Source organism: Tenacibaculum sp. 190524A02b (assembly GCF_964036645.1).
In the GTDB taxonomy this organism is placed as follows: Bacteria; Bacteroidota; Bacteroidia; order Flavobacteriales; family Flavobacteriaceae; genus Polaribacter; species Polaribacter vairaonense.
In genome coordinates this window covers 115343-346028 of record NZ_OZ038525.1, presented here as the reverse complement: position 1 = coordinate 346028, position 230686 = coordinate 115343, and the positions used below count along the sequence as shown (strand labels likewise).

Below are 230686 nucleotides of genomic sequence, written 5' to 3'. Positions count from 1 at the left end.
TATTAAAAAATTAGAACGTAAAGATTTAGCTTTAAATCACTCAATGATTTCGTTAGGATCATGTACTATGAAGTTAAATGCTGCTTCTGAAATGTTACCTTTAAGCAATCCACAATGGGGTAATATCCATCCATTTGTTCCATTAAACCAAGCTGAGGGTTACCAAGAAATGCTTAAAAACTTAGAACAACAATTAAATGTTGTAACAGGTTTTGCTGGTACTTCATTACAACCAAACTCTGGAGCACAAGGAGAATTTGCTGGCTTAATGGTAATCAGAGCTTATCATGAAGCTAATGGTGATACTCATAGAAATATCTGTTTAATTCCTGCCTCTGCTCACGGAACCAACCCTGCTTCTGCAATTATGGCTGGAATGAAGGTTGTAGTTACTAAAACGGATGAAAGAGGTAATATTGATGTAGAAGATTTACGTGCTAAGGCTGAAAAACATAAAGATAACTTAGCTGCTTTAATGGTTACCTATCCATCTACACATGGTGTATATGAAAAAGCCATTAAAGAAATCACTCAAATTATACATGACAATGGTGGTCAAGTATATATGGATGGTGCAAACATGAATGCCCAAGTTGGATTAACTAATCCTGCAACAATTGGTGCCGATGTTTGTCACTTAAACTTACATAAAACGTTTGCCATTCCTCACGGAGGAGGTGGACCTGGAGTTGGACCAATTTGTGTAGCTCCTCAATTAGTACCGTTTTTACCAACTAACCCAGTAGTAGGAACTGGAGGAGACAATGCCATTACCGCTATTTCTGCTGCTCCTTGGGGTTCTGCCTTAGCTTGTATTATTTCTTATGGCTATATAGCTATGTTAGGAGCTGACGGATTAACCAATTCTACTAAAAATGCTATCTTAAATGCTAATTACATGAAAGAGCGTTTACAAGGTCATTTTGATACATTATACACTGGTGAAATGGGACGTGCTGCTCATGAAATGATTTTAGACTGTAGAGCATTTAAACAAAACGGAATTGAAGTTGGAGATATTGCTAAACGTCTAATGGATTACGGATTTCATGCGCCAACAGTATCTTTCCCTGTAGCAGGAACTATCATGGTTGAACCTACTGAAAGTGAAAGTATTTCAGAATTAGATCGTTTTTGTGATGCTTTAATTTCTATCCGAAAAGAAATTGATACCGCTTCTAAAGATGATAACAACAATGTTTTAAAGAATGCGCCACATACACAAGAAATGTTAGTTGCTGATGAATGGGATTTACCTTATTCTCGTAAAGAAGCTGCTTTTCCTCTAGATTATATTGCTGAAAATAAATTTTGGCCATCTGTACGTAGAGTTGATGACGCTTTTGGTGATAGAAACCTTGTGTGCTCTTGTAATCCTATTGAAGATTATATGGAAGCTGAAGCTTAGAAAACAAGACAAATACCAACATAAAAAAGCCCTCGGAGTTTCCGAGGGCTTTTTTATTTATGCTACCGCTACAATATCACTGAGCGGAATTACTGTATTATTTTTTAGAGTAATTGCTTTTTTAGAAATAGTCCAAACAGAAGTTTCAACTTTTTGTAAACCTGAATGATCATTGAAAAAGATCTTCAGTCTTGTTCGATTTAAATTTTCAGCAAAGAATGCCCTTTTAAGGTTCAAAGCATCATTTACCTGATCAATCCTGTGCTCTAATACATCAATCTTTGGAAATCTCAAGAGCTTCTCTTGGTTTTCCTTTTTTACTTTTTTTGTTTTTTTAAAGAACATAATATATGGGGAATTTAATAATTCAACTTACAAAACATAAAAAACTACATTTCAATAAATTGAGTGTAAAAATAAACAAATTTATCAACAATTGTTGATAACATATGTTAATAATTATTAACAACTTAAATATAGTAAATTATATTTAATAAACAAATAGCATCAATACTGGCCCCAAGAGAACAAACTAAAGTGAAAGTTATTAACAACCATAAAAACTAAAACCTAGTATTTTTTCACCCTATAATTCTATAATATTTTATTTTTGTTCCACAAAAGTAAAAGTCAAATGCTAAGAAAACTGTTTATATTAATCCCTATCTTAGGTATCCTCATAGCTATTATAAGCTTTCAATCTAACTCCCAAAAAGAAAATATTGTCTTAGAGTTTATAAAAAAACATCCGCAAAGATCTGCTATTAAAATTGTACGAAACAAAGACATTATAGCCAATGTTAATTCAAACAAAATAATGCCCTTAGCTAGTACCGTAAAAATAATTATTGCTATAGAATATGCTATACAAGCAGCTAATAGCTTAATAAATCCAGATGAAAAAATTCATATTAGCGAGCTAGAAAAATTCCATGTTAAAAATACGGACGGAGGATCACATTCAAAATGGTTAGAAAAAAGTAAATCAAAAATTATAAACAATAAAATTTCTATCCGAGAAATCACTAAAGGAATGATTAGATATAGTTCAAATGCCAATACTGAATGGTTATGCCATAGACTAGGGCTTAAAAATATTAATAGACGTCTTAAAGAACTTGGCATACAAAAACATACTGAAATTTACTATATGGTATCTTCTTTATTCGTAGGCAAAGAACTATTCCCTAATACCATTGGAACAAAACTAAAAAATAAACTAAAAAATCTTCCCCTTAAAAAATATATAAACGCTACTCATAGCATCCATAATAAATTACTATTAGATTCTACTTATAAAAAAAACAAAGGAGATTTAAGAATTAATATTCAAAAAGTAAGATCTGACAATTTACCTAGCTCTACAGTAAGTGAATATACAGAGTTAATGAATAAATTAAACTCTAAATCTTATTTAAGTAAAAAAACTCACAGCTATCTTGATGAAGCTTTAGAATCTTTGATGAAGAACCCCAAAAACCAAAAATGGTTACAACATGCAGGCACTAAAGGTGGTTCAACTGCTTTCGTTTTTACAAATACCTTTTATGCTACTGACAAAAAGGGGAATACTACAGAAGTTGTTTATTTTTTCAACAACCTTACTCCTTCCGAAAGAAAAGAACTTACCAAAACCCACAATGCATTTATACTAAAAATTTTGACCAACAAAGAATTTAGAGCTAAAATCAGTAATGAACTATCAAGCATTAACTAAAAAAAAAGCTGCTATGAATAAAAAGTTATACCTTATTTTTCTAATTTCCTTTTACCCTTTCATTAATAATGCACAAATTAATACTATTCATCTCAACGGAAAAGAATACTATATAAATGGTGTTAATATTCCTTGGAATAATTTCGGATGGGATTTTGGAGAACATCATATATGGGGAGAAGGATACGACTCTAATTGGTTCAAAGACTCCTTTAAAGACTTGCAAGAAAATGGAGTTAATTGTGTTAGAATATGGATTCATTGCGATGGTAGAGCTAACCCTAATTTTGATGAACAAGGCTATGTAACTGGGTTAGACAATAATTTTTTACAACAACTTAATAACGTTGTAAAATTAGCGAATGAACATTCTTTAATGGTTATTCTTACACTTTGGTCACACGATATGCTTGAAGATTACACTAAGGTAGCTGGTAAATATGCTGGGCTTCATGCAGACCTTATTAAAAACAAACAAAAAACAAATAGCTATATTCAAAAGGCACTTATCCCCATGGTTAAAAGCTTAAAAAAACAATGTAATATTCTAGCCTGGGAAATCATGAATGAACCTGAATGGGGAATGAATGTTGACTATGGCGGTACTACACAACAAACGGTAAGTAAAATAGAAATGCAACAATTCATTGGAAAATGTATAGAAGCCATAAGAGAAAACACCGATCAAAATATCACTATTGGTTCTGCTAAACCTTTTAAAAACAATAGCACTAAAAACTACTGGCATGAAAGTGAATTCCATCAATTAGGTTTTAACTGCTCTAAAGTATATCTTGACTTTTACTCTTTTCACTTTTATAACTATATGGGCAACACAATGTCACCTCATATAAATCAAGCTCAAGAATGGAAACTGAACAAACCAATACTTATTTCTGAAGTAAGCTTTTCCGTAGATCTATTCAATCAACAAACATCTCCTTTAAACCAACAAAAATTATGTAAAAACAATGGTTACGGAGGCATTGTATTTTGGAGTTACAAAGATGTTTACAAAACTGATACTTGGACAGACTACAAAAAAGACATTAAAAATTTCACTTTAAAAAATACAGAAAACATTACCTACAATAATAGCTGTGAAAATATCTTCACCGCTACTCCACTTTTAATTTGTAAAACGTACCCTAATCCTAGCAATGGCTTTTTAAATTTGAGCATTAAAGACACTAAAGAAATGTATTTTACTACTGGTACCCTATACAATATGAATGGAAAACTGGTAAAAACCTTCAGTACAAACACTAATCAACACACTATACATCTAGATAACTTTGCCTCTGGAGTTTACTATTTACTGATTAACATTTACAGCCCTAATAAAGATTTAATTTACATAAAGTCAGAAAAAGTGATTATAGAAAATAATTAACTTTTTTCAATCACACAACTCTTGTTCTAAACTAAGAATAAGTCCTAATCCACAAATTTAAATTATCTCAACAAACATGCGTTTTCACTGTTAATTTTACAACAAAAAACACGTATTCGACATTTTTTTTCAACAAAAATCTTTAAACACAATATTTAAAGGTAATTTAATACTACTATCAGATAAAAAACACCCATTACATTTACCCTTAGTCATGTTATCATTGTATCAACTTTATGTAAATCAATAACAACATGACTAAAAACATTACACCTTCTACAATTAAAAACACCTTCAATGAGGTTAGAAACATTCTAAAACCACCTTCTATTTTAAAAATAGAAAGTCTACTATTTCATTTTATCTTTATAACTTCACTAGCCTTCAACAACACTTCATACGGACAATCTCATCCTTTTGACAAAATGGATCAAAATAAAATTGAAGCTCTTAAAAATGAACAATGCCATACTACCTTAAAAGAATATGAACACTACAAAAGCTTAAGTAATAATGAAAAAGAAGCTTATAAAAAAGCTTCTTTAAACTATGAAAAACAATTAAGAGTTATTGCTGAACAATTAAAATATGGGCAAAGAAGAACAACTCCTTCAAATTTAATAATCCCTATTAACCCTGAAACTGACCCAGAATACACTACAATTCCAGAATATACCATACCTGTTGTTTTTCATGTCATACATGATGGTGATGATGACTTTGTTTTAACTGAAACCCAAGTAAAAAGAGCTATTAAACGTGTTAATGAAGATTTCAATGGATTATCTGAAAACAGAAACACCATACAAGATCAATTCAAAACAGATGAATCTAGAGTAGGAATCAGATTTGTTTTAGCTCAAAAAAATCCTGAAGGGAAACCTACCAATGGAATTACTTATGGTGTACACTACAGAGCTTTTACAACTAACCAAGCCCAGTTTCACACCATGAGAAGACAAACAAAATGGCCAACAAACAAATACTTAAACATTTGGATTCTTAACAGGTATAACACCTATGAATTTGTTGATGGAGATACTACTCAAGGTGGTTCAGGTTATGCATGGTTACCTCAACACGATAACGGCTTAACTACTAATGGCTCTTCAACTGGAATTACTATGGCTTACTGGGTACTAGGAGATAGAGTAGAAAACGAAGAAAATCTATCTACTTTCAGACATATTCTTACTCATGAAATTGGACACTGGTTGGGTTTAAATCACTCATGGGGTTCTGGATATAGTAGTGGTGATTCTGCTGCTTGTAATGCAGATGATGGCATTGATGACACGCCTAATACAGTTGGCCAACAATACAAAGAAGGTTTCAATAATTGTAACTATACTTTTTCTTCTTGTGGTCAAGAAACTAATGTTCATGAATTCATGAATTACACACCATGTACAAGCATGTTTACAAATGGGCAAAAAGCAGCTATGATTGCTGCTTTAAATAGTGATGTAGCAGGGAGAGATAATGTTATATCTGACACCAATCTAACTGAAACTCTTTATGTTTCTAACCCAAATACATCTCGTATTTCATATTCAAGTGACTTGGGAAGTGGTAGTCGTAAATTTAGAGAAGAAAGAATTGCAAATACTGGAGTTATAGGTACTAAAACAATGATTTATTTAGAAAACGTAAACTTTTCTAACGCAACTATTGGTCAAGACTTAACAGAAAACACACATTTTACTACAACTAATACTCCTGATGGTTTATCTGCAAAAATTAATGTTATTGACAGCAATAAAGCTTTATTCACTTTTACAGGAAACGCTACTGATCATTCAGCAAGATCAGTTACAGATTTTAAAATCTCATTTAATAATGCCGCTTTTGAAAATAAAAATGTATCGGAAATAGAAAACGCTACCGATATAGATTTTGAAATACAGTTTAGAAACCATAACGACGTAGCGCCATATAGACGTTTACTAACCGAAGGAACCTTATACAACAACTCAGATAATGAAGAGTTTGGCTTCTACCAAAGAATGCGTGTTTCTCTAAACTATGGAAATTCAGTCTTGGCGTTTAAATTTAGTAACAATAATTTATATGTTAGATCCAACACTGAATCAGGTGCTTCAGGATTTGTATTACAAAATGATGGATCAGCTAGTGGCCCAGACCAAATAGCTCTACTAAATAAAGGACAAGTAATTAATAGTGAATCAAACTGGAGTTTATATAATAGAGATCATGATTTAGAAAAAAATTGGAAAAAAATCATTTCTCAAGATGATCCAAATATTGATAATTATTTAGATAAAGATTTGTATATAGGTACATACCTTACTTACGACGGACAAATATTTTATAGATGGGTAAGTTTTACTTTATTTAAAACAGAACACGATAAACTAGGCTTTAAACTTATAGACTCCGCCTTTCCTGTAACTCCAACAACTGAAATAAAATGCGGTGAATTATTTGAACAACTAAACCCAGTTAACTATTTAATAACTGGATACCCTTTTACCTATGAAAGTATTCAAAATAACGGTGAATTAAACAGAAAAACATTTCAGTTTATCTTAAGAGGTAATAATAGCTTCAAAAACAATGTTACCGCTGATGATTATGTTATAGGTATAAAAGATGTGAATGATAGTGATGGTGATGGTGACAAAGATGAAATAGTAAACATGTTACCTGAAGGTATTAGTATTGCTTCAGTAGAAACTTTAGACAATGGTAAACGATTACAATTTACCTTTACTGGTAACATAACCAATCATAATAAAAATGTCATCTCTAAATTTGCTTTAAAACCATCAGCTTATACAGATACCAATGATACTGAAAACGGACTAACCGCTCCAGCTGACTTTACTTTCCTTACAGTTGATAAAAAAATAACAGGTGATAAAGTAAACACTAGGTTAGATAAAGACAAAACCTATTTACAAATAGCTGGAGGTGGTCTTAAGTTCCAGTATAAAGTGGATTACACTAAAACAACACCTGAGACAAGAATAATAATGCATGCAGATGGTTTTGGTGCTTCTGTTAAATTTGGAGCACAAATTATAGCTGATGATACAAACACCACTCATGTTAAAATTTTAGACGAAAACACAACTGTATTAGACGAAAAATTAGATTTTACTTTTCCTAGAGATAAAAACGGAAACAATATAAAAAGTCCTTTTATAATTCATAGTAAAGACTATAAAAAATGGGAAGGTAAAACAGGTCATATTGGTTACTTCTATGCAGTTGGAAGGTTTAGATATTATATGTGGATAAAAATAAAAGTAGGTGAACAAGGTGAATATATAGATATCTTAGAATATGGGGCTAACTCATTAAGTCATCAACCTGTTAATATTGGAGAATATACAGAGCCTTTAACTGAATACTGTACTGCTAAACAAAAAGTAGAAGACGGTGTCTACATCACCAAAGTTCAATTGGGAGACATGATGAATGAAACTAATAACTCAGGTTATTCTGATTATACTGACATTCCTATTGAAGTAAATGCTGGTACCGAACAAACATTAACACTAAATACAAAAAATGAACATTGGACGTATAATGCTATTGGAGTTTGGATAGACTGGAACAATAATTTTGATTTTAATGACCCAGGCGAGAAAGTATTCCATAAATATGAAGCAGGTCCTTATTCAACACAAATCACTATACCAGATGCGGCAACCTTAGCTCCAGACACTAAAGTAAGAATGAGAGTTAAATTAGCATATGGTAGAGAAGATTACATAGTACCATGTGGAGAAAACCTTACAAGACAAGGTGAAGTTGAAGATTATACCATCACTATTAAAGGAGGCACACTAGGTAATAATGACATTAACCTAGACACAACAGCATCAATTTACCCTGTTCCTTTCACTGATTCCTTTACTATAGATTTAACTAAAGTAAAAGGACAGAATATTCAAATAAAACTGTATAACCTTCAAGGTAAAATGTTACTAGAAGAAACATTTACCCAAAACCCCGGAAAAACAAAGTTAACAGCTAACAATTTAAATTCAGGAGTATATTTAGTTAAGATAACTACAGAGGAAGAATCAAAAAACTCTGTAATACTGAAAAAATAAACAAACAACTTTAACCACTAAAAAAAGGAATTGTATAATTATACAATTCCTTTTTTTAATTTAATTAGTTATTTATACTTTTAAAGTTGTAAGAATTCTAATAACAATGGCTAACAAAATAGATCTAAACAATTGGAATCGAAAAGACATCTATAATTTTTTCAAAAATTTTACGGAACCCTTCTTTGGTGTAACTGTTACCATAGACTGCACTAATGCTTATAAATATTGTAAAGAAAATCTACAATCCTTCTTTCTGTACTATTTACACAAATCATTAGTAGCTGCAAACAGTATAGAATCTTTTAAATACAGAATTATAAATGACGAAGTCATTATTTTTGACAAAGTAAATGCTTCTGCTACTATAAGCAGACCCAATAACACCTTTGGCTTTTCATACATTAACTACTTTAAAGATTATACCAATTTTGAAAAAGAAGCTAAAAAAGAAATAGAAAATGTTCAAAACAGTAAAGATCTAATCCCTGCTGTTTCTGGTGAAAACGTGATTCATTACTCTTCAATACCATGGATTGATTTCACCTCTTTATCTCACGCTAGAAATTTTACTTTTAATGATAGCTGCCCAAAAATTTCCTTTGGAAAAATGACAGAACAAAATGGTATAAAAGAAATGCCTATGTCTGTTCATGTACACCATGCTCTCCTAGATGGTTTTCATGTAGGACAATATATAGACCTTTTTCAAAAGTTGATGAATGAACAATAAGCAAACTTCTAAGTAAAGCTCAAACCATTTCTGATGTAAATTTCACTCACAAGAAAAACAACCTGTTTTTGACTTAGATGAAAAAGAAAAGAAAACTATAGTTTCAGCCTGTAGCTTCCTTGTATAACCCTTTTGAGTAATCTAAAAAAGACCGTAAGCAACTCAAAAAGCAAGCTAAACAATCCAAAAAAGACTGTAAGCAACTCAAAAAGCAAGCTAAGCAATCTAAAAAAGACCGTAAGCAACTCAAAAAGCAAGCTAAGCAATCCAAAAAAGACTATAAGCAACTCAAAAGCAAGCTAAGCAGTCCAAAAAAGACTATAAGCAACTCAAAAAGCAAGCTAAGCAACCCAAAAAAGACCGTAAGCAACTCAAAAAGCAAGCTAAGCAATCCAAAAAAGACTGTAAGCAACTCAAAAAGCAAGCTAAGCAGCCCAAAAAAGACCGTAAGTAACTCAAAAAGCAAGCTAAGCAATCCAAAAAAGACCGTAAGCAACTCAAAAAGCAAGCTAAGCAATCCAAAAAAGACCGTAAGCAACTCAAAAAGCAAGCTAAGCAGTCCAAAAAAGACTGTAAGCAACTCAAAAAGTGATCTCACCTTTCCTTTTATCCTTTCTTCCCTACCCTTCCCTTACAATAATAAGTCACAGGAAAAACCCTGCTTCAAAAACATCTAAAAACATCATTAAAATCAGGTAGATACACTCTAAAAACATCCTTCATTCCTTTCTAATTTTGAATATCCATACATCTAAAATTACAAGCACACAAAATCTTCCCCTATAAACAGCTTGTAAAAAACAAATTAACAACCATGCAAAACCTAGAAATCGCTAAAGAGGTATTTACCACTATTAATCAAAAAGTAATTCAATCAAAATTCTTTACAGGTATTGAAATCGCTTCCTATAAAAAAGGAAATACATACACAGATGAACTATGCGTAAGAGTATTAGTAAACAACCCTAATGTTACTCACCAACAACTCAACATTCCAACATCACTTAACAACATTCCCATAATTATAGAAACCAGAATTATAAAACCTTTATAAAAACCGAGCTAACAACTAAAACCATAATCAAATTAAAAGTTAAAAACAATGAAGAATTTAGACGAAATCATCGTACAAAAAGAAGCTGCAGAAGCAGACTTATTTAAACTAAAAGGGGTAACTGGTGTAGATGTAGGCTACAAATACAGTAATGGTAAGCGTACAGACGAAATTACAATTCGAGTACACGTAAAACAAAAAAAGAAAAATATTAGTGAAAAAGAAAAAATACCAACAACAATAAACGGTATAAAAACAGATGTCATTGAAATGGAAGTATACCCACAAATGCTTGCTCAAAAACTACAAGACATTTCTGCATTTGCAGATACCACAACCTACCCAACAGTAAAAGGAGGAATCAGTATAGGACCAGAACGCGTTATTGGAGGCTCAGTTTTCACTGGTACATTAGGATGTATTGTAAAAGACAATGCTACTAACAACCCTGCTTTATTAAGTAACTTCCATGTAATGTGCGTAGATAACACATGGAATGTTGGAGATTTTATGTGCCAACCAAGCCGTGTAGACACAGGTACACCTGGAACTGATAGAGTTGGTGCTCTACAAAGAGCAGTACTAAGCTCTAAAGTAGATGGAGCCATTTCAACCTTAAATGGAAGACCAAGTGATTGCTCTATTGTTGATATAGGAGATGTAAAAGGAACAGCAAATGCTGTACTAAACGCTCCTGTTAAAAAAAGAGGAAGAACCACACTATTAACTGAAGGTTTTGTAGATGCCATTAATGCTACAGTAAGTGTTAATTACGGTCCTAGCTTAGGTGTAAAAACACTAACTAATCAAATTGGTATCAGACCAAACACCGCTGTAAATCCAAAATTTAGCAAACGTGGTGATTCAGGATCTGTTGTGGTAGATGCAAACAACAAAGTAATCGGACTACTATTTGCAGGTAATGATGCCGGGTACACATACATTAACCCTATTGCTGCTGTTTTAAGTGAATTAAATATTTCTATTTGCCAAAAAGTTACAAAGAGTATTATTAAAGACTTCAAAGATTTAAGAAAAGATACCAAAGAACTAAAAACTGAGAAGTTAGAAAAAGCAGAAACAAAAGATAAAATTGAAAAAATAGAGAAAAAAGAAATAAAAGAACTAAAAAAAGAATTACGAAAAGAAATAAAAGAATACCAAAAAGAGCTTCGAAAAGAACTACCAGACAACAAAGGATTAATTCCAGACAAGGTTGATAAACCAATAACTGACAAACTAGACAAACCTTTTGACGGAGGGAAAATTAGAGAAATTAGAGATTTCAATCCAATAAACCCAGGTATTAAAAGATCTAATAGTATAGAAGAAAGATTAGCACAAATGGAAGAAATGTTATCTTCATTAACCGCCTATATAGGATCAGATTTAAGACCCGATTTATCTTCAGGAGCCTTAACTAATGAAGAAGACATTATGGCAACTCAAGAAAAGATGAATAAAGACATTGCAGATAGCATGTAATCTAACCTATCTTAAGAGTATTGCTTAACAACAATACTCTTAAGATTACTTAACTCTTAACTCATGAACGTAATACTAAGTCACCCACAAGATCACGATGCTATATGGCTTTATTTAGCCTTACAGAAACAAAACATCCCAATAGAATTAATTAGTCCAGAAGAACTTTTAATGGCTAAAGAATGGAAGCAAATAATTAACGAAGATGAAAACAGCTTTTATATAAAAACAAAAAAAGGAGTTGAAATATCTAACAAAAATCTAAACTTTCTTTTTAACAGAACACAAATACCTAAGTCACCAATATGGGAAAAAGCTGCAGAAGTAGAAAAACAGTACGTTCATGCAGAAATGAATGCACTTTTAATGAGCTGGCTATACCAAGTCCAAGAAAGCTGTCCAATATATAACCCATCAATAGGTTACAGTTTAAGCGGTGTATTTTGGTCACCAGAACAATGGGCAAAAGCCGCCTATGTTGCTGGATTTAAAAATGTAAACAATAATAACACACACACACCTATTGGTAAAAACATACTCGTAATTGGAAAAAAAATAATAACCAATTGCATTAACAAACAATTAGTCAACAACTGTATTGAACTTTCTAACTTAGCCCAAACACCACTCTTAGAAATTACAGTAAGTAATGACGAAAAAAACTTTATAAAAGCCAATACCTTTCCATCACTTATTAATTATGGAGATAAACTAGTAGCCATTATAAAACACATTATCCATGAAAACTAGTAAAGTATTATTATGTGGAATTCCAAGTGAAGCTCCCATAGCCAAAGTAAAAAATGCGCTTATCAATAAAGGTGCAGAAGTAGTTATCTTTAACCAGCGCCAAATAGAAGACATTCAAATTAACTGGAAATTTAAAAATCAGAAACCAACAGGCGAATTACATATAGCCAATTGTAGCTATAATTTAAATAGCTTTGATAGTGTATACTCTCGCTTTATGAGTGAAACCAATATTCCTGAAGTAAAAGATAAAAATCAAAACTTACAAGAACACTCTAGAAATGTACACGAATCTTTATACCAATGGTTAGAAGTAACAGACAGTAAAGTAGTAAATAGGCACAGTAAAATGTTTAGTAATAGTAGCAAACCCTATCAAGCTCAAATTATTAAAAGATATGGATTAAAAACACCTAACACACTAATTACTAACATCCCAACAGAAGCCATTGCTTTCCATCAAAAAAACGGCTCTGTAATTTACAAATCTATTAGTGGAGTTCGCTCTATAGTAAAAGAATTTGACCCTTTAGACACTGAACGTTTAGAAAAAATTCGTTTTTGTCCTGTTCAATTTCAAAAAAAACTATCAGGATTTGATGTTAGAGTTCATGTAATAGACAAAGAAGTAGTAGCCACAAAAATACACACAACAGGAGTTGACTATAGATACGCTAGAAAAAATGGCGGTACTACAGAACTAGAAACCTTTGCCATTCCAGAAACCATAAAAAACGCTTGTATTAATGTATCTGCTGCACTACAACTAGATTTCAGTGGTATTGATTTAAGATTTACCGATGAAGGAGACGTTTATTGTTTTGAAGTAAACCCAATGCCAGGTTATTCTTATTACGAAAGTCATACTGGTCAAAAAATATCACATGTTCTTGCAGATTATTTAATGAATTAACTTTCAATTATGCCCATAAAAAAAACGCATTAATAATAAATGCGTTTTTTTATTAATTCTACCAATAAATATTCACTTCATTTTATGCATAGGGAATGCTCTTGGTAATTACACAATTGCCATAATTCTTTCTAACGGAATGACAGTAGACTGCTTGAGAATCACCGATTTATCAGTAACTCCCCATATAGTAGTTTCTACTTTTTTCAATCCAGCATCATCAACAAAAACAATTTTTACCTTCTCCCTCTCTAGGTTTCCTAAATACATACCACGTTGTAAAGCTAAAAAACGATTAGTCTGCTCATTTTTTTTATTTAAAACTTCTTCTTTTGGAAATGTCAAAAATTTAATCTGTTCTTTTTCAATTTTTTGTGCGCTCGAAAATAATCTCATAATAAAGCAAGGGGATTAATATTAAAATTTCTTAACATTGCACTTACTTCAAAAAACAAGCACAACAGCTACGAATATATCAATAAAAAAACTAAAAAACAAAACATAACACAATAAAACATTTAAAAAAACCACAAAAAAACCTAGAAAACCATAAATAATTATTAATTATATTTGAAACTTTCCAAAAAAAAGAAATAAAAAGCTATAAAATATGAATCAAACCAAAAATGTTATTTCAGATAAAGACCTAAAAGAGTTAAAACATGCTAAAGAATTATTAGAAAGCCCTGGATTAGCTGCCAAAATAACACAACATTTAGATAGCCCTATAGAAAAAGGCTTAAAGCTTTTACCTAGTAATTTTAGCACTAAACTAGGTCATATCACAAAAAACTCATTACTAAAAGCTACTGATGCTGCTATTTTTACCATTAATAACCAGCCTTCAAAAAAAACAACCAACACGCTCCATAAAATTGCAGCTGGCGCAACAGGAACCATTGGTGGAATTTTTGGTTTAGCTGGGCTGGCTTTTGAACTTCCTATTACAACTACAATCATATTACGCTCAATAGCTGATATAGCTCGATTTCATGGAGAAACCTTAAACAAGCCCGAAACCAAACTTGCTTGTTTAGAAGTTTTTGCTCTTGGAAAGGAAACTACAGAAAAAACTAATGTTGAATCTAGTTATTATAGTACAAGAACTATTCTAGCCAATTCAATTACTAACGTTAGCAAATACATAACCGAGCAAGGCATTGCCCAAGAAGGAACTCCTTTATTTTTTAAATTTATTACTAAAATTGCTGAAAAATTTGGTGTTCAGATTACTGAAAAAACTATAGCACAATCATTACCTATTGTTGGAGCTGCTGGAGGCGCCATTATCAACACTTTATTTATAGATCATTTTCAGGACATGGCTACTGGACATTTTATTGTTAGAAAATTAGAAAGAAAGTACAATGCTAAACTTGTAAAACATGCCTACGAAAACATGTAAAATTCTTCTAAAAAAATAATTTCTATAAAATAGTTTTTATTAGTTTCGCCCACTTAATTTTAAAAATTCAATTATTATGAAAAAACTATTTTTAATAGCTATGATTCTTACTTTAGGAATTGTTAATGGACAAGAAAAAAACAGTAAAAAAATCATCACTAAAGATTCTTGGTTTATTTCTGGTGGATTCACTATCAACTCTGAAAATGAAAAAATTAATTCTAATTTAGGTAATAATTCCCCTGACGTTAATAAATTTGGTTTTGGTATTGCTCCAGAAACAGGGATATTTATTGATGACAACTTAGCTATTGGACTAGGAATTGGGTATTCCTATAGTAAAAATCAAAATGTAAATGATTATAATAGAAATGATAAAGCACATGTTTTTTCTTTTTCTCCATTTATAAAAAAATACTTCTCTGTAAGTAAAAACCTTTTACTATCTGTTAAAGGTGAGCTAACTTACTCAAGCATTAAAAGTAAAAGTGAATTTAGAGATTATAATTCTTTCAATTATAGAACTTACAGAACTAATGGGAATTCTTTTGATATTGGTATTCGCCCAGGATTATCATATTTTGTAAGCAAAAGTATAGCTCTAGAAGCTAATCTTGGTTTTTTAGGTTATAAAACAACTAGCTTTGAAAACGACTCAGATAATAAAAACATTACCAACAAATTTGATTTTAATATTAACGCTTCTAACATTGTATTTGGAATTACATGCTATATGTAACCAACAAAATACAATATAGATTTTAAGCACCACTTTTTAAGTGGTGCTTTTTGTTAAAACCAAAGAGTCAAAAAATTATTTTTTTTAACATTCAACAAGCATAAACTTTAACAAAAAAACAGAACAGTAGGAACAATTCTTGTTACTTATAGAAGCAATTAAAAACTTAAAAATTTATTTAATTATGAAAAAAGTATTTCTAATTGTTATGATTCTTGGATTCGGAATTGCAAATGGACAAGAAAAAAATAGCAAAAAAACAATCTCAAAAGGAACTTGGCACCTGGCAGGTGGAATCTCTTTAAATTCAAGCAACAACTCATATGAGAATTTTGACTTCAACCAACAAGCAGACTCCGATTCTTTTGGTTTCAATTTTTCTCCCAAAATAGGTTATACAATAAGTAATAATTTAGTTGTAGGATTGGGACTCCGTTATGGATATCATCAACATGAAAATAGAAACATTGACAACAGCACCTTAAACAATAATTCTACTAATGTAAATAACAGTTTTACCATAGCTCCATACATAAAAAAATACTTTTCCATAAGTGAACGATTTTTACTATCGTTACAAGGAGAGTTAAGCTATTTATATAGCCAAAGTAAATTAAAAAACTCAATAAATAATCGTGAAAATAAAAATGGTTTCGATCGTTATTCTATAGGAATAAGACCTGGAGTAACTTATTTTGTTAGTAAAAATATTGCTTTAGAAGCCAATCTAGGCTTCTTAGGTTACACCACTTCCTCTCCTAAAAATTACGAAAATAGAAACGTAAAAGCTTCTAACAATAATTTCTCTTTTAATTTCAATTCTTCAAACATAGTATTTGGAGTTGCTTTTTATTTGTAGCAATAAAAAGGCAAGTCTTGTATACTTGCCTTTTTTTACCTATTTCACATTTAATATTAATATTTTTATTATCAAAACTAAAAATTATTCAAAAAGTTTAATTAACTTGCTTTTACGATTTTATTCGTACTAACCTAAACAATAAAATAACAAACTACTTTTAAACTAACCTAATGTTTTTTGTTAGGTACAAAAAAGATAAGTATTTTCGGCCGATATTTTGGTCAATGATTAGTAAATTACAAGTATGAAAAAATTAGTACTCTTAACCTCCCTTTTTACAACCTTTATTCTTTCTGCACAAGGAAATTACGAAACCGTAATTACTGAAGCTATTTTAAATTACGACTCTACTAAAATTGATAGTATTGCAAAAACTTTAGGTTATAAAAGTGGAGATATTATTGAAACCCTTGTTAAATTTGGCGTAACTCATGAAGGAAAAACTGTTAATGTTACTGCAGAAGCTCCTCATGAAGCTTTTAGTAAAGAAAGTGTAAAAATTATAGAAGGACTATCTAAATTAGATTTAGGAATTACTATTGACAAAGAAAAACCCATAAGGTTAAAACTCCCTATTAATTTTCAAGTTGACGCTCATAAACAACAGACAAATTAACAAGCACCTTCTTACTCTTTATAACACTCATAAATAATAAACTTTTTATTTTCTGCAACAGAAACAACCCTTCTAAAAAGTTTAATTAAATGTGTTTTATAATTAAGGTGTTTATTAGCTACTAATACAAAACGTCCAGTTTTCTTTAAACAAGAAAACACCTCTTTAAACAAGTTTAAACTTACCTCTATGTTATTCTCATATTCAAAGTGAAATGGAGGATTTGAAACTACTAAATCAAATGTATGTTTTTCTAAACTCTCTAAATTATTATCACAGATAAAAGTTGATCTTAATACATCAACATTCATCTTTGAAGATTCAACCGCTAAATTAAAATCATCAATAAAAGTTAATTTTGTATCTTCATTTTGTGCTAAAACAGTAGCCCCTATAACACCATTACCACAAGCTAAATCTAATACTTGAACTTCTTTAGGAGAAACTTTCAAGTTTTCTAAAAAAAACTGTGTCCCAATATCAATACTGCCAGAAGAAAATACCCCAAACCATTGTTTAAAGTTTTTCTCCTTATACGTTATTGCATTTATATAACTTTTACTTTTTATTATTTTTTTAGGATTTTTTAATATCAGTAATCTTGCTTTCTTCCATGCTTTTGTTTGTTCAACAATATCAAAATAAGATTCGGCTATTTTTAAAAATGATGATGAAAAATACTTAGTCATAAAACTACAAATAACCTCAGTATGCTCATTAGAACACTTTTGGATTTGTTGTAAATACAACTCAAACAACTCTAATGATTTTGGTATTTTAATCAAAGCCAATTTTATTCCATTTAAAGAATCTAAAGGAGTACTAAAGTAAACTTCTTTTGAAATTCCATTATAATGTAAGTTCTTTTTAATTGCTTTTTGCTGGCTAGCATAATTCCATATGGTAATAACTTCTTTATCCTGAAGAACACAGTTCCAAAAACCAAATCGATCATTATAAACATGAACCGTATTAAACTCTTTTCCTTTAATATACTCTAAACATAATAACTCAGCATTACTCCATGCTTTTAAAGTCTTATCCTCTGTTTTAGGATAACGTTCTAAAGTATATGATCTTGAATTAATCTTTAAAATTGTCTCCAAAAAAACTTATTTAAGTTAAGCTGTTTCCTTCTCTTGAAAATAAACCTTATCTAAAGAAGTAATATCACCTGCTTTATTTCTTCTATAAATATGATTTGCTTTTATATCTGTTATCTTTTCTTTTCCCATAGCTGCCGCTAATTCTTTTACAGCTTCAATGGTTTTAACATGATAGTTTTTAACACGTACATTTTTATCTCCAACTACCAAAGCTTCAACTAAATCTTCATCTTGAGTTGCTACTCCTACCGGACAGGTATCTAAATTACATTCTCTTGCTTGAATACAACCTAAACTCAACATAAAGCTTCTAGCCATACCAATAACATCTGCTCCTATAGCCAAATACTTCACAACATCAAAAGCATCAATGGCTTTACCACTAGCCATTATTTTAATTTGCTCTTTTAACCCGTATTTAGTTAACATTTGTGCAACAAAAGCCAATCCATCTAATAAAGGTGTACCTACATAATTTGAGAATTCTAACGGAGCAGATCCTGTTCCTCCTTCTCCTCCATCAACAGCCATGAAATCTGGATAATTCTTTGCTTTAGCAAATGCTTGAATCATCATTTCTATTTCCTCATTATCTCCCACACAAAATTTAATTCCAACAGGTTTACCTTCACTTAACTCACGAACTCTTTGAATAAAAGCTATCATTTCATCAAAGTTAGAAAAAGCATCATGCTTTGGTGGTGAATCAACTCTTGTAAAAGGTTCTACTGAACGTATTTTAGCTATTTCTTCCGTATTCTTTTTTGCTGGCAAAATTCCACCATGTCCTGGTTTTGCTCCCTGTGAAAATTTAATCTCTATCATTTTTACTTCAGGACGAGTTGCATTTTCTTTAAAAATCTCTTCATCAAAGACTCTCTTACCATTTATCGTTTTTCCTGCTCCAAAATACCCTGTACCTACTTGAAAAATCAAATCTCCTCCTTGCAAATGATATGGCGAAATACCTCCTTCACCAGTATTATGTGCAAAACCTCCCATTTTTGCTCCTTGATTCAAAGCCATTATTGCATTTTTACTCAAAGAACCAAATGACATTGCTGAAATATTTACAATAGAAGCATTATACTTTTGTTCGCATTTATCTGAACCTATTAACACTCTGTCTCCAGTAACATGATGATGGTTTTTAGGAAATAACGAATGTTTTACAAATTCATACCCTTTTTCATATAAATCATGTTGTGTTCCAAAAGGCACAGTCTCAATTTCTTTTTTAGATCTTTGATAAACAATACTTCTTTTTTCTCTATTTATAGGAGTTCCATTTAAATCATCTTCAATAAAATATTGCTGTATCTTCTCTCTTTCTTCCTCAAATACCCAACGTAACCTAGCTACAATTGGAAAAGCTCTCATTAAAGAGTGTTTTTTTTGAATAAAGGCATCATATATAGCCAGCAAGGTAAAAGCCGAAGCTATAGTTAATAAAATATAATTCCCCATTTGAGGAATGAAATACGCTAACACTCCACAAAGTACATTGATTACAATAACTACTGCCAATATAGTATCTCTCATATTTTTTATTTTAATGCTAAAATACAAGATTTTCAGCATAAAAAAAGCTCCAAATTTTCATTTGGAGCTTCCTTCTTATATTTTTTAAAGTTACAAAATTACTTCTTGAATTTTGCATATTTATTTTTGAACTTATCAATACGTCCAGCAGTATCTACTAACTTAGACTTACCAGTATAAAACGGGTGAGAAGTTCTAGAAATTTCTAATTTGATTAATGGATACTCAACTCCATCTACCTCTAAAGTTTCTTTTGTATTTGCAGTTGAACGAGTTAAAAACACATCTCCATTAGACATATCTTTAAATGCAACCATTCTATAATTTTCTGGGTGTATACCTTTTTTCATTTTAAAACACTTTAAATTTATTACGAAATTGCTTAAAGTTGGTAAAGCTTTAAACGCCTTCAATAAAAATCAAAAACCTGCAATGGCTATTTGAGGGTGCAAATTTAACCCTTTTTTTTAATTTCCAAACAAATAAATTGTTTTAATTTGTAGTTCAAATAAACAAATTTATAACTCAAACTGAAAATCATGCGTATTTTTAAATATTTCTTCTTACTAGGCTTAAGCATCATTACATTAACTTCATGTAGTGATACCAGTTATAAATTTAAGCTTAACACAACAAAAAAAGTTAACTTAGGTGATAAAGCAGCTATAAAGTTTGAACAATTAAAAGGTAATGCTATTGATTCTGTTCATATATATGTTAATAATAAACGAGTTAATAAAAACGAGAAAAGTATTGCTATTAACAGTAAAGACTTTGGTGTAGGAAAACATGCTGTCACTGCTATTGCCTTTTACCCTAATAAGTCCAAGAGAGTTAATAACTCTATTGAGGTTTTTGCAAACAAAGCTCCAGAAATATATAACTATAAAATTATTAACACCTATCCACATGATAAAAAAGCTTACACACAAGGTTTAGAATACCATAATGGTTATTTATATGAAACTACTGGTAAAAGAGGTAAATCATCACTAAGAAAAGTTGAAATTACGACTGGGAAAGTTTTACAAAAAATTGATTTAAATGACCAGTATTTTGGAGAAGGGATGACTATTTTTAATAATAAGATTTATTGGTTAACATGGCAAGCTCGTAAAGGCTTCATCTACGATTTAGAAAATTTTAAAAAATTAGGTGAATTCAAATACAATAATAGTAATGAAGGTTGGGGATTAACACATACCGAAACTGAACTTATAAAATCCGATGGAAGTAACAAAATATGGTTTTTAAATCCTAAAAACCAGCAAGAAAAAAGAAATATACAAGCGTATACTAATAAGCTTTCTATAGAGAAACTAAACGAGTTAGAATATATTAATGGAAAAATATATGCTAATTACTGGCAAAAACCATTAATTGCTATAATTAACCCTAAAACTGGAGTAGTTGAAGGTATTATAAACTTAACTGGTTTAGTTAAAGAAATGGAAAAAACACAACGTTTGGTTAATGAAGACGATGTTTTAAATGGTATTGCTTTTGATCATGAAAATAATCGTTTGTTTGTTACGGGAAAACATTGGAGCAAGCTTTTTGAAATAGAATTAATAAAACAATAATTCATTCTTTTTAAGGTTATATTCTTATTTTTAGTGCTTTTATCTTAATACTTTATATTGTATGAAAAAATATGTCTTTTCAATTTTTGTTATTCTAGTTATTATATTTAATAGCTCATGTAGAAAAGATTTTACTACAATTCCTAGTTTTGGAAATTTGGAGTTTTCTAGAGACACTGTTTTTTTAGATACAATTTTCACCAATATTGGCTCAGCTACATACAATCTTAAAGTATATAACAGGAGTGATCAATCAATAACAATACCTTCTATAAAACTAGAAAATGGAGTTAATTCTAATTATCGACTAAATGTTGATGGTACTCCTGGGAAAGAATTTAAAGATATCGATCTTTTAGCTAATGATAGTTTATATGTTTTTATAGAAACTACCATTGACTTTAATTCTATTACTGACCCTCTTTATATAGATAAAATACTTTTTGACAATGGTAACAATCAACAAGACGTAGATTTAGTTACCTTAGTACAAGATGCCCACTTTATATTTCCCTATAAAACTTATTTTGAACCAGATCAAATTCCTTTAAGTGCAACTGATCAAATACAAGGTCGATTTTTAAAGGACAGCGAGCTTAATTTTACTGCTGAAAAACCTTATGTTATATACGGATATGCTGCAGTTCCTCCTAACAAAACATTAACTATTGAAGAAGGAGCTCAAATACACTTCCATAAAAACTCAGGAATTATTGTATACAATGATGCAAGCATAAAAGCTAATGGTACATTGGACAAAAAAATTATCTTTCAAGGTGATAGACTTGAACATCGTTTTGACAATATACCTGGACAATGGGGTACCATATGGATGAGGTCAGGTAGTAAAGACAATGAACTAACCAATATAATTCTTAAAAATGGCACTATAGGATTACGTGTAGATGGTACAAATGCAATAGACACTCCTACACTTACCATAAAAAACTCTGAAATATACAATAACTCTTTATTTGGAATGCTAGGAGTAAATGGAAACATTAAAGGTGAAAATCTTGTGGTGGCTAATGCAGGGCAATCTTCTTTTGCTTCTATAATTGGTGGAGTTTACAACTTCACACATGCTACTTTTGCCAACTACTGGAGAAATGGCTTACGAAAAGACCCAACAGTATGGTTAAGCGATTATTTTGTGTCTAAAGATGATAATGGTCAGGATGTTATCAATGTTGGTGATTTAGCTGTAGCCAATTTCACCAACTGTATCATTGAAGGTGATAATAATGTAGAGTTACTATTAGACCAAAGAGGAAGCGGTCTATTTAACTATAACATTAAAAATTGTATGTTTCAATTTGAAGATTTAAATGACACACATAAAGACAATATTCATTTAAATTTTGAAGACATAACGCATTATCAAAACAATATTATTAACGGTACTCCAGATTTTAAAAATCCTTCAGAAAATGAGTTCTTCATAGGTAAAAATAGTGACGCAATTAATAAAGCTATAAGTACTCCATTAACGCTGGATTTATTAGGTACTGATAGAGCTTCAACTCCTGATATTGGTGCCTATCAAAATAGTGATTTTTAAACTAGAAATATTTTTATTTTACTTCTTATAAAGTAAATAGTATATTATTTAGAATTCCCTTTTAAAACGTATCTTTAATTGTTTTTTTTCACAAATCCTATAATTTTTATCAAAAATAAAATTCCTTTTTATTTTTTAACACTTCACACCTCTTAACCTCTAAGAACCAATACAAAACTAACTAAAAAAAATACTTTTTACCCCAAAAACACACTCTATTACTCTAAGATACTGATTACTTTATTGTTAAAATAATTGTTTTTTTAAGAAATATTTAAGAGATTAGCTTTTAGTTAATTCAAATAATTATATAATGAGAACGAAGTTTAATGGGATTTTCACATTAATCCTAACGTTTCTTATGCATATTTCTTATGCACAAGAAAAGACAATTTCAGGTACGGTATCAGATGAATCTGGACCATTACCTGGGGTTACTATTTTAAAGAAAGGTACAACTCAAGGTACTGAAACAGATTTTGATGGAAATTACGCCATTAAAGCTAAACAAGGAGAGGTTCTTGTTTTTAGTTTTGTTGGAATGAAAACTGTAGAAAAAACAGTCACTTCTAGTCAATTAAATGTTGTTATGGAAGGAGACAATCTCCTTAAAGAAGTTGTCGTTGTTGCCTATGGTACTCAATCTAAAAACTCTCTTACTGGATCTGTTAGTGTTATTGACCAAGAACAAGTTGAAAATGCAACCTTTTCTAACCCTGTAAAAAGTTTAGAAGGTTTAGTTTCTGGTTTGAGAGTAATACAAGCAAGCGGTCAGCCAGGTTCTGACCCTATCATTAGAATTAGAGGGTTCAATTCTGTATCTGCCGATCAAGCACCACTTATTGTATTAGATGGGGTTCCTTATGCTGGTAGTTTAAATAGTATAAATCCGAAAGACATTGAATCTACCACGGTGTTAAAAGATGCGTCTTCTACCTCTTTATATGGTAATAAAGCTGCTAATGGTATTTTAATGATTACTACTAAAAAAGGAGCTAGAAATAGATTAGAAATAAACGTAGATAGTAGAGTTGGTATTACACAAAGAGGGGCTAAAGAATATAACATTATGCAATCGCCTGGTGAGTTTTATGAAGCGTATCACAGTGTTTTAGCCAATTCAGAGTTTCATAGACAAAATGTTGCTGGAACGCCTATCACATTAGCACAAGCGAGACAATTTGCGTCTGATAATTTAATGTCTCGTTTAGGAAATTATAATCTTTACAATGTTCCTGGCGACCAACTAGTAAATCCTGCCACTGGTAAACTAAACAGTTCAGCTACTTTATTAGTTAATGATAAATGGGAAGATGCTTTATTTAGAGATGCTGCTACTTTTCACTCTAATAATATTAGCTTATCAGGAGGTTCTGAAGATGTTACTTATTACTTATCTTTAGGTTCTGAAACCAACAATGGGTATACCGTTAGAAGTAGTTTTGAAAGACATTCTGCTCGTTTAAAAGCTACTTCTGCAAAAATATTTGATGCAGTAACCTTAAGTGGTGATGTTGCCTATGCAAAATCCGAAAGTCAAGCAGTTCCATCTACGCTAACAGCGGCAGGAGTCCCAACAACAAACTTTGCTAATGCTTTCTTTTGGAATAGAAGAATCGCCCCTATTTACCCTGTTTATCAATATGATGAAAATTGGCAACCTATTTTAAACCCTAATAACCCTAGCGGATTTGCTTATGATTTTGGTTCCCCTCAATTTTTTCCTAATGGAACCAGTAGAGGAGCTAGAAATTATGCCGTAGGAGAACACCCTTTAGCTGTAATTGAAAATACAATAGAGACTAATGTAAGAGACAATTTTAATGGAGGTTTAAGAGCTAAAATTGATCTTCCTTGGGATTTTCAATTTGAATATGTAATGAACTACTTAACTCAAGTAGATCAAGGAACAGATTTTACAAAGCCTGGGGCCGGTGCTTTTGCTCAAGCACAAAATGGATTATTAACAAATAATAGAGATAATTTCTCTGCTTTTACCAATCAACAGTTACTGACTTGGAAAAGAGACAATGGTAATCATAACTTTGATGTGCTTTTAGGTCATGAGAGTTATGAAGAAAAATTCACCACGCTATCACTGTCAAAAAGAAATATAATTGGTGATTTTAGCCCAATATTAGATAATACCGCTGTATATGCATCGGCTAGTAATTACAATACCAAATATTTTACAGAAGGCTATTTTTCTAGATTCATTTACGGTTTAAAAGATACCTATTACGTGAACCTAACAGGAAGATACGATGCTTCTTCTGTTTTTCATCCAGATGAACGTTGGGGATTCTTTTGGTCAGCAGGGGCTTCATGGGTAATGAGTAATGAGAATTTCTTAAAAGACTCTAATACTATCAATTATTCAAAATTATCTGTAAACTATGGTACCACAGGTAATGATAGAATTTTCTACCCAGGTACTTCTACTCGTAACTTAGTAGCTTATGAAAATCAATACACCATCGATGAAAATAACGGGGCTTTAACCCAGAAATTAACATATCTAGGAGGTAAAGATGTGACATGGGAAAACTCTGCTAGTTTTGACGTTAGTTATCAAATAGGTTTATTTAATAAAGTTAATTTATCACTAACATACTTCAGAAAAGAAACGGATAACTTATTATTTAATACTCCAATAGGAATAACACCAGGAATAACTGAAAGACCTAGTAATTCAGGAACAATGATTAATAGTGGGTTAGAAACAGAACTTTCGTGGAATATTGTAGATAAAGAAAATTTTAAAGTAAGCTTTAACGCAAATCTCTCTACACTAAATAATGAAATAACTGTGTTACCTAGAGATAATAAACCAATTCAAGTAGGTAATTTCCGTAGAGAAGTAGGTAGAAGTATTTTTGAGTATAATATGGTAGAATTTGCAGGTGTAAATCCTGACAATGGAAACGCACGATACTACACCATAGACCAAACTTCTGGAGAGAGAGTTATGACCGAAGATTATGCTAATGCAGCTGAATTTGGTAGAACATTTTTAGGTAAGGAAGCCATCCCTGATTTAACAGGTGGTTTTGGCACAAACATTCAATTAGGAGATGTTTCTTTAGGCATGCAATTTGCCTATCAAGTAGGAGGGTATGGGCTCGATAGTGAATATTTTGGGCTACTAGGTGCCACGCAAAATGTAACCAATTTTGCTGATTATGATAAAACATGGACTTTAGATAACCCTACTGGTGAATTACCTAGAGTTGATCCTTTAAGCCCTAATCAATATAGATTCTCAAGTCTTTATTTAGTAGATTTAAGCTACTTAAGCTTAAGTAATATCAATTTATCATATACACTAGAAAAAGAATACCTTAAAAAATTCCATGTTAATAATGTTCGTTTTTACGGAACTATTAATAATGCATTTTTACTATACAGTGCAAGGCAAGGTTATGACCCTCGTTTGAATTCAGTAGGAAGATCCTCTGCTGAATATGGTGCCAATAGAACGATTGCATTGGGTGTAAATATTAATCTTAATTAAACTAATTATGAAAAATAATAAAATTTTAAATATTAGAGTCAACAAATATTTGTTTTCGACATTATTTTTAATGACTCTTTTAGTTTCGTGTTCTGATGAACGAGATTTTTCAGAAGAAAGATACCATACTGATTCTCATGCTGAAGCTATCACTGCAGCAGGTGGTACACAGGGGATTAAAGCGATAGACTCAGGTATTTTAGCTTACCTGAGAGATGGAGAAGCTGGACAAGATGAGTTTGGCTTAAAAGCCGTAGACCTAGGCATGGATTTACGAAGTAATGACATGGATATGAGTAGAAATACTTGGTTTGGTGCTTTCAATAATTATGACAATGTTATTTTAACAGCAAACGATAATGATTTTATATTTGAATTCTTTTATAAAGTAATCAATAACGCAAATTCGATTATTAATTCTATAAAAGACAACCCTACTCCTGAGCAAGTCATCTTCAAATCTAAATCATATACATACAGAGGATTAGCCTATTTTTATTTATTAAGAATCTACCAACATACTAAAGCATCTGACGAAACAGAAGCGATCCCTATTGATTTTGGGGAATTTGTAGCACAACCTAAATCTACTGTAGGTCAAGTGAAAGCAAGAATTCTTGAAGATTTAACATTAGCATATCAAGGATTAAAAGACTACAATAGAGCTTCAAAAGAAGAAGTTGACGGTAGTGTGGTAGCTGCTTATTTGGCTAGATATTATCTAACTTATGAAAACTGGTCTGAAGCAGAAAAATATGCTGATATTGCCATGAAAGCTGGAAGTATTAGTAGTGATGTAACTCATGGTTTTGATGAGCTTTCCTTATCAGAGGCTATATGGGGTTCTGTGGTAACGGATGCTACATCTGAAATATATGGTTCATTCTTCTCTCATACGAGTCAAATAAACGATGGTTATAGTGGTTGGAATCATTTCAAAACCATCAATTCTAATTTATATGACATGATACCAGCTACCGATAAAAGACAAGCTTGGTTTGCAGACCAGCAATATGCGCCTGGAACAATATTAGTACCAGATACATGGGGGCATTATAATATAACTCCTAAATACACAAGTTTGAAATTTATTGCTCAGCCTGGCCCTGGTCAATTCATAGGAGATTATATTTACCTTAGAAATACAGAATTTTATTTAACTAAAGCAGAAGCCCAAGCAAGACAAGGTAAAGATGGTGATGCTCAACAAACCTTGTTTGATTTAAACTCGGTAAGAGATCCTAGTTACACTAAATCTACTAAAACAGGACAAGACTTAATTGACGAAATTTTAGTATACCGTAGAATTGAACTTTGGGGAGACGGTGTTGCTTCATTTGATATGGCTAGAAATGGAGTAGGATTAAACAGAAAAGATGGTAGAACAAACCTTGTTATGCCTGGTGCTGACTTAGTAATACCAGCTATGGAAGCTAGAATGATTTACCAAATACCACAAAGAGAAGTAGATGCTAATCCTCACTTCTAATCTTTTATCATTTAGTTAATGCTTTACATTTTAACTTAAAATAGACAAAAACCAGAGAAAATTTTCTCTGGTTTTTTAGTTTAATAATTGCTGATTTTATATTTACCTTTGCCCCATGGAAGATAACACAGTAATTTTTGGCATAAGAGCTATAATAGAAGCTATTGAAAGCGGATCATCAATCAATAAAGTATATTTACAAAAAGGATTGAGAGGTGACCTATTTTTTCAATTAGAAAAACTAATCAAAAAACATAAAATATCAACCAGTGTAGTTCCTTCTGAAAAACTAGACCGCCTTTCAAAACATAATAACCACCAAGGTGCGGTAGCTAAAATATCTCCTATTGAGTTTCATGATTTAGAAACTTTACTTGAAGATGTACTAGCTAACACTCAAAAACCGTTATTCTTATTACTTGATCAATTATCTGATGTTAGAAACTTTGGAGCTATCATAAGAACTGCTGAATGTACAGGTGTTCATGGTATCATTATTCAAAAAAGTGGGAGTGCTCCTGTAAATGCCGAAACTATTAAAACCTCTGCTGGTGCTGCTTTTAAAGTACCTATTTGTAAAGTAGACCATATTAAAGATGCTATTTTTCAGTTGCAAGCACACGAGGTTAAGTTAATTTCTGCTACAGAAAAAACAGATGATTCTGTTTATGATGTTGATTTTAACCAACCAATTGCCATTATAATGGGATCCGAACACAAAGGGGTTAGTAACTCAGTTTTAAAGTTATCTGACTATAAAGCAAAACTCCCTTTACTTGGTGAAATTGAATCGTTAAATGTTTCTGTTGCTTGTGGTGCTTTTTTATATGAAGCTGTAAGACAACGACTATAAATACAAATTCAAAAAAGGTTTACTATAAAGTAAATAGTAAACCTTTTTTACTCTTCTTCTCCTTTATATATATACTTATATTTAAACTCAACCACTTCCTCTTCTTCTATTGACTCTATTGATTCAACTTCTTGTGGAGGCACATAATTACCATCCTCATCAAACATATCATCAAATTCTGTTTTTGAGAATGCAAACTTTTCTTTAACAATCCCTAGTTTTCTATATATATAAGCAAAGAAAATTCCTGTTAAAAAACCAGATAAGTGTCCCTCCCAAGACATTCCTTCTTTTATAGGAAATACATACCAAACCATACTTCCATATAAAAAAATTACAACTAAAGAAACTGCTATTAATCGAAAGTGTTTTTTTATTATACCGCTGAAAAACGTAAAACTGAATAATAAGTAAACAATACCACTTGCACCTATATGATAGGATTCTCTAGCAATACACCATGTTAATACACCAGTAATTATACCTCCGTAAAGCAATACTTTTGCAGCCACTTTTTTATAAAAAATTAGCAATAAAGAAGTCAGTACAAATAAAGGAATAGAATTATTAAATAAATGCCCCGTATTACTATGGATAAATGGTGAAAAAAAAACACCTCGTATTCCTTTTAAAGTTCTTGGCAAAACTCCAAACTTATTAAAATTAAATCCAAATTTTATTTCTACCCAATATACCAACCATATAATAAGAACTAAAAATAATGGTAAGCGAAAAGACCCTCTTGAAATTTGCAATTGATTGGTTGTATTCATACTTTTTCAATAGCAAAAACATTTCCAAATATTTATTACTGTAATTATGACAGCATAGAGATTTAGATTAAATATTAGTAACTTTGATATAAAATTAGAAATTCTAAAATGACGCAGCCTTTAGCGGAACGTATCCGACCAAAAACTCTTAGTGACTATATTAGTCAGCAACATTTAGTAGGTGAAGAAGGTATTTTAACACATCATATAAAACAAGGAATTATTCCTTCATTAATTTTGTGGGGACCTCCTGGTATTGGTAAAACTACGCTGGCTACTATTATAGCTAATGAATCTGGAAGACCTTTTTATACATTAAGCGCGATTAGTTCTGGTGTAAAAGATGTTAGAGAAGTTATTGAAAAAGCTAAAAAAAGTAGTGGTTTATTTACACAAAAGAATCCTATTTTATTTATTGATGAAATTCATAGATTTAGTAAATCTCAACAAGACTCTTTGCTAGGTGCAGTTGAAAAAGGCTGGGTTACTTTGGTTGGTGCTACTACAGAAAACCCAAGTTTTGAAGTAATCCCTGCCCTACTCTCTCGATGTCAAGTTTATATTTTAAACTCTTTTGATAAAAACGATTTAATTTCTCTTATCCATAGAGCTATGGAAAAAGATGAAATAATAGCCTCTAAGAAAATAACCTTAAAAGAAACAGATGCTTTACTTCAAGTTTCTGGAGGTGATGCTAGAAAATTGCTTAATATTTTTGAGTTATTAGTAATTGCTGATGATGAAATTGAAATCACCAATGAATTGGTTCTCAAAAAAATTCAAAAAAACACGGTTAAATACGATAAAACCGGTGAGCAACATTATGACATAATTTCAGCTTTTATTAAATCAATTAGAGGTAGTGATCCAAATGCAGCTGTATATTGGTTGGCTAGAATGATTGAAGGCGGTGAAGATGTAAAATTTATTGCTAGAAGATTATTAATTTTAGCTTCAGAAGATATTGGAAACGCAAATCCAACTGCTCTAATTTTAGCTAACAATACCTTTCAGGCAGTTTCTGTTATAGGAAACCCTGAGTCTAGAATTATTTTAAGTCAGTGTGCTATTTATTTAGCTAATTCTGCAAAAAGTAATGCTTCTTATATGGCTATTGGTGAAGCTCAAAACTTGGTAAAAACTACTGGTGATCTTTCAGTTCCTTTACATTTACGAAATGCGCCTACAAAATTAATGCGTGATTTAGATTATGGTAAGGATTACAAATACTCACATAATTACCAAGGTAATTTTGTTTCTCAAGAATTTTTACCTGATGAAATACAAAACACAAAGCTTTATGAGCCTGGTAATAATGCGAGAGAAAACCAATTTAGAGAAGTTTTAAAACAACGTTGGAAAGGTAAATACAAGTATTAAAAAAAGCAGTTTTTCAACTGCTTTTTTTAATATAAATAGGCACTTATAACTTCAGATTATTAACCCTTTGGCTATCACATGCTATTTAAAATTTGATCTTATATTGTTTTAAAACTTTAGCGCCATTTTCATAATACTCAGCAAACCATACACCATTACTTTTAAACAAAATTCCATCTTTAGTTTTTAAAACAAAGACATCTTTTATACTTGTTTTTAAAAGTTCAAATACTTTTTTAGGCTGAGTATCTACTAATTGAAAACCATTAGCTGTTGGCTGTGCATATAATGTTTCTTTGGTTGATATTACTTCATTTTTAACATTTTCATTTTTTAACTCTATCACTTTCTTTAAGGCTGGTAATATTTTTGCTGACGCTTTTATATCTTCTTTTAACGGTTGGTATTTGTAACGCAAACCTTGTATAGATCTAAAAGCATTTCTAATAGCCTCATGATAGGCTGTTTTATATTCTTTCTTTTTACTTTTTCCTATCTGAGAACGGTACACCAACTTATCATTACAGTCTTTTAACTCTACTACACTTTTTGTAGTAAATGCTCCCGACTCATCAATTACATCTCCTGTTAAAGCCAAACATCTATTATTTAAAACATCTTTTGGCAGGTCTTCATTTTCCATATAAGCGTTAAACCCATATTTTTTAAATAAAAACTTAGTTAATGAACTCGTTTGGTATTGATCATTTTTACTAACAAATTCAAACTGTTTTGGTACAATTACATATTTATAATTGTTTAACTTCTTCTGTCCAAAAGTAATGGTTGTAGCCAATAACAGCAGATATACTATATTTTTCATACTCTTACTTAAAAATTAAATTAAAGCCTAATTGAAAAGAGGCATTGTGTGCATCGGCAATATCGGTAACTTTTAATAAATTATCAACCATTCCATATATATTAACTTTTCCTAATTTTGCTGATAGCCCAATACCTACATTACTATATGAAAAATCATCTATGGTATATGTTATTTTAGTTTTTAAACCTTCTAATAATCTTGTTTCATAGAAACCTGTTAAAGCAAACTTTGGCCCTACTGGTCTTATTACTGAAAACAACTGAGCTCCTACTGCATTGTTATAATAATCTTTATAAGAAATATCACTACAACTTTCTTCATTTCTAGATTTCCCCCATTGATGTCTTATAGAACTATTGAATTTTATAGGTCGCATAACAGTATAAGACTCTGTATTTTCTTCTCTAACTACTTTTGAGTTAAAATCTCTATCTAAATCTCCCCAATAATCGGGATTTGTATTATCATATTGAAAATTAATACCAGAAAAAATATAATTACCTTTCACAGTAAAATTTCTAATATCCTCAGAATAACTAACAAAACCAATATCTAATAAACTAGCGGTAATTTCTGTTTGCGGATTTAAATGATAGGTCATTCCAATATCAAATCCAACACCTAAATTTCCTCCTAAAAAAGATCTTCCTAATAATTTTGAAGCAGAAATATCCGACTCCTTATCAACATTATTACCATTATTTACACCTGACGTATATCCTGTTACGTTAATTCCATTCAAATAATGTTCATAAATATTATCCTCTCCTAACCTAGTACTAAAACTTCCTGCATTATTCGTTGAAGTAACATTTACAATACCTGAGTACAATTTAAAGCGTGCTCCGACTGTTAGTTTAGAACTTAGCTTTCTAGTAAGTCCAACATGTAAAACTCCTAAAGCTTCTGCTTTAATATTTGCCTGAGATATTAAGAAACTTCTATTTAAATAAGCTTCATTCCCTTCATTTAGTAAAGTTAACACATCTTTAGGAACTGTAGCATACGCATCAATCTCTGTATAAAAACCAGCACTTAAATAATCCCTATCATTCAATCTATACCCACCATTCAATACATCTATTTGGGAATGAATTTGCACATAGTCATCTGCTGTTAACTTATTTAATACATTTCTATATTTTACATTAAAATCTACTCCATCTTGTCTAAAAAGATCCGCAACAGTAGCTCCAGTAACTCCAAAATTCATAGAAATTCCTGAAAGTAACGGAATACCTGCATGAAACCTATAATTAGTTTCTGTTCCTGGATTTAATAGTAAAGTTTGTGGTATTTCATCAAAATTATATAATATCTGTTTATTTTGTGCGTACACTGATTTTATTCCTAGAGTAAGGAACGTTATTATAATTACTAACTTTCTCATTAATCTATCTTAAAATAAAAGGTTCCTGCTGACTTAAAACTAAATACTTTTCTTACATTGATATCAATGATTGATCCATCTGTACTTGGAAGTAAACTAAAAACTGCTTCAATTTTTTTAGTATTTAAAACATTTGGATTGTTAACCACATCAATCACTTCCTTATGCTCAAACTTCTGAGCATTTTCAGGTATTTCTAAAGCAGGAATATCATAGGCTTCTCCCCCATTTTCATCTAGCAATCTAAAATCAATTACAAAACGTCTATTAAAAGGGTTTTTCACTTCAAAATCTAACTCAATTTTAGTCAAATCTTTAGTAATACTGTTCTCAAACGCATAAAAATTAGATTGATCTGTTATAGATGGAACTTCAGCTCCTGAAGGACTTACAAAAAGCGTTTGCTCTATACTTGAATGAGCCAACGCTATTTTAAAAGTTGGTGTAATCTCTAAATCTTTTGCCTGATCAAAATCCAAATCTTTTACACAAGTTAGTTGTAGCAAGGAAATACTGCAACACAAAAAGGCATACAAAAATCTTCTCATATATATTTCTTAATTTTCAAAGTTAAGGTCAAAAATTGTATTGGCTAATTACCATAATAATTAGCTTTAGTTATGTTTACAACATGAATATGAGTGGAAGGGGAAGGTAAATTGTAAACGTTTAATCTCTATAAATATTGCTTTAGTTCTGTTAATGAGCTTATAGTTGCTATACCATTACTACTCTTTTCTTCTGTAAGATGAATAGCTAACATCCCCATATTTAAAGCTCCCATTATGTCTGCTTCATAACTATCACCAATCATAATAGATTCTTCTGGTTGTGCTTTTGCTTCTGTTAAAGCATACTCAAAAACCCGTGGGTTAGGCTTTTTGACTCCTACACTTTCAGAGGTGACTACAATGTTAAAATAGTTAGCAATGCCTGATTTTTCCATTTTCAAGCGTTGTACTTCTTCAAATCCATTAGTAATTATATGCAATTGATATTCTTTCTTTAAATATTCTAACATCTCCACCGTTCCATGTAACAAGTTATTAAAATTAGGCAAATAATTTATATAATCTTCAGAAATTTTTTCAATTAATTTATCTGAGATTACATACTCCAATGCATCGAAAGTTTCTTTTAATCTTTTATAGCGCAATGTTTCTTTAGATATTTTATCATCTCTGTATAATCTCCAATAATTCAAGTTAATTGGTGAATACACCTTAATAAACTTTTTAAAGTCTAAGGAAAGATTTTGTTCTTGAAATATTTGCTTGAAGGTTAGTTCAGAGTTTTTTTCAAAGTCCCATAGCGTATGATCTAAATCAAAAAATAAATGTTTAATATTTGTCATACTTCAAATTTAAAAGTATAAATGGTTTTTAAAACTATTTTAACTATTTATTTTTCATATTAATTTTTGAACTGTATATTGCCCTAAATTTTAACAATAACAAAATTGCAGTTACTAGTAGATTTATTTAATATATTTTTAATAGTTAGTGCTATTCATGGCTTTATTTTTAGTGCTATAATGCGTAAATCTAAAAATGGTAAAACTTCTAGTGTTCTATACTTAACACTAATGACTTTAGCCATTTCTTTTAATAATTTACAATCTTGGCTTCTGACTAAGAAAGAGGTTTTTAATTTTTCTTTTTTAGATTATATTCAGATTCCTTGGCACTTTTTAATAGCTCCTTTCTTCTTTATGTTTGTGGTACATTATTTAGGTGTTGAAAAACGATTTTTTAATCTTTTAAAAGTTATTCTTCCCATCTTTTTTTGTAGCATTATTATTCAAGGAATTTATTTATGGTATGCTAAAGAAACCTATGCTACAGAACATTACTCTTACTTATACGAACAATATACCTCTATAGAGGAAGCTTTTAGCTTTATTATTTCTTTTGCTATTTATTTGTATTCTTTTCATATTATAAGAAATAATAAAGACTGGTTTCATGATTTACTTAGCTATGATAATTTAAAATGGCTTAGAAATTTTTTAATATTTGCTGCCTTTATTTATGTTTTATGGGGCTTTGCTTTAATTATAGAGTTTTACTTACACTTTAAAAATTTTATTATTTTTTACTACCCTCTTAGAGTTGCCACAACTGTTTTAATTTATTGGCTAGGCTATCAAACATTAATTTTTTTAAGACAGATAGAAGAGCGAAAGTCTATAAGAGAACTTTCATTACCAGAAACAAACATTAATACCGATGCACATAAAAAGTTCTTAAAAATTGAAAAATACATTTCAAAAAACCGTAGGTTTTTAGACAACCAATTAAGTTTAGAAATACTGGCTAATGAATTACAAATGAGTAGCAGTCAACTATCTAGAATTATTAATGAAGAAACTGGAAATAATTTTAGTTTTTTAATGAATAGCTATCGTGTTGAATTTAGCAAACAATTGTTAACAAATACTACTTATGAGAGTTACACTATTACCTCTATTGCATTAGAAGCAGGGTTTAACTCTAAATCTACTTTTTACAATGTTTTTAAAAAGCATACAGGGTTTACCCCTACACAATTTAAAAACAATACCAATTAAATACCTACAATTATAAACTCAAGAAGTTAAGAAGTTAAGAAGTTAAGAAGTTAAGAAGTTAAATATTACTCAATTCCATTTACAACTTAAAATTATAACTACTTAATTTATGAAATATTCAATCAAAAAAAGACGGTTAAATTAGGTTAGCTTAAATTGAAGTGGTGTTAGTTATTAAGCAAACCTTAGCATTTATTTTCCAAAATATTTTAAAATATCCCTCCTAATTAATTCATTTAGTATATAAAAACGGTATTGTATACCCATATTTACTGTCCCAAAATCAGGAAACTTGTCCAGATTCTTGCAATTTGCAAGAATCTGGACTCCTAAAATAAGCGTTCAACTACATTTGAAGTGTATTAATCGTCGGGGAAAATTACTATGAACTATTAACAACATTAAGAGCTCTAAAAATACAAACCAATAAAAATTTTAGAGCTCTATTGTAAAACACTAACTAAAAAATTTATTTTATGAAATCTATATGTAAACTTGCTTGTACTCTATTAGTTTCAGTACAGTCCTTTTTAGTAACTGGACAAGAAATAAGAAATGTACTATTACCTAACATTAGCATTGAAAATACTAAAAAGAAAGCTATATCTGTAGAAAGTTCTATAGCTTCTGGTACTGAGCTTAAATTTGATATTACTTACAATATTACAAATCAAGTAGCAATATTTGGAAGTTATAACTTTATAAACTGGAAAAACCATAGCACTCCTACTTTTGCTAGTATCTTCTTTACTTCTTTAGCTAAAAAAGTTACAAATAACAACTATGGATACACTTTAGGTATTGCTTACTTAACTAATTTGAGAAATAATCAAAACTTTGAATTCTTAACTGGCTACGAATACCAATCTTTAAATCAATCAGAGTACTCTTATATACTAACAACTTCCGAAAATATAATTAACCAAAACTATTATAAACTTTTTTTACAATTTAATTATGTAAAACGGTATTCTAGAATACATCACGGATCTATACTAAAGTTTTCTTACTTAAAAAGAACCAAGCTTTTTAACTTGGAGCAATCATTAAAAAATAATCACTCACCTTCTAAAAACATATCTCATTTTTTAGATGTTAACTATTTTTTCAATTACAAAATTGTCAAACATTTTAATTTATTTGCAACTTTTCAAATTGGTACTTCATTAAGCCCCTCATTTGATGACGGCTTTAGTATCTATACTAAACTTGGGTTGAAATATAAGTTTGATTTCTAAGGCATTTACTACTACAAATCAACACATAAATTTAAAAACTTAATTCTTTAAAACTAACCATTATGAAAATAGCAACTTTAAAAATAGCCTTCTTTTTACTGGCTATCAGTTTTACCAACTGTTCTAAAGACGAAGCATCACTACCATCACTACAACAACTCCCACCTATGACACAAGTAGGCGCTAATACTGTAGGCTGTTTGGTGAACGGGGAAGTATTATTACCAAAAGGAAGTAATCCTGTAAGAAATCCTATAACAACCTGCTTTTATCAGTTTGTAAATAATCAATGGAATTTTAGTTTAGGTTTTTCTAATAATGAAAAAGAAAATTTAAGAGGAATAAATTTAGCTTCTAAAAACATTATTTTAAAAGAAGGGATAACCTATAACTTAGTATTAGATAATAATAATAGTGCCTTTGCTACTTATTTTAATTTTGGAACCCCTGACTTTATTACCACAAGTGAAGTTAAAGGTAAGTTAACAATTGATAAATTAGATACTGGAAAATCCATTATTTCAGGTACATTTTGGTTCAATGCTATTAATGCCAATGGGGAAAAAATAGAAATACGAAATGGACGATTTGATATGCAATACTCACAATAATAAAGAATAAAGAATAAAGAATAAAGAATAAAGAAAATTAGTAAAACCTTAAAACAAATTTCTATAAACACCTCCATAAAAACTAAGAAATGAGTCCGAAAACGTCCAGATGGAGTCCAGATTTTTGCAATTTGCAAGAAATGGGACAAGCAAACCGCTACGAATCCTATATTTGAGACATCAATTATTTAGAATTGGTAAAAGGTAAAAGACTTGAAGCAAAAGGTTTCCTTTTGATGATGAAATTTTATCTCATAAACTAAAAATTAAACACTAAAAACTGAGCACTATAATCCTTATATATTAATTAACGTGAGTTCGACATAACTTTATCTTGATAACCTTTGTAAATTAAGGATGTCATTGCGAAAAAAATGGAATTTAATGGGATTTTTTGTGGCAATCTGCTATATAAAAGAAAGATTACTTCGTCGCACCTTCCTTACAACACCTAACCCACTAGTTAACAAAAAAAATAAACATCTTTTTAAATCAAACTCACGTTAATTAAAAAAATAGTAAAAACTAACCATTATGAAAATAGCAACCTTAAAAATAGCCTTCTTTTTACTGGCTATCAGTTTTACCAACTGTTCTAAAGACGAAGCACCACTCCCCCCATTACAACAACTCCCACCTATGACACAAGTAGGCGCTAATACTGTAGGTTGTTTGGTGAACGGAGAAGTGTTTTTACCTCATCAAAAAAATCCTTTTGGTGTTCCTTCTACCACTTGTTTTTATCAATTTTTGGATGGTAACTATGAGTTTGGACTACGCTTTTTCAATGATGAACAAGATATACTAAGACAAGTTACTATCGGTGGAAATAAATTAAAACTTTTAGAAGGTAAAACCTATATAATAAAAGCTGAAGAACCAAAAAAATCAACCTATGCATATTATACATTAGGCGGTATGCAAGGATATCGAACAACAAAAAAAATCACAGGTGAACTGACCATTACCAAACTAGACCCTACCAAAGGTATTATTTCAGGAATTTTCTGGTTTGATGCCATAAGATTAAGTGATCATGAAATTGTTAAAGTACGAAATGGACGCTTTGATATGCAATACTCGCAATAATCAGAAATAAAGAATAAAGAATAAAGAATAAAGAATAAAGAATAAAGAATAAAGAAAATTAGTAAAACCTTAAAACAAATTTCTATAAACACCCCAATAAAAACTAAAAAATGAGTTCGAAAACGTCCAGATGGAGTCCAGATTCTTGCAATTTGCAAGAAATGGGACAGGCAAACCACTACGAACTCTATATTTGAGACATCAATTATTTAGAATTGGTAAAAGGTGGAAGATTTGAGGCAAAAGGTTTCCTTTTAATGATGAAATTTTATCAAATACATTAAAAATTAAACACTAAAAACTGAGAACTATAAATCCTTACATATTAATTAAAAAATAGTTAAAACTAACCATTATGAAAATAGCAACTTTAAAAATAGCCTTCTTTTTACTGGCTATCAGTTTTACCAACTGTTCTAAAGAAGAAGATCCTGTAGCGCCACTACAACAACTCCCACCTATGACGCAAGTAGGCGCTAATACTGTAGGTTGCTTGGTGAATGGGGAAGTATTTTTGCCTCATCAAAAAAATCCTACGGGAGTATCTTCAACTATTTGTTTTTATCAATTTGTAAATAATAAATGGAATTTTAGTTTGGGTTTTTCCAATGATAAACAAACTAAATTAAGAGCCGTAAATATCGCGACAAAAAACCATGTCCTTGAACAAGGAAAAACTTATGAACTTATTTCGGGTAATGGAAATAGTCTATTTGGAAATTATACAATATATAACGGAGGAATCTCCAATATTGACAAATATGTTACTAATGGAAATTCCATTAAAGGGGAATTAACTATAAAGTACCTTAACAAACAAAAGAATATTATTTCTGGAACTTTTTGGTTCAATGCTGTAAACACTAATGACGAAAAAATAGAAATAAGAGACGGTCGTTTCGATATGCAATACTCGCAATAATCAGAAATAAAGAATAAAGAATAAAGAATAAAGAATAAAGAATAAAGAAAATTAGTAAAACCTTTAAACAAATTTCTATAAACACCTCCATAAAAACTAAAAAATGAGTCCGAAAACGTCCAGATGGAGTCCAGATTCTTGCAATTTGCAAGAAATGGTACAAGCAAACCACTACGAATCCTATATTTGAGACATCAATTATCAAGAATCGATAAAAGGTGAAAGGTTTGAAGTAAAAGGTTTTCTTTTGATGATGAAATTTTATCTCATAAACTAAAAATTAAACACTAAAAACTGAGCACTATAATCCTTTATATATTAATTAAAAAATAGTTAAAACTAACCATTATGAAAATAGCAACCTTAAAAATAGCCGTCTTTTTACTGGCTATCAGTTTTACCAACTGTTATAAAGACGAAGCACCACTACCACCACTACAACAACTCCCACCTATGACGCAAGTAGGCGCTAATACTGTAGGTTGTTTGGTGAATGGAGAAGCTTTTTTACCTAAAGGGAGTAATCCGACTGGCTCTCCAATTGTTACTTGTTTTTATCAATTTTTAGATGGAAATTATGAATTTGGATTAGGGTTTAATAATAATGAAAAAAAACCTTTAGTTAGAAGAGTTAGTATACAAACCAATAAGTTAAAATTTACAGAAGGACAAACTTATGATTTAAAAGCCGAAACTTCGGAGGATTCTGCTTATGCTTATTTTATTTTAGGAGGTAATCAATACGGTTATGGAACTACTAATACTTTTACAGGTGAATTGACCATTACCAAACTAGATCCTACCAAAGCAATTATCTCTGGTACTTTTTGGTTTGATGCCAAAAGAGCTAACACTGATGAAGTGATAAAAATACGTGATGGTCGTTTCGATATGCAATATTCTCAATAATAAAAAATAGCCTATGTAAACCGTAAAAAACAAAGAAAGACTCCCTACTAGGTAGGCAATCTTTCAATAAAGCTAAACAACATCTCACCATTATTTAACTTAAACACAAAAATATGAAAAGAATTTTATTCTGGCTATGCCTTGTGCTAGGTACTACCGTTACCATAGCCCAACAAACTACCAACACCAATTTTGCACAACAAATGAATGCCCTATTTGGCAGCTTACAAAAAAACAAAATACCTCACGGTATTTTGTTAGATATGGCCATGGAGTTTACAGATGTACCCGCAGTTAACGGACAATTAACCAACAACAATTACATTAGCCCTAGGCGTTTAAAAGAAATTCAAAAAACCCTGTTTATGGGTAAAATAACCAGCCAATCTAACAATTTAATTCCTCCTGATGATTTAGAGGAGCAATGGTATAAAGAGCGTGCTGAAAACCACATTGCCTTAGCTGGTTTGTATTTTAAATATGCCCGCTTTGTACACAATGCCACTACTGCTGGTAAACTTACCTATAGGAATGGTAAGTTTTACGACCGTTATATAGACAACCGTTGGCAAAACCCGTATGAAACGCTAAGTACCTTTGCCATGACGGCTCCTATACAAGTATATACAGGCTTGCAAGTAAAGGTAAAATTGCCTCAAAATATTTTTTACAGCAACAATGCTCAACAAGTACAAAAAATAGAAGCTGATTTTGCCGATGGCAAAGGCTATAGGCGTCTACCTTACAACCAATTGGTTACTGTGAGCTACGCGGTAGAAGGCAATAAAATTTGGAAATACAAACTAACCCTAACCAACGGGCAGGTACTGTACAGCCATTCTAAAATAAAAATAAAAAAAGGAAAACACTTTCCGTTAATTAACAATACCCAAGTAAAACACCAAAAACAACAACAGGCTTGTGGTTTGTATAGTAAAGACATTGTAGCCTCTAAAAGCTACTTAGGCAAACATGGAAAAGCTAGAATTTTTATTGACGATGCTGGGAACGATTGTAAAATTACCAAACCCTTAATAGTAGTAGAAGGTTGGGACGTAACCACCTTATTAAATCCGGAAACCAAGTATAGTTCTGAAGATTTTGAAAATTTTAAAAGATCTGTTTCGGAAAGTACAGAACTCCTACCTTTAATAGACGGAAACCCTAATATTCCAAACGACCAAGAATACGATTTAATTTTTGTGAATTGGGACCATGGTATGGATTACATACAGCGTAATGCTTTAGTTGTAGAAGAGGTTATAAAATGGGTTAACCAACAAAAAGCGTTAAGTGGTAGTACAGAGAAAAATGTTATTATTGGGCAAAGTATGGGTGGTGTAGTGTCCCGTTACGCTTTAAGAGATATGGAGCAACGTAACTTAACCCACCAAGTACGTTTATTTGTTTCGCATGATGCACCACAGCAAGGGGCTAACATACCATTATCTATACAATACATGTATAGAAATGCTAGAAATCAACTAATAAAAGCACCGTTATATCATGTTGTTAAACTTTTTACCTCTAACCATACGGCGCATAAGTATTTAACTATTTTAGACCAACCCGCTACCAGTCAATTATTGGTCAATAGGGCTAATAATAATTATGACTTAGATAATGCCATGCACATTAATTTTTATAATGAATTAAATGCCAAAGGCTACCCTAAACAAAATGGCATTAGAAACATTGCTATTAGTAATGGTAGTGAGTGCGGTACTACACAAAATTTTAATGCTGGAGAACCACTTGTCCAGTTTAATTATCACAAATCACTTTCTTTTTTACAAGACATTGCTAGTTTATTTGTATTTCCAGCTATTGGAGGTACTTTGGGACTACTTGTGGATCCTGATTTTTTTAAAGTAGGAATTATGGGGGCAATACCAGGTAATTCTAAGTTTGATGTTAATCTTACAGACAGGTCTTTATACCCTAATGGAGGAAACAATATTCATAGCTTTCAAGTATCTTATACTAAAAAAATTCTTTGGTTATTTTCGGTTAAAACTCACATTGTAAACAAAAAAATCAACCAACCGCATGCTATTAATAAGCATTATGACAATTTTGGTGGTGGGTATATTGGTGTTGGAGAGTACGTTGGTAAAGCCAATATTGGTGGATTAACCATGAGAGATAAATTTACCATTGTGCCTACACCAAGTGCTTTGGGTATTTCAGCTGCTAATAATACACATTTTAACAAACCGTATGTGGGTGCTTTCCCTCCATCTGCGCCTTTAAACACCCCTTTTGATAATTTTACTACTGGTTTTAAAGGTACTACCAATACGAATAACAATAATGAAAAACATTTGGAATTTAACGCTAGAAACGGTAATTGGTTGGCAGCTGAGTTAAATACTAAAAATATATACAAAACAGATTGTTCTGCGTTCTGTTCTAACGTATTTATTACTGGTAAATCACTTATTTGTAATACTAATACGTATTCTTTAATTGGCGGTATAACACCACAATGGACTATTACCAAGGGTAATCATTTAGTTACTCAAAGTATTTCAGGCAATCAAATAACACTTACTCGTAAACCCAATGTTAATGGTCCTGTAACGCTAGCTGCTAAAGTGGGTAGTAATAAATGTGGTTCTAGAACTATTACTAAAGAAATATGGGTAGGAAAACCTGAAGTTTCTTTTATTATTAATCCTTTAAACAATTATGTTAATATTACATTAAAAGGAAGTGATAATTCTAGTATATATAATCAAAACATAACCAATGTTACTTGGGAAAAATATACAGGAGGTGGGCAATGTTTTGCTGATATACATCAAAATATTAATATGTTTAATGCTCAAGCCAGCGGTAATTGTTTTAACTGGCGTATTACAGCAAAAGTTACACTAACTAATGCCTGTGGTGCTACTACTATTTACAGAGATATTACTCCGCCTGCTCCAGATCCTGGGCCTTGTAATAATAGATATGCTTTAAAAAGTAATGGAGGTGATAAATATATTGTGCAAAAAGTGATAATAGGTCCATGTGATGGTGACGATAATGGAGGTGGTAAAAATTTTAGAGCTGCTACTATTAATGCTTATGATATTTATGGAAATAAAGTGCATACAGGTTCTGAAAACTCTATTGATTTATCAGATAAAAAGAATGGTATCTATATTTTACATAGTACTGTAGAAGATAAAGTACTAAAAAAACTAGTAGTTAAAAGAGAATAATTCCCCTAGCATTCTTATACCAATTGAATTTTAAACCGTTTGTAATTTGCAAACGGTTTTTATGTGTTTCATACCATTTCAAAGATAAACTTACCTTTAAAGTATTGAGTATTGTTTTTGGTATTATACGTTTACAGCATTATATTCGCATTGCCATACTAATTCCATCACATCATTCTGAATAATAATAATAATAATAATAATAATAATAATAATAGAAGAGTTTGGGATTAATGCGATTTTGATTTTATTTTGCCTATAAAATTGGCTTGTCTCTTCGAGTAATTTTTTTTGAAATAAAATGGAATATAATTTTGTATTTCAATCTTGTTCAGCAGAACTATAGAGAAGTAATTGAATGGTTCTCGATACATTTTTATTCCGTTATCACTTCATAAAAACACTCGAACTGACATAATACCTACGAAATTATGATGTTTAAATCGTATAAATTTAAATTTTGAGGTAAGAAAAACTGTTTTCAATTTATTTTTCATAAAAATAGACTAACAGGTTGTTTCGATATCTCAGATAATGATGATTCATATCGTCATTTGAAATACTATTAAATATTGAAAAAACTAGTATCCTTTTTTAAGAAAGACTTTGTTAAAAATGTTTTAACATTAATTACAGGCTCAGGAATTAGTCAAGTCATTATTTATGGAAGTACGCTTATATTAACCAGACTTTTTTCGGAAGAAGCTTTTGGTGTACTTATGCTCTTTTCATCTTCATTAATTTTGTTAAAACCCATAGCTTCTTTACAGTATGAATTAGCTATTTTACTCCCCAAAAGGAATAAAGATGCTATTAACTTATTTGCTTTTTCAATACTACTTTCTTTTCTAATCTGTACTGCTATATTTCTAGTTCTTTTTTTCTTTAAAAATAATATAAGTACTTTTTTCGGACTTGAACAACTATCCTTTTATATCTATTTTTTACCGATTGCTGTTTTTTTATTCTCTTCAATTTCAATAATCGAATACTGGCATAATAGAAGTAATTTATTTAAAAACATATCTAAAGGTGTTATTGCAAAATCTATTAGTATGAGTACTATACAAATCACTACTGGTTTTAGTAATTTACATGCTATTGGTTTAATCCCTGGAGTAATAGTAGGTCTTGTTTTTCAGCTTCTATTTCTAATAAAAAAATCTGTAATTCCTATTAAAGAAACTGTAAAACATATTTCTTTTAGAAGGATGTTTTTTCTTGCTAAGAAATATAAAGACATCCCTATTTTTAGCACCGTTATAAGTTTTACAAATCAATTATCTAATGAACTTCCTGTTTATCTTATTTCCAATTATTTTGGACTAGGAAATGCTGGAATATATGGTTTAGCTGTTAAAATAAGTAAAGCTCCTATAGGAATTATACAAAATTCTATTAGTCAAGTTTTCTTTAACAAGGCTAGTAAACAATACAATAATAATCAAGATTTAAACTTAACCGTAAAAAAAACCTATAAAAATTTACTCCTTATTGGAGCTTTTCTATTTACCTCTCTTTTTATCCTTTCTTTTTTCTTTGATTTTATTTTAGGAGAAAACTGGACAAAAGCAGGAACTTATGTACGTATTTTAATTCCATGGTTATTTATTGCCTTTTTAAATGCGCCTTTAAGTTCTTTAATCCTTATTCTTAACAAACAAAAAACAATTCTTGTTTATGATATTCTACTACTTACTTCTAGATTTTTAGCTTTTTACATAGGATACACTCAATATAAAAGTATTATAATATCATTAGCCTTATACTCCTCTGTAGGCATTTTATTTAATTTATTTATCCTGTTTTACTTTTTAAAAATATCAACTCTTAAAAAAGATACGTATTCATAACCTTGATACTTTACTTATTCTTTACAGAATCAAAAGCTATAGAGTATTTTTGATAGCTAAATAATTATATTTACATTTTAATGTTATTACAGATAAGGTTACTTTAATACTCTGGAACTATTTTTAATGCACATTCATTTAAAAAACAACAAAGGATTTCAATGGTTTTCTAAAAATAATATCTTTTTTAAAGGGTATTTTTTTGATGAACATGATAATTTTTATGAAAAAGAAAAGGCTTATGAGTATTTAAAACAAATAACTTCCGAAAGTGTTTTTAAAACCGTATTAAATAAGATTAACGGTGTTTTTTCTTTTATTATAACAACAGAAAATACCTCCTTTATTACTTCAGATGTAACTAGAGCTTTTCCTTTATTCTATAGTAGAAAGGACAACTCAATATTCTTGTCTGATGATATTGATTTTATAAAAAAAGAACTGAACTTAACTACTTTTGATACTATTTCTGAGTACGAACTCCTTGCCTCATTACATACCTATGGAAAAAAAACATTACTCAAAAATATTTTTCAAGTTCAAGCAAGTGAATATCTTATTGTAAAAAAAGAAGAAATTACAAAACGAGATTTCTTCTATACATATACTTCTGAAAACAATATTAAAGATATAGAATCCAACCTTATAAAAAATGCGATTAACAATATAGAGCGTTCTTTTAACAGATTAATTATTTCATTGAAGAATAGCCCAGTTGCAGTGCCTTTAAGTGGTGGTTTTGACTCTAGGTTAATTGCTGTTATGTTAAAAAAATATAATTATAAAAATGTTATTTGTTACACTTACGGAAATAAGAAGAGTGATGAAATTAAAAATTCAAAAAAAACAGCTGAAAAACTTGGTTTTAAATGGTATTTTATTGAGTATAATGACAAGATAACTTCAAACTTTTTATCATCAAAAAACTTTAAGGAATACGCACATTATGCAGGTAAATATTCATCAATGCCAAACTTACAAGAATATTTTGCTGTACAATTCTTAAAAAACAAAAAACTTATTCCAGATAATACTGTTTTTATCCCAGGATATGCTGGCGATTTACTTGGAGGAAGTCAGTTTGTTAAGGTCATTCCTAAGTCTTTGAAAACAAACGAAATTTTTGACACATACGCATGTAAAAAATTAGTTAGTCATTTATTTAAAAATCAATATAAAGAGCAGTTTAAAAACTCTTTAAAAGAAACTGTTCAACTTAGTTATAACCTTCAAAGTAAACTAGCTTATTCTATATTTGAAGATATCGATATTAAAGAAAAAATTGCTAAATATATTTTTAATTCGGCTTCCTTTTATACGTTCTATAACTATGAGCATAGATTTCCTTTTTGGGACAGAGCGCTATTAGATTTCTTTAAAGACCTTCATATAGATTATAAAATAGGAAAACATTTTTTTGATAAAATTCTAATCGATTATTATTTTAAACCTTTTAAGGTTTATTTTGGAAAAGAGTTGCAACCTACTACCCAAATGCATAATAAGCAAAAGATAAAAAATAAAATTAAAAAGCTTGCTCCTAGCTTTGTAAAACAAAAAGTGCTCTTAAAAAATGACTGGAATAATTATTACCCTATTATTTCTCAGATGATTTCTCAAATGAAAAAAAATAATATCAAATTTATTCCTGCAAAAGAGAGTTATAATGAAATAATTGTGCAATGGTATCTTAACTTTGCCAAAGAAAAATTTGAAAATGATTAAATACATCGATTTTTTACTATTTGGTTGGATTGTTAACTTATTTTATCCGCAGTACTATCGCCCTAAATATGGTTATCAACGCTATTATATTTTAGTTTTTCATTATTTAATTCCTCAAAAGCTTTTCCGATTAAACCCTAAAGTTAAATGGCCTGTTCATTTTACGTCAAAAGTTATTGCTCCTAAAAACATAACAAAAGGTATTTTGTGTGATCCTGGTGATAATTTAAACAATTACATTCAAGCTAACAATGGTATTATTCTAGGATCAAATATTGAATTTGGCCCAGGCGTAAGTATTATTTCAGCCAATCATGATGTTTCCAACTTAAGGAATCATGTTAAAGGAAAACCAATAACAATTGGAAATAATGTATGGATTGGAGCTAATGTTACCGTACTTCCTGAAATTACAATAGGTGACAATGTTATTATTGGCGCAAATTCTCTAGTTAATAAAGATATTCCCTCCAACGCTATTGCTGTGGGTAACCCTTGTAAGGTTATAAAAACAAAATCTCCATATAAAGAAGATTTGTCAAAAATTAAGTTCAATCGAAAAATACCTAATAAGTATATAAGCTTCTTAAAACCCTAACGCTTTATCCATTTAATAAGTTTAGGTAAATTATTATAGTAAAGTTGTTGATAACCCTCAGAGCTTCCTCCTAAACTTTTAAAATAATTAGCTATTGATGGCATAGATGATCCTCCAAAGTTAAATTTTGTGAAGTTTCTTTCATATTTATAAATAGCTCTATCAATTAAAAAAGTATTAGCGCCATTATTTCGGTTTTTAAAATCTGTTGAGGACACTAAAATTGTTACTTCTCCTTTATATTTTAGAAAAAAACCAGAAGCCACTAGGTTAGAATCTTTGTCATAAATAGCTAAAACTTCTCCTAGCTTTTTTTCTATACAAGCTTTTATTAATTGGTTTAAAACACTATAATCTTTTTCTAGAATATTTTTAGTTCTAGTTCCTACGTTATTTTTAAATAACTCAATTAATTTAGAAGGAGAATCTCCCCAATTTTCAGTCAAATCAAACTTCGCTGCTTTACGTAAATCTTTCTTTCGGTCTTTTTTATAATTCGAATAAATAGATTCATAAGAATTTTCTAATGACAATGTTTGTAACTGCTTCTCTTTTTGAAATTCATCAAACATACTGAATGAATTTTTAGCATTCATTCTCAGTTCTACAAACTTAAAATCATCAAATAATTCTATCAAAAATTCATTTTCGTCCTCTACTTCTCTTGAATAAATCCCTAATTGAATTAACCAAAATGGAGGATGCACATATTCTATAAATAGTTTTTTTCTAATTGGCAAAGGCATTACAGCTTCGTAATCGTTTAAAACTAACACCTTCCAATTATCAGTTACAATATCCAAATACCATGAAAAACCAAAAATATTCGATTGTATAGAATTCGCTATACAATCGTTATACTTAACAACATCTAAATCTTTGCGATCAATACAGGAAATCATTAGCTTTTTGCAATTTTTAACATCGAACTATAAAGTCTCCCCCAACCTTTCCATCGTAAATACCCGCTTAAACTTTCGTTATGAAACAATGTTATAAAAACGCCATTTACAGCTTTTACTTCATTTTTTAAATCTCTTATTTTACCTAATGCTTGCTTAGGAGTTAGTTTCATATAATCATTTAATGTAGTATCCATCAAAGCAAATGGAAATATTTTTAAAGGTGTTTGAATTTCAAAATCAATATCATAAAAATAAAAAGGTGTACAAGTACTTGCTCTAAAACCAACATGACTAGCATATCCCATAGAATAGTCTTCTTCTATCTCAATATCTATTAAATTTTGATATGTTTCAGGTAAAGAAAAACGTAAATAATGCTGACGTGATCTTTTTATTGAAAAATTAGTAATTCGCTCTAACCTTTCTTTTTCCTTTTTCATCAATACAATATCTTTCATTGTATAAAAAGACGGATGTAAGCCTACCCTTGCATAATCAACCATGTCTTTAATCAGTAATTTAAATTTACTTTTAGAAGCTGAAACATTCGTATCATACGTAGTATAGTCACCTATCAAAAAAAAGAAAACAGTACGAACATCATACACTTTTTTAAGATTAATTATTTGCTGAAAAGTATCAAATGGATCTTTTTTAATATTAAAACGAATTGCAAATCGATCCCAAAGATTTAATAATTTTAAGTGATAAGCATCTTTTAGAAAGCCACCAACAGTTCTCACAAAACTTTTATGTTTATATGCATAAGCATTGTCTACATCAATCGTAGAAATAAAACTAAACGTTCTACTTGAATACTCATAATCAGGGAAACGTTTTTTTAATTCTCTTAAAAATTCGTAAGCCCATATATCAACTAAAGGCTTTTCTAAAAATCGATATTTAAAAGCAATACTTTCTGAAGCTTCAAACCTTCCATATTTATCTTTAATATGGGGTAAATATTCTTCATAACGAGAAATCAGGTAAAAACTTGCTGAAAAAATATCAAATGGCACATCCGATTTTTCTCCTTGGTAAAAAAAACACGGAATCCCTTTCCATTTTTGCATATGAATTTCAATATCTCTAATTCCTTGTTGAAACAATAAATCATGACTCTTAATAAAAAACTCTTTCCCTAAGGCTACTTTAGTATAAGAAATTTTAGGCCCACTATGTGCTACAAAATCTTCTACTTTTGATGTAAAATCAATAGGTATTTGTAGAATACGAGTAAGTATATGCTTAAAAATATAGCGTATTCTTGGCGTAATTTTATGTGTATAAACTAAAAGCATTACTTGGATTTATAATTATCAATGCTTTATAGAATTATAAAACACCTTCATCTGCAAAGCTAAAATACATTTTTTCCGTAATTATTATATGATCTAGCAACTTTATGTCTAACGTATTACTTGCCAATTTTATTTTGTTTGTTAAATCTATATCAGCTTTACTAGGATTAAGCTTCCCTGAAGGATGATTATGACACAGAATTAAACCAACTGCAGATAGTTCAAAAGCTTTTTTAAATATTAAGCGTACATCAACTAAAGTAGCTGTTAACCCTCCTTTACTTATTTGATGCTTAGCTAATACCTTATTTGCATTATTTACATACAAAACCCAAAATTCCTCATGTTGAATATCTCCTATTAAAGACTGCATTATTTTAGCTACATCTTTTGAACAAGTAATTTTTGGAATTACCAATCGTTCTTCAAACTGTTTTCTTCTCCCAAGCTCTAGAGCTGTAATAATACTAATTGCCTTAGCTTCTCCTATTCCTTTAAAACGTATTAACTCTTCTATTGATAGTTTTGATAGTTTATTTAAATTCCGATTTACAGAGAGTAATATTCTTTTTGACAAGTCTACAGCACTTTCATTCCTATTACCTGAACCTATAAGTATTGCAATAAGTTCTGCGTCAGATAAGGTGCTTTTACCTTTTAAAGCTAATTTTTCTCTAGGACGATCATCTTCCGCCCATGTTTTAATAGATAACTTCTTCATTTTATTTTTTTTGAGGGATAAATATAAATCAATTTTTGCAGAACCCAATCAATCACAGTATCTTTGTACCCTATCTTTTTTTAATTTTTACTTATGAAAATTATAATAGCCGGGGCTGGAGACGTTGGTTTTCATTTGGCTAAATTGTTGTCATATGAGTCTCAAGACACTTATGTTATAGACTTTGATGGCGAAAAACTTGACTATATAAACAATCATTTAGATGTAATCACTAAACGTGGTGATGCTACCTCTATAAAGCTTCTTCAAGAAATTGGTATTGGTTCTGCTGATTTATTATTAGCTGTAACAGAAAGTCAAAATACCAACTTTACAATTTCTGTTATAGGGAAAGCGCTTGGTGTAAAGAAAACAATTGCTAGAATAAACAATCCCGAATTTTTAAACAATGACATTGTTAACTTTAAAGATTATGGTGTTGACTTTATGATTTCTCCTGAAGAATTGGCTGCTGAAGAAATAAAATTATTGTTAAATCAGTCTTCTTTTAACGATACTGTTGCTTTTGAAAACGGAGCTTTTAATGTTATGGGAACTACTTTAGGCTATAAATCTCCTATTTTAGATTTAACCGTTAAGGAAGCTAAAGATAAGTTTTGTTTAGTAGATTTTATTACCATCGCTATTAAGCGTGAAGGGATTGCTCAAACTATAATTCCTAGAGGTGATACCGTATACAAGATGAACGATCAAGTATACTTCTCGGTGCCTAATTATAGCATTGATAAGCTATACCCTATTATAGGGAAAAAACCTATAAATATAGAAAACGTTATGATTTTAGGTGGTAGTAGTATTGGAAGGAAAACTGCAAGAAACCTTTGTCGTGATGATTTCAAGGTAAAGCTTATTGAACGTAACAAAGATAAAGCCTTACAATTAGCTGAAGATTTATCACACACACTGGTTATTTGTGGTGATGGTAGAAACATTGAACTATTAGAAGAAGAAAACATTAGAGAAATGGATGCTTTTGTTGCAGTAACTGGAGATAGTGAAACCAACATTATGTCTTGTTTAGTAGCAAAATCAAAAGGAGTTAAAAAAACTGTAGCTTTAGTTGAGAATATGGACTATATTAACATTTCTCAAACCATTGGTATTGACACACTTATTAATAAAAAACTGATTGCTGCTAGTAACATATTTAGACATATTAGGAAAGGTGAAATTTTAGCACTAGCAAATCTTCATAACATTGATGCTGAAGTTTTTGAATTTGAAGTACAGCCCAATGCTAAGGTTACTAAAAAACCTATTAAAGAACTGCGTATTCCTAGAGAAGCAGTCATTGGTGGAGTAATTAGAAATGAAAAAGCATTAATGTCATTGGGAGATTTTCAATTACAAAGTGGTGATAAAGCCATTGTGTTTTGCTTACCAGAAGCTATATCAACTGTTGAAGATTTATTTAACTAATGGAAAATCTTAACTTTAAACTCATCTATCGTTTTTTAGGTATTACAGCTATTTTAAATGGTTTATTCATGTGGTTAGCCATTCCTTTTAGCTTATATTATCAGGAAAATGCCGTACTAGGAATTTTAAATGCAGGGATTATTACGGTGGCTATTGGGTTATTACTCTATTTTTTTAATAAGCCTACTACTAAAAATATTCAAAAAAAAGAAGGGTATTTAATTGTAACCCTAGGTTGGTTAACCTTATCATTTACTGGAATGCTTCCCTATTTACTATCAGGAGCTATCCCTAGTATTACAAATGCTTTTTTTGAAACAATTTCTGGGTACTCAACTACTGGATCTTCTATTTTAACGGATATTGAAGCTATGCCCAAAGGAATTCTTTTTTGGCGAAGTGCAACCCATTGGATTGGTGGAATGGGAATTATTGTACTCACTATTGCCATTTTACCCTTATTAGGTATTGGTGGAATGCAATTATTTATGGCGGAAGCTCCTGGGCCTTCTGCAGATAAGTTACATCCACGTATTACCGATACAGCAAAACGCTTATGGTTAATTTATGTTTTATTAACTGTAGTGGAGTTTGTACTGTTAAAAGTTGCTGGTATGACATGGTTTGATGCGATTAACCATGCAATGGCTACCGTAAGTACTGGTGGATTTTCTACTAAAAACGCTAGTGTAGCCCATTGGAATGGAGCTCCTTTAATTCAGTATATCATTACGTTATTTATGTTTATTGCTGGAACAAACTTTGTATTAACCTATTTTGCGTTAAAAGGTAATGTTCAAAAAGTATTAAAGAATGAAGAGTTTAAATATTATTTGTTTAGTATTTTAGGAATAACAGCCATAATTTCTATAGCTATTATTTTCTTTCAAGATACTACTTTACAAACAAGTATTAAACACCCAATGGTATTTGGAAAAGTAGAAAGTGCTATACGTCATGCTCTTTTTTCTGTTATTTCTGTTATGACTACAACTGGTTTTGTTACAGCCGACTTTACCATGTGGAACTTTTTTGTTACTGGTATTTTCTTTTCTTTATTCTTTTTAGGAGGCTCAGCAGGTTCAACCTCTGGAGGTGTAAAAATTGTTAGGCACATTGTAATGTTAAAAAATAGTTTTTTAGAATTTAAAAAATCTTTACATCCCAATGCTATCATTCCAGTACGTTATGATGGTAAAGCCGTAAATCAAAATATTGTTTTTAACATACTATCTTTCTTTGTTTTATACATGCTTATATTTATAGTAGGTACGGTAATATTAGCCTTCTTTGGCTTGGATATTAAATCTGCCTTAGGTGCTTGTGCCTCTTCTTTAGGAAACATAGGGCCTGCCATTGGAAGTGTTAGTCCTGTAGACAACTTTTCACACCTATCTACTGGAGCTAAATGGTTTTGTTCCTTTTTAATGTTAATTGGTCGTTTAGAGCTATTTACAGTATTAATACTATTAACACCTTTTTTCTGGAGAAAGAATTAACTCAATAAACTTCTCCGATACAATATGGATATTTATCCGAAAGTATTAAAACCTATTCGATGTAAAGCACCTGATAATAAAACTCTTTGCTATTCCACTTTCGATTAAGAACCTGCAAGAAACTATTATAACTATTTACACTACACTTATTACTTAAAATAACACTCTTATTACCTTTAGTAGAGTTTTAGCCTATACAAAAGATAAATTTGTTGTAAAGGATTATATTTTTAATTAACTTATAACTAAAACTTTACTTTTATGAATTCTACAAAAAAAATTATCGGATTATTATTTGTGGCTGTTTTCTTTTTAAACACTACCCACACAAATGCACAGGAACCAATGCTAGGTGAAATTAAAATATTTGCAGGAAATTTTCCTCCTAGAGGTTGGGCTTTTTGTGACGGTCAATTATTACCTATTGCTTCGAATTCTGCATTATTCTCTATTTTAGGAACAATGTACGGAGGTGATGGTAGAACAACTTTTGCTTTACCTGATTTACGTGGTAGGGTTGCTATAGGCCCTAGAAGTGGTCCGGGCTTACCTGATTATAGACAAGCGCAAAAAGGAGGTGCTCCAACTACAGTTCTTACTCAAAATAACCTACCTTCACACACTCACATTATTAATGCTTCTAATGCTTACTCTGTAGTAGCTATTCCAGCTTTAGCTGATGCTGCTGATGTAGCTGCACCAGCAATGAATTCTGTACTTGCAACTGGTGAAGATTCTGCTGGTGGAGAAATCAAAAATTACAATTCAACAGATCCTGCTGATACTCATTTAGCTCCATTTAGAGCTCCTTTAGGAGGAACAATTAGTGCATATAATACTGGTTCTAATACTTCTTTTAGTAATATGCAACCTTATTTACCTATTAATTATATCATAGCACTACAAGGTATATTTCCTTCTAGACAATAGAAAAACTTAATCTAATTAAAAAAGACAGGTGCTACCTGTCTTTTTATTATTTTTTAATTATCTTTAAATCAAACTCATACTAATCAACTATTAAAACCAAATGCCATAATCCCTTCAATTCATAGCAACTGAACAAACTCTATTTTTCATTATTAAAATCAAACTATCATGAAGAAAACTACCTTTTGGGCTTTCTTTTTTTTACTTATTTTTTCGTCACAATATTCATTTTCTTATCCAGAAACAATAAACAGTAAAAAAAAATCAAGCTGTAATTTTAGTAAAGACAAACAACCTATTAAACAACAAAATTCAAGAACTTCAAAAAAGCATGAAGCCAAGGTTCTAACCTCTTTAGGGGTCGGAGATATTGGTTTTTCATCATTTAATACTGATGGTGATGATGAATTTAGTTTTGTTTTATTAACAGATATTTCAGGAACTACAGAAATTCATTTTACCGATCAAGGCTTTAATGACGTTTCTAATACATTATTTGGATCTGAAGGTACTATTACATGGACCTATACAGGAAACTTACCTTCTGGAACTGAAGTTTCTATACTTTTACCTAAAAATGCTAACACTACTGGTACCTCAACTGTAGGAGGGATTGAAACTGGAACAACCTCAGAAACAGGATCCTTTTCTATGTCCAGTTCTGGAGATTCTTTAATCGCTTATACAGGAACAGTAGGAACTCCTACAACATACATAGCTGCTATTTATATAGGAGGAGCTGGGTTTACCAATAATGCTTCTACTAGTACTAGTTCTGGTATTCCTTTAGGATTGTCTATAGGTGCAAATACGGCAATGCAAACTGGCAATACTGATGACAATTTTCAATACAATTGTGCTTTGGGTGATATCTCAACAGTTTCAAATTTACGCGCTTCTTTGTTTACAATTGGTAATTTTACCAATACTACTTCTACTATAAATTACCCTGCGCCTGGATGTGCTTATTTAACTGGAGGAAATACCCCGCCTACTATTTCTATTGACAACTCAACACTTGCTTATGTAGAAGGGACTGCTGCTGTTCAAATAGATGCAGCTGGAACTGTAAATGATCCTGACGGAGATGCAGACTGGAATGGTGGAACATTGGTTGTTCAAATTACAGCGAACAATGAAGCTGCTGATGTGTTAAGTATTTCGGATATAGATGGAGATGGTACTGCAATTACTATTAGTGGTACTAATATTTTTTCTAACGGAGTAGATATTGGTGATTTAAGTACAAGTGGAGGAAGCGTTACAAATGGCACTGCACTTACCATTACTTTTGACAGTGATGCTACTAATGCCAATGTACAAGAAGTATTGCAATCTTTACGTTACAGAAACATATCTGCCAATCCAATTACATCTAATAGAACCATTACAATTACAGCTACGGATTCCAATACTGCTTCTGCAAATGATACAAGAACTGTTTCTGTAACTTCAACACCAGACGTTACTAGCGTAAATGTGCCTTCAAATGACACTTATGTTGCCAATGAAGATCTAAATTTTATTATTAATTTTAATGAAAACATTACTGTTAATACTGGTGGAGGAGTTCCTCAATTAGCAATTAACATAGGGGTCTCAACACGACAAGCAACCTACCAAAGTGGTACTGGAACTACAGCTTTAACTTTTAGATATACCGTTCAAACTGGTGATTTAGATACTGATGGTATTGTAGTAGGCACCTTGGACCCAAACAATGGCACTTTACAGAATGGTAGTGGTGTTAATGCTAATCTTACCTTAAATGGTGTAGGCAGCACCACTAGTGTATTAGTAGATGCTATTGCCCCAACAGGATATTCTGTAGTTATCGATCAATCTCCTATTAATGCTGCGAATGATGATGCTGTTAGTTTCTCTTTTGCTGGTGCTGAAGTTGGAGCAACTTATAATTATACTTTTACTTCAAGCGGAGCGCCGGGTTCTGTTACAGGATCAGGTACTATTGCAACTGCTACAGATCAAATTACTGCAATTGATATCAGTGGTTTAGCTGATGGAACCATTACTCTTAGTGTTACTCTTACGGATGTAAATGGAAATACTGGAACTGCAGCTACTGATACGGAAACTAAGGAAACAGTAGCTCCAACTGGATATTCTGTAGTTATAGATCAATCTCCTATTAATGCTGCTAATGATGATGCGGTAAGTTTCACTTTTGCTGGTGCTGAAGTTGGTGCAAGTTATAATTATGCTTTTACTTCAAGCGGAGCACCAGGTTCTGTTACAGGATCTGGTACTATTGCAACTGCTACAGATCAAATTACATCAATTGATATAAGTGGTTTAGCTGATGGAACGATTACTCTTAGTGTTACGCTTACGGATGTGAATGGAAATACTGGAGCGGCAGCTACTGATACGAAAACTAAAGAAACAGTAGCTCCAACAGGATATTCTGTAACTATAGATCAATCTCCTATTAATGCTGCGAATGATGATGCCGTTAGTTTCTCTTTTGCTAGTGCTGAAGTTGGAGCAACTTATAATTATACTTTTACTTCAAGCGGAGCGCCAGGTTCTGTTACAGGATCAGGTACTATCTCGACTGCTACCGATCAAATTACTGCAATTGATATCAGTGGTTTAGCGGATGGAACGATTACTCTTAGTGTAACTCTTACGGATGTGAATGGAAATACTGGAACTGCAGCTACTGATACGGAAACTAAAGAAACAGTAGCTCCAACAGGATATTCTGTAACTATAGATCAATCTCCTATTAATGCTGCGAATGATGATGCCGTTAGTTTCTCTTTTGCTGGTGCTGAAGTTGGAGCAACTTATAATTATACTTTTACTTCAAGCGGAGCGCCAGGTTCTGTTACAGGATCAGGTACTATCTCGACTGCTACCGATCAAATTACAGCAATTGATATCAGTGGTTTAGCGGATGGAACGATTACTCTTAGTGTGACTCTTACGGATGTGAATGGAAATACTGGAGCAGCGGCTACTGATACGGAAACTAAAGAAACAGTAGCTCCAACAGGATATTCTGTAACTATAGATCAATCTCCTATTAATGCTGCGAATGATGATGCGGTTAGTTTCTCTTTTGCTGGTGCTGAAGTTGGAGCAACTTATAATTATACTTTTACTTCAAGCGGAGCGCCAGGTTCGGTTACAGGATCAGGTACTATCTCGACTGCTACCGATCAAATTACTGCAATTGATATCAGTAGTTTAGCTGATGGAACGATTACTCTTAGTGTCACTCTTACGGATGTGAATGGAAATACTGGAGCAGCGGCTACTGATACGGAAACTAAAGAAACAGTAGCTATTACTTGGACGGGAACTACAAGTAATGACTGGAATACAGCTTCGAACTGGAATCCTAATAGCATTCCAGTGGCAAATTCTGAAGTTACAATTCCTAATAGCTTAACCAATTACCCTACTATTTCTTCATCAGTAACAGTTAATTCAATAAACATAGCCTCTGGCGCTTCTTTAATTGCAAATGCTGCTGTTACTGGTACAACAACATATACAAGAAACTTACCAACCACAAACTGGTATTTAGTTTCAGCACCTGTATCTGGAGAAACACAACAAGATGTTATTGCTAATCATACCTTTGCTACTGGATCAGGTAGTAATATTGGTATTGGCGGGTATACAAATAATGGAGCTACCCCATGGAGCTATGCTACAAATTCTTCTACGGGACCTCTTGTTTCTGGTGCTGGTGTTTCTATGAAATTAGCTGCAGCAGGTGATGTATCTATTACTGGAACATTAAATACTTCTAATGTAAGTTTCCCTATAAATACAGGAACTAGAAACAACTTTAATTTAATAGGTAATCCATTTACCTCTTATGTAAACTCAAGTACTTTTGCAGCAGCTAATACAGGATTACTTAGTGAAGAAACTGTTTGGTTATGGGACGGAACACAATATGTTACTTATAACAATGTGAGTCCAATTGAACTTGCTCCTTCACAAGGTTTCTTTGTTGAGGCTAATGGTTCTGGTAATATTATGTTCTCTACAGCTAACCAAAGTCACCAAGGCTCTGATACTTTTATGAAAGAAACACCTATTCCTAACTTTGAATTATTTATAGAAAGTAATTCTAATAAAAAATCGACAAAAGTTTTTTATGTAGCTGATAAAACTACAGGTTGGGATAACGGGTATGACTCTAAAATGTTTGGGGGCGTTTCACAAAACTTTGCTGTATATACTGAATTAGTTACCAATAATGAAGGTAAAAAATTAGCCATACAAACATTACCTAATGTTAATTATGAAACAATGGTGGTGCCTGTTGGTATTATTGCTGAAGCCGGAGAAGAGATTACTTTCTCTATTAATAGTCTAAACTTACCTACTGGTATTGAAGTATATTTAGAAGATAGAAACATTAATACTTTTATTAATCTTTCTAGTGAAAATTATACTATAACATTAAGTGAGAGTACTAATAATAGTGGACAATTTTACTTACACACAACCAATCAAAGTTTAAGTAATACTGATGCTATTTTAAACTCAATTAACCTATACAAATCTTCAAATAAAACAATTACCATTAACGGCTTATATAGTAATAAAGCTTCTTTAAGTATTTATTCTATTATTGGTCAAGAAATGTTTAGTAAAGAGTTTTCTAGTAATGGTAATACTAATATAAAGTTACCTAAGTTATCATCTGGTGTGTATTTAGCTAAACTAAATACCCCGCAAGGTGACGTAAGTAAAAAAATCATTATAGATTAGTTAAACCAAAATACCTTTAACAATTATCCTTATGAAGAAACAAACTAAAAACGAAATAACTCGTAAAGAAGCCATCAAAAAGATTGGTAATTACGGTAAATATACTGCTTTAACCGCACTGGGAACTTATTTATTATTAAATCCTAAAAAAGCACAAGCACAAAGCACACCAGATAATCCAGGTGGTGGATTTGAATAAACATCTGATAGTTATATAAATATTAAGCCTCCTATGGGGGCTTTTTTTACTTCTTGTACATAAGAAAACACACTTCTAACCTAGTACCTATTAACAAATAAGTTTTATTTATAAAATCATAAAAATTTAACAACTATAATTATTATAGACTCTCTTATAATAAAAACAAGGCTATCAAAAATGACAGCCTTGCTATATTTATAGTAGTTTACCTACTAAAAAGGGAAATTTATTCTAAAATAACCTTCTTCATTCCTAAGCCACTTTTTAAAGTCTGCATATATAAATAATATATACCTTTTGAATAGTTTGAAACATCCAATACCTCTTTATCAGATAATTTTCTTTTTTGTAATATTAACTTACCATTTATATCAAACATCATTAAATTTAATATTTTATCGGTATTAGGTACCTCTATACTTAATTTATCTTTAACAGGATTTGGAAATAATTTAAAACTCTTATTAATTTTTGCATTTTTCATGTTTTCATTTCTTCCAGAATTTTCACCTGATCCTATTGTTGATAAACTTCCAACCCTTACAGGAGGATAACATTTCTCACAACCTGTTTCTGGATCTTTTACAGAAAATGTAAACCACCTATCTTGGTTACGTACAATATATGGTATTTCAACCTTTATCTTATCTCCTTGAATAATAGTTTCTCCTGAATACATTTCTATACCTCCTGCTGAACAGTTAGTAGGTTCATCAGTATGAAATCTTATATTTACATCTAATACTTTTCTTGTTTCAAGTACAAAAGTGTTAATAAAACTTGAATTTTCTATTTTACCATATTCAACATCTAACGGATTCCCTATTACATCTAATGCCGCTTTATCTCCTGAACAACCTTTATTTGTTGGAACTACACTTATTTCTCCTGCTCCTCCATTTAGCTTTACAGTTATAGAATTATTTGTAATACCTCCACCTCTTACTCTTGTCCAAGATGATGGAAACTTCCATACATAAGAAGTTACTATACCAGATGTACTAGCTGTAAAAGTTATTTCTGGATTATCGCCACATACCTGATTTCCTCTTGTTATTACAGCTGTTGGTTTTACTTTAATGATTGATTCACTAGATAAAGAAGCACAATTTGATGCTGAATATGTAATTGTCTCTATTTTAAAATCTTCGTTAGGTGCTGTTACATTAATAAGCCCCGGTAAACTAATACGTTTAGTAGTAATATTTCCATCTGCCATAGTAATTTTTATATCTGCAACACTCGCTCCTTCTGATACTATTTCATATTCATTATCTGTTCCTGCCACCACACAAGTTTCTCCAACTATTATTGGTTTTTCTGATCCAAATTCAAAATTAAAAGATGCTGTATCGTCATCTTCACATCCTTGTAAAGATGCCTTTACAATATAATTACCTGTTACGTTTACTCCATTTTCAGGAGGAGTAATGGTTAATATATTCCCATTATTTACAATACTCCAATTACTTGGTAAGGCTGGTGTAACCTCCCATTTAAATTGTCCAAATGGACTTGCTGTAAAAGAAAATGCCTCTTTTGTTCCTCTTTGAATACAAGTAGGTCCAGATACAACAACTTCTCCTCCAGTTCTATTTATGTACACAATTGTTCCTGAGCTTTCACACCCTACTTCATTTTTATTAGCAGCTTTTACTACTAATACTCCACTTTTTATATCATTGAATTTTACATCTACACTACTCCCATTTCCTTCTTTAATCACTTCCCAATCAACATCTCCTTGTATAGACCAAGTATAATCTAAATCAGGATCTGCATCACTAATAGCTAATGTTTCTCTTGCCTCCACAATGGCTTCAGCACAGTAAGTTTCTTGCATTACCTTTGGTGTTTCAGGGCTTACAGTTATCTCTCTTTCATAAGCTACTTCTCCATAAGAATCTTTACAACCTAAGTTTGTTACTCTAATTTTAAAATTCCCAACTTCACTTGGCTTAAAACCATTTTTATAAGTAACTGTAGCTGAGTTTCCATAAATTACTGTTGATTCTATCCCAAATTTTGAATAGTCAGGGTGATTAGCATCTACTAAACCTCCTTCATCATCTAGTAAATCCCATTTAAAAACAGCATTTCCAGCAATTGCATCTGGTACGCTATATACTGTAGATTTTGAGCTATCTAAATTATTATCTCTTAAACAAGTAACCCCATTAATTACCTCTGGAACTATATTTTTTAGAATTTCCCAGTTGATTCCTGTTCCTGATCCTCCGCAGTTAAAATTTCCACATTGATCTGACATAAAAGCTCTGATGAAACCTTTATTTGGAGTTCCATCACTTTCTATAGTTACAATAGCAACATAATCTTCACCTACTTTTTCATAGGTATCGGTTACTTTTTTAGCTCCTCCTGTAATTGACCAAAAAATACCAAAAGGTGTTTTATTTTTTACTGTTACTACTTGATACGGATCCGTAGGTTTTCCTCCTAAACAAATCCAAGGGTTCTCCGTTTGAATTCCATTTGGTTGATTAACTCCTCCTTCACTTACAGTTATTTTTGGGTTTAAACCTCCCACACTTGGTTTTAAATCAATCTTAAATAATTGAGGAGGGTTACAACTTGCATCTGTACAAGTTACTCCTACGGTAGCCTCTCCACTAACTGTTACAGCTACTTTGTTATTTCCATTAACATTTAAAACTCCTGTTCCGTCTACATCACTTCCTACTTCCTTTAATTTTGCAGCCCCACTAATTACTGTCCATTGAAAATTATGGTTAGCATCATATGGCGCTATAAGAGTTATAGTAGAATTACAATAATAGGTGGTATCTTCTGGTGCTATAGTTATTTCTTGTCCAGATGCGTTAAATGCTAAAAATAATGCTAATAACAGCATTTTAAATCTCATAGCCATTCTTGTTTTGTTTTTCTCTTTTTTAAAGAAAAAATGTAGTTGTTTTTTCATTTGATTGTTGTTTTGTTTAATTGTTTCCATTTCTTTTTTGTAAAACATTAATTTAAATTATTATGGCAAAAGTAAGTTTGCTATCAAAGTAACATCCCACCCAAAATGGGTAGTTATAAAAATTATATTATGATTACTTTAGCTCGAAAAAAATAGATGATAACCTATTTATCAGTTATTATTCAAAGAGCTATAGTTTTTATAGCTTTTACATTTAGTTTTTACAGTGGTGCACAGGTAACGTATAAGCACTACACCACAAAAGATGGATTGCCTCACGATTTTACATTTCTAATGTATCAAGATGAATTAGGTTTTTTGTGGATAGGAACTGATGATGGGTTAGCTAAATTTAATGGGAAAGAATTTAAAGTTTTTAATATGTCTAGCGGGTTGAAATCAAACTATGTTATAGATATAGCAAAATACAAAAAAGACACTTTAGCAATAGCTACTTGGAAAGGAGGTCTACACTTTTTAACTAAAGACTCTGTTTTGATTCCTAATATTAAAGGAGATTTATATACTCCTATTGATAATGTGTATGCTATGGATAATAATATAATTGCTACTTCTAGAGGACATGTATATTATAAATACGAGAAAGAAAATGGACTTAATTTTAGTAAAAAACACTTTGTAATTAATATTAAAAAAGATAATTCCGCTAGTTTAAAAAAAACGCCTAATTCTGTATACAACTACAGCGAAAGTAAACTCATTAATAATAATCTGTATTTTTTTCAAGGAAATTTCAATGGAAAATTAAAAGGTATTTATAAATATCATTCTAAAAAACATTTATTAAACTTAGTATTTCCTTTTTTTAAGGATAAGCACATCGATTGTTTTGGTAGTTATAACGATTCTCTTTTCTATGCTTCGGTAAAAAATAATTTTTATGTATTCAATCATAAAAAAGTCATAAAAAAAACAACATGTAACTTCAGTAATATATTTGGATATGCTAAATCTACTTTTTTTGAAATATTCGTTGTAAATGATATTACATCTGATAGTCATATTATTTATATCCATGACTTAAAAAGTAAAAAATGGACTAACTTTACTCAACAAATAAAAACTTCTTTTTTAGTCTGTGATTTATTAATTGATAAGGATAAAAACATTTGGGTTACCACCAATGCTAATGGTTTATTTAAGTTATCGTATAAAAACAACTTTATTAAAGAAAATATATTTAAAGCTAAAAATATTTTAGACATTGCACTTGGAAAAGATAGTACGCTCTTCTTTTTGAAACATAAATCTATTCTTGCATATCACCCTAACTCTAGGAAAACAGCTTCTATTCATAATATTTATCATGAATCAAAATTTAAACAACGCTATTTTAATAATTTTAATATCCCAACAGATACAATTAATAATATTAAAAGTAAGCTTTTAAATTACAATTTTTATCCAAGTCCTTTTTATATTAAAAACTTAAAAAAAGATACCATTAAATTTAATTATAATATCTTACATAATAGTGGTATTGAAATTAATGTAGAAAAAATTTTACATCAAAAAAATAAAACTAATAATTCATTATTCATTATTAATGATTTAGCAGTAATAAATAACGAAATATGGACTGCTACTTCAAATGGTCTTCATGTTTTTTCAAAAAAAACACTTGAATATCAGAAAACCATAACTAACCAATATATCACTAATGAAACGTATATTAAAAAAATTCTGTATTCAAAAAATATTGCTTGGATTATACTAAAAAGTGGCTTACTTAAAATAAACCTCAACACAAATACCCCTAAACTTTACAATGAAAATAATGGTTTAGCTTCCTCTAAAATTAATGCTATTTTTATAGACCATAGAAATGATCTGTGGTTAGCTACACAAACCGGATTTTCTATGTTTAAAAACAATAATTTTTACAACTTTCAAAAATCCAAAGCCTTCCCATCTTCATTTACCTCTTCTATTATTGAAGACCATAACAACCAAATTTGGATAGCGGGTAATAAAGGTATTATCCAAATAGACAACTCTTCTGAATTTAAACCTCTACCTCCACCTAGTTTATCTATAAATTTTGAAAAAAATGTCTTTTCAATCACACATACTGACTATTCTGAACTTCCTATTAATACTCAATATAAATTCAACTCCAATAATGAATGGACTAACTTAAACGCAAAAGAAATTAATATTCAAAATTATACACCTGCCAATTATCAACTTCAATTTAGAATAAAAAACGCTAAAAGTAATTGGAACTACTCCAAAATTTATAGTTTCAAAATACAAAAAAAATGGTATAAAAAAACCTGGCTTATTATTTTATTATCCATTGTTGGAGTTATTAGTATTAGCTTTTTTTCTCTTCAACAAATTAGAAAAGTAAAAAGAAGAAATTTAAAACTAAAAAGTGCCATTACGAAACTAACTACTGTTGAGAATGAATTAAAAACAGTAAGAGATAATATGGCTAGAGATTTTCACGATGAATTAGGAAATAAAATAGCGGGTATTAGCCTTTTATCTGATTTGATAATAAATGATGACGGTATTAAGCACTCTCCTGCCAAAAAATTAGCTTCACAAATTCATAAAGATTCTAAAGATTTATTTTTTGGTGTTAAAGATTTTGTTTGGTCAATTGATTCTAGCAGTGATCATTTAAAGGAACTGATTTTTTATTTAACTGATTTTGGTGAAGAATTGTTTCAAAAAAAAGAAATTATATTCTTAACTCAAAATAAGTGTGTAACTAACATAAAACTGCCTAGTTATTGGAACAGACAACTTTTACTTTTATTTAAAGAAGCTATGACAAATAGTTTTAAGCATTCAAAGGCGAATAAAGTTATATTATTTTTTGCTACAGAGAATAACAAACTTATTATTAAACTACAAGATAATGGTATTGGTTTTAACGTTGAAAACGTTAAAAGAAAAAACGGATTGTTAAATATGAAAAAAAGAGCTGCACAAATAAATGGTGAATTAACCTTTAACAACTCAAAAGGAACAATAATTGAGTTTATTGGAACTTTAACATAAAAACTTTATTTTTCAATATAAAAATAAAACAGTTTTCTTGATATTTGCTTTAAATATTAAGCCCCCGAAAAAATTGGATAGTGTAATTATTATAGAGGATTACAATATAATCCTTGAATCATATAAAAAGATAATTAACAATTCTAATGACTTTAAGGTTATTGGGACTTATACTAGCTGTGAAGATGCATTAAAGGAAATATGCTATTTAAAGCCTAAGTATATTATTATCGATATTACCTTACCTGGTATGAATGGTATTGAAGGTATACGTCATATACAATCAAAACTTTCTAATGTTTCAATTATAGTGGTTACTGTACATGAAAATTCAAAATATGTTTTTGAAGCTTTATGTGCTGGTGCTGTAGGATATTTAACCAAAACTAGTGGTACTAAAGAATTAGTACAAGCTCTCTACCAAATAAAAAACGGTGGTGCTCCCATGAGTATTAATATAGCCAGAATGGTTGTAGAATCTTTTCAAGAAAAGAAATTTAAAGAGCTTACTAGTAGAGAAAATCGAGTTTTAACATTACTTTCTGAAGGGAAGAGTTATGCTTCTATTGGACACAAACTTCATTTAAGTGTAAATACTATTAAATACCATATTAGAAACATTTACGAAAAGCTACATGTAAAAAATAAGGCTGAGGCAATTGAGCTTTTTTATAAAAAATAAGATAAGTAATTAAACAGTTAATTAAAATTATTTTTCTTTAAGATTTTGTAAACTTTTAACTTACCGTTATTGAAACTACTTATTTTTTGTAATTTGCTAGCACTTTAAATTAAGCAAATTATGAAACAAAACTATTTTTTAAGGATATTTAGCCTTCTAATGCTCCTTAACTCATTTATTTTTTTAAATGCACAGACATTAAGCTCAGGGGATATAGCTATTATTGGAGTAGGTGTAGATAATGAAGAAGTATTACTTGTAGCTTTAAAAGATATACCTGCAAATGAAACCGTTTTTTTTACTGATGAAGAATGGGGAGGAACAAGTTTTAATTCTGGAGAAGGATTCGTTCAATGGACTACTACTGCTATAAATGCAGGAACTACTGTTACTATTTCTTTTAACTCAGACAGTTCTACTGATGGAGGTACAATCACCAACATTACTGGGTCTCTTGTTTTAGGGAATTCAGGCGATGGTATGTATATTTATCAAACTGCTGACAATCTTTACAATGGTACTCCAACAATTTTAGGATTTGCAGGAGAAGATAGTGGTGACGCTGGTACATTAACAGGAACTGGTCTTACACTTGGTACAAATGCTGTTTATTTTGGTGGAGATAATGGTATATATACTGGTGCTAGAACGGGAGGAAATCAAGCTAGTTATCTTTCTTTAATTTACGATAGTGCTAATTGGACTACCTCTGGAAGCTCACAAACTTTTGATACCACTTTATTTTCGCTTTCTTCTGATCAAGCTATTAATTTTGATACTTCTTCTAGTACCGAAAATGAAACTGACACAAACTTTAATACTTCAATACCTGTAACTTTATCTAATTATACAGCTGATGTTACTATTAGTGTTTCTGTGAATGCTAGTAGCACAGCTGAAAGCGGTGATTACACTTTAAACACTACCTCTTTAACTTTTACAGGTAATGGAACACAAAATATTTCATTAGATATTAATGATGATGCTGATATGGATAACGAAACTGTAATATTAGATATTGCTGTAACCTCTGGAACAGCTAATATAACAACTGATACACATACAGTAACTATTCAAGATGACGACCTTCCTGAGGTAATGTTTTCTGAAATTATGTATAATACGCCCACTTCAGGTGGTACTGATGATGAATGGATTGAAATTACAAATAACAGTGGAGGAACTATTACTTTAACAAACTGGACTATTGAATATAGCGGTGGTACTTTTACATTTCCTTCAGCAGTAATTAACAATGGCCAATATATTACCATTGCTCTTGGTAGTAATGGAGATGGTACTTTCAATAATGATGCACCTTTCCCTCCTGATTTTAATGATTTAGGCGTAACAAATGATGCTGTTAAAGACACTGACAATACGAATAATTTAACTAATTCATCTGGTACTATAACACTTAAAAATGATAGTGGAACTACTATAGATACTGTTTTTTATGATGATGGACACGTAAGTTCAACCGATGGAAATGGCGATTCTTACGAGCTTATAAACGTTAATAATAACAACTCTTCTACTAGCTCTAATTGGCAAGGTAGTATTAAAGATGGAGGATCTCCTAAAAGAGCTAGTGGTGCTACTTGGACTGGTACAACTAGTAATGATTGGGCTAATAGCAATAACTGGCTAAATGATACAAATCCTTCTTTCTCTAGTGATGTATTAATTCCTAATACAGTAACTAATTACCCTACTGCTTCAAGTTTTATTATTACTAATAGTATAACTTTTGAAGAAGGAGCATCGTTAATAACTAGTTCTTTTGTAAATGGAACAATTACTTACAACAGAAGCTTAACTACAAACTGGCATTTAATTGCTTCTCCTGTTATTAATGAAACTGTAGAAGATATTATTTCGAACCATAGTTTAGCTACAGGTTCTGGGTCTAATGTTGGTTTAGGGTTTTATAATAATAGTGGTGCTAATGCATGGACATACCAAACTAGTACATCAACAGGTACAATTAATGAAGGAACTGGTATGATTATCAAACTAGACGCTGCTGGCACTGTAAAATTTAGTGGAGACTTTAATAAAGACCCAATCACAATTGGCTTAACTACAGGAGACAGAACTAGTTTTAACTTAATTGGAAATTCTTTTACTGCGTATGTTAACTCTACTGCTTTCTTAAACAGTATTAGTAATGCACCTACATTTAGTGAACAAACGGTTTGGTTATGGGATGGTACACAATACATTACTAGAAACTTAGCCAATCCTATTGAGATAGCACCAGCACAAGGATTCTTTGTAAAAGCTGCTATTAATAACAATGTATTTTTAAATCCTTCAATGCTTTCTCATCAAGGTACTGATACTTTTATGAGAGAAGAACCTAAAACAAACATTGAATTATTTGTAGAGAGTAATAATGTAAAAAAGTCTACTGATTTATTTTACATAAATAACACTACTACTACGTTTGATAATGGATATGATAGTAGTGTATTTGATGGTGTTTCTGAGAACTTCAATATATATACTCAGTTATTATCTAATCCAAATAACGAAATTAAAAAGTTAGCTATTCAATCATTACCTAATAATAATTATGAAAACATGGTTGTTCCTGTTGGTATAACTTCAGAAGCAGGAAAAGAAATCACTTTTTCTATAACAACAACTAATCTACCTAATACTATAGAAGTTTATTTAGAAGATAGATTAAATAATGTATTTACTAACTTGTCTAAGGAAAATTATAAGGTAGTTGTTAATGGATCAACTACTGACCAATTTTATATCCACACTACCTCTCAAAAACTAGGGGTTGATTCTTTTGAGAATTCTTTAGAGAATATCCGTATTTATCAGTCTTCTAAAAATGAATTGACGGTTACTGGTTTATCTTCAAAAGTTAACAATATACATGTTTATTCTATAGTAGGTAAATCTATTAGCTCAATTAAAACTAATGGTAATAACACAACCATTTCTTTACCTAGAGCGTCAACTGGTGTATATTTAGTTGAAATTACTTCTGAAGTAGGTAAAACTAGTAAAAAAATAATTTTTGAATAAATAGTAAATACAACTCTTAAATTATATTCCCATGAAAAAACAAGAACAAAACAAAACCGATATATCTCGTAAAGAAGCTTTAAAAAAGATTGGTGATTATGGTAAATATACTGCCTTAACAGCTTTAGGTACTTATTTATTGTTAGATCCTAAAAAAGCACAAGCTCAAAGTACAAGTCCTGAAGATCCAGGAGGAGGTTTTGAATAAATCAATACAATTATAATATATAAAACTAGAAGCTGAGTGTAAAATATTCAGCTTCTTTTTTATTGGTTTTGTATCAACGTACTCTTTTTGTATCTCATCGATACTTACTATATAATTAAACTTTCCGTAGCCTTTAATTAATATAATCCATCCTAACTTTAGTATCAGAAAAACAAAAATAGTTGTGGTATGATTACTGACTTTATCCTTAAAAAAGATTTCAACTTTAAATATTTGAGTTATGATAAACTTTTAAATGGAATCCATTATTCTTTTGTGCATCCCACAAAAGGTAGTTTTATAGCTTTATTACCAGACAAATATTCTTTATTACAAATAGACTCTATTGATTATAACACAAACCTTACCTTTAAGTGTATTAACGACTTAATAGACTGGGTTAATGAGAACTAATCTTGTATAAAATAAAAAGAGAAACCTAAAATAATTTAGACTCCTCTTTTCCCTTATATATAAATAAAAATTAACACATTATCTTCTTTGGCTATCAGGCGGGTACTGAGCCATAATTTTATTTACGAATTCTTTAATTCTAGCTTCCTTACGTTCAACATTAGTCATTCGTAATGCTCCAGTACCAATACCTTGCCAAACTAATTCTTTTTTATCAGCTTCTAACAAATCAATAAATAAAGTTCCTTCTGTATATTGAGATACTGTTACTGGGTTTGGTCCATAATACCATGGATACCAAAATCCTCCAAAATTATTATCATTGATATTAATTCGTTCTCTTGACTTTGTAAATAAGCTTACTAAAATATCAGGTGAAGAAGACTTTTTCATTCCTTTAGCAATCAGCTCGGCTTCAATAGCTCTCATAATACGTTTTTTGTCTAAGTCAGAAATAGGTGCTTTATCTATTCCTGTTTTATAAAAAGCAAACGTTTTATACTTACTAAAGTCAGCTTGTGTATCATAATCATTAGCTACTCTAATTGAGCTGCATGACATTACTAAAAGTAGTAGAACCGGAAGTAAAAGTAATTTAGAATTTTTCATTAATACAAGATTTAGAGTTTCAAACTTTAGGTTTTTAAACATAAGTTAAAACTCTAAATCTTGAAACTGTTATACATTTTCTAATAACGCATCATCTACAAAATTAGGAAGTGTTACCTGTAGTTTCTTTTCAGATTCCATAGCTCTTTTAATAGCAAAAACAGCTTCCTCATTTCTAGCCCAACTTCGTCTTGCTATTCCGTTATTTACATCCCAAAAAAGCATTGATTCTAAGCGACGTGATGCTGCCTTAGAACCATCAAGAAGCATGCCAAATCCACCATTAATAACTTCTCCCCAGCCTACGCCTCCTCCATTGTGAATTGACACCCAAGTTGCGCCTCTAAAACTATCTCCTATAACATTATGAATAGCCATATCTGCCGTATAACGAGACCCATCATAAATATTTGATGTTTCTCTATAAGGAGAGTCAGTTCCTGAAACATCATGATGATCACGGCCTAAAACTACTGGCCCAATTTTTCCTTTTTTAATCGCTTTATTAAACGCTTTGGCTATTTCTATCCTTCCTTCTGCATCTGCATATAAAATTCTTGCTTGTGAACCAACTACTAATTTATTTTCCTGAGCTCCTTTTATCCATTGAATGTTATCTGCCATTTGTTGCTGAATCTCTTCTGGCGATTTCTTCATTATTTTTTCTAAGACTTTACAAGCTATTGCATCAGTTTTAGCTAAATCTTCTGGATTTCCAGAGGTACAAACCCATCTAAAAGGGCCAAAACCATAATCAAAACACATTGGCCCCATAATGTCCTGTACATAGCTTGGGTATTTGAATTCTCTTCCTAAAGTTGGATTAGGGTTCATTACATCCGCTCCTGCTCTACTCGCTTCTAGTAAAAAGGCATTTCCATAATCAAAAAAGTAGGTTCCTTTTTCTGTATGTTTATTTACAGCAGCTGCATGACGTCGTAAAGACTCTTGTACTTTTTCTTTAAAAAGCACTGGATTTTCAGCCATCATTGTATTAGCATCCTCAAATGAAGTACCTACGGGATAATATCCTCCAGCCCATGGATTATGTAATGACGTTTGATCTGACCCTAGATCAATATGAATATCATTTTTTGCAAACTTCTCCCAAACCTCAACTACATTTCCTAAATACGCTAATGAAACGGTTTCTTTATTTTCTTGTGCTAATTTAACACGAGCTACTAAAGTATCTAAATCAGTAATTTTTTCATCTATCCAACCTTGGTCTAAACGAACTTGTGTAATTTTAGGATTTACCTCAGCACAAACTGTAATACATCCTGCTATATTTCCAGCTTTTGGTTGTGCGCCACTCATTCCTCCTAATCCAGCAGTAACAAATAAACCTCCTTTTGGTGATTTTTTTATTTTTCTAAACCCATTTAATACAGTAATGGTAGTTCCGTGCACAATTCCTTGTGGCCCAATATACATATAACTTCCAGCTGTCATTTGTCCATATTGAGTAACTCCTAAAGCATTAAATTTTTCCCAATCGTCAGGTTGTGAATAATTAGGAATCATCATTCCGTTAGTTACTACCACTCTTGGTGCATCTTTATGTGAAGGAAATAATCCCATTGGATGTCCTGAATACATTACCAATGTTTGCTTATCTGTCATTTTAGACAAATACTGCATGGTTAATAAGTATTGTGCCCAGTTTTGAAAAACAGCGCCATTACCACCATAGGTAATTAATTCATGAGGATGTTGTGCTACTGCATAATCCAGATTATTCTGAATCATTAGCATAATAGCTTTTGCTTGTGATGATTTACCTGGATATTCTTTAATATCTCTAGCATACATTTTATAATCAGGACGAAATCTGTACATATAAATACGTCCGTATTTCTCCAACTCTTCTGCAAATTCAGGTATCAACTCCTCATGATGTTGCTTATCAAAATAGCGTAAGGCATTTTTTAATGCTAATTTTTTCTCTTCTTCTGATAAAATTTCTTTACGCTTAGGTGCGTGATTTATAGTTTTATCGTATTCTTTTTTTGGAGGCAATACAGATGGAATTCCTTGTTTTATTTGTTGTTTAAATGTCATAATAATCCCTTTTTAACGAACTATAAATTCTTGATTCTTAACCATAATTACTAATGCATTGATATCGTCTTTTAAAACTCTATCTTCCTCTAATTTAGCAACTTTTGATCGAACTAAACTAAAGTTCTTTTCTATAATTTTAGAAAAAGTATTCGGCCTTCTAAACTCCATTGCTTGTGCTGCATACATTACTTCTATAGCAAATATTTTTTCTAAATTTCCTAATATTTGATTAAACTTTCTACTAGAGATACTTCCCATCGAAACATGGTCTTCTTGCCCCAATGAAGTAGGTACACTATCTGCAGAAGGAGGAAAACATAATGATTTATTTTCGGTAACCAAAGCTGCTGTTGTGTATTGAGGAATCATGTATCCTGAATTCAAACCGCCAGCAGTAGTTAACAATCTTGGTAAACCATATTTACCCTCTAATAATAAATAAGAACGTCTGTCAGAAATATTTCCTAATTCAGAAGCTGCTATAGAAGCATAGTCTAGTGCCATAGCTAAAGGTTGTCCGTGAAAATTCCCTCCTGAAATAGCTTCCGTTTCACTTAATACAATAGGATTATCCGTTACCGAATTCATTTCTATTTCTGCTAGTTCTTTTAAATGCGCATAGGCATTTCTAGAAGCTCCATGAACTTGTGGCATACAACGTATTGAATATGGATCTTGTACGCGCTCACATTCAAAATGATTCTCTACATTTTGAGAATTTTCCAATAACATACGCATACGTTCCGCTACTTTTAAATTTCCTTTAAATGGGCGAATTGTGTGTAAAGCTTCTTTAAATGGTGAAGCGCTTCCTTGAAAACCTTCTAAACTCATAGCTCCAGCAACATCAGCTAAATCTAGTAAGTATTCCATCTTTTTTAAACCAACTATAGCATGTGCTAAAATAAATTGTGTTCCATTTATTAACCCTAAACCTTCTTTGGCTTCTAGTTGTAATGAGCTTAAATTATGTTGTTTTAAAACTTCTTCTGCTTTTACTATCTCTGTTCCCTTCCAAAATTCTCCTTCTCCTAATAATGGTAAAAATAAATGTGATAGCGGTGCTAAATCTCCTGATGCACCAACAGAACCTTGCTCAGGAACTATAGGTAATAAATCATTTTCAATAAAATAAAGAATGCGTTCTATTAACTCTAAACGTACTCCTGAAAATCCTTGACAAAGTGCATGTACTTTACAAATCATCATGATTTTAGAGATCATTTTATCTATGGGGTTTCCTACACCAACTGCATGCGTTATCAATAAATTCTCTTGAAGTTTACTCGTTTCTTCTGGTGTAATTTGCACGTCGCACAAAGGACCAAAGCCTGTATTAACTCCATAAACAGCCTTATCTGAATTGGCCATTATTTCAACTTTATTTCTACATGCTTGTATTTTATCTTTTGCTTCAGAAGTAATCCCCGCTTTTAATTCGCCTTTTGCTATTAAAATTACTTGGTCTACTGTAAGTCTATCTATACCGTATTTAAACATTCTGTACTTTTTTAGTATTACAAAGTTATTTGTACTTTTGATAACTAACAATACCATCTTTATCATATATTAATAACCATGAGTAATCAATTAGAATTACGACATCTTAAATATTTCTTGGCTGTAGCCGAGGTATTGCATTTTAGAAAGGCTGCTGAACAGTTATTTATTTCTCAACCTGGTTTGAGCAGACAAATTAAACAAATGGAAGATGATTTAGGTATTGATCTATTTGTAAGACATAATAGAAAGGTAGCTTTAACTCCTGCTGGAGAATATTTAAAGAAAGAAATTACACAAAACTTAAAAAACCTTGAACATGCTTTAACCTATGCAAAGCTATTACAAGATGGTAAACTAGGAGAATTAAAATTTGGCTATGTAGGTTCAGCTATGCAAAATATTATACCTAAGGTACTGGTAGATTTTAAAAAAGAATTTCCAAATGTAACTTTTGGTTTGAAAGAAATGGATAATCAAAAGCAAATTGAAAATCTATTATCCAATGATATTGATGTCGGTTTTGTTAGACTAGATAGAGTTCCAAGAGGTATTGCTATAAAGCCCATATTAAAAGAACCTTTTTGTTTAGTACTTCCTAAAAATCATCCTATAGACACTACTAACTTCAAAAGTTTACATCAACTCAAAGACGAACCTTTTATTTCTTTTGATCCTTCGTATAGTCCTTCTTATTATGAAAAAATAATGCAGATTTTTGATGAAAGTGGTTTTTCTCCTATCATTTCTCATAATACGATTCATGCCGCTTCTATCTATAAATTAGTCGAAAACAACTTCGGTTTATCAATTGTACCTAAATCTTTACAAAATGGATATGATCTAGCTGTTAAATTTATTGAATTAAACAAAGTTTCACAACGTACCACTTTATCTGCTGTATGGAATAAAAACAATCAAAGTCCAATATTGGCCTCTTTAATAAATACCATAAAAAAACACTCCTAGGGAGTGCTTTTTAAATAAGTTTATAAAACTAGATAGTTACTTTATTACTAAATGTTTTGTTACTATTTGATTATTAGCTTCTATCTTGACTAAATAATTTCCTTTAGCTAATGATTTTACATTAAAGTTTAAGTTATAAATACCTGAATCATGATTGCCTTTTGATAATAAATCTCGTACTTTTTGTCCTTTAACATCATAAATAATAACAGAAACTTTTGAAGGTGTTTGTAATAAGTAATGTAAATTTCCTTCATTACTCATTGGGTTTGGATACATCCCTAACAATACAAAATTCTCTAAATTTTCTAACGAATTTTTTACATCTTCTGGTGCATCACCATAAATTGTTGTTGCTAACTTTTGCGCTGGTCTTGAAGTGCTTTTTATTCCACAAGTTCCTCTATTTACGTAAAACCCTTTTTTATAGAACTGACCTGCTTGTGGTGCTTTAATACCATGCATATAATACCAATCAGCCTGAACTCTTTCTTCTTTTACATCTAACACATAATAACCATGAACATCTAAATCCACTTCTTTCATATGTCTGTTTAAAGTTTTAGTATAAAACTCAGCAATACCTGCAGCAAAACTTCCTACAACATCTAAGTTTTGTGAAGTAACACTTGGCACTACAAACTCAGAAGCTACACACTTTTTATTGTGAATAATATCTCCTGCAAAAGTACTGTGTATGTCTCCTGTTAAAACCACTAAATTATCTATGTTATTATTTAATACAAAGTCATGAATTCTAGCTCTTTCTTCTGAATATCCATCCCAAGCATCACTTGTAGGTACGCCAGCATATCGCATCATCATTACTTGATTTCCTAAAATTTTCCATGTTGCCTCTGAACTTGACAATTTATTTAATAACCAATCAAACTGTGGTTTACCCAAAATAGATTTATATGTTGCACCTCTCTCTTGTTCTTGTTTAGCTAACACCTGAGTTCTTACTGATTTATTTAATAAAGCTTCCAACTTCTCTAAATCTTTTTTGTTACTCGTTGCTCTCTTACCTTTTGTCTTGTAATTATACGTAACTTCTGTAAATGTGTTTAACAGATATTCTTTTTCAGATATTGTTAACACACTCGTTTCAATAAAATAAGGCATTAATTCTGCTAAAGTTTCTTTAATTTCTTTAGGTGTATTTAACTTACGAGAAGCAATCATTGTTTTTACCTTAGCTTTTAGCTCTTTTTCAGAAATCCCCGAGAATTTTTGAGAAGCAGCAACACTTTCTCCTCTACCAACAATTCTAGTATCTAACATCAATAAATCTGCTAAATTACCATACGAAAAGTCTCTATACAGTCTATATTCTTCTATCGAATTAGCTCTCACAGGTTGCCATTCAAAATACGCTTTATAGGCATTGTTTTTTCTTACTTCCCAACTTCCCTCTGAAGAAGGTGAATGATTTTGAGCACCATATTTATTCGCATCATTGGCAAATTCATGATCATCCCAGATTAAAATAAAAGGATGTTGTTGGTGTAATTTACGTAACATAGGGTCTAACCTGTAATAAGAATACCTAACACGGTAATCATTTAATGTTATGATTTCTCCTTTGGGTAAATGTCCTCTTCCTAGTTTATCACTATATCCATATCCTCCACTCGCATATTCATAAATATAGTCACCTAAATGAATTATCGCATCAATATCTGTTCTATTTGCTAATTCATCATACGCATTAAAGTATCCACTTTGGTAGTTTGAACAAGATACAATTCCAAAACGAACATTCTCTACATTTCCTGTTGGTGCTGTTCTTGTTTTTCCTATAGTAGACTTTTTACCTAACGCTTCAAACTGAAAATAATAGGTGGTGTTAGGAGATAAGTTTCGAACATCAACCTTTACCGTATAATCTCTCAGCTCATTGGTTATCGTATTTCCTTGACTCACCACACCGCTCATGTTTGGATTTGTTGCTACTTTCCAATTTACATTGGCTGCTGCTTGATTGGTAGTTACACGAGTCCAGATAATTACAGCATCTTTTAAGGGATCTCCTGAGGCTACACCATGGTAAAATGGTGCTAGTGAACTATCAAAAAAATTTTCAATGCTATTACTATTTGCTCTACTTATTTTTGTTAAAGTTCCTTGATTTTGTGCATGAGTTGACAGTAAACTCAACGCACCAAAAGCCAAGCAAAGGATAGTTTGCTTTAATTGTTTCATAATAAAAATTGGGGGTTTGTTAGTTATTTAATTAATTGTTTTGCAGTTATTTTCTGTGTAGTTACGTTGTAAATTTGTAGCAAATATTTTCCTTCAGCTATATTTTGAGTATCAATAGTGATGGTCTTCTCTCTTGCTTCGTATGGTTTTCTCCATAGTAACTTTCCATTAATGTCATATAACAATAACTCAATTGGCGATTGTGAATCTTTACCTAAGTCTACTATAATTCTATTAGAAAATGGATTTGGATATACCTTAGTTTCTGGTAATAAGTACTTATTTTCTTTTTTAAGTTGTACTTTCTCCGTAATTTCTTTTACAATAAGTGGAGCATTTTTAGAAATTGGTCTTCGCATTGTAGTTGCTCCAAAAGAATATTTAACTACTAGTTTGGCTGCTTTAGAAGGATCATTGTCAAATGTATACGCTTTTCTTCTACTTTTTGAGTGGTCATTTTCCCAAATAACAAAACTGATACTATTTCCATAATTCCAATCTTGCTTAGTTACTAATTGTTGTATATGGTTTGATAAATTAGGACTTTTGGTGTGTGTGCCTAAATCTCCTCTTCGCCATCTACTTGGTCTCCATGACACTGGGTTAGCTAATCTTTTTCTTTTTGAAACTGCATATGCAGTTCCAAATTCATTAGCATTTGATGTATCATTCGTAGCTATTCTTAAATGCACTGCATTACTTTGAGAATCAACTGCCACAAATTGAATATACGCTTCAGTGATAGCAGCTCCTTTAGGGACTTTTATATTTTGAAAACGTAATCCGACATATTGATTGGTACCAAACCAAGTCCACCCGTAATCAAATGACATTTCTAAATCAGAACTGTCATAATACAATTTACCGTCAGCATCAATTCCTTCTTCAACATCATCTTTACTGGTTATAATACTTGAGCTTGCAGTAGCTGCATAGTTTCCTGCATTTACATATAATTGCTCTACATCATAAGCTGAATAATCTAAGTTGTATGCGGTAGCCTCAACTTTATTTCTCCCTATAGAAAATGTATATTCTAATTCGTAAGGAAACGTAGTATCTACCTTGACAGACTGTCCATTTACTTTAAATTCAACCGCTGCAATACCTACGTTTATTTTTTTATTAATTACCTTTATAGAAGTTGCCTCTGTAGTACTTACAACTTGCTCATTTGTTAAGCCACCAAAAACAATGTCTGGTTTTGAATTTTGCAGCTTAGGGTTAAATAACTCTACTACTTCACCATTAGAAGGCTTCCAGACCTGTAAGTTTTTTGGCAATTCAAATACATTATTATTTGGTACTTCTTGAATGTTTCTAGAATCTCCAACTACAATTGTTCTTACTTCCATTTTAAAAGTATCAACAAATATTAGTTTGAATTGATTAAAAGAAGCAGAATCCCTTGTCCAAGATTTCTTATCATCATTAGCTCTTAAAGGCGCTCCCCAGCAACCTTCTCCTACGTATACAGTTCCATTTATAGTGTCTTTTACAAAACCTTGATCACAACCATTAGCTCCTGAACATGGTTTTACTGGCCAAGTAGATTTTACACTATGTGAATCACTTTCACAAACCAAACGCACTCCATAATCATAAAATAATTGCGACCAGTTATTGTATTGGTCATTTCCTTCTGATTTTGAAGATACATGTGGACGCATTGGTTTATGGTATTGTGCCATTTTCCAAACAATATCTTCATGGTTCTTTAAATCGTTCTGCAACCAATTCACTTGATTTCCCCCAGCTGTAATTTCTGAATTTAATGTATAACTACGTACTAAATTCTTTCCAAAAGTTAGCGCATAATATATATCTGTTGAAGGTGTATTGAACAAATTATAGATTACTTTATTTGATTGTTCATGATTTCCTCTTGCTGGTATAATAGGAAACATTCTTCCATCAGGTGCTATTGTTAATTGCCAATCATTAAACCAATCTTTCCACTCAAACAACGTATCTAAATTAGTCATATCACCTCCAAAAAAAACAGCATGAGGTTTCAACTTAGCTACTAACCTATTAGCATTTTGTCGTACATCTCTATTATTTCTTGAATCTCCTCCCGCTATAAAAGACATTTTGCTATTGGTATCTGGAGCTGTTTTAAACCAGAATCTTCTGCTTACTCCTTGTAAATCTTTAATTACAAAATAGTAAGCTGTATTGGCTTTAAGATTACTAAGTTTTGCAAAATGATTATTCATTGCTTTATAACTTACTTTACGGTCAACTGATTTTTGCATTGGGTAACTTTGCCAATCTGTTCCAAAATCTTGGGTTCCATAATATATAATTGGACTATCTCCAGAAGTTTGATTCCATCCTATCATTATGGTAGAAGATGGGTTGTCTGTTAAAATTAAACGGTACTTTTCATTACCTGCTTTGCAAGTAAAAACAAGCCCTATAAAAAGAGCGGTTAATAGTTTTTGAAGGGACATAATTTAAAATTTTAGTCGAAACTACATCTTTTATCCTCACAAATACTATGCGTGCATAACACTTAACAAAATGTTAAAAGCATTAACAATTTAGTAGTAAGCCCTTAAAACTATGCTAACAATAAATTAACAAAGCCTATTCAAAAATATCATATAAGTAACTTTACAAACAAAAACATAACTATTATTAAATTTTTTAACCTTTTCGTCATTTTAATAAAGTTAACATAAAACATTGTGCTTTACTTTTTACTAACAAAAAGTTCTCTTTTTATACACTAATTATATTTTATTAATGTTATCATTTCTCATTTAAATTAATTACATTGATAAAATATTTACTTTTGCCGCGTGATTTTTGTTTCTAAACATATGGTACCCAAAGGTTTTGTAGGCCTTGCTTTATACCCTTTTATCTTTTTAAAAAGAAAGGATTTAAAGAACAATATATTCTTAATAAATCATGAAAAAATTCATTTAAAGCAACAAATTGAACTACTGATTATCTTCTTCTACCTTTTTTATTTAATAGAATGGTTTATAAAACTTATTAAATATCGTAGCACTGCTATGGCTTATAAAAATTTAAGTTTTGAACGAGAGGCTTATCTTAATGAAGGTGATTTAAATTATTTAAAAAAACGTAAAGCTTGGGCTTTTATAGCTTACTTGTAGGTAATTTTTTTTCTTGATTTAAAATCATTTGAAAATTAAATAATGTTTTTCTCACAATGCATTTGGTTAACATTCCTTTTTCATTGTAATAATAACTATCTCTATGACGGCTTCGATCACTAATTAGGTCAAATTGTGTATCACTTATTTTTTTTATCTTTTTATAATATCCGCCTACTTCTTCAAAAACTAACTCTCCATCTCTTGGCTTCTTATATGTTAAAACAATAGTGCTCATAGATACTGGCGATGAATGAATTGTTTTTTTTCCATCTGTAATTACCGAATAAATTTCGTTTTCTTTTCTAATTTCTGCTAACTCTTTTACCTTATTGTTTTTAGTAACTTTATAGAAACTAGTATTAAGAACTCCTTTTTTGTATACAGTTTTCATCTCTGTAATAATTCTCTTTTTACCAAAAAAGGATACTTCTGATTTTGAATCAGAAGTATAAATTATTTCATTAAGCGTATGCCTTTTATTTGTTATTACTTTGCCTATTTTCTTTCCCAAAACAATAACATCATAGGTATAAATTTGTGCATATAAACAATTTGTTATTGTCAATAGTATCCATAAAAAAATAGTTATTAGAACTTTTTGCATGCTTAAAATGATGTTTTAAACCCTACTCTTATCCCAAACTTAGGACTAATAGGTCCATTAATATTTGTAAAGTCACTACGCCAAATAAAATCAACGCGAAGTGGTCTTAAATTTCCATATCCAATATTTTCTATCCCTACACCATATTCATAATAAGGTTTTTTATTTGGCGCTGCATAACGAATTGATGATCTATTGATTCGTTTATTTTTTTCAGATATGCTTCCATAAACAGTCCTAAAAGTTAATAGGCTTCGTAAACCTAACTTTTTAATAAGTGGAATCCTATTCATTAACAATCCATTGAAATGATGTTCTAAATGGGTTTCCACAGAACTATCTGCTACGTAATCATAATAGTCTAATAAGGCAAATGTATTAGGCGTTAAAAAGTAGGTTTGATTAGAAGCCACAGCTGTGAGTACAGATAACGGAGTTTTACCAAAAGTTTTATTCATGATTAACGTAGCATCTAATACGCCAAATTTCCCCATGTGTATTGGTTGATTGTACAATAAAGACAGCTTACTATAAGCTACATTTCCTCCAAAAACATTTTTATACGCCTTTTTATAATTAATTAAAATTTTTGAATGCAATTTTGGTCCTATTATTCTATCCACACCAAATCCATCTACTTGTCTTCCTGGCTGATAACTGACATACAAATCTGAATATACATCAGTAGTTTTATCTTCAACTATACCTCTATTTTCATTAAAAAACGCCATTGAAAAACGTTTGGTATCTGCTGAACTGATTCTTTCTCTAGCCATTTTCAATCCAATATTTAAGTTTTTAAAAACCTCAACATCAAACCTCAACATTTCTTTCTTCACCTTAGAAAGAAAGAAGTTATCTCCTCTAACAAATACTGCTTTTGGTCCTTTATCTGGCTGTGGAATTAAGTTTTGTTCATTAAATCTAGTAAACCCCATTTGCTCTACATCGTTTAGATACGCAGCTCCAACAGTTATTCTTGGATGTGCTGCAAGTAAATATCTTGCTTCCAACCCATATTTAAACATATTGTCCTTAAAACCAAAAGCTCCAAAACCGAGTAATCTAAATCGATCATCATTTGTTTTAAAAGTTCTAAACCCTAATCGAATTCGGAGGCCTTCAATATCATTCCTAGCAGTAGTTGTAAATAAGTTTCCCAATTGAATACCTGTAATAGGGGTAAAATACCCATCAGATAGTGTAAAGATTGTACCTGTAACTCTTTTTATTTTTGTGCTAGTTTTAGCTTTTGAAACCAATGCTAAAGTTTCTTTACCTAAAGAATCTTGTTTAGTTTGCCAATACTCTTTTTTCTTTTTAAACTGATTTTTACTTACTTGAATTAATTGATTTTCATAAAACGCTCTGCTTCTTTTTTTATCAAAAATATAATTAGAGTGTGCTTCTTTTTTCACTAGATAAATGCTCTTTTCTTTTTTATCTTTTGTTAAAAAGGTAAACTCTCCTTTATAGGTGTTTTTTTGTGGTAAATAAATACTATCATTTTTTAATTTAAATGTTTTATGGATACTTAAATCTCTTACAAAGTTTAAATTAACTTCTTTTAAAATTTCCATTTCTATAGCACTTAACGTAAAATTTTTATCAACTACTTTGAAATACCCCTTGAATACCAAATCTCCCTTTTGTCTAGGAAAAAAATGGATGGTATATTCTTTATTTTCCCCTATTTGAATACTATCAGATAAAACATAATCATAACTTCCAAATCCAGAAGTAGCTATGGGGCTTACAAAGGTTTTATCTAAAATGGGAATCTCATCTTTATATACATTAATTTCTTTAAATACATTTGTTGCCCTTGCAACATACTTACCTAATTGATGAATTCCCGTTTCTCTCAAAGCTTCCATATCTTTTCTTATCAATTTTAAAGAATTACTTCCATATACTTTTTCTACTTTCTCTATCAATTCCACTGGCATATAATAAGTATCGTTGTCATAATTCTGTCTAACAATCCCTTTCATTTCATCATATTTATTTCTAAGTACCTTTTTAACAAACATACTATCCATATTTCCAAAACCTAACTCTCTAGAGCTGTACTTTTCATACTCATAATTTGCTACTAAATCCAATCCATTTCGTTTTTTACGTTTCCAAATCTCTCGTAAAATTCGATACGCTGGATTGTCCTTCTTTTTTAATCTCTTTTTTGGTTTTTTTACGATTATTACTTCATCCAAATTCATGGAATCTTCATTCAAAATCACTTTTATATACTGTGATTTATTTTGCTTTAGAGCAATATTCTTCTCTTGAAACCCCATTAACTCAAATGACAATGTACTTTGATTTTTTATGCTATTTAATTCAAACTCACCATAATCATTCGTCGTAGTTCCAATAGTAGAATTAGCAAATAATACATTTACATAAGGTATTGGGTTATCATCTTCATCAACCACCACACCTGAAACTTTAACTTGACCAATCACCGATGTACAGACTATTAACATTAGCCTTAACAAAACACTCTTCATAAGTTACTATTTAACAGACCTTAACCTTGATCTATTAACATATACGGGGTTTGTTGAATGTACTTTACTATTATCAAATGGTCTAGATATTAAACTTTTAAAATCGCTATTCTCCTCTACATCCATATTCGTATCTATTCCGTGAATTATTTTATGTTGCTCCATACTTGTATACGTAGAAAATATGCGATCCCAAATACCTAAAATATCTCCGTAATTACTATCTGTATAAGGAAGTACGTAATGGTGATGAATATGATGTGTACTTGGTGTAACAAATATCCAAGAAACAATTTTATCTACTTTAGGAGAAAGTTTTACTTTGGAATGTGAAGTTAAATTGATAAAACTTTGGATAAATTGTTTTATTAATAAAAATTCCGCTGGAACTCCTAAAATAAAAACTATGATAGCTAAAAAGCTTACTCTTATTGCTGTTTCTCCTGGATGTTCTCTAACGGTTGTAGAAATATCAACTTCCATATCGCTATGATGCACTTGATGAAATCTCCAAAAAAATGGTACTCTATGCATCATTACATGATACCAATAATCAAAAAAATCTATGCATATAAACGCTACTAAAAAATACAGTAATTTATACTCCGTTAATGGAAGTATTTGTAATATTCCCCATTGTTCTGATACGGTCCAATTTGCTACCATAAAAACCATGGTAGAAAACAGCATTTGAACAGGTAATACTAAACTTATAAACTTTGCATTTAAAAAGGAATGCTTTGCTTTTACCTTTATGTTTTGTGAAAAAATAATAACTTCTAAAGCCCAAAAAAATAAGATAATTGAGGCAAAAACTATCAATTGTATTAACAATGGATTTTCTAAAAAATATGACATATATAGTTATTTTGATGACTTTTACTTACAGTTTGGTTAGTGTAGGCACAGTCTTCCTCTACACTTCTTTTCTAAAGAAATGCTAGAATGTTTTTTATTGAAATATTAATTTATTATGCAGTAAGCTATATAGTGTTTAGTTCACTTAGCTTTTTGCTACTATTTTATTTGAGTAACCTTACATCAGATTTAATTGCATACTCCACATATTCTGCTTGGTTTCTTTTGGTTTTATATGACTTATTTTGCATTTACTAAAAATACTTGTTGTAGCATATTTTTCTTTTGCTGAAAAAATTCCAACAATTAATACCCCTAAAATGATTAACACTTTCTTCATCTTTTTTAATTTTAATACTTAAATAAATTTGATTAGCTTTTTTAAAACATGTACTAGAAAAGTACTCAACAAAGAAACGTCAAACCTCTAAAAAAATGCAGAATAAGAAGTCCGAAAACGTGTATTAGGACACTTTTTGCTTCTTTTTGTATTCACTTGGAGTAATGCCTTCCAACTCTTTAAAAGACTTATAAAATGTTGATTTAGAAGAAAAACCAGCCTCTTTAGCTAGTCCTAAAATAGAGTATTGTGTAGCTTTTTCTGAAGCTATCAATTTTTTAAACTCTACTACCCTAAATTGATTGATAAACTGATAAAAATTCTTTTTTGTACAATTATTAATAAGGTTAGAAAGTTCTCTTTCTCTAACTTTTAATTCTTTTGACAAACTCTTAATGGTTAGATTTGGATCTGTATAAATTTTTTCTTTTTCTATTATTTTACAGAGGCATTCAAATTTTTTACTATCCTCAATTAATAGATTTTTTTCTTTATTAGGTTCTTCAGTTATTATTTTTTCTTGTGTTGGAATAACTTTTACTGCTACTAATTTTTCTTTTTGAAGTTCATCTTGTTCAAATCCTTTCACTCCCAACCAATACACAATAAAAAATGTTACCAAACTTTCAATAAAATCCGTAGCTATATCTAAACTTAAACTTTCATCTATTAATAATTCAGTAGTAAACATAAAAATATGTAAACCTATCACTGTTATCATTAATACTCTTATCCATGATAAAGTTTTATGACCAAATACAGGGCATTTATTTAAAAAACCTTTTCTATATTTTTTTAAATAATGCATACTTAAAATAAATAAAGGAACACTTGTTAATAAATATAACAAGGCCAATACTATTTCTTTAAATTCACTGTCAGGCAATAAATTTATAAGCAAACCAGGTATGTACAATAACAGCCAATACTTAATCTCATTTTTTTTACTATGAGAAACTATATATAAAAATAAAGAGGGCACAATAAACATAATAGTATTAAAAATAAAGGAACGCTCTCCTATCATTTTAATAACATCACTGTCTGTCAAAAATTCATTAATTAAACTATACGCTAAACTCCATATAAAAATGACTAAAAAAATATTAGACCAATTGTTTTTTATTTTATGGGTTAAAAATAAAAAACCTAACATTGCGCCTGAAAAAGCAGTTATAAGATAACAAATAACCGAAACTTGCACTAATATGTCCATCGTTTAATAAAATTTTGTCATTATAAGTTGCATCTGAAACAAGAACGTTACAATATATCTCAACTATATACTTGTTTATTTTTTTTATAAAAATACATTTATTACCTACTTAAAAACTATAAATAATTATAAACTATAGTTAAAAAACACAATTAATGTTATTTTAAAATTTACAACAAAGACTTATTTTTTTTAAGATTTTCGTAAATTGCAGACTTATTATTCAAGTTAATTTACGAATGGAACAAATAACTCCTTATAAACCCAAACATAAAGTACGAATTGTAACTGCTGCTTCTTTATTTGATGGACATGATGCTGCTATCAATATAATGAGACGAATTATTCAAGCTACTGGTGTTGAAGTAATTCATTTAGGACATGATAGAAGTGTAGAAGAAGTAGTTAACTGTGCTATACAAGAAGATGCAAATGCCATTGCTATGACATCCTACCAAGGAGGACATAATGAATATTTTAAATATATGTATGACTTACTTCAAGAAAAAGGAGCGGGTCATATCAAAATTTTTGGCGGCGGAGGCGGTGTCATTCTTCCTGAAGAAATTAAGGAATTAATGGACTATGGAATTACCCGTATCTATTCTCCTGATGATGGTAGAGAACTAGGATTACAAGGAATGATTAATGATTTAGTAGAACAATCTGATTTTGCTATTGGTGATACCTTAAATGGAGAAGTAAATAATTTAGCAAGTAAACAAATTGGTAGTATTGCTCGTGTTATTTCCTCTGCTGAAAACTTCCCTGAAATTGCCAAAGAAAGTTTAGCAGTTATTCATGAGAAAAATAAAAACGCTAAAACACCTGTTTTAGGAATTACAGGTACTGGTGGTGCTGGAAAGTCGAGTTTAGTAGATGAGTTAGTTAGACGTTTTTTAATTGATTTTCCTGAAAAAACCATTGGTTTAATATCTGTAGATCCTTCGAAACGAAAAACAGGAGGCGCCTTACTTGGTGATCGTATTAGAATGAATGCTATTAATAATGAGCGTGTGTATATGCGTTCTTTAGCTACTCGTCAGTCTAACTTGGCTTTATCAAAATATGTAAACGAAGCTGTTGAAGTTTTAAAAGCTGCTGAATTTGATTTAATTATTTTAGAAACTTCTGGTATTGGGCAATCGGATACTGAAATAATTGAACACTCAGATACCTCTCTTTATGTAATGACTCCTGAATTTGGGGCGGCTACGCAATTAGAAAAAATTGACATGCTTGATTTTGCTGATTTGGTAGCCATTAACAAGTTTGATAAACGTGGCGCTTTAGATGCTTTACGTGATGTAAAAAAACAATACATGCGTAATAACAACTTATGGGATGTACATATGGATGATATGCCTGTTTTTGGTACTATTGCCTCTCAGTTTAACGACCCTGGTATGAATTCGCTGTATAAAGCAATTATGGATAAGCTGGTTGAAAAAACAGGTGCAGACTTACAATCTACTTTTGAAATTACTAAAGAAATGTCTGAAAAGATATTTGTAATTCCACCTGCAAGAACACGTTATTTATCTGAAATTTCAGAAAATAATAGAGCTTATGACCGAAAAGTAGATACACAAGAAAAAGTAGCTCAAAAATTATATGGTGTTTACCAAACGATTTTATCTGTCATTCCGAACGAAGTAAAGGAATCTTTCCTTACAAAAAACGGAATAGACCAAGATGAGATCCTGAAACAAGTTCAGGATAATGATCAAGCTTTTATTAAGTTATTATTTGATCAATTTGACAAAATCAAATTAAATCTTGATCCACACAACTGGGAAATTATTTTAAACTGGGCAACTAAAGTTCAAAAATATAAAGATCCTATTTATACGTTTAAAGTTCGTGATAAGGAAATTAAAATAGCAACACACAGCGAGTCGCTGTCACATAGTCAAATACCTAAAGTGGCTTTGCCTAAATACAAAGCTTGGGGTGATCTATTACGTTGGAATTTGCAAGAGAATGTACCTGGTGAATTCCCATATGCTTCCGGATTGTATCCTTTTAAGCGTACAGGTGAAGATCCTACACGTATGTTTGCTGGTGAAGGTGGACCGGAACGTACCAACAGACGTTTTCATTACGTAAGTTTAGGTATGCCAGCTAAACGTTTATCTACAGCTTTTGATTCGGTTACTTTATATGGAAATGACCCTGGACATAGACCTGATATTTATGGTAAAATTGGAAATGCTGGAGTGTCTATTTGTTGTTTAGACGATGCTAAAAAATTATATTCTGGTTTTGATTTAAGCCATGCAATGACTTCAGTATCTATGACTATTAATGGCCCTGCTCCTATGCTTTTAGGATTCTTTATGAATGCGGCTATTGATCAAAACTGTGAAAAATACATAAAAGAACATGGTTTAGAGGCTAAGGTTGAAGCTAAACTAAAAGAGTTGTATGATAATAAAGGAATTGATCGTCCGAAATACAATGGTGATTTACCTGAAGGAAATGACGGTTTAGGTTTATTACTTTTAGGAGTTACTGGTGATCAGATTCTACCAGCTGATGTATATGCAACAATTAAAACCAATACCTTGGCTCAAGTTAGAGGTACGGTACAGGCTGATATTTTAAAAGAAGATCAGGCACAAAACACCTGTATTTTTTCTACCGAATTTGCGCTTCGCCTTATGGGAGATGTGCAGGAATATTTTATTGAGAAAAATGTTAGAAACTTCTACTCTGTTTCTATTTCTGGGTATCATATTGCCGAAGCTGGTGCAAACCCTATTACACAATTAGCCCTAACCTTAGCTAACGGGTTTACCTATGTTGAGTATTATTTATCTAGAGGAATGGATATTAATAAGTTTGGACCAAACTTATCCTTTTTCTTTTCTAATGGTATTGATCCTGAATATGCTGTAATTGGGCGTGTTGCGCGTAAAATTTGGGCGAAAGCTTTAAGGTATAAGTACAATGCTAACCCTAGAGCACAAATGTTAAAGTATCATATTCAAACTTCTGGACGTTCTTTACACGCTCAAGAAATTGACTTTAATGATATAAGAACTACACTCCAAGCGTTATATGCTATTTATGACAACTGTAACTCACTACATACCAATGCGTATGATGAAGCTATAACCACTCCTACAGAGGAAAGTGTGCGTAGGGCTATGGCCATTCAGTTAATTATTAATAAGGAATTAGGATTGGCAAAAAATGAAAATCCGATTCAAGGTTCTTTTATTATAGAAGAGTTAACGGATTTAGTAGAAGAGGCTGTTTTAACTGAGTTTGATAGAATTACTGAACGTGGTGGTGTTTTAGGAGCTATGGAAACCATGTATCAACGTTCTAAAATTCAAGAAGAAAGCTTGTATTATGAAACGTTAAAACATACAGGTGAATTTCCAATTATTGGTGTAAATACTTTTTTAAGTTCTAAAGGATCGCCTACGGTTACACCTCAAGAGGTAATTCGTGCTACAGAAGAAGAAAAGCAATTTCAGATAAAAACCAAAGAGAATTTGAATGAGGCTAATAAAGAAAAGGTTCTTGAGGAATTAAAACAAATACAAACTGCTGCTGTTCAAAATGAAAATATTTTTGAACGTTTAATGGAGGCTGCAAAAGTGTGTTCTTTAGGACAAATTACGGCTGCTCTATTTGAAGTAGGTGGACAATACAGAAGAAATATGTAATAAAGCAATGTTTACATATGTATTTTATAAGGCCTCACATAATTTTATGTGAGGTTTTTTCTTTTCTACAGTACATGTCAAAGTTTTTTTATATTTTATGTACGAAAATGTACAACCTTTAAATTATGTTTCTTACTACTATTCAAAAGACTACCTTAACTCTATTTTTCTTCATAATTACAAATAGTTATAGTCAATTAGATGCTGGAGCTCTTCTAGGTTTACCTACAGCAACTACAACTACAGAAATGAATGGTATTACTGGAGCTACTGCTGGTGCTATACTTTATAATGCGGAAGAGAATAGAGTATTTGTATATACAGGAACAGTCTGGGAAGGATTGAATGGCGCTGGTTGGTTACTCAATGGAAATTCTGATGCTACAGGTACTTCTTTTTTAGGAACTACCAATGCTATAGATTTAGTTTTTAGAACCAACAATACTGAAAACTTAAGAATACGCCAGAGCAACGGATATATTGGTTTAAATGAACCCACACCAACAAGTCCTTTACATATTGTTAGAGATTTAGCGGATGGCATAGGAATTATTCGGGTAGAAGGTACGGAACCAGATATTAATTTTAACGATACCGATGGTGGATTTAACACCTTTACTTTTGAAAATAATGGGCAACCTCGTTTTGCTTTTGGAAGAAGGAATACGGATAATTTTTATATCACACGTAACTCTGGTGGTAGTTGGTTTGATCAAACTTTTAATATTACTAGAAATGATGGTTTTGTAGGTATTAATACGGATAGCCCGCAAGCGTATATAGATATTAATAGTAATACCAATGTACCTTTACGCTTAAGACCTAATACTTCTACTCCTACAGGAACCAATAATGGCGAATTTTTTGTAGCCAATAATGGTTTACTACATGCTTTTGATGCAACTAGAAGTAAATGGTTAAGTGTAGATCGGTTTAATGTATTTTGGGGAAGAAATAGCAATAATACTACCAATCAATATTTACGACAAATTAATGGTGCGCAATCTAACAACACAGGATGGCGTATGATTAGAAATGGAACGATTACCGCTATTTCTGTACAAGGAAACATCAATCAGACGTACACTGTAGAAATCCGAAAAAATGATACTGCTACTGTAATTACTTCTATTACCGTAACCAATAGTCAAGGAAATCATGATACTACTATTAATATTGATTTTAATGAAGGAGACTTTTTACAATGTTTTTTAAACGGAACTAGTATTGATTATCCTCAAGTAATGTTAGAAATTGCTTGGAGACAGTAAAATTCTTTATAACTACTAACACTTTTCTCATCTAATTGGAAAGTTCCAAAACCGTCCCTACACCGTACGTATCAAATTGGAAAACTCCAAAACCATCCCTACACCGTACGTATCAAATCGGAAAGCTCCGAAACTGCCCTAACCACTGCTTTTTATTTTTTATGAGTTGGCGCTCGACTCTGTCGAGTGTTATTTTCACTATATTTCTCTTAAACAAAAAACTACCTTATACTTTATTATTGTAAGGTAGTTTTATGGTTATTGTTGCTTACTCATAATCGGTACTCGATAGAATCGAGCACTAACCGTTTCGTTTTAATTTTCATTCGGGCGCCATCTGGGGTCGAGCACTAACCAGTTCGTTTTAAGTATTATTCGGGCGCCATCAGGTGTTGGCGCTCTACTCCGTCGAGTGTTCTTTTCAAACTATATTCATTTTAAACAAAAAACTACCTTACTTGTTATTGTAAGGTAGTTTTATAGTTATTGTTGTAGCTTACTCGTAGTCGGTACTCGATAGAATCGAGCACTAACCGTTTCGTTTTAATTTTTATTCGGGCGCCATCAGGGGTATTCTAATCATTACTTTTTATTTTTTTGAAGGTTGGCGCTCGACTCCGTCGAGTGTTGTTTTCAACCTATATTTATTTTAAACAAAAAACTACCTTACACTTTATTATTGCAAGGTAGTTTTATAGTTATTGTTGTAGCTTACTCGTAGTCGGTACTCGACAGAGTCGAGCACTAGCCGTTTCGTTTTAATTTTTATTCGGGCGCCATCAGGGGGCACTAACCAGTTCGTTTTAAGTATTATTCGAGCGCCATCTGGGGCTCGACGCTGTTGAGTGTTATTTTCACTATATTCCTCTTAAACAAAAAACTACCTTATACTTTATTATTGCTAGGTAGTTTTATAGTTATTATTGCTTACTCATAATCGGTACTCGACAGCGTCGAGCCACTAGCCACTAATTTTAATTTTTTTGTAGGTTGGCGCTCTACTCCGTCGAGTGTTCTTTTCAAACTATATTCATTTTAAACAAAAAACTACCTTATACTTTATTATTGTAAGGTAGTTTTATGGTTATTGTTGCTTACTCATAATCGGTACTCGATAGAATCGAGCACTAACCGTTTCGTTTTAATTTTTATTCGGGCGCCATCTGGGGAATCGAGCACTAACCAGTTCGTTTTAACTATTATTCGGGCGCCATCTGAGTTTTTTTAATCTTTAATTAAATTTTTTAATTGATTTTCTATTTGCCCTCCTATTATTCCTGTATTAATTTCAAGTCCCTTCATAAGGAGGCCTTTTTGTAATTGTGTGAAATTATAATTACTAATAAAGTCTGTTGCTTTATTATGAATCTGGCCTTTAATATCACCTACTAAAAGAGAAACACCAACATCAGTTATGTTAATACCATTACCTAAATATGTATAGCCTCCATCAAGTGTATAACTAGTTGTAGCTGATAAAATACTTGATACATTTCCATTAATTAAAAATGAAGTTCCAAAACTCACAATATTATATTGTCCAAAAGACACACTACCATTATTGCTTAATTGTCCTAAAGTCTGGCTACCAACATCTACTGCTAAATTACCTAATCCTGTTCTAACACCATTAATTCCTAATCTCAAAACTCCTGTTGAAGCTCCAACTCCTGAAACCATAGGAGTACTAATCCCATAAAAAGCGGATTTCATTAAAAAATTACCTAATCCGTCAGGATCCCAGTTGTACCACCCAGCATTAAAGTTATCAGAAAAACCACTCCAATATGATCTCCAGTACATACTGTTAAGCCAATCTTCTTTACTTTTAAATTTGTTAGAAATCCAGACTTCATCTAATTTATTAGTGGCATTAGTATATGTTTGATTTTGAGAGTCACAAGATATTTTATTCCCTTCAGAATCTACACAGTCAGTACCACCATCCGGATCAATTCTAGTAATAGGGTTATTCCCCATGCCCAAATAAGGAGAACTATATTGTCCATAGGGATCTGTAGTTAACCAACGTCCAATTCTGGCATCCCATAAACGTAATTGAAAAGCTTCTTTTCCAGTTTCAGGATCTTTTTCTTGTCCTTGATAGGCATATCTATACGGTTCTCCGTTTACTATTTGTTTACCAGGCATTGGCATTCCAAAAGGATAATAATCCGTAGCGCTAGTTAACGCCATAGCTTGTCCTTGAGCATTTTTACCTACTACGGCACGTACATTTCCTAAATGGTCGGTAAGTTGATAAAAATGGTTACCGTCTGTTTTTCTAACGCCTAGACGGCTAGCTCCATAAATGGTGTTTTCAATAACCTGTCCATTACGATAAATTGCCATAGCTGTTCCCGCAGCATCTCGTACATAATGTTCGGTATAATTTAATGTTCCAGTTTCTGGCTGATACGATTCTTTACGTACTCTGTGGTTTTTATCGTTGTAAAAGAATTTTACGACAGGGATATTCCCTTTGGTAACTTCGGTAACTAAACCGCTCGCATTGTATGTATACCTTACAATAGCATTAGGATCCGCTACTGTTACATTTTCATGATCTTCTATTAATTGCCCAATGTCGTTATATTTATAATTCTCACCAGTTTGGGTTTTTATATCATTTGCATTGGTATTTTCAGTAACGGCATCTTCTACACGTAGTAATTGATTCGGTTTATCTGCCTTATAGGTGTATGATAGTTTATCCATTGCATTACTACCATTTTCAGTCAGTTTATTACGTTGCAAGGTTTGGATATTTCCGTTAGCATCATAGGTAATATTGGATACATCATAATCTTTATCTGAAGCTTCAACTGAACTTGAAACCGTTTTTGCATTTACATAGGTACCTTGCGTTACTTTAAACCCAGGCAACCATTTGATTTTTTGTTTAGCACGTTGCTTTTGAGTTTCTCCCGAAGGAACTGGAGTTGAAAAACTTTCAACATCCTTATAATTAATCATTTCTGTTCCTCCTTCATGATTAAAATAAGCATTGGTTAACCAGTTATTTTTATTATAGGCATAATAATAACTATCTTTATTAGTTTGATCTTTGGTGCTCCATGTAACCGATTTTATATTCCCATTGTATTGATCTATTCCTTTATCTGAGGTTGGCACATAACGAGGTGTATTTCCAGATCGGGCATAATCTCCATTGTAATAATTAATAGTCATTCCAAAAAGATCATTCCCATCAATTCCTGGATCACTTCCAATCAAATTAGGATGATTAATTCCTTTTAATGCACCTTGTAGGTTATATACATAATCGATTCCTTGTAAACCTTCTGCTAAATTAACACGCTTTAAGGCTCCTGTTTCGTAATAGTCGTATCGTGCATGTTCTGTATAGTTGGTGTCATTGGTAGAGGTTTCTACTTTCACTAAGCTATAGTCATCTTGATCATAAGTATAACGATGAATAAATTGTTCGGTAGCATGTCCTTTCTGAAAGTATACTTTGATTACTTGACCATTTATAGGATCATATTCATAATCGATAGTTTTTACTTCTGCTAATCCTGCTATTTGCTGTACTATCCATTGTACCCTTCCATAAATATCATAACTATACCAAGTAGTTGTCTCTGCATTAGATGTTTTAGCTACATTCCCTGCTACAAAAGACTGTCTTGCATAATTCGTTTTTCTTGCTTCAGTTCCAAATGCATTGGCTATATCTAAATTGTTAGGTATATCATAAAATGTGTAATGTGTTTCTTTATAATCATCACTTAAAAAATAGGAGGTATCTAAACCTTCAATTACATCTTTAGGAATATTTACAAAAGGATTAGAGCCATTAGGAGTATATGTTTTAAGGAAAGCCAAATCATTATCTGTATACACACCACTTTCAATAGGTCTACCACGTTTATCATAATTGGTATAAGATAATTCTTTGTTTTTCCATTGCTTGGTGTTGGTTGAAAAACGAATTTGTCCATCTTTACGATATAAAAACCAAGCTTGTCCTTCGTCTGGACTTGTAGTGGTTTCTAATTGTCCTAAAGAGTTATAGGTAAATGTACTGGCTAACTTTTTTCCGTTAGCATCTTTTAAAGGTTGTTCAGACTTTAATAATCGTCCTGCTTTATCGTAATGATTTAAACTATAGTCATAATAGTTTTCTGGATAAGTAACATCAGTTTGATTTGGAATAAAGCGATCCATGTTTCGAACAGCTATACGGTAAAATCCATTTGATAATTCTGAAAAGCTAGTGTTTACTTCCTTTTCTGTAATTAAATCGTATATATAATAAGAACTACTATTGGTACCAGAGTGTCCAACAACAGAAATTCCTTTCCTACCTACAGGAATATGAATATCTACATAACCTTGCTCTCCTATTAGAATAGATGCTGTTCTTGTGTTTTCGATACTTCCTTCTTCTTTACCACTACGGGCAGCTGCTAAAACGTTTCCTTCTGCATCACTAAACACTACGTTTTCAACGCCATGTAAATTTCTACTTACTGTTTTTATAATTTTGTAATGATAACCATCGTATTTATTATCACCAAAAGCAACAGTTTGAGTTAGCTCTTGTCCTGCAGGCATTGTAAAGGAATACCCATGTCTCCATTGCCCGTTCATTTTATTACCTCCTATGGTTTTTAAAGTACTACCTGGATTTAACTCACTATAGATAGTACGAGCATAAGGACGATCCGTGATATCTTGGTAAGGCTCATCAGTATTTAATGTACTATAATACCAACCTAAGGAGTTTTTGGTTGTGCCTACTGCAGATGGATTTTCAGTATTGTTTTCGAAATCCGCAGCAGAAAATTGAATTCCATCAGATTTTTGAATAAAATCTTCTTTAAAATAAAATTGATAAGGGAAAAACTCTCCTTGATTAGTTGGTGCTGATAATGTTTGTAAAGCTGGGCGACCTTGACTATCATACAAGGTATGGGAAGCCCAAGTTTTATTCCTTTTATAGTCTCTGGATTGAACTTGAACAATTTTCCCTAAACAATTGTAATAGGACTTACTTCCTGATATTTTTTTCTCGTTTACATCATATCCTGTAACACGAATTGTATTCCAAGGTTCATCAACCTCCTCTGTAGGAGCTGGACATCCTTTAAATAAAGGACCTCCATAAAGCCCTGGACATTGATCATTAGGGGTTTCATAATAATTTTTCCCTGGCCTAGTACAGCTATTTTTGGTATTTCCCTCTTCTCCAAAACCATCACCATCAGTATCAAGATACCAAACCTTTTGATATTTATTAGGATCACTATCAAAACAGTCTTCATTATTAGTAACATATTTCGTTACATCAGAAGAAGGGTTTTTACACCTCCTTATGGGAGCAGAGTTTATATCTCCTTTGTTATCTTTATCCTTATCAATATACCAAGCTCTCATTTGAACGTTTGGATTGTCGTCATCACAGTCGTTACCACTATCTACATATGTATAAGAAGTATTTGTGGGAGGTTCACAACCTATTGAACTTGGCTTGTCAGGATCACCTTCTCCATCTCCATCTGCATCAATGTACCAACGTTTAGGTAATTCTCTGTTATTATCATTACAATCTTTTCCTGGAGTAGTTGTATAACATACTCCATTTTCTGAAAAACTTTCTCCTCTATCTATTTTACAGGCGCCTCTTTTAGTTCCAATACCGTCACAATCTGCATCAAGCCAATACCATCTGGTATTTTCTACATCACAAATATCTTGAGCTTTAACAGTATAACTCAGTAATGAAATTACTAAGATTAAAACGATGTTATATTTATTTTGACTTTTCATTTTTTCTTAGGTATTAAGGTTGTTCATCCATTGGATTATTATCAATAGGTTGTCCATCTCTACCTGGTCCTTGTTGATTGTTTCTAGGTTGATCATCTGGAATCGGATTTCCATCATCGTCATCATCATTATTACATATTCTTTGATGACTATGAGCTCTTTCTACTGTTCTACCTGTAATTTTATCTCTTACCCAGCATTTATAAAAAATTCTTCCTTTAGGACAATACGTTTGAATTGTTATAGTTTTACTAGAACCATATCCAGAGAAAGAAAAATTGCTTCCAGTCCTGTTTTGATCAAATTCATATTCATATTCACCTGAACCTCCAGTAACTACAGCCCTTACAGTGGTAGTGTTATCTGTAGCACTATCTATAGGTAAACGTAAATATAATTTGTCAGGATCTAAATCTTCAGTTGTAGGCACATACTTATAATGGTAATTAATTTCTTTTTGTAATTTAAACCCACCAATAATTCCAGTATCATCGATTACTTCAGTGTATGTCTTTTTCAATCGTCCTGCATCATCATATTCATACTTTGTGGCTAAATTATTAGCCCCAATAATGTATGAAAGCTCATCTCGTTTGTTGTATACATAACTGGTCATGTTAGATTCTATAGGGAGAATCCTAAAATCATCCAAATCAGAAGTTCCATTGGTGTAGATTTGTAATGTAGTTTCTTCTGTAGGGATATCGATATATCCACTTAGTTGTACCCAATCTCCGGCCGTTATCGTTTGACTTGGCTCAAACTCTTGTACAAAAGGGAAGTGATTTCCTACTTTTCTAACTATCGTTAGGTTATTTTCTTGTCCTTTACGCACCCAAACAGATACTTTATAATAAGATTCTTGTACTTTACGGTTGGAGTCTATAGGAAAAGTAACTTCAAAGGCTTCTGTATTACTCGCACGAATAATATGATTCCCTGTATGAGCTTTGTCTATATTCACAATACTTCCATTTGTTTTTATCTCTCCATCTAAATATGTTATTCCATTAATGACTCTAGAGTATTCAGCTCCACTATAAAACATTTCTGTATATTTTGAATTACAGGTCGCAATAATTTTACTATCACGATCTCCCATTTTAGTAGCGATACTATTCCCATTAATATCTTCAGTTTCTAATGGCATAGAGAAATGATCGTATAAATTAACGGTAGAAGTATTGATCCATTTATCATTAGGTTGATTAAAGTCTTCATGAAAATTAAAATTGTCAAAATCTCCAGAATAACTTAGATACACACCTGTAGAATCTACTTCACCTTTCCAAGCAAAGTTTTTATGTTTACGCCATACTTTTGGAGTTGTAGCACTTTCAATAGTACCATCTGGTTTGCGATAATTCCAAAAACTATTCCAAGTAGTAATATTAGCTCCAATGGTTTTCCAATCTTCTCCTTTTTTTATTTGGGTAAGGTTAGCTGCTGATTGTGATAACATATTTCTGTTATTGATGTTATCTACTTTGGATCCCATTTCAGGATAAATGGAATAAGCTGGAATAGTTTTGGATTTTATTTCAGTACCATCACTTAAAGTGGACGTAGTCTGTATAGGTTGTCCGGTAACAAAATCGTAAGAGTCAAAATTAATTTGATTTTTATAGTTTCCTACATGAGTACTTTGATACTTTAAAACGTTAGGTAATTTAATTTTACTTGAAGAAATTAAAACTAGTTTGTCCGGATTATCTCTTGAGGCTACTTTTTTATAAACCTTATTAGTTTCTTGATGTAGCCCTTGTTGAATTTCTTCGGTATTTTTATAAATATTATATGAAGCAGAAATTCTTTGTCCTTTTTCATTATAACTTATTTTAGACAATAAACTACCAAGCTTTGCTGTATGATCCGTCAATGTGAATTTAGATAAATTTGCTTGCATAGAATTACCAGATAGTGTTACATTATGATATTGATCTTGATTTCTTTTAAGTGATAAAATTTCTCCTGATTTAAGACTATTCATTGTAAATCCACCACTTAAATTTGTAACCATTTTTGGTAGAACTTGAAAAGTATACTCGTCTTTAGTGGTAACTTTACTCGAAATATCTTTATGTGCTACAGTTACTTTTTCATACATTACTCCTGGAGCAGGTATTTCGCCAATAAATTTTACTTGTTTTTCTTGTTTAGAAGGAGCATAAGAAGTTACTCCTGAAGATTTATTAAGTAAATTATAACTATAAGAAGAGGTATATTTTTTGCCATCATTTTCAACAGTTAAGTTTTTTACCCTTATTCCACCACCTTTTTTATCAGTGAATGTACTCGAAGGAGTAGTTTGTGCTGCTTCCATATAATAACTGTCTTCTTCATACTCTATATTAATAGTGCCTCCTGTTGGTGTAGTAATTTTATTCATACTCCAAGCCTGAGGAATTCCTTTATTATATCCCCAATCATCTACATTATCTATATTGTAAACAGCAGAGTTTATATAATCAAATTTGAAAGGAGGTATTAGAAAATCATCGTTTTTCCCTCTTGTAGTAACTTTCTCAAGTGTTAATTTTCCTCTACTAGTGTTATAAGAGTTAGGAGATTGAGTAGCCAGTTTATAAGAATAATCAAAATTTATTGATTTTATAACTCCTGTTAACTTTGAAGCTTGTGCTGTAATATCTTTTAAGTCAAGTATATTTCTATAAAAATGAGAATCCCAACGTCTTTCATGGAGTGGTTTAGTTATTGAATAAACAGGTCCAGTAACAATATTAAACTCTTCGTAAAAGCTATCCATTTTTATCTCCCCTCCAAAGCGAGATCCTATTTCATGAGGATTTGTTTTTATAATTTCTTCATTAATTTTATTATTCTTTAAAAGAATAATCTTTGATAATTTTAAAGAGTGTTGTTTTTCAAATTTGAAAAAATTACTATGTTTTGAATCTATTTGAGCATAAGCAGGGCTAGCACTAACAATACGCATATTGTCATAAACCCCATTAAAATAGTTTTTACCATCGTCACCTCTAACATAACTTTGTAAATGTCTATCTCTATATTCTTTAGGAGTATCTTTTGATCCGAGATTAAGTAATCCTGAAGAAACATTATCATCTCTTATTGATTTTACAAATAAAGCTGTATGTGTTCTTGTTTTTATTTTATCTAAATAATATACTTCTTTTACTCCCCATTGATAACTTTTTGTTTTTTCTGATTTATGATAACCACTAGCAGGAATGCGCCAAGCATAACCTTCATTCCACATGCCGTAATCAAAACCAACCCAGTATCCGTAATCATCTTTATCTACTATTTGATTATTATTTACATCAATATAATCAGGTCCTGTAACTGCTGTTAATAGCCAGTGAGTAGCGTAAGGGGCTAATTGCATTTGTTCTGAAAATTGTTTTCTAATATCCTTATCAATATCCGAAACTCTAGAAAATTCTTCATGATGGTACACAGGTAGAGAATAATGATACGTTTTACCATCTGAAGCCGTTACTTTATAAGCACCTATTCCGTCAAGAACTTCATCTTTAAGTCTTCTTCTGTTAAAACTATAGGGTTTTAAAATTAAGCTTGGATTATCAATAATTTGCTTATTTGTATACGCGCTGATATAAGAACCTTTTCGCATAGTTCCGTTAGCGTTTGTTCCTTTATAGGTTTTATCATCAATTGTAAATGTATCTTCTATAGTTTTACTTAAAGTATTAATAGCAAAAATAGAATTATAAGTATTTGAATTAACCGACCAATTACCAGATTTTACTCTTAAATATGATGAGTTTTCATTTTCAAAATAAAAAGGTATTTGATTAATACTTTTAGTAAACTTATCTCCAGATTGTCCTATTATAGGATAATTATAAATTGCACGAAGGTTAGCCCTTCCTCTATCATCTGTTCCTAAAACTCTTTCCTGAATTTTTAAAGGAGCCTCTTGAAAAAGATATGGTTTTATTGAACCAGATATACCTTGACCAGAAACAGAATAATTATCATAACTTACTTTAGAGTAATTAGCCCTTCTAGCTTGTTCGTTAGGATCTTTTTCATAATAAGACTCATGAGAATCGAAAGCTACTTTCCAATCAAACAAACTTTCTTTTAATGTGTTTTGAAGATTTCCTGCGTAAAGAGCACCATCAAAAGTACTATAGTCATTTTCATAAGCCCAATATTTTGTTTTTTGATATTTGGCATTAATATTAAATTTTCCTAAAGGGATATATGCTGTTAAGGTTTTGGTATCAAATGACATTCTAGTATCCATAGCATTATTTCCTTTAGTTTTTTGAGGTAATCCATTTATGTTAATACCTCCAGAGAAACCATTATTTGAATTATAGGAAAAGCCTAGACTTGATAGTTTTCTAGAAGCAGTTACTGAAACATCGGTAGTACCATCAATAAAACTTTGATTAACTGATGTAGAAAATTTTATTGGACTTTCGGTATTAGCGCCATAAGTATATGAAGAATTAATACCAACACCATCAGTACCTAATCTCCCTCTTATTGATAAGGGAGTGTTTTTAAAGCCTACACTACCAGTTACTCCAATATCAAATCGATAAGAATTTTCTCCATGTGAAGATTGGTGTTCAGAATAACTAGCATACAAACCTGCTGAAAAAGCACTACCATCACCTCCCCATCCAACACTTACTGAACCAGAATAGGATGTGATAGTTCCTCCTTCGTCATAGAAAACACTGTACTTTCTTGTATTTTTCCAATCATCTGGTACTCCATTCACAGATCGATTAATCGCCCCAGGATTTAATGACCAGCCTAAACCAACCCACGAAGCCTCTTGGTCCATAGCAATTCCTGCATGATAAGAAAGGGCCAGGGGGTAACCACCTTCAGGAGAAGGTACATTTAATAAGGGTAACACATAAGAAAAATCTCCAGTTACCAAGTTTACCATATCAGTCGCATCTATAGGTTCAAAAGCTGCTGCCTCGGGTGCATTAGGTCCATTATTATTGGCCCATAATTGATTATGGGGTAATAGACTTTGCATAAATACACAGATAAAGAATAAAGCTATTCTTCGATGTGATGCTTTGGTATGCTCTTTTTTTGCCAAGGTTTTATCTACAATAAACCTTTGAGCAATTTTTTTTATAATAGCACTATTCATAACATAATAGTCTTTAATAGTTAAGTTTTAGAAATAAGTATATTTTATACTAAACGTTGTAAAAGTTACATGAACTAATTAGTATGATTATTTTTTATTCTTTACCAATAACAATTCTTCTAATTTTTTTAATCGCTCTTCTTGTGTTTTTAATTGCTTTTCTTGTGCTTCAAGTTTTTTCTCTTGAGCAATTGTATACAAAGTCAATTCTTCAATCTTTTCTAGAAGTTTAGAGTTAATTTCTCCTAATTTTACACCATTTTTATGTACTTCAGTTGCTGAAGGAATATTAATAAGATGTCCTTTTTCTTTGATGTGTGTTTCTACTTCTTTTAAGGTAGGAAGTTTATAGTCATTTTCAAAAACATAATCTGCCCAATCAGATTCTATTGTTACTTCTTTAGCTCTTATTTTTCCATTAACTGATAATTTATAATCAGCACTTGGATTCAGAGTTCCTATACCTACATTTCCATTAAATGTAACCTTTTGAGGTAAAAAACTTAAAGGTACATTTTGAAAAGTTCCATCACCCCAAGTACTAATTTCCATAGCACCGCGAGATTCGTACCACCCCATAAACATTCTTTTGGTTTCTGAAGTATTTGAAAGCTTTACTTGCCAAGTATCTCCACCAGCAATGTCTAAAGCTCTATCAGGAGATTCGGTTCCTATTCCAACATTCCCAGTAGCTAATAAATTTCCTTGAACTTCCGTTTGCCCACCTACAGCAAATGTAGTTTCACTAGAAGTCGGTTTTACATTAATACCTACTTGATTGGTACTAAAATCTCCATAAATTAATGGAATTTCATTTTTAGAGTTTTCAATATATAATTTGTTGCTTCCTAGTTCATCATATCCTGCACTATACCCCAAAAACACATTTGAATTCCCTTTGTTATTCGTTCCTGAACTAGATCCTATAAATACATTCTTACCTCCTGAAGTATTATTTCTACCAGATGAAAAACCTATGTATATATTACTGTTACCATTTCTGTTGCTAAATCCAGAAAAAGCACCTAAAAACATATTATATCCTCCAGTGTTGGTATTTAAACCAGAACTAGAACCGAAAAACATATTGTAAGAAGCTGTTGTATTGTTAAATCCAGCACTTCTTCCTAAAAACATGTTGTGCGTTCCTGTAGCATTTTTTGCACCTGCATTATAACCAAAGAACGAGTTATCGTTACTCGTGGTTAATGCTCCTGCATTATATCCCAAAAAGGTATTTTTTTCTCCTTGTGTACCAGAGCCTTCACCGTAATTTGTGGTTGTTTGTGCTTGATTTTTTTGAACTTGCACAATGAATATTGCTATTAAAATGTGTAGAATACTTATTCTTTTCATGTTTAGTAGTGGTTTTAATTTAATCCAACAAAGTTAACATTTTACACTTCCCATATTATTGTTTTTTTACACTAATTGTAATACTAAACTCACCTTATAGCTTATTGAAAACCTTCATATATTTTCTTGACATTTATCAATCTTTAAAAATTGAAAAGGGTTTATTTTTATAATGGAAATTAACCTTATATACATGTCTAAAAATATAGCTATTATTGGTGGTGGAATTGGTGGATTGACCACTGCTTTGTGCTTTGAAAAATTAAACATACCATATACTCTTTATGAAAAAACACCCGTTATTAAAGAAGTAGGAGCTGGTATTTGGCTACCTCCTAACGCTTTACAGGTTTTTGAATGGATTAACCCTCAACTATTAAAAGCTATTATAGATTCGGGAAATTCTTTAGATGTCATACGTCTTGCAGACCATCAACTAAAGTCTATTTCAAATTCTGAACAAACATTTGTTAAAGAGAAATTTGGCTACACTACCATTGCTATACATAGAGGTACACTTCAGAAAATATTACTTAACTTTTGTGATCAAAAAAACATTCAACTAAATAAAGGTTTCGAAAAATACTCCATTAATTCTGATACTTCATTTAATATTCATTTTTCGGACAATACTATTGTTAAATCAGATTCCATTCTTGGTGCGGATGGACTCAATTCTAAAGTTAGAAATCAATTATTTCCCAAAAGTAACCTAAGGTATTCTGGGCAGACATGCTGGAGGGGAATTTCAAACTTTACATTACCTAATGAGCTAACGAATGTTGGCTTTACGCTTTGGGGCAAACAATTACAATTTGGTGTATCTAAAATAGCTCAAGATAAAGTGTATTGGTTTGCAGTAAAATTGAGTCCTCCTAATTATAAAGGTATTGACAACCATAAAGAGCTTCTTTTGCATTTATTCTCTGAGTTTACTCCTATTGTGAATCAACTAATAAGCAATACTACTGTTGAAAAAATTATTAAAAATGACATTTATGATTTAAACGTATTATCTAAATGGCATAATGGTGAAATTTGTTTACTTGGTGATGCTGCTCATGGGATGACACCTGACCTTGGTCAAGGTGGAGCTCAAGCTATTGAAGATGCCTATTTTATTAGTAATTTCCTAAAAAGATATCATCTTAATTTTAATACTGCTTATAATGAATTCTACAAGCATAGAAAACCTAAGGTACAGCATTTAGTGAGGCAATCTAGATTTACTTCTAAAATTGCAATCACCAATAAAATTGGGGAACTTATCAGGAATTTTATTCTAAAAAGTACACCTGATAAATTAATGCAAAAACAAATGTATTCTATTTACAAACTAAACAATCATCATTTTATTTAATTCCTTCAAGATTTACACATCCTTTTAGAAGGCTTAACAAAAAATAGTAAGCTACAAGTTTAACTCCCATAATTACAGTTTTTACTCTTTTTTGTATAGCGAAAAAGTTTCTATTTAAATACAACTTTGCATTGTAATTTTTAATTAAAAAAACAACATCATGAAACTTTTAAAATTCACCCCTATAGTTTTACTTATACTATCTAGTAATCTATTCATTTCGTGTAATAACGATGATAATGATAACCCTGATATTAATTTACCTACCCTTGAAGGTAATACTGTAACTGTACATAATACCTACGAAGATTTCAATGTTCAAGAAATTTCCTTTGCAGCTTATTTAGATTATGCTTTTAAAGATGCTGCCGTTGAATTCCCTGAAACATTAAAGGCTGATTTAACTTCAGGTGGAGGGCCTAAAATTAATCCTTTGTACGCTATCAATTTATCTGAAAACACCATTGAGTTCAAATTATTACCAAAGGCAGACGATGCTTTTTGGAAAGAGAATTATAGAACTTTAGAAGCTGGTGTTAAAGATAGATATTACTTAACTTTTGATGCCCCACATAATGTAGATAGTTTTACCTCTAATAATGCTGCTATTAACTTAAGAGTTGACTCAGATAAAATATTAGTAGTAGAAGTTGGTGAAGGGTTTGAGTTTAGACCTGATTCTGAATTTACATTAACTTTAAAAGCTAAAAATGCTGGTAGTACCCCTCTTACTAATGGAGCTAAAGTAACTGTTAAAAACACATATGCTGATTCTCAAGTTAATGAAATTTCATTTGCTGCTTATTTAGATTATGCTTTTAAATCTAATTTAGGCGAAGATGGACTAAACTTAACTGCTAATATTATAAATGAAGGTGTTGCTTTAGGTGCCAATGGTTTAGACTTAACTGCTATAGTAAGCAATAATGCAGTTGAATTTCCTGATGTTTTAAAAGTAGACTTAACTCCTAATGGAGGTTTTCCAATTAATGGATTATATAGTATTAACTTAACAAGTAATACGATTGATTTTAATTTATTACCTAAAGCTGAAGATCCTTTTTGGAAAGAAAACTATAGAGTTCTAGAAGCTGGTGTTAAAGACAGGTACTATCTTACTTTTGAAAGTGCTCATGGAGTAACTTCGTTTACAAGTAATAATCCAGCAGTAAATCTTCGTATTGATTCCGCTAATGTATTAGTTGTAGAAATTGGTGAAGGATTTAACTTTTTCCCAGAATCAAAATTTAGTATTACTTTAAAATAGAAACACTCAAAATAACATCCCTTTTTAAATTCCCCTTATTAACATTTATTAATGTTTATCTAAAAAATACGATTCTTTTTCAGAATCGTATTTTTGTTTTTATAAAAAAGCGAGAAATTCTTAAAGAAAAATCTCGCTTAAAATTTGGTTACTTAACTTTAGTTTTATTTAATTATTTTACTAAAATCTTTTTTCTACTGACTGTTCCATTTTCATCTTCTAACACACATAAATAAACTCCAGGTGCCAATCCTGTGGTATTAAGCGGTTGTTTATGTTTCCCTAACGATTTTCGCTTCTTAGAAAAAACGCTGTGCACAACAAGATTATCAAGCGTTCTAATTGTCATACTCAAACCTTTAACCGGTTTATTAACCTTATAATTTATGGATGTTACCTCTCGGAATGGGTTAGGATAATTATCTACAATAGTAAATGCCTGACTTGGTGTTGCATTACAACTTCCTGTTTTTTCCCATACTTGCCATGGACCTGAATTATTAGTTGGGTTATGGTTTTTAGTCCACCATTTAGCTCTATACAAATCTCCTTGATGACTCACAACATCATCTTTTACATATACAGCATCTTGATTCCACTTTTTAGCTGTACCGCAGTCATCTCCTCCACCGTCATCATCTCCTCCACCATCATCATCTCCTCCGCCATCATCGTCCCCTCCACCAGTATCACCATCACTACTAGCTCCTCCAGATCTTACTACATTAATATCGCTTACAGAATAAAAAGCTTCATGGCTATGCGTAAACTCTCTTTGCCATACACTATATAAAGCTGCTCTTTTTCCTATGTACGAATCAGGAATCGTAGCTTTAATTACAGTAAAATCTTCTGCTGGTCTTTTTCCTACATGACCAATTTCTATTAAGTCATCCCAATTTAAAGGTTTAGACGGATCCCAATCTAATGGTGTAATATATACTTTGTAATATTCTGTTCTATGCGGCGCCGTATTTTGCCACTTAACATATATATCTCCATAATTAACTTTTGTTGTTCTCCAATCATTTTGTGAAGGCCAATTTATCAAAGCATCAAGGCAACCAAATTTACCTGGGTTTCCTCCGCTGGCAAGTTGTCCATCAGGAACATAGTTTCGATGTTTTCCATAATCAGTATGGGGTTGTAAAATAGATCTCCATTCATAAATTGCGCCTCCACAAGGCTGACAATTATTTCCGGTTGGGTTTTCATGACACTGTTTTATTCTACTTTTTGGCCAAATTACTGTTCCGTGAGAAAATACCGGTTCAGACATGGAAGTAAATAATAAACTAAGTAAAATTAATTGTAGTGTCTTCTTTAAACCAAAGTTGGTTTGTTTAACTAGAAGGGTTGTCATAAAATTTAAAAGTTTTTGGTTAGTGTTCAGAAGTTTTTAAAAAAAACAATCTTTTTAAAACTTTTTATACGAACAACTTAAAAACACACACAAACAACTCTTTTAAAACAACTTAAAAACAAAACTTCTATTTAACCCTTTCAATTTATAGCATTGATTTTATTATTATTTTTTCTCAAAAAAGTATAAATTAGTACAACCAAGAAAATAATATCAACTATAACATTCTTATGACAAGTATAAGCATTGAAAAAATTTTAAATTTAATACAAGAAAAAGCTATTGAATATATTCCTAAATTACTTTTAGGAGCTATTATTCTATGGTTAGGAATGAAATTAGCAAATAGACTTATTGCTTTTTTAAATAAAACACTGAAAAAAGCTGGTTTTGATGATACTATTAGACCTTTTTTAGTGTCAATGTTTAACTTTATTCTCAAAGGGGCATTACTTTTAGTAACCGCCTCAATTTTAGGAGTAAATCTTTCTAGTTTAGTTGCTCTTCTAGCCGCTATTGGATTTGCCATAGGTATGGCTTTACAAGGAAGTTTAGGGAATTTTGCTTCTGGAATTTTAATTCTTACTTTAAAACCTTATAAATCTGGCGACTGGATTCAAGTAGAAGATAAATTTGGTAAAGTAGAAGAAATAGGTATTTTTAGCACTACCATTGTTTCTCCTGGTAATAAAACTTTAATTATACCAAACTCTAAAATTACAGATGGAGTAGTTACTAATTTTTCTAAAAAAGGAATTGTTAGATTGGAAATTAGTGTAACCATGCCTTATGCTGAAAGCTTTCCTAGAGTTAGAAGTATTATTAAAACCTCTATTAAAAACATAGACAATATTTTAGAAGACCCAGTAACCGAAATAGGTATTGAAAACTTTGATTCTCATAGTATTGAAGTAGCTGTACGTCCATATGTACATCCTGAAAACTTTTGGCAAGTTACTTTTGACACGCATGAAGCTATAAAAAAAGCTTTTAGCGATCATAAAATTCAAGTTGCCTATTCTGAGGGAATTGAATTAGGTGCCATTGGAAGTTAAGTCAATACTTTTTTATTTTCAACTGATATTTCTGAACCTTCTAACAAAAACACGGAACTAGGTAGTTCACTTTCTAAAAAAGTAAAATCTTCTCCATACGTTTTTAAAAAGTCAACAACTATTTTGTAAGCATTAACTGGATAATATTTCCAACTTGGGTGTTTTACTTCATATTCCGTAGTTTTGTCTTTATCTTTTGCATAGCCCCAATAATGCTCAGCTATAAATTCTATTTCTGAGTTATCTTTCATTTCCTTTTTCTTATTTTCTGTTTCAACTCTTATTTCATTCCAACTACTATTAGTTTTCCATTGGTAACTTATTTTTAATCTTTCGTTATTTTCGTCCCATGTATGTTTCATGGGTAAAGTTTGATAATTCTCTTTGTAAATAGTATTGGCTACAAAAGTTATGGCTGGTTTAGGTACAATTTCCTTAATAAAAACTACTCCTCTTTTCCATTCATTTCCTTCTTTTCTTTTTACATAAAAACGGAGATTTACTTCTTCAAAGTTTATATGAAAAGGAACTTTCACCCCTAATAACTTTGTGTTTAAAAACATAAAACCTACTACACTTACGTAATAAGAACCATTATAAGAATCTAATTCAGTGCCATTAGGTAAATACTTCTCTAAAACTTCAGGTTTTACCTTATAGTTTATCATGATTAACTTCCTCCATTCTGCTCTTAAAAAACTCATATTTTTTACTAATTTTACGATAACTTAAACTTTGCTATCTATCTGTTATTAAAATTTCTTTCCATTTATCCGACTCTGCATATTCTTTTATTACTTGGTTTCTTTCTTTTAAAAACATTGTTAAATATTTTTTTAAAAATATAAAGTCTACTAGTTTTCCAAGAATTCCAAAAGGCGATGAAAATTCAAGCACATCAACTAAAGTAGTGCAATTATATATATTGGAAAAATAATGCTCATGGGTAAAATTCTTAAAAGCTCCTTTTACCATTGTATCTGCAAAATATTCTGATTCTTTACAACCTATTACCTTTGAGGTAAAGTTCTGATAAACGCCTAAATGCTTTGCTCTCTATGTAACTGTTTCTCCTAATCCAATTAAACCTTGAGTTTTACCAGCTATAGCTTTTTCATTTGTTTTTTGGGTTGCAATTTTATGTAATTCAATACTTCTTGATAAATCAAACACTAGTTTTTTATCGGCTTTTATTTTGGTGAATAACATGATAACTGACATAAACTTATAGTTTTAATTCTTGAAATGTTTTAGTGGTAAATGTAAATCCTAGTTTCAGTAATTTTTCTGGATATACATTTCTACTTTTTAATAACAATTCTGTTTCTGTTCCTATTAATTGGGCTCCTATTTTTAACAACCAACTTGGACTAGAAAATCCGAATGGTATTTTTAGCTTGCATTGTAATTCTTTTTGAAACTTTTTATTTTGAATAGGATTTGGTACACAAACATTATAAACACCAGACTCTTGGTATATTAAAAAGTCAATAGCTCTTATATAATCCTCTTCTGTCACCCAACTTATATACTGATTTCCTTTTCCTTGCTTCCCTCCTAGTCCTAATTTTGTCATTTGTTTCATTATTGGAAAAGCACCTCCATTATTTCCTAACACAATAGAGGTTCTTGTTATTATTTTCTTTGTTTTAGGTAAATGATAACTATTAAATACTTCTTCCCATTTTTTACACACGTCCATAGAGAAGTCTATACCAATTTCTCCTTTAGATTCTGTCATAATTTTATCTTCTGAATACCTATAAATAGTCGCTGAAGAGGACTGGATAAATACTTTTGGCGGAAACGCTAAGTCTTGAACAACTTCACATAATAAGGCTGTACTTTTTAACCTACTATTATAAATTGCAGCTTTGTTTTTTTGAGTATATCTGCAATTAACAGATTTTCCTGTTAAATTAATAAGTACATCTGCATGATTCAAAATTGATGTCCAATAACCTTTAGATACGCCATCCCATTGTAAATAATACACATTATCTACATTTAATTTTTGTTTTCGGCTTAAAATGTAAATTTGATTTTCTTTTTCTTTTTTATAATATTCAGTAAGCAACTCTCCCAAATATCCAGTGCCTCCAGCGATTACTATTTTCATATTTATATATTTAAAAGAATTAATAAGACTATAATTCTATAAAGAATCCATGTATAACTTAAATAACTTGGTAGCTCCAATAATTTCAACCTTCTTTTATGTTCAAAAAACATAAAACTTACGATTCCAAAAAATGAGCTTAAAACAATAAACTGTGGCAATGTTATGATAGCATTTAAAAGTATTAATTGTAGTAAACCTAAGCTTCCAAATAACGAAACCGTCATTAAATTTCCTATATAATTAATTGTTTTTTTAGTGTTTTTCCCTAGAAAGAATAAGGATTGAAAAACTATTTGACCTATGGCTAATAAAAACTCTCCTGTTAAACTTAGACTTGGTAAGTTTTTTATTAAAGGCGAAAAATATCTTAATGAATAAAAAGTTATTCCTATACTCAGAACAATAAATAACAATCTATATTTGACATTAAAATCAGGTTCACATACTAATTCTTCTTTTTTCTTTAATTCAGCTGGAATAATTACTTTTCGGTTGTAGGAAATAAAGGAATATAACTTTTGAAGTAAAAAATAAATTGGTTTAACATTTCCTATTTTTTCCACTAAGGGAAATGAGTTTCCTATTACCTTAAGTAAGCTATCAATACCATAAATAACTTTGTTTGTTTTTGTATCCACCAAAGCTATTTCATTAGTAGCTCTTTGAACATCTATATTTTTAATTTTCAAAGATTTTAACTGATTAAATGGCTGTCTACCATTTTTATCTAACATGTTAGCACGTATAAAAACAGCCGTATAAAAATTACATAATGGGCATTCTTTATCGTATAAAAGTGTATGATTTTCTAGCGTATTCATAGATTTATTATTGTTATTAATTACTATAAATCTTTGGTCATTCTACCTAGATTTATTTTTTCTGCTTTTGTAAATTTTATTTCTCTTATTTGACACATTTCTTTCCATAAATAATCATGACCTTTTAGCATTTTTGCAGTTCTCACTCTTCTTTGCATTGCCTGTTCTTCTTTAGGTAAAGCTTTTCTTTTTTCTCCTAACTCGCCATATAATTTTATCCCCGGATAACTAGAAAATTCACCTGTGAATAATGACTTTATCCAAAACCATTTATTATTATTTACTGCCAGAATGCATATTTTTTTATTGGTTTGACAGTTTGATTTTAGTTTCGCAGCAAATTTTTCAAAATAAAATCCTGTTTGATTGTCATTTAAAAAAAGTGAACCTATTGGCGTAACTGTTGGCTCATTATTAGCATTTACAGAAGCTATGGAAACAAACATATTTTCATTTCTACTTTTTTTAAAATGCTCCTTTATCGATACCCAGTTTTTTTGTAAGTCTATTATCATGGTTAAGTGTTTTAAGATTTTATACTTTTAATTAGATTGCTTTCTTCTATTTTTCTTCTGCTTCTAATATTTTCCAATAAAAACGAGAAGTAAATGGCTAAACTTATAGGAATAATAATATAGACTAAGACCAGTAGATAACTATTAAAGTTAAGTAACTCCATTATTAATAATAAGAATCCATAAAAAAACACCAATCCACTATATATAAATAACATACTCTTTTCTTTTTCTTTCATTTCTTTTAATTGAAACCATAAATAAGTAGCAATTATTAATTGATAACTTCCTAAAAATATTTGGCATAATACCCCAAAATATATTGTAGCATATAAAACTACCGTGGCAATAATCAAGACTCTATTTATTAAGCTCATATTATTTATATGTTTCATATTTTCAGAAATTTTTGAAAGTTTATTTGTAAATTTTTTTACTTTTTAATCATTTTTGTGAAATTAGATAATAACCAATGTTCATCTGCTTTGATAGCCTTATCTAAAATACCGTTTACCGTATTAGTAACTGAAGATAAATCTTCCATTAATTTTTTAAACTGTACTGCATCTTCTGAATCTTCCTTTACTTCTTCTTGGAGTTCAGCCAACACTTTAAGCACAGGTTCAATCTCTCGTTTCTTTCGTTCCTTGGTAACTTGTTTAAACAATTCCCAAATATCTTTATCCGCTACAAAAAACTCCTTACGCTCTCCTGTTATAAATTCCTTTCTTACAATCCCCCAATCTATCAAAGCACGAACGTTCATGTTTACATTTCCTCTTGAAATTTTTAATGCTTCCATAATTTCATCGGCAGAAAGTGGCTTCGTTGATGTTAATAATAATGCATGCACTTGTGCCATGGTTTTATTAATTCCCCAACTAGTAGCCAAACTACCCCAAGTATGAATATATTTTATTTTAGCGTCTTCTAATTTCATGAAGCAAACATACAAACTATTTTTAAAACTTTCAAAAATTATTGAAAATAAAATAAACATCATTTAACATTTAAAAATTTCTATAAAAAAATAATGTTAATTAAATTGAAAAAAATTTCCTAAGAACAAATGATACAATCTAAAAATTTAGCGAAGAGACTACAAGAGGTATATATAGATGGAAAATGGATTGCTAATACCAATTACAAGGAACAAATAGAAAACACAACTTGGCAAGAAGCAACTAAAAAAATCGAATCATTCAACACAATAGCAGTACTAACGTATCATATCAACTATTATTTAACCGGAATATTAAATGTTTTTAATGGTGGAGCATTGGAAATAAAAGACAAGTATAGTTTTGATGTTCCTGAAATACAATCAGAAAAAGAATGGAAAGATTTAGTTGATGAATTCCTTACAAATACGCATCTATTTATTGCTAAAGTAAATTCATTACCTGATACTATTTTAAATAGCTCTTTTGTTAATGAAAAGTATGGTAATTACGCTAGAAATATTGAAGGCGTAATTGAACATAGTTATTATCATTTAGGGCAGATAGTTTTAATTAAGAAAATAATTTCTACACAATAAAACTATAATTACTTCGCTAAGCTATTCTCATAAGATATTTATACATGAAAAACATTTTTGCATTTTTAATTTTGGTTTTATTTATTAACTGTTCTACTCCTAAAAAACAAACTGTTATTTATAATTCAGATAAACTAAAAATTGAAAAAGTTGGTAATAACACATTTATACATACTTCTTATCTGAAATTAAAAACAGTTGATAAATTTGGTTGTAATGGAATGATTTATTTTAATAATGACGAAGCAATTGTATTTGATACTGCAATTGATAATGAAGCTTCTAAAGAATTAATTAACTGGGTTAATAGTCAAAAAAAGACAATCAAAGCAATTGTTCCTACACATTTTCATGTAGATTGTTTAGGTGGATTAGAAGCTTTTCATAATACTAATATTCCTTCTTATGCGGAAGCTAAAACTATTCTATTAGCTAAAGAAGATAATAAAGAAATACTCCCACAACATCAATTTAAAAAAAGCAAAACATTTAAAATTGGTCAAACCACTGTTTTAGTAAAACATTATGGTGAAGGACATACTAAAGACAATGTTGTAGCTTATATTGCTGATGAAAATACACTGTTTGGAGGTTGCCTAGTTAAAACCATGAACGCTCCAAAAGGATTCACAGGTGACGCTAACATTCCACAGTGGCCAAGCACTATTCAAAACATAAAAAAAGAACTTCCTAACTTAAAAACAGTAATCCCAGGGCATGGAAAATACGGCGGCACTGAATTGCTAGATTATACTATTGAATTGTTTAACTAACATAATTTTGCTACATTAGAGAGGTTAAACCACCTCTCTAATATGCCAAAAAACATTTCACGTCTTTTTGACTTTACGTATTACCAACTAGAAAATTACCCCCAACAAAACTGTTTGGTTCACAAACACAAGAATCAATGGCTTTCAATAAGCACTGAGGATTATATAAAATATGCCAATACAGCTAGTAAAGCCTTATTAGCCTTAGGTATTCAACCAAACGATAAAATAGCCATAATAACCACTAACAACCAACCAAAATGGCATATTCTAGATATTGGTATTTTACAAATAGGAGCTGTTAATGTTCCGCTTTATCCTACTTTTTCAGAAAAAGACTACGCGTATGTACTCAATCATTCAGACAGTTTGTATTGTTTTGTTTCAGATAATGAATTATATGAAAAAGTGAAAGCAGTTCAATCACAAACACAATTAAAAAAGGTATTTTCTTTTGAAGAGCTTGAAACAGACTACGATTGGAATTCTTTTTTAACTCTTGGAAGTGATACTGATTTACAAACTGATATTGACAAACTTAAAGAAGCCGTACAACCAAATGATTTAGCTACTATTATTTACACTTCTGGAACTACAGGTACTCCTAAAGGAGTTATGCTTTCTCACCAAAATATAGTAAGCAATGTTTTTAATGTAGGTGGAACACTAAACATTACCACCTCTAAAAAAAGGGCTGTTAGTTATTTACCAATTTGTCATATTTTTGAAAGAGCTTCTTCTTATTATGCACAATACAAAGGTTTTGAAATACATTTTGCTGAAAGTATTGACAAGCTAGGAGAAAACTTAAAAGAAATACGTCCACATTTTTTAACTGTTGTTCCTAGACTTTTAGAAAAAGTGTTTGATAAAATTGTAGATAAAGGAAGTAACTTAACTGGAATAAAAAAGCGCTTATTTTATTGGGCTTTAGCATTAGGAGAACAGTATAAACCTTATGGCAAAAATGGTTGGCTTTATGAAAAACAACTCGCTATTGCTAGAAAGCTAATATTTTCAAAATGGAAAGAAGCCCTAGGAGGTGAAATTGAGTTTATGATCGCTGGAAGTGCCCCAATGCAACCCCGATTAATTCGTGTTTTTACTGCTGCTGGAATTCCTGTATTTGAAGGTTATGGAATGACAGAGACTTCTCCTGGTGTTTCCATTACCTACATGCACGATAATGGTTTTAAAATTGGAACAGTAGGACGTATACTTGATAATGTTACCGTTAAAATAGCTGAAGATGGAGAAATACTAGTAAAAGGTTCAAATGTAATGTTGGGATATTATAAAAACCCCGAACAAACCAATAAAACAATTATTGATGGTTTTTTACATACTGGTGATATTGGAGAATTAGATGAAGATGGTTTTTTAAAAATAACAGATAGAAAAAAAGAAATATTCAAAACCTCTGGTGGTAAATATATTGCTCCTGCTGTATTGGAAAGTGAATTTAAAAAATCACGATTTATAGAACAAATAATGGTAATTGGCGAAGGTGAAAAAATGCCTGCTGCTTTTATACAAATTGCTTATGATTTTGTGAATGAATGGGCTAAACGTCATGAATATGAATTATCTGATATTTCTACTGATGAAAAATTAATTGATAGAATACAAGAAGAGATTGACACACATAACCAAGTATTTGGTAAATGGGAGCAAATTAAGCGATTTGAAATTACACCTGATGAATGGAGCATTGAACAAGGGCATTTAACGCCAACTCTTAAAATGCGACGAAAAATTATCTTAGAAAAATATAATAATTTATATAAAAAAATATACAATCATCAATAAATCAAACAGTAAAGCTTAATTTGTGCAATCGGGGTATTTTTCATAATTTGCAGAGCCCAAAATTCGAATCTATGCCGATTGAAATAAAACGTCTATTTGATTTCCCATATTACCAATTAGAAAAATACAACCTATCAAAAGCTTTTACTACAAAGCAAAATGGTAAATGGGAGTCAATATCAACCAAAGAGTATATACAACAAGCTAACCAAATAAGTCGCGGTTTATTGCGTTTAGGTGTACAACCTGATGACAAAATTGCGGTAATTTCTACTAATAACAGAACTGAATGGAACGTTTTAGATATTGGTATTTTACAAACTGGTGCACAAAATGTGCCTATATACCCTACTATTTCTAAAGAAGATTATGAGTATGTATTGAATCATTCAGAATCTACCTATTGTTTTGTTTCAGATGAAACCATTTTAGAAAAATTAAATCAAATAAAATCCAATACTAAGCTAAAAGCTGTTTATACTTTTGATGATATTGCAGGAGAAAAAAGCTGGAAAGAAGTATTGGAATTAGGAGAAGATGATAGCAATCAAACAGAAGTTGAAGACCGTAAAAATGCTGTAACTCCTGATACATTAGCTACCTTAATTTATACTTCTGGAACTACTGGTAAACCTAAAGGTGTTATGCTTACTCATAAAAACATTGTATCAAATGTACTAAGTAGTGAGCAAAGAGTTCCGTTAGAATATGGTAAAACAAAATCTTTAAGTTTTTTACCAGTTTGTCACATTTTTGAACGTATGATATTGTATTTATATCAATACTGTGGTGTTTCTATTTACTTTGCTGAATCTATTGAAAAGTTGAGTGAAAATGCACAAGAAATAAAGCCTAATGTAATGACTGCTGTTCCTAGGTTATACGAAAAGATTTATGATAAAATCTATGCCAAAGGAACCGACTTATCTGGTATCAAGAAAAAATTATTCTTCTGGGCTATTGAGCTTGGTTTAAAATACCAGCCATACGGAGCTAATGGATGGTGGTACGAAAAACAATTAGGTATTGCTCGTAAATTAATTTTTTCTAAATGGCAAGCTGCCCTAGGAGGCGAATTAAAACTTATGGTTTCTGGTTCTGCTCCTTTACAAGCTAGGTTAACACGAGTTTTTGCTGCAGCAGGGATGCCAGTAATGGAAGGCTATGGACTTACCGAAACTTCTCCTGTAATCTCTGTAAATGACCAAAGAGGTGGTGGTTTTAAGGTGGGTACAGTAGGACGATTAATTGATGGATTGGATGTTAAAATAGCTGAAAATGGTGAAATTTTAGTGAAAGGTCCTAATGTAATGGTCGGGTATTACAAAGATCCAGAGAAAACAGCACAAGTGTTACAGGATGGATATTTCCATACCGGAGATAAAGGGGAAATTTCTGAAGAAGGTTTCTTAAAAATCACTGGTAGAACCAAAGAAATGTTTAAAACCTCTGGTGGTAAATATGTAATTCCTCCGTTATTAGAAGGAGAATTAAAGCAATCTCGTTTTATAGAACAAGTAATGGTGATAGGTGAAGGTGAAAAAATGCCTGCTGCCCTTATTCAACCTAACTTTGAATTTTTACGTGAATGGGCTAATCGCCATGACATTAACTTAGGAGATAATAAAGACTTAATTGCCAATCCAAAGGTTATTGATCGTATTCAAGAGGAAGTAGATAGCTGTAATGCTAAGTTTGGTAAGTGGGAACAAATTAAACGTTTTGAGTTAACTCCTGAGGAGTGGTCTATTGATGGTGGACATTTAACACCTACCATGAAAATGAAACGCAAAATTATTAAAGAAATTTATGCTGATTTATACGATAAAATCTACAGATGTTAATTCGTGTAAAATGGAAATATACAGCGTCATTACCTCAACAGTAATGACGTTCTTTTTTATTGTTACCTTTAAAAAATATAAAATACTCTTAGGTTTTCCCTCTAAATTAACCTAAGCCACTTATTAAATACCTTTTTGGCTTCCCTAAAAGTAGTTTACTTATATATGGAAAAGTTACATCGTTTTACTACTAACATAAATAATAGTGAGTTACCTACAAAACTTGATTATCCACATTATTATACACCAAATACTATTGCACAAATAGCAGCTAAAGAGTTACAGGAGTATTTACAAAAACAAACAGATTTCATACATAACTTTGGTTTAAATGGTAAAGAAAAAGCTGTTGGAAAAATGTTTGGAGTATTAGTTGTTAAAGATGTTCAAGAAAATCTGGGGTATTTATGTGCTTTCTCTGGTAAATTAGCCGATCAAACTATTCATAAGCACTTTGTTCCTCCAGTATATGACATTCTTCAACCAAATGGATTCTACTTAAAAACAGAAGAACAACTTAATAATATTAATAAAGAGATTCTTTCTATAGAAAACAATACAACTTACCTTACCGCTAAACAACAGTATCTTACTTTAAAAAATGAATATGATAAACTTTTAGTAACTGAGCAGTTTAAAATAAAAGAACGTAGAAAGCAAAGAAGAACATTAAATGAAATAGATAATCAAAAAAACATAAACGAAGAGTTTTATTTAAAAGAATATGCTGTTTATTTAAATGATAAACTAGCACCTTGTCAAAAAATATATTCACAGCTCCAAAAAAAAACAACTAAACTATCAAAACAACGTGCTGAACTTTCTGCTACTCTTCAACAAAAAATATTTGAACATTATCGTTTTTTGAACGCACAACAACAAACTCAAAATTTATTGCAATTGTTTGAGAGTAATCCAACATTAATACCTGCAGGTGCTGGCGATTGTTGTGCCCCTAAATTATTTCAATATGCTTTTCAACACCAGCTAAAACCTATAGCTTTAGCTGAGTTTTGGTGGGGAGCGCCTTTAGCTACTTCTATAAGAAAACACTTGCATTATTATCCTGCTTGTACTGGAAAATGTAAACCTATATTAAGCTTTATGTTACAAGGTTTACCCGTAGCTAAAAATTCGTTATTACATTCATTAAACCAACCACAATATTTAGATATTTTTTATGAAGATGAATCACTAGCTATTGTAAATAAACCTGAAGAGTTTTTAAGCGTTGCTGGCAAAGAAATTAAACATACTATAGAAAGTTTAGCAAAAAAACAATTTCCTAATGCTACAGGACCGTTAATAGTACATCGATTAGATATGTCTACTTCTGGAGTTTTAGTGATTGCTAAAACCAAAGAAGCGCATCAAAAATTACAAAAGCAATTTATTGAAAAAACGGTTCAAAAAAGATATGTTGCCTTGTTAAATGGTGTTATTACACAACAAAAAGGGACTATTAATTTACCTTTACGAGTAGATTTAAACGATAGGCCAAAACAATTAGTTTGTTATGAACACGGAAAAAAAGCGATTACACATTGGGAAATAATTTCTACAGACAACTCACAAACAAAAATCTATTTTTACCCAGTAACGGGTAGAACGCATCAATTACGAGTACATGCGGCACATCATTTAGGACTAAATACGCCTATTGTAGGTGATGATTTATACGGAACAAAAGCCAACCGATTGCATTTACATGCGGAATACATAAGATTTGTGCATCCTAAAACACAACTATTAGTTGAATTTACAATTCCCTGCCCTTTTTAAAACATATTTTAGTAATACCTTTCATGCGTTTATTGGGATATAAATCTTTCTTATACAATCACTTTATTAAAACTTATGAATCTCTTTCTTTTATTTATAGTAAATTTGCGTGCTGACTGAAAAGCCATATTAATAATTGTTTAAAAACGAAAAGAAGCTGTTTATGTTACAAAAATTGAAAAAGTATTTTATCCCTTTTATATTAGTATCAATATTATTAACCTCATCTTTGTACTTATACCCTAGAGAAGTACAGCTTCATAGTTATATTAATATTAAAAAGTTAAAAGAAGAACAGTTTTACCTTATTTTACTCTTTTTCATCATTGTTTGTATCATTTTTTTCTTAAAGAATATAATTCAGGAAATAAAAGAAAAAAAATCTCCTATTTTAATATTAGTTCTAAGTCATATTCTTTACTCTATATGTACATTTAATATATCTCAAGAAGCTTTTCTTGGAGTTGAACTGTATTTAAACCGACAGGAAAGTTTATCTGAACAGACGAAACAGTATAAAATTTCTTATATCAATAAAAGAGAAAATGGCTACTTTATAGAATCTCTCCGCCTTCCTAATTATAAAAAAAGTATAAATGTTCTTATAAAAATTGACTCTTTAACTTTTCATACTTTAAAAAAGTATAAATCTATAGTAGAAATAAAGTTTCAACAAGGAAGATTTGGTATAAACCACTCCCCTACTTTTGTTAAAGAAATTGAGCTATAAAACAATACGAAAATGTTTAAAAAAGGATTCACGTTATTATTCTTATTTTGTTTACAATCTTCTTTTGCTTGTTTATCTGCTGAGCAATTTAAAATATTTCCTTTTGGAGTAAATAAAGAAACTATAGTCACTTTTGATGTTTATATTAGTAGAGATTCTTACTTAAAAACTGATAAAGATAGTTTTAAATTCCCTAATGTTTCATGGGAATTAAAAACATATATTTCTGTGTATAATTCAGATACTACTTTAAAAAGTACTAAAGAGTTTTATTCCAAATCTATTGAAAAAGAAACCTACTTGGAGGAGTTAAATAGAATTTATTTAAAAGCTTATAAAACTGTAAAACAACAATACAAAGCAATTAATCTTTTTAAACCTGAACATATTTCATTCTGCGGTTTTCAAAAAAAGTGCAACATACTCTATGTTGAAAATGATACTATCCTTAATAAAAACTATCTGGTATATAAAGATAAAAAGCAAAGTATAAGTCTTAATAAGTTTTCTTCTTATAAAAAAAGTATGACTTTTTCTGATAATTTGACTTTCTATAATTTAAGTTCTATTAGAAGATTTACTACAAAAGGAATTCAACTTATTATTGGCCATTTAGAAATGGGGCAAGGTACTTCTATAGCAAATGAAAAAAAGCAAGCTATAAAGTTTGACACTTTAATAAATACTATTTATGAAGAACCACTTCTTCATCATGGTTATGGTTTTGATTTTTTCATTGTATATTCCCCCTAAAAAATAATCTACTACAACCTACACATGAAAACATTACTTTCAGTTATACTAACTATTTCAAGTACAATTTACCTTTTTGGACAACAGTATAAAATTGATCCTGTTAAAATAAAGGAAGACCTAAACAAAGTAATCAATGATATTTCTAAAAATTATATTTATTTGAAAAATAAGGAGGTTAGTATTGATTGTTTAAAAAGCTATTACCAAAAACAAATACCCAATATAAAAACAGAAGAAGAAACCGTATTGTTTTTTGAATACTTATTGGATGAGTTATACGACAGCCATGTCAATTTAAATACCAACAGAAAATCTTCTTATCGTTTATATGCTCCTATATATGCTACTTTCAAAAACTATACGCCTACAATTTCTAATGTATGGATATCTCAAACAACTCCTATAAAAAAACCTATTTTAGGGGCTAAAATTTTAGCATTTAACCAAATTCCTATAGAAAAAGCAATTAAAGACTTTCCTACACATTGTCATAACAAAAATAACCCTGAGGTTAAGGAATGGATTCTTAATAAAATCTTAGCTGGTATTTATAACCAACCTAGAATTGTTAGTTTAAAATTAACTAACGGAAAACAAATTCAGTTAGATTTGGATGCAATCCAAATTAAAAAAGAAAAAGACTTGTTAAGCGTAACAAAATTGAAAAACTTTGGAATTATACGTATTCATAATTCTTTAGGAAAAAATAGTTTAATTTCGGCTTTTGACAAAGCTTTAAATAGCCTACTAAACACTGATGGATTAATACTGGATTTACGTAATACAATTAGCGGAGGAGATTCCTACATTGCTAGGGGAATTATGAGTAGGTTTATAAATAAGGATTTACCTTACCAAAAACATGTTCTTGCTGATGAAAGCTGGGACAACCAACCAAAAGTTGGAAGAAGTTGGATAGAATATGTAAATCCAAGAGGGAAACAATATACCAAACCTCTTATTGTTTTGGCTGGTAGATGGACAGGTAGTATGGGTGAAGGAACTACTATAGGTTTTGAAGGTATGCAAAGAGCGACTGTAATTGGTACAGAATTAACAAGACTGGCAGGAGCTGTTTTTGGATATCAATTCAAACATCAAAAATACGGTTATCAATTATCTGAAGAAAAATTATATCATGTGAATGGTACGCCTAGAGAAAAATACATTCCTCTAAATTACGTGAAACAAACTACGCTTGCTAAAGATGAAACTTTAGAAAAAGCCTTACAAATGTTAAGCAGAAAAGATAACTAACAATTACAACCACGGTATGATCTATAATCAATTGTCAAGTATCCTCCATAAAAACAAAAAGTTTAAAAGACTTTTTAGTATGCTACTTGATCATTGTTTTATTTCACTCTTAATTATACCTTTAATACTTCTTGAACTAGTTTTACCTTTAATTAAACCTACACTACTTGTCTATAATAAAGTTCTATTCTATATAATCATTGTAATTTATCTTAATAAAGATTTTTTTTTATACTAAAAGTATTTCCAAAAGAATCTTAGGGTTTCAGGTTATTGATATAAAAACCAATAAACCTGCCAGTAAATTTCAATGCCTTACTAGAAACTTAACCATTTTTCTTTGGCTCATAGAAATAATTGTTAGTTTTTTTTAATTCAAATAGAAGAATTGGAGATATGATTGCTAATACCAAAATAATTCCTTGCCATAGTCAAAAACTAATATCATTATGGGTGGATATAAAATTAATAAAGTTAGATTTAGATGCTTTTATTACTTTACTAGTAACTTTTATATACTGTTACCTACTTTCTTTTCTATGGTAAGCTCCTTTAAGCTACAAAAACAAACATTTAACTAACTGAAAATTAACATTATTATTAGAAAGTTTAAAAAATAATTAGCTAGTTTTACCGCCTTTAATTTTAAACATTTATCCCCATGAAAAATTGGTTTTTTATTTTCCTGTTGGGTATTACGCTTCAAACGTATGCTCAAAAAGCTGTCTCTATTGATGCCGATGATGCTGCGGCATACATACCGCCTAACTACGTAACTGCAAAAGACGGAAGCTTTGAGCTATCTACTGGTACTTTTGTTTTTGATGCCACAAAACGAATGGGGGTTTTTAATGTTGTAAAAAGTAAAGATGGCGCTTTTAAGTTCAAATATTTAAGTGAAGAACAACCAGATGCTATTTTTGAAACTATCAAAAAGTTTTTAGCAAACGTATCGGCTAACTTAAAAGATAAAGTAAGTATTGATGCAGCTACCTCAGCTTTTGTTGAAAGGTTAGTAAAGCAATTAACTATAAAATCACACTCACTTAACTTTTTAAGAACTTCTTTATATAGATTAAATGAATCAGCTTATAATGGTGATGTTAAACCAGAAGCATATGCTAAACTATATGAAGTTATTATCAAAACCTCAGCAGAGCTTCAAAAACAAGAGTTATTAAGAAAAGTAGCTACCGAGTCTACTCCTGCTCAATAAAATCACAAAACTCTCTGTAAACTATAAATTTCAGAGAGTTTTTTATAAAAAAATTTCTAAAAAAAATCATTACTATTTAATGAGTCATTTGGAATGCTATGCACTACATCCCAATGTTCAACGACCTTCCCTTCAACATCAAATCTGAACAAATCCATAATTGCCAAGCCTTTATTTGCTGGGTTTTTATAGTGAGAAAAAGCTACGGCTAAATCTCCTTGTGCAATTATTTGTTTAATTTCAACATCTAGCTTGCCTAAGCTTGTTAAAAAAGCTTGTAAGGCTTTCACTCCATTATCAATTCCTGGGTTGTGCTGTATATATGTTTTTCCAAAAAAATCAGGTATTAAATTATACTCTGCATTTCCTATTACTTTCTCAATAACTACTTTTAAGTTTTTTTTATTTCGGACTAAATTTTCTTGAGTAATACTTGCTTCAGGATTTCCTTCTCCATCTATCATACTATTTCCGTTAGCTGTTTTATCTTTATGCGTTTCTATTTGCTCTGTGATCCAATGCTCTACAATTTTTCCATTTACTACTTTAAAAATATCCCCGATGATTTCTGAAGTTGTTTCATTTTTTGCAATAGTTACTAACCTAGAATGTACAAATACTAAATTACCTTCTACTAACACTCTTGCTACTTCTCTTTTAAATTGAATTTCATTCTTTAAATTATTCTCAAAAGCTTTTTTTAATCCATCAATCCCATCTTCCTTTTTAGGGTTATGTTCTTTAAAATTTGTATCAAAATATTTAGTAATTGCATTACCATTGGAAGTATCTACAACTTTTAAAGCTCCAATAACATGCCTTTTAATATCATTCTCATCTGTTAATAGTAATGTATTTTCTACATCTGAATCTGAACATCCTATTGAGGAAATAGTAATAGTTATGAGCAACAATGCTTTTTTTATTTTCATTATTTGTTATGTTTTAATTATACACAACAAAGCTATTGGCTACAATATTCAAAAACATTGAACTAATTCAATAAATAAAAACAGTTTTATAAACTAAGAAATATTACGAACTACTTTTTTTCTAATCTTACTTAAAAACTCATGTGATATTCCTAAATAAGACGCCAATTGTACATTAGTAAGTTTATGAGCTATTTTCGGATATTTTTCTAGAAAGTATAAATAACGTTTTTCAGCTGTTAAACTCTGTTTTCTAATCATTCTACGCTGTAAAGCTACAATTGTTTTTTGAGTCATTATTCGAAACAGTTTTTCTACTTTAGGTAACTTTTGAAATAATAAGTCTTTTTCTTTTTTAGAAACAAGTAACACCTCACTATCTTCCAAAGCTTGTATAGATAATAATGATGGAATTTGATTTGTAAAACTATCAATATCCGTAATCCACCAATCTTCAATAGCAAAGTATAAAGTATGTTCGTTACCTGATTCATCCAATGTAAAAATTCGAAAACATCCTTGAGTTACAAAACCTTCAAAACTACAAATCTCACCTTGTCTTAATAAAAACTTTTTTTTAGAAATTGCTCGTTTTACAAAAGCTTGCTTATAAATGTAAAATTCATTGTCAGTAAACTCAAGATACTTTTCTATATCTTTTCTTAATAATGTATAACTCATAATACGTAAATAATACTCATGCAATAAACGATAAATACAATTGTAAGTATTCTTTTTACTATTTAATTTTGATTTTTTACTTAAAGGCTGGATAACTGGATAAAAAGAAATAAAAATTCCCTTTCATTTCTGAAAGGGAATTATCCCTTAAATATTAGCAGAATGCTTTTTCGTGTTCGACATTCCCTAGCAAACACATCTGCAAGTTAGAGAATTTTAATCAAATTTCAGATAAGGGTTACCCCTAAAAAACAACTAAGGGTTTTCCCTTAATTGAATACCTAGTTACCATTAAAACATAAAAAAAGCTCTCCAAAGAGAGCTAAACTAAAAACCAATTTTAAAATCTAATAATGAAAAACTTCGTGATAAAAATACAACGGTATTGGAACACTTACTAGACAATTAAGTTTAGCTACTACAAAGCTTCGTTAAAATGAAATGAAAGTATAGATGAGTGGCATTAATCGACATTTAAAAGAATAATCACTTCTTTTTTATGTACCTTTACTTTATGAATATTGTAATAATAACGGGTGCCAGTAAAGGCATTGGAAAAGCATTAGCTGAAAAATATGCCTCTGAAAATTATAAAGTATACTCTTTAGCAAGAAGTATTGTTGATTTGCAAAATGTTACTCAAATTTCTATAGATCTAAATAATTCAAAGGAAACTAAACTAAAATTTAAAATGCTCCTTGATGAAATAAAAAAGCAATCTATTACTTCTATAACTTTAATTAATAATGCTGGTAGACTTGGTACAATTTCTAATATTGAAAATATTGATTCAGAAGATATTTTAAAAACGATTCAAGTAAATACTGCTACTCCTACTATTTTGTGTAGCTTATTTATTAAGTTGACTCAAGAGTTAAAAAGTATCAAAAAAATAATTAATATCTCATCTGGTGCTGCTATTAAAGCATATGAAGGATGGAGTATTTATTGTACTACTAAAGCTGCTTTGGATATGCTTACTAGGGCTATCGCAGCTGAGCAACAATATAAAAAAAATGGAATACATTGTATTTCATTATACCCTGGAGTAGTTGATACCGATATGCAAATGCAAATAAGAAGTACTGATATAAAAGATTTTAAAAACTTGCAACGTTTTATTGACTTAAAAGAAAATAATCAACTATACAGTCCAGAATTTGTTGCTAACACCATATACGAAATAGACACAAAAAACACACTCCCTAATGGAAGTGTGTTTGATATTAGAAACCTTTAATTTTTTAATACAATAGTCAAGAGTTAACTCCTGTGCATTAAATCTAATATATTTTACCTAAAAATAGTGTTATCTTTTATAAAAGCATTTTTATAACGCTCACTAAACGGAACTTGTTCTTTATTTTGAAGAATTATTAAATTATCTTCAAAATATATTTCTTTTATTTTTTTAACATTTACTAAATAGTTTCTATGTACTTGTCTAAAATCAGGATTAGAAAGCATTTCTTTCAACTTAGTTAAGGATAGTTTTATTAAATAAATACCATCATCACATAACAAGCTACAATACTTCTCCTTAACCTCTATGTAGTTGATATTACTTACATCTACCTTAACTACGCTCCTTTTCTTTTTAATAAATAAATAGGAAGGACTTAATACTGCACTTTTCTCACTAAAACTAATACTATTAGCTTGTTGATAACAAGACTCTATAGCTAATTCTAATGAGTATAATAACTCTAACTCATTATAAGGTTTTAATAAATAAACCATCGGGTTAGTCAATTTTGCTTCATCAAAAATTGCCTTACTCTGCATACTGGTTAAAAATAAAAATGGAATTTCTAAACCATCTTCATTCATTTTTTTTGCAAAATCAATTCCATCGGGCTTTCCATCTATCATTATATCTAAAATAACAACATCAAAAAAGCGGTTTTTAATAGCTCTTTCTGCCTCAGCAGTATTAGCTACTCGTATTACTTCGTAATTATTATTTTCTAAAAAAGTTATCAAGCCAGAAGCTTCTCTATCTAAATCTTCAAGTAGTAATAGTCGTAATGTGTTCATACTATAAAAGTATAGTTATTTTACGTACAAAACTAATTTTTCATATTCTTTATAAGAGTTTCTATTTTTGTTAAAAAAAGACAAAAAACCCAACCACTTAACAACAAAAAAGTTAAAAAACTTTCAATTAATTACTTAAACCACGCAACAAACCACAGCTTTATTAAAAATTATAACCATTTTTTACATTTATGATAAAATAATATTACTAAAACAAAAAACCAACCAGTACCAACTAGTATTAAATACATATCTTTACCCACAACTATAAACTTTATAAATTATGACCCTTCTAAAAAAGGAAAGACTAATTCGTTTACTCATTGTAAGCTCATTAGCTTTAAGTTCTTGGGTTGCCAAATCTCAAGAGTTTAAAAAGACGACCTGCGGTATTGATCAGGCCATGGATGCTTTACACAAAGCGAAACCGAACTCTAAACTGGAACTTTTCCAGTTACGACAGCAAACAAAATCTTTACTACATAATAAAAGTAAGGCTAAATCTTATGTTGTACCTGTAGTAGTACATGTATTTGGAAATACTTTTAATGGTGGAAGTAAAGTAACATTAGATATTGTAAAAGAAGCATTAAAACTGACAAACGAAGATTTTCAAGGTTTGAATGCCGATTATACAACGATTGATGCACCTTTTGATGCTATAAAACAACCTCTTGATATTACATTCAAGTTGGCACAATTAGACCCAGATGGAAACCCAACAACTGGAGTCGTGTTTTATGACAAAGCTTCAGGAATGGGAAATTATGGATCTCCTATTGTAAAGCAAGTAGCTTGGGATAATTACAAATATTGTAATATATATATAACAAGGGACTTGTATGATGATGGTGACCACTATAACTCAGGTGTTGCTTGGTACCCTAGCAAAGGAATGTCAGACGAAAATATAGCTCGTATTGTATACAACGGAAGCTATCTAGGTACAAATACAAATGAAAACTTTCGTTCTGTATTTACTCATGAATTTGGCCATTATTTAGACTTACCGCATACTTTTGATAAAGGGGTTTGTAATAATGATCCTAATGATGGGGACGGTGTAGCTGATACTCCTTCTCAGAAAAACCACTCAGCTGGTACTCAATGTAACGTTATAAAAAACTGTTTAAACCAAGAAATTAATAATGAAAATTTCATGGATTATACAGATTGTTACAAAATGTTTACAAAAGGACAAGTAGACCGTATGGTAAACGCTTTAGAAAACTCTGTTACAAGAAACACTTTATGGACAGATGAAAACTTAATAGCTACTGGGCTTTCTCAAGATCTTGGAGCTAGAGTAACTGCTTCTTCTAATGTTTTTGAAGAGCGTTTTTTAAATGATGGTGCTATTGAAAAATCTATAGAGATCAACTGTATTGACTGTAATTTCACTAAAAGTTCAGGGAATTACACACTAGATACTGACTATTCAATTGATAACATCCCTTCTGGTATGACTGCAAAGTTAGAAGCAGTATCTAACAATAAAGCTACTTTAACTCTGGAAGGTAACGCTACCAATCATGAAGCTACTAATTCAGTTTCTAACTTAACACTTAATTTTTTAAACCCAATGATTAGTGGAGGCGCTTCACAACTTTATAATCAAAACTTAAAATTTAAGGTTAACTTTAAAGATACATACACTGAATATTGTAATATAAATATTCGTTACGCTACTTATACACATATAACAAAAGTAGATTTCAATGGTGTTGTTAATGAAACAGCTTATGAAGGTACAACTGATAATACTTCCAAAATAAAGTTCAAAACTAAGCAAGGGCAAACATATCCTTTAAGTATTACTACAAATAAAGGAAAGGGAGGCAATGGAGATAATTTAAGAATCCAAGTATGGTTTGACTGGAATAAAGATTTTATTTATGACGATAGTGAATTAGTAAAAACACATTCTTATGGAAATGCGCAAGCAGATGCTGATGGTAATTATACATATACTACAGATATTACGATCCCCTCAGATATTAGTCTAGGTGACACTGCTTTTAGAGTATTAGCACATTATGTACAAGGCAATGAAGGAGATACAGCTTGTTCTACTATTGATAGTGGAGAATCTGAAGATTATGGTATTACCGTATTAGATCAAGACACTCCTTTTACTGTTGATTTTTACGGAACACCAACTGACGTAAACTTCTCAGATGAAGTTAACTTCTCAGATACTTCTGTTGCTGATAATGGAGATAATATTAATGCTTGGAAATGGACTTTTGAAGGAGGAACTCCTTCTACTTCAACAGAAAGAAACCCTAAAGGTATTTTATTTAAAGAAGCAGGGAAATATGACGTAACTCTTGAAGTAACTACAGCTACTGGAGCTACCAAAACATTAACCAAAACTGATTATATTACTTCTAAATTATTATACTGTGATAGTAGTCCTAATTTTGGCACATACTTTAATGTAAATAAAGTTCAAATTGCTACTATTAACCATGAACCATTTAAGAGTAATTCTTATAGTTATTACGATACAGTTACTACCAATTTAACTGTTGGACAAACCTACCCTATTACAATAAAAACTGAGAAAGGTAACGGTGGGAATGGTGATGTTAACAGAGTACGTGTATGGGCTGACTGGAATTTTGATAGTCAATTTTCACAAGATGAATTAATGATTTCTAGAGAAGTTAAAGCTTCTGATTATAATTCAAATGATGAATTTGAATTTACTGATAACATAACTGTTCCTAATAATGCTGCAATAGGAAAAAAAGTAGCGCTTAGAATTATTGGTCATTATGTTGATGGAAAAGGAGGTGAAACAGCTTGTGGAAGCTATGATAGTGGTAACACTTCTGATTATGGAATTAACATAGTAGATGGTAGTGGAAACGAATCTCCAAAAATAAGTACAATCAGTAGTGCTGTAGCTTTAGAAGGTACAGACTTAGAACATACCGTTACTTTAACAAATACTACAAGTAAAGAAGAAACTTACCCTTTAAGCATCACTGATGAGACTGCTACTAAAGGTGATGATTTTGGTGTTGCAACTTTTAGTAATGGAGTCACTTATAATGGAGTTAACATAATTGTTCCTGCTAATATTGCTAGTTTTAAAATTACTATTCCAACTATTGATGATTCTGATGTAGAAAGTAATGAATCATACACTATTAAATCTGGTTCCATAACTGCTAGTGGCGTGATAACTGATAATGACTCTGATACTAATCCTAGTGATTATTGTATAGCATCTACAACTAGAGATGATTCATACATTACAAAAGTAACATACGGAACTGTTGAAAACTCATCTGAACATGAAGGGTACTCTGACTACTCAAATATGTCAGATACTTTTGAACCAGAAACTACCTTTACTTTAACTATAGAAACTAAAATGAATACTTGGACCTATAATGCTGTAGGTGCTTGGATTGACTGGAATGATAACAAACAGTTTGAAGAAAGTGAAAAAGTGTTCAGTGCCTTTAGAGGTGGTCCTTATGTAGCAGATATAACAGTACCAAAAGACGCTGTTACTGGTAAATCTTTACGAATGAGAATTAGAAAAGGATATGGATCTGAAGACAAGATTACCCCCTGTGGTGAGGATTCTTATTTTGGAGAAGTAGAAGATTATTCTATCATAGTTTCAAGTGATACAACACCTATTGAGTATTGTACTGCTTCAACTGTTCGTGATGATTCTCATATCACCAATGTTTCTTTTGGAAATATTAGTAACGCTTCTGAACATCAACCATACTCAGATTATACAAGTATGTCTGATACATTTACAATTGGTGAAACTTTTACACTAAATATTACTACTAAAAATGACCATTGGACCTACAATGCTATTGGAGCTTGGATTGATTGGAATAACAATGGACAATTTGAAGAAACAGAAAGAGTTTATAAACTATATGGAGCTGGTCCATACTCCTCTGATATTGCAGTACCTTCAAATGCTATTACAGATAAGTCATTGCGTATGCGTGTTAGAATGGCTTATGGTTCAGATTATGTTGAACCTTGTGGAGAAGATAATTATTTTGGTGAGGTAGAAGATTATTCTATCTTGATTTCTGGAGCAACTGCTGGAATATCATATCCTGATAATACTTTTAATCAAGTATCAGTATATCCAATTCCTTCTAAAGATGTATTGTATTTAGAAACTTCATCACCTGAAACAATGAATATACACATTCTTGATATAAAAGGAAAAACTGTATATAAAACCACCAAAAATCCAACATCAAATAAAGTAAACCTATCATTAAAGCAATTACCTAATGGTATCTACTTTATGAGAGGTACTCAAAAAGGAAAAGTGTCTTATAAAAAGATTATTATAGCCAAATAATGCGCTATTTAAGTATCACCGTTTACAAAATAATCAGGGAGCGAAAAAAGTAAATGGTGGTACTATCTAATAACTTCTTTATTACCCTTGTAGTTCACTTAATTAACAATAGTAGGAAGGGTGAGTGAACTACACCTTTTATTTTTTCCCTAATTATTAGCAACCTTAGTATTAAGGTTGCTTTTTTATTTAAAATTATATCAATATAAGGTAAAATAATACTATTATTTTCAAATAAGCTATACAATAAAAAGTAGTCTATAGAGTTTTAGATGCAATTAAACCAAATAAAGGTTTAATACTTTTTGATCAAAAACTAATAAAAATAATAACCCAGTAAAACATAAAACTATAGCAAAAAAACTCACCCTTTTACCCCTTTAAACTCAAAACAAACTCAAAATTTCACCCTTAAAATAGTAAGTTATGTCCCTTTTTAATTTACCCAAACAACTTATTGTCTTGGCTTTAAGCTTTATTTCGCTTATTTCCACTAATAGCTTAGCACAAGAATTTAATGAAAACACTTGTGGTACAGACAAAGCAATCAAAGAATTATACAAACTAAACCCTCAAGCTAAAACTGAATTACAACAGTTACGTAAACAAATAAATTCCAATCAATTTAGAAAAATGAACAAGGCTAAATCATATGTTGTTCCTGTTGTTTTTCATGTTTTTGGAAAAACCTATAACGGAGGCACTACCGTTACCCTAGACATTATTAAAGAAGCACTTAAGCTAACTAATGAAGATTTTCAAGGTTTAAATGCTGATTATACAACTATAGATGCCCCTTTTGATGCTATTAAGCAACCTCTTGATATTACTTTTAAATTAGCTCAATTAGACCCTAATGGTAACCCTACCACTGGGGTCGTTTTTTACAACGAAGCCTCTGGAATGGCTAATTACAATTCTCCAGAAGTAAAACGTGTAGCATGGGATAATTATAAATATTGTAATATCTATATTACCCGTGATTTAGAAGGTGATGGAGATTTTTATAAATCTGGTGTAGCATGGTATCCAAGTAAAAGTATGTCGGATCAAAACATTGCTCGTATTGTATACAATGGTAGTTATTTAGGTAAAAACACTAATGAAAACTTTCGCTCTGTATTAACTCATGAATTTGGTCATTACTTAGATTTACCCCATACTTTTGACAAAGGTATTTGTAATAACAACCCTAATGATGGTGATGGTGTTGCTGACACTCCTTCTCAGAAAAAAAACTCTTCAGGAACACGTTGTAGAGTTATTAAAAACTGTTTAAACCAAGAAATTAATAATGAAAACTTCATGGATTACACAGATTGTTATAAAATGTTCACTAAAGGACAAGTAGATAGAATGGTGAATGCTTTAGAAAACTCTGTCGCTAGAAATACATTGTGGACTGAAGAAAACCTTATTGCTACAGGATTGGCTACTGCACAAAACGCAAGAGTAGTAGCTTCTTCTACAACTTTTGAAGAACGCTTTTTAAATGATGGTATTATTGAAAAAACTATAGACATTACATGTGAAGACTGTACATTCAGTAAAAGTTCTGGTGAATTTGCTATTGGTATCGATTACATTATAGACAATTTACCAACAGGATTGACTAGTAAAATTGAAGCTACTAGTAACACAAAAGCAACTATCACCTTAAGAGGTACTGCTACAAATCATGAAGCAATAAACTCAACTGAAAACCTTATTGTAAACTTTTTAAATAACATGATTACGGGTGGAGTAGATCAATTATTTAATAAAAAATTAAAGTTTACAGTTGCTTTTAAAGATGAGTATACAGAATACTGTAATGTTAACATTCGCTATGCCACTTATGGGCACATTACCAAAGTAGATTTTAATGGCACTATAAACGAAACTGCTTATGAAGGTACTACTGATAATACTTCTAAAATTAAATTTGTAACCCAAAAAGGAAAAACATACCCTTTGAGTATTACCACAAATAAAGGTAAAGGTGGTGATGGAGACAACTTTAGAATTCAAATATGGTTTGATTGGAATAAAAACTTCATTTATGAAGATAATGAATTGGTAGAATCTCATACCTATGCAAACTCCCAAGCCAATGCCCAAGGAAACTATACTCACAATACAAATATTACTATTCCAAATTCTATAAACATAGACGAAACTGCTTTTAGGGTTCTAGTCCATTATGTTCAAAGAGAAGAAGGTGATTCTGCTTGTTCTACAATAGACAGCGGTGAATCAGAAGACTATGGTATCTCTATAACTGATGATAACACTCCTTTCTCAGTGGAGTTTTACGGAACACCAACCATAGTTAATTTCTCTGATAAAGTTAACTTTGCTGATAACTCTACAGCGGGAGGTAGTAATACTATTACTTCTTGGAAATGGACTTTTCAAGGTGGAACTCCATCTTCTTCTAATAAAAGAAATCCACAAGGAATATTATTTAAAGAAGCTGGTAAATATGATGTTACTCTAGAGGTTACTAATAGTAAAGGAGAAACAAAAACGCTAACAAAACCTCAATATATTACTTCTCAATTAAAATATTGTGATAGTAGCCCTGAATTTGGATCTTACTTTAGTGTTAATAATGTAAAATTAGCAACTATAAACCATAAACCAAGAACAAGTGTTTATGACAATTATTTTAATTCTGTTAGTACAGAACTAAAAGCTGGAGACACCTACCCTATCACTATAAAAGCTGAAAAAGGGAATGGTGGTAATGGCGATTTAAATCGTGTACGTGTTTGGGCAGACTGGAATTATGACAGTCAATTTACAAGTAATGAACTTTTGGTTTCTAAAGAAGTGAAAGTTTCAGATTATAATGCCAATGGAGAATATGAATTCACAGAAAATATTACCGTGCCCAATAGTGCTGTAATAGGTAAAAAACTTGGTTTAAGAGTTACTGGGCATCTTGTAAAGAATGATGCTGGAGAAAATGCTTGTGGTAAATATGAAAGTGGAAATACAGCTGATTACGGTTTAATCATTAGTAACGATATAGACGATACCCCTAGTAAAATAAACTCAATTAGTAATGTTACCGGAGTTGAAGGTAATAACTTCCAACACACTGTTGTACTATCAACAGCTAGCTCGCAATCAGTGAGCTTTCCTATGCGTATTAATGGTATTTCTGCTGATAGTAATGTCGATTTTCAAGCTCCTACTTTTTCTAACAACGTGACTTTTGATGGTACTAATATTACTATTCCTAGTGGTATTTCTAGATTTACGATAACCATACCTACTATAGATGATGATATTGTAGAAGACAATGAAACATATAAGATTACTTCTGGATCAATATCTGGAACCGGAACTATCACTGACAATGACAAAGATACCAATCCTGATGGTGACTATTGTCCTGCCTCAACACTTAGAGATGATTCTTATATTACTAAAGTTACATTTGGAAACGTAAATAATACTTCTGATTTCAAAGCTTATTCAAATTACACCAATCAGTTTGACACCTTTAAATCAGGTGATACATTCTCTATAGCTATTGAAACTAAAAATGAAACATGGGATGCTAATGTAATTGTTGTATGGATTGATTGGAATAACAACAAACAATTTGAAACACAAGAGCAGGTATATAAAAAATCAGGAATTGGACCTTATAATACAAACATAACTGTACCTAATAATGCTATTACAGCTACCCCTTTACGTATGCGTATTAGAAAAGCATATGGAAAATCAGATATTTCCGCTTGTGGTGAAGATTCTGGTATTGGTGAAGTTGAGGATTACAGTATTATGGTTTCTGATAATACCGCTAGTATTAGTGACGCTATTTATAATAATAAAGTAGTAGTATATCCAATACCTACAAAGGAAAACATATTCTTAATTACTCCTTCTAATAAAAGTTTGGATTTACAAGTAGTTAATATGGAAGGTAAGTTAATTTATACAACTACTAAAACGCCTATACAACATAAAGTTGAGCTTAATTTACCTCAACTACCTAATGGAATGTATTTCATTAAAGGAAAGCAAGAGAATAACTTCTTATTTAAAAAGATCATAATAGTTAAATAATTTCTCATAAAGTTAACCCCTTATCGAAGTTTTTCTCTCGAGCAGTCTTATTTTAATTAATAAGGCTGCTTTTTTTATAAAAAAAGCCCAACTACCAAATAAAAAGTAGAAAGGGCTTACTTACATTGCAAACTTAGTATTGTAGTAGTAGTTAGTTTGAATATAAACGATTATCGTTTTAATAATTAAGCTATATTAGCTGTACAATTATAGCTTAAAAGTATTACTTCATATCGTATTAACTTGGAATATCAGTAAAATAAGCACAAGTAACTCCTAATTCAATTAATTGAGCTGCTTCATGTCTGCTATGGAAAGAAATTTCAGAACTTGATGAGTGCCAGCACACGTATGTTTCCTTATTACCTCCTTTTACTTTTTGAGCTTGTTTTTTTGAAATAGCAAATTGCTGTAAATTTTCTAAATTCGATTTCATCTGTTTATAGTTTTTATTAATTATTAAAAAACACTTTTAACCTTATAAAAGCGCAGTCGAAAAATACTTATCAGCAATAAATAGTATGTAACCCTTTTCGGGTGATTAACATTTTTTTAACAAAATTTAATCTTGTTAGTGAACCAAAAAAATAAAATTACCAATTTTGTCTAATTAATTTTTCTAATTCCATGCGTTTACTTTTAGAAATAGGTAAGTGTGTTCCTTGTTCCATAACTATATAACCTCCATCAGTTCTATCAAGTTCAATAACATATTGAAAATTTATTAAAGCAGATGGATGTATTCTAATAAAACCGTAAGCTTCTAATCTACTTTCATAATATCCCAAGTTCTTGGACACTAGCAGCTGTTTTTTATCTACAAAAAACACATTTGTATAACTCCCTTCTGCTTGTAAATATTGAATATCTTGTATTTTTTTTAATTTAAAACCATTTTTAACTGGAAATGCTATTTTACTAGCTAAAGAATAACTAGAGTGTGAAGAAGTTTGTTTTTTTTCTTTTTCTACTTTTACTTGAATATTAGCTATTGCTTTTTCAACTGACTTCTGTAACTTACCTATATTTATAGGTTTTAAAATATAACCAGCCGTATTAAAATCATAAGATTGAATAGCATAATCTTCATAAGCTGTTACGAAAATAATCTCTGAAGTAATGACTTCGAGTTCTTCTAAAAGCTCAAATACTTGTTGTTTCCCATCTGTATATCTAAAAACAAAATATCTGGCTCTGAACTTACTATTAACTCTTTAGCATTATTAAAACTTGTAGCTGTTCCCTGTATAGAAACATTGGAACAAAACTCATTTAAAAGCATTTCTAAATTTTCAATATTATCTTGTTCATCATCAACTAAAACTGCGGTATATATCATAATTTTTCATGAGTTAAATTAGCACATAAGGTAAATACACTTCTACTGAAGTACCTATTGGTTTTTCTCTTTTATATAAGTCTCTTATTTCAATATTCGCTTTTTTATATCCTAACTTTCTCAAATGCTCAATCCGTTTTTTTAAATTATTAGTAGAAATTGATAATGTTTTTTTATACTTTTTATTTTTAAAAGATGCCTCTCTTCCAATTCCATTATCTGCAATACTCACATGAATACCTTTATTAACTTCTTTCAACGTAACAATTAATTTTTTAGTTCCTTCATAATTGTTTGGAAACGCATGTATAATCGCATTTTCAATATGCGGTTGTAACATCATACTAGGAATTAATGGGTTACTACCTATTGCCTTAGTATCTACGTCTAAAATATATTCAAACCTATCACCTTGTCTTAACTTATAGAAACTTAAGTACAACTCAAGAAAGTTAAGTTCTTCTGATAGTTTAATATTAATGTTATCTGAATTTCTCAACATAATCCGTAATAACTCAGAAAAACTTTCTAACATATTATACGCCTTAATCCTTTCTAAATTCAATACTTTATTCTGTATACTACTAATTGTATTGAATAAAAAATGAGGGTTCATTTTAGAGTGTAATGCTTCCAATTTACTTATAGCTTCTTTACTTTGACTAATTGCAATATGTTTCTCTGTTCTAATTTTTTGAAAATAGAATAAAAGTGCTAACACTCCCAAACTGGCTAATGAGATTAAAATTATTTTCTTTCTGTTCTTTGATAACTTATTAATCTCATTTTCTTTTTCCGATAACTCCTTCTTAGATTCAACTCGTAATACTTCATTTATCTTTTCACTATTATAAGATTTTAAAAAAAGTTTATGATATCTATTTTTATGATACAAAGCTTGTTCATAATCCTTTATACCTTTATAGTAATTAGACATACGCTCCTCTACTTTAAGTCTGTAAAAAACGGAACCATTAATATAAGCTACCTCATAGGCCTTCTTCAAATATTTATAAGCAGAAGCTTTATCTCCCAATCCAAGATAGCATTCAGAAATTAATAATTCAGTATTAGGTCTGTATGAAATTTTAGTTTTTAAATAATTTTTATTTGCCGCTAATGCATACTGTAAAGCTGTATCATATTCTTTTTTTTCTACATAGGCCTCTGATAAAGTAGACAGAATATGACACTGGCTTAAATCTTTATCCTTAGCTAATTCAAGTGAATGATTTAAATAATAAATAGCCGAATCTGTTTTTTTTAACCTTATTAACACATTTCCATAATTATTATATAAACTATTATAACAACTAAGATTTGATTTACTTAAGGTTGAATCATTTGTTAAAGACATTAATTGTAGTAATACTTTCCTTGTTTTTTTATAATCTTTTATTGCTAAATACACAGAAGATATTTCATTTAACACCTTTACCTTAGCTATCTTATTTTTGGATAACTCAGCTAAATCTTTTGCTCTTAAAAATGACTCCATAGACTCTGAAAACATTTTATGCTTTCTTAAAAACCTTGCTTTGTCAACAATTAATTCAATAGAGTTTAAAGTATCCTTATTTTTAAAAAAATAATAAAAAGCACTATCATTATACTTTAAAACATTTTGTACTTCATTTTTAGTTTTGCTAATATTACTTAAACTTTGATAGATTTCCCCAACCTTTTCCCAATTCCCTTCTTCTCTATATTCCTTTATATTTTGATACAGCTTAATACTTTTTTCTATAAGTATTTTTTCATTAAGCATAGAATCTTTTTTTAGTAATGGAAATTCTTTATTTGCCCAAATCAATGTAGTTGACACCAACATTAATAACCAGACTAAACACACCTTATATCTTATATATATACACCTCACAAACAACATACTATATTACCTAAATTTATGCAAAAAATTGCATTTATATATTAAATAGAAGTGCTAATTCATAAACTGATTCAACTAGCAAATAAATTAACAACATAAATTACCTCCAATACATCATATATTTGACTCACCAACTTGTATCTAAAACATGACGAAGATTTATGTAACATTTTTTTCAAAAGTGATTGAGGAAAGATACATTATTCATGTTTCAACACAGAGTTAGCTTGTTGTTTAATGTTAAGGGGGGACAACATTTTCAACGCTAACCACTTTCCTTTTAAAAGTCAACTAAGGTGTGTCTAAATACCATAATAAACTAATGTTAAACACACCTTTTGGTTGACAATTACTTTCAAACACTCTTATTTAACTTTTGATTCTTTTTAGTGTATCAAGTAAAACTCAACATACATTAACTCATCCACTCTATAAACAAACTAACCTTTAAAAAAACATTTTTAGTTATTTACTTTCGAAGAATAAAATTTGTAGTGAGATTATTTTTCGCATAGGGAAATTCACGTATCTAATATATTAGTATGTTATACAGAAATGTTAGAAAGGGTTTCACACATTCTCAATACTAATTTGTTTTTCCCTTAAAAGTCAGCTTAGGTGTGTTATTTAATCTCTATAACACTATTAACTCGCATGCCTTATAGCTGGCTATTTAGTTTAACTCTATCCTTTTACCTTTCTCTTATACTAAATTAATACTACACTAACCTTAAATCTAGAAATCTACTTTACTTTAGGTAATTTTTTAACTAGCTAAACAATTTATAATATGAAAAAAGTATTAATCTATTTAATAGCTTTAACTTTATTAACCAACTGTATTACTAAAAATGAACTTGGTTCCAATAGTACTATTAATGATTTACAAGAAAAACAAGCTAGAAATCAAAATTTCTATTTAGACTTAGCTTATCACCACGCCCCAGTACACTATCAAGATGTGGATAGGACAGGCTCTCATGGCTTGAAAGGTAAAGCTGATTATATTACAGCTTACGACTTTGATGGAGATTTAAACGCAAAAAATAATTGGAATAATATTTCAGATAAAACCAAAAAAGGAAAGGCTATTGGTTATTACTCTGTAGTTGAAACACCAACCCATTATTTTATTATTTATGCATTTTTTCATCCTAGAGACTGGACCGATATTTTCTTTTTATATTACTTTGATGAGCATGAAAATGATTTAGAAGGTATACTTACTGTTGTAAAAAAAGATAATTCTAACTATGGCAAAACTTTAGGTATTATAACTGTTTTTCATTCTGACTTTTATTCTTACAAAAGCAATAATTCAGGGTTAACAAGCGGTAGTGAAAGTATAGATGGTATTTTAACAACAGAAAACCATAATGGCATTATACGTTTTAAAACTTCTGCTGAAGCAAAAGGACATGGTATAAAAGCTTATTCTGATCAAAAACCTGGAGGTAGTGATTATGTTGTTTATTACCCTAGCAAAAGTAATAGTGATTATCCTTCCAATATATATGACAGATATGTTAATTACAAACTAATCAATATTTTTGAAAATGGAGGTATGTGGGATCAACGCTTTAACAATAATTTATTTAATAATACTAAATCTTTTCAAAAATCATATGGTAACGGCACAGCTAATGCTCCGTGGAATTGGGACGATAAAAATGACGGCAATAGCCAAGGTTTACTGGCTGGAGGCATAGCTTATTATCCTGCTCATTTAATCGATGCCTATTTTAATGGATTAGAAAACTTTAGTAAAAACTATACCTACAATCCTTATTTAGGTATTGAGTAAATTTATTCTTTAGTTAAATTACTTGGCACGCTTATACTAAAGTCATACCTTTTTATATCCACTCAAAATAAGTATATTTAAAAAGAAAAATAGCCCTTTATGTTATCAAAACAAGAAAAATCAACCCTTAGAAGTCAACTATTTCGCCATTTAGATGGTATTGTGGTATGTCCAGCAGCATCTGTTCTTCATGAAAAAGGTATTACAGAATACCTTTTACAAAACAGCAAAGTTACTTTAACAAAACTTTCCTCACACTTTAAAGCAAACAACGGATACTTAAATGTTGCATTACGTTCTTTGTGTTCACAAGGATGGTTAGAACAAGAAGTAGATAACAACACCAATACGGTAACTTTTTCAATTAATGAGACTTCTAAAACAGTTTTTAACTATTTTTATTTATACAAAGATGCTTTTTCTTTACTTAAACTCTCTGAAAAATATAGCTCAAGAAAATTTGAAAAAGAACCTTTTTATGCACTAGAAAAATTATACAACAATTTTAAAAACAACTTTCAACTTAAAGAAAGTGATACTCCAATCATTTCTCAAATAAAAACTCATATTGAAGGGATTATAGTTGCTCCTACTATTGTTTTACTAGGCATGAGTGGAATGTTTCATAAATACTTTATGCAAACAAAATTTCAAGCTGATGAGTTTCATAAAGACCCTGAAAACTTTGGTCGCTTACTTGATATTTTAGCTGATTTAGGCTGGTTTATCAAAACAAACAATTCATATGAATTTACAGATAAAGGGTTATTCTTTGCAAAAAGAGCTAGCGCGTACGGTGTTACTGTTTCTTATATTCCTACTTTAAGAAAATTGGACAAACTTATATTTGGGGATCCTAATATTTTCAGAACCTCAGGAATTGGTAATGAAGAAATTCATGTTGATAGAGAAATGAATGTTTGGGGAAGCGGTGGTGCACACGCCGCTTATTTTAGAGTTATTGATGAAATTATTATCAACCTTTTTAATAAACCCATTCACGAACAACCTAAAGGAATTTTAGATGTTGGTTGTGGTAATGGTGCTTTTTTAAAACACTTATTTAATGTCATAGAAAACCAAACTTCTCGTGGTAAGGTTTTGGAAGAATATCCATTATTATTAATTGGAGTAGATTATAATGAAGCTGCTTTACAAATTACCCGTAAAAACTTAGTACAAGCTGACATTTGGGCTAAAGTAATTTGGGGAGATATTGGAAATCCAAAAGCTTTATCAGAAGATTTACAAACTAAATACGGTATTAACCTTTCTGATTTACTCAATGTTCGTACTTTTTTAGATCATAATCGTATTTGGGAAGAACCTGCTCCTACAAACAATTTAGTAACCACAACTTCTTCTGGTGCTTACGCATACAGAGGACAACGTTTAAATAATAACTTAGTTATTGAATCTTTGAAACAACACTTTAATAAATGGAAGCCATTTATTGGTCAGTTTGGGTTATTATTAATCGAACTACATACTTCTAATCCTACTTTGGTTGCTAAAAACTTAGGAAAAACAGCCGCTACTGCTTACGACGCAACGCATGGATATTCGGATCAATATATTATTGAACTAGAAGAATATATGAAAGCTATGGAAGCTATTGGTTTAACTTCTGATGAAAATACATTTAGAAAATTTCCGAATTCTGATTTAGCTACCGTTTCTATAAATCTTTTTAAACCTAAAGATTTACTAGTATAATTTCACTTGTACACGAATAATTTCCGCCAAAAAAAACGTGTACAAGTTTAATTACTCCTTGACTAACCCCATAAGAGAGTTGCATAAAAAAGAGGCTGTCTTAAAAGTTAAGAAGCCTCTTTTTTATATTTTGTCTCGTCCTGAAATAGCGTTACACAATTATGTAACATTATGAATGACAATATTTACCGCAAACGTACACAGAAAGATTATACTATGAGTTTTAAACTTTCGGTTGTATCGGAAGTAGAAAAAGGCGAACTAACTTACAAACAGGCTCAACTTAAATATGGGATTCAAGGTCGTAGCACTGTTTTAGTATGGTTAAGAAAATATGGTAACTTTGATTGGGATCATCAAACACCATCTACTATGCCAAAATCACCAGAACAAAAACTATTAGAGTTAGAACAAAAATTACGTCAATTAGAAAAGCAAAATAATCGTTTAAAAGCTCAAGCAGCAGCAGTAGAGAAGAAAGCGATACTATTTGATATGATGATTGATTTAGCTGAGAAAGAGTATAAGATTCCTATCAGAAAAAACTCCAAAACCGAGTAATTGATATGTTTGTTTTACAAAAGAAAGAAAGTATTTCTTCCACCTGTAAATTACTCGGGTTTAGTAGGCAGGTGTATTATCGAGCTAATTATAGAGTTACCAAAGCTCACACCATAGCCAATAAGGTTGTTGAGTTGGTTAAGGATGTAAGAATGGAACAGCCAAGAATTGGAACAAGAAAACTGTATTATATTCTTTCAGAAGAATTAGGCAGTTTAGGTGTAGGAAGGGATCAATTATTTGATATTTTACGAGCTAATAAACTATTGATAAAACGACAAAAAAGTTACCATATTACAACCAACTCACATCATCGTTTTAGAAAACATGCTAATCTTATTGAAACTTTGGAAGTAAATCGACCAGAACAAGTATGGGTAGCAGATATTACTTATTTAGGGAGCCGTAAAAAACCTATGTATTTATCATTAATTACAGATGCATATTCTAAGAAAATTGTGGGATACCATTTGGATAAAACTTTAGCGGTGAACTCAACTGTAAAAGCCTTGGTCATGGCTATAAAAAACAGAGTATATCCAGAGAAGGAACTTATCCATCATTCAGATAGAGGGATACAGTACTGTAGTAACATCTATCAAGATATTTTGTCAAAACAAAAGCTTAAATGCAGTATGACAGAATCATATGATCCATATCAAAATGCCATAGCTGAAAGGGGTAATGGAATCTTGAAACAAGAGTTCTTTACCAATACTACAAATCTAGATATTAAGATAATGGAGAAAATAGTAAAACAATCAATAACTATTTATAACTCTAAAAGACCGCATTGGTCATGTCATTTTAAAACTCCTGACCAAGCACATCAACAAAACATTATGAAAATAAAATCATATCGAAAAAAAACATCATCTAAAGCTATAACTTTAGATGATGTTTAATATATTTAATCAATAAATAACTGTAACGGTTATTTAGGACTAGTCATTTTTTTTATTGATGATTAATTATTCTTTAAAGAAAGTAAGTTGGTAAACAGCTTATACGCTCCTGGTACTCCAGCTGGTAGCTCTCTAAAGAAGCTTAAACCTGTGTAAATATAGTTCCCTTTACCGTATTTTGCTACTAATAAACTTCCTTTTTTAGGAGTTTCACCTTTATCATTCATTGATAATATTGGTGTATATTCTTTACTCCAACTATTCGGAAAATACAAACCTCTTTCCTGTACCCAACCATTAAAATCTGTAGCGGTTATTTTATTTGGGGATTGTAAAACCGCATGCTCTTTAGCTAACATTTCTACCTTAGCAAGCTCATCAGTTACTCTATCCCTTGATAATTTTAATTCATAAGGTGCTTTTACATCTACTCTACGGTTGGTATTATATTGTACAATTACATTTCCACCTTTGTTTGCGTATTCAAGTAAATACTTTTGTTTAAACTGTAGCTCTTTTTTAGTATTGTATGCTCTAATTCCTACTACAACTGCATCAAATTTAGATAAACTTTTATCATTAATTTCAGCAGGTACTATTTCTGTTACTTTATACCCTATTTGACGTAAACTTTCAGGAACTGCATCTCCAGAGCCCTGAATATACCCTATATGGCTTCCTTCTTTTTTAATATTTAAACGAACAACTTTTGCTTGTGAAGGTAACAATACCGATTGTTTAGGAATGTGTGTGTAATTAATCTCTACTAACTCCTTATCAAACTTTTTCCCATTCAACTTTGCGATAGCTTTTATATAACCTTCAGACTCCTTTACTGTTGGAGTTACCATAAAGTCAACCTGCTGGATATCTCCTTTTTGCTCAATAGAAAAAGCTCTTTTCTCTGGCGATACTTTCCATCCTTTGGGAATTTCTAAAGACACGCTTCCTTGAGTATTTTTATCCCCAGCTCTTACTTCAATACTTACTTTTCTTGCGCCTTCTTTTGGAAAAATCAGTACTTTATCTTTTAACTTTGTTGTAACCTTTGGTAGTATTTCAAAAGGCTCATATATCTCTCCTTTATCACGTTGAGAATATCTATACACAACAGGCTTAGTAAATGAAATTGTTTGATTTTCTATGGTTAATGTATATTTTACTTCTAGTGACCTCTTGCTTTCTGGATTACCTCTTATTGTTTGATCTTCTACTTTATACATCCCTAAATCCCAAGGTAATGCTAACCAATAAGGTGCTGAATATGCTACATTACCTACAGTTATTGTTTCTTTAAAATTCTTTTTTTGATTTAAAGCTAAATCTAAATTCTTTACTATCTTCTTTCCTTCTGGTAAAATTTCTAAAGAAGTTAATGCCATAGATACTGAACTTCTATTTAATACTTCAAAATTTAATTCCACTTGACTATTAGGAACCGTACTATTACCTGAAGCTGAAGTTTCTAAATACAATCCTGCACAAGCTTCAATTATTTCTTTAAGTTCTTTTGTTTTAATTTGTTTCCAGTGTTCATCTTTTAAAGCTTGTACTTTCCCGTACGCTTTTAATAAAGCTGGTAAATGCTTAGATGGATTTACAAAATTGAAGTTTTTTTCTACTTCATATAAAATAGCGCCAATCTCTCCTCCTCCTTTAATACGACTCCAAGTAGTATTGATCCCTGAAAAAATATCTTTTTTATCTTTAGGAAACTCTCCTTTTAAAAATTCTACATACTCCTCTTGAGTTCCTCTGGTAGTTAAACGTCCAAATCCTTGGCATAAATGTTGGCTACTAGCCATAGAAGCTAACTCGTTATTAGAAAGTCCTTTTAGCGGATAATACACACCTACATCAAAGCTTAGCATTTTACTTTTATCTGCTTTTGCAAACTTTTCTCTACTTCCATAAAACCACCAAGATGTGTTAAAAAACAATCTATTTGGTTGCCATGTTTCTGTATATTTTAATTGCTCTGGATATTTTGATTTATCTGCTGCCAAATCAAAAGCATTAACACTTAGCATAGCTGATGCAGTATGATGTCCATGTGTAGTCCCAGGTGTTCTATGATTAAAACGATTGATGATTACATCTGGTTTAAATGTACGAATTGCCCAAACAACATCTGCCAAGACTTTTTCTTTATCCCAAATTTTTAAAGTTTCATCAGGATGTTTTGAATAGCCAAAATCATTAGCTCTAGAAAAACGTTGTTCACCGCCATCAACCCCTCTTGCTGCCAAAAGTTCTTGTGTTCTAATTACTCCTAATAATTCTCTTATTTCTGGACCTATTAAATTTTGTCCGCCATCGCCACGAGTTAATGATAAATAGGCTGTACGTGCCTTTTCATGATTGGCTAAATAGGCTATTAAACGGGTATTCTCATCGTCAGGATGCGCTGCTATATACAATGCCGAACCTAAAAAGTTAAGCTTTTGTATTTTTTCATAAATCTGATTTGAAGTTAGTTTTTGAGGTTTTTGTGCTATTATTGATGTAGTTACCAATAAAAAAGAAAGAAAAATAGTGACTCTTTTGTTCATTCTTAGGGTTTTGATTGCCTAACAAATGTAAGTTTTTTATAAGGGGATTTTAGTAAATTAACAAAATGCTAACATTTTTTCTATTGAACCTATACTATTATAGTAAGTGTATATCGAGTTTATTTAACTTTTATACTATTCTTTTAATTTCTTAAAAAAATACACAGAGAGTTCGTTAGTAGTTTCAACCTTATATTGCATAGTATTTTCATCAAAAAACATGTCAAATTCCTGAGTCATATCGCTTACAAACTCATATTTATTAAGACCAATTCTCCTCCATTGTAACATAGAAACTTCCTTGTCACAGTCTCCATTACTTTCTAATGTAAAAGAATTAAAAATATGATCTCCATTTATTTTGAATTCTCTACTTGTATTTTTTTCACAGCCTTGTGGCATAAGAATCTCAGCATCATCGTAGCCTTTTTCTATTACAGTAACATGACCTAATATCCATTTACCTACTATTGGATCTTTAACCTCTTTTATATCACTTTCATTAATTAGGTTACCATCACTAACCAATACTTTTGCATTCATAGGAAGTACCATTCCTTCTCTTATAGAAAAAAATAATTAAAACCACCATTGATAGCCTCCTTATCTTCTAAAACTTTTACTTTTTCATTATTTATATAAACTTCGTAAGTCAAATTATCCTTATCTCTATCCTCTACCTTACTCCAAGAAAGAAACACAGTATTACCTATATCTGACCATGTAATATCTAACATAGGTTTATCAGGAGCTGAATTCTGTATTTCATTTACATCTTTATCAGAACAAGAAAATAAAATACTACCAAACAATACCAAAAAGGCCAACTGGAGTTTTAATATTTTTGCTTTCATGGTTTTTAGCTTTTAAATATAAAACTTTACACAAAACACTCGTCCTTAAATCCAATTAAATATAATTTTTCTTGTGCACGAGTAACCGCAGTATATAACCAGCGTAAATACTCAATATTTGGACCGTCTGGTAAATAAGGTTGCTCTATAAAGATAGTTTTCCATTGTCCTCCCTGTGATTTATGACAAGTCATAGCATAAGAAAACTTAACTTGTAAAGCGTTAAAATACTTATTCTTTTTAACCCCCATAAATTGCTTATACTTTGATTTTTCATGTGCAAAATCTTCTTTAACCGCTTCATACAACTTATTCGATTCTTCATAAGTCAATGACGGACTTTCACTTGTTAAAGTATCTAATAACAACACAGTATCAAAAGGTTTCATATCAGGATAATCAATCATTCTAATTTCAACCTCAGCAAACTTAAAACCATATAACTCTTTTATGTTATGAATATGCATTACTTCGCATATATCTCCATTGGCTATAAAACCAGCAGAAGACGAATCTTTCAACCAGAAATAATTGTTTTTAACCACCATAACATAATCTCCCGTAGAAATCTCACTTTCTTGTCCTCTAATTTTAGTACGTATTTGTTGATTGTACTGATTGGCTCTTTTATTAGAACGAACAATAATTGCCGTATCCTCTACGCCAATATCACCATCATAAGCACCAGTTATAGCATCTTGAATATCATAACCATCTTGTAAACGAATAATATCTGGAAAGTTAACGTCAAATTTAAAGTCGGTAGCTTCATTTTGAATTAATAAACGTAAATCCGTAGCATTAAACAAAATACCAGAGTTTTCTTGTTGTCTTACCACTTCATCTAATTCTATCTCGGTAATATCTTTATTAAACTCAAAAGAAAGTTTATCAGCCTCCAAAGCAGGACTCACAGTTAATTTTACTGGAGGTAACTGAGCCGTATCTCCAATAAAAACAATCTTACAATTTTTACCAGAGTACACATAAGCTATTAAATCATCAAGCAATGATCCATTTTCAAACAATTTTGCATTTTGTTTTTCATCAGAAATCATAGAAGCTTCATCCACTATAAACACAGTGTTTGTATGTTTATTAGGTTGCATTACAAAACTTACACCTCCACTACCTTGTTTTTTAGGAAAATATATTTTTTTATGAATGGTAAAAGCCTGTTTACCTGAATATCCTGAAATTACTTTAGCTGCTCTTCCTGTAGGAGCTAATAACACCGCTTTTTTACCAGCACGCCACAAATTATTAACCACTGTACTAATAGTGGTTGTTTTCCCTGTTCCTGCATACCCTTTTAAAACAAAAAGTGCTCTTTCATTATCTTCAAAAATAAAATTTGTTAATTCATTTAAAAGCTCATTTTGCTTATAAGTAGGTTTATAAGGAAATTTTTGGATAATTTCTGTGTAAAATTTGTGTGCCGATGCTATCATAAAATAAAATAATGTTCAAAGATAAATGTATTTATAGTTAAAAATTTTCATCATTAAAAAAAAATTGTAGATTTGCGAATATCATATATTAAAAACTATAAAAATGAATTTATTATTAATGATTTTAGCGGCTGTAGTTGTTGCAATTTTACTAGCTATAATTATTGTGAAATTTGTACCACTGAAAATGAGGTGGTTAATCTCTATATTATTATTAGTAGCTTCTGTTTTCTTAGGGTATAAAATTTATCAAGGTATAATGGAGCCAATAAAATTTGCAAAAGATAAAAAGGTACGTTACGCTAAGGTTATTAAGAAGTTAAAACTAATCCGTGATGCAGAAGTTAAATACAACGAGGTAAACGGTAAATATGCTAAGCATAAAGATACTTTAATCAAATTTATTGAAAATGGTAAATTAGCCTTAACTGAAACTAAGAATGTTGAAGTTGAAGAAGATAGAGGTGGTGGAATTAAAATTAAAGTTTCTAAAAAAGTTGTTGATACTATTGGATACGAGCCAGTATTGAAATACTTTGAAGGTAAAGACTATACGAATATGTTTAAAGTTCCTGGAACTGATGTAGAATTTGACTTGGCTACAGGAGTTGTTGAAAAAGTAACTGGTTTATTTGTTCCTGTTTTTGAAGCTAAGGTTAGTAAAGAACCTATTTTAAAAGGAATGAACAGATCTTTAGTTAAACAAGAATTAGAAGCTGTAGAAACAGACCAAGTAAAAGGACCATTTGTTTCTGTAGGTTCATTAAGTGAAGTAACTACAGGTGGAAATTGGCCTCCAGCTTATGATAAAGAGGATGCAGCTAATAAAAAAGACTAAAAATTCTGGCGCATATGCGCAACATAAAAATCTATCCATCCAATTCAGTTTGGATGGATTTTATTTTTGTATTACCAATAGCATTACTAAAGAGGCTATAGTATATACGGAATATGTTTTTGAAAAGAGTATTGACTCTCCTGAGTTATTACTTGAAAAAGTGATTCAAATTTTTAAAGAAGATAAAGACCTACAGCAAGATTTTGATACAGTATTTGCCATTCATCAAAATAATTTAGCTACATTAGTTCCTGATGAGTTTTTTGATAAGGATAACTTAAAAGCGTATCTTTCTTATACTATAAAAACACTTTTTACAGACTTTATTACATATGATTCTCTTGAGAAAATTAAAGCTAATTTAGTATACATTCCATATGTAAACATTAACAATTTTATTTTTCAAAATTTTGGAGAATTTGAATACAAACATCATGCATCCATTTTATTAGATAAAATTTTAGCCCACAGTAAAAAACATACACTTAGTACAGCTTTTTATGTTCATGTTGGTAAAATGCTCATGGATATCATTATTATAAAAGATAATGAATTGGTGCTATACAACTCTTTTAACTATCAGAGTAAAGAAGATTTTATTTACTATATCCTTTTTGTTGCTGAACAACTAGATTTAAACCCAGATACGTTTACCTTGCTATTATCTGGTGCTATTGAAAAAGATTCTGACCTCTATTCTATTACATACAAATACGTTAGAAATGTCCAATTTATAGAAAGTACTAGTACTTTTTTTACTAATGAAGATGAATTTTCTAATCATTCAACTTATATCTTATTATAAATGCGTATAATTTCAGGAAAATACAAAAGTAAACGAATTTCAGCTCCTAAAAACCTACCAGTTCGTCCAACAACCGACATGGCTAAGGAGTCATTATTTAACATTTTAAATAACTTATACTACTTCGATAGTATTTCAGTGATTGATTTGTTTGCTGGTACTGGTAATATTAGTTATGAATTTGCCTCTAGAGGTACTGAAAATATATATGCTATTGATGCGCATTTTAATTGCATTAAGTTCATCAATCAAATATCTAAAGAACTTGATTTAGGAATCACCACCTACAAAAGTGATGTGTATAAATTTTTAGAAAAAACGCCATTAAAGGTAGATATTATTTTTGCTGACCCTCCATATGATTTTAAAGAAGAAGATTTTTTAAAAATAGCTGATCTAACATTTGAAAGAGGTTTATTAAACGAGGAAGGTACTCTAATTATAGAACACTCCAAACATACCGACCTTTCAAACCACCCTTATTTTAGTTACGATAAACGATATGGCGGTAATGTTTTTAGCTTTTTTGAAATAAATACCGAAGACTAAAAGATAGATACTTAACTTTTACCGTAGTAACAAAGTCATCTAACGAAATTATAATTAAAACGCGTCTTTAAAAACATAACTTTAGGATTAATAATTTATAACCTATTATTATGGACTTTCAAGTATCCTCTATCAACAATCAATTTATTTTAAGTGGCGTAATTCAAGCTCAAAACTTTAAAAAAGTAAAAAAAGGGATTACTTCACTTTTAAAAAAGTATCATACTATAATATTAGATATTAATAATGTTTCAAAAATGGATGCTTATTCCGTAAACTCTATAATTAATATATTTGAAAAAACCTCTAACACTAATAAAGATATTAGTATCAAAGGTTTTGGTGCGAAAGATATTTATGATGAGTTAATTCAAAAAAACATCGTCTGAAAACATATGTAACCGAATGGTAATAGTATTGTTTTTAATTCTAAAACACCCTTACACCATTTTTCCATATTTACTATTATTTACGTAGTTGGATCCAGTACCAACCTGTTATCAATTATACTCTGTACAACTTCTGGGTTTAACAATGTAGAAACATCCCCCAAACTATCTAGTTCATTATGCGCTATTTTTCGTAAAATTCGGCGCATAATTTTTCCTGATCTAGTTTTAGGAAGACCTACTGTAAACTGAATTTTATTCAGCTTAGCTATAGGGCCAATATGTTCTGTTATAATTTGATTTATCTCTTTTCGAAGATTATCATGATCTCTACCTTCTCCCGTTTCTTTTAAAATTACATAACCGTACAAAGCATTTCCTTTAATATCATGCGGAAAACCAACAATAGCACTCTCAGCAACAGCTGGATGCTCATTTATCGCATCTTCAATAGGTGCTGTTCCTAAGTTATGTCCAGAAACAATTATTACATCATCTACTCTACCAGTAATTCTATAATACCCAACTTCGTCTCTTAAAGCACCATCTCCTGTGAAGTACTTATTTTCAAAAGCTGAGAAATATGTATCCTTATAACGTTGATGATTTCCCCAAATAGTCCTAGCCATAGAAGGCCAAGGAAATTTTACACACAGTCTTCCATCAACTTGATTTCCGTTTATTTCATTACCTGTCTCATCCATTAATGCTAACTGGATTCCAGGTAAAGGTAAGGTTGCATAAGTTGGCTTTGTTGGTGTAGCATAAGGCAACGGAGAAATCATAATCCCTCCTGTTTCAGTTTGCCACCATGTATCTACAATTGGGCTTTTTTTCTTACCTACATTATCATTATACCAATGCCATGCTTCTTCATTAATAGGCTCTCCTACCGTTCCTAAAACTTTTAATGTAGAAAGATTGTAAGAATCAACATAGTCTAAATTTTCTTTTGCCAATGCTCTAATGGCTGTTGGTGCTGTATAAAATTGAGTTACTTTATGCTTTTCAACCACTTCCCAAAAGCGTCCATAATCTGGATAACTTGGTACTCCCTCAAACATAACTGTAGTTGCTCCATTGGCTAATGGACCATATACAATATAACTATGTCCAGTAATCCAACCAATATCCGCCGTACACCAATACACATCATCTTCTCTATAATTAAATACGTTTTTAAACGTATAAGCGGTATATACCATATAACCAGCCGTGGTATGTAACATTCCTTTAGGGCTTCCTGTAGATCCAGAAGTATAAAGAATAAACAAAGGATCTTCTGCGTCCATTATTTCAGGTTCACAAACATCAGAAGCTTTGTCTAATAAAGGTTGTAGCCATTTATCTCTACCTTCTTTCATTGAAATGTCTGTAGCAATTCTCTTAGCTACTAAAACAGTATCTACTGTATTACAACTTTCTAAGGCTTCATCTACAATTCCTTTTAAGTCTATTATTTTTGCCCCTCTAAAAGAACCGTCTGAGGTTATTACCATTTTAGCCTCACAATCATTGACTCTTGTTGCCAATGCTGTTGAAGAAAACCCAGCAAATACTACAGAATGTACTGCCCCAATTCTAGCACATGCTAAAACCGAAATGGCCAACTCTGGAATCATTGGTAAATAGATACAAACCCTATCACCTTTTTTAATTCCGTTTTCCTTTAAAACATTTGCAAACTTACAAACTCGTTTATGTAGTTCTTTATAACTAATATGAATTGCTGCATCCTTTGGATCATTCGGTTCAAATAAAATAGCCGTTTTATCACCTCTTACCTGTAAATGTCTATCAATACAGTTTTCAGTAATATTTAATTTAGCACCTTCAAACCACTTTACTTCTGGTTTTGAAAAATCATAACTTAATACATTATTCCAGCGCTTTCTCCATACAAAATGTTCTTCTGCTATTTCTTCCCAAAACATCTCTGGGTTTCGTACTGATTTTCTATAAACTTGATAATATTCTTCTAAATGTTTTATATGATAGTTGCTCATTTACACAAAATTTTATGTTTCCCGAATCTAATCTACTATTTTTTTTCCTTGGTTTCATATTTTTTCTACTAACAACATAAGATTACTGATTAATATTTATATTTGGTTTATATGGAGCTATCTTTTCTTATTGAAACTGCCCTAGAAAATTGGTATGTAATTTTATTATTTTTTACCATTGCTATACTATACTCCTCTGTTGGTTTTGGAGGTGGCTCTAGTTATCTTGCTGTATTGGCTATTACTGGTTTAGCTTTTACTGAAATAAGAAGTACTAGTTTACTTTGTAACATTGTAGTAGTATCAAGTAATGTTGTATTATTTTGGAAAAGAAAATTATACAACTGGAAAAAAGTAACGCCTTTAGTTCTTTTTAGTATTCCCATGGCTTTTTTAGGAGGCTACTTACAAATAAGTCAGCACATATTTTTTATTCTTTTAGGAATCACCTTACTATTAGCTGCTATTACTATGTGGTATTCTAAAACCATAAACACACTTAAAACAGGCAACAACAACTTATCTTTAACCAAAAACATAACTTATGGCGGTTTTATTGGTTTTATTTCAGGAATGGTGGGTATAGGCGGAGGCATTTTTTTAGCTCCTTTATTACACTTAACAAATTGGGACACGCCTAAAAGAATAGCGGCAACCGCTAGTTTTTTTATTCTTTTGAATTCAATTAGTGGTTTAATTGGTCAATATATCAATCCAAAATTTTCTATTAACTGGCAATTTACTTCTATCTTATTAATTACCGTTTTTATAGGAGGACAAATTGGAAACCGACTAAGTAATAAGCTTCTCACTCCTATTCAGCTTAAAAAAGCTACAGCTATCCTTATTGCTTTTGTTAGTATAAAAATACTTTTAAAATAGTATTCCTCCCATTTTTAAACCTGTACATAACTACACTTATACTTGAATAATACACAGTAAAGACTCTTCTACTCTTTTCATTTGAATTTACAAGTAACTTTATAGTAACATATAAAACTACACTATATATAACTTTTAAATTTTCTAACCATGAAACTACGTATTTATCCCTCAATAGGAATTGCAAGACTTGGAAATGGCCCTGCTACTAAAGAAGATGTTGTTTTTACACCTGAAGTACCTTGGAAAAATCTTTATGACACTACAGAGGTTTACCACACTGCAGATGGTGCTTTAAAAAAGCAAGCACAACGCTTCTACATTTATGAATGTGACGACCAAGGAAATCCTACACAAAAATTTTCTATTGAAGAGTACAAAAAAACACATCCTGATACTAAAGTAAGTATTACATGGACAGTGGAAGTTGCTAACAAAAAACCTTTTTGGTATGACTTCAATAATAGTTTAGATTTGTCTATAAAAGATAGCACACCAAATTTAAGTCCAAATTTTGCCAATCCAAATAGCATTGCCCCAGGCATAGGAGCTTCCAGAAGAAATCCAAACGTTTTAGATGAAAAATTAATACAGAAATCTGATGTTAATTTTAGACAAGAACTAGTAAACAGCCCAAGTGCAGTAACGGTTTCTGATGAACCTAACCAAACTAAAAAAGAAATTGGAGGTCAATTTCCTTTTCCTTTAAAAGGCTCTCAAAATAGTAACATAGCTGCGGCTATGAATACCAATTCAAGAAATGTTAATCTAGGTACTGTTGAATATGATAATGGTAACTTAATTTTTTATCCAGGAGATGGAATCTCTGCCGCTTTAAATCCTTCAGATTTGAATACCGACTTTGCAGACAACTCTAACTGGTATGATGATATTTGTGACGGAAAAGTAACTGCTGTAGTGACTATAGATGGTACTACTTATAATCTTGACACAGAAAATGAAGCTGCTTGGATAGCTACTGCACCACCAGATTATGCACCACAAATTCAACCATTAGCTACCATGTATGATTTAATTTGTGGTATTGATAATAAAAGTTACGATACCGATTTTAGTTTAATTTTCCCTATTCTTTATAGGTTATATAGAATGCAATGGGTGAATTTAAGTGATTTCCTATCGCCTTCTTTTAGAGAAACTATAGACCAACTAACTCCAGAAGAGTTTAGTTATTTATACTCTTTACCAGCGGATCAGGAAGCTGCTAAAAATGCAAGACTTTTAAGAGAAACTATTTTTAATTCATTTAGAGATCCGCTATACAATTACAATAACGAACCAATAATACCAAGTAAAAACAAAACCGATTTAACCAATCTTGGTAGTGGTACTGAAGAATTAAAATATCCGTTTTATCCAGGTGATGGAATTAACTACCCTGGAAGCCCTGCACAATGGTTTGCCATTCCTCCTATTTTATATGAAGAGTTAAAAAAGTGGAGAGACGGTAACTTTACACCTCTTAGTGGTTCTTATACTACTATGGATCAAATAGGACTTTATTATCAAGCGCAATATATTGAAGCTTCAAAAGACGGTGCTAAAAGTGCTTTGTTAATGACCAGAGCCGTGTTAGAAACTTTATATGGCGGAGGTTTTCATCCAGGCGTAGAGCTTACTTGGCCAATGCGTCACAAACAGATGTATTCTCAAAATGCGGTAGCTTTTTCTAAAGTGACAGATAATGCCTCTTTCTTTGGTTTACGTGAAATTAGAATTGCCGTAGCAACACCCGAACAACAAGAAGCCGTTTTTTACAAAGACTTTGGTTTTGAAATGACTTCAGACAATATTGCTGCTTCCTTAGCAGGTGACGCTGATAGTATATGGCTATGGCAAATAACCCCAGGTGATTTAACAAAATGGATGGGAATACCTTGGCAGTCAGATGCAGGAAGTTGTCAAAAAGTATTTTTAGACAGTCAATATCCAATACCAGCTTGGTGGGCTGCTAATTTACCTGTAGATGTTTTAACAGAAGAGAGCTTAGTTGCTATGCGTAATGAAACCGTTACGCCAGAAACTAAACAATATATTTATGCTAATAGAACACCTTGGTTGATGACTACGGATACAGGATTTGTTGGCTATCATGCGGAAGGTGGCTATATGAACGGGTTAATTAATATGGTATATAAATGGAAAGATGTTGGTGTGGTAGCTGCTAGAGAGGCACAAACCAATGGAATACCTGAACTAGTTTATGTAGCAGCAGAAAGTAAAAATGTTAGGGATAAAATGAGTGTATTTTTAGGAAAATCTTTTCCAAAAACAGATGTTACTCTAACGCCTCCAAGTATTTACTATAGTAATGAAAGAGACATGGTATGGATTCCAGAAGGAAAACAAATTACCTTATCTTCTAAACCAGACGGAACAGGCGATATTAATGTAGATGATGAACTAGAAGTATATGTAAATGGACAAAAAGTAGCTTCGTTTGACTTTAGCGGTGGCGGAACTGGGAATTACCCAAAACCACCTCAAAATGTTACCACTAACTTCAATTCATTCTTAAACTCTTTTGTGACTATAAAAGTAGTGTATAAAGATTTACATGGTGGTAAAAAAGAAGCGTATAACCTTTACATTTCATTCCACTAAACATGAATCCTGAGACTCATTTACATACCGATGTTCTTATTGTTGGCAAAGGAGTCTCAGGACTTGTTTTAAGCTATTTGTTAGAAAAAAAAGGAATTAACGTTGCTTTTCTAGATAAAGAAACGAATACTTCAAAAATAATTCTAGCAGAAACAATTCCGCCTTCTACACTAGCTTTATTAGATCAACTACAATTACTTTCTGTATTTGAAAGTTGTGCTACTAAAACTTATGGTTATCAATCTATATGGAACAGTAACCAAATACATGAGGAAACTTTTTTTAAACACAATCCTTTTAAACACGGATTAAAACTTAATAAAAAACAATTAATCAATACGCTAGAAAAGCAACTTAATAGTAAAGTTATCAACTATCAAACCTTAAAAGAACTTCAAATAACTGAGCAAGGTGTTGTTAGTAAAATCCAACTTGATAATAATATCCAAACTATTTCAAGCAAACTTATTATTGATGGTACTGGTAGAAATAGAGCGGTATTAAATACTTTAAAAATTCCAACTCAAACTTTAGATGACACTATTGCCTTTATTTGTTACGTTCCTAAAACAAATGCTACATTAAAGTATGGCTTTTTTACCGAGACTTTTAATGATGGATGGGGTACGGTTTCTGACTTAAATGAAACAACTAGAATACTCACCATCTACACCTCCAAAAGTAATAGCATGTACAAAAAACTTAAACATTACAACAACTGGAAGGATGTACTCACTGAAACACAAGTATTAAAAAAACATTTACCTAATACTACCATAAACTACAAAGTGGTAGGCAGATTAGCGAATTCTTCCATCGCAAAAAAAATAACAGGTTCTAAATGGCTAGCCATTGGAGATGCTGCTATGGCTTTTGACCCTATTTCTTCTCATGGTATTTCAAACGCACTATTTTGTACACACAAAGCGAGTATCGCTATTGATGATTTTCTTTCTAAAAAAAACAATAAGGCTTTTACTACTTATGAACACATACTTTCTACTATTTTTAAAGAATATTACAGAATAAAGGAAGAATTATATACTACCCTAAAAACAGAAAAGGCAGTACATTAGTACTACCCCTTCATCCCCTTAAAAAAATGAATAATGTTACCCTAACCAGGCATTCATCATCCACAATGTTTTTTCTTGTTCCGCTATAAAATCACTCATCATAGAATTGGTTCCTTCATCAGCTGCTTCATCAGCTAACTCTAAAATCACGCGTTCTATTTTTAATAACTCAGATAATGAACTTACTATTAAGGTTACCGCTTCAACATCTTCTGTAATATTCTTTCCTACGGGAACTTTAGCTTCACTTACATAGTCATTAAAGGTATGTAAAGGCGTTCCTTGTAACGTCAAAATTCTTTCCGCTATCATGTCTACTTTTTCTTGAGCATCTGTGTAAAATTCTTCAAACTTGGTATGTAACTCAAAAAAATTCTTTCCTTTAATATTCCAATGTAAACCTCTTACATTTTGATAATATACTTGAAAGTTTGCAAGCAATACATTTAGTTCTTTTTTTAACCTTTCTGTTTTTTCTATATCTAACCCTAAAATTGTAGTTTCCATATGAATTTGATTTTGTGTCTCTTGTTATTCTGATGTCAAAATTATTGCAATTTTAAGCAGTAAAACTATAAATGATATTGATTGTTTTAATATCTTTATCAAAAAATATTATTGTAATGACCATAACACAATTAAAATATACGCTGGCAGTTGCTGAGTATAAAAACTTTACAATTGCCGCTGAGCATTGTTTTGTTACGCAGCCAACATTAAGCATGCAAATACAAAAGCTAGAGGAAGAGTTAGATGCTAAAATCTTTAATCGTTCTAAAAAACCTATTGAATTAACCGAAGTTGGGAAACGAATCGTAGAACAAGCTAAGGTTATTGTTGACGAAAGTAACCGAATTGTTGATATTGTACACCAACAAAAAGGGTATGTAGGTGGTGAATTTAAGTTAGGAATTATTCCAACCATTATGCCTACTTTATTACCTATGTTCTTAAAAACATTTAACAGAAACTACCCTAAGGTTCAACTAATTATTGAAGAGCTTACTACCGAAGAAATTGTACGTAAGCTAATGGACGGACATATTGATGCGGCTATAGCTGCTACGCCTTTAGAAAATGAAGCAATTAAAGAGCGTGTGTTATATTACGAACCTTTTGTTGGGTTAATTCCTGAAGCACATAAGCTTTTTGAGAATAACAAAATAACTGTAGAGGAATTAGATGTCGATGATTTATTACTGTTAGAAGACGGACACTGTTTTAAAGATAGTGTTATTAACTTATGTAGAACCAACAAAAAAAGTAAAAACAATCATTTCCAATTAGAAAGTGGTAGTTTTGATACACTTATAAAACTTTCAAAAGATGGTTTAGGTATGACTTTACTTCCATATTTAAATACTTTGGATTTAAATGAAGATGATAAAAGGCATTTACGTGAATTTGAAACGCCTCCACCTGCTCGTGAAGTGAGTTTAATTTATCATAAATCTCAATTAAAAATGCAATTGATAGAAGCTTTAAAAAGCACTATTGATGGTGTAGTCAGAGGCGCAATTGCTTTTAGTGACGTAGAAATTATTAGTCCGTTACAAAAAAATTAAATGAACTATACTAATGTAAGGCATTGGGAAATTAAACCCTTGACTATCGCCCTTGCAATTAAAATAAACATCCCTTCATTTTATAATAGAATGAAGGGATGTTTTGTAATAAAAAAAATTTTATAATAAACTCAAATTATTGGATACTTTTTACATATAAAGTTTGTGTAAAAGGAGCATCTAAATCAATAGTAGGAAAAGCTTTATTCCAGTCAATTCCAATATCTCCAGCATCACCAATAACTTTATTTTGGTTATTATCCCAAGCAATGTGTACATAATACCCAACTTTTCTAAAGTTCGCTACTTTGTGTAACTGAATATCTTCCTTTGGTATATTTACAGATAATGGTAAAGCAGTTGCAAAATTAGTTCCTCTATATACTTCTACAGCAGCTGCGTCAGCTAACATATCATCATATGCATAAATTACTATTTCAAAAGGAGCTTGCTTAATAGTTATTGCTTCAGTACTTTCTAAATTTAATACTAGTGTTTCTACTATAGGATCAATAACTCCTATTTTATGCTGATTAACCTTCTTTTCTTCTTTTTGAAGATTACTTAATGTTTCTAATTCATTATCATTATTACAAGAAAATGAGATTAATGATAATACTGTTGCACATGTTATTTTAAATATTGATTTCATTATTTTAATAATATTTTTGGTTTTAAAACTCCTAAACAATCTAGTATTTAGGAAAGCTTGTTTATTTAAAAAATCGCTTTTATCGGGGGTATTTATATTGAATACTATTTATTAAAATTGATTAATTCTTTGGGGGATTAATCTTTCATCTTACTTTCTTTTTTAATATCGTTTTTCAGTTATCCGATACTCGGGCAGTCAACCCAATTATGACTTTTATTGTTTTTGAATATTTAGCATCAAAATGATTTTTCAACCTAGGTTTATGCGCTTTTTTAACCATTTTAATTTTTGAATTCTTTCACCAAATCAACCCGTGTTTAGGTGTATTTTTTGGCGGGCACAAAAGAACTAAATCCCAAGTATCTTAAACCTGTTAAAATTGTTAAACATTCCTTAAATAAAAGGGGATTAAAGGTTATTTTTTAACAGTAATTGTAAAAAAACAAAAATGTTTTTACGGTAAAAAACAGTAGTCATTTATTCCTTGTTTAGTATTGCAAATAGATAACCAAACACTTAGTTTTTTTCACAAAGATTACTCTAAGAAATTCGATTTTTTTTTTAAAACTCTAGAAAACGGTAAAATGTAAAATATGGACACAAAAATCTACATTTATTTCCATGTTCAACTAAACCCTAAAACATGAAAATATTCAATTAGAAAATTTTGTTTTTTTAACAAACCTAAATTGATAATTGAATTAACAGGATTGTTATCCGCTGCGCTGCATCAAAATGTAAGCTTACAAAAGCTTCCTGCATAGGGCAACACCAAATTATAAACATACAAACCCCTTATGCAAGCTGCTAGATGAAATTGTAACCCTACAGAATCACCATACATAGTGCAGCAACGGATTGTAACCTTACAGAACTACCATGCAATCGGTATTGACTTTTGTTAACCTTACAGAACCGCCATGCAATCGGTATTGACTTCTGTTGACCTTACAGAGCCGCCATGCAGTCGGTATTGACTTCTGTTAACCTTACAGAACCGCCATGCAGCTTGTATTGACTTTTGTTAACCATACAGAACCATCATGCAGCTGGTATTGGCTTTTGTTAACCATACAGAACCGTCATGCAATCGGTATTGACTTCTGTTGACCATACAGAACCGTCATGCAATCGGTATTGACTTCTGTTGACCATACAGAATCGCCATGCAGTCGGTATTGACTTCTGTTGACATACATAATCGCCATGCAGCTGGTATTGGTTTTTGTTAACCATACAGAACCGTCATGCAATCGGTATTGACTTCTGTTGACCATACAGAACCGTCATGCAATCGGTATTGACTTCTGTTGACCATACAGAATCGCCATGCAGTCGGTATTGACTTTGTAAAACATATAAAACCGCTATACTCTAGTGCAACAAGCTTTTAGTTTTTTAAATAGTTTTTTCTAAACGAATATTATTCGAATAATATTCGTTTATCATAGCTGTTTTTATTGACTTGCTACTAAAACAAACTAAACCTAAAACGCTTTTAATAAACTACTTATGATTTTGGATTGTTATTAAACTATTTTATGGTTTTTAATTAATTAAAATCTAGTAGATTTGTAGATGTAATGGGAATAAACACCATTGTGTTTACACCTACTTTAGCGATAATAGTAAACAATGACAGTTACTCGAAAATATTACGAAGAACTTCTTGACATTTTTGCAGAGCTTATTGAAGCTGGACAAGAAGGGGTACTTCAGTATTTTGATATAAAAAAGCGAATGTATGACCTACTCGATAAAATTAATCGCTATCATCTCCTAAAAATAAATCTATCAGAAGAATTTTACTCTACCCTTTTATCCAAAAGTGAAGAGAATATTATCTCAGAAAAAAACAATCTCATTATCGAGTTATATACTCGTCTTTTAAACACATCAATTCAAAGAAATTATTTTAATCCAGATGAGCCAAATTACCTTAAATCAGTTGAAATCAATTTAGTTAATCTCGGATTTGATGATTATTGTAAAATTCACGAAGAAGTACATTCTAATTTAATTGACAGTCAAACATTTCAGTTGCATTCAAGTCGATTCCCTTCATTTAAACAGGTAACAGAAGCCGATGGATTCAAATCGTACAAAAATGAACTGACATCTGACAAACAACCAATCCGAAATAAATCAACATTAAAGAAGCTTGAAGGCGAATATATAGACATAGTAAAGAACTACTTTGAAACTAAAATCAAGGAGTACAAAGCTTATATTTTCGAAAACTATCCATCATTAATTTCTGAGTTTAAGTATTACAACAATCAAATTAGAATATATTTTTCTCGTTTTAGAGATAGTGGAGGCACTATGAGAATATATATTTATCCCAATACAAATTATAACTCTCAAGTTGTTGTTTATCCTTATGACGTAGATTTTTATGGTTCTGAATTTGAAAATATAGAAGAGCTGGACACCCCGATTGTTGGTGGTCTGGAAACTTATGTCAGACTAGATGAAGACTTTGGAAATAGATATGATCGTTTCTTAAGTATCCGAGATATACATCACGAATTACTTGATATATTTATTCGAAATGCAAGCAAAGAAGAACTAAATAGATTCATTATTTTTCTGTTAAAGACGGCAGGTTATAACTTTAATCCATTTAAGGAAATTGATAAGAAAGGATTTGATTATGCAGCAGTAAGGGAAGATGAAATTTTCCATTTCCAAGTTCTAACTCAAGAATTGAAAAATATAAATAAACTGAAAGAACTAATTAAAAATAAAGAAGTAGAAAATTTGATTTTTGTTTCTGCTTATAGGGTCTTTCATTCAATCTCTAAGCAACTTGAGAAGGAAAACATTAAACTAAAATCGCTGCATGGATTAGCATTCGAACATTTTAACAATGAGAATGGTATCCTCATTCATTGGTACATCAAGTCAAAACTAAAGGATTTAACTATTCAGAATACTGACAGCGTCAAGCAAGGTGATATATTAATTAAAAAATTAGAAGATTGTAAATTAGGACTAGAAGGTTGGAGGGATTATGAACTGATTTGTACGGAAATATTTGAATTTTTATTTAGTAATTCATTCAGAAAACTTACACATAAAACTCAATCTTACGAGCATGACGGCATATTCAGACGCGATTTAATCGTTAATAATAATTTTACTGATGCCACTTCATTTTGGTCTCAAATAAAGAGTGACTTTAATTCGAATATCATAGTCATAGATTTCAAAAATTATGGGGAGCCTTTAGATCAAAATGAGATGTATCTTCCAACAAAATATCTCAATATAAAATCAGGCAACTTCATCCTGCTTTTTACTAGAAAAGGAGTGGATGATTCTGCATCTAAATTGCAAAGAAAATTATTAGAGGATGGCAAATTGATTATTCCACTAACAGATGTTGAAGTTATAGATATGATACGAGAAAAGATGATTGGTGAAGATGTGAATTATGTGCTTGAAAATAAAAGATTCTTACTATTTGAAAAAATATAAAATCGCTAACAAAACCTATACACAATGCCCTTCGGGACACTGCGCATAGCCAGAACGTTGGCAACAATATCTGAACGAAATCCTGTAGTCATATTTTATGACGTGACAATTAAAACAAGCTCAAGGCAACCAATCTTTAATTTTTTGCGTCTATACTAATACAAAAGAGAATTTAAAAAAATTACTCATGCTTATTAACTCAAAAGTTCAAATATGAAAAAGAGCAACAAAAACTCAACCAAACTAGTAGATTATAAGATTAATATCAAACTTAAATTGGCTTCTTTATGGACAGTAATGATATTTCTTTATATCTATACAGATTATTTCACATTGATGATGCCAGGAAAAATAGAGGCATATATGAGTCAAGATTTAGGTATTTTTAAAATCACCCCATTTATATTGGTGATTTTTGCATTAATTTTAATTGTTCCTTCTTTAATGATTTTTTTATCACTTGTTTTGAGACCAATTATTAATAAATGGTTAAACATTGTAGTCGCTATAGTATGGTCTTCTATGTCGTTTCTCATTCTTATTTCAGATTTATTTGATGGTAGTCTTCCCTGGTCAGCCTTTTACGACCTTTATCAGCTAGTAGAGATAGTTATATTTATTATAATTATTAGAACATCTTTAAAGTGGCCAAAAGAAGAGGGACTATAAAGTTAAAACAGCAAGCAAGTAACAACTAGGTCGTATGACTTGTAAGACCAAATATGAATGTCTAGTTGGCTAAGCCTGCGTTCTGCTTACGTTTGTTTCTATAGGTTTCGTAATCTGGGCTGGAGAATCGAGGACAGCGACGCCGTCCTTTTGAGACGTAATACCATTTATTAGAAGAAAGAATAGATGTACGATACATTTAAGTTCTATTAGGACACAATTCCTACAAAACAACTGATGACATTTATAATCAAGTAGCAGTACATAATTTTTACTAATCAAAAATCCGTTAGATTTATAAGTGACATAAGAGAAATATACCCAATTGTTAGCAACAATTATCGAAAAACTCATTCCCTAATCTAAAATGGTTCATTCACTCATTCATTATTTACTAATTAACCTTGAAAGAATAGATTTGGTATAAACATTAATTATTTCCATCTTTCAAAATGGAAGTTTAATGATGAAAATAAAACCGATTGAACGAAAGAAGGTAAAAATTGATTCTCGTCTAGCTAAGGATAAAAAGATGTTAGAAACGACCGAAATAACATTTATGAGAATAAAATAACAGTTGCAAATACCGTTTATAATTAATTGCTTTGGTAAGTGCCTACTTGGAAAATTCCTTCGGAATTTTCTCTGGCTCGTGATTGTTTACTAAATTAGTTGCTTAAACACGCAACTAACCATACACAAGACCATTATGTGCAAGCAAAAAAACAGAACTAAAATTGGAAATCAGATTAGCAAAAATATATGACAATTTTCCTACTGAAGAAATCCGAATTGAGTTCTTGGATGAAATAAATGTTGAGGAATTTGAAAAGATTGACATAATAATTAAAGAAATTGAGGAATTTAACAGCATAGGTAAACTTCAACAATTTGTTATTGAAAATGATAGTCAAATCATTAACTTCTTAAGACAATCTTCAACTGAATTATTAAGAAATTCAAAATCTTGGAATAGTGTAAGAAAAGCTGATGTTGAAAAAGTGTATTATACAACAAATAGACTTTTGCTAAACTATTTAACTTCAGTAAAAACTTTTTTAGACCATTCAGAAACCAAACTAAACAGGAAATTTGGAAAAAATTCGGAGGAACTAAATCAGTTCAAAAATGTAACTTCTTTTTTTTATGATAATAGTTTTGCTTATCGTTTCTTTTATAAATTAAGAAACTATGCTCAACATATTGGTTTGCCACTTACAAACATTGGATTTACTACAGAAGATAACAGAGAAGTTAATTTAATGAAAAGAACGTTGAGTGCATATTTCGAGTCATCTGAATTGGTAAAAAAGTATGACAGCTGGAGTATAGTAAAAAAAGACTTTGAAAATAAAGCATCAGAAATAGATTTATCAACGGAACTCTATGAAATGACACACAATATTAAGGAAATTGGAAAATGTGTGAAAGACTTATTTGAAAAACCGTTGATTGAAAAAACTGTGGAATTAAAGAAAATGATAGAACACCTTAAAGATGATAATGGAATTCCTTTTATTGCTTATGACGTAAGAACAAAGCCTAATGGAGAATTAGATAATTTTACAACAATAGACATACCATTTGAATTTATAAAATCTATTGGTTTGAATTGAGAAATTGTATAAATAGCCAGCACATAATAACTAAGCGTATGGCGTGCCGATAGGCTAACGCTATATGCCTTGTTGACTGATCCGGAATATAGTAAGGAGTAAAACGACTTTTTTAGCTATTTTATTTTTAGTTATTTTGTGTCAATTTTTCAGATTTACTCATGAATTTTCATGAGTTTTATGTAACTACAAACTAGTTTTTTATATCCTTTATTTTAAGCCACTTAAAAACAAAGACTACAAATCCAAGGCACTTTTGTGCCTGTTTTAAAAACCATATTTATTCTTTTTATTTTTCGTTTTGCAATTTCTTTATAATCCTTTGGAGGTCCTTTATTATCAAAAGTCAACAAAGTAATACTTATAGATATCAGAGTGGATTACAGGAAAATTTAGGGTTCGATTTTAAATTAAATTGCGAATTATCGGACTCTAACTCTATAGAAAGTATAATTCAACATTTTGAATGTACATCAAATAACGATTGTTAATCTGGTACTAAACTTAGTAACATAAACAACTTTGAATCGTCATAATAGAACCTAAAAAACATTACCTCAGCATTTACTAGTTTTTAAAACTTAAAGAGATCCTAAATAGCTAGGCATAAACCGAAGTATAAATATTATGAATCAAACTTTTACTAATTTATTTTCACTTACTGTATTCCTTATAATAATAAGCAGTTCAAAATTATGGGCTCAAAAGCCTGATCATTTATCCATGGATATGCATTTTAAAGATTCAACAGTCTTTATTAAGGCAAAATATCAAAGAACTTCTAAATTAAATAATGATTCAGCTTACTTTATTTTAAATCCAGAATTTGAACTAGATACTATACTATCAAAAGACTTGACATCTTATAAAATCACTCAAAAAAAAGGAGAGCCTCTTCCTTTTTATCTTTTAGAGTTTGATAAAAATCGAGATGCCTCTGAAAAATTAACTGTAGAATTCAGATACAAGATTAATTTAAGTAAACAGAATCATATGAAGTCCAATTGGATTGAATTAAGTCTTGATAAATTATGGTTCCCTAATCTTGAAGCGCTTAATAATAAGTTTACTTATAAGGTAAGCATTTCTAATTTCCCAAAATCTTATCATTTAATTACACATACTGATGCTTTTATAACCCAAAAGCAGCACACCATAACCATAAAAAAGAACAAACCTTCATACGAGGTACTTATCTTAGCTGGAAAGGATATGAAGGAATGGAAACAAATTAAAAACATTACTCTTTTAGGACATACAAAAATTCCAGATTCAACCTTTCATTCAATTGGTGCAAAAGTTAAAAACAGTATCGACTTACTTAATGGATATTTTGGAATGTCGGATCCCATAACTTCTTTTAAAGTAGTAATCAGAAATACGAGTCGAAAAGAATTAGGTTTTATGTTTAATCGTAACAACATGATTGTAACTGGAACTGATTATAATGATTACGAAAGTTTATCTCATGAAATTGCCCATTATTGGTGGAATAAAGCAAACTTTATTAAAGAGCCGTGGATGAATGAATCATTTGCCAACTATAGTATGTACCAAGTTCTCAAAAAATTTAATATCGAAAAATACGAAGCATTATTAACCAAGAATAGAGAGTTATCTAAAAATGCAATCCCCGTAGTTAATGCTCATCTTTTTGCAACAGGTTCCTATATGTCTATTTACCATAAAGGCTCAATACATTTAATTGAATTAGAAACTAAAATTGGCACTAAACTAATGCAGCAACTCTTATCTATTTGTGTAGAAAAGCGACTAAAAACAACTGAAGATTTTTTACAAGAGCTTGAAAAACTAACCAATAAAGAGAGTAGTAAATTCTTTGAGAACCTATTACAAAGTTAATCTTGAAATGAAAATAAATAGTTGAAAAAAAAGTAGTAACAACATCTAAATACTTTCCATTTTATATATCAATAATACCTTTTATAACATAAGCATACTAAATTAAACCGAATCTTTCTTTTTAACTATATTTACATTCATTCAAGTTAAAAAACAACACTAAATGCACAAAGAATTTGAATCAGAAAGATTGTTGATAAGACCTACTTCAGAACAAGATGCCGAGTTAATCTATAAATTGATGAATACGCCAAAATTTATCAAATATGTTGGAGGTAGAAACCTTAACTCAGTTGAAGATGCTAAAAAGTATATTACAGATAAGATGCTTCCTCAACTTAATACACATGGATATTCAAATTACTCCTTAATAACAAAATCCGACGGTACAAAAGTTGGCTCATGTGGATTGTATGATCGTGATGGTTTAGATGGAATAGATATCGGTTTTGGTCTTTTACCTGAATATGAAGGCTTAGGATATGCTTATGAAGCTGCCTCTAAATTAATGAAAGCCGCTATAGAAGAGTTTAAAATTGAAGAAATTCAAGGAATAACATCAAAAGAAAATATTGCTTCTCAACGTCTTTTAGAAAAATTAGGATTAAAAGTAGTTGGCACAACCACACTTCCTAATGATAATGAAGAATTATTGCTTTATAAATTTAATAGTAACACCATAAAATAATGCAAACAACTCTTGTTTTTACTTAGATTAGTACTGATAAAAACAATGTTAAATCATAAAAAAGGTTCAAAAAATATTTTTTTGAACCTTTTACTTTAGAATTTATATTCAGACAGAGGTTTTGGAAACGCCTCTGGATTAGCTGCTAAATGATAACGAGGATCATCAATATCTTCCACAATTACCTCATGAAACACATCACTAGCCTTATACATTAATACCTTACAATCTTCACTTAAATGTTTTAACTTAATTGATTTACCAGCTGCTTGGTACTTCTCCACTAAAACAAACAATGCCTCCAAGGCTGAATGATCGGAAATACGACTCTCTATAAAATCGATTTCTATTTTATCTGGATCATTCTTTACATCAAACTTCTCATTAAAAGCAGTAATACTTCCAAAGAATAAAGGTCCCCATATTTCATACACTTTTGTACCATCATCTTTCATACGTTTTCTTGCTCTAATCTTTTTAGCATTTGACCAAGCAAATGATAAAGCAGAAATAATAACCCCTACAAATACCGCAATGGCTAAATCAAAAAATACTGTTACAGCCGATACAATTACCAATACAAAAGCATCAGAAACTGGAATTTTCTTCATAATTCTAAAACTAGACCAAGCAAATGTTTCAATAACCATCATAAACATTACCCCTACTAAAGCAGCAATAGGTACTTGCTCAATATATTTATCTGCAAACAAAATAAAAATCAATAGTGTTACTGCCATCATTACACCAGACAATCTTCCTCTACCTCCTGCATTGATATTAATAACGGTTTGTCCAATCATACCACAACCTCCGGTACCACCAAACATTCCGCTAACAATATTCCCTGCTCCTTGCGCCACACATTCTTTGTTTCCATTCCCTCTTGAGTCAGTCAATTCATCCACTAAATTCATCGTCATTAATGTTTCAATCAATCCAACAGAGGCCGCTAAAAAAGCGTATGGTGCAATAAACTTTAAGGTATCTAAATTAAAAGGAAGATTTCCCCATAATTCAATCAAGTTTAATTTTTTTGAGATTTCATCAAAACCATTCAATCCAGCTCCTCCACCGTCTCTAATAAAATCTCCAACATTAATAGCATTAATACCTCCAAAAATTGCCACCATGGTAACAATTAATATAGCCGTTAACGCCGCTGGTAATTTTGTAGTTAGTTTTGGAAGTCCCCAAACAATAAGCATGGTCAATAATACCAATCCAATCATAGCATACAACTTTTCACCTTGCATTACAGATTTTACAACACCACTATCTTTTACTGCATAAAAACCTTCATCCCCAACATTAAAAACTACTTTTTTAGTAGAAAGGTCAAAAACTTGTCCTTCAAAAATTACAAATGCTTCTGTATTCGTTTGTGTATTTACAACTGTTTTATCTTTTATCGTATATAATGTAGTACCAGAAGTAACATCTTTTACTTCATTATTAGTAACAGTATACACTAACTCTTTAGAAGTAGTTTCACGCATATTCTGCCCAAAAACATCTTTTTTATTCTCTTTAAACATCCCTAATTGAGCTAAGAAAATAACAATAGCCAAACCATTTACAAACCCCATCATTACTGGATGCGGAATTAATCTTACAAATTTCCCCAATTTAAAAACGCCTGCTAATACTTGAATAATTCCCATTAACACTACGGCAGCTAATAAATAAAAGTATCCCATATTTTCAACAGGTGTATCAAATAAAAGACCTTTGGCGTGTCCTTCTTGAATCATATTTACAAAAATAACCGCTACTGCTCCTGCTGCACCTGAGATTAACCCTGGTCTTCCACCAAAAATTGCCGATATTATTCCTACTACAAAAGCACCAAATAATGCAACAATAGGACTTATTTGTGCTACAAAGGCAAATGCTACCACTTCAGGTATCATTGCTAAGGAAACAGTAATACCTGCAAGTGTATCATCTTTGATGTTAATCTTCTTACTCTTAATGTATTTCATCATAATATTTCGAGACTATTGTAAAAGTTGGCAAATGTAAAAATAATTTTATTGATATAGTTTTATGTTTCATTAACTTTAATTTTGCCAACGTATTTTTTTGTATTAATTTTGAATATTGAAACTATCAAACAAATTTGGTAGCAACAATGAGCAGAAAAACACTACTTACTTCTAAAGAAATTGAAATCATTCTGCATCGATTAGCCTGTCAGCTTATCGAAAATCACAGCGATTTTTCTAATACAGTACTCATAGGTATTCAACCTAGAGGAACATACTTAGCTCAAAGATTAGCTAAACTATTAAAGAATGATTACGGAATTAACAACCTAGAACTAGGGTTACTTGATATTACTTTTTACAGAGATGATTTTCGTAGAAGAGATGAACCTTTAGAGGCTACTTCTACCCAAATAGATTTTTTAATTGAGGGAAAAAAGGTGGTTTTTATTGATGATGTATTATTCTCAGGTAGAAGTATTCGTTCTGCTTTAACAGCAATACAGTCTTATGGTAGACCTGATAATATTGAATTATTAGTACTAATAGACCGAAGATTTAGTCGTCATTTACCTATTCAACCAGATTATAGAGGAAGACAAGTAGATGCAATAAACGAAGAAAGAGTGGTTGTTCATTGGAAAGAAACTCATAAAAAAGACACTATTTATCTAGAAACACAGCAATGATTATTGCTAGAATTATGACAAAAAAGGTTACCATATAATGAAGCAGTTAAGTGTTGAACATTTATTAGGCATAAAATATCTGAATAAAACAGACTTAGAACTTATTTTTGAAACTGCCTCTCATTTTAAAGAAGTCATTAACAGACCTATTAAAAAAGTACCTTCTCTTAGAGATATTACCATTGCCAACTTATTTTTTGAAAATAGTACACGTACCAAACTATCTTTCGAATTAGCTGAAAAAAGGTTATCTGCTGACGTTATCAACTTTTCAGCAGGGCAATCTTCGGTAAAAAAAGGAGAAACACTTATTGATACAGTAAACAATATCCTTTCAATGAAAGTTGATGTTGTGGTTATGAGACATGCAAGTGTTGGAGCAGGTATTTTCCTTTCTAAGCACGTAGATGCCAAAATAATTAATGCTGGTGATGGAACTCATGAGCACCCAACGCAAGCGTTATTGGATAGTTACTCAATGCGTGAAGCACTAAACAGTAACTTAAAAGGAAAGAAAATAGTTATTGTTGGAGATGTTTTACATTCTCGTGTTGCCCTTTCTAACATTTTTGCTTTGCAGTTACAAGGAGCTAAAGTAAAAGTATGCGGCCCTACCACTTTAATTCCAAGATATATTACTAGTTTAGGTGTTGAAGTTGAAACCAACTTAAAAAAAGCTTTAGAATGGTGTGATGTAGCTAATGTATTGCGTGTACAACATGAAAGAATGGCTATAAAATACTTCCCTTCAACCAGAGAGTACACCCAATTATTTGGCATTAATAAAGAAATTTTAGACAGTCTTGGCAAGAAAATTGTGATAATGCATCCAGGACCTATAAACAGAGGTGTGGAGCTTACCAGTGATGTTGCAGATAGTGATCAATCTATTATTTTAAATCAGGTTGAAAATGGGGTAGCTGTAAGGATGGCTGTTATATATTTGTTAGCACAACAAATTAATAGATAATATAAATATGGAAATTATAAAGAAAGACACATTTTTTCTGATTACTTCTAAAGAGTCTTCTTTTGAAACTTTCTTTAATGAATTTGAAAAAAAATACACCGAATTAAAAGAAAATCATGTAGTTATACAAATTTCTTCAGAAAATAATTTTGATGAAGAAAATATTTTAGTATTTTTGAAGTATGCTGATTTACAACAACAAAACAACAAATCGTTTATTGTTGTTTGTAATGACGTTAACGTAGATAATTTTCCAGAAAGCTTTAACATTGTCCCCACAATAGTTGAGGCTAAAGATGTTATAGAAATGGAAGATATTCAACGTGATTTAGGTTTTTAACCTATACCCCTTAACCCCTTAATAATATTATATGACACGAAAATTACTGTTAACAATGCTTTTTGCAGCTTCTATTTCCACTTTCTCTCAGGAAATAAAAATAGATAAGCTTGGAGCATCCCCGAACCCATTCACAAACTCAACAAAGATTTTTTTTAATGCTCAAACTGAGCAACCTGCCATTTTAATGGTTAGAAATGTTTTAGGTAAAACCATTTACAGAGAACAACTAAAAATTACAAAAGGCAAAAACACAATTCAATTTAAGAGGAATAATTTACAAGCGGGCATGTACATTTACGCTATCCAAACAAACAATGAAGTAGTATCAAAACGTTTTGTTATTAAGTAAATGAGTATGAATCTTACTATTTTAGGGTGCCATTCAGCCACCCCAAGAGTAAATGCACATCCAACTTCACAGTATCTAGAAATGAACAATAGGCATTTTCTAATAGATTGTGGAGAAGGAACCCAGCGTCAAATGAGAAAATATAAAGTTGGTTTTTCTAAAATAAACAACATTTTTATTTCCCATTTGCACGGAGATCATTTCTTTGGCCTAATTGGTTTAATTTCAACTTTTGGAATTTTAAACAGAGAACGAGAGTTACATGTTTATGGCCCTGAAGGCATTAAAGAAATAACAACTTTGCAACTAAAAGTTTCAAAGTCGTTTGTTAAGTTTCCTATTATTTTTCATGAATTATCTTCTAAAAACAGTGAATTAATATTTGAAGACGATAAAGTTTCTGTACACACAATCCCTCTTAATCATAGGGTGTATACTAATGGCTTTTTATTTACTGAAAAGCCAAAATCTAAAAAACTTCATATTGATAATATCAGACAATATGATGAGATAGAAACTTGTGATTATCATAACATAAAAGCTGGTAAAGATTTTATTCTTTCTACTGGTGAAATAGTTCCTAATAGCGAATTAACTATTGAACCAGAAAAACCTAAAAGCTTTGCTTTTTGTAGTGATACAGCTTATAAACCAGATATTGTTCCTATTATTGAAAATGTAGATGTTTTATACCATGAAGCTACCTTTCTTAAAGACAGGGAAGATTTATGTGATAGGACAAAACATTCAACTGCTGAGCAAGCTGCCTCTATAGCTAGCCAAGCTAATGCTGGTAAACTAATTATTGGTCATTACTCTAGCAGGTATGATAATATTCAGGATTTCAAAAAAGAAGCAGAAACTATTTTTAACAATGTTGAATTAGCTGAAGTAGGTAAAAAGTATTCTATTGATACGTTCCCTGTTGGAGTACTCAACTAATATTGTTCTGTAGTTAACAATACTAAGGTACAAGCTAATTCTACATGTATATTATTATTTTTTAGTAATGCTATTAATTCCGGGTTTTCTGTACCTGGATTAAAAATAACTCTACCCGGCTCTAATTGTAAAATATAATTATAATAGTCGGGTTGATGTTTAGCACTTAAATACATCGTTACTGTATCTACCGAATTAACAACCTCCTTTTCTGTCTCAATTTGTATACCTGAAACCTCACCTTCTCTTACTCCAATAGCTTTCACTTTGTACCCTTTATTTACTAATCTTTTTATAGCTTTATTTGAATACCTCTCTTCTTTTAAAGAAGCTCCTAGTACTAATGTTGTGTCTTTCATTTTCTGTTAATTATAAGTTAAAAACTATTAACGTTGGTAACAAATATAACGCAACAAAGTCTATTAGGCATTAGGACAATTCAAAATTAACAAAATGAAAAAAATATTACTTATACTTTTAACCATTATGAGTTTTTATAGCTATGCTCAAATGCCAAAAAGTAATTTACCTAAGCCAGGTACAGTTTCTGGAAAGGTAATAGATCAAAATACCAAAGAACCTTTGCCTTATGTAAATATTGTAATCAAAGACACTGCCAAAAAAATAATAACCGGGGGAATCACCAATGAAAAAGGAATATTTAATATTAAAAATATTCCTGAAGGTAATAGTATTGTTGAAGTTCAATTTATAGGTTACAAAACAATAAACAAGCCAATAACTATCAATAGAAAAAATAGAAAAGTTAACTTAGGAACTATCTCTTTGCTAGAAGATGCAACTACATTAGATGAAGTTGAAGTAAGAGCAGAAACATCTTCTGTTACTCAAAAGGTAGATAGAAAAGTGATTAATGTTGGAAAAGATTTAACTTCAGCTGGGGCAACTGCCTCTGAGTTACTAAACAATGTGCAGTCTGTAAGTGTAGATAGCCAAACTGGAAATATCAGCTTACGTGGTAATGAAAATGTACGTGTATTAGTAGATGGTAAACCTACTAATGTTCCTGCTTCTCAATTATTAAAACAAATTCCATCATCTTCTATTAAAAGTATTGAGTTAATTACCAATCCTTCTGCTAAATACAATCCTGAAGGGATGAGTGGTATTATTAATATCATTTTAAATAAAAATGCAAACATGGGCTTTAACGGCTCAATTAATACTGGTGTTGAAGCAGGACATTATGTTAGATACAATGCTTCTACTAACATGAACTATAAAACAGGGAAAGTTAACTTCTTTGGTAATTATGGATTTAACGGTGGAGAACGATATAATTTTGGTTTTGTTGAAAGACCAACTGTAAATTATCAAGATTTTATTTTTGTAAATGATAATACTTCTCATTTATTTAAATTTGGTGCAGATGTGTACTTAGACGATAAAAACACGCTTTCTTTTTATACTACTCAAAACTGGTTTGATAGTAATGCGAACGGAAGAGCACTTATTACTAGTAATGGTACAATTACAAGTAATGCTCCTAATACTCAAGTTTCAGACAGTAAAAACCAAACATATAATGTAAATTATAAACATGATTTTGATAAAGAAGGTCATAATATTGAGTTTGAATCTACGTATACACTTAATGATTCTCCTAATATTTTAAATAATGCAGATTTAGTTTTAACTCCATTAGATAAAGGTTTTAAACTATTAAACTATTTTAATGATATTAATAATAAAAGGGAAAATGTATTATTGAACTTAGATTATACCAATCCAATATCTAAAAATGGAAAACTAGAAATAGGATTGGAGTACAGAACAGATAAAACTGAAAACACTAATATAACTGATCAAAATAGGATTTTAGAATACGAAAAAGATACTAACGGTAACATATTGTTTGTTAATGGAAATCCTGTAATTAAAACTACAGAGAAAATACCTAATTCAGACTTTACTTATGATAGAGATATTTACTCTGGATATGTTAATTACGGGCATAAATTTGGAAAGCTAACCATGCAACTTGGAGCCAGATTAGAGCAGTATAAAGTAAAAGGTATTTTTAATCAAGTTAACGAACCAACACAGCCCGTTACTGATGATATTTTCACTGTATACCCATCAGCTTTTTTCACCTATAATCCAACTGAGAAAAATCAATTTCAGGTAAGCTATAGTAAAAGAGTTGATAGACCAAATATTCAACAAGTAAATCCTATAAGAGAATGGAGTACTCCTTTAATTACTTCTATAGGAAACGCTCAATTAGTTCCTCAATTTACAAATTCAATTGAACTTAATTATACAAGAAAAATAAAAGGAGGATCACTTACTTTTGGTACTTTTTACAGAAACATAAGCGATGTTATCTCTAGAGTAACCTATAAAGACCCTACAGATGTTTCTAACAGAAGTCAAATATTAACTTTTAAGAATTTTGATGATACTGATTCTTATGGTCTTGAATTATCTGCCAATTATAGAATTGCTAAATGGTGGAGAGCAAACGCAAGCATGGATTTTTATTCTCAAAAACAAATTGGTACTACAGACTTAAGTAACCCTAAGGCTCCTAGAATTGAAGTACAAAATGAAGTTTTTAACGCTCGTATTAATAATAGTTTTACACTTTCAAAAAGGCTTCGTTTACAACTTTTTGCTATGTATAGAGGGGCTAACAAAGATATTCAATGGGAAGTTGACCCGATGGCAATGGTTAATTTAGGTGCAAATTATAGTGTATTTAAAGGAAAAGGTAATATAACTTTCCGCGTAAATGACATATTTAATACGATGAAATTTCAATTTAATTCTACCAATCCATTCACTCAAAATGGACGCTTTAAGTGGGAAAGTAGAACTACTTATATTGGATTCAATTACAGATTTGGAGGAGGTAAAAACAGAGCTAAATCTAGAAGACGTCGTGATAGTAATGAAAAGCAAGGTGGAGGCGGTTTCATGTAAGAAATACATTTTTTAACATTTTTTATAACTCTAGATATTCATTTATCTAGAGTTTTTTTTATATACTTGCATACAGTTTTTATCCCTTCTGATAAAAGAATTGGCTATACATCTTACCAAATAAAAACATTTAGTTTTTTTACCATACCCTTTACACCCTTTTTAAATATTAATATGCAAAAGTTAATCAAACGAGTACTATTAATACTATTACATATACATTCATACCATTGCTTTTCTCAAAGAAATAATTTTGGTTTATTATATGGTCAAGTTAAACATAACGAAAAAGAAACCCCTATACCCTATGCTTCTGTTATATTAAAAAATAATGAGCAACAAATAATTAATGGTACTACTACACTTGAAGATGGAAGTTTTACTCTCCAAAATATAGCTTATGGCGAATATAATGTTGAATTTCAAATTATGGGATACTCATCTGTATCACAAAAAATAATATTAAGTAGTAAAACACCTAAATTAAACTTAAAAACAATTTTCTTGAAGGAAACTTCAACCCTTTTAAATACTATAGAAGTTCGGGCGGAAGAAACTAGTATTATTCAAAAAATTGATAAGAAAATTATAAATGTAGGTAAAGATCTTGTAGCTACAGGAACCAACTCTTTACAAATGCTACAAAACATTCCTTATATAGATGTCAACTTACAAAATGGATCTATTAGTTTAAGAGGTAATGAAAATGTTAGAGTTCAAATAAATGGAAAACCATCTAACATGAATACCGCTCAACTATTAAAACAAACTCCTTCTTTTTTAATAAAACAAATAGAGATTATCACCTCTCCTTCTTCTAAGTATAATCCAGAAGGAATGAGTGGTATTATTAATTTCATTCTTAAAAAAAATACACAGTCAGGGTTTAATGGTACGGTTTCAGCAGGAATTGAACACAGCAAAAACACAAGACCAGATGCCAATCTTAATTTAAATTACAATATAGGCAAAGCCAATTTTTATGCGAGTTACAGTTATAGTTCTGGTAAAAACAACACAATATTGAATATGGAACGTACAGACAAAATCCTATCACAATATTTTGATTTTTTGCATGACTATGTAGACAATGCCTATAAAATAGGAGCTGATATTTATCTAAATAAAAATAACACTCTATCTTTTTATACCTATCAAAATTCTAGTAATTCAGATTTAAATACCACTTCTTTCATTCAAGTAGGCAATGCTAAACTTAACACGCCTAACCTTTCTATATATGAAGAATCAGAACAAATTTATAATATGGATTATAAAATTGACTTGAATAATAATAAGAGTATAGAATTAGAAGCCAATTACAGTATTCATAAAAACCCAGAAACATCTATTAATAAACTTATAGAATCTCCTACAAGTAAACTATTTAACTACACTAATAATATTACAGATACAAGAAAATCTTGGTTAATAAATTTGGACTATACAACGCCTATTTTTAAAGATGGTGAACTAGAGCTAGGTTTAGAGTATAGAGACCAACAGAGTTATAATAGCATAATTACAACTGAACATGTTGAAACCGGAACTCCACCAGTATTAACTCCAAAAGGAAATACTCAATTTAATTATGATCGAAAAATGTACTCTGCCTATTGTTCTTTCAGCAATAGCTTTGAAAAATTATCAATTCAAGCTGGTGTAAGATTGGAACAATATACTGCTAATGGTATATTTTCTAATACGCAACAGAATAATATCCCTAAATATTCAGATAAAATATTTAGTGTTTATCCGTCTGCATACATCACATATCATTTACCTAACAAAGATGACATTCAATTAGCGTATAGCAGACGAGTAGATAGACCAGCAATTCATCAAGTATCTCCTATTCAAGAATGGGTATCTCCATATACTACTTCTGAAGGTAATCAATTTTTAGTACCTCAATTTACAAATTCAATTGAATTAAACTATTCAAAAGCAATACAAAGAGGAACTATAACATTTGGAACTTTTTATAGACGTATTTCTAATAGAATTGGACGAATAATTTTCAGAGATGATGTTAATCCTGATAAGCAAACTTTGTCTTATGGTAACTATAGCACCGCCAATAGTTATGGTGCAGAAATTTTTGCTAATCATAAACCTTTTAAATGGTGGACTATTAGTCCTAGAATAGAAGCATACGTTCAAGACTCATACGGTGTGGTTAACGGCACTGAAAAACAAGTCAAAAACACCTTATTCAAATCTAGCTTTAATACTAATTTTAAAATTAGTAAAACTATTCGTTTACAGTTAACTTCAATATATAGGGGAGAATCTAAAAACGTTCAATTTACAATTAAACCTTATGCTTCTGTTAATATAGGAGCTAGCATGAATTTATTCAACGACAAAGGGACGTTAACATTAAGAGGTACAGATATTTTTAATAAAATTAACTATGAGTTTTCATCAGATGATAGTCCTTATTTACAAAATGGTAAATACAACCTTGAATATAATTCCGTTTACATAGGTTTTGCTTATAATTTTGGAGGAGGTAAAACCAATAAAAGATCTAGAAAATATAGAGAAACTAACGAAACCCAAGGTGGTTTATTCTAGATAAACTCCTCTTTAGTAACATCCTTTTTGATAGTACCAATTAAAAAAGCCAAAACATTTAAATGTTTTGGCTTTTTTAAAATTTCAAATAAATAAATTTTATTGTTTAATTGGCATTACCAACGAATCACTACTGATCCCCAAGTAAATCCACTACCAAAAGCAGCTAATACAACTAAATCACCATCATTAATTTTCCCTTTTTCCCATGCTTCTGTTAATGCTATGATTACAGATGCAGCAGTTGTATTTCCATATTTCTGAATATTATTGTACACTTTATCATCTGCTAACTGAAATTTCTTTTGAATAAACTGTGCAATACGTAAGTTAGCTTGATGCGGAATTAACATATCAATATCTTCCTTTTGTAAGTTGTTAGCTTGTAACCCTTCAACTATTGCTTCCGAAAAACGAACCACTGCATGTTTAAATACAAATTGTCCATTCATATACGGAAAATAAGAAACATCTTCAGGATCATTGGCATCTAGAATTTCAGGAACCCAACGTCCAGTAGAAGGCCCTTCTAAAGCTAATTCTTTGGCATGTTGTCCTTCTGAATGTAAATGAGAAGATAAAATACCTTTTCCTTCTTCTTCACATCTAGACAAAACAGCTGCTCCTGCTCCATCTCCAAAAATAACAGTTACACCTCTTCCTCTTGTTGAACGCTCCAAACCTCCAGAATGGTTTTCAGATCCAATTACTAAAATGTTTTTATACATTCCTGTTTTTATAAACTGATCTGCAACTGACAAAGAATATATAAACCCAGAACATTGATTACGTACATCCAATGCTCCAATAGTAGGCATATCTAACATATCTTGTACACGAACTCCTCCTCCTGGGAAATACATATCAGGACTTAATGTTGCAAAAACAATAAAGTCAATATCATCTTTTGTTAAACCTGCTCTTTCTATAGCTATTTTAGCAGCTTTTGCTCCCATAGTAGAAGTAGTATCTCCTGTTTTAGGGTCAATCCAACGACGTTCTTTAATCCCAGTTCTCTCTTGAATCCATTCATCACTTGTTTCCATCCACTGGGTTAAATCATCATTAGTCACCACGTTATCAGGCACGTAATAGCCTAAACCTGTTATTTTTGAACTATACATAATTTTTTATGTTATTTTTTTACTTGAATGCAAATTTATAGCCTCCAAAGGTATTAATTTTAAACTTTTTATACAATGCAACTCTATCTAGCTTAGTTACTATTTGTTTAAACCAAAAAGGTACGTATTTTTTTTACACGCTTATAAGCTAATCTTAATAAAAAATTAGTTATAGAGATTATACTCCAAAACATGTCGCAATTATGTCATCTTGTCATTTCAACTTGTATTGGTATTTTTTTTGACTAAGCTATTCACATAAATATTAAAATAAAAAATCTACATAAAATGAGTAAAGGAAACATTAATGTATCGGTAGAAAATATTTTTCCGTTAATTAAAAAGTTTTTGTATTCAGATCACGAAATATTTTTACGTGAACTTATTTCTAATGCTACTGATGCTACTACTAAATTAAAACACTTAATTTCAATTGGTGAAGCTAAAACCGAATTAGGTGATGCTAAAATTGAAATTAGTATTAATAAGGATGAAAAAACCTTAACTATTAAAGATCAAGGTTTAGGTATGACTGCTGAAGAAGTAGAAAAGTACATCAATCAAATTGCTTTTTCTGGTGCTGAGGAGTTTTTAGAAAAATATAAAGATGATAAAAACGAAACGGGTGTTATTGGACACTTTGGTTTAGGTTTTTACTCAGCTTTTATGGTTGCTGACAAAGTAGAAATAATTACAAAATCTTTTAAAGATGAAAAAGCAGCGCACTGGACTTGTGACGGTTCTCCTGAGTACACTTTAGTTGAGCATGATAAGTCTGACAGAGGTACGGAAATTATTTTACACATTGCTGAAGATTCTATTGAATTTTTAGAAGACGGGAAAATTAAAGGTTTATTAACCAAATACAATCGTTTTAACCAAGTACCTATTAAATTTGGAACTAAAAAAGTAAACGATCCTGACTTTACTCCTCAAACTACTACTGATGCCGATGGTAAAGAAACTACTGAGCCACACAAACAAATTGATGTAGATAACATTATTAATAACACGGAACCTGCATGGACAAAAAAGCCAGCAGACTTAGAGGCTGAGGATTACTCTAAATTCTACAGAGAGTTATATCCAATGCAATTTGAAGAATCATTATTCCACATTCACTTAAACGTAGATTATCCGTTTAATTTAACTGGAATTTTATTCTTCCCTAAATTAGGTAAGAATTTAGACTTACAAAAAGATAGAATTCAATTATACCAAAACCAAGTATTTGTTACTGATAACGTAGAAGGAATTGTTCCTGATTTCTTACAAATGCTTAAAGGTGTTATTGACTCTCCAGATATTCCATTAAATGTTTCTCGTTCTTATTTACAAGCTGATGGTGCAGTAAAAAAGATATCTGGTTACATTACTAAAAAAGTAGCCGATAAATTAAGCTCTTTGTTTAAGAAAGATCGTGAAGATTTTGAGCAAAAATGGAATGATATTAAAGTTATCATTGAATACGGAATGTTATCAGAAGATAAATTCTTTGATAAGGCTAAAAAGTTTGCTTTATATCCAACGGTAAATGATGCTTACTTTACGTTTGATGAGTTAATTGAAAAAACAAAAGACGCGCAAACTGACAAAGACGGTAACCATGTTATTTTATATGCTTCTAACAAAGATGCGCAACATAGTTATATTGAAGCTGCAAAAGACAAAGGTTATGAAGTTGTGTTGTTAGATTCTCCTATTGTTTCGCATTTAATGCAAAAGTTAGAAACTTCAGGTGGTGATACTAAAGTACAATTTACGCGTGTAGATGCTGACCATGTTGATAATTTAATTAAAAAAGATGATGCAGTAATTTCTAAACTTTCTGATGAAGAAAAAGAGAAATTAAAGCCAATTATTGAAGGTGCTGTACCTAAACAAAGTTATACAGTTCAATTAGAAGCCATGGATTCTAAAGCTTCTCCTTTCTTAATTACAGTTCCTGAATTCATGCGTAGAATGAAAGAAATGAACGCTTCTGGCGGCGGTGGTATGATGATGGGAATGGGTAATTTACCTGAAATGTACAACTTAGTAGTAAATACAAACCATGAGTTAGTTTCTGAAATTTTAAGTGCTGATGAAGACAAGCAACAACGTTTAATTTCTCAGGCTTTTGACTTAGCTAAGTTATCTCAAAACTTATTACATGGTGAAGATTTAACTAACTTTATTAAGCGTAGTTACGATTTGATTAAATAATCATCTTCATTATACATAACAAAAAGAGGCAATTAAACTGCCTCTTTTTTTATATCCTCTTCTTTTGTAAAATAGTTAAACTTATTCGTATTTGTTCATACGGAATTTTTTCTCCCAAAAACTCAAAATAGGGTTTTAAAGCGGTTTCATTTCCTAATACCTTTTTAGCATTAGCTACTTCTTTTAAAGTTTCTGGAGTGGTAAACTTATCTAAACTAATATCTTTTCCTTCTAAAAATAGTTTTGATAAATGAGAAAAAATAGTAGTTGCCTTTAAACCTCTTTTATCTGCTATTTCATCAACCGTAAATCCTTCTTGATACAATTTAAAGGTTTCTAACGTAGTGTCTTTTTTATTTTTTCGTTTCTCTTGTAAAAACGTTCGGATTTCCTCCATAAACTCACCTCCATATACTTCTAGTTTTCGTTGCCCTACTCCACTAATGGCTAAAAACTCTTCATCTGTTTGCGGTCTATCTTTTTCTATCTCTCGTAAAGTAGCATCATTAAACACTAGGTAAGCGGCTATGTTTTCTTCTTGTGCTATACGATAACGTAATTTACGTAAACGTTCAAATAAAGTATCTTTTGCTGCTTTTTTCTTTTTAGTTTTGGTTGTTGGTGTTACTTTTTCTTCTTTCTTAAATTCAACAGGAGTTGTTAGTTCTACTTTTTCACCTTCAAATAATACTTTCTTAGAAAAGTCTGTTAGTTGTAAAGCATTATTTAAATGAAATGCAATTTGGCAATAGCCTTGATTGGTAAGTTGTACTAAATAATGTTGCCAATCTCTCCAAGCGATTCCATTCCCTACGCCGTAGGTTTTTAATGTTTGGTAATTCTTATCTAACACCGCTGCATTTTTAGCACCTCTCAATACATCAATCACCATTCCCATGGCCTCTTTTCCTTGCAAACGGTAAATTGCTGATAAGGCTTTTTGTGCAATTACAGTGCCATCAAAAAATTTAGGTGGGTTTTCACAAACATCACAATTCCCACAGTTTTCTTCTATCAATTCACCAAAGTAACTTAACAGTATTTTTCTTCTACAAACCGTAGCTTCTGCAAACTGCTTCATTCTATCTAACTTGGCATTTTGCACTTCTTTATTTCCTGTATTTTCAATAAACTGACGTAACTGTACTACATCTGCATAACTATGAAATAACAAAGCCTCCGCAGGTAAACCATCACGCCCAGAACGCCCAATTTCTTGATAGTAACCTTCAATGTTTTTAGGCATATTGTAATGTATTACCCAACGCACATTAGATTTGTCAATACCCATTCCAAAGGCAACGGTAGCACACACCACATCACAATCGTCTTTAATAAAATCTTCTTGTGTTTTAGAACGCTCTTCAAAAGAAAGTCCAGCATGGTACGCCTTGGCTCTTATTTTTTGCTGTTGTAGTTTATTAGCTAGTTGTTGCGTGGCTTTTCTACTTAAACAATAAATAATTCCTGCTTGGTTAGGTCTCTCTTCAATAAACTGAACAATTTGTTTTACTCTATCATTAGCAGGTCTTACTTTAAGACTTATATTTTCTCTATTAAATGAACTGATAAATTTTTGAGCATGCGGTATGGCTAATTGCTCTAAAATATCTTCTTGTGTTGCCCTGTCTGCTGTAGCAGTTAAAGCCACAATAGGTACTTCTGGCAATGATTTTTTTAAGAAAGCTAGTTGTTTATATGACGGTCTAAAATCATGTCCCCAAGCAGAAATACAATGCGCCTCATCAATAGCAATACAACTTACATAGGTTTGATTTAATACATTTTGTAAAAATGGTAGACTTTCTGGTGCTACATATACTAATTTTATGCTTTTGTTGGCTATCGCATTAAAAACAGCCTGTTGTTCATCAGTAGATTGACTACTATTAAAAACGGAAGCAGGAATTCCATTAGCTTTTAAACTATCTACCTGATCCTTCATCAAGGCAATTAATGGCGAAATAACTAAAGTAATTCCTTCAAAAAACAACGCTGGTAATTGATAACAAATTGATTTTCCTCCACCAGTAGGCATAATAACTAAGGTATCTTTTTTAGCTAATATGTTTTCTATAATACTTTGTTGCTCTAACCGAAAACTATCGTATCCAAAATTGTTTTTTAATTTTTCTAGTAGTTCTTTTTCCTGTAGTTGCTCCATAACAGCAAAAATAACTTAAAAAAATGAAGCTGTATAATATAAAATACTCCTGAAAACACTAAGTTATTTTGGTTAGAATCTATAACTCATTTTAAGAAAACATATATACTTTTTGAGAAAAACATATATATCTTTTGAAGAAAACATATATACCTTTTGAGGAAAACATATATACCGTTTGAAGAAAACATACATACCTTTTAAGGAAAACATATATACCTTTTAGTTAAAAGACACTTATCTTTTAACTTTTACTTATTACTTAAATAATCTATATTTACCTAATAAGAAAGAAATTAACTTTAAAAATTGTTTTGTGATGTCTATAAAATTTACAGTAATCAAAAAAGGAAACTCCCTAAATCCAAAAGCTCCTAAAAAGTATTATGCTACCATTGTTAGTGATGGAAAAACACAATTGGATGATTTGGCTAAATATGCCACAGAAACTTCATCGGTTAGTAAAGCGGATGTGCTAGCTGTTTTAGAATCGGTTTTTACCAAAATAGCCATAGATGTTGCGGATGGTAAAAGCGTATATGTAGGTGACTATTTTTCATTACGAGCTAGTGGTAGTAGTATAGGAAGTGAACACCCTGAAGATGTTAGTGGTAAAAATATTAAAACTGTCCGTACTATTTTTAAGCCTGGTAAACTGATTAAAAATGCTTTGAAATTGGCTACTTTTAAAAGGAAGTAATCTTTGATTACGAATATTTATAGTCTTTTGGTAAAAGGTAGATAGTTGGAGGTAGAAGGAATCTAGTTATTTTAGCTGTTAGCCCTTGGCCGTTGGCGATTAGCTAGTTGAAGTTATGGGATAGGTAGAAGTTAAAAAACTCATAACTACTAACTTCTTAACTCCTAAATATTAAACACCAACTAATCCACAAACAGATTCCTTCACTAAGGGTAAACTGCGTTCGGAATGACGATAACCAGCAAAGTTCCATGCTTGTCTTTGCGATGGAGTGATAACGGAAGAAGCAATCCAAATATCTCATAACAAAACACTAAGTAAACTGTGTTCGGAATGACGTAAATGAACGTCACTGCGAGGGATCGAAGCAGTCTTTACATTACTTACTCAAACCTAAATTTTTATACTGCTTCTTATCTAGTAACTCCCTAAATACTAAACAGATTCCTTCACTCCGTAAACTGCGTTCGGAATGACGGTAACTAACAAAATTCCATACTTGTCTTTGCAATGGAGTGATAACGGAAGAAGCAATCCCAATATCGTATACTCTAATCCCTATAATTCATCTATCTTTCCAAAATACACTCCTAATGATGACAATAGATTTATATATTAAACAACCATCCTTCAGACAAATCATTCCATTCAGGATTATTTTTATTTATTAAAGACTCTTTCCTTTTTCTATTCCCTGCCTTCAATTGTTTTTCTCTTACAATAGCATCATTTATAGAATCAAATTCTTCAAAGTAAACCAACTTATCACAATTATATTTAGCTGTAAAACTTTTATATACTTTTGTCTTATGTTGGTATATCCGTAGTAGTAAATTACTAGTTACTCCAATATAAATTACTGTATTGTTTTTATTAGTTAGGAAATATACATAGCTTTTTTTCATGTTTTAAATATATTGTTTCTTGAGTGAAGAAACAATAAAAGCATGTTGTAAATTACTAACTAAAAACTTAGAGATTCCTTCACTCCGTAAACTACGTTCGGAATGACACAACTTAACGTCACTGCGAGGGATCGAAGCAGTCTCTACATTACTTACTAAAATCTAAATCTTTATACTGCTGCTTATCTAGTAACTCCCTAAATACTAAATAGATTCCTTCACTCCGTAAACTGCGTTCGGAATGACACAACTTAACGTCACTGCGAGGGATCGAAGCAGTCTCTACATTACTTACTAAAATCTAAATCTTTATACTGCTGCTTATCTAGTAACTCCCTAAATACTAAATAGATTCCTTCACTCCGTAAACTGCGTTCGGAATGACACAACTTAACGTCACTGCAAGGAATCGAAGCAGTCTCTACATTACTTACTCAAACCTAAATCTTTATACTGCTACTTATCTAGTAACTCCCTAAATACTAAATAGATTCCTTCACTCCGTAAACTGCGTTCGGAATGACGGTAACTGGCTAATTTCCATGCTTGTCTTTGCGATGGAGTGATAACGGAAGAAGCAATCCCAATATCTCATAACAAAACACTTCATACACTGCCTTAAAATAATGATGACATAAAAAAAGCGTAAACCATTGTATAATAGTTTACGCTTTTTTTTATTTATAATAAACAACTTTTAGTTTTTAGCTTTTAGTAACCTGTTTACTAATGTTTTTAACTCGTTTATTTCTTTTTGCTGTTGTTCTATTTTAGCATTTTGTTTTTTTAATGCTTTAATTTCTTTGTCTTGATCAATAGTGTATAGCGTTAATTCTTCTATTTTTTGTAACAGTTTAGAATCCATTTCACCTAAGAAAACACCATTTTCTTCTACTTCTTTAGCGCTAGGAATATCTTTTAAATGTCCTTTTTCTTTAATGTGACTTTCTACCTCTTCTAATGTTGGTAGTTTATAATCATCATAAAAAACAAAATCTGACCAACCTGTTTCTACTTTTATTTCTTTTGCTCTTATTTTTCCATTTACCGCCAATTTCCATGCTCCTGGATGATATGTTCCAATACCAACATGACCATTTTGTTGTACCCATAAAGAGTATTGACTATCATCTGTACCTATATATACACCTCCATCATTAGCTGTACCATACCCTATATGTCCTTTTTTTGCTACTTGAGGTCTGTGAAGTTTTATAAATTTACTTTCATCACTTTTAATTTCTAACCTAGCTCCTGGATTATCTGTTCCAACACCTAAATTACCATCAGCTGCTACTCTTACTCTTTCTTTCCCGTTTGTTGAAAATTTAAGAGATGTATTTTCTCTATTTAAAAAATGTACTTCACTATCTGATTCATTAATAAGGACAAACCCATCACTAACATTACTACCTGAATGATTGTTTGTTAAAGCAATTCTAGAGTCAGAACTAGCACTATGTATTTGTAAATTCGTAAAAGGTTCTGGAATCCCAATACCTACATTACCACTATGAGAAATCCTCATACTTTCTTTATACGGGCCTGCCCCATCCTTTCCTTGTGTAAAAAATGCCAATCCAACAAAATCTGCATCACTATGTTCTCTTGTGGCTGCTATAGAAGCTCTTCTTCTCCCACCTGAATCCCAAGTTATACCACCAAAAAACTCTCCTACATTTTTATATGAAGAACTTAATAAAATATGGTCTTGCGATTGATATTCCATATTACTATTAAATACATTAGAATTATATAGTTCTAATTTTTGTCTTGGGTTAGCAGTTCCAATACCTAAGTTTCCATTGTAATCAAATCTAAAATCCCCTTTACCGGTTTTTAACAAAATACCATAAAATCCACCTAGTTGTATGGCTTCATGAGTACTGCTTGGAAAAATAACATTACTTCTACCCAATCCATACCAAGGACTATTATTTACTTTTTGTGTTGATTGTATTACTGGATATTCAGTTTGTGCATTCATCCCAAAACTAATTCCCATCATTGCAATAACCGCAATTTTGATTTTTGTTTTCATTTCTTTTATATTTATTTTCTTGTATGTTTTATACGACTTCTACAGTTTGAAACAAGCTATTTTAGTTGTTTTATTTCTTTTTCTAACTTGGAAACTCTCTCTAGTAAAGATTTTAAAAGCTTATTTTCATTCTTTAATGCTTTAATTTCTTTGTCTTGATCAATAGTGTATAGCGTTAATTCTTCTATCTTTTGTAGTAATTGTATTTGAAAGTTACCAACGTTTACTCCATTCTTTTCCATTTCTTTAGCTGATGCTATTTCTGGTAAATGCTTTTTCTCTTTGATGTGTTTTTCAATAGCTTCTAATGAAGGTAACTTATAATCTGCTTCAAAAACAAAATCTGCCGTAGGTGTTTTGGTTACTTTTATTTCTTTTGATTCTAATTTACCTAATACAGCAACATTATTTGTAAACCTCGTTTTACCATCTTTATAAATTTGCATAGTAGCACCCAATGTACTTCCATTAGGATAAAAATGAATTCCTGAAGTTACATTAGCTGCTATTGTAGGGATTCCTTCTCCGTATTTATTCCCCCAAGATAAATTATGTCCGTTTTTTATAATTACACTTCCATCAATCTCTAATTTTTCTTTTGGGTCATAGGTTCCAATACCTACATTACTTTCCTTATCTATAACAATTGCATTCTCCCTCTTTTGATAATTGTATATACTAAATTTGTCAACTTTAGGATAATTTGAAAGAAGCCCCCAAGTATTTATATCAGCGTCTTGAAATCGTATAATTGATGGGGTTCCATCTGTTGAAGAATTAATATGAATTTCTGCATTATTATTTAATTTTGATTTTATCTCCAATTCAGATGAAGGATTATCTGTTCCAATACCTACATTACCTTCTTGGGTAATTCTCATTCTTTCATTACGGCTACCTGATCCTGTTGTAAAACTAACTCCATCATAAGCATTAATACTTAAACCATCTGAATGTCCACTATTATTATGATCATAAGACAATATTGACATATTGTATTTATTAGTTGCACTGAAACCTCTTCTAAAAAATATTCCAGACTCGCTTCCTTTATCAAAAACATTTACCAATAAATTACCATTAACTTCTAATTTTTCAGATGGACTTCTTGTTCCAATACCTACATTACCATCTCTTTCCGAAGTATATAATAATACCCTACTATTTTTTTGATCCCATATACCTGTATAACCTGTACCTGTTCCATTGGTCCATATATAACTATCTGAACCAGACATTTTCAAATCTCCTTTAATGGTTAAATTACCATTAACATCTAATTTTTCAGATGGACTTGTTGTTCCAATACCTACATTACCATTTGTTTTAACATAAAGTCCTAAACCTGAACTCCAAGGACTAGTACCATGTGCTAAGTAATAGTAAATAGCATTCTCTTTAGATCCAAATAAACCAATCCCTCCTAATCTTGTGGATTTATCTGTAGCAACATTATTAAATCCTCTTGCCCATCCTCCAGTAGTAACTGGTACATTCAGGTTAATATAACTTCCATCTAAAGTTAATACACCTTTTGTTGTATTACTTCCATTTGGACTCCATTGTGCCTTAGCTGTCAAACCAATTCCCATCATTGCAATAACCGCAATTTTGATTTTTGTTTTCATAATAATTTAAATTTGTTTATCTTAACTTTAATTCGGGCGCAAATGTACGTAAATAATTAGGAATTAGGAATTAGGAATTAGGAATTAGGAATTTAAAAATTACAACTAAAACTAACAAGCATAATAATGAACCTAATTTTATTGTTTAGTTTTTAATAGTGCCTACCCAAAAGGTAAAACAAACTGCCTATAAATTCCGTAAAAACTTTTTTTTAATTTACTCAAAACGTCTACAAATAGTTTTTGTGATATGTCATAGCTTTGAACATCAACAAACTAAACAACCACTAATGAACGTACATATAGCAGATAATCATGAGATTATAATTCAAGGAATTTCTAAAATATTAAAACAATACAAAATTCCGGTTGTAGGGACTTCTAATAACGGGTTTGAAACCTTACAATGGTTAAAATACCATACGTGTGATGTATTAATTTTAGATGTGTCTATGCCTTTATGCAATGGTATTGATGTACTTAAAAAGTTATATAAAGAAAATAATAAGCAAAAAGTATTGATGCTTTCTGCTTATGATGATTTATGTATTGTAAAACAAAGTATACGGTTTGGTGCACAAGGCTATGTACTTAAAACTGATTTACCCATTCACATTATTAATGGTTTACGTGAAGTACAGGCAGGCAACACCTATTACTCTGAATCTATATTAGATGCCATTATACAAGCCCAAGAAGAACTGAAAAAAGAACAAAAGTTACGTGCCACCCTTTCTAAACGTGAGCGTGGTATTTTAGAATTAATTACTGATGAAAAAACCAACAAGGAAATTAGCCAGACTTTAAATGTGAGCTTGAGCACCATACGAACTTATACCATGCGTATGCGTGAAAAACTGGATGTTAAAAGTAATATAGGTTTGGTTAAATTATTTTTAAATAGTAAAAAATAAAGAAGCTTAATAATTATAATTTTTAATCCTTATAAACATCCGTACATAAAACACACAGTTTGTATCTTTAAAGGTGAATTTTAAACCTTTAATGATGAAAAACATACTAACCATACTTGTGTTTACTTTAATTTTTACCGCTTGTACTGATGCTATAGAAACACCACCAGAAAATGAAAGACCAGAAACACAAGCCATTGATAAATCAAACAGTACACACCCCACAAATAGTGGAGGACACGACCCAGATGATAATGAAGAATAAAAACATCTTGACCTATTCAGTAACTATAATCTGTGCTATTCTTTTTTACGTACATAAATTTATTCCCAACTTTAGTAATGATTATTTAAAAACTTTAGAACAATACGAAATAGCTAGAAGCAAAAGAACTATAGCTCTCAATAAAATTAAAAAACTATCGAAAGGGACATTAGCTTATAAAAACTATATTCTAGAAAAAACTAAAACACGTATTGCTTTAAATAATTTTAAGAAAGCTAAAAAAGAAGAAACTGTATTTGGCTTTAGTTCCTTGAATTTATTTTTAGAAAGATTCGGTTTGATGCTCTGTATTTTTGTTTATACCTTATATAATTTATACACTTCATTTAGAAATGAACCCAAAAACACAGGAGCCAAAATAGTACACAGTTTTATTATTTCTGTTTGTTTTTTCTATTTCTATTGGATTTTTCAGCAGTTTCAAGATGTTAGTAAAATCACTTATTATTTTATGACTTTTGCGTCTGCTTTTATAGTTACTCTTGCGGTATACTTAATTACTCAGTACCGAAAAGATACTATCGCTCAGTTAAAAAGGAAGTTGTTTTTAGTTTCTAAATCTGCTCTACTCCACACACCTATTGATAAGAAAGAAAAACTATATCAAGAGTTTAAAGATATTGCCAAGGAATAGCTCTTGGCTCTTGGCTCTTGGCTCTTGGCTCTTGGCTCTTGGCTCTTGGCTCTTGGCTTAATGTTCAAAAATATTATCAGATTAATGTTTTTTAATTATTCATTTTTTAATATTTAGTTGTTAGTTCAGCTTATTGAATAAAAGGTTGAAGGTTTCAGTTTGAAGAAATCTGAACTCTGAACTAGTAAATACTTAACTACTTTTAACTACTTGACTTCTTTAACTTCTAAAAAATGACTCTTAGTTTCTGATAAAAATATTGTAGAAAACAATTATTAATCGTAATATTGCAATATAATAATTTAATTACAATGCTATAGTCTAATAATGGGAGTAACTAAATCGGAAATATTTACTAAAGAACAAAATGAGATTGCTAAAATAGCTAAAGTACTAGGCCATCCTGCACGTATTGCTATTCTTCAGCACCTACTTAAAATTGAGTCTTGCATTTGTGGCGATCTAGTAAGTGTTATTGGTTTAGCGCAACCTACTATTTCACAACATTTAAAAGAACTTAAAAATGTTGGCATTATTAAAGGTAATATTGAAGGAACTAGCGTTTGTTATTGTATTGATGAAAATAACTGGCAAATGATTCAAAATACTTTATTAGCTTTTTTTAGCCAAAAATCAACAGATAATACTTGTTGTTAAAAAAAATATAGCATCATTAATCGTAATATTGCAATAATAAAATGAATACAACTTTATTACAAACCATTAAAAATTTAGACACTTCTTCTATATCAGAAGAAAGAAAGCTAGTGCTTAGTCCTTTAATTAATACTTTACAAATTAAACTAAAAGACAACCAGCCTATTCAATTCAATTTCATTTGTACTCATAACTCTAGAAGGAGTCATTTATCTCAAATTTGGATGCAAACCTTAGCTTCTTATTTTAAGGTTTCTACCATTTCTTGTTATTCTGGAGGCACTGAAGCAACTGCTGTTGCTCCACAGGTAATAAAAACATTAACTAAACAGGGGTTTTCTATTCATACATTAAGCGAAAATAGTAATCCTGTATATGCCATAAAATATGCAGAGAATAGCATACATATTATTGGTTTTTCTAAAGAATATTTTCACGATTTTAATCCTTCCTCTAATTTCATTGCTATTATGACATGTTCTCAGGCTGATGATGGATGTCCTTTTGTTGCTGGTGCTGAAAAAAGGATTCCAATAACTTATGAAGATCCTAAAGCTTTTGATAATACTGAACTAGAAGCTGAGAAATATTTAGAACGTAGTATTCAAATTGCTACTGAATTATATTATATATTAAACGCAATTACATAACCTATGAGACTTTCAGAAATAAAAAAACACTTACAAAATTTAGAAACTATAGCTTTTGAACTCCCTAATGGAGCCTTAGTACCTGCCCACTTTCATGTTACAGAAGTAGGAAAGGTTAGTAAACATTTTATTGATTGTGGAGGCACAGTTAGAAAAGAAGAAGTTATTAATTTTCAACTATGGAATGCTAACGATTATAACCATCGTTTACATCCTGAAAAACTGACTCATATTATAGAGCTTTCAGAAAAAACACTTGGTTTAGAGGATTTAGAAATAGAAGTAGAATACCAAGGTGACACTATTGGAAAGTATTCTTTAGATTTTAATGGCACCAATTTTTTATTAGTTAACAAGGCTACTGCTTGTTTAGCTGAAGATGCTTGTGGAGTATCTCCAAAACAGAAACCTCGTGTTAAATTATCAGATATACAAAATCAATCCAACGCTTGCACACCTAACTCAGGCTGTTGTTAATAAACACAACTGGTAAATTATATATACCATTTATGATTTACCAGTATTTTTATTTTTTTGAATATTAATTAAGTATTCATGCAAGTTATCTTCTCTATTTAATCCCATTTTCTTTTTAATTCTATACCTAACTGTTTCTACACTTCTTGGTGAAATGTTAATCAATTTAGCTACTTCTTTACTTTTTAAATTAGAAACTATATAGGTACAATGCTTTAAATCATTTACAGACAAATCTGGCGCTATTTCTTTTAATTTATTAAAAAAATCGGGTCTAATTTTTTCAAACTGTATTTTAAAATCTTCCCAAATTTCATCTTTAGTAATGAGTGTACGTAATTTTTTATTTAAAGTTATTAAGTAGCTTACTGAATTAGGGTTAGTATCAATATGTTTTTCTAACTCATCATTAATTTTTCGAATTGTGTCTGAATAAGTAGATACTTTTAATACACTTGAAAACAATGCTCTTTCATTTAAATTCAATAAGCTTTCTACTTCTTTTTTACTTGCTAATACTTCTTCATTCTTTTCTTTTAAATTGGAAATATATTTTTTTAACGATTTGTTCAGTTTTTTTATTTCTTTACTCTTCTTTTTATCTCTTTTTAGGAAATAAATCAACCCAATTATTAGTAATGACAATAATAGTAGTACTAAAAAACTTAAGCCTAACGTTTTTCTTTGTTTCGTTATTATAAAATCTTTCTCTGATTGTAATTGACTTTCCAGATTTAATGTTCTATCATAAGCTCCCTTAATTTCTTTTCTATTTTGCTTATTTAAATCTCTTAAGTTTTGGTTTAATTCTTTGTATTTTTCAATAGCTAATTTATATTCTTCTTTAGCTTCATAAATTACAGCATAGGCTTCATTTGCTAGCCCAATTGTTCTAACATTATTATTATTGCCTTTACTTTTTATTATATAATAATCTAACGTTTTTAAGTTTTTCAAGGCTTCTTCATAATTTCCCAATCCAATATTACCTTTTGCAATATAATAGTAGAGCCTATTGTAATATAAAATTAGTTTCTCATCATTTACAATATTGATACACTCTTTCGCATACTGAATAGTTTGTTTCCAATCTTTTTTATGACTTGATATAATGGTTAAATGATAATAAGCTTCTACCAACTTTGGTATGTTTTTAATTTTTTTTAAATCTTTTATAGCTTTATTTATTGACTTCTCTCCTTTTAGTAATGCATTTTTATACCTATAGAGTATCACTCCTCTATCTAGATTAATTATCCCTTTCAAATAATAATCGTTGCTTTTTTCTGCTAATAAAAAAGATTGTTGGTAATACTGTTCAGCTTCCTCTAATTTATTTAAAGAAATATAACTATTTACGCCTCTTAAGTACAATAGCTTACTCCTTATAGTATCCTCTATCTTTACCTCATTATTAGTTCTTAAAAATTTAAAAATCGGTGTAAATGAAGAAGTATTTTCTGTTTCTCTAAAACCGTAAAACTCTTTAACAATAACTTTCTTAATAGTAGCCTCATTTATTATGACTTTTGTTTCCTGAACAGGAAAATTATTTAGAAGTAGTATTAAATAACCATAAACTAAACCTAACATATTACTTAATATAAACTGATTAATGCCCCCTTGTATTTGTTGAAGCCACTGCATTGAATACACAGAAACTCTAGAGTTTACAACCGAAAACATATTATTACATTAGAATACAGTAACCAACTATAGATAATATAGTTCTCATGAAATCATTTTATTAGATGTTGAAGCAATATATAGCTTGTAGTACTTTTGTAGTAGTTTTTTCACCTTAAAACCCCTATTAAAAATTACCTCAAAAACACTACTTAACTTTTTTAAACAAACCTCTTACCATATGTTTGTATAAAGTTTATAAGATATTATTTCCCCTTAGAATAGAATATCTTTCCCCTTAATATAATGCTATCGAAACATGATTCTAATTTTTAGTTTTCCACAATCTAAATTAAAATGTTTCGGTAGTTTTTTTCAACTATCACAACTACAGTTTTTCTCACTATAATTGTAAACCTTTAAATTTAAGCATTTTACAATAAACAAAAAAGTAACTCATCAATTTATTATACTCAAAACAAACACTTTACAAAACACAAGCATAACAGTTACAAAAAATATCCCTTAATAAATAGCCCGTATAATGATTAATACTCTACATCATTAAAAAACAACTCTTCCCTTCCAACTTCTTTAGCTGGTAACCAAAGGTTTTTAAAATACCCTCTAAATAATAACCAAATACCAGTAAAAAAGTATATAAAAGCAATGCTACTTAATGGATATTCTACTAAAAAAGCAAATACATACGCATACAAACTTAGTACTACGTATACAATGTCCCATACCTTTAATAATGGATTTCTTTTTTGAGAATAGCTTACCTTATATGTATTTCCAAATTCTGAAATCTCTATTTCATCATAATATCTATTTTTCATCTGTTCTCTTTTAGGTTTTTAGTATTTAATACTTTCATCTCTAACAATCATATGGTTCACCTACTTTTTCTTCGTAGTCTTTACCGTCTTGATACCATTCATCACACTGATCTTTACCTGTAGGTCCAGAAATATAATCTCCTCTTTCATAATCATCATGAGAATCTCCATCTACTTTTAGTACTCCAATTATTACGCTTCCTGCCGACATCATACCTCCTCCAACAGTTAACAAAGCTGCTATTGTTTTTCCCGTCATTCCTAATGAACCTAAGGCAAAAGCTCCTGCTCCTCCTGTAAAAACAATAAATCCAGCCGCTGCTACTACAGCTCCTATATAATACCAAACAGATGTTTTTTTAAGAGCTTGATACGAAGTACATTCAAACCGCTTGCAATTTCTTTTCTGCCGTTGCTTTAGCTTATATTTTTGACACTTAAACCTTTCTTGCCCTTGATTATCTTGGGCTTCACGGCGTATAAATTCCTTTTTAACAACGTTTCTGTCTTCTTCTCTTACACCTATTAACCTACAATCTACCCAGACTTTTTTTCCATCATTTTTTAAAAGTATATATGATTCTCTTGTTTCCCCCATGATATATTTATTAGTTTGATTCGTTTTTAATTTTTGAAAATAGATACTTCTATTATTCAACGTATCAAACTTACTATCTAATCAAAAAACAAAAAACTAAATATCACCCTTATTTACAAAGATTTACCTCCTTTTTAAATAAGGTTTTTAACTATTCTCTACTGGAACATAGAAATCTACAATGCATTTTTTCTCTGGATGCATATTGAAATCATTATGGTAAATTTCAAAAGGTTCCGCTACTCTTACCTTAAACCCTTTTTGCGATAGCCAAACAAATACAGCTTCCCAAGCTTTCTCAAACTTATCTATGGTTATTTCATAACTAGCAATTGCATATTTAACTGCAGGAATAGTACGTAAACCAACTTCTCCATCAGTTTTCAATGCTTTCTCTAACACTATACAAGCGCTCATTCTCATTTTATCTAAGGTGGTTATTTTGGGGCTATCATGATAAATTGTAGCCATTTTGGTAGTATCTGTCATTAAACCTTTTGGATATGCCCATTTAATTAACTTATCAAAAGTATCTCCCAGTTTTTCTGGATTCCCAATATGACTTATATAAGCTACTTCTATTGCATTTATGGTTTCTATCTTCACACTTGCATTCATAGTTATAAAGTTTAAATGATTATCTATGTTGCTAATGTATTTCTCCAATGTTATTGTAATTTGTCCCTTCTTGCTTTCAGTTATACAAATCTTGCTAAATTTATCTTCCGTGCTTTCTTTTAATTCTTTTGGACTTACACCATAATACTTTTTAAAACTTCTTGAAAAAGAAGATACATTTGTAAAACCTACTACTTCCGCTATTTCAGAAATAGTTACTGGCTTATTTTTAAGCAAAAAAATGGCAGCTCTTTCTATTCTTTTTCTTTGAATATAGTTAGTAAATGTTTCACCAACAACTGCTGTAAATAATCGATGAAAATGATAGGGCGAATAACAGGCTTCTTTAGCAACATTATCTAACAATAACTTAGTCTGCAAATTTTCATCAATAAATAACAAGGCTTTGTTTATTCTTCCTATAATGTCGTTAGATATTTTCATGTGCTAGTTTTAGTCTTTTTTACAGAATATTTTTGAAGTAAGTAAAATACTACTCCACCTATGAAGTATAAAGTTACATCAACATAATCCCTTGTGTACCTTGAGTGAAAGGTAGGTAGATAATACTCAAAAAATATGGAATACATTATACATACATATAAGATAAAAGCAATCGGTATTTTATAAGTCTTTTCTCCTTTTATACCTCTTATAACAAATAAGCAAATAGTTAAAACAATAGGAATTATCAAAAAATCATTCACATAAAAACGAACAATTTTAGGCATATAAATGGTAGTTTTTGACATTAAGTAAACAAGTAACCCTGTACTACATGAAATATAAAAGTAATAATTCAGTAGCTTATTCATTACCCAGCTGCTACCATAGCTATAAACCAAGCCAAAAAAGCTCCAATAGCGCTAATTATTAAAAAAACAGAATGCAATATCCATCCTAAAATCTTATAGGGTAAAAACGAGTGATTCATTAAATGTTTTGATAAGTTTGGATTTTCAAGCTCTCTTTTCACCTCTTCAATCTGTGCTTGCTTAAAAGCCTCTTCACGTAGTTCTTGTTGTTTTTTATATGATATTAATGCACCACAATTTTTACAGTAATCTGCATTTTCGGTAAATACCCCACAATCTTTGCACTTAATATTAGCACTTGTTTTAGACATGCTCTTCTTTAAATGAATACTTATTTTTATTCTTATAAGGTCTTATAATTAAACGTGTTTCTCTATCAAAACGAATATAGTTATACACCCAATTCATAAAAACAATAACTTTATTTCTAAAACCTATTAATGAGAATAGATGCACAAACATCCATACAAACCACGCAAAGACTCCTTGAAACTTCCACTTTGGTAAATCTACCACTGCCTTATTACGACCAATGGTTGCCATAGAACCTTTGTTATTATACTCAAAAGAAACCTGCTGTTTTCCTTTGTATACTGCCAAAATATTTTTTGCTAATAATTTTCCTTGTTGAATAGCTGGTTGTGCCATCATAGGATGCCCATACTCATAAGTTTCTGTTTTCATACAAGCTACATCTCCTACTGCATATACATTTTCATACCCTAAAACCTTACTATATCTATCTACCTTAATTCTATTAGCTCGTTCTACAACACATTCAGTTGTTAACCCATTTATTGTATCTCCTTTTACACCTGCAGCCCAAATTACCGTTTGCGCTTTAAAATGATCTTCTCCATTAGTAGTAACTGTTTCTCCATCATAATCTAAAACTCGTAAATTTTTCCATACATCTACACCTAGTTTTACAAGAAAATCTTCAGCCTTTTTAGAAGCCCCATCACTCATCCCTTTTAAAATATTTCCTGAGCTTTGTATTAGGTTTATTTTCATTTGGCGAATATCTAAATCAGGGTAATCTTTAGGCAAAATACCTTTTTTCATTTCTGCCAAAGCTCCAGCTAACTCTACTCCTGTAGGACCTCCACCAACAATTACAAAGTTCATTAAAGCCAAACGTTTTTCTAGGTTTGTTTCTAACAAAGCTTCTTCAAAATTTTCCAGTACCAAACTACGGATATTTAAAGCCTGTGGTACAGACTTCATCTCCATAGCATATTTTTCTATATTAGTATTTCCAAAAAAATTAGTTGTTGAACCCGTTGCAATTATTAATGTATCATAATCTAAACAACCAATTGAAGTTTCTATCTCATTCTTTTCAGTATTAACAGCATGTACTTCAGCTAAACGAAAATAAAAGTTTTCAATATCATTAAATCGTTTTCTTAATGGAAAAGCAATACTATCAGGTTCCAAACCTCCCGTGGCAACCTGATACAAAAGCGGCTGAAACGTATGATAATTATGTTTATCTATTAAAACAACTTGAAGTTCTTGATTTTCTAATCCTCTGGCAACTGCTAATCCTGCAAAACCTCCACCCACAATAACAACTCGTGGAAAACTGGTTTGAGGTATATTCATGTATCTAATATTTAGGGTTGCTAATTTACAAAAGTTCCTACATTTTACCTTTTAACTTTGCAAATTCTCTCTCTAACAACAATAACTTTTCTTCTATTGGATCCCCAAATTCAGGTAAACGTTTAAAAAATACATAACGAATTCTCCATAGTTCTTTTACATCAGATAGCTTATAACATTTATCTTCAATATTTTTATGATCTGCCCGTAATACAATATCTTTTTTAGTTACATACAATCTTCTTAAAATAAGCTGATCTTCCACTAACACCAATGCCAAGTCTCCATTATTTAATTTAGGGATTATTTCTAAAGGCACCTGCTCTCCTATTACAATATCTTTAGGATACAAACCTTTATCATGATTTGTCATTTCTAAATTCGTTACCGTATACCCTCTAAAATTTTTATCAGTATTTAAAGGCAACTGCACACTAGGCATATCTTTAATAAAATTCTCTTTATTAAAGTAGCTAATATATTCATTGACATTTTTGTCCGTTATTAAAGGAATACTTGCTAACAGTTCTTTTTCTACTTTTTCCGCATTTAAGGTTAAATCGTCTTTAAATTGTAACAATTTGTTAACTGTAAGTTCAGAAGTTAGCAACTCGTCTATAGGAATGCTAAAATAATTAGCAATTTTAATAATTGTATCTATTTTAGGTTCACTCCTACCTTCTTCATAAGCCCCTAAAGTTGCACGTTTTAAGTCAAAAACCTCAGCAAATGCTTGTTGACTTAACCCTTTTACTCCTCTAATTTTTTTTATATTTTTTCCAAAAAAAGACATTTTATGCTAATTTTATTTGCAAATATTAAAAATTCGCGTATCTTTACGCCAACAATATTAGCTAATAGATTTGAGTTTTGCTAATTATTTTAGATAATTCTCAAGAAAACAGAAAATTTTAACCTTAAAAAAACAATATGATACTAACAACTCTTTACATTACAAGTATGATTATCAGAACTTTTTTGTAATATTGCACAGCTATAAAAAACTATTATAAATAACTAACACAATTGCTAATGACCAATCATTTTTCAAAAACTAGAAACTTTTTACAAGAACTTAATTTCAACATCTTAAAAGAAAACGAAGCAGACGGAATTTTTGTTATTGAAAAAGAAAGTTTTGGTATTAAAAACTTAATTATAGGAGTGGCCTACCCTATAGTAATTATTGAACAATTTATTTTTAAAGTAAACCAACCTAATGAGGAGATTTACAAAAGTCTTCTTAAAAAGAATAGAGACATTATTCACGGTGCTTTTGTTTTAGATGATAGTGGCGAAAGAGTAATCTTTAGGGATACTTTACAATTAGAAAATCTAGACCTAAATGAGCTAGAAGGCAGTTTAAATTCGCTTAGTTTACTATTAAGTGAATATTCAGAGCAAATTATTACATATTCAAAATATTAAAAAAATTATCATGAACATTTTTAGACGATTATTTAAAATAGGTAAAGCGGAAGCTAATTCTGCTATAGACAAAATGGAAGATCCCATTAAAATGACAGAACAAGGGATTAGAGACTTAAAACAAGACTTAGATAAAAGTTTAGAAGCTTTAGCACAAGTAAAAGCAATGGCTATTAGAGCTAATAATGAAAAAGAAGAATACACTTCTAAAGCAGAAGATTACCAAAATAAAGCCATGCTTATTTTGAAAAAAGCGCAAAATGGAGACTTAGATACTTCTGAAGCAGACCGATTAGCGAAGCAGGCTTTGATTAAAAAAGAAGAGTCTACTAAGCACATTGCTAGAGCTACGGAAGAAGCTGATAAGTTTAACAAATCTGTAGCTCAACTAGAGAAAAATGTTTCGGAAATTAAATCGAACATTAGTAAGTGGGAAAATGAGCTAAGAACTTTAAAAGCTAGAGTTAAAGTAAGTAACGCTACTAAAAACTTAAATAAGCAGATGGCTGAAATAGATAACTCTAGTACAGTTTCTATGTTAGAAAGAATGAAAGAAAAAGTGCAACAAGAAGAAGCTTTAGCGGAGGCTTATGGTGATATTGCTAACGAATCTAAAAGTATAGACGATGAATTAGACAAAGCTATTGACGCTAAAGAAAGTAATGCTGAAGATGATTTAGCAAAACTTAAAGACCAATTAGGATTAAACGGATAAAAACTTAACTATAATTGAATTCACTAACTGACATATTATTTTCTAGTGTTAACATTACACTTACTATTTTAGTAATTATATTAATTATCTATTGGTTAATCACTATGTTTTCAGGTATCGATTTTGACTTAGATGTTGATGTGGATATTGATGTAGATGTAGACATAGATGCTGATATAGATGTTGACACTGGAATTGAAGGAGGAAATATTGATTTCCATGATGTAGCAAATACCGAAGTAAATAAAGAAGATGTAGTAGGTAAAAGAAGAAAACCTTTAAAATGGTGGCAAATAATATTGATATACTTCAACTTTGTTGGGCTACCTTTCATGTTTACGTTTACCTCTTGGATATTCATTTGGTGGATTTGTACCACTATTAGTACAACTTTAACTCATAGCTATGAAAACAGTTTTGGTTTTGTATTAATGCTTGCAGGTATTTTGCCTTCATTATTTATAACTAAGATTTTTACATCTCCTTTTAAAAGTTTTTTTAAGAACTTTAATCAAGATGGAGACCGTCCAATAGACTTAGTAGGACGAACAGGTGTTTCTTTATCGAATATATCAAAGAACAAAATGGGAACAGCGGAAGTTATAGCTCAAAATAAGCATCTTACTATTAATATAAAATCTCTAAATGGTGAAACCATAAATTATCAAGAAACAATACTAGTCATTAAAGAAAGTAGCGACAAAACTTTCTACTTAGTTCAAAAATATATCAACTAAAAATTAATTATATAATTACTATGGATTTAATATTTCAAATTGCAGGAATCGGCTTAGGTTTAATCCTTTTCCTTATCATTCTTTATTTTGCACTTGTTGCAATGTTTTACAAAAAAGTACCTCAAGGAAAAGCTCTAGTTCGTACTGGTTTTAAGGGAGCAAAAATTGCTACTGACAAAGGCCTTTACGTTGTTCCTGTTTTCCATCGCGTTGAAACAATGGATATTTCTGTTAAAAAAATTGAAATTGAACGACTGGGATCTGATGGACTAGTTTGTAAAGATAATCTTAGAGCTGATATTAAAGTAGCTTTTTTTATTCGTATAAATGAAGATGTTAAAGACATTAAAAAAGTAGCTGAAACTATTGGCTGTGAAAGAGCTTCTCACATTGACACTTTAAAAGATTTATTTGAAGCTAAATTTTCTGAAGCTTTAAAAACTGTTGGAAAAAAATTTAATTTCACAGAATTATATGAAGCAAGAAGAAAGTTCCGTGATGAAATAAAAGATATTATTCTTGTTGATCTTAACGGATATGTACTAGATGACTGTGCTATTGACTACTTAGAACAAACACCAGTTTCTTATTTAAAAGCTGATAATATTTTAGATTCAGAAGGTATTAAGAAAATTACTGAGCTAACTGCTGCTCAAAATATCAAGGCTAACTTAATAAAGCGTGATGAGGAAAAAGTTATCCGTAAGCAAGATGTAGAAGCTCGTGAAGCTATTTTAGAATTAGACAAACAATTAGCTGAAAAAGAAGAACAGCAAAAACGTGAAATAGCCAACATTAAAGCACGTGAAGAAGCGGAAACATTAAAAGTTGCTGAAGAAGAGCGATTAAAATCTGAAAGTGCTAGAATTGCTACGGAAGAAAAAGTACAAGTTGCGGAAGAAAACAAACAACGTCAAGTTATTGTTGCTGAGAAAAACAAAATTCGTACAGAAGCTGTAGAGGCTGAACGTGTTGAAAAAGACAGAATGCTAGAAGCTACTGAAAGAGAACGTATTGTTACATTGGCACAAATAGAAAAGGAAAAAGTAGTAGAAGTTGAAAAGAAAAACATTCAAGATGTAATTCGTGATCGTGTTATGCTAGAAAAAGGCGTAGTTGAAGAGCAAGAAAACATGAAAGATATTGAAGCTTTTAAAACTGCGGATCGTGAAAAACAAGTTAAAATTACCATTGCAGAAGCAAATGCAGAAGAAGCTTTAATTAAAACTATTAAAGAAGCTGAAGCTCAAAAAGAAGCCGCAAAACAAAAAGCAGAAGAAATTAATATTGAGGCACAAGCTCAAAAAGAAGCTAGTGAAAAAGAAGCTGAAGCTAGAAAAACATTAGCAGAAGCACAAGCTAAAGAAGAAGCTACTATTGGGATGTCTGAAGCACAAGTAATGCACGCTAAAGCTGATGCACATGAACGCCAAGGATTGGTAGAAGCTACTATTATAGAGAAAAAAGCAAAAGCGGAAGCTGCTGGAACTTTAGCTAAAGCACAAGCTTTAAAAGAAGAAGGTATTGCTGAAGCAGAAGTTATTAAAGAAAAAGCCTTAGCTAAAGCAACAGGTGATAAAGAGATTGCATTAGCAGAAGCTGCTGGTATTGAAGAAAAAGCTGAAGCTATGAAGAAACTTGACGGTGTTGGTAAAGAGCACGAAGAATTCAAGTTACGTTTAGAGAAAGAATTAAAAGTAGATTTAGCACACATCAACGTTCAAAAAGACATTGCAGATGCACAAGCGCAGGTTATTGGTGATGCTTTAAAAGCGGCTAACATTGATATTGTAGGTGGTGAAACCATGTTCTTTGATCAGATTATTGGACAAATTACTAAAGCGAAAGGATTTGACAGATTAGTTCAACATAGTGACAATATTCAAGATGTAAAAGATGCTATTTTAGGAAGCGATGATGTAAAAGGGAATTTACTTGATAAAGTAAAAGGTTTTGCTACTAAGTACGGAATCTCTACTGAAGACATCAAAAACTTAACCGTTGCTAATCTTTTAATGGACTTAAAAGGAAAAGCTACTAATACAGATGATGAAAACTTATTCAGTAATCTTTTTAACCTAGCTAAAGGTTTAGGGTTATCTGACAAAAAGTTATCATAAAACTTAGACACAAGAGTCTAGATTTCCAGAAACTAGACTCTTTGTTTTTTCAATACAATTGATAAAACATGTTACTTTCTTAAAAAAGTCTTGTTTCTTTTTCTAAAAATCTTGATGCTAAAAAATATATATGGAAAACCAACATACATCTCAACAATTAGACGGTGGTACTTATGAAATTATTCAAGGTAGATTGCAAAAACAAAAGCAAAATCTACAAGAACGATTGCATGAGTTAAATGACGCAAGAAAACACGTTTTTGGTACCATAGAAACCAAATTAATTGCTAATGATAGAATTAATACCGAAAACAATTGTATTGCTAGAGATATTGTTTCTTTAGGTAATACTTCAATTTTTGGATACAACGTACACTTTGGGCTTAGAACCGACATTAAGCTGTCAGATGTATTTAGTATTTATGAATTCAAAGAAGGTCATTTTCAAGTTCAATCCTTAGGCTTGCTTAATGATGCTATTTTCTTGGATGACTTTACCAATCTTTATAAATACTACAGAAACACTATTTTTTCTAAGTTCGCTATTATTGGGAATTATTTATATATGATTTTCCAATTAAGTGAAAATAAAAACGACATTAAAGCTTTTAAATGGTTAATCAATGAAAATACACTTCAATATATTGATAATAGAAGTGAGCATGAATATAAGTTCCCTACTCAACATGAGTTTAAATGGCAAGAGGTAACGCGTGATATGCACCGTTATGGAACGCATTCTCATATTTCAATCTTAGACAAGATTTTTGTTGAAACCATTGGTGGTGATTTAACTATTAAAATTGAAGACAATACTGATGATGGTAGAGGTATTTTATCAGAACCTGTAGAACATGTTGATCAAACTTTAGATGATGGACAGTTTCGTTTTGGTGATTTAGGAAACTTAATTACACTGGAAGTAAAACCTTTTCAAGAAACTCCTCGTTATTTTGTTTACAACCACAAACTTCAAGAAGTACAAAAAATTGACAGTATAAAAGATACAGCTGTTCAATTACCAGATGATCAAGGTATTATTTTCCCTAATGGTTATTACCTACAAACTGGAGAATATAAATTATTTGAAAATGATGCTAAAGAAGTTAAGTTTCAAGAAAAAATAATTTCTCCTAATGGTGAAGATTTTTTATACGTTTTCTACGCAACTATCCGTGGACTATACATTTTAATGTCCTACAACATTATAGAACAAGAAGTAAAAACGCCTATTATTTGTAATGGTTTTACCGTATTAGAAAATGGAGAACTTTGTTATTTCCGTACAGAAAATGAACAGACCAAACACCATGTAGTTCAAATTTGGCAAACTCCTTATTTAAAAGGTGATTTAATGCCTTCACAACATCAAGATACCTTATTATATAAAATAGGAAACAAAGACATTGTTCGTGCTATGGCGGAATGTCATGAACTTATTGTATTACTTAATAAAGAAGATAATTACACAGGTTTATATAACGATATTGCTAAGATATCTAAAGATATTAATGATACTTATTATTGGCTTCCTGAAAAAGAAACACATGAACTTAATATTCCTATTTCTGAAATTAACAATGCCGCTAATGCCGCTATTGATGAATTTGAGAAAGTAGTTCAACTGAAAAAGCAAGCTGAGAAGGAAACAAATACCATCAACATCAAATCTGATGAATTATTTAGTAAAATAAAAAGTACTTCATTTAAATCGATAGATGATTTTGTACAATTATTAAGTCAACTACGTTCTTTGCGAGGCGAAGTGATTAGTTTGCATGACATTCGTTATATAAACACCCAACATTTACAAAGCTTAGAAGAGCAAGTAGCTGAACAAAATACACTTATTTCTAAACGATGCGTTCAGTTTTTATTAGATGATAAAGCATTAACCCCATACCATATTCGTGTTGAAGAGAAACAAGAAGCTTTAAATTCGATAAAAAAAGTAATTGATGCAAAGGCTTTAGAAAAAGAAGTCAATCAAATTACTGGTGATTTAGAAATGTTAATTGATATTGTTTCTAATTTAGAAATTGAAGACACTTCACAATCAACCAAAATAATAGATAATATTTCTTTGATTTTCGCTAGTTTAAATCAGTTAAAATCGGGAATCAAAAACACTATAAAAAGCTTAGGGAGTAAAGAAGCAAAAGCCGACTTTATAGCCCAACTAAAGTTAATAGATCAAAGCATTATTAACTATATAGACATGGCAAACACACCTGAAAAGTGTGACGAATTCCTAACTAAAACCTCTATTCAATTAGAAGAGTTAGAAGGTAAGTTTGCCGATTTTGAAGAATTTATTACCCAAATAATAGAAAAACGTGAAGAAATTCACAATGCTTTTGACGGAAGAAAAAACAGCTTAATTGAGCAACGAAATAAAAGAACCACTGCTTTACAAACAGCCTCTGAACGTATTATAAAAGGTGTTAACAAAAAAGCGTTATCGTTTACAACCGTTGAAGATATTAATGGATATTTTGCTGCCGACTTAATGATTAATAAAGTAAGAGACATTATTAATCAATTAAAAGAGCTTGACGATATTGGAAAAGCAGAAGCCATTGAAACCCAATTAAAAGTTGCTAAAGAAGATGCTTTACGAAAATTAAAAGATAAACAAGAACTGTATGAAGATGGTGATAGTGTTATAAAATTAGGCAAGCATAAGTTTGGAGTTAATAAACAGGTTTTAGACTTAACGATTGTATATAAAAACGAGCAGCTTTTTTACCATTTAACTGGTACTGACTTTTACGAAGAAATTAAAAACGATACTTTACTTAATTCTAAAAAGTATTGGAATCAAGAATTAGTTTCAGAAAATAACGTTGTGTATCGTTCTTCTTACTTGGCTTATAAATTATTTAAAAAATTTCCTGAAGAGCAATTAATCAATCTTTCTGAAAAAGAGTTACTGAGTTTAATACAAAAAGAAAGTAGTAATTTATATGCTGAAGGGTATGTAAAAGGTGTACACGATGTTGATGCTGCTAAAATTTTACATGTATTAACTCACAAACATCATGAGTTAGGCTTACTTACTTTTAAACCAAATAACAGAGCATATGCTCAGTATTTTTGGTACTCTTTAACTGAAGAAATACAGAAAAACTATAACGAAACTATTAAAGCCTCTGGAGAAGTACTACGTGTTTTTCCTAATAGTACTGCTTATGATTTTATTATTACAGATTTAAAAGATGCTTTGACTGCATTTGCTAAAGAGTCACAACTTTTTTCTGAGGAAAAAACAACATTAATAGCTACCTATTTATTTAATGAATTACAACTTAATGATACTTTTCAGGTGAGTACCGATGCAGTTTCTATTAAAGAACATTTTGTTAAGACCTTAGATAAACAAAACGCTTTACATAAGTTTAAATCCGGCATTCAAAAGCTTGAAAAATATACAGACAAGATTCAATTGGCTACCCAATGGGTTACTTCTTTTATTTTAGAAAAACAACCTACGTTACAACAATATATACATGAGGTTGTTTGCTCACTTTTATTTGAAGATCTTTCTATTTCTTCTACAGTAAGTGTGCATCCAACAACAACTATCAAAGATTTAAAAGGGAATCATACTTCAATAACAGATGGTAAGTTAGAATTCAATTACCATGAATTTATTGAAACTCTTAATCATTTCTCTATTACTGAAGTTAGTAATTTTAACACCTACAGAGAAGCAAAACACGATATAACCGAAGAATTAAAAGAAAACTTAAAGCTTGAAGAATTTAAACCTAGAGTCTTATCTTCTTTTGTTAGAAATAAATTAATAGATCAGGTATATTTTCCTATTATTGGAGATAACCTTGCCAAACAGTTAGGTACGGTTGGTGATAATAAGCGTACCGATAGAATGGGAATGTTATTATTAATTTCTCCACCTGGATATGGTAAAACTACCTTAATGGAATACATATCAAACCGATTAGGCTTGGTATTTATGAAAATTAACGGTCCTGCAATTGGACATGAAGTTACTTCCGTTGATCCAATGAGTGCAAACAATTCTGCTACAAGAGAAGAACTGAAGAAGTTAAATCTTGCTTTTGAGATGGGCGACAATGTAATGTTATATCTAGACGATATTCAACATTGTAATCCTGAGTTTTTACAAAAGTTTATTTCTTTATCGGATGGAACTCGTAAAATTGAAGGGGTTTATAATGGTAAACCTAAAACTTATGATTTACGTGGTAAAAAGTTTTGTGTAATTATGGCTGGAAATCCATATACCGAAAGTGGTGATAAATTCCAAATTCCAGACATGTTAGCCAACAGAGCAGACATTTATAATTTAGGTGATATTATTGGAGATACGGAACATTTATTCAAATTGAGTTTAATTGAAAATGCACTTACCTCCAACCCTGCTCTTCACCAATTAAGTAGCAAGTACTTTGATGACGTATATGCCTTAATTGATAAAGTTGAAAACAATACACAAGAAGTTAATTTAAAAGGAAATCATACCAAACAAGAAGTACAAGACTACACTGCTGTTTTAGAAAAGGTAATTACCGTTAGAGATACTATTTTAAAAGTGAATCAAGCATACATTCAATCTGCGGCTATGGATGATTCTTACAGAACAGAACCTTCTTTTAAATTACAAGGTTCGTATCGTGATATGAATAAACTGGTGGCTAAAATTGTTCCTATTATGAATGATGAAGAATTGCAACGTTTATTATTATCTCATTATGAAAGTGAATCACAAACCTTAACCTCGGCAGCTGAAGCTAATTTATTAAAGTACAAAGAACTCATTAATCAATTAAACACAGAAGAAACTGAGCGTTGGAATACCATTAAAGAGATTTTTATAAAAAACAACAAACTAAAAGGTTTGGGTAATAAAAATGAAATGGCACAAATATTAAGTCAAATGATGGCTTTTACGGAGAATTTAGAAGGTATTAAAGCAGTTTTACAAAAAGGATTAGAAAAGTAAATACCAAACTAAAAACTAGAAAATTAATAAATAAACACTAACAATAAACTACTATGGGATTTTTTGACCTTTTTAAAAGCAATAAAAATAAAGAAGAGAAGCACTACGACCCTACAAATATTAAAGTAACCGATCTTGAAAAAGGGTATTTACTAGATTATGACCTAGAAACTTGGACTGTAAAAAAAATGTCTGAATATGATTGGGGCAATAATTTCTTTACAAGAGAATTCACAATAGAATCTAAAGGAAAGATACGGTTTCTACATATTGAAGATGATAATGAGTTAATTATTACGCTTTCAGAAGAACTAAAATACAGAAAGTTAAATCCTACGGTTATTGAATACATTGAGCATAATGGAAAACCACCTAAGCAAATTACCCATCAAAATATTACTTATTATTTAGACGAAGAATCTCCTGGGTATTACAGAAATGTAGAAAATGAAAATTGGGAAGAGCTTATTTCTTTTGACTATTTAGATGATAATGAAGAAAAATGTTTAACCATAGAACAATGGGGAGATAATGATTTTGAAGTTACTTTTGGTAACATTATCAAACCTTTTGAAATTAGCAATATTTTACCTTCATACAACGAATAAACTATGCGCATTCTAAACTATTGTTTACTGGTAGTCATTTGTTTTTTAATAAACGCATGTGGTACTAGCAGAAAACCAAAATTTGTAAAATCTCCTATAGACCATATTATCACAAAATACATTGACAAAAACAATTACAGTGTCATTTTAGCAGATATGGATTACAAGGAAGATACTGATAAATACTTCCATAAGTACAGAATTTTAATTGAAGAGTCAAAACCACGCTTAACCAAAGAGCAGTTAAATGATTCTATTAACAAACCATCAGAAATAAAAATAGTCAATACTGACTGGAAAGAAGTTTCTCCTATCACTTTTGAAGAATACCAAAACGATTTAGGAATGACTATTTTAAGTAAAAAAGATGGCAAACTAGATAAAAACTCTGCTCCTGCTGGTGTAAATAATTATGTAGGAAACCCAAGATATGGTGAATGGAGAACACACTCAGACGGTAGTTCTTTTTGGGCATTTTATGGTCGTTACCGTTTCTTTTCTGATTTATTTTTTGGTCCTCGTTATTACGGCTATGGCTATGGATATCCTAGACGTGACTGGAATGATTATAACAGAAACTACCGTAATAAAAAATCTTATTATGGAGGTACTAGTAAATACGGAACTAAATCTAACCGAAACACCAATACCTCTTGGGCAAAAAAGCCACAATCTTTTAAAAGTAAGGTAAATTCAAAAGTTAGTAGAAGCGCTTCAAACCTTAGATCAAGAGGATATACTTCCAGTAAAAGCTATAGTAAAACTAGTAGAAGTAGCTCAAGATACAGCAGATCATCTTCTCGTTCTAGAAGTGGCGGATTTGGAAAATAACAACTAACTATTAAGACTTAAATATAGATGAAAAATCTAACCGAATATATAGATATTAACAGCTTTGCACATTCCTTAGGTTATGTACTTACCGCTTTTCTTATTTTTTATGTAGGCAAACTAATTTACAAACTACTAAACCCCAAAATCAACATCGTTAATGAGCTTGTTCATAAAGACAATTTTGCTTTTATCCTTTCGTATGTTGGCTATTTTGTTGGTTTAATCATAGTACTTGGCGGTGCTATTGTAGGAGAAAGTGCTGGTTTTTATACCGATTTATTTCACATTGGTTTATATGGAATTATAGGCGTTGTGTTACTACAAGTTTCCATTATTATTAGTAATAAACTAATCTTACCTAATTTCGATATAAAAAAAGAAATTATTAAAGATCAAAATGAAGGTACTGGCGTTATAGAAGCTTGTATTTATATAGCCAATGCTTTATTGCTTCATGGTGCACTTATTGGCGAAGCTACCAGTTTACAAGAAGGCATTCTTACTTTTATTAGCTATTGGGCTATTGGAAATATAATGCTTGTTATAGCAGCAAAAATATTCACGCTTTGGATTCGTTTTGATGTTCACGATCATATTGAAAAGGATAATATTGCCGTTGGTGTAAGCTTTGGCGGTGCTATACTTGCTATTGGTATTGTAATTATGAATGCTTTAATAGATCCTTTTATAGATTGGACTACCACGCTTATTGATGTTACCCTGCAAACTATTTTAGGAATTATACTACTTCCTATTATGCGCTTTTTAACAGACAAAATACTATTACCGGGTAGAAGCTTAACAGATGAAATTATCAATCAAGAAAAACCAAACATTGGTGCTGGATTAATAGAAGCCTTTGCCTATGTTGGTTCTGCTATTTTGATTACATGGAGTATATAAAAAACAATTCATTTGTATTAAAATCGGCAATATTTGCTACGGGTTTTGCTGGTATTGTAGCAGAATATGTACTCTCTACCTTAGCCACTTACTTTATTGGAAACTCGGTTTTTCAATGGACTATGATTGTTTCTCTTATGCTTTTTTGCATGGGATTAGGCAGTAGGCTTAGTCAGTATTTTAACAAAAACCTTATTAGAAACTTTCTACTATTAGAACTAGCCCTATCCTTAATCGTGGCTTTCTCTTCTGTTTTAGTATATACCCTAGCCGCCGTATCTTCTTATTACGATGTGGTTATTTATTTTTTAAGTATGCTAGTAGGTTTACTTATAGGACTAGAAATACCCTTGGTAGTTAGAATTAATAAAGAGTATGAAGATTTAAAAACCAACATCTCCTCTATTTTAGAAAAAGACTATTACGGTAGTTTATTAGGTGGTGTATTTTTTGCTTTTATCGGGCTTCCTATACTTGGACTTACCTATACACCATTTATTTTAGGTTTTATTAACTTTTTAGTAGCCTGTTTGGTCTATTATCGTTTTAAAGGTAAAATGCTACCTGCACAAACCAAGGCAATGTTGGTAATGATAGGCGCTGTTTTAGTTACCCTTACTATGGGAATGCGTTTTACGGATACTATTATTACTTGGGGCGAACAAAAGAAATACAAAGACAAAGTAGTCTATTCTGCCCAAAGCAAATACCAAAAAATAGTACTAACAGAGTGGAAAAATGAAAATTGGTTGTATTTAAATGGTAATTTACAGTTTTGTTCTATTGATGAAGAAATGTATCACGAGCCTTTGGTACACCCTATTATGCAAGTACATCCTAACCCACAAAAAGTATTAATTCTAGGAGGCGGTGATGGGTGCGCAGTAAGGGAGTTACTAAAATATCCTTCTGTTGACAAGATTGACATGGTAGATTTAGATCCAAACATGACGGATTTAGGAAAAAATAACCCTATACTTATCAATATTAATGAAGGCTCTATGAATAGTGAAAAACTTACCATTTATAATAAAGATGCTTATGTCCATTTAGAACAAGACAATCGTTCTTTTTATGATGTGATTATTATTGACCTTCCCGACCCAAGAAGTGTAGAGTTAGGCAGACTGTATTCACATGAGTTTTATACACTTTGTAAACGTAAGTTACGCCCTAACGGACTTATTATTACCCAATCTGGCAGCCCTTACTTTGCCACAAAAGCTTTTCATTGTATTGATAAAACATTGCAATCTGCTGGTTTTACTACTGTTCCAATGCACAATCAAATAATATCTATGGGAGAATGGGGATGGATTATCGGTACTAAGAATAAAAACATCTCAAAAGAACAACTAAAACAACGTTTACAAAATATAGACTTTAGTAATATTAGTACTAAATGGATTAGTAAGGAAGCCATGTTGTTAGTGACCTCTTTTGGTAAAAAAGATTTTTTTAAAATTGACATGAATGAAATAGAAGTTAACAAAATTCAAAATCCAGTTTTGTATCAGTACTACTTAAAAGGGAATTGGGATTTATACTAAAAAATGAAAAATGAATACTACCTACAAACATATACAGCCTAATATATATAATTTACAAGAATGGATTTCAGAAACCAATCCTGAAGTTTTAAAAACTACTTTTGAAAAGATTTTAAAACAAAGTAAGTTTACCATTTTAGCTTTTAATGAACATTACTTTGAACAACAAGGTTATACTTGTTTTTGGTTATTGGGCGAAAGTCATTTAGCTATCCACACCTTTCCAGAAAGTAAGAAAACATATATAGAACTAAGTAGCTGTAATCAAGAAAAATTGCAAATTTTTAAAAACTTGATGCAAGCATGAATACTAAGCAAAAACTAGTATTTTTCATTATAATTATTGCTATCTATAATGTATTAGTCTATAGTTTATTTCATATTGAGTCCAATCATGCAGATACCAATATCCATAATCTTCCGGATGCTTATTGGTATTCTATAGTAACATTAACCACTGTTGGTTACGGAGACTTCTTCCCTGTTACTTTTTGGGGTAGATTTATTGGAATTTTATTTGTACTAGGAAGCCTAGGTGTACTAGGTTATATTGTTACAGAACTAAGCTTAAAAATATCAGAATACTTAAAAAAAAGAGAAATGGGATACTTTGGAACAGACATGAACAATCATTGTATAATTATTGGATGGAATACGTTCTCCAAACAAGTAGCAGAGCAAATTATTAAAGCTAAGGAAAATTTGGCTATTGTAGTAGATAATGAAATTGATCTTAAATCTATTAAACAATTGTATTCTGATGATAATTGTTTTGTACTCTTAACAAGCCTCAACGATTATAAAAACCTAGAAAAAGTAAATATCAAAAACTCCAGAAGGGTTTATATTAGTTTTGAAAATGATACCGACACACTGGTTTACACCATTAGTCTAAAAAAACGATTTGAACGTATTCACTGTGTTGTAGCTATCGAAAACATTGAACTAAAGGCTTCTTTTAATTATCTAGGTGTTCAGTTTATTATCCCTAAAAAAGAAATTGTATCTAAATTTATTGCTAGTTATATTTTTGAACCCAATGTAGCTTTACTTACTGAAGATTTAATTTCAACTTCTAATGATAAAAGTAATTTAGATATTTGTGAAACAAAGCTTACAACACAACACCAATATGTAAATACCAACTATTTAGATACCTTTATTAATTTAAAAGAAAAGCACGGAATTACACTAGTTGCGCTGAGTAGAAATGATGAGCTTATAAAAAACCCTGAAAACGACTTAACGCTTCAAGAAAATGATATATTGGTTTATATTGCTAATGGAGAAAACAAACAGGTATTAAACTAGCTATGGAACATCAATTAAAAGATATTTTAACCAACATTCCCTTACTTACTAAAAAAATAGCTGAAATAAGTACTAAAAATAACATTGAACCAGAAACTCTTTTATTAGAAATGGTAAAGTTTTTAAACCTTATCCACCTAACTAATGAAAAACTGAGTCCGTCATTATTAGTAGACTTAGCTTGGCATGAGTTCATTTTGTTTACTAGATATTATCAAGAGTTTTGTTTAAAACATTACCAACGTTTTATTCACCATACCCCTAGTGAAAATGAAAATCCAACTATTTATCAAAACACTATCACACATTATATAAAACATTACAACCAGCCCCCAGAAGCTATTTGGGGAACCTATGCCACTAACCAATGGGAAGCTAGCAACTGCGGCGCTTGCCATAATTAAAAAAAGACTATATGTATTTAGAAGGAATTATTACTATTGATCCATCTCAATTAACAGAGATAAAGAAAGTGAAACCTACCAAAGCTTTTAAAAAGTTTTTCCATCATTTAACACTTGGTGTTATTTCTGATAAAGAAGAACGTGAAACGTTTACCGCTGTAGCTATACTACAACAACTAAATGCTACTTTTAGAAGTTTAAAAATAAACAACATTATTAAAATTTCTCATGATGATATTGATTTTTATCATGATAAAGATGGAAAAGAAAACGATTTAAAATTAGCATTAGACAAGTATGAAATTGAGGTAAACGAAGCAATGTCTATTCACTTTAAACAATTAAAACTTGTTTTAGAGCATGAAGATTACGATTTTAAATACTTGATAGAAATTGAAATTAACAGAGATCATAAAATAGGTGTGTATCCTATTATTATTAAAGTATCCGGGTTATTTAAAGAATTTAATACAAGTAACCCTAACGAAGCTATTAACCAAATAGTAAACTCTCAAGCGAATTTTGATCAATTTAGAGAGAAAAAAACAGCGAGTTTTGATTTCTTTTTAAATAGAATACAACTTGAATTAAAAAAACAAATAGCTACAGACGATATACAGACGTATATTAAAAACAAATACATATTACCTAAACAAAAGATAAATCATAAAAAAGATATTACATACAATACCAACCGTGGTGGTGTTTATGGCGGTTATTATGGTTTTGAAGATTATTTATTTTATAGTTTTATTTGGGCAGACATCATGCATCATCATGACAGTATAACCATTAACAATGCGTATTACGAAAATGATGCTGGAGAAGATTTAGGCTACGCTAAAGAATTAGAAGCTTCTAACGAGGTATTTAATAGCGATTCTGATACAGATTTAAGTAATACAAATACCTTTGAAGATGACCCTACTCCTATTAATGAGCCTCAAACCGAAGACAGCAGTAGTTGGTTTGACTTTGACTCTTGGGATAGCGATTCAGATTCTAGTTGGTTTGATTCTAGCTGTAGTTCTTGCTCTAGTTGCTCTTCTTGTTCAAGTTGCGCCTCTTGTGGTGGAGATTAATTTACAGCAACCTAAAAATACAATACTTACACATAGTACATTTATTAAATGCAAATAAAAAACAAACGAGATATTGAAGCACTAGATGCTAAACTAAAAAACGAACTTGGTATTGATATTTCAGAATATAAGAATGAAGAAGTAGTTGAAAATTTTGTAGAACTTTTACTATTTCCTAAGTATGTTATTAATTGGGGAATTAGACCTATTCTATTATCCTTTCTTGCTTTTATAGCTGGTTTTGCCTTTTTAAACTTAGTCCATGTTGAATATGTTATTTATACTGTTGTTGGGCTTGTTTTATTTTTACTTACAGGAGGTTTAATTGGCTTATTATTTCTATTCTGGAAAATAAAAAAAGATATTTGGGGTGTCATTGACTATTCTTTAAACATTACCAAATCTGTAGTAGAAGACCTAAACATTGTTAAAGGAAAAATGAATGAAGATAACCAAAAAGACCTATTACTTTTAGTATTTAAGGGGATTATCCATTTACTAACCATTCCACTTATTTCTCGTATTATTTCAGAAAAAATCCCATTAATAGGCAGAGTTTTAACTAAGTTTATCAATAAACTATTAACCGCATTATCTAACAAAATTAAATTTGAAGAAGTTAAATTATCAGAAGCTTTAAAGGAAGAAGAAAACGAAACTAAAGTATTAAACAAATACATACAAGCAATTACCAATACCTCTAATGGTTTAGAACATATAATGATTTCTACTTTTAGGCTTACCCAACTTCCATTTAAAGTATTATTAATCTTTACTCTTTCTGTACTTTGCTCATTTATCTACCTAATTCATTAACTGAATTATACTTGTAGCACAATAGTTTTAAGGTTAATTCTCTACAGACTATCATAAAATCACTTAAATCCTTCGATGTAAATAATCGGAGGATTTTATTTTTAACACAATACCTAATTACTAAGTAACATAAAAGCATTCCATTAATAATTACTACTATATACCTCAACTATTTATTAGGTTTTTATAATAAAGTATATATGTTTTTCTAAAAAGCTATACATGTTTTAAATAAACGCTCTATATACAATACATTGAGATAAATAAACGATTAGAGAACACTTCTTCAAATGAACTTTCTGGATGCAAGCATACGAGTATCTAATCTAAAAAGTTTAAAAAAAATTATTTAATGTAAGACATCGATGAATTAACTCTTGGCTATCGCCCTTGCGATTAAATTTTCTATTTTTACCAAAAAATACTTTAAAAATTGATATTAGCATTTGACACTTATTACTATGAAGACAAGGCTAAAACAGTTGGCATAGCATTTAACCATTGGCAAGATGAAGTAGAAACAACTATATATGAGGAAACCCTTAGTGATATTGCTCCTTATGTATCTGGGGAGTTTTACAAAAGAGAATTACCTTGTATTATGAGTCTTCTAAACAAAATTGACCTAACCAACTGTCAAGCTATTATAATAGACGGTTTTGTAGTACTAGATGATACTGATAAATTAGGTTTGGGTGGTTATTTATATGAGAAGTTACACAAAGAAATTCCTATTATTGGTGTTGCTAAAAATAATTTTGCAAATCTTAACAATCTTAAACGTGCTATATTAAGAGGCGAAAGTAAAAAGCCTTTATACATTAACGCTAAAGGTGTAGATTTAGATATTGCTGCAACTAATATTACAAGTATGTTTGGCAAATACAGAATTCCTGATCTTCTTAAAAAAGTAGATAGTTTGGGGAGAATGGTTTAAAAAACTGAACTCGTAAAAATTCTTATCCTTTTTTCTTACTTTTTATAATTACTCTTTACTTCATATACTCTTGCCAAACAACCAATACGTGCTTTTCTTTTACCACTAAAAAGCCATATTCATGACGGTATCATCTAAGTTATATTGCGTTAGTTTAGCGATTTAGTTTATAAATATACTTTAACATTTGATTTGCTTCGGTATTTTCCCATCGGGAAAATCCGTGAGTAATATTTTTCAGCTAATGTTGTAGGCAATTTTTTAATTTATTTCTTCAGTCAATGTATTCAAATAATTAATCATCTCTTTTAAGTTTTTTAGTTCATTTTCAGAACGTCTGTTATTCCAATAAAAAAAGTGACTTCCTATTTGATTTTGAATATAAGGGTTGTAAACTTTTTGAATTCTAAAATTTTTAATCGCTCTTGTTCTGATAATAATATTAATCAAGCGATTTTGCCTTCTAGGTTTTCCTAGAACTCTTATAGATTCATAAGCCATTCCTCCAAATTCAGGCATACAATAAACTTTTGCTCCTGGTCTAAATTGTTTATTCCCTCTTTTTATTTCTTTATTTTCCCCCCAATGGTGCTCATCAACAATATTTCCAACAATGCACCATTCAAATTCTCTATTATCGTATTCGGCTTTTGGTGATTTTGGCTTTATCCAATTTGATATTTTTTCAATTAGGTTCAATTCAATTACAGTTTTTTTTGGGGAATTGCATACAACAAAATAAATATAGCTCACCTTTACTATTTTTTCAATAATAAGTAAAATATTTAATAATGAACTACCCCGATGCAAATATAAGGGATATGAATTTTCAAAAAACCATTAGACACCAGATATACAAGGAATTAAACACTTGGCTATCGCCCTTGCGATTAAGTTTTATTATGAAATAGTTTTAGGACTACCTAACAGATTTTATACTATAGTAAAGATCTCGAAAACACCAGAAGCTCCCTATTGTTTTATCTAAAGAAGAAGCTAAAAGGCTTATACAAGTAACTAATAACTTAAAACACAAATGCATTTTAGCCTTATTATATTCTGGAGGTTTACGACGTAGTGAACTTATAAATCTTAAGATTAAGGATATTGATAGCAAAAGAATGGTAATTAAAATAAATGATGCCAAAGGAAATAAGGATCGATATACAATTTTAGCACACACTATTTTAATAGATCTTAGAAAGTATTATACAAAATACAAACCAAAAACTTTTCTGTTTGAAGGACTAGACGGTAAGCAATACAGCCCTACAAGTATTGCAAACATTTTAAAGAAAGCTACTCTAAAAGCAAAAATACAAAAACACGTTACCCCACATACTTTAAGACATAGTTTTGCTACTCATCTTTTAGAAAACGGAACAGACATTAGATATATACAAATTTTATTAGGTCATAATTCAACTAAAACAACTGAAAAATATACTCATGTAGCTACAAATAACTTTACTGCTATTAAAAACCCGTTAGATGTATGAAAATTTTTGTAATTTTATCCTTTAATATAATGGGGATAAACACCATTGTGTTTATTCCTTCGTTGGCGTGCATTACCAATAGACCTTAAAAAATGATTAAAAACCTAAAAATATCAAGCTCTATAAATCAATGGCATATTGAATATGACCCTAATGGATTTATTGATAGTGAAAATTGGTTAAATAATGCCGAAAAAACTGAGGATATGCTTCAACTATCTCACGTTTACGCAGACGGACCAGTAATTGATGTCGGATTCTATGGAGAGTTATATAAAATATTTGTAATCTACAATGAAAATTGGGAAGACCCAAAAGAAGTTTTTGAATCAAAAAATATGGATTTAATATCTGATAAAGTATATGAATTGATGGATAAATATGTTGGTGGATAAGTATGAGTAGGTCAAAAAAGAAAATAAGCGGGACGCAAACCGAAAGTTTCGGAGAATTATAAAGCAAAAAGTTGACTCTGGAAAAACTGAATTGCCTGAATTACGTGAAATTTCTAATGTTTGGAGCTTTGATAAAGATGGAAAAATATATAACTCTGAAATGACGGAAAAAGAGTTACGAAAATAAAACGACACGCCAACACGGTGTATAAAACATAGCTAATAAGTGCTTAACCGAAAGGTTTGTGTATATTTAAAAAGTTCGCCAAATTTTTAATTTGGCTTTTAAATAGAGAAAATTAAAAACAAAATATAAAAATTCGGCTCTGTGTTAATCCGAAAAGTTAGTGTCTTTTTGTACGCTACGTTCCATACACAAGTCTGTTACTTGTTACTTAAAAAATGAAAGAAAAAATAAAATTTATTGCTTTTATAATTATATTCATAATATTAGAATCTTGTTCGAATAAAAAACTAAATGGTCATTATCATTTGGAATGGGATTACAACAATAGTTCTTTTCAAATATGGAATATAAAAGATAACAAAATGGTTATCAATAAAGAGAATTGTTCCGACAATGATAATAACTGTTTTAGTTCTCATATTGAATTGACAAGAAATAGAATAATTGTTGACCCTTGGGTAGATTTCACTTTTGAGACCAACTATTCAATTGATAAGGATGGTGTAATATTAATGGAATCTCATAATGGTGTACTAAAATTAACTCCACATTCTAATTGTCAAACAAATCAAAATTATTTTTCTGAAAAAACTAAAGAATATACAAAATCATTTCAATTAATAGAGGAAACGATGACAGGTAAGTCTATCTTACCTTCAAAAAGAGAAAATGAGTTAATAGTTATTTTCGAAAAAGAAAATGAGAATTCAGTTTTGTTATTTAATGGAAATAAAATTACAAACTTAAAAGAAATTCCAAAATCAAACAATAAATCAATATGGTTGCATATAGACAAAAGAATACATTTAAATAAAGTAATACCAATAATACAAGAGCTTAAAATCAAAGAATATAAATTATATTTTTCAGCGTTATCAAAAAGAGAAAATAATGAACAAATTCAATTATTGACAAGAAATATTGAATCAATAAATAACTTGAATAATAAATATAAAGTTGATATATGTGAGTTCTGTGATAATCATAAAGTTAAACAAATAGAATCAACCCTGAAAGTTGAAATAATAGGACCTGAAAAATATTTTATTCAAGGAGACACTGTTGACTTATTTCAAACAAGAAACAGAATAGTAAGACATTTAGGTAAAGACAGAAAATCAAGGTTAAATACTCAAATTGAATTTTTGATTCCTCAAAGAACAACATTTGAAACATATTTAAGATTAATTGACGAAATTAATTTTGTTCACGTTGAATTAACAGAAATAATGAATTACCAAGGAAAAAATGATAAAGATAAAGAAGCTATACGAAACTACACACTCGATAGAAAGAATGAATTCCCAATAAGAATTACAGAAATAATAGAGAAACAATAAGTAACATTGGCTATGATTAATACGGGTTTTAGTTTTTAATCCAAAGTTTAGTGTATTTTTATAAAGTCGTAAAATCATTTTGATTTGACTTTTGAATAGAAAAAAATAAAAGCAAACAAAATGCTTCGTCTTAGTGCTGAATCTGAAAGCCTCCGCTTCCCTATTTCCGCACTAATCATAGCCGAAGCCGTTGGCAACAAGGCAAAAATGACCTACTATACTTTTCATCTTAATGATTCTGGAGCTTTAGAATACGAAATAGAAGTTGAAAAAGGAAATACTAAAATATTAGTATGTGAAATGTATGATGGAGATAAGTTTAATAATTTGAATGACATCCTTTTTTCTACACATTTTAATGGATATGTTTTAAATAATAAAGCTCTAAATATTTTCAAAGAATTAAACTTACCGAAGTACTCTATTTTATCAGCTTCAGTAAAGAGAAAAGAAAAGTTATTTAATATAATTCCAACTACAAAAAAATATAAATACAACTATTTAAAATTTGACAAAAAGAACTTTGAAAGATTTTATGAGTGGATTGACTTTGATAAAAGTGAAATATGGGTAACCAAATCAAAAAAGGAATTCAAAAAGCTTGATTCTCATCAAGAACGATTAGATTTTATAAAACAAAATGCGGAATTGAAATATCCTGAGAGTTATTCTTTTCTCTCAAAAAAGATTGTTTTTAAAAGTTCATTTGACAGAGAAATAGATCTGTTCAAAATCCCCTTTTACTCATCAGGGGTCTACATTTCAGAAAGGTTTTTTAATAAAATAAAAGCAAGTCAATTGACTGATGTACTCTTTGCAAAGAGTAAAGATGATATTGGAAAAGTATGGAAATCTTCTTTTCCGATAATCGAATTCACAAAATAGTCAGTTGGTAACAAGGTATAAAAAACATAGGGCATTTATGGCTCAATCGAAAGTCTGTGTTTTTTATAAAGTCACCAAATATAAAATTTGGCATTTACGAAAAATGATAAAAGCAAAATATTTATATTTGGCTTAGTACCAATCCGAAACGTATCGCTTATCACCTGCCCTACGTTTCTTATACTTAACGTTGCTCCCAATAATCCAATACCTCATCCTTGTTTATTAAGTGTATAAATTAAAAACAAGAATAGAGGCATTTAAAAACAACTTAAACACCTCTATATCAAAAGATCATTATTTCTTCCCAATAGCAATGAAAGAAAATTGTCGATCACTTGCAATGAATTCCCCATTACCTGTTAAGGCAGTAGCGAAACCTCTCTCCAAAAACGGAAAAACGATAACATCTGTGGGACCTTCTCCTTCTCCATACCCTGTTTGACTTCCTACAATTGCAGGAATTTCAGAAAAATTCTCATTAAAATCAATTAAATACTTGCCCGTTGATTGTTTTTTAACGGAAAACCCTGAACCTGATATTATATTACCGTCTGCTGAAATTGTACCAAAAATTGTGTTTGTTGACATGATTGAAATAAATTAATTTAGATCCCTACTCTTTTATATTGGCTTTTCGGGTTCCACCATTGATATCAAAAACTGATAATAGCTATTTAATCGAATAATTTGCTTTTGATTTGAATTCAAAACTAATTAATGAATGAGCGGTGTTTAAAAAAAATATAATAAGATGGGAGCTTTATGGCACAAGTACTAGAAAAGTTAGAACGAAAGATAAAAGCATAACTAAACATAAAAGAAGTTTTGTATTTTTATCAAGTATCGTAGTAATAGGAAACATTAGTTAGCGTATTTAATTCCGCTACTACGCTTATACAAAGCATTAATTCTATGAAAATAAAAATTCAACTATTACTTTATTTTTTAACATCATTAATTTGTAATGCTCAAGCTAATAATGTTTTTAAAGACTTTAAAAAGTGTAATTGTTATTTAATAAAGGACTCCATTTCTTTAATTGATAACCTTAGAAATTTCACTTTAAAATTGCCTAAAAAATGGAAGGGTAAATTTGAGGGTGATAATAATAATTTACATATCTATAAAACACCTAAATCTTCCATATTCAGATTAAAGGGAAACTCAGCTTATGATGTCCAAGGTGACGAGATTGAAATCAAAAAGAAAGATCCTAGCTTTGTAGGAATAGATTATATAGAAAACCAAGAAATTGTAATTTTAAATCCCCTGAAGGGAATGTATAAAGAGAAATTACTTCATAAGTATACATTTCATTTTGAAACTAAAGATAATCCTTGGGTTTGGATGTTTTACTTAGTTGCTGACAGAAAACCAACTAAAAAAGATGTTTGTGAACTTAAATATATCATAAAACAATATATACTAAACTTAAAAATTAACTAAATAAATGGTTGTAAAACATTACTTATGAATTTTATGGCTTGATAAAACTAAACACAACAACTCCTTAGCTGAAACTAGTGTAACCAATCAAGAAAAGCTGTAACAATTTTAAAATCAATTTGTCCTTTGATTATAAAAATTAATTAATCAAAATAATGAACAGATTTATTATTCTCATTTTTTCTGTAACCATTCTAGGATGTAACTCCACAAAAAAACAAGAGGCACAATCCTTTAAAAAGTATACCACAACTATAGACTCACTAATGCAATACAGTTTTGAAAAAGGTATTTTTAATGGTAATATTTTAGTTACTAGAAATGACTCATTAGTATATCAAAAATCGTTTGGTTACACAGATGGTACAGTGAAAAACAAACTCACTAAAGAATCTATTTTTAATCCAGGTTCAATTGCTAAAGAGTTTGTTGCAGTTTCTATATTGATGTTAGTAGAAAAAGGCGAGTTAAGTTTAAACGACAACTTATCGAAATTTGATTTAGGACTCCCAGATTGGTCAACAAAAGTAACTATTAAACACCTACTAAACTATGTTGCTGGGCTTCCTCAAATTGATTATGCCAATGTAAAAAATGATGACGATATTTTAGAGGATTTACAACAATTACCTGGTTTATTATTTGAACCAGGAACCAATTATAATTATAACAACAATAGTATTTTTCTTCAAAAAATAATTATTGAAAGCGTTACAAAAAACACGTTTAAAGCATTTGTAAACAAATACATTACCACTCCTTTAAAAATGAACCACTCTGCTTTTGATATAGATTTTGATTATCCAAATAGAACACGAAGCTTTAATGTTCATAAAGAAAACGCTAGAGAATTTTACCCAAGCACAGGTTGGTTATGGGTAACAATTGATGATTTAAACAAATGGATAACAGCCTTACGTCACAATACATTAATTACAGACGCATCATTTAAAACAATTTCTGTGAATCAATTTTTCCAAGAAAAAGGTTCTATTTTAGGTTCTTATGATGCTAAAAAGGCACTGCATCTTCATGGTGGACAATCTTATCAATTTGAAGCTGCTTTTATGAGTGAATTAAAGGACGACTTGAGTATTTTATTAATGTCTAACAATAAAAATCAATCCTTTAATATTATTAAATCTGTGCATAATATCATGAAAGGAAAATTGTTTAGTTTACCTAAAAAATCTATTTACAGACAAATTCGTAGAACCTGTCATAAAAATGTTAATGAAGGTGTTAAGCTCTACCATAAACTAAAACAAAATGATTATGAGCTTTATAATTTTGATGATCCAAATGCACTCAATAGTTTAGGTTATGATTTATTATCGAAAAAAAAGATAAACGAAAGTATAATCATATTTAAATTAGCCGTTTCAGAATTTCCAAAAGATGCTAATTTATATGACAGTTTAGGCGAAGCGTATTGTACCCAAAAACAATACAGTATAGCTTTAGAAAATTATAAAAAATCATTAGAGTTAAATGCTAAAAATACCAATGCTGAAAAAATGATTAAAAAAATAAAAGCTTTAGCTAAATAATTTAATTGAAAGTTCACTACTTTTAATTCCCATACTAACCCATATAGTTGGAGCGTTACCCACAATTAAAAATTAATTAAGTGAAAAAAAAGAATTTAATAGTATTTGATATTGATGGAACTTTAACTGATAGTGTGAAGATTCATCAAAAAGCTTTTACTGAAATGTTATACAAAATTGGTGTGAGTAGAATAAATTCTGAATTCAAAACTTTCAAACATCACACTGATTCTTTTATTGCAAAAGAAATATACGAAACTGATAAAGGTGATGTTTTTTCAAAATCAAAAATAATTGAATTCGAACAAGGGTTGACTGAAAAAATTTCGGCAGAAAAAATAGAAGAAATAAAAGGAGCTCAAGAGTTAATTAATACTATAGAAAAAAACACAGAATTTGGAATTTGCTTTGCTACAGGTTCACTTTTAAGACCTGCAAAACACAAACTAAATTCTATAAAGATTGATTATAACGAAGAGTTATTAATTGCATCAGACGAAATCTATAGTAGAGAAGAGATCGTTTTAACCGCAATCCATAGAGCAAAAGAGTTTTACAACGTTGAAAAATTTGATAGAATTATTTCTGTTGGAGATGGATTATGGGACTTATTAACTGCTAAAAATCTAAATTTAGAATTTATTGGTATTGGATTGAAAAACAAAAAAGTATTAATTGATAATGGAGCCGAATTAGTTCTTAATGATTTAAGAGAATTTGAAATAAAATAAAACGTGTAAATTTAACTTAGTAATAAACCGAAATACAACACTTATTCTCTACCCTACATATCTTATACTAAATGAGAACTTATCCTGAAAATAGTAAAGAACTTGAAAAAAAACACAATTTTAGCTTTCCTGTAAGTGAGCAAAAATTAGAAAGCATTCGTAGTAATATAATCTTACGTCATGATATTGCGTTTTTATTTTTAAAATCAAGAATCTTAAATTCTCTAAAAAAACAAGGTCTATTTGAAAATGAACTATTACTTGATTCATTTTTAGATAAAAAAATTAATACTAATGACAGACTTAGAATTTACAATACAATAAAAAATCAACTCCCGCTTCCAGTTAAAGAGCATGAGAAATTGGCATTGTATTACTTACTTCTGTTAGGCTGCTTTCTTTTCCCATGGATTACCTACTTAGTCATTGCTTCTAAAGAAGAAATCTATATGCTCTTCTCATTTGCTTATCCCAAACTCTTTGTGGTTCTTTTTTTAATTGGAGTGTTAATTGTTACAGGTTTTGATTACCTATTTGGTCATTATTTAAAAAATGAGAAACCTCCTATTGACACAAGTACCTTAACAGTTAGAGAGTTCATTTGTAATCTAATAGGTAAAAACAGAGCAGATATTAAAGACAAGTTTGAAATCATTTTTAAGGATGACCTTGAGAATTTAAAGTAATAAACAATACTACAACAAAGTACTTAAAATCATAAAAACTTCTCCTCAGCAATTCATATGCACAGCGTTGTAGCTAATTTCAAAAAAATGGTATTTCCTTTACTTAACATATCAACTAAAAAATGGAATTCAGAAGACATAAACAACTATATAATTTTCGATAAATTTATTTATACCGACAAAGAATCAATATTTAATGAGTTGTATAAAAACAAATTATTCATTGACTGTAATGGCCAAATTTTTAAAGCAATTAGGAAAGAGGAATTGACTGACAAATGGCGAAATTGGTTACGGTTCATCCCTAATATATGGAAATGTGAAATTCATTTCAAAACAACTGGTGAAAATTGGACTGTTAATCAGTTGAGAAATTATTTACTTGAGCGTATCTCTGACTTAAAACCTACAAAGCATACTGAAAAATGGAAATCTGATTTGATGAATGCCAAAAATTATACTGAGTTGATTTATGGAAAATAAAAACCTAAGTTCCTATACTTTTAACATATTTAGTGACTATAGACAGTATTTGCTAGTAGCATTAATGAGAATAACAAAAACAGATTTAATCCTATTAAAGACTTATTATACATTGAAAATAATACTATTAAAAAAGAAAAGGCTGCTCATTTTTGAAAAAACTAACCTCTATATTTACCTACAAAACAAATGAGCGATTATAAAAAAGAGATTTTAAATAAAATTTGTTACACTGAACTTGTTTATAATAGAATAAATAAAAAATTAAGCTTAGCGCTTTCAAAACAGGAAATTGAGACTTTAGTTTCTACAATTCTATTAGAAACTGACGAATCTTATTTTGTTAAAAAAGGCAAAAATATTTATATCACAAATAATGAAAAGAATATAAGGTTAACCGTTAATTCTTATACCAATAGAGTAATTACTGCCGACAAGCTACCCTTAATCATCTCGAAATAATTAATGAAACCTAAAACCATATTAATCTTAGATTTAGATGGTGTACTTATTACTACACCACCATGGAAGGCTGATGTAATACATACAGATGGTTATTCACAATTTAACATTAATTGCGTAACTAACCTTAATAAACTCTTAACTCTAAAAACATTCGATATTTGGTTAAGTTCTACTCGTAGAACTACAAAAACATTAACTGAATTTAATCAGATTTTTATTAATAGAGGAATTATTCAACCCATCAAAGGTTTTCTTCCTGTATATAAAAACTGTACATCTAGAAAAGATGAAATCATCAACTTTATAAATGATTTTAACCTTAATGATTTTTTAATTATTGATGATGATAAGTCCTTAAATGCTATTCCTTATAAAAATCAATTAGTGCTAACACAATTCTTAAAAGGTTTCAATAATGAAGCGCTTTCTGAAGCTATAAAAAAATCCAGGCTATAAAAATAACCTGGACTACAATTGCAAAAATTAAACAGAAAGATTTATTAATTACTCTTTCTAAAATTATAATACATGGTTACGTAATGATTCAAATTGTAACTTCCTAAATTAAAATCATTATATAAATACCAACCATTACTACTACCACTCCATCCTAAGTTAAAGTGTAAATATACTTGGTCATTTTCTTCTTTAGCTGCATAATAACGTAAAAAACCATCAACTACCCATAAATGCCCTACTCTTCTACCATTGTTGTAATCTTTTCCTGAAATTACCATTGGGTTTCCTTCTTTTAATTCATTATAAATCTCATCAATTTCCATGGTATTTAATCTCTTAGATTTTAATTGCTCATCAAAACCTAACCTTTCTCTTACGTCCTTTTTTAACATGTCACTTGAATAGGATACTGATCCGTTACAGGTATATTTCATATCCATAATATCTGCTACTTCCTTTATTAGTTTTCCTACTTCATTTCCATTTTTAGTTCCTAAGTCTGCATCAGTGTATTCATAGTTTAAAGCTGTATAATCATACGCGTCCATAGACTTATAATAATTTACTACTTGTGCTAAACACGTAGCTACACATCCTGTATATGCTCTACCACAAGGTAAACTAGCATTGGTATCACAGCCAACTTCTTCCTTGGTTGGTGCATAACTATTATACACACATCTTTGTCCCCATCTTGTTAAAGTTAATTGTCTTACAAACTCTGTTTCTTTTCTTTGTTGCTTTGAAACTAATTTTGAACTTGTGAATGCTCCAATATTTGCTACTTTTTGATTAAAAGAAGTAATTTCTTTTGACGCTACAACTTCCTTATCTTTTCGGATGAAATCAATTTTATTAGCATATCCTTTCATCCAAAATTTTAATTGCTCAGAAGCATTTTCAAAGTCAAACTTCTCATCACCAAAAGCTAACACAGGTTCTAACCTTTTATCTCCAGAAACAATGACAAAAGATTTTCCTTTTTTCTCATTTACAATATGAAAATACGGATCGTGATTCACATCTTTAACAGAAGTTACTTCTAACTCTTTTTCTGCAACAACATTTTTACCTTCTTCTTTTAACATTTTTAAAGCTATTTCTTTTGCTAAAGCTTCTTTTACCACGTACTTTTTTTCTTGTGATAGAGCTAACTTATCCGTATCTTGATTATTACAAGAAGTTAGCAAAATAATTGCGATAAAAGTCTTTGTAAGTTGGACTAATTTTTTTTTCATTTTTAGGGTTATTTTTGATTATTTATTGATTTTTGCACAAATGTATCTTTTCCTTTTACTTAAAAAAAAACGCTTATTAACATTTTACAAAAAGATGACAATTGGTTAAAAACTATAACAAAACAACGTTACTTTCTTAACAAAAAAGAAACCTAAAACCCCAATGTTTATCTAAAAAAAAAAGCAACACCCTAATAAAAACCTCCTAAAACACATTCAAACAAATGTTTACATACCAAATTAAAAGCTTACCTAATGAAGACATTTCTATTTTAGTGAAATTAGACAATCACTCTTGGAATTATTTATGTGAATGTGGTGATGCCAGTTTACTTACTGTAAAAGAAATACAAAATTGTAATGCTATTTTTATTAGCCATACACATATTGATCATTTTGTGAATTTTGATGCTATCATTCGTCATCAAATAGGTATTCAAAGAAGTGTTGTTATTTGTGGCCCTAAAAATATAGCACAACAAATTCAGGCTAGGTTGCAAAGTTATACTTGGAATTTAATTGAAGAAAATGCCATTACCTATGAAATTAGAGAATTAACTTCTACTAATACAATTACTAAATATGAATTGAAGCCTCCATTTTGGCAACTAGAGCAACTTTCTACTGAAGCTAGTAATTTGTTATTTAAAACAAAGGCTTTTGAAGTTAGTGGTATATTATTAGATCATAAAACACCAACACTTGCCTATAGGTTTAAAGAGAACAATACGGTAAAAATAGACATCCAATCTAGTGGTTTTAAAGGTGGAAAATGGGTAAAAGAATTAAAAGATGCTTTTACATCTAATACCGACCCTACCATAACTATTGAGTCACAAAGTTATCAGGCTAAAGAATTGTTTCATTTATTACAAGTTCAAGAAGGTGACAGTTTAGGTATTATTATGGATCATGCTGCACATAGTGAAAACCATTTAAAAATTAAAAAACATTTTTATCACTGTAACCAAGTGCTTATTGAGTCTTTTTATAAAAATGAAGACAAAGAGTTTGCCAAAATAAACTTCCATAGTTACGCTAAAAAATCAGCAGAAATTATGCGTTTATCTAAGGTTAAACAAGCTACTCCTGTACATTTTTCAAGAAAGTATCAAGAAACCGACATCGTTGAAATTATTCAACAATTTAATAATGAACTTAAAACTAGTTAAGTAGGCACTTTTAACTTCATTACTTTTTATTTAGATGATAATGATGCTTTAATGAAGAACTAAAACCACTTTATATCTTTCAAAACTAAAAAACAACTAATTATCCTAATTTTTTCGACTA

182 protein-coding genes and 2 pseudogenes (1 of these 184 only partly in view) are annotated in these 230686 nt (G+C 30.6%); 117 read left to right on the top strand and 67 right to left on the bottom strand.

The window, feature by feature from the left end; genetic code table 11:
• A protein-coding gene (gcvP, locus tag ABNT65_RS01390; RefSeq protein ID WP_348746961.1) for an aminomethyl-transferring glycine dehydrogenase crosses the window boundary here: on the top strand, positions 1–1408 show its final stretch. 1448 nt of this gene lie to the left of the window's left edge; 1408 of the gene's 2856 nt are visible here — the last part of the coding sequence; its start codon lies off the left edge, out of view; it ends in the stop codon at positions 1406–1408.
• 57 nt (positions 1409–1465) lie between these two features.
• Here gcvP and ABNT65_RS01385 read toward each other — a convergent pair whose 3' ends face one another.
• Complete coding sequence (locus ABNT65_RS01385; protein ID WP_348746960.1) at positions 1466–1753, bottom strand: hypothetical protein; 288 nt, start codon at positions 1751–1753, stop codon at positions 1466–1468.
• A 289-nt stretch (positions 1754–2042) separates the two neighbouring features.
• Here ABNT65_RS01385 and ABNT65_RS01380 point away from each other — a divergent pair, with 289 nt between their 5' ends.
• The 8 genes from ABNT65_RS01380 (at position 2043) to ABNT65_RS01345 (ending at position 13538) form a co-directional block, all read left to right on the top strand.
• On the top strand, positions 2043–3125 hold the full coding sequence (locus tag ABNT65_RS01380; RefSeq protein WP_348705890.1) for a serine hydrolase: 1083 nt from the start codon (positions 2043–2045) through the stop codon (positions 3123–3125).
• 13 nt (positions 3126–3138) lie between these two features.
• Positions 3139–4518 carry a T9SS type A sorting domain-containing protein gene (locus tag ABNT65_RS01375; RefSeq protein ID WP_348746959.1) on the top strand — a complete coding sequence of 460 codons (1380 nt, stop codon included), beginning with the start codon at positions 3139–3141 and terminating at the stop codon, positions 4516–4518.
• Between the two features lie 254 nt (positions 4519–4772).
• Positions 4773–8603, top strand: coding sequence for a M43 family zinc metalloprotease (locus ABNT65_RS01370; protein ID WP_348746958.1), 3831 nt, complete (start codon positions 4773–4775; stop codon positions 8601–8603).
• 106 nt (positions 8604–8709) lie between these two features.
• Entirely contained in the window at positions 8710–9336 is a 627-nt protein-coding gene (locus ABNT65_RS01365) for a chloramphenicol acetyltransferase (RefSeq protein WP_348746957.1), read from the top strand.
• 814 nt (positions 9337–10150) lie between these two features.
• Positions 10151–10390: a hypothetical protein gene (locus ABNT65_RS01360; RefSeq protein ID WP_348705882.1), complete on the top strand. Its 240-nt coding sequence runs from the start codon at positions 10151–10153 to the stop codon at positions 10388–10390.
• Between the two features lie 48 nt (positions 10391–10438).
• Complete coding sequence (locus ABNT65_RS01355; protein WP_348746956.1) at positions 10439–11875, top strand: hypothetical protein; 1437 nt, start codon at positions 10439–10441, stop codon at positions 11873–11875.
• A gap of 63 nt (positions 11876–11938) precedes the next feature.
• Positions 11939–12625 (top strand): hypothetical protein, encoded by a 687-nt coding sequence (locus ABNT65_RS01350; protein WP_348746955.1) that lies wholly within the window; start codon positions 11939–11941, stop codon positions 12623–12625.
• Positions 12615–13538: a hypothetical protein gene (locus tag ABNT65_RS01345; protein WP_348705877.1), complete on the top strand. Its 924-nt coding sequence runs from the start codon at positions 12615–12617 to the stop codon at positions 13536–13538. The genes ABNT65_RS01350 and ABNT65_RS01345 overlap by 11 nt, the downstream gene beginning before the upstream one ends.
• Before the next feature lie 108 nt (positions 13539–13646).
• Here the strand turns inward: ABNT65_RS01345 and ABNT65_RS01340 are convergent, their stop codons facing one another.
• Positions 13647–13934 carry a hypothetical protein gene (locus ABNT65_RS01340; RefSeq protein WP_348736790.1) on the bottom strand — a complete coding sequence of 96 codons (288 nt, stop codon included), beginning with the start codon at positions 13932–13934 and terminating at the stop codon, positions 13647–13649.
• Between the two features lie 214 nt (positions 13935–14148).
• Between ABNT65_RS01340 and ABNT65_RS01335 the strand changes: the two genes are divergently transcribed.
• From ABNT65_RS01335 to ABNT65_RS01320, 4 genes are all read left to right on the top strand, one after another.
• Entirely contained in the window at positions 14149–14943 is a 795-nt protein-coding gene (locus ABNT65_RS01335; RefSeq protein ID WP_348746954.1) for an EcsC family protein, read from the top strand.
• Positions 14944–15019: 76 nt separating this feature from the next.
• Complete coding sequence (locus tag ABNT65_RS01330) at positions 15020–15682, top strand: hypothetical protein (RefSeq protein WP_348746953.1); 663 nt, start codon at positions 15020–15022, stop codon at positions 15680–15682.
• Positions 15683–15866: 184 nt separating this feature from the next.
• Positions 15867–16541 carry an outer membrane beta-barrel protein gene (locus tag ABNT65_RS01325; protein WP_348746952.1) on the top strand — a complete coding sequence of 225 codons (675 nt, stop codon included), beginning with the start codon at positions 15867–15869 and terminating at the stop codon, positions 16539–16541.
• A gap of 247 nt (positions 16542–16788) precedes the next feature.
• Positions 16789–17160: a hypothetical protein gene (locus ABNT65_RS01320; protein ID WP_348705867.1), complete on the top strand. Its 372-nt coding sequence runs from the start codon at positions 16789–16791 to the stop codon at positions 17158–17160.
• Positions 17161–17171: 11 nt separating this feature from the next.
• Here the strand turns inward: ABNT65_RS01320 and ABNT65_RS01315 are convergent, their stop codons facing one another.
• The 3 genes from ABNT65_RS01315 to ABNT65_RS01305 form a co-directional block, all read right to left on the bottom strand.
• A complete protein-coding gene (locus tag ABNT65_RS01315; protein ID WP_348736784.1) occupies positions 17172–18266 on the bottom strand; it encodes a methyltransferase in 1095 nt (364 codons plus the stop codon).
• A gap of 15 nt (positions 18267–18281) precedes the next feature.
• Complete coding sequence (locus tag ABNT65_RS01310; RefSeq protein WP_348746951.1) at positions 18282–19808, bottom strand: FMN-binding glutamate synthase family protein; 1527 nt, start codon at positions 19806–19808, stop codon at positions 18282–18284.
• A gap of 98 nt (positions 19809–19906) precedes the next feature.
• Positions 19907–20158 (bottom strand): type B 50S ribosomal protein L31, encoded by a 252-nt coding sequence (locus ABNT65_RS01305; RefSeq protein WP_133537019.1) that lies wholly within the window; start codon positions 20156–20158, stop codon positions 19907–19909.
• Between the two features lie 189 nt (positions 20159–20347).
• On the opposite strand from ABNT65_RS01305, the gene ABNT65_RS01300 reads away from it, so the two are divergent.
• The 5 genes from ABNT65_RS01300 (at position 20348) to rlmB (ending at position 28808) form a co-directional block, all read left to right on the top strand.
• Positions 20348–21391 (top strand): glutaminyl-peptide cyclotransferase, encoded by a 1044-nt coding sequence (locus ABNT65_RS01300; protein ID WP_348705861.1) that lies wholly within the window; start codon positions 20348–20350, stop codon positions 21389–21391.
• A gap of 61 nt (positions 21392–21452) precedes the next feature.
• Positions 21453–22952, top strand: a complete 1500-nt coding sequence (locus ABNT65_RS01295) for a hypothetical protein (RefSeq protein ID WP_348746950.1) — start codon at positions 21453–21455, stop codon at positions 22950–22952.
• Between the two features lie 313 nt (positions 22953–23265).
• Positions 23266–26466, top strand: coding sequence for a SusC/RagA family TonB-linked outer membrane protein (locus ABNT65_RS01290; RefSeq protein ID WP_348746949.1), 3201 nt, complete (start codon positions 23266–23268; stop codon positions 26464–26466).
• 7 nt (positions 26467–26473) lie between these two features.
• Positions 26474–27955, top strand: coding sequence for a RagB/SusD family nutrient uptake outer membrane protein (locus ABNT65_RS01285; RefSeq protein ID WP_348746948.1), 1482 nt, complete (start codon positions 26474–26476; stop codon positions 27953–27955).
• A gap of 115 nt (positions 27956–28070) precedes the next feature.
• Entirely contained in the window at positions 28071–28808 is a 738-nt protein-coding gene (gene rlmB / locus ABNT65_RS01280) for a 23S rRNA (guanosine(2251)-2'-O)-methyltransferase RlmB (RefSeq protein WP_348736775.1), read from the top strand.
• A gap of 47 nt (positions 28809–28855) precedes the next feature.
• On the opposite strand, the gene ABNT65_RS01275 is transcribed toward rlmB, so the two are convergent.
• Entirely contained in the window at positions 28856–29581 is a 726-nt protein-coding gene (locus tag ABNT65_RS01275; protein WP_348746947.1) for a rhomboid family intramembrane serine protease, read from the bottom strand.
• Positions 29582–29689: 108 nt separating this feature from the next.
• On the opposite strand from ABNT65_RS01275, the gene ABNT65_RS01270 reads away from it, so the two are divergent.
• A complete protein-coding gene (locus ABNT65_RS01270) occupies positions 29690–30961 on the top strand; it encodes a replication-associated recombination protein A (protein ID WP_348746946.1) in 1272 nt (423 codons plus the stop codon).
• Positions 30962–31046: 85 nt separating this feature from the next.
• On the opposite strand, the gene ABNT65_RS01265 is transcribed toward ABNT65_RS01270, so the two are convergent.
• The 4 genes from ABNT65_RS01265 to ABNT65_RS01250 form a co-directional block, all read right to left on the bottom strand.
• Positions 31047–31784: a hypothetical protein gene (locus ABNT65_RS01265; protein ID WP_348746945.1), complete on the bottom strand. Its 738-nt coding sequence runs from the start codon at positions 31782–31784 to the stop codon at positions 31047–31049.
• Positions 31785–31788: 4 nt separating this feature from the next.
• Positions 31789–33177 carry a DUF5723 family protein gene (locus tag ABNT65_RS01260; protein ID WP_348746944.1) on the bottom strand — a complete coding sequence of 463 codons (1389 nt, stop codon included), beginning with the start codon at positions 33175–33177 and terminating at the stop codon, positions 31789–31791.
• On the bottom strand, positions 33177–33725 hold the full coding sequence (locus ABNT65_RS01255; protein WP_348705844.1) for a hypothetical protein: 549 nt from the start codon (positions 33723–33725) through the stop codon (positions 33177–33179). Before ABNT65_RS01255 ends, ABNT65_RS01260 begins: the two co-directional genes overlap by 1 nt.
• A 128-nt stretch (positions 33726–33853) precedes the next feature.
• Positions 33854–34531, bottom strand: a complete 678-nt coding sequence (locus tag ABNT65_RS01250; RefSeq protein ID WP_348705842.1) for a YjjG family noncanonical pyrimidine nucleotidase — start codon at positions 34529–34531, stop codon at positions 33854–33856.
• 105 nt (positions 34532–34636) lie between these two features.
• Between ABNT65_RS01250 and ABNT65_RS01245 the strand changes: the two genes are divergently transcribed.
• From ABNT65_RS01245 to ABNT65_RS01200, 10 genes are all read left to right on the top strand, one after another.
• Positions 34637–35746: an AraC family transcriptional regulator gene (locus ABNT65_RS01245; protein WP_348746943.1), complete on the top strand. Its 1110-nt coding sequence runs from the start codon at positions 34637–34639 to the stop codon at positions 35744–35746.
• A 476-nt stretch (positions 35747–36222) separates the two neighbouring features.
• Positions 36223–36984, top strand: a complete 762-nt coding sequence (locus ABNT65_RS01240; protein WP_348746942.1) for a hypothetical protein — start codon at positions 36223–36225, stop codon at positions 36982–36984.
• Positions 36985–37046: 62 nt separating this feature from the next.
• Positions 37047–37595 carry a DUF6252 family protein gene (locus ABNT65_RS01235; RefSeq protein WP_348746941.1) on the top strand — a complete coding sequence of 183 codons (549 nt, stop codon included), beginning with the start codon at positions 37047–37049 and terminating at the stop codon, positions 37593–37595.
• A gap of 534 nt (positions 37596–38129) precedes the next feature.
• Positions 38130–38684, top strand: coding sequence for a DUF6252 family protein (locus ABNT65_RS01230; protein ID WP_348746940.1), 555 nt, complete (start codon positions 38130–38132; stop codon positions 38682–38684).
• Between the two features lie 355 nt (positions 38685–39039).
• Positions 39040–39606, top strand: a complete 567-nt coding sequence (locus ABNT65_RS01225) for a DUF6252 family protein (protein ID WP_348746939.1) — start codon at positions 39040–39042, stop codon at positions 39604–39606.
• Positions 39607–39954: 348 nt separating this feature from the next.
• The gene (locus tag ABNT65_RS01220; RefSeq protein ID WP_348746938.1) at positions 39955–40515 is read left to right on the top strand and encodes a DUF6252 family protein; all 561 of its coding nucleotides are present in this window, start codon (positions 39955–39957) and stop codon (positions 40513–40515) included.
• Between the two features lie 113 nt (positions 40516–40628).
• The gene (locus ABNT65_RS01215) at positions 40629–43727 is read left to right on the top strand and encodes a hypothetical protein (protein WP_348746937.1); all 3099 of its coding nucleotides are present in this window, start codon (positions 40629–40631) and stop codon (positions 43725–43727) included.
• Between the two features lie 572 nt (positions 43728–44299).
• Positions 44300–45580 (top strand): lipopolysaccharide biosynthesis protein, encoded by a 1281-nt coding sequence (locus tag ABNT65_RS01210; RefSeq protein WP_348746936.1) that lies wholly within the window; start codon positions 44300–44302, stop codon positions 45578–45580.
• 126 nt (positions 45581–45706) lie between these two features.
• On the top strand, positions 45707–47305 hold the full coding sequence (locus ABNT65_RS01205) for an asparagine synthase C-terminal domain-containing protein (protein WP_348705832.1): 1599 nt from the start codon (positions 45707–45709) through the stop codon (positions 47303–47305).
• The gene (locus ABNT65_RS01200; RefSeq protein ID WP_348705830.1) at positions 47298–47903 is read left to right on the top strand and encodes a DapH/DapD/GlmU-related protein; all 606 of its coding nucleotides are present in this window, start codon (positions 47298–47300) and stop codon (positions 47901–47903) included. Before ABNT65_RS01205 ends, ABNT65_RS01200 begins: the two co-directional genes overlap by 8 nt.
• Here the strand turns inward: ABNT65_RS01200 and ABNT65_RS01195 are convergent.
• Genes ABNT65_RS01195 through radC form a run of 3 tightly spaced genes read right to left on the bottom strand, consistent with a single transcriptional unit; the run spans position 47900 to position 50830 of the window.
• Positions 47900–48805: a hypothetical protein gene (locus ABNT65_RS01195; protein ID WP_348705828.1), complete on the bottom strand. Its 906-nt coding sequence runs from the start codon at positions 48803–48805 to the stop codon at positions 47900–47902. The two genes, ABNT65_RS01200 and ABNT65_RS01195, sit on opposite strands and share 4 nt — an antisense overlap.
• On the bottom strand, positions 48805–50109 hold the full coding sequence (locus tag ABNT65_RS01190; RefSeq protein ID WP_348705826.1) for a polysaccharide deacetylase family protein: 1305 nt from the start codon (positions 50107–50109) through the stop codon (positions 48805–48807). Before ABNT65_RS01190 ends, ABNT65_RS01195 begins: the two co-directional genes overlap by 1 nt.
• 34 nt (positions 50110–50143) lie before the next feature.
• Positions 50144–50830 carry a RadC family protein gene (gene radC, locus ABNT65_RS01185; protein WP_348705825.1) on the bottom strand — a complete coding sequence of 229 codons (687 nt, stop codon included), beginning with the start codon at positions 50828–50830 and terminating at the stop codon, positions 50144–50146.
• A gap of 93 nt (positions 50831–50923) precedes the next feature.
• On the opposite strand from radC, the gene trkA reads away from it, so the two are divergent.
• The 5 genes from trkA (at position 50924) to ABNT65_RS01160 (ending at position 59656) form a co-directional block, all read left to right on the top strand.
• A complete protein-coding gene (gene trkA, locus ABNT65_RS01180; RefSeq protein WP_348705823.1) occupies positions 50924–52270 on the top strand; it encodes a Trk system potassium transporter TrkA in 1347 nt (448 codons plus the stop codon).
• Complete coding sequence (locus tag ABNT65_RS01175; RefSeq protein ID WP_348705822.1) at positions 52270–53769, top strand: TrkH family potassium uptake protein; 1500 nt, start codon at positions 52270–52272, stop codon at positions 53767–53769. The genes trkA and ABNT65_RS01175 overlap by 1 nt, the downstream gene beginning before the upstream one ends.
• 261 nt (positions 53770–54030) lie before the next feature.
• Positions 54031–54699: a phage tail protein gene (locus ABNT65_RS01170; RefSeq protein WP_348705820.1), complete on the top strand. Its 669-nt coding sequence runs from the start codon at positions 54031–54033 to the stop codon at positions 54697–54699.
• A 168-nt stretch (positions 54700–54867) separates the two neighbouring features.
• On the top strand, positions 54868–59457 hold the full coding sequence (locus tag ABNT65_RS01165) for a T9SS type A sorting domain-containing protein (protein WP_348705818.1): 4590 nt from the start codon (positions 54868–54870) through the stop codon (positions 59455–59457).
• Between the two features lie 31 nt (positions 59458–59488).
• Positions 59489–59656 carry a hypothetical protein gene (locus tag ABNT65_RS01160; RefSeq protein WP_348705816.1) on the top strand — a complete coding sequence of 56 codons (168 nt, stop codon included), beginning with the start codon at positions 59489–59491 and terminating at the stop codon, positions 59654–59656.
• Positions 59657–59885: 229 nt separating this feature from the next.
• Here the strand turns inward: ABNT65_RS01160 and ABNT65_RS01155 are convergent, their stop codons facing one another.
• Positions 59886–62600 (bottom strand): T9SS type A sorting domain-containing protein, encoded by a 2715-nt coding sequence (locus tag ABNT65_RS01155; protein WP_348746935.1) that lies wholly within the window; start codon positions 62598–62600, stop codon positions 59886–59888.
• A 156-nt stretch (positions 62601–62756) separates the two neighbouring features.
• Here ABNT65_RS01155 and ABNT65_RS01150 point away from each other — a divergent pair, with 156 nt between their 5' ends.
• The 5 genes from ABNT65_RS01150 to ABNT65_RS01130 all read left to right on the top strand — a co-directional run bounded on the left by ABNT65_RS01150 (position 62757) and on the right by ABNT65_RS01130 (position 69985).
• Positions 62757–65633, top strand: coding sequence for an ATP-binding protein (locus tag ABNT65_RS01150; protein WP_348746934.1), 2877 nt, complete (start codon positions 62757–62759; stop codon positions 65631–65633).
• 73 nt (positions 65634–65706) lie between these two features.
• Complete coding sequence (locus ABNT65_RS01145) at positions 65707–66315, top strand: response regulator transcription factor (RefSeq protein ID WP_348746933.1); 609 nt, start codon at positions 65707–65709, stop codon at positions 66313–66315.
• A gap of 120 nt (positions 66316–66435) precedes the next feature.
• A complete protein-coding gene (locus ABNT65_RS01140; RefSeq protein ID WP_348746932.1) occupies positions 66436–69363 on the top strand; it encodes a lamin tail domain-containing protein in 2928 nt (975 codons plus the stop codon).
• Positions 69364–69394: 31 nt separating this feature from the next.
• On the top strand, positions 69395–69571 hold the full coding sequence (locus ABNT65_RS01135) for a hypothetical protein (RefSeq protein ID WP_348705807.1): 177 nt from the start codon (positions 69395–69397) through the stop codon (positions 69569–69571).
• 189 nt (positions 69572–69760) lie between these two features.
• Entirely contained in the window at positions 69761–69985 is a 225-nt protein-coding gene (locus ABNT65_RS01130; protein WP_348705805.1) for a hypothetical protein, read from the top strand.
• Positions 69986–70063: 78 nt separating this feature from the next.
• Here ABNT65_RS01130 and ABNT65_RS01125 read toward each other — a convergent pair whose 3' ends face one another.
• The 3 genes from ABNT65_RS01125 to hutH all read right to left on the bottom strand — a co-directional run bounded on the left by ABNT65_RS01125 (position 70064) and on the right by hutH (position 74161).
• Positions 70064–70594 (bottom strand): DUF4136 domain-containing protein, encoded by a 531-nt coding sequence (locus ABNT65_RS01125; RefSeq protein WP_348705803.1) that lies wholly within the window; start codon positions 70592–70594, stop codon positions 70064–70066.
• A 69-nt stretch (positions 70595–70663) separates the two neighbouring features.
• Entirely contained in the window at positions 70664–72658 is a 1995-nt protein-coding gene (locus ABNT65_RS01120) for a urocanate hydratase (RefSeq protein WP_348746931.1), read from the bottom strand.
• Positions 72659–72670: 12 nt separating this feature from the next.
• Positions 72671–74161 (bottom strand): histidine ammonia-lyase, encoded by a 1491-nt coding sequence (gene hutH, locus ABNT65_RS01115; RefSeq protein WP_348736958.1) that lies wholly within the window; start codon positions 74159–74161, stop codon positions 72671–72673.
• A gap of 78 nt (positions 74162–74239) precedes the next feature.
• Here hutH and ABNT65_RS01110 point away from each other — a divergent pair, with 78 nt between their 5' ends.
• Positions 74240–75130 (top strand): LysR family transcriptional regulator, encoded by an 891-nt coding sequence (locus ABNT65_RS01110; protein WP_348705799.1) that lies wholly within the window; start codon positions 74240–74242, stop codon positions 75128–75130.
• A 36-nt stretch (positions 75131–75166) separates the two neighbouring features.
• Here ABNT65_RS01110 and ABNT65_RS01105 read toward each other — a convergent pair whose 3' ends face one another.
• From ABNT65_RS01105 to ABNT65_RS01075, 7 genes are all read right to left on the bottom strand, one after another.
• Complete coding sequence (locus ABNT65_RS01105) at positions 75167–77335, bottom strand: alkaline phosphatase D family protein (RefSeq protein ID WP_348746930.1); 2169 nt, start codon at positions 77333–77335, stop codon at positions 75167–75169.
• Positions 77336–77358: 23 nt separating this feature from the next.
• On the bottom strand, positions 77359–79791 hold the full coding sequence (locus ABNT65_RS01100) for a fibronectin type III domain-containing protein (protein ID WP_348746929.1): 2433 nt from the start codon (positions 79789–79791) through the stop codon (positions 77359–77361).
• A 658-nt stretch (positions 79792–80449) separates the two neighbouring features.
• Complete coding sequence (locus ABNT65_RS01095) at positions 80450–81073, bottom strand: DUF6134 family protein (protein ID WP_348746928.1); 624 nt, start codon at positions 81071–81073, stop codon at positions 80450–80452.
• A gap of 2 nt (positions 81074–81075) precedes the next feature.
• Positions 81076–83583, bottom strand: coding sequence for a DUF5686 and carboxypeptidase-like regulatory domain-containing protein (locus tag ABNT65_RS01090; RefSeq protein ID WP_348746927.1), 2508 nt, complete (start codon positions 83581–83583; stop codon positions 81076–81078).
• A gap of 6 nt (positions 83584–83589) precedes the next feature.
• Positions 83590–84441, bottom strand: a complete 852-nt coding sequence (locus ABNT65_RS01085) for a sterol desaturase family protein (RefSeq protein ID WP_348746926.1) — start codon at positions 84439–84441, stop codon at positions 83590–83592.
• 178 nt (positions 84442–84619) lie between these two features.
• Complete coding sequence (locus tag ABNT65_RS01080) at positions 84620–84781, bottom strand: hypothetical protein (RefSeq protein ID WP_348746925.1); 162 nt, start codon at positions 84779–84781, stop codon at positions 84620–84622.
• A gap of 124 nt (positions 84782–84905) precedes the next feature.
• Positions 84906–85997, bottom strand: a complete 1092-nt coding sequence (locus ABNT65_RS01075; RefSeq protein ID WP_348746924.1) for a helix-turn-helix domain-containing protein — start codon at positions 85995–85997, stop codon at positions 84906–84908.
• A 239-nt stretch (positions 85998–86236) separates the two neighbouring features.
• Between ABNT65_RS01075 and ABNT65_RS01070 the strand changes: the two genes are divergently transcribed.
• Positions 86237–89677, top strand: a complete 3441-nt coding sequence (locus ABNT65_RS01070) for a methylmalonyl-CoA mutase family protein (protein ID WP_348746923.1) — start codon at positions 86237–86239, stop codon at positions 89675–89677.
• 125 nt (positions 89678–89802) lie between these two features.
• Positions 89803–90948, top strand: coding sequence for a hypothetical protein (locus ABNT65_RS01065; protein WP_348746922.1), 1146 nt, complete (start codon positions 89803–89805; stop codon positions 90946–90948).
• A gap of 1224 nt (positions 90949–92172) precedes the next feature.
• Here ABNT65_RS01065 and ABNT65_RS01060 read toward each other — a convergent pair.
• The 3 genes from ABNT65_RS01060 to ABNT65_RS01050 form a co-directional block, all read right to left on the bottom strand.
• Positions 92173–96744 carry an RHS repeat-associated core domain-containing protein gene (locus ABNT65_RS01060; protein WP_348746921.1) on the bottom strand — a complete coding sequence of 1524 codons (4572 nt, stop codon included), beginning with the start codon at positions 96742–96744 and terminating at the stop codon, positions 92173–92175.
• 13 nt (positions 96745–96757) lie between these two features.
• Complete coding sequence (locus tag ABNT65_RS01055; RefSeq protein WP_348736973.1) at positions 96758–101878, bottom strand: hypothetical protein; 5121 nt, start codon at positions 101876–101878, stop codon at positions 96758–96760.
• Between the two features lie 87 nt (positions 101879–101965).
• Positions 101966–103234 (bottom strand): hypothetical protein, encoded by a 1269-nt coding sequence (locus ABNT65_RS01050; protein WP_348736975.1) that lies wholly within the window; start codon positions 103232–103234, stop codon positions 101966–101968.
• Positions 103235–103427: 193 nt separating this feature from the next.
• Here ABNT65_RS01050 and ABNT65_RS01045 point away from each other — a divergent pair, with 193 nt between their 5' ends.
• On the top strand, positions 103428–104594 hold the full coding sequence (locus ABNT65_RS01045) for an FAD-dependent monooxygenase (RefSeq protein WP_348746920.1): 1167 nt from the start codon (positions 103428–103430) through the stop codon (positions 104592–104594).
• Between the two features lie 160 nt (positions 104595–104754).
• A complete protein-coding gene (locus tag ABNT65_RS01040) occupies positions 104755–105861 on the top strand; it encodes a hypothetical protein (RefSeq protein ID WP_348705769.1) in 1107 nt (368 codons plus the stop codon).
• A 172-nt stretch (positions 105862–106033) separates the two neighbouring features.
• On the opposite strand, the gene ABNT65_RS01035 is transcribed toward ABNT65_RS01040, so the two are convergent.
• The gene (locus ABNT65_RS01035) at positions 106034–107224 is read right to left on the bottom strand and encodes a lytic polysaccharide monooxygenase (RefSeq protein WP_348705767.1); all 1191 of its coding nucleotides are present in this window, start codon (positions 107222–107224) and stop codon (positions 106034–106036) included.
• 230 nt (positions 107225–107454) lie between these two features.
• On the opposite strand from ABNT65_RS01035, the gene ABNT65_RS01030 reads away from it, so the two are divergent.
• Positions 107455–108279, top strand: a complete 825-nt coding sequence (locus ABNT65_RS01030) for a mechanosensitive ion channel (RefSeq protein WP_348746919.1) — start codon at positions 107455–107457, stop codon at positions 108277–108279.
• Here ABNT65_RS01030 and ABNT65_RS01025 read toward each other — a convergent pair.
• From ABNT65_RS01025 to ABNT65_RS00990, 8 genes are all read right to left on the bottom strand, one after another.
• Entirely contained in the window at positions 108276–108983 is a 708-nt protein-coding gene (locus ABNT65_RS01025) for a DUF2071 domain-containing protein (RefSeq protein WP_348705764.1), read from the bottom strand. The two genes, ABNT65_RS01030 and ABNT65_RS01025, sit on opposite strands and share 4 nt — an antisense overlap.
• A 34-nt stretch (positions 108984–109017) precedes the next feature.
• Positions 109018–109254, bottom strand: a complete 237-nt coding sequence (locus ABNT65_RS01020) for a hypothetical protein (RefSeq protein ID WP_348746918.1) — start codon at positions 109252–109254, stop codon at positions 109018–109020.
• A gap of 81 nt (positions 109255–109335) precedes the next feature.
• Entirely contained in the window at positions 109336–109500 is a 165-nt protein-coding gene (locus tag ABNT65_RS01015; protein ID WP_348746917.1) for a hypothetical protein, read from the bottom strand.
• Between the two features lie 4 nt (positions 109501–109504).
• On the bottom strand, positions 109505–110398 hold the full coding sequence (locus tag ABNT65_RS01010) for a TIGR01777 family oxidoreductase (RefSeq protein WP_348746916.1): 894 nt from the start codon (positions 110396–110398) through the stop codon (positions 109505–109507).
• Positions 110399–110400: 2 nt separating this feature from the next.
• Complete coding sequence (locus tag ABNT65_RS01005) at positions 110401–111222, bottom strand: DCC1-like thiol-disulfide oxidoreductase family protein (RefSeq protein WP_348746915.1); 822 nt, start codon at positions 111220–111222, stop codon at positions 110401–110403.
• Between the two features lie 23 nt (positions 111223–111245).
• Positions 111246–111737, bottom strand: coding sequence for a pyridoxamine 5'-phosphate oxidase family protein (locus ABNT65_RS01000; RefSeq protein ID WP_348736988.1), 492 nt, complete (start codon positions 111735–111737; stop codon positions 111246–111248).
• A gap of 11 nt (positions 111738–111748) precedes the next feature.
• Positions 111749–112132, bottom strand: a complete 384-nt coding sequence (locus ABNT65_RS00995) for a hypothetical protein (protein ID WP_348736990.1) — start codon at positions 112130–112132, stop codon at positions 111749–111751.
• Positions 112133–112170: 38 nt separating this feature from the next.
• Positions 112171–112677: a GbsR/MarR family transcriptional regulator gene (locus ABNT65_RS00990; RefSeq protein WP_348746914.1), complete on the bottom strand. Its 507-nt coding sequence runs from the start codon at positions 112675–112677 to the stop codon at positions 112171–112173.
• Between the two features lie 129 nt (positions 112678–112806).
• Between ABNT65_RS00990 and ABNT65_RS00985 the strand changes: the two genes are divergently transcribed.
• The 10 genes from ABNT65_RS00985 (at position 112807) to ABNT65_RS00945 (ending at position 123444) form a co-directional block, all read left to right on the top strand.
• The gene (locus tag ABNT65_RS00985) at positions 112807–113277 is read left to right on the top strand and encodes a DUF1572 domain-containing protein (RefSeq protein ID WP_348746913.1); all 471 of its coding nucleotides are present in this window, start codon (positions 112807–112809) and stop codon (positions 113275–113277) included.
• A 44-nt stretch (positions 113278–113321) separates the two neighbouring features.
• Positions 113322–114050, top strand: coding sequence for a subclass B1 metallo-beta-lactamase (gene bla / locus ABNT65_RS00980; RefSeq protein ID WP_348746912.1), 729 nt, complete (start codon positions 113322–113324; stop codon positions 114048–114050).
• A 42-nt stretch (positions 114051–114092) separates the two neighbouring features.
• Complete coding sequence (locus ABNT65_RS00975; protein WP_348746911.1) at positions 114093–115859, top strand: long-chain fatty acid--CoA ligase; 1767 nt, start codon at positions 114093–114095, stop codon at positions 115857–115859.
• Positions 115860–115930: 71 nt separating this feature from the next.
• Entirely contained in the window at positions 115931–117703 is a 1773-nt protein-coding gene (locus ABNT65_RS00970; protein WP_348705743.1) for an AMP-dependent synthetase/ligase, read from the top strand.
• Positions 117704–117868: 165 nt separating this feature from the next.
• Positions 117869–119485 carry an RluA family pseudouridine synthase gene (locus tag ABNT65_RS00965; protein WP_348746910.1) on the top strand — a complete coding sequence of 539 codons (1617 nt, stop codon included), beginning with the start codon at positions 117869–117871 and terminating at the stop codon, positions 119483–119485.
• A gap of 163 nt (positions 119486–119648) precedes the next feature.
• A complete protein-coding gene (locus ABNT65_RS00960; RefSeq protein ID WP_348746909.1) occupies positions 119649–120215 on the top strand; it encodes a hypothetical protein in 567 nt (188 codons plus the stop codon).
• 12 nt (positions 120216–120227) lie between these two features.
• Positions 120228–120968, top strand: a complete 741-nt coding sequence (locus ABNT65_RS00955; protein WP_348746908.1) for a hypothetical protein — start codon at positions 120228–120230, stop codon at positions 120966–120968.
• Positions 120969–120992: 24 nt separating this feature from the next.
• A complete protein-coding gene (locus tag ABNT65_RS00950) occupies positions 120993–122228 on the top strand; it encodes a S41 family peptidase (RefSeq protein ID WP_348746907.1) in 1236 nt (411 codons plus the stop codon).
• Positions 122229–122437: 209 nt separating this feature from the next.
• Positions 122438–122602 carry an RDD family protein gene (locus tag ABNT65_RS20975; protein WP_412766860.1) on the top strand — a complete coding sequence of 55 codons (165 nt, stop codon included), beginning with the start codon at positions 122438–122440 and terminating at the stop codon, positions 122600–122602.
• A 287-nt stretch (positions 122603–122889) separates the two neighbouring features.
• The gene (locus ABNT65_RS00945) at positions 122890–123444 is read left to right on the top strand and encodes a hypothetical protein (RefSeq protein WP_348746906.1); all 555 of its coding nucleotides are present in this window, start codon (positions 122890–122892) and stop codon (positions 123442–123444) included.
• Positions 123445–123500: 56 nt separating this feature from the next.
• Here the strand turns inward: ABNT65_RS00945 and ABNT65_RS00940 are convergent, their stop codons facing one another.
• Together ABNT65_RS00940 and ABNT65_RS00935 are read right to left on the bottom strand one after the other, a co-directional pair.
• The gene (locus ABNT65_RS00940) at positions 123501–124376 is read right to left on the bottom strand and encodes a nuclear transport factor 2 family protein (RefSeq protein WP_348746905.1); all 876 of its coding nucleotides are present in this window, start codon (positions 124374–124376) and stop codon (positions 123501–123503) included.
• A gap of 93 nt (positions 124377–124469) precedes the next feature.
• Positions 124470–125057 carry a Crp/Fnr family transcriptional regulator gene (locus ABNT65_RS00935; RefSeq protein WP_348705730.1) on the bottom strand — a complete coding sequence of 196 codons (588 nt, stop codon included), beginning with the start codon at positions 125055–125057 and terminating at the stop codon, positions 124470–124472.
• A gap of 514 nt (positions 125058–125571) precedes the next feature.
• Between ABNT65_RS00935 and ABNT65_RS00930 the strand changes: the two genes are divergently transcribed.
• A complete protein-coding gene (locus ABNT65_RS00930; RefSeq protein ID WP_348746904.1) occupies positions 125572–126297 on the top strand; it encodes an SDR family NAD(P)-dependent oxidoreductase in 726 nt (241 codons plus the stop codon).
• 53 nt (positions 126298–126350) lie between these two features.
• On the opposite strand, the gene ABNT65_RS00925 is transcribed toward ABNT65_RS00930, so the two are convergent.
• Positions 126351–127094 (bottom strand): DNA-binding response regulator, encoded by a 744-nt coding sequence (locus ABNT65_RS00925; protein WP_348705727.1) that lies wholly within the window; start codon positions 127092–127094, stop codon positions 126351–126353.
• 283 nt (positions 127095–127377) lie between these two features.
• On the opposite strand from ABNT65_RS00925, the gene ABNT65_RS00920 reads away from it, so the two are divergent.
• Together ABNT65_RS00920 and ABNT65_RS00915 are read left to right on the top strand one after the other, a co-directional pair.
• A complete protein-coding gene (locus ABNT65_RS00920) occupies positions 127378–131451 on the top strand; it encodes a GEVED domain-containing protein (protein ID WP_348737014.1) in 4074 nt (1357 codons plus the stop codon).
• A gap of 426 nt (positions 131452–131877) precedes the next feature.
• Positions 131878–135516, top strand: a complete 3639-nt coding sequence (locus ABNT65_RS00915) for a M43 family zinc metalloprotease (RefSeq protein ID WP_348746903.1) — start codon at positions 131878–131880, stop codon at positions 135514–135516.
• Between the two features lie 238 nt (positions 135517–135754).
• Here ABNT65_RS00915 and ABNT65_RS00910 read toward each other — a convergent pair whose 3' ends face one another.
• From ABNT65_RS00910 to ABNT65_RS00895, 4 genes are all read right to left on the bottom strand, one after another.
• Entirely contained in the window at positions 135755–135952 is a 198-nt protein-coding gene (locus tag ABNT65_RS00910; RefSeq protein ID WP_348705721.1) for a hypothetical protein, read from the bottom strand.
• Positions 135953–136109: 157 nt separating this feature from the next.
• The gene (locus ABNT65_RS00905; protein ID WP_348747813.1) at positions 136110–136391 is read right to left on the bottom strand and encodes a LytTR family DNA-binding domain-containing protein; all 282 of its coding nucleotides are present in this window, start codon (positions 136389–136391) and stop codon (positions 136110–136112) included.
• Between the two features lie 260 nt (positions 136392–136651).
• The gene (locus ABNT65_RS00900; protein WP_348746902.1) at positions 136652–136855 is read right to left on the bottom strand and encodes a hypothetical protein; all 204 of its coding nucleotides are present in this window, start codon (positions 136853–136855) and stop codon (positions 136652–136654) included.
• Between the two features lie 13 nt (positions 136856–136868).
• A complete protein-coding gene (locus tag ABNT65_RS00895; protein WP_348737020.1) occupies positions 136869–138623 on the bottom strand; it encodes a histidine kinase in 1755 nt (584 codons plus the stop codon).
• Between the two features lie 910 nt (positions 138624–139533).
• Between ABNT65_RS00895 and ABNT65_RS00890 the strand changes: the two genes are divergently transcribed.
• The 3 genes and pseudogenes from ABNT65_RS00890 to ABNT65_RS00880 all read left to right on the top strand — a co-directional run.
• The gene (locus tag ABNT65_RS00890) at positions 139534–140547 is read left to right on the top strand and encodes a hypothetical protein (RefSeq protein WP_348746901.1); all 1014 of its coding nucleotides are present in this window, start codon (positions 139534–139536) and stop codon (positions 140545–140547) included.
• Positions 140548–140646: 99 nt separating this feature from the next.
• Positions 140647–142263, top strand: a complete 1617-nt coding sequence (locus ABNT65_RS00885) for a class I SAM-dependent methyltransferase (protein ID WP_348746900.1) — start codon at positions 140647–140649, stop codon at positions 142261–142263.
• Between the two features lie 171 nt (positions 142264–142434).
• A pseudogene (locus ABNT65_RS00880) lies at positions 142435–143657 on the top strand (IS3 family transposase); the annotation flags it as partial.
• A gap of 134 nt (positions 143658–143791) precedes the next feature.
• Here ABNT65_RS00880 and ABNT65_RS00875 read toward each other — a convergent pair.
• From ABNT65_RS00875 to ABNT65_RS00860, 4 genes are all read right to left on the bottom strand, one after another.
• Entirely contained in the window at positions 143792–146281 is a 2490-nt protein-coding gene (locus ABNT65_RS00875; protein ID WP_348737026.1) for a PIG-L family deacetylase, read from the bottom strand.
• Positions 146282–146416: 135 nt separating this feature from the next.
• Positions 146417–146836: a hypothetical protein gene (locus tag ABNT65_RS00870; RefSeq protein WP_348746899.1), complete on the bottom strand. Its 420-nt coding sequence runs from the start codon at positions 146834–146836 to the stop codon at positions 146417–146419.
• A gap of 8 nt (positions 146837–146844) precedes the next feature.
• Positions 146845–147135, bottom strand: a complete 291-nt coding sequence (locus tag ABNT65_RS00865; RefSeq protein ID WP_348746898.1) for a hypothetical protein — start codon at positions 147133–147135, stop codon at positions 146845–146847.
• A gap of 26 nt (positions 147136–147161) precedes the next feature.
• Complete coding sequence (locus ABNT65_RS00860; RefSeq protein ID WP_348746897.1) at positions 147162–148586, bottom strand: ATP-dependent DNA helicase; 1425 nt, start codon at positions 148584–148586, stop codon at positions 147162–147164.
• 103 nt (positions 148587–148689) lie between these two features.
• Between ABNT65_RS00860 and ABNT65_RS00855 the strand changes: the two genes are divergently transcribed.
• The 4 genes from ABNT65_RS00855 to ABNT65_RS00840 all read left to right on the top strand — a co-directional run bounded on the left by ABNT65_RS00855 (position 148690) and on the right by ABNT65_RS00840 (position 151167).
• The gene (locus ABNT65_RS00855; protein WP_348737032.1) at positions 148690–149424 is read left to right on the top strand and encodes a hypothetical protein; all 735 of its coding nucleotides are present in this window, start codon (positions 148690–148692) and stop codon (positions 149422–149424) included.
• The gene (locus tag ABNT65_RS00850) at positions 149402–150229 is read left to right on the top strand and encodes a DUF3822 family protein (RefSeq protein ID WP_348737034.1); all 828 of its coding nucleotides are present in this window, start codon (positions 149402–149404) and stop codon (positions 150227–150229) included. The genes ABNT65_RS00855 and ABNT65_RS00850 overlap by 23 nt, the downstream gene beginning before the upstream one ends.
• Complete coding sequence (locus tag ABNT65_RS00845; protein ID WP_348746896.1) at positions 150230–150778, top strand: RsmD family RNA methyltransferase; 549 nt, start codon at positions 150230–150232, stop codon at positions 150776–150778.
• Positions 150779–150888: 110 nt separating this feature from the next.
• Entirely contained in the window at positions 150889–151167 is a 279-nt protein-coding gene (locus ABNT65_RS00840; protein ID WP_348746895.1) for a hypothetical protein, read from the top strand.
• A gap of 80 nt (positions 151168–151247) precedes the next feature.
• Here the strand turns inward: ABNT65_RS00840 and acs are convergent, their stop codons facing one another.
• Entirely contained in the window at positions 151248–153173 is a 1926-nt protein-coding gene (gene acs / locus ABNT65_RS00835) for an acetate--CoA ligase (RefSeq protein ID WP_348746894.1), read from the bottom strand.
• 111 nt (positions 153174–153284) lie between these two features.
• Between acs and ABNT65_RS00830 the strand changes: the two genes are divergently transcribed.
• The 3 genes from ABNT65_RS00830 to ABNT65_RS00820 all read left to right on the top strand — a co-directional run bounded on the left by ABNT65_RS00830 (position 153285) and on the right by ABNT65_RS00820 (position 157756).
• The gene (locus ABNT65_RS00830; RefSeq protein WP_348705698.1) at positions 153285–154055 is read left to right on the top strand and encodes a sulfite exporter TauE/SafE family protein; all 771 of its coding nucleotides are present in this window, start codon (positions 153285–153287) and stop codon (positions 154053–154055) included.
• A 150-nt stretch (positions 154056–154205) separates the two neighbouring features.
• Entirely contained in the window at positions 154206–156680 is a 2475-nt protein-coding gene (locus tag ABNT65_RS00825) for a LodA/GoxA family CTQ-dependent oxidase (protein ID WP_348746893.1), read from the top strand.
• A 2-nt stretch (positions 156681–156682) separates the two neighbouring features.
• Positions 156683–157756, top strand: a complete 1074-nt coding sequence (locus ABNT65_RS00820) for an NAD(P)/FAD-dependent oxidoreductase (protein ID WP_348746892.1) — start codon at positions 156683–156685, stop codon at positions 157754–157756.
• A gap of 36 nt (positions 157757–157792) precedes the next feature.
• On the opposite strand, the gene ABNT65_RS00815 is transcribed toward ABNT65_RS00820, so the two are convergent.
• The gene (locus ABNT65_RS00815) at positions 157793–158263 is read right to left on the bottom strand and encodes a Dps family protein (protein ID WP_348737044.1); all 471 of its coding nucleotides are present in this window, start codon (positions 158261–158263) and stop codon (positions 157793–157795) included.
• Positions 158264–158379: 116 nt separating this feature from the next.
• Between ABNT65_RS00815 and ABNT65_RS00810 the strand changes: the two genes are divergently transcribed.
• On the top strand, positions 158380–159321 hold the full coding sequence (locus ABNT65_RS00810) for a LysR family transcriptional regulator (protein ID WP_348705692.1): 942 nt from the start codon (positions 158380–158382) through the stop codon (positions 159319–159321).
• A 136-nt stretch (positions 159322–159457) separates the two neighbouring features.
• Here the strand turns inward: ABNT65_RS00810 and ABNT65_RS00805 are convergent, their stop codons facing one another.
• Entirely contained in the window at positions 159458–159973 is a 516-nt protein-coding gene (locus ABNT65_RS00805; protein ID WP_348746891.1) for a hypothetical protein, read from the bottom strand.
• A gap of 1638 nt (positions 159974–161611) precedes the next feature.
• Here ABNT65_RS00805 and ABNT65_RS00800 point away from each other — a divergent pair.
• The 5 genes from ABNT65_RS00800 to ABNT65_RS00780 all read left to right on the top strand — a co-directional run bounded on the left by ABNT65_RS00800 (position 161612) and on the right by ABNT65_RS00780 (position 168295).
• Positions 161612–163459, top strand: a complete 1848-nt coding sequence (locus ABNT65_RS00800; protein WP_348746890.1) for a hypothetical protein — start codon at positions 161612–161614, stop codon at positions 163457–163459.
• A gap of 213 nt (positions 163460–163672) precedes the next feature.
• Positions 163673–164128 (top strand): DUF6326 family protein, encoded by a 456-nt coding sequence (locus ABNT65_RS00795; protein WP_348746889.1) that lies wholly within the window; start codon positions 163673–163675, stop codon positions 164126–164128.
• 737 nt (positions 164129–164865) lie between these two features.
• Positions 164866–165744, top strand: a complete 879-nt coding sequence (locus tag ABNT65_RS00790; RefSeq protein ID WP_348746888.1) for a hypothetical protein — start codon at positions 164866–164868, stop codon at positions 165742–165744.
• A 627-nt stretch (positions 165745–166371) separates the two neighbouring features.
• Positions 166372–167607, top strand: a complete 1236-nt coding sequence (locus tag ABNT65_RS00785; RefSeq protein ID WP_348746887.1) for a hypothetical protein — start codon at positions 166372–166374, stop codon at positions 167605–167607.
• Between the two features lie 163 nt (positions 167608–167770).
• Complete coding sequence (locus ABNT65_RS00780) at positions 167771–168295, top strand: GNAT family N-acetyltransferase (RefSeq protein ID WP_348746886.1); 525 nt, start codon at positions 167771–167773, stop codon at positions 168293–168295.
• 95 nt (positions 168296–168390) lie between these two features.
• Here the strand turns inward: ABNT65_RS00780 and ABNT65_RS00775 are convergent, their stop codons facing one another.
• The gene (locus tag ABNT65_RS00775) at positions 168391–170283 is read right to left on the bottom strand and encodes a SulP family inorganic anion transporter (protein ID WP_348746885.1); all 1893 of its coding nucleotides are present in this window, start codon (positions 170281–170283) and stop codon (positions 168391–168393) included.
• A gap of 146 nt (positions 170284–170429) precedes the next feature.
• Between ABNT65_RS00775 and pyrR the strand changes: the two genes are divergently transcribed.
• From pyrR to ABNT65_RS00750, 5 genes are read left to right on the top strand one after another with little or no spacing between them, the layout of a single operon-like run.
• Positions 170430–170972, top strand: coding sequence for a bifunctional pyr operon transcriptional regulator/uracil phosphoribosyltransferase PyrR (gene pyrR, locus ABNT65_RS00770; protein ID WP_348705682.1), 543 nt, complete (start codon positions 170430–170432; stop codon positions 170970–170972).
• A 37-nt stretch (positions 170973–171009) separates the two neighbouring features.
• Positions 171010–171942, top strand: a complete 933-nt coding sequence (locus ABNT65_RS00765) for an aspartate carbamoyltransferase catalytic subunit (RefSeq protein WP_348705680.1) — start codon at positions 171010–171012, stop codon at positions 171940–171942.
• A gap of 7 nt (positions 171943–171949) precedes the next feature.
• On the top strand, positions 171950–172282 hold the full coding sequence (locus tag ABNT65_RS00760; protein ID WP_348737058.1) for a hypothetical protein: 333 nt from the start codon (positions 171950–171952) through the stop codon (positions 172280–172282).
• Between the two features lie 31 nt (positions 172283–172313).
• Positions 172314–172634 (top strand): T9SS type A sorting domain-containing protein, encoded by a 321-nt coding sequence (locus ABNT65_RS00755; RefSeq protein ID WP_348705676.1) that lies wholly within the window; start codon positions 172314–172316, stop codon positions 172632–172634.
• Complete coding sequence (locus tag ABNT65_RS00750; protein WP_348705674.1) at positions 172635–173576, top strand: ribonuclease Z; 942 nt, start codon at positions 172635–172637, stop codon at positions 173574–173576.
• Here ABNT65_RS00750 and ABNT65_RS00745 read toward each other — a convergent pair.
• A complete protein-coding gene (locus ABNT65_RS00745) occupies positions 173573–173935 on the bottom strand; it encodes a CoA-binding protein (RefSeq protein ID WP_348705673.1) in 363 nt (120 codons plus the stop codon). The genes ABNT65_RS00750 and ABNT65_RS00745 overlap by 4 nt on opposite strands.
• A 94-nt stretch (positions 173936–174029) precedes the next feature.
• On the opposite strand from ABNT65_RS00745, the gene ABNT65_RS00740 reads away from it, so the two are divergent.
• Both ABNT65_RS00740 and ABNT65_RS00735 read left to right on the top strand, forming a co-directional pair.
• Positions 174030–176522, top strand: coding sequence for a TonB-dependent receptor domain-containing protein (locus ABNT65_RS00740; RefSeq protein WP_348746884.1), 2493 nt, complete (start codon positions 174030–174032; stop codon positions 176520–176522).
• 174 nt (positions 176523–176696) lie between these two features.
• A complete protein-coding gene (locus ABNT65_RS00735; RefSeq protein ID WP_348746883.1) occupies positions 176697–179102 on the top strand; it encodes an outer membrane beta-barrel protein in 2406 nt (801 codons plus the stop codon).
• A 116-nt stretch (positions 179103–179218) separates the two neighbouring features.
• On the opposite strand, the gene ABNT65_RS00730 is transcribed toward ABNT65_RS00735, so the two are convergent.
• Positions 179219–180226, bottom strand: coding sequence for a beta-ketoacyl-ACP synthase III (locus tag ABNT65_RS00730; RefSeq protein WP_348705668.1), 1008 nt, complete (start codon positions 180224–180226; stop codon positions 179219–179221).
• Between the two features lie 288 nt (positions 180227–180514).
• On the opposite strand from ABNT65_RS00730, the gene htpG reads away from it, so the two are divergent.
• Positions 180515–182431 (top strand): molecular chaperone HtpG, encoded by a 1917-nt coding sequence (htpG, locus tag ABNT65_RS00725; protein ID WP_348746882.1) that lies wholly within the window; start codon positions 180515–180517, stop codon positions 182429–182431.
• A gap of 49 nt (positions 182432–182480) precedes the next feature.
• Here the strand turns inward: htpG and recQ are convergent, their stop codons facing one another.
• Complete coding sequence (gene recQ, locus ABNT65_RS00720) at positions 182481–184595, bottom strand: DNA helicase RecQ (protein ID WP_348746881.1); 2115 nt, start codon at positions 184593–184595, stop codon at positions 182481–182483.
• Positions 184596–184914: 319 nt separating this feature from the next.
• On the opposite strand from recQ, the gene ABNT65_RS00715 reads away from it, so the two are divergent.
• Positions 184915–185295 (top strand): DNA-binding protein, encoded by a 381-nt coding sequence (locus ABNT65_RS00715; protein ID WP_348746880.1) that lies wholly within the window; start codon positions 184915–184917, stop codon positions 185293–185295.
• 472 nt (positions 185296–185767) lie between these two features.
• Positions 185768–185914: a hypothetical protein gene (locus ABNT65_RS00710; RefSeq protein ID WP_348746879.1), complete on the top strand. Its 147-nt coding sequence runs from the start codon at positions 185768–185770 to the stop codon at positions 185912–185914.
• On the opposite strand, the gene ABNT65_RS00705 is transcribed toward ABNT65_RS00710, so the two are convergent.
• The 3 genes from ABNT65_RS00705 to ABNT65_RS00695 all read right to left on the bottom strand — a co-directional run bounded on the left by ABNT65_RS00705 (position 185904) and on the right by ABNT65_RS00695 (position 189869).
• Positions 185904–186200 (bottom strand): GIY-YIG nuclease family protein, encoded by a 297-nt coding sequence (locus ABNT65_RS00705; protein WP_348746878.1) that lies wholly within the window; start codon positions 186198–186200, stop codon positions 185904–185906. The two genes, ABNT65_RS00710 and ABNT65_RS00705, sit on opposite strands and share 11 nt — an antisense overlap.
• A gap of 697 nt (positions 186201–186897) precedes the next feature.
• Positions 186898–188241, bottom strand: a complete 1344-nt coding sequence (locus ABNT65_RS00700; RefSeq protein WP_348746877.1) for a hypothetical protein — start codon at positions 188239–188241, stop codon at positions 186898–186900.
• A 56-nt stretch (positions 188242–188297) separates the two neighbouring features.
• Complete coding sequence (locus tag ABNT65_RS00695) at positions 188298–189869, bottom strand: hypothetical protein (protein WP_348746876.1); 1572 nt, start codon at positions 189867–189869, stop codon at positions 188298–188300.
• Between the two features lie 290 nt (positions 189870–190159).
• Here ABNT65_RS00695 and ABNT65_RS00690 point away from each other — a divergent pair, with 290 nt between their 5' ends.
• From ABNT65_RS00690 to ABNT65_RS00665, 6 genes are all read left to right on the top strand, one after another.
• The gene (locus ABNT65_RS00690; protein ID WP_348746875.1) at positions 190160–190783 is read left to right on the top strand and encodes a response regulator transcription factor; all 624 of its coding nucleotides are present in this window, start codon (positions 190160–190162) and stop codon (positions 190781–190783) included.
• 94 nt (positions 190784–190877) lie between these two features.
• Positions 190878–191048 (top strand): hypothetical protein, encoded by a 171-nt coding sequence (locus tag ABNT65_RS00685; RefSeq protein ID WP_348737081.1) that lies wholly within the window; start codon positions 190878–190880, stop codon positions 191046–191048.
• On the top strand, positions 191038–191703 hold the full coding sequence (locus tag ABNT65_RS00680; protein WP_348737083.1) for a hypothetical protein: 666 nt from the start codon (positions 191038–191040) through the stop codon (positions 191701–191703). The genes ABNT65_RS00685 and ABNT65_RS00680 overlap by 11 nt, the downstream gene beginning before the upstream one ends.
• Before the next feature lie 327 nt (positions 191704–192030).
• Entirely contained in the window at positions 192031–192360 is a 330-nt protein-coding gene (locus tag ABNT65_RS00675; protein ID WP_348705653.1) for a metalloregulator ArsR/SmtB family transcription factor, read from the top strand.
• A gap of 41 nt (positions 192361–192401) precedes the next feature.
• Complete coding sequence (locus ABNT65_RS00670) at positions 192402–193010, top strand: protein-tyrosine-phosphatase (RefSeq protein ID WP_348746874.1); 609 nt, start codon at positions 192402–192404, stop codon at positions 193008–193010.
• 3 nt (positions 193011–193013) lie between these two features.
• A complete protein-coding gene (locus ABNT65_RS00665) occupies positions 193014–193487 on the top strand; it encodes a DUF6428 family protein (RefSeq protein WP_348746873.1) in 474 nt (157 codons plus the stop codon).
• Between the two features lie 30 nt (positions 193488–193517).
• On the opposite strand, the gene ABNT65_RS00660 is transcribed toward ABNT65_RS00665, so the two are convergent.
• The 7 genes from ABNT65_RS00660 to ABNT65_RS00630 all read right to left on the bottom strand — a co-directional run bounded on the left by ABNT65_RS00660 (position 193518) and on the right by ABNT65_RS00630 (position 200387).
• Positions 193518–195173 (bottom strand): hypothetical protein, encoded by a 1656-nt coding sequence (locus ABNT65_RS00660; protein WP_348746872.1) that lies wholly within the window; start codon positions 195171–195173, stop codon positions 193518–193520.
• Positions 195174–195661: 488 nt separating this feature from the next.
• Positions 195662–195955, bottom strand: a complete 294-nt coding sequence (locus ABNT65_RS00655; RefSeq protein ID WP_348746871.1) for a hypothetical protein — start codon at positions 195953–195955, stop codon at positions 195662–195664.
• 40 nt (positions 195956–195995) lie between these two features.
• Positions 195996–196553: a hypothetical protein gene (locus ABNT65_RS00650; protein WP_348705643.1), complete on the bottom strand. Its 558-nt coding sequence runs from the start codon at positions 196551–196553 to the stop codon at positions 195996–195998.
• Positions 196554–196700: 147 nt separating this feature from the next.
• Positions 196701–197615, bottom strand: coding sequence for an AraC family transcriptional regulator (locus ABNT65_RS00645; protein ID WP_348746870.1), 915 nt, complete (start codon positions 197613–197615; stop codon positions 196701–196703).
• A 370-nt stretch (positions 197616–197985) separates the two neighbouring features.
• Positions 197986–198297 carry a hypothetical protein gene (locus ABNT65_RS00640; RefSeq protein WP_348746869.1) on the bottom strand — a complete coding sequence of 104 codons (312 nt, stop codon included), beginning with the start codon at positions 198295–198297 and terminating at the stop codon, positions 197986–197988.
• Positions 198290–199594 (bottom strand): NAD(P)/FAD-dependent oxidoreductase, encoded by a 1305-nt coding sequence (locus ABNT65_RS00635; RefSeq protein ID WP_348746868.1) that lies wholly within the window; start codon positions 199592–199594, stop codon positions 198290–198292. Before ABNT65_RS00635 ends, ABNT65_RS00640 begins: the two co-directional genes overlap by 8 nt.
• 37 nt (positions 199595–199631) lie before the next feature.
• Positions 199632–200387 (bottom strand): helix-turn-helix transcriptional regulator, encoded by a 756-nt coding sequence (locus ABNT65_RS00630; RefSeq protein WP_348705637.1) that lies wholly within the window; start codon positions 200385–200387, stop codon positions 199632–199634.
• A gap of 239 nt (positions 200388–200626) precedes the next feature.
• On the opposite strand from ABNT65_RS00630, the gene ABNT65_RS00625 reads away from it, so the two are divergent.
• From ABNT65_RS00625 to ABNT65_RS00555, 15 genes are all read left to right on the top strand, one after another.
• Positions 200627–201022 (top strand): molecular chaperone Tir, encoded by a 396-nt coding sequence (locus tag ABNT65_RS00625; RefSeq protein WP_348705635.1) that lies wholly within the window; start codon positions 200627–200629, stop codon positions 201020–201022.
• Between the two features lie 10 nt (positions 201023–201032).
• Positions 201033–201737, top strand: coding sequence for a PspA/IM30 family protein (locus ABNT65_RS00620; RefSeq protein WP_348705633.1), 705 nt, complete (start codon positions 201033–201035; stop codon positions 201735–201737).
• Between the two features lie 14 nt (positions 201738–201751).
• A complete protein-coding gene (locus ABNT65_RS00615; protein ID WP_348746867.1) occupies positions 201752–202474 on the top strand; it encodes a hypothetical protein in 723 nt (240 codons plus the stop codon).
• A 20-nt stretch (positions 202475–202494) separates the two neighbouring features.
• Complete coding sequence (locus tag ABNT65_RS00610) at positions 202495–204594, top strand: flotillin family protein (RefSeq protein WP_348737105.1); 2100 nt, start codon at positions 202495–202497, stop codon at positions 204592–204594.
• Positions 204595–204724: 130 nt separating this feature from the next.
• Complete coding sequence (locus tag ABNT65_RS00605) at positions 204725–209581, top strand: DNA repair ATPase (RefSeq protein ID WP_348746866.1); 4857 nt, start codon at positions 204725–204727, stop codon at positions 209579–209581.
• A gap of 53 nt (positions 209582–209634) precedes the next feature.
• Positions 209635–210189, top strand: coding sequence for a DUF4178 domain-containing protein (locus tag ABNT65_RS00600; protein WP_348746865.1), 555 nt, complete (start codon positions 209635–209637; stop codon positions 210187–210189).
• 3 nt (positions 210190–210192) lie between these two features.
• Positions 210193–211020, top strand: a complete 828-nt coding sequence (locus tag ABNT65_RS00595) for a hypothetical protein (RefSeq protein ID WP_348746864.1) — start codon at positions 210193–210195, stop codon at positions 211018–211020.
• A 27-nt stretch (positions 211021–211047) separates the two neighbouring features.
• Positions 211048–211926: a DUF350 domain-containing protein gene (locus tag ABNT65_RS00590; protein WP_348746863.1), complete on the top strand. Its 879-nt coding sequence runs from the start codon at positions 211048–211050 to the stop codon at positions 211924–211926.
• Positions 211914–213476, top strand: coding sequence for a polyamine aminopropyltransferase (locus ABNT65_RS00585; RefSeq protein ID WP_348746862.1), 1563 nt, complete (start codon positions 211914–211916; stop codon positions 213474–213476). Before ABNT65_RS00590 ends, ABNT65_RS00585 begins: the two co-directional genes overlap by 13 nt.
• Before the next feature lie 10 nt (positions 213477–213486).
• Positions 213487–213783, top strand: a complete 297-nt coding sequence (locus ABNT65_RS00580; RefSeq protein ID WP_348746861.1) for an S-adenosylmethionine decarboxylase family protein — start codon at positions 213487–213489, stop codon at positions 213781–213783.
• Positions 213780–214787: a potassium channel family protein gene (locus ABNT65_RS00575; protein WP_348746860.1), complete on the top strand. Its 1008-nt coding sequence runs from the start codon at positions 213780–213782 to the stop codon at positions 214785–214787. The genes ABNT65_RS00580 and ABNT65_RS00575 overlap by 4 nt, the downstream gene beginning before the upstream one ends.
• A 2-nt stretch (positions 214788–214789) precedes the next feature.
• Positions 214790–215191, top strand: coding sequence for a hypothetical protein (locus tag ABNT65_RS00570; RefSeq protein WP_348705615.1), 402 nt, complete (start codon positions 214790–214792; stop codon positions 215189–215191).
• Between the two features lie 11 nt (positions 215192–215202).
• A complete protein-coding gene (locus ABNT65_RS00565) occupies positions 215203–216273 on the top strand; it encodes a hypothetical protein (protein WP_348705613.1) in 1071 nt (356 codons plus the stop codon).
• 48 nt (positions 216274–216321) lie between these two features.
• Positions 216322–217089, top strand: a complete 768-nt coding sequence (locus ABNT65_RS00560) for a hypothetical protein (RefSeq protein WP_348746859.1) — start codon at positions 216322–216324, stop codon at positions 217087–217089.
• Between the two features lie 433 nt (positions 217090–217522).
• Positions 217523–218026 (top strand): endonuclease V, encoded by a 504-nt coding sequence (locus tag ABNT65_RS00555; protein WP_348746858.1) that lies wholly within the window; start codon positions 217523–217525, stop codon positions 218024–218026.
• Between the two features lie 261 nt (positions 218027–218287).
• Here the strand turns inward: ABNT65_RS00555 and ABNT65_RS00550 are convergent, their stop codons facing one another.
• Positions 218288–218725 carry a hypothetical protein gene (locus tag ABNT65_RS00550; RefSeq protein WP_348746857.1) on the bottom strand — a complete coding sequence of 146 codons (438 nt, stop codon included), beginning with the start codon at positions 218723–218725 and terminating at the stop codon, positions 218288–218290.
• A 187-nt stretch (positions 218726–218912) separates the two neighbouring features.
• Between ABNT65_RS00550 and ABNT65_RS00545 the strand changes: the two are divergent.
• The 4 genes and pseudogenes from ABNT65_RS00545 to ABNT65_RS00530 all read left to right on the top strand — a co-directional run.
• Positions 218913–219525 (top strand): annotated as a pseudogene (locus ABNT65_RS00545) (tyrosine-type recombinase/integrase); the annotation flags it as partial.
• Positions 219526–219617: 92 nt separating this feature from the next.
• Entirely contained in the window at positions 219618–219920 is a 303-nt protein-coding gene (locus tag ABNT65_RS00540) for a hypothetical protein (RefSeq protein ID WP_348746856.1), read from the top strand.
• Between the two features lie 402 nt (positions 219921–220322).
• Entirely contained in the window at positions 220323–221447 is a 1125-nt protein-coding gene (locus tag ABNT65_RS00535; protein ID WP_348746855.1) for a hypothetical protein, read from the top strand.
• Positions 221448–221567: 120 nt separating this feature from the next.
• Entirely contained in the window at positions 221568–222332 is a 765-nt protein-coding gene (locus tag ABNT65_RS00530) for a hypothetical protein (protein WP_348746854.1), read from the top strand.
• Positions 222333–222629: 297 nt separating this feature from the next.
• On the opposite strand, the gene ABNT65_RS00525 is transcribed toward ABNT65_RS00530, so the two are convergent.
• On the bottom strand, positions 222630–222923 hold the full coding sequence (locus ABNT65_RS00525) for a hypothetical protein (RefSeq protein ID WP_348746853.1): 294 nt from the start codon (positions 222921–222923) through the stop codon (positions 222630–222632).
• Positions 222924–223247: 324 nt separating this feature from the next.
• Between ABNT65_RS00525 and ABNT65_RS00520 the strand changes: the two genes are divergently transcribed.
• The 7 genes from ABNT65_RS00520 to ABNT65_RS00490 all read left to right on the top strand — a co-directional run bounded on the left by ABNT65_RS00520 (position 223248) and on the right by ABNT65_RS00490 (position 228152).
• Positions 223248–223781, top strand: coding sequence for a hypothetical protein (locus ABNT65_RS00520; RefSeq protein ID WP_348746852.1), 534 nt, complete (start codon positions 223248–223250; stop codon positions 223779–223781).
• A gap of 155 nt (positions 223782–223936) precedes the next feature.
• Complete coding sequence (locus ABNT65_RS00515) at positions 223937–225331, top strand: serine hydrolase (RefSeq protein WP_348746851.1); 1395 nt, start codon at positions 223937–223939, stop codon at positions 225329–225331.
• Between the two features lie 80 nt (positions 225332–225411).
• Positions 225412–226062, top strand: coding sequence for an HAD family hydrolase (locus ABNT65_RS00510; protein WP_348746850.1), 651 nt, complete (start codon positions 225412–225414; stop codon positions 226060–226062).
• Between the two features lie 71 nt (positions 226063–226133).
• Positions 226134–226748, top strand: coding sequence for a hypothetical protein (locus ABNT65_RS00505; protein ID WP_348746849.1), 615 nt, complete (start codon positions 226134–226136; stop codon positions 226746–226748).
• A 57-nt stretch (positions 226749–226805) separates the two neighbouring features.
• On the top strand, positions 226806–227231 hold the full coding sequence (locus ABNT65_RS00500) for a hypothetical protein (RefSeq protein ID WP_348746848.1): 426 nt from the start codon (positions 226806–226808) through the stop codon (positions 227229–227231).
• Between the two features lie 189 nt (positions 227232–227420).
• Positions 227421–227693: a DUF3781 domain-containing protein gene (locus tag ABNT65_RS00495; RefSeq protein WP_348746847.1), complete on the top strand. Its 273-nt coding sequence runs from the start codon at positions 227421–227423 to the stop codon at positions 227691–227693.
• Positions 227694–227696: 3 nt separating this feature from the next.
• On the top strand, positions 227697–228152 hold the full coding sequence (locus ABNT65_RS00490) for an HAD domain-containing protein (RefSeq protein WP_348746846.1): 456 nt from the start codon (positions 227697–227699) through the stop codon (positions 228150–228152).
• 44 nt (positions 228153–228196) lie between these two features.
• Here the strand turns inward: ABNT65_RS00490 and ABNT65_RS00485 are convergent, their stop codons facing one another.
• The gene (locus ABNT65_RS00485; protein WP_348746845.1) at positions 228197–229393 is read right to left on the bottom strand and encodes a C10 family peptidase; all 1197 of its coding nucleotides are present in this window, start codon (positions 229391–229393) and stop codon (positions 228197–228199) included.
• 224 nt (positions 229394–229617) lie between these two features.
• On the opposite strand from ABNT65_RS00485, the gene ABNT65_RS00480 reads away from it, so the two are divergent.
• Entirely contained in the window at positions 229618–230565 is a 948-nt protein-coding gene (locus ABNT65_RS00480; RefSeq protein WP_348746844.1) for a peptidase, read from the top strand.
• Positions 230566–230686: the final 121 nt, after the last annotated feature.

Coding starts and splice junctions, on each gene's coding strand:
- ABNT65_RS01385 (WP_348746960.1), bottom strand. CDS start 1,753: ATGTTCTTTAAAAAAACAAAAAAAGTAAAAAAGGAAAACCAAGAGAAG.
- ABNT65_RS01380 (WP_348705890.1), top strand. CDS start 2,043: ATGCTAAGAAAACTGTTTATATTAATCCCTATCTTAGGTATCCTCATA.
- ABNT65_RS01375 (WP_348746959.1), top strand. CDS start 3,139: ATGAATAAAAAGTTATACCTTATTTTTCTAATTTCCTTTTACCCTTTC.
- ABNT65_RS01370 (WP_348746958.1), top strand. CDS start 4,773: ATGACTAAAAACATTACACCTTCTACAATTAAAAACACCTTCAATGAG.
- ABNT65_RS01365 (WP_348746957.1), top strand. CDS start 8,710: ATGGCTAACAAAATAGATCTAAACAATTGGAATCGAAAAGACATCTAT.
- ABNT65_RS01360 (WP_348705882.1), top strand. CDS start 10,151: ATGCAAAACCTAGAAATCGCTAAAGAGGTATTTACCACTATTAATCAA.
- ABNT65_RS01355 (WP_348746956.1), top strand. CDS start 10,439: ATGAAGAATTTAGACGAAATCATCGTACAAAAAGAAGCTGCAGAAGCA.
- ABNT65_RS01350 (WP_348746955.1), top strand. CDS start 11,939: ATGAACGTAATACTAAGTCACCCACAAGATCACGATGCTATATGGCTT.
- ABNT65_RS01345 (WP_348705877.1), top strand. CDS start 12,615: ATGAAAACTAGTAAAGTATTATTATGTGGAATTCCAAGTGAAGCTCCC.
- ABNT65_RS01340 (WP_348736790.1), bottom strand. CDS start 13,934: ATGAGATTATTTTCGAGCGCACAAAAAATTGAAAAAGAACAGATTAAA.
- ABNT65_RS01335 (WP_348746954.1), top strand. CDS start 14,149: ATGAATCAAACCAAAAATGTTATTTCAGATAAAGACCTAAAAGAGTTA.
- ABNT65_RS01330 (WP_348746953.1), top strand. CDS start 15,020: ATGAAAAAACTATTTTTAATAGCTATGATTCTTACTTTAGGAATTGTT.
- ABNT65_RS01325 (WP_348746952.1), top strand. CDS start 15,867: ATGAAAAAAGTATTTCTAATTGTTATGATTCTTGGATTCGGAATTGCA.
- ABNT65_RS01320 (WP_348705867.1), top strand. CDS start 16,789: ATGAAAAAATTAGTACTCTTAACCTCCCTTTTTACAACCTTTATTCTT.
- ABNT65_RS01310 (WP_348746951.1), bottom strand. CDS start 19,808: ATGAGAGATACTATATTGGCAGTAGTTATTGTAATCAATGTACTTTGT.
- ABNT65_RS01305 (WP_133537019.1), bottom strand. CDS start 20,158: ATGAAAAAAGGTATACACCCAGAAAATTATAGAATGGTTGCATTTAAA.
- ABNT65_RS01300 (WP_348705861.1), top strand. CDS start 20,348: ATGCGTATTTTTAAATATTTCTTCTTACTAGGCTTAAGCATCATTACA.
- ABNT65_RS01295 (WP_348746950.1), top strand. CDS start 21,453: ATGAAAAAATATGTCTTTTCAATTTTTGTTATTCTAGTTATTATATTT.
- ABNT65_RS01290 (WP_348746949.1), top strand. CDS start 23,266: ATGAGAACGAAGTTTAATGGGATTTTCACATTAATCCTAACGTTTCTT.
- ABNT65_RS01285 (WP_348746948.1), top strand. CDS start 26,474: ATGAAAAATAATAAAATTTTAAATATTAGAGTCAACAAATATTTGTTT.
- rlmB (WP_348736775.1), top strand. CDS start 28,071: ATGGAAGATAACACAGTAATTTTTGGCATAAGAGCTATAATAGAAGCT.
- ABNT65_RS01275 (WP_348746947.1), bottom strand. CDS start 29,581: ATGAATACAACCAATCAATTGCAAATTTCAAGAGGGTCTTTTCGCTTA.
- ABNT65_RS01270 (WP_348746946.1), top strand. CDS start 29,690: ATGACGCAGCCTTTAGCGGAACGTATCCGACCAAAAACTCTTAGTGAC.
- ABNT65_RS01265 (WP_348746945.1), bottom strand. CDS start 31,784: ATGAAAAATATAGTATATCTGCTGTTATTGGCTACAACCATTACTTTT.
- ABNT65_RS01260 (WP_348746944.1), bottom strand. CDS start 33,177: ATGAGAAAGTTAGTAATTATAATAACGTTCCTTACTCTAGGAATAAAA.
- ABNT65_RS01255 (WP_348705844.1), bottom strand. CDS start 33,725: ATGAGAAGATTTTTGTATGCCTTTTTGTGTTGCAGTATTTCCTTGCTA.
- ABNT65_RS01250 (WP_348705842.1), bottom strand. CDS start 34,531: ATGACAAATATTAAACATTTATTTTTTGATTTAGATCATACGCTATGG.
- ABNT65_RS01240 (WP_348746942.1), top strand. CDS start 36,223: ATGAAATCTATATGTAAACTTGCTTGTACTCTATTAGTTTCAGTACAG.
- ABNT65_RS01235 (WP_348746941.1), top strand. CDS start 37,047: ATGAAAATAGCAACTTTAAAAATAGCCTTCTTTTTACTGGCTATCAGT.
- ABNT65_RS01230 (WP_348746940.1), top strand. CDS start 38,130: ATGAAAATAGCAACCTTAAAAATAGCCTTCTTTTTACTGGCTATCAGT.
- ABNT65_RS01225 (WP_348746939.1), top strand. CDS start 39,040: ATGAAAATAGCAACTTTAAAAATAGCCTTCTTTTTACTGGCTATCAGT.
- ABNT65_RS01220 (WP_348746938.1), top strand. CDS start 39,955: ATGAAAATAGCAACCTTAAAAATAGCCGTCTTTTTACTGGCTATCAGT.
- ABNT65_RS01215 (WP_348746937.1), top strand. CDS start 40,629: ATGAAAAGAATTTTATTCTGGCTATGCCTTGTGCTAGGTACTACCGTT.
- ABNT65_RS01205 (WP_348705832.1), top strand. CDS start 45,707: ATGCACATTCATTTAAAAAACAACAAAGGATTTCAATGGTTTTCTAAA.
- ABNT65_RS01200 (WP_348705830.1), top strand. CDS start 47,298: ATGATTAAATACATCGATTTTTTACTATTTGGTTGGATTGTTAACTTA.
- ABNT65_RS01195 (WP_348705828.1), bottom strand. CDS start 48,805: ATGATTTCCTGTATTGATCGCAAAGATTTAGATGTTGTTAAGTATAAC.
- ABNT65_RS01190 (WP_348705826.1), bottom strand. CDS start 50,109: ATGCTTTTAGTTTATACACATAAAATTACGCCAAGAATACGCTATATT.
- radC (WP_348705825.1), bottom strand. CDS start 50,830: ATGAAGAAGTTATCTATTAAAACATGGGCGGAAGATGATCGTCCTAGA.
- trkA (WP_348705823.1), top strand. CDS start 50,924: ATGAAAATTATAATAGCCGGGGCTGGAGACGTTGGTTTTCATTTGGCT.
- ABNT65_RS01175 (WP_348705822.1), top strand. CDS start 52,270: ATGGAAAATCTTAACTTTAAACTCATCTATCGTTTTTTAGGTATTACA.
- ABNT65_RS01170 (WP_348705820.1), top strand. CDS start 54,031: ATGAATTCTACAAAAAAAATTATCGGATTATTATTTGTGGCTGTTTTC.
- ABNT65_RS01165 (WP_348705818.1), top strand. CDS start 54,868: ATGAAGAAAACTACCTTTTGGGCTTTCTTTTTTTTACTTATTTTTTCG.
- ABNT65_RS01160 (WP_348705816.1), top strand. CDS start 59,489: ATGAAGAAACAAACTAAAAACGAAATAACTCGTAAAGAAGCCATCAAA.
- ABNT65_RS01155 (WP_348746935.1), bottom strand. CDS start 62,600: ATGAAAAAACAACTACATTTTTTCTTTAAAAAAGAGAAAAACAAAACA.
- ABNT65_RS01150 (WP_348746934.1), top strand. CDS start 62,757: ATGATAACCTATTTATCAGTTATTATTCAAAGAGCTATAGTTTTTATA.
- ABNT65_RS01140 (WP_348746932.1), top strand. CDS start 66,436: ATGAAACAAAACTATTTTTTAAGGATATTTAGCCTTCTAATGCTCCTT.
- ABNT65_RS01135 (WP_348705807.1), top strand. CDS start 69,395: ATGAAAAAACAAGAACAAAACAAAACCGATATATCTCGTAAAGAAGCT.
- ABNT65_RS01130 (WP_348705805.1), top strand. CDS start 69,761: ATGATTACTGACTTTATCCTTAAAAAAGATTTCAACTTTAAATATTTG.
- ABNT65_RS01125 (WP_348705803.1), bottom strand. CDS start 70,594: ATGAAAAATTCTAAATTACTTTTACTTCCGGTTCTACTACTTTTAGTA.
- ABNT65_RS01120 (WP_348746931.1), bottom strand. CDS start 72,658: ATGACATTTAAACAACAAATAAAACAAGGAATTCCATCTGTATTGCCT.
- hutH (WP_348736958.1), bottom strand. CDS start 74,161: ATGTTTAAATACGGTATAGATAGACTTACAGTAGACCAAGTAATTTTA.
- ABNT65_RS01110 (WP_348705799.1), top strand. CDS start 74,240: ATGAGTAATCAATTAGAATTACGACATCTTAAATATTTCTTGGCTGTA.
- ABNT65_RS01105 (WP_348746930.1), bottom strand. CDS start 77,335: ATGAAACAATTAAAGCAAACTATCCTTTGCTTGGCTTTTGGTGCGTTG.
- ABNT65_RS01100 (WP_348746929.1), bottom strand. CDS start 79,791: ATGTCCCTTCAAAAACTATTAACCGCTCTTTTTATAGGGCTTGTTTTT.
- ABNT65_RS01095 (WP_348746928.1), bottom strand. CDS start 81,073: ATGCAAAAAGTTCTAATAACTATTTTTTTATGGATACTATTGACAATA.
- ABNT65_RS01090 (WP_348746927.1), bottom strand. CDS start 83,583: ATGAAGAGTGTTTTGTTAAGGCTAATGTTAATAGTCTGTACATCGGTG.
- ABNT65_RS01085 (WP_348746926.1), bottom strand. CDS start 84,441: ATGTCATATTTTTTAGAAAATCCATTGTTAATACAATTGATAGTTTTT.
- ABNT65_RS01080 (WP_348746925.1), bottom strand. CDS start 84,781: ATGAAGAAAGTGTTAATCATTTTAGGGGTATTAATTGTTGGAATTTTT.
- ABNT65_RS01075 (WP_348746924.1), bottom strand. CDS start 85,997: ATGGACATATTAGTGCAAGTTTCGGTTATTTGTTATCTTATAACTGCT.
- ABNT65_RS01070 (WP_348746923.1), top strand. CDS start 86,237: ATGGAACAAATAACTCCTTATAAACCCAAACATAAAGTACGAATTGTA.
- ABNT65_RS01065 (WP_348746922.1), top strand. CDS start 89,803: ATGTTTCTTACTACTATTCAAAAGACTACCTTAACTCTATTTTTCTTC.
- ABNT65_RS01060 (WP_348746921.1), bottom strand. CDS start 96,744: ATGAAAAGTCAAAATAAATATAACATCGTTTTAATCTTAGTAATTTCA.
- ABNT65_RS01055 (WP_348736973.1), bottom strand. CDS start 101,878: ATGAATAGTGCTATTATAAAAAAAATTGCTCAAAGGTTTATTGTAGAT.
- ABNT65_RS01050 (WP_348736975.1), bottom strand. CDS start 103,234: ATGAAAAGAATAAGTATTCTACACATTTTAATAGCAATATTCATTGTG.
- ABNT65_RS01045 (WP_348746920.1), top strand. CDS start 103,428: ATGTCTAAAAATATAGCTATTATTGGTGGTGGAATTGGTGGATTGACC.
- ABNT65_RS01040 (WP_348705769.1), top strand. CDS start 104,755: ATGAAACTTTTAAAATTCACCCCTATAGTTTTACTTATACTATCTAGT.
- ABNT65_RS01035 (WP_348705767.1), bottom strand. CDS start 107,224: ATGACAACCCTTCTAGTTAAACAAACCAACTTTGGTTTAAAGAAGACA.
- ABNT65_RS01030 (WP_348746919.1), top strand. CDS start 107,455: ATGACAAGTATAAGCATTGAAAAAATTTTAAATTTAATACAAGAAAAA.
- ABNT65_RS01025 (WP_348705764.1), bottom strand. CDS start 108,983: ATGAGTTTTTTAAGAGCAGAATGGAGGAAGTTAATCATGATAAACTAT.
- ABNT65_RS01020 (WP_348746918.1), bottom strand. CDS start 109,254: ATGGTAAAAGGAGCTTTTAAGAATTTTACCCATGAGCATTATTTTTCC.
- ABNT65_RS01015 (WP_348746917.1), bottom strand. CDS start 109,500: ATGTCAGTTATCATGTTATTCACCAAAATAAAAGCCGATAAAAAACTA.
- ABNT65_RS01010 (WP_348746916.1), bottom strand. CDS start 110,398: ATGAAAATAGTAATCGCTGGAGGCACTGGATATTTGGGAGAGTTGCTT.
- ABNT65_RS01005 (WP_348746915.1), bottom strand. CDS start 111,222: ATGAATACGCTAGAAAATCATACACTTTTATACGATAAAGAATGCCCA.
- ABNT65_RS01000 (WP_348736988.1), bottom strand. CDS start 111,737: ATGATAATAGACTTACAAAAAAACTGGGTATCGATAAAGGAGCATTTT.
- ABNT65_RS00995 (WP_348736990.1), bottom strand. CDS start 112,132: ATGAAACATATAAATAATATGAGCTTAATAAATAGAGTCTTGATTATT.
- ABNT65_RS00990 (WP_348746914.1), bottom strand. CDS start 112,677: ATGAAATTAGAAGACGCTAAAATAAAATATATTCATACTTGGGGTAGT.
- ABNT65_RS00985 (WP_348746913.1), top strand. CDS start 112,807: ATGATACAATCTAAAAATTTAGCGAAGAGACTACAAGAGGTATATATA.
- bla (WP_348746912.1), top strand. CDS start 113,322: ATGAAAAACATTTTTGCATTTTTAATTTTGGTTTTATTTATTAACTGT.
- ABNT65_RS00975 (WP_348746911.1), top strand. CDS start 114,093: ATGCCAAAAAACATTTCACGTCTTTTTGACTTTACGTATTACCAACTA.
- ABNT65_RS00970 (WP_348705743.1), top strand. CDS start 115,931: ATGCCGATTGAAATAAAACGTCTATTTGATTTCCCATATTACCAATTA.
- ABNT65_RS00965 (WP_348746910.1), top strand. CDS start 117,869: ATGGAAAAGTTACATCGTTTTACTACTAACATAAATAATAGTGAGTTA.
- ABNT65_RS00960 (WP_348746909.1), top strand. CDS start 119,649: ATGTTACAAAAATTGAAAAAGTATTTTATCCCTTTTATATTAGTATCA.
- ABNT65_RS00955 (WP_348746908.1), top strand. CDS start 120,228: ATGTTTAAAAAAGGATTCACGTTATTATTCTTATTTTGTTTACAATCT.
- ABNT65_RS00950 (WP_348746907.1), top strand. CDS start 120,993: ATGAAAACATTACTTTCAGTTATACTAACTATTTCAAGTACAATTTAC.
- ABNT65_RS00945 (WP_348746906.1), top strand. CDS start 122,890: ATGAAAAATTGGTTTTTTATTTTCCTGTTGGGTATTACGCTTCAAACG.
- ABNT65_RS00940 (WP_348746905.1), bottom strand. CDS start 124,376: ATGAAAATAAAAAAAGCATTGTTGCTCATAACTATTACTATTTCCTCA.
- ABNT65_RS00935 (WP_348705730.1), bottom strand. CDS start 125,057: ATGAGTTATACATTATTAAGAAAAGATATAGAAAAGTATCTTGAGTTT.
- ABNT65_RS00930 (WP_348746904.1), top strand. CDS start 125,572: ATGAATATTGTAATAATAACGGGTGCCAGTAAAGGCATTGGAAAAGCA.
- ABNT65_RS00925 (WP_348705727.1), bottom strand. CDS start 127,094: ATGAACACATTACGACTATTACTACTTGAAGATTTAGATAGAGAAGCT.
- ABNT65_RS00920 (WP_348737014.1), top strand. CDS start 127,378: ATGACCCTTCTAAAAAAGGAAAGACTAATTCGTTTACTCATTGTAAGC.
- ABNT65_RS00915 (WP_348746903.1), top strand. CDS start 131,878: ATGTCCCTTTTTAATTTACCCAAACAACTTATTGTCTTGGCTTTAAGC.
- ABNT65_RS00910 (WP_348705721.1), bottom strand. CDS start 135,952: ATGAAATCGAATTTAGAAAATTTACAGCAATTTGCTATTTCAAAAAAA.
- ABNT65_RS00900 (WP_348746902.1), bottom strand. CDS start 136,855: ATGATATATACCGCAGTTTTAGTTGATGATGAACAAGATAATATTGAA.
- ABNT65_RS00895 (WP_348737020.1), bottom strand. CDS start 138,623: ATGCTTAATGAAAAAATACTTATAGAAAAAAGTATTAAGCTGTATCAA.
- ABNT65_RS00890 (WP_348746901.1), top strand. CDS start 139,534: ATGAAAAAAGTATTAATCTATTTAATAGCTTTAACTTTATTAACCAAC.
- ABNT65_RS00885 (WP_348746900.1), top strand. CDS start 140,647: ATGTTATCAAAACAAGAAAAATCAACCCTTAGAAGTCAACTATTTCGC.
- ABNT65_RS00875 (WP_348737026.1), bottom strand. CDS start 146,281: ATGAACAAAAGAGTCACTATTTTTCTTTCTTTTTTATTGGTAACTACA.
- ABNT65_RS00870 (WP_348746899.1), bottom strand. CDS start 146,836: ATGGTACTTCCTATGAATGCAAAAGTATTGGTTAGTGATGGTAACCTA.
- ABNT65_RS00865 (WP_348746898.1), bottom strand. CDS start 147,135: ATGAAAGCAAAAATATTAAAACTCCAGTTGGCCTTTTTGGTATTGTTT.
- ABNT65_RS00860 (WP_348746897.1), bottom strand. CDS start 148,586: ATGATAGCATCGGCACACAAATTTTACACAGAAATTATCCAAAAATTT.
- ABNT65_RS00855 (WP_348737032.1), top strand. CDS start 148,690: ATGAATTTATTATTAATGATTTTAGCGGCTGTAGTTGTTGCAATTTTA.
- ABNT65_RS00850 (WP_348737034.1), top strand. CDS start 149,402: ATGCAGCTAATAAAAAAGACTAAAAATTCTGGCGCATATGCGCAACAT.
- ABNT65_RS00845 (WP_348746896.1), top strand. CDS start 150,230: ATGCGTATAATTTCAGGAAAATACAAAAGTAAACGAATTTCAGCTCCT.
- ABNT65_RS00840 (WP_348746895.1), top strand. CDS start 150,889: ATGGACTTTCAAGTATCCTCTATCAACAATCAATTTATTTTAAGTGGC.
- acs (WP_348746894.1), bottom strand. CDS start 153,173: ATGAGCAACTATCATATAAAACATTTAGAAGAATATTATCAAGTTTAT.
- ABNT65_RS00830 (WP_348705698.1), top strand. CDS start 153,285: ATGGAGCTATCTTTTCTTATTGAAACTGCCCTAGAAAATTGGTATGTA.
- ABNT65_RS00825 (WP_348746893.1), top strand. CDS start 154,206: ATGAAACTACGTATTTATCCCTCAATAGGAATTGCAAGACTTGGAAAT.
- ABNT65_RS00820 (WP_348746892.1), top strand. CDS start 156,683: ATGAATCCTGAGACTCATTTACATACCGATGTTCTTATTGTTGGCAAA.
- ABNT65_RS00815 (WP_348737044.1), bottom strand. CDS start 158,263: ATGGAAACTACAATTTTAGGGTTAGATATAGAAAAAACAGAAAGGTTA.
- ABNT65_RS00810 (WP_348705692.1), top strand. CDS start 158,380: ATGACCATAACACAATTAAAATATACGCTGGCAGTTGCTGAGTATAAA.
- ABNT65_RS00805 (WP_348746891.1), bottom strand. CDS start 159,973: ATGAAATCAATATTTAAAATAACATGTGCAACAGTATTATCATTAATC.
- ABNT65_RS00800 (WP_348746890.1), top strand. CDS start 161,612: ATGACAGTTACTCGAAAATATTACGAAGAACTTCTTGACATTTTTGCA.
- ABNT65_RS00795 (WP_348746889.1), top strand. CDS start 163,673: ATGAAAAAGAGCAACAAAAACTCAACCAAACTAGTAGATTATAAGATT.
- ABNT65_RS00785 (WP_348746887.1), top strand. CDS start 166,372: ATGAATCAAACTTTTACTAATTTATTTTCACTTACTGTATTCCTTATA.
- ABNT65_RS00780 (WP_348746886.1), top strand. CDS start 167,771: ATGCACAAAGAATTTGAATCAGAAAGATTGTTGATAAGACCTACTTCA.
- ABNT65_RS00775 (WP_348746885.1), bottom strand. CDS start 170,283: ATGATGAAATACATTAAGAGTAAGAAGATTAACATCAAAGATGATACA.
- pyrR (WP_348705682.1), top strand. CDS start 170,430: ATGAGCAGAAAAACACTACTTACTTCTAAAGAAATTGAAATCATTCTG.
- ABNT65_RS00765 (WP_348705680.1), top strand. CDS start 171,010: ATGAAGCAGTTAAGTGTTGAACATTTATTAGGCATAAAATATCTGAAT.
- ABNT65_RS00760 (WP_348737058.1), top strand. CDS start 171,950: ATGGAAATTATAAAGAAAGACACATTTTTTCTGATTACTTCTAAAGAG.
- ABNT65_RS00755 (WP_348705676.1), top strand. CDS start 172,314: ATGACACGAAAATTACTGTTAACAATGCTTTTTGCAGCTTCTATTTCC.
- ABNT65_RS00750 (WP_348705674.1), top strand. CDS start 172,635: ATGAGTATGAATCTTACTATTTTAGGGTGCCATTCAGCCACCCCAAGA.
- ABNT65_RS00745 (WP_348705673.1), bottom strand. CDS start 173,935: ATGAAAGACACAACATTAGTACTAGGAGCTTCTTTAAAAGAAGAGAGG.
- ABNT65_RS00740 (WP_348746884.1), top strand. CDS start 174,030: ATGAAAAAAATATTACTTATACTTTTAACCATTATGAGTTTTTATAGC.
- ABNT65_RS00735 (WP_348746883.1), top strand. CDS start 176,697: ATGCAAAAGTTAATCAAACGAGTACTATTAATACTATTACATATACAT.
- ABNT65_RS00730 (WP_348705668.1), bottom strand. CDS start 180,226: ATGTATAGTTCAAAAATAACAGGTTTAGGCTATTACGTGCCTGATAAC.
- htpG (WP_348746882.1), top strand. CDS start 180,515: ATGAGTAAAGGAAACATTAATGTATCGGTAGAAAATATTTTTCCGTTA.
- recQ (WP_348746881.1), bottom strand. CDS start 184,595: ATGGAGCAACTACAGGAAAAAGAACTACTAGAAAAATTAAAAAACAAT.
- ABNT65_RS00715 (WP_348746880.1), top strand. CDS start 184,915: ATGTCTATAAAATTTACAGTAATCAAAAAAGGAAACTCCCTAAATCCA.
- ABNT65_RS00710 (WP_348746879.1), top strand. CDS start 185,768: ATGACGGTAACTAACAAAATTCCATACTTGTCTTTGCAATGGAGTGAT.
- ABNT65_RS00705 (WP_348746878.1), bottom strand. CDS start 186,200: ATGAAAAAAAGCTATGTATATTTCCTAACTAATAAAAACAATACAGTA.
- ABNT65_RS00700 (WP_348746877.1), bottom strand. CDS start 188,241: ATGAAAACAAAAATCAAAATTGCGGTTATTGCAATGATGGGAATTAGT.
- ABNT65_RS00695 (WP_348746876.1), bottom strand. CDS start 189,869: ATGAAAACAAAAATCAAAATTGCGGTTATTGCAATGATGGGAATTGGT.
- ABNT65_RS00690 (WP_348746875.1), top strand. CDS start 190,160: ATGAACGTACATATAGCAGATAATCATGAGATTATAATTCAAGGAATT.
- ABNT65_RS00685 (WP_348737081.1), top strand. CDS start 190,878: ATGAAAAACATACTAACCATACTTGTGTTTACTTTAATTTTTACCGCT.
- ABNT65_RS00680 (WP_348737083.1), top strand. CDS start 191,038: ATGAAGAATAAAAACATCTTGACCTATTCAGTAACTATAATCTGTGCT.
- ABNT65_RS00675 (WP_348705653.1), top strand. CDS start 192,031: ATGGGAGTAACTAAATCGGAAATATTTACTAAAGAACAAAATGAGATT.
- ABNT65_RS00670 (WP_348746874.1), top strand. CDS start 192,402: ATGAATACAACTTTATTACAAACCATTAAAAATTTAGACACTTCTTCT.
- ABNT65_RS00665 (WP_348746873.1), top strand. CDS start 193,014: ATGAGACTTTCAGAAATAAAAAAACACTTACAAAATTTAGAAACTATA.
- ABNT65_RS00660 (WP_348746872.1), bottom strand. CDS start 195,173: ATGTTTTCGGTTGTAAACTCTAGAGTTTCTGTGTATTCAATGCAGTGG.
- ABNT65_RS00655 (WP_348746871.1), bottom strand. CDS start 195,955: ATGAAAAATAGATATTATGATGAAATAGAGATTTCAGAATTTGGAAAT.
- ABNT65_RS00650 (WP_348705643.1), bottom strand. CDS start 196,553: ATGGGGGAAACAAGAGAATCATATATACTTTTAAAAAATGATGGAAAA.
- ABNT65_RS00645 (WP_348746870.1), bottom strand. CDS start 197,615: ATGAAAATATCTAACGACATTATAGGAAGAATAAACAAAGCCTTGTTA.
- ABNT65_RS00640 (WP_348746869.1), bottom strand. CDS start 198,297: ATGTCTAAAACAAGTGCTAATATTAAGTGCAAAGATTGTGGGGTATTT.
- ABNT65_RS00635 (WP_348746868.1), bottom strand. CDS start 199,594: ATGAATATACCTCAAACCAGTTTTCCACGAGTTGTTATTGTGGGTGGA.
- ABNT65_RS00630 (WP_348705637.1), bottom strand. CDS start 200,387: ATGTCTTTTTTTGGAAAAAATATAAAAAAAATTAGAGGAGTAAAAGGG.
- ABNT65_RS00625 (WP_348705635.1), top strand. CDS start 200,627: ATGACCAATCATTTTTCAAAAACTAGAAACTTTTTACAAGAACTTAAT.
- ABNT65_RS00620 (WP_348705633.1), top strand. CDS start 201,033: ATGAACATTTTTAGACGATTATTTAAAATAGGTAAAGCGGAAGCTAAT.
- ABNT65_RS00610 (WP_348737105.1), top strand. CDS start 202,495: ATGGATTTAATATTTCAAATTGCAGGAATCGGCTTAGGTTTAATCCTT.
- ABNT65_RS00605 (WP_348746866.1), top strand. CDS start 204,725: ATGGAAAACCAACATACATCTCAACAATTAGACGGTGGTACTTATGAA.
- ABNT65_RS00600 (WP_348746865.1), top strand. CDS start 209,635: ATGGGATTTTTTGACCTTTTTAAAAGCAATAAAAATAAAGAAGAGAAG.
- ABNT65_RS00595 (WP_348746864.1), top strand. CDS start 210,193: ATGCGCATTCTAAACTATTGTTTACTGGTAGTCATTTGTTTTTTAATA.
- ABNT65_RS00590 (WP_348746863.1), top strand. CDS start 211,048: ATGAAAAATCTAACCGAATATATAGATATTAACAGCTTTGCACATTCC.
- ABNT65_RS00585 (WP_348746862.1), top strand. CDS start 211,914: ATGGAGTATATAAAAAACAATTCATTTGTATTAAAATCGGCAATATTT.
- ABNT65_RS00580 (WP_348746861.1), top strand. CDS start 213,487: ATGAATACTACCTACAAACATATACAGCCTAATATATATAATTTACAA.
- ABNT65_RS00575 (WP_348746860.1), top strand. CDS start 213,780: ATGAATACTAAGCAAAAACTAGTATTTTTCATTATAATTATTGCTATC.
- ABNT65_RS00570 (WP_348705615.1), top strand. CDS start 214,790: ATGGAACATCAATTAAAAGATATTTTAACCAACATTCCCTTACTTACT.
- ABNT65_RS00565 (WP_348705613.1), top strand. CDS start 215,203: ATGTATTTAGAAGGAATTATTACTATTGATCCATCTCAATTAACAGAG.
- ABNT65_RS00560 (WP_348746859.1), top strand. CDS start 216,322: ATGCAAATAAAAAACAAACGAGATATTGAAGCACTAGATGCTAAACTA.
- ABNT65_RS00540 (WP_348746856.1), top strand. CDS start 219,618: ATGATTAAAAACCTAAAAATATCAAGCTCTATAAATCAATGGCATATT.
- ABNT65_RS00535 (WP_348746855.1), top strand. CDS start 220,323: ATGAAAGAAAAAATAAAATTTATTGCTTTTATAATTATATTCATAATA.
- ABNT65_RS00530 (WP_348746854.1), top strand. CDS start 221,568: ATGCTTCGTCTTAGTGCTGAATCTGAAAGCCTCCGCTTCCCTATTTCC.
- ABNT65_RS00525 (WP_348746853.1), bottom strand. CDS start 222,923: ATGTCAACAAACACAATTTTTGGTACAATTTCAGCAGACGGTAATATA.
- ABNT65_RS00520 (WP_348746852.1), top strand. CDS start 223,248: ATGAAAATAAAAATTCAACTATTACTTTATTTTTTAACATCATTAATT.
- ABNT65_RS00515 (WP_348746851.1), top strand. CDS start 223,937: ATGAACAGATTTATTATTCTCATTTTTTCTGTAACCATTCTAGGATGT.
- ABNT65_RS00505 (WP_348746849.1), top strand. CDS start 226,134: ATGAGAACTTATCCTGAAAATAGTAAAGAACTTGAAAAAAAACACAAT.
- ABNT65_RS00500 (WP_348746848.1), top strand. CDS start 226,806: ATGCACAGCGTTGTAGCTAATTTCAAAAAAATGGTATTTCCTTTACTT.
- ABNT65_RS00495 (WP_348746847.1), top strand. CDS start 227,421: ATGAGCGATTATAAAAAAGAGATTTTAAATAAAATTTGTTACACTGAA.
- ABNT65_RS00490 (WP_348746846.1), top strand. CDS start 227,697: ATGAAACCTAAAACCATATTAATCTTAGATTTAGATGGTGTACTTATT.
- ABNT65_RS00485 (WP_348746845.1), bottom strand. CDS start 229,393: ATGAAAAAAAAATTAGTCCAACTTACAAAGACTTTTATCGCAATTATT.
- ABNT65_RS00480 (WP_348746844.1), top strand. CDS start 229,618: ATGTTTACATACCAAATTAAAAGCTTACCTAATGAAGACATTTCTATT.